The sequence below is a fragment of the Rhizobium centroccidentale genome (assembly GCF_030182565.1).
Classification (GTDB): domain Bacteria; phylum Pseudomonadota; class Alphaproteobacteria; order Rhizobiales; family Rhizobiaceae; genus Rhizobium.
In genome coordinates, this window is the sequence record NZ_JAQJCG010000010.1 from 1 (window position 1) to 204,568 (window position 204,568).

Annotated in this window: 188 protein-coding genes and 1 riboswitch; of the genes, 84 read left to right on the forward strand and 104 right to left on the reverse strand. The window is 59.6% G+C overall.

The features are described 5' to 3' along the window. The 4 genes from PH562_RS14845 to sugE all read left to right on the forward strand — a co-directional run. Window positions 1-856 (forward strand): zinc-binding dehydrogenase (locus tag PH562_RS14845; RefSeq protein ID WP_285173846.1); only part of this gene is annotated, 856 nt, incomplete at its 5' end. A 74-nt stretch (window positions 857-930) separates the two neighbouring features. Further along, the gene (locus PH562_RS14850) at window positions 931-1,395 is read left to right on the forward strand and encodes a YaiI/YqxD family protein (protein ID WP_095434964.1); all 465 of its coding nucleotides are present in this window, start codon (window positions 931-933) and stop codon (window positions 1,393-1,395) included. After that, on the forward strand, window positions 1,392-2,228 hold the full coding sequence (gene fghA / locus PH562_RS14855) for an S-formylglutathione hydrolase (RefSeq protein ID WP_285173849.1): 837 nt from the start codon (window positions 1,392-1,394) through the stop codon (window positions 2,226-2,228). The genes PH562_RS14850 and fghA overlap by 4 nt, the downstream gene beginning before the upstream one ends. A gap of 133 nt (window positions 2,229-2,361) precedes the next feature. After that, window positions 2,362-2,676: a quaternary ammonium compound efflux SMR transporter SugE gene (gene sugE, locus PH562_RS14860; RefSeq protein ID WP_285173850.1), complete on the forward strand. Its 315-nt coding sequence runs from the start codon at window positions 2,362-2,364 to the stop codon at window positions 2,674-2,676. 6 nt (window positions 2,677-2,682) lie between these two features. Here the strand turns inward: sugE and PH562_RS14865 are convergent, their stop codons facing one another. From PH562_RS14865 to PH562_RS14900, 8 genes are all read right to left on the reverse strand, one after another. Further along, a complete protein-coding gene (locus tag PH562_RS14865) occupies window positions 2,683-3,069 on the reverse strand; it encodes a DoxX family protein (protein ID WP_285173851.1) in 387 nt (128 codons plus the stop codon). A 138-nt stretch (window positions 3,070-3,207) separates the two neighbouring features. Next, window positions 3,208-3,600 (reverse strand): DoxX family protein, encoded by a 393-nt coding sequence (locus tag PH562_RS14870; protein WP_095434967.1) that lies wholly within the window; start codon window positions 3,598-3,600, stop codon window positions 3,208-3,210. A gap of 123 nt (window positions 3,601-3,723) precedes the next feature. Continuing rightward, a complete protein-coding gene (locus PH562_RS14875) occupies window positions 3,724-5,256 on the reverse strand; it encodes an acyl-CoA carboxylase subunit beta (RefSeq protein WP_285173854.1) in 1,533 nt (510 codons plus the stop codon). 63 nt (window positions 5,257-5,319) lie between these two features. Further along, window positions 5,320-5,715, reverse strand: a complete 396-nt coding sequence (locus PH562_RS14880) for a hypothetical protein (protein ID WP_285173855.1) — start codon at window positions 5,713-5,715, stop codon at window positions 5,320-5,322. A 144-nt stretch (window positions 5,716-5,859) separates the two neighbouring features. Beyond that, window positions 5,860-6,645 (reverse strand): ATP12 family chaperone protein, encoded by a 786-nt coding sequence (locus PH562_RS14885; protein ID WP_285173856.1) that lies wholly within the window; start codon window positions 6,643-6,645, stop codon window positions 5,860-5,862. Between the two features lie 9 nt (window positions 6,646-6,654). Then, window positions 6,655-7,308 (reverse strand): HAD-IA family hydrolase, encoded by a 654-nt coding sequence (locus PH562_RS14890; protein WP_285173857.1) that lies wholly within the window; start codon window positions 7,306-7,308, stop codon window positions 6,655-6,657. After that, on the reverse strand, window positions 7,305-8,303 hold the full coding sequence (locus PH562_RS14895; RefSeq protein WP_285173858.1) for an RluA family pseudouridine synthase: 999 nt from the start codon (window positions 8,301-8,303) through the stop codon (window positions 7,305-7,307). Before PH562_RS14895 ends, PH562_RS14890 begins: the two co-directional genes overlap by 4 nt. Window positions 8,304-8,488: 185 nt before the next feature. Continuing rightward, window positions 8,489-9,022 (reverse strand): copper chaperone PCu(A)C, encoded by a 534-nt coding sequence (locus PH562_RS14900; protein ID WP_285173861.1) that lies wholly within the window; start codon window positions 9,020-9,022, stop codon window positions 8,489-8,491. Window positions 9,023-9,189: 167 nt separating this feature from the next. After that, window positions 9,190-9,277: riboswitch (glycine riboswitch) on the forward strand. 148 nt (window positions 9,278-9,425) lie between these two features. Here PH562_RS14900 and gcvT point away from each other — a divergent pair. The 4 genes from gcvT to PH562_RS14920 all read left to right on the forward strand — a co-directional run bounded on the left by gcvT (window position 9,426) and on the right by PH562_RS14920 (window position 14,223). Then, complete coding sequence (gene gcvT / locus PH562_RS14905) at window positions 9,426-10,562, forward strand: glycine cleavage system aminomethyltransferase GcvT (RefSeq protein WP_285173862.1); 1,137 nt, start codon at window positions 9,426-9,428, stop codon at window positions 10,560-10,562. A gap of 25 nt (window positions 10,563-10,587) precedes the next feature. After that, window positions 10,588-10,950 carry a glycine cleavage system protein GcvH gene (gene gcvH, locus PH562_RS14910; protein ID WP_112334775.1) on the forward strand — a complete coding sequence of 121 codons (363 nt, stop codon included), beginning with the start codon at window positions 10,588-10,590 and terminating at the stop codon, window positions 10,948-10,950. Beyond that, a complete protein-coding gene (gcvP, locus tag PH562_RS14915) occupies window positions 10,950-13,814 on the forward strand; it encodes an aminomethyl-transferring glycine dehydrogenase (RefSeq protein ID WP_285173863.1) in 2,865 nt (954 codons plus the stop codon). The genes gcvH and gcvP overlap by 1 nt, the downstream gene beginning before the upstream one ends. Before the next feature lie 148 nt (window positions 13,815-13,962). Then, window positions 13,963-14,223 (forward strand): addiction module antidote protein, encoded by a 261-nt coding sequence (locus PH562_RS14920; RefSeq protein ID WP_069612270.1) that lies wholly within the window; start codon window positions 13,963-13,965, stop codon window positions 14,221-14,223. A 12-nt stretch (window positions 14,224-14,235) separates the two neighbouring features. Here the strand turns inward: PH562_RS14920 and PH562_RS14925 are convergent, their stop codons facing one another. The 8 genes from PH562_RS14925 to PH562_RS14960 form a co-directional block, all read right to left on the reverse strand. After that, window positions 14,236-14,928 carry a ZIP family metal transporter gene (locus PH562_RS14925; RefSeq protein WP_285173867.1) on the reverse strand — a complete coding sequence of 231 codons (693 nt, stop codon included), beginning with the start codon at window positions 14,926-14,928 and terminating at the stop codon, window positions 14,236-14,238. A 129-nt stretch (window positions 14,929-15,057) separates the two neighbouring features. Continuing rightward, window positions 15,058-15,447 (reverse strand): Fe-S cluster assembly scaffold SufA, encoded by a 390-nt coding sequence (gene sufA / locus PH562_RS14930; RefSeq protein WP_113229793.1) that lies wholly within the window; start codon window positions 15,445-15,447, stop codon window positions 15,058-15,060. Window positions 15,448-15,523: 76 nt separating this feature from the next. After that, window positions 15,524-15,904, reverse strand: a complete 381-nt coding sequence (locus PH562_RS14935) for an SUF system Fe-S cluster assembly protein (RefSeq protein ID WP_015340010.1) — start codon at window positions 15,902-15,904, stop codon at window positions 15,524-15,526. An 11-nt stretch (window positions 15,905-15,915) separates the two neighbouring features. After that, entirely contained in the window at window positions 15,916-17,157 is a 1,242-nt protein-coding gene (locus PH562_RS14940) for a cysteine desulfurase (protein WP_285173869.1), read from the reverse strand. A 15-nt stretch (window positions 17,158-17,172) separates the two neighbouring features. Next, a complete protein-coding gene (sufD, locus tag PH562_RS14945; protein ID WP_285173870.1) occupies window positions 17,173-18,447 on the reverse strand; it encodes a Fe-S cluster assembly protein SufD in 1,275 nt (424 codons plus the stop codon). A gap of 21 nt (window positions 18,448-18,468) precedes the next feature. After that, the gene (sufC, locus tag PH562_RS14950; protein WP_285173871.1) at window positions 18,469-19,224 is read right to left on the reverse strand and encodes a Fe-S cluster assembly ATPase SufC; all 756 of its coding nucleotides are present in this window, start codon (window positions 19,222-19,224) and stop codon (window positions 18,469-18,471) included. A gap of 71 nt (window positions 19,225-19,295) precedes the next feature. Further along, window positions 19,296-20,765: a Fe-S cluster assembly protein SufB gene (gene sufB, locus PH562_RS14955; RefSeq protein WP_285173872.1), complete on the reverse strand. Its 1,470-nt coding sequence runs from the start codon at window positions 20,763-20,765 to the stop codon at window positions 19,296-19,298. Between the two features lie 146 nt (window positions 20,766-20,911). Continuing rightward, the gene (locus PH562_RS14960; RefSeq protein ID WP_285173873.1) at window positions 20,912-22,078 is read right to left on the reverse strand and encodes a cysteine desulfurase family protein; all 1,167 of its coding nucleotides are present in this window, start codon (window positions 22,076-22,078) and stop codon (window positions 20,912-20,914) included. A gap of 233 nt (window positions 22,079-22,311) precedes the next feature. Between PH562_RS14960 and PH562_RS14965 the strand changes: the two genes are divergently transcribed. Then, window positions 22,312-22,989 (forward strand): alpha/beta hydrolase, encoded by a 678-nt coding sequence (locus PH562_RS14965; RefSeq protein ID WP_004108794.1) that lies wholly within the window; start codon window positions 22,312-22,314, stop codon window positions 22,987-22,989. Window positions 22,990-23,104: 115 nt separating this feature from the next. Here the strand turns inward: PH562_RS14965 and PH562_RS14970 are convergent, their stop codons facing one another. Further along, entirely contained in the window at window positions 23,105-23,620 is a 516-nt protein-coding gene (locus tag PH562_RS14970; protein ID WP_285173879.1) for a GNAT family N-acetyltransferase, read from the reverse strand. Window positions 23,621-23,800: 180 nt separating this feature from the next. Then, on the reverse strand, window positions 23,801-26,308 hold the full coding sequence (locus PH562_RS14975; RefSeq protein ID WP_483315350.1) for a caspase family protein: 2,508 nt from the start codon (window positions 26,306-26,308) through the stop codon (window positions 23,801-23,803). Between the two features lie 284 nt (window positions 26,309-26,592). Between PH562_RS14975 and tyrS the strand changes: the two genes are divergently transcribed. After that, the gene (gene tyrS, locus PH562_RS14980) at window positions 26,593-27,849 is read left to right on the forward strand and encodes a tyrosine--tRNA ligase (RefSeq protein WP_285173882.1); all 1,257 of its coding nucleotides are present in this window, start codon (window positions 26,593-26,595) and stop codon (window positions 27,847-27,849) included. Between the two features lie 173 nt (window positions 27,850-28,022). Then, window positions 28,023-28,349 (forward strand): hypothetical protein, encoded by a 327-nt coding sequence (locus PH562_RS14985; RefSeq protein ID WP_285173883.1) that lies wholly within the window; start codon window positions 28,023-28,025, stop codon window positions 28,347-28,349. A gap of 51 nt (window positions 28,350-28,400) precedes the next feature. On the opposite strand, the gene PH562_RS14990 is transcribed toward PH562_RS14985, so the two are convergent. Next, complete coding sequence (locus tag PH562_RS14990) at window positions 28,401-31,820, reverse strand: YhdP family protein (RefSeq protein WP_285173884.1); 3,420 nt, start codon at window positions 31,818-31,820, stop codon at window positions 28,401-28,403. Between the two features lie 128 nt (window positions 31,821-31,948). Here PH562_RS14990 and PH562_RS14995 point away from each other — a divergent pair, with 128 nt between their 5' ends. The 5 genes from PH562_RS14995 to PH562_RS15015 all read left to right on the forward strand — a co-directional run bounded on the left by PH562_RS14995 (window position 31,949) and on the right by PH562_RS15015 (window position 36,908). Then, complete coding sequence (locus tag PH562_RS14995) at window positions 31,949-32,431, forward strand: peroxiredoxin (protein WP_285173886.1); 483 nt, start codon at window positions 31,949-31,951, stop codon at window positions 32,429-32,431. A gap of 4 nt (window positions 32,432-32,435) precedes the next feature. Continuing rightward, window positions 32,436-33,266: a ferritin-like domain-containing protein gene (locus tag PH562_RS15000; RefSeq protein ID WP_285173888.1), complete on the forward strand. Its 831-nt coding sequence runs from the start codon at window positions 32,436-32,438 to the stop codon at window positions 33,264-33,266. 118 nt (window positions 33,267-33,384) lie between these two features. Next, window positions 33,385-34,701 (forward strand): M23 family metallopeptidase, encoded by a 1,317-nt coding sequence (locus tag PH562_RS15005; protein ID WP_285173890.1) that lies wholly within the window; start codon window positions 33,385-33,387, stop codon window positions 34,699-34,701. A gap of 197 nt (window positions 34,702-34,898) precedes the next feature. After that, window positions 34,899-36,419 carry a DEAD/DEAH box helicase gene (locus tag PH562_RS15010; RefSeq protein ID WP_285173891.1) on the forward strand — a complete coding sequence of 507 codons (1,521 nt, stop codon included), beginning with the start codon at window positions 34,899-34,901 and terminating at the stop codon, window positions 36,417-36,419. A 66-nt stretch (window positions 36,420-36,485) separates the two neighbouring features. Next, window positions 36,486-36,908: an NUDIX domain-containing protein gene (locus PH562_RS15015; protein WP_285173892.1), complete on the forward strand. Its 423-nt coding sequence runs from the start codon at window positions 36,486-36,488 to the stop codon at window positions 36,906-36,908. Window positions 36,909-36,911: 3 nt separating this feature from the next. On the opposite strand, the gene PH562_RS15020 is transcribed toward PH562_RS15015, so the two are convergent. Genes PH562_RS15020 through PH562_RS15050 form a run of 7 tightly spaced genes read right to left on the reverse strand, consistent with a single transcriptional unit; the run spans window position 36,912 to window position 42,605 of the window. Continuing rightward, window positions 36,912-37,232, reverse strand: a complete 321-nt coding sequence (locus PH562_RS15020) for a TfoX/Sxy family protein (protein ID WP_285173893.1) — start codon at window positions 37,230-37,232, stop codon at window positions 36,912-36,914. Between the two features lie 3 nt (window positions 37,233-37,235). Then, on the reverse strand, window positions 37,236-38,870 hold the full coding sequence (locus tag PH562_RS15025; RefSeq protein ID WP_285173895.1) for an NTP transferase domain-containing protein: 1,635 nt from the start codon (window positions 38,868-38,870) through the stop codon (window positions 37,236-37,238). Further along, window positions 38,867-39,574, reverse strand: coding sequence for an XdhC family protein (locus tag PH562_RS15030; protein WP_285173896.1), 708 nt, complete (start codon window positions 39,572-39,574; stop codon window positions 38,867-38,869). Before PH562_RS15030 ends, PH562_RS15025 begins: the two co-directional genes overlap by 4 nt. Further along, window positions 39,574-39,903: an XdhC family protein gene (locus PH562_RS15035; protein WP_285173897.1), complete on the reverse strand. Its 330-nt coding sequence runs from the start codon at window positions 39,901-39,903 to the stop codon at window positions 39,574-39,576. Before PH562_RS15035 ends, PH562_RS15030 begins: the two co-directional genes overlap by 1 nt. 7 nt (window positions 39,904-39,910) lie before the next feature. Continuing rightward, a complete protein-coding gene (locus PH562_RS15040; protein WP_285173898.1) occupies window positions 39,911-41,158 on the reverse strand; it encodes a vWA domain-containing protein in 1,248 nt (415 codons plus the stop codon). A gap of 3 nt (window positions 41,159-41,161) precedes the next feature. Then, window positions 41,162-42,091: an AAA family ATPase gene (locus PH562_RS15045; protein WP_285173900.1), complete on the reverse strand. Its 930-nt coding sequence runs from the start codon at window positions 42,089-42,091 to the stop codon at window positions 41,162-41,164. Between the two features lie 19 nt (window positions 42,092-42,110). Beyond that, window positions 42,111-42,605 carry a flavin reductase gene (locus PH562_RS15050; protein WP_285173902.1) on the reverse strand — a complete coding sequence of 165 codons (495 nt, stop codon included), beginning with the start codon at window positions 42,603-42,605 and terminating at the stop codon, window positions 42,111-42,113. A gap of 168 nt (window positions 42,606-42,773) precedes the next feature. Between PH562_RS15050 and PH562_RS15055 the strand changes: the two genes are divergently transcribed. The 4 genes from PH562_RS15055 to purB all read left to right on the forward strand — a co-directional run bounded on the left by PH562_RS15055 (window position 42,774) and on the right by purB (window position 46,536). Beyond that, a complete protein-coding gene (locus PH562_RS15055; RefSeq protein ID WP_285173903.1) occupies window positions 42,774-43,853 on the forward strand; it encodes an ABC transporter substrate-binding protein in 1,080 nt (359 codons plus the stop codon). Window positions 43,854-43,934: 81 nt separating this feature from the next. Continuing rightward, window positions 43,935-44,621, forward strand: coding sequence for a ribulose-phosphate 3-epimerase (gene rpe, locus PH562_RS15060; RefSeq protein ID WP_285173904.1), 687 nt, complete (start codon window positions 43,935-43,937; stop codon window positions 44,619-44,621). Further along, entirely contained in the window at window positions 44,608-45,132 is a 525-nt protein-coding gene (locus PH562_RS15065) for a hypothetical protein (RefSeq protein ID WP_483315351.1), read from the forward strand. The genes rpe and PH562_RS15065 overlap by 14 nt, the downstream gene beginning before the upstream one ends. A gap of 102 nt (window positions 45,133-45,234) precedes the next feature. After that, window positions 45,235-46,536, forward strand: coding sequence for an adenylosuccinate lyase (gene purB, locus PH562_RS15070; RefSeq protein ID WP_113229916.1), 1,302 nt, complete (start codon window positions 45,235-45,237; stop codon window positions 46,534-46,536). Here purB and PH562_RS15075 read toward each other — a convergent pair. After that, window positions 46,517-47,032, reverse strand: coding sequence for a low affinity iron permease family protein (locus tag PH562_RS15075; RefSeq protein WP_285173906.1), 516 nt, complete (start codon window positions 47,030-47,032; stop codon window positions 46,517-46,519). The two genes, purB and PH562_RS15075, sit on opposite strands and share 20 nt — an antisense overlap. Window positions 47,033-47,117: 85 nt before the next feature. Then, complete coding sequence (locus tag PH562_RS15080) at window positions 47,118-47,918, reverse strand: DUF2189 domain-containing protein (protein WP_285173907.1); 801 nt, start codon at window positions 47,916-47,918, stop codon at window positions 47,118-47,120. Window positions 47,919-48,086: 168 nt separating this feature from the next. Between PH562_RS15080 and PH562_RS15085 the strand changes: the two genes are divergently transcribed. The 6 genes from PH562_RS15085 to PH562_RS15110 all read left to right on the forward strand — a co-directional run bounded on the left by PH562_RS15085 (window position 48,087) and on the right by PH562_RS15110 (window position 51,847). Beyond that, window positions 48,087-48,641: an RBBP9/YdeN family alpha/beta hydrolase gene (locus tag PH562_RS15085; RefSeq protein WP_113229915.1), complete on the forward strand. Its 555-nt coding sequence runs from the start codon at window positions 48,087-48,089 to the stop codon at window positions 48,639-48,641. 266 nt (window positions 48,642-48,907) lie between these two features. Further along, a complete protein-coding gene (purC, locus tag PH562_RS15090; RefSeq protein WP_112339945.1) occupies window positions 48,908-49,672 on the forward strand; it encodes a phosphoribosylaminoimidazolesuccinocarboxamide synthase in 765 nt (254 codons plus the stop codon). Between the two features lie 17 nt (window positions 49,673-49,689). Further along, complete coding sequence (purS, locus tag PH562_RS15095; protein ID WP_069613006.1) at window positions 49,690-49,932, forward strand: phosphoribosylformylglycinamidine synthase subunit PurS; 243 nt, start codon at window positions 49,690-49,692, stop codon at window positions 49,930-49,932. Window positions 49,933-50,035: 103 nt separating this feature from the next. Beyond that, entirely contained in the window at window positions 50,036-50,707 is a 672-nt protein-coding gene (purQ, locus tag PH562_RS15100) for a phosphoribosylformylglycinamidine synthase subunit PurQ (protein ID WP_145317230.1), read from the forward strand. Window positions 50,708-50,824: 117 nt separating this feature from the next. Beyond that, window positions 50,825-51,232 carry a hypothetical protein gene (locus tag PH562_RS15105; RefSeq protein ID WP_285173910.1) on the forward strand — a complete coding sequence of 136 codons (408 nt, stop codon included), beginning with the start codon at window positions 50,825-50,827 and terminating at the stop codon, window positions 51,230-51,232. Between the two features lie 81 nt (window positions 51,233-51,313). Continuing rightward, the gene (locus PH562_RS15110) at window positions 51,314-51,847 is read left to right on the forward strand and encodes an AAA family ATPase (RefSeq protein ID WP_285173911.1); all 534 of its coding nucleotides are present in this window, start codon (window positions 51,314-51,316) and stop codon (window positions 51,845-51,847) included. 41 nt (window positions 51,848-51,888) lie between these two features. Here the strand turns inward: PH562_RS15110 and PH562_RS15115 are convergent, their stop codons facing one another. After that, a complete protein-coding gene (locus PH562_RS15115) occupies window positions 51,889-52,197 on the reverse strand; it encodes a DUF1127 domain-containing protein (RefSeq protein ID WP_285173912.1) in 309 nt (102 codons plus the stop codon). A 42-nt stretch (window positions 52,198-52,239) separates the two neighbouring features. On the opposite strand from PH562_RS15115, the gene PH562_RS15120 reads away from it, so the two are divergent. The 4 genes from PH562_RS15120 to PH562_RS15135 all read left to right on the forward strand — a co-directional run bounded on the left by PH562_RS15120 (window position 52,240) and on the right by PH562_RS15135 (window position 57,040). Further along, entirely contained in the window at window positions 52,240-53,658 is a 1,419-nt protein-coding gene (locus PH562_RS15120) for an aminotransferase-like domain-containing protein (protein ID WP_285173915.1), read from the forward strand. Window positions 53,659-53,883: 225 nt separating this feature from the next. Continuing rightward, window positions 53,884-54,390: an acyloxyacyl hydrolase gene (locus PH562_RS15125; protein WP_233788699.1), complete on the forward strand. Its 507-nt coding sequence runs from the start codon at window positions 53,884-53,886 to the stop codon at window positions 54,388-54,390. A 170-nt stretch (window positions 54,391-54,560) separates the two neighbouring features. Beyond that, window positions 54,561-56,792, forward strand: a complete 2,232-nt coding sequence (gene purL, locus PH562_RS15130; protein ID WP_285173916.1) for a phosphoribosylformylglycinamidine synthase subunit PurL — start codon at window positions 54,561-54,563, stop codon at window positions 56,790-56,792. Between the two features lie 14 nt (window positions 56,793-56,806). Continuing rightward, window positions 56,807-57,040: a BolA family protein gene (locus PH562_RS15135; RefSeq protein WP_004108912.1), complete on the forward strand. Its 234-nt coding sequence runs from the start codon at window positions 56,807-56,809 to the stop codon at window positions 57,038-57,040. Here PH562_RS15135 and PH562_RS15140 read toward each other — a convergent pair. Together PH562_RS15140 and PH562_RS15145 are read right to left on the reverse strand one after the other, a co-directional pair. Continuing rightward, entirely contained in the window at window positions 57,026-58,225 is a 1,200-nt protein-coding gene (locus tag PH562_RS15140; protein WP_285173917.1) for a hypothetical protein, read from the reverse strand. The two genes, PH562_RS15135 and PH562_RS15140, sit on opposite strands and share 15 nt — an antisense overlap. Window positions 58,226-58,445: 220 nt before the next feature. Then, window positions 58,446-58,748, reverse strand: coding sequence for a hypothetical protein (locus PH562_RS15145; protein WP_285173919.1), 303 nt, complete (start codon window positions 58,746-58,748; stop codon window positions 58,446-58,448). 387 nt (window positions 58,749-59,135) lie between these two features. On the opposite strand from PH562_RS15145, the gene grxD reads away from it, so the two are divergent. The 3 genes from grxD (at window position 59,136) to PH562_RS15160 (ending at window position 62,153) form a co-directional block, all read left to right on the forward strand. Beyond that, complete coding sequence (gene grxD, locus PH562_RS15150; protein WP_113229761.1) at window positions 59,136-59,471, forward strand: Grx4 family monothiol glutaredoxin; 336 nt, start codon at window positions 59,136-59,138, stop codon at window positions 59,469-59,471. A gap of 140 nt (window positions 59,472-59,611) precedes the next feature. Continuing rightward, window positions 59,612-60,844 (forward strand): multidrug effflux MFS transporter, encoded by a 1,233-nt coding sequence (locus tag PH562_RS15155; RefSeq protein WP_113229760.1) that lies wholly within the window; start codon window positions 59,612-59,614, stop codon window positions 60,842-60,844. A gap of 13 nt (window positions 60,845-60,857) precedes the next feature. After that, window positions 60,858-62,153 carry a multidrug effflux MFS transporter gene (locus tag PH562_RS15160; protein WP_285173920.1) on the forward strand — a complete coding sequence of 432 codons (1,296 nt, stop codon included), beginning with the start codon at window positions 60,858-60,860 and terminating at the stop codon, window positions 62,151-62,153. 14 nt (window positions 62,154-62,167) lie between these two features. On the opposite strand, the gene PH562_RS15165 is transcribed toward PH562_RS15160, so the two are convergent. The 14 genes from PH562_RS15165 to PH562_RS15230 form a co-directional block, all read right to left on the reverse strand. Then, on the reverse strand, window positions 62,168-63,097 hold the full coding sequence (locus PH562_RS15165) for an adenylate/guanylate cyclase domain-containing protein (RefSeq protein ID WP_285173921.1): 930 nt from the start codon (window positions 63,095-63,097) through the stop codon (window positions 62,168-62,170). Window positions 63,098-63,210: 113 nt separating this feature from the next. Continuing rightward, complete coding sequence (locus tag PH562_RS15170; RefSeq protein ID WP_285173922.1) at window positions 63,211-64,035, reverse strand: inositol monophosphatase family protein; 825 nt, start codon at window positions 64,033-64,035, stop codon at window positions 63,211-63,213. A gap of 16 nt (window positions 64,036-64,051) precedes the next feature. After that, window positions 64,052-64,879, reverse strand: a complete 828-nt coding sequence (locus tag PH562_RS15175) for an inositol monophosphatase family protein (protein WP_285173923.1) — start codon at window positions 64,877-64,879, stop codon at window positions 64,052-64,054. Window positions 64,880-64,951: 72 nt separating this feature from the next. Continuing rightward, entirely contained in the window at window positions 64,952-65,839 is an 888-nt protein-coding gene (gene ttcA / locus PH562_RS15180) for a tRNA 2-thiocytidine(32) synthetase TtcA (RefSeq protein ID WP_285173924.1), read from the reverse strand. A 61-nt stretch (window positions 65,840-65,900) separates the two neighbouring features. Then, window positions 65,901-66,830 (reverse strand): glutaminase, encoded by a 930-nt coding sequence (locus tag PH562_RS15185; protein WP_113229754.1) that lies wholly within the window; start codon window positions 66,828-66,830, stop codon window positions 65,901-65,903. 71 nt (window positions 66,831-66,901) lie between these two features. Next, a complete protein-coding gene (rpsD, locus tag PH562_RS15190; RefSeq protein WP_092716378.1) occupies window positions 66,902-67,519 on the reverse strand; it encodes a 30S ribosomal protein S4 in 618 nt (205 codons plus the stop codon). 224 nt (window positions 67,520-67,743) lie between these two features. Beyond that, window positions 67,744-68,568, reverse strand: a complete 825-nt coding sequence (locus PH562_RS15195; protein ID WP_285173926.1) for a hypothetical protein — start codon at window positions 68,566-68,568, stop codon at window positions 67,744-67,746. 3 nt (window positions 68,569-68,571) lie between these two features. After that, window positions 68,572-68,907 carry a hypothetical protein gene (locus PH562_RS15200; protein WP_285173928.1) on the reverse strand — a complete coding sequence of 112 codons (336 nt, stop codon included), beginning with the start codon at window positions 68,905-68,907 and terminating at the stop codon, window positions 68,572-68,574. A gap of 68 nt (window positions 68,908-68,975) precedes the next feature. Then, window positions 68,976-70,493 carry a helicase HerA domain-containing protein gene (locus PH562_RS15205; protein WP_285173929.1) on the reverse strand — a complete coding sequence of 506 codons (1,518 nt, stop codon included), beginning with the start codon at window positions 70,491-70,493 and terminating at the stop codon, window positions 68,976-68,978. A 130-nt stretch (window positions 70,494-70,623) separates the two neighbouring features. After that, the gene (locus tag PH562_RS15210; protein WP_285173930.1) at window positions 70,624-71,769 is read right to left on the reverse strand and encodes an alpha-hydroxy acid oxidase; all 1,146 of its coding nucleotides are present in this window, start codon (window positions 71,767-71,769) and stop codon (window positions 70,624-70,626) included. Between the two features lie 84 nt (window positions 71,770-71,853). Then, complete coding sequence (locus PH562_RS15215) at window positions 71,854-72,318, reverse strand: GNAT family N-acetyltransferase (protein ID WP_285174054.1); 465 nt, start codon at window positions 72,316-72,318, stop codon at window positions 71,854-71,856. 2 nt (window positions 72,319-72,320) lie between these two features. Next, complete coding sequence (gene murI / locus PH562_RS15220; protein WP_285173932.1) at window positions 72,321-73,121, reverse strand: glutamate racemase; 801 nt, start codon at window positions 73,119-73,121, stop codon at window positions 72,321-72,323. Further along, complete coding sequence (locus PH562_RS15225; RefSeq protein WP_285173934.1) at window positions 73,102-73,944, reverse strand: RNA methyltransferase; 843 nt, start codon at window positions 73,942-73,944, stop codon at window positions 73,102-73,104. Before PH562_RS15225 ends, murI begins: the two co-directional genes overlap by 20 nt. A 114-nt stretch (window positions 73,945-74,058) precedes the next feature. After that, window positions 74,059-74,664 carry a hypothetical protein gene (locus PH562_RS15230; protein WP_285173935.1) on the reverse strand — a complete coding sequence of 202 codons (606 nt, stop codon included), beginning with the start codon at window positions 74,662-74,664 and terminating at the stop codon, window positions 74,059-74,061. 230 nt (window positions 74,665-74,894) lie between these two features. Between PH562_RS15230 and PH562_RS15235 the strand changes: the two genes are divergently transcribed. Further along, on the forward strand, window positions 74,895-76,109 hold the full coding sequence (locus PH562_RS15235) for an NADP-dependent isocitrate dehydrogenase (RefSeq protein ID WP_285173937.1): 1,215 nt from the start codon (window positions 74,895-74,897) through the stop codon (window positions 76,107-76,109). 119 nt (window positions 76,110-76,228) lie between these two features. Continuing rightward, window positions 76,229-76,855 (forward strand): glutathione S-transferase family protein, encoded by a 627-nt coding sequence (locus tag PH562_RS15240; protein WP_285173938.1) that lies wholly within the window; start codon window positions 76,229-76,231, stop codon window positions 76,853-76,855. A gap of 150 nt (window positions 76,856-77,005) precedes the next feature. Here PH562_RS15240 and PH562_RS15245 read toward each other — a convergent pair whose 3' ends face one another. The 3 genes from PH562_RS15245 to recA form a co-directional block, all read right to left on the reverse strand. After that, window positions 77,006-77,857 (reverse strand): AraC family transcriptional regulator, encoded by an 852-nt coding sequence (locus PH562_RS15245; RefSeq protein WP_285173940.1) that lies wholly within the window; start codon window positions 77,855-77,857, stop codon window positions 77,006-77,008. A gap of 136 nt (window positions 77,858-77,993) precedes the next feature. After that, window positions 77,994-80,654 carry an alanine--tRNA ligase gene (alaS, locus tag PH562_RS15250; protein WP_285173941.1) on the reverse strand — a complete coding sequence of 887 codons (2,661 nt, stop codon included), beginning with the start codon at window positions 80,652-80,654 and terminating at the stop codon, window positions 77,994-77,996. 172 nt (window positions 80,655-80,826) lie between these two features. Next, complete coding sequence (gene recA, locus PH562_RS15255; RefSeq protein WP_285173942.1) at window positions 80,827-81,915, reverse strand: recombinase RecA; 1,089 nt, start codon at window positions 81,913-81,915, stop codon at window positions 80,827-80,829. A 239-nt stretch (window positions 81,916-82,154) separates the two neighbouring features. Between recA and PH562_RS15260 the strand changes: the two genes are divergently transcribed. After that, entirely contained in the window at window positions 82,155-83,099 is a 945-nt protein-coding gene (locus tag PH562_RS15260; protein WP_285173943.1) for a carbohydrate kinase family protein, read from the forward strand. 46 nt (window positions 83,100-83,145) lie between these two features. Further along, the gene (locus tag PH562_RS15265; RefSeq protein WP_285173944.1) at window positions 83,146-84,072 is read left to right on the forward strand and encodes a pseudouridine-5'-phosphate glycosidase; all 927 of its coding nucleotides are present in this window, start codon (window positions 83,146-83,148) and stop codon (window positions 84,070-84,072) included. 67 nt (window positions 84,073-84,139) lie between these two features. Here the strand turns inward: PH562_RS15265 and trpS are convergent, their stop codons facing one another. Together trpS and cckA are read right to left on the reverse strand one after the other, a co-directional pair. Next, on the reverse strand, window positions 84,140-85,159 hold the full coding sequence (trpS, locus tag PH562_RS15270) for a tryptophan--tRNA ligase (protein ID WP_285173946.1): 1,020 nt from the start codon (window positions 85,157-85,159) through the stop codon (window positions 84,140-84,142). A 226-nt stretch (window positions 85,160-85,385) separates the two neighbouring features. After that, window positions 85,386-88,004, reverse strand: a complete 2,619-nt coding sequence (gene cckA, locus PH562_RS15275; RefSeq protein WP_285173948.1) for a cell cycle histidine kinase CckA — start codon at window positions 88,002-88,004, stop codon at window positions 85,386-85,388. 392 nt (window positions 88,005-88,396) lie between these two features. Here cckA and PH562_RS15280 point away from each other — a divergent pair, with 392 nt between their 5' ends. Then, window positions 88,397-89,332, forward strand: coding sequence for a flagellar biosynthetic protein FliO (locus PH562_RS15280; RefSeq protein WP_285173949.1), 936 nt, complete (start codon window positions 88,397-88,399; stop codon window positions 89,330-89,332). Window positions 89,333-89,423: 91 nt separating this feature from the next. On the opposite strand, the gene dksA is transcribed toward PH562_RS15280, so the two are convergent. Beyond that, the gene (dksA, locus tag PH562_RS15285) at window positions 89,424-89,843 is read right to left on the reverse strand and encodes an RNA polymerase-binding protein DksA (protein WP_015340076.1); all 420 of its coding nucleotides are present in this window, start codon (window positions 89,841-89,843) and stop codon (window positions 89,424-89,426) included. A 281-nt stretch (window positions 89,844-90,124) separates the two neighbouring features. Between dksA and PH562_RS15290 the strand changes: the two genes are divergently transcribed. From PH562_RS15290 to PH562_RS15305, 4 genes are all read left to right on the forward strand, one after another. Next, entirely contained in the window at window positions 90,125-90,616 is a 492-nt protein-coding gene (locus PH562_RS15290; RefSeq protein ID WP_113229907.1) for a SixA phosphatase family protein, read from the forward strand. A 119-nt stretch (window positions 90,617-90,735) separates the two neighbouring features. Further along, window positions 90,736-92,211, forward strand: coding sequence for a YcjX family GTP-binding protein (locus PH562_RS15295; protein WP_285173950.1), 1,476 nt, complete (start codon window positions 90,736-90,738; stop codon window positions 92,209-92,211). After that, entirely contained in the window at window positions 92,208-93,287 is a 1,080-nt protein-coding gene (locus PH562_RS15300) for a YcjF family protein (protein ID WP_285173951.1), read from the forward strand. The genes PH562_RS15295 and PH562_RS15300 overlap by 4 nt, the downstream gene beginning before the upstream one ends. A 105-nt stretch (window positions 93,288-93,392) precedes the next feature. Then, the gene (locus PH562_RS15305) at window positions 93,393-93,944 is read left to right on the forward strand and encodes a hypothetical protein (protein ID WP_285173952.1); all 552 of its coding nucleotides are present in this window, start codon (window positions 93,393-93,395) and stop codon (window positions 93,942-93,944) included. A gap of 74 nt (window positions 93,945-94,018) precedes the next feature. On the opposite strand, the gene folK is transcribed toward PH562_RS15305, so the two are convergent. From folK to folP, 3 genes are all read right to left on the reverse strand, one after another. Next, window positions 94,019-94,519: a 2-amino-4-hydroxy-6-hydroxymethyldihydropteridine diphosphokinase gene (folK, locus tag PH562_RS15310; RefSeq protein WP_285173953.1), complete on the reverse strand. Its 501-nt coding sequence runs from the start codon at window positions 94,517-94,519 to the stop codon at window positions 94,019-94,021. 10 nt (window positions 94,520-94,529) lie between these two features. Further along, window positions 94,530-94,901 (reverse strand): dihydroneopterin aldolase, encoded by a 372-nt coding sequence (folB, locus tag PH562_RS15315; RefSeq protein WP_285173954.1) that lies wholly within the window; start codon window positions 94,899-94,901, stop codon window positions 94,530-94,532. A 61-nt stretch (window positions 94,902-94,962) separates the two neighbouring features. Beyond that, on the reverse strand, window positions 94,963-95,820 hold the full coding sequence (folP, locus tag PH562_RS15320; RefSeq protein WP_483315352.1) for a dihydropteroate synthase: 858 nt from the start codon (window positions 95,818-95,820) through the stop codon (window positions 94,963-94,965). 103 nt (window positions 95,821-95,923) lie between these two features. Between folP and PH562_RS15325 the strand changes: the two genes are divergently transcribed. Further along, a complete protein-coding gene (locus PH562_RS15325; RefSeq protein WP_374817498.1) occupies window positions 95,924-96,547 on the forward strand; it encodes a DUF922 domain-containing Zn-dependent protease in 624 nt (207 codons plus the stop codon). Window positions 96,548-96,989: 442 nt separating this feature from the next. On the opposite strand, the gene PH562_RS15330 is transcribed toward PH562_RS15325, so the two are convergent. Beyond that, the gene (locus PH562_RS15330) at window positions 96,990-97,310 is read right to left on the reverse strand and encodes a 2Fe-2S iron-sulfur cluster-binding protein (RefSeq protein ID WP_285173956.1); all 321 of its coding nucleotides are present in this window, start codon (window positions 97,308-97,310) and stop codon (window positions 96,990-96,992) included. 149 nt (window positions 97,311-97,459) lie between these two features. Then, complete coding sequence (locus PH562_RS15335) at window positions 97,460-97,828, reverse strand: Hpt domain-containing protein (protein ID WP_285173958.1); 369 nt, start codon at window positions 97,826-97,828, stop codon at window positions 97,460-97,462. A gap of 492 nt (window positions 97,829-98,320) precedes the next feature. Between PH562_RS15335 and PH562_RS15340 the strand changes: the two genes are divergently transcribed. Then, window positions 98,321-105,190 carry an apolipoprotein A-IV repeat region-like domain-containing protein gene (locus tag PH562_RS15340; protein ID WP_285173960.1) on the forward strand — a complete coding sequence of 2,290 codons (6,870 nt, stop codon included), beginning with the start codon at window positions 98,321-98,323 and terminating at the stop codon, window positions 105,188-105,190. A gap of 134 nt (window positions 105,191-105,324) precedes the next feature. Here PH562_RS15340 and PH562_RS15345 read toward each other — a convergent pair whose 3' ends face one another. The 10 genes from PH562_RS15345 to PH562_RS15390 form a co-directional block, all read right to left on the reverse strand. Beyond that, window positions 105,325-105,651 (reverse strand): RcnB family protein, encoded by a 327-nt coding sequence (locus PH562_RS15345; RefSeq protein WP_113229732.1) that lies wholly within the window; start codon window positions 105,649-105,651, stop codon window positions 105,325-105,327. 129 nt (window positions 105,652-105,780) lie between these two features. Continuing rightward, the gene (locus PH562_RS15350) at window positions 105,781-107,391 is read right to left on the reverse strand and encodes a glycoside hydrolase family 43 protein (RefSeq protein WP_285173961.1); all 1,611 of its coding nucleotides are present in this window, start codon (window positions 107,389-107,391) and stop codon (window positions 105,781-105,783) included. Window positions 107,392-107,469: 78 nt separating this feature from the next. After that, window positions 107,470-108,501: an L-glyceraldehyde 3-phosphate reductase gene (gene mgrA / locus PH562_RS15355; RefSeq protein WP_113408007.1), complete on the reverse strand. Its 1,032-nt coding sequence runs from the start codon at window positions 108,499-108,501 to the stop codon at window positions 107,470-107,472. A 68-nt stretch (window positions 108,502-108,569) separates the two neighbouring features. Further along, entirely contained in the window at window positions 108,570-109,703 is a 1,134-nt protein-coding gene (locus PH562_RS15360) for a Gfo/Idh/MocA family protein (RefSeq protein WP_285173964.1), read from the reverse strand. An 11-nt stretch (window positions 109,704-109,714) separates the two neighbouring features. Beyond that, window positions 109,715-110,476, reverse strand: a complete 762-nt coding sequence (locus PH562_RS15365; RefSeq protein ID WP_285173965.1) for a sugar phosphate isomerase/epimerase family protein — start codon at window positions 110,474-110,476, stop codon at window positions 109,715-109,717. A gap of 104 nt (window positions 110,477-110,580) precedes the next feature. Further along, window positions 110,581-113,046, reverse strand: a complete 2,466-nt coding sequence (locus PH562_RS15370) for a beta-mannosidase (RefSeq protein WP_285173966.1) — start codon at window positions 113,044-113,046, stop codon at window positions 110,581-110,583. 58 nt (window positions 113,047-113,104) lie between these two features. Continuing rightward, on the reverse strand, window positions 113,105-114,196 hold the full coding sequence (locus tag PH562_RS15375; protein ID WP_113229726.1) for an ABC transporter ATP-binding protein: 1,092 nt from the start codon (window positions 114,194-114,196) through the stop codon (window positions 113,105-113,107). Window positions 114,197-114,199: 3 nt separating this feature from the next. Next, window positions 114,200-115,096, reverse strand: a complete 897-nt coding sequence (locus tag PH562_RS15380; protein WP_069613050.1) for a carbohydrate ABC transporter permease — start codon at window positions 115,094-115,096, stop codon at window positions 114,200-114,202. An 11-nt stretch (window positions 115,097-115,107) separates the two neighbouring features. After that, window positions 115,108-115,998 carry a carbohydrate ABC transporter permease gene (locus PH562_RS15385; protein ID WP_113229725.1) on the reverse strand — a complete coding sequence of 297 codons (891 nt, stop codon included), beginning with the start codon at window positions 115,996-115,998 and terminating at the stop codon, window positions 115,108-115,110. 90 nt (window positions 115,999-116,088) lie between these two features. After that, complete coding sequence (locus PH562_RS15390; protein WP_113229724.1) at window positions 116,089-117,327, reverse strand: ABC transporter substrate-binding protein; 1,239 nt, start codon at window positions 117,325-117,327, stop codon at window positions 116,089-116,091. Window positions 117,328-117,787: 460 nt separating this feature from the next. On the opposite strand from PH562_RS15390, the gene PH562_RS15395 reads away from it, so the two are divergent. Then, entirely contained in the window at window positions 117,788-118,867 is a 1,080-nt protein-coding gene (locus PH562_RS15395; RefSeq protein WP_285174057.1) for a LacI family transcriptional regulator, read from the forward strand. A gap of 15 nt (window positions 118,868-118,882) precedes the next feature. Here the strand turns inward: PH562_RS15395 and gndA are convergent, their stop codons facing one another. Next, a complete protein-coding gene (gene gndA / locus PH562_RS15400; RefSeq protein WP_285173969.1) occupies window positions 118,883-120,310 on the reverse strand; it encodes an NADP-dependent phosphogluconate dehydrogenase in 1,428 nt (475 codons plus the stop codon). Between the two features lie 284 nt (window positions 120,311-120,594). On the opposite strand from gndA, the gene PH562_RS15405 reads away from it, so the two are divergent. Further along, a complete protein-coding gene (locus PH562_RS15405) occupies window positions 120,595-120,993 on the forward strand; it encodes an SRPBCC family protein (protein WP_285173970.1) in 399 nt (132 codons plus the stop codon). 6 nt (window positions 120,994-120,999) lie between these two features. On the opposite strand, the gene PH562_RS15410 is transcribed toward PH562_RS15405, so the two are convergent. The 6 genes from PH562_RS15410 to PH562_RS15435 all read right to left on the reverse strand — a co-directional run bounded on the left by PH562_RS15410 (window position 121,000) and on the right by PH562_RS15435 (window position 127,412). After that, complete coding sequence (locus PH562_RS15410; protein ID WP_285173972.1) at window positions 121,000-121,614, reverse strand: ABC-type transport auxiliary lipoprotein family protein; 615 nt, start codon at window positions 121,612-121,614, stop codon at window positions 121,000-121,002. Window positions 121,615-121,652: 38 nt separating this feature from the next. Beyond that, complete coding sequence (locus tag PH562_RS15415; RefSeq protein WP_095435055.1) at window positions 121,653-123,023, reverse strand: MlaD family protein; 1,371 nt, start codon at window positions 123,021-123,023, stop codon at window positions 121,653-121,655. A 9-nt stretch (window positions 123,024-123,032) separates the two neighbouring features. Then, window positions 123,033-123,896 carry an ABC transporter ATP-binding protein gene (locus PH562_RS15420; protein WP_285173974.1) on the reverse strand — a complete coding sequence of 288 codons (864 nt, stop codon included), beginning with the start codon at window positions 123,894-123,896 and terminating at the stop codon, window positions 123,033-123,035. A gap of 12 nt (window positions 123,897-123,908) precedes the next feature. Then, complete coding sequence (locus PH562_RS15425; protein ID WP_285173976.1) at window positions 123,909-125,117, reverse strand: ABC transporter permease; 1,209 nt, start codon at window positions 125,115-125,117, stop codon at window positions 123,909-123,911. Window positions 125,118-125,219: 102 nt separating this feature from the next. Continuing rightward, window positions 125,220-126,437 carry an MFS transporter gene (locus tag PH562_RS15430; protein WP_285173977.1) on the reverse strand — a complete coding sequence of 406 codons (1,218 nt, stop codon included), beginning with the start codon at window positions 126,435-126,437 and terminating at the stop codon, window positions 125,220-125,222. A gap of 168 nt (window positions 126,438-126,605) precedes the next feature. Then, the gene (locus PH562_RS15435) at window positions 126,606-127,412 is read right to left on the reverse strand and encodes a UDP-2,3-diacylglucosamine diphosphatase (RefSeq protein ID WP_113229717.1); all 807 of its coding nucleotides are present in this window, start codon (window positions 127,410-127,412) and stop codon (window positions 126,606-126,608) included. 397 nt (window positions 127,413-127,809) lie between these two features. Here PH562_RS15435 and PH562_RS15440 point away from each other — a divergent pair, with 397 nt between their 5' ends. Together PH562_RS15440 and PH562_RS15445 are read left to right on the forward strand one after the other, a co-directional pair. After that, on the forward strand, window positions 127,810-130,086 hold the full coding sequence (locus PH562_RS15440) for an NADP-dependent malic enzyme (protein WP_483315355.1): 2,277 nt from the start codon (window positions 127,810-127,812) through the stop codon (window positions 130,084-130,086). A gap of 195 nt (window positions 130,087-130,281) precedes the next feature. Further along, the gene (locus PH562_RS15445) at window positions 130,282-131,034 is read left to right on the forward strand and encodes a hypothetical protein (RefSeq protein WP_285173980.1); all 753 of its coding nucleotides are present in this window, start codon (window positions 130,282-130,284) and stop codon (window positions 131,032-131,034) included. A 51-nt stretch (window positions 131,035-131,085) separates the two neighbouring features. Here the strand turns inward: PH562_RS15445 and PH562_RS15450 are convergent, their stop codons facing one another. From PH562_RS15450 to PH562_RS15460, 3 genes are all read right to left on the reverse strand, one after another. Beyond that, window positions 131,086-132,831, reverse strand: a complete 1,746-nt coding sequence (locus PH562_RS15450; protein WP_285173981.1) for an ankyrin repeat domain-containing protein — start codon at window positions 132,829-132,831, stop codon at window positions 131,086-131,088. A gap of 164 nt (window positions 132,832-132,995) precedes the next feature. Beyond that, window positions 132,996-133,820, reverse strand: a complete 825-nt coding sequence (locus PH562_RS15455) for a TolB family protein (RefSeq protein ID WP_285173982.1) — start codon at window positions 133,818-133,820, stop codon at window positions 132,996-132,998. Between the two features lie 31 nt (window positions 133,821-133,851). After that, window positions 133,852-135,531, reverse strand: coding sequence for an NAD+ synthase (locus PH562_RS15460; protein WP_285173983.1), 1,680 nt, complete (start codon window positions 135,529-135,531; stop codon window positions 133,852-133,854). A gap of 189 nt (window positions 135,532-135,720) precedes the next feature. On the opposite strand from PH562_RS15460, the gene PH562_RS15465 reads away from it, so the two are divergent. Then, window positions 135,721-137,652 (forward strand): LTA synthase family protein, encoded by a 1,932-nt coding sequence (locus tag PH562_RS15465; protein ID WP_483315353.1) that lies wholly within the window; start codon window positions 135,721-135,723, stop codon window positions 137,650-137,652. A gap of 155 nt (window positions 137,653-137,807) precedes the next feature. After that, complete coding sequence (locus PH562_RS15470; protein WP_113229712.1) at window positions 137,808-138,344, forward strand: DUF1003 domain-containing protein; 537 nt, start codon at window positions 137,808-137,810, stop codon at window positions 138,342-138,344. Between the two features lie 3 nt (window positions 138,345-138,347). Here the strand turns inward: PH562_RS15470 and PH562_RS15475 are convergent, their stop codons facing one another. The 5 genes from PH562_RS15475 to rpiA form a co-directional block, all read right to left on the reverse strand. Further along, window positions 138,348-138,773, reverse strand: a complete 426-nt coding sequence (locus tag PH562_RS15475; protein ID WP_285173984.1) for a GFA family protein — start codon at window positions 138,771-138,773, stop codon at window positions 138,348-138,350. Window positions 138,774-138,929: 156 nt separating this feature from the next. Beyond that, complete coding sequence (locus PH562_RS15480) at window positions 138,930-140,303, reverse strand: class II 3-deoxy-7-phosphoheptulonate synthase (protein WP_285173985.1); 1,374 nt, start codon at window positions 140,301-140,303, stop codon at window positions 138,930-138,932. A gap of 153 nt (window positions 140,304-140,456) precedes the next feature. Next, entirely contained in the window at window positions 140,457-141,842 is a 1,386-nt protein-coding gene (gor, locus tag PH562_RS15485; RefSeq protein ID WP_285173987.1) for a glutathione-disulfide reductase, read from the reverse strand. Window positions 141,843-142,023: 181 nt separating this feature from the next. After that, window positions 142,024-142,578, reverse strand: a complete 555-nt coding sequence (locus PH562_RS15490) for a DUF2059 domain-containing protein (protein WP_113229710.1) — start codon at window positions 142,576-142,578, stop codon at window positions 142,024-142,026. 13 nt (window positions 142,579-142,591) lie between these two features. Continuing rightward, window positions 142,592-143,293, reverse strand: a complete 702-nt coding sequence (gene rpiA / locus PH562_RS15495) for a ribose-5-phosphate isomerase RpiA (protein WP_285173988.1) — start codon at window positions 143,291-143,293, stop codon at window positions 142,592-142,594. A gap of 195 nt (window positions 143,294-143,488) precedes the next feature. Here rpiA and PH562_RS15500 point away from each other — a divergent pair, with 195 nt between their 5' ends. Next, window positions 143,489-144,163, forward strand: a complete 675-nt coding sequence (locus PH562_RS15500; RefSeq protein WP_113229708.1) for an HAD family hydrolase — start codon at window positions 143,489-143,491, stop codon at window positions 144,161-144,163. 435 nt (window positions 144,164-144,598) lie between these two features. Continuing rightward, window positions 144,599-145,516 (forward strand): TIGR02281 family clan AA aspartic protease, encoded by a 918-nt coding sequence (locus tag PH562_RS15505; protein ID WP_285173990.1) that lies wholly within the window; start codon window positions 144,599-144,601, stop codon window positions 145,514-145,516. A gap of 99 nt (window positions 145,517-145,615) precedes the next feature. On the opposite strand, the gene PH562_RS15510 is transcribed toward PH562_RS15505, so the two are convergent. Beyond that, entirely contained in the window at window positions 145,616-147,514 is a 1,899-nt protein-coding gene (locus tag PH562_RS15510; protein WP_285173991.1) for a L,D-transpeptidase family protein, read from the reverse strand. 401 nt (window positions 147,515-147,915) lie between these two features. Here PH562_RS15510 and fumC point away from each other — a divergent pair, with 401 nt between their 5' ends. The 3 genes from fumC to PH562_RS15525 all read left to right on the forward strand — a co-directional run bounded on the left by fumC (window position 147,916) and on the right by PH562_RS15525 (window position 152,541). Next, window positions 147,916-149,307: a class II fumarate hydratase gene (gene fumC, locus PH562_RS15515; RefSeq protein WP_113229705.1), complete on the forward strand. Its 1,392-nt coding sequence runs from the start codon at window positions 147,916-147,918 to the stop codon at window positions 149,305-149,307. Window positions 149,308-149,669: 362 nt separating this feature from the next. Beyond that, entirely contained in the window at window positions 149,670-151,277 is a 1,608-nt protein-coding gene (locus PH562_RS15520) for a fumarate hydratase (protein ID WP_285173992.1), read from the forward strand. A 196-nt stretch (window positions 151,278-151,473) separates the two neighbouring features. Further along, window positions 151,474-152,541 (forward strand): GGDEF domain-containing protein, encoded by a 1,068-nt coding sequence (locus tag PH562_RS15525; RefSeq protein ID WP_285173993.1) that lies wholly within the window; start codon window positions 151,474-151,476, stop codon window positions 152,539-152,541. 54 nt (window positions 152,542-152,595) lie between these two features. On the opposite strand, the gene PH562_RS15530 is transcribed toward PH562_RS15525, so the two are convergent. Together PH562_RS15530 and PH562_RS15535 are read right to left on the reverse strand one after the other, a co-directional pair. Beyond that, window positions 152,596-153,204: a pyridoxamine 5'-phosphate oxidase family protein gene (locus tag PH562_RS15530; protein ID WP_285173995.1), complete on the reverse strand. Its 609-nt coding sequence runs from the start codon at window positions 153,202-153,204 to the stop codon at window positions 152,596-152,598. A 56-nt stretch (window positions 153,205-153,260) separates the two neighbouring features. Beyond that, window positions 153,261-154,226, reverse strand: a complete 966-nt coding sequence (locus PH562_RS15535; RefSeq protein WP_285173996.1) for an alpha/beta hydrolase — start codon at window positions 154,224-154,226, stop codon at window positions 153,261-153,263. Window positions 154,227-154,271: 45 nt separating this feature from the next. On the opposite strand from PH562_RS15535, the gene PH562_RS15540 reads away from it, so the two are divergent. Next, window positions 154,272-154,757 carry a MarR family winged helix-turn-helix transcriptional regulator gene (locus PH562_RS15540; protein ID WP_285173998.1) on the forward strand — a complete coding sequence of 162 codons (486 nt, stop codon included), beginning with the start codon at window positions 154,272-154,274 and terminating at the stop codon, window positions 154,755-154,757. On the opposite strand, the gene PH562_RS15545 is transcribed toward PH562_RS15540, so the two are convergent. Both PH562_RS15545 and PH562_RS15550 read right to left on the reverse strand, forming a co-directional pair. Beyond that, a complete protein-coding gene (locus PH562_RS15545) occupies window positions 154,751-155,950 on the reverse strand; it encodes a low temperature requirement protein A (RefSeq protein ID WP_285174000.1) in 1,200 nt (399 codons plus the stop codon). The two genes, PH562_RS15540 and PH562_RS15545, sit on opposite strands and share 7 nt — an antisense overlap. A gap of 30 nt (window positions 155,951-155,980) precedes the next feature. Next, complete coding sequence (locus PH562_RS15550; RefSeq protein ID WP_285174002.1) at window positions 155,981-156,355, reverse strand: gamma-butyrobetaine hydroxylase family protein; 375 nt, start codon at window positions 156,353-156,355, stop codon at window positions 155,981-155,983. A gap of 133 nt (window positions 156,356-156,488) precedes the next feature. Here PH562_RS15550 and moaA point away from each other — a divergent pair, with 133 nt between their 5' ends. Next, window positions 156,489-157,538 (forward strand): GTP 3',8-cyclase MoaA, encoded by a 1,050-nt coding sequence (gene moaA / locus PH562_RS15555; RefSeq protein WP_285174004.1) that lies wholly within the window; start codon window positions 156,489-156,491, stop codon window positions 157,536-157,538. Between the two features lie 20 nt (window positions 157,539-157,558). Beyond that, window positions 157,559-158,311, forward strand: coding sequence for an MBL fold metallo-hydrolase (locus PH562_RS15560; RefSeq protein ID WP_285174005.1), 753 nt, complete (start codon window positions 157,559-157,561; stop codon window positions 158,309-158,311). Between the two features lie 104 nt (window positions 158,312-158,415). Here PH562_RS15560 and PH562_RS15565 read toward each other — a convergent pair whose 3' ends face one another. Next, window positions 158,416-160,965 carry a methyl-accepting chemotaxis protein gene (locus tag PH562_RS15565; protein WP_285174006.1) on the reverse strand — a complete coding sequence of 850 codons (2,550 nt, stop codon included), beginning with the start codon at window positions 160,963-160,965 and terminating at the stop codon, window positions 158,416-158,418. Between the two features lie 355 nt (window positions 160,966-161,320). On the opposite strand from PH562_RS15565, the gene PH562_RS15570 reads away from it, so the two are divergent. From PH562_RS15570 to mobB, 3 genes are read left to right on the forward strand one after another with little or no spacing between them, the layout of a single operon-like run. After that, window positions 161,321-162,232, forward strand: a complete 912-nt coding sequence (locus PH562_RS15570) for a DMT family transporter (protein ID WP_285174007.1) — start codon at window positions 161,321-161,323, stop codon at window positions 162,230-162,232. A gap of 10 nt (window positions 162,233-162,242) precedes the next feature. Continuing rightward, complete coding sequence (gene mobA, locus PH562_RS15575; protein ID WP_285174008.1) at window positions 162,243-162,893, forward strand: molybdenum cofactor guanylyltransferase MobA; 651 nt, start codon at window positions 162,243-162,245, stop codon at window positions 162,891-162,893. Then, complete coding sequence (mobB, locus tag PH562_RS15580; protein ID WP_285174009.1) at window positions 162,890-163,420, forward strand: molybdopterin-guanine dinucleotide biosynthesis protein B; 531 nt, start codon at window positions 162,890-162,892, stop codon at window positions 163,418-163,420. Before mobA ends, mobB begins: the two co-directional genes overlap by 4 nt. A gap of 49 nt (window positions 163,421-163,469) precedes the next feature. Here the strand turns inward: mobB and PH562_RS15585 are convergent, their stop codons facing one another. Then, window positions 163,470-165,944 carry an OmpA family protein gene (locus PH562_RS15585; RefSeq protein WP_285174010.1) on the reverse strand — a complete coding sequence of 825 codons (2,475 nt, stop codon included), beginning with the start codon at window positions 165,942-165,944 and terminating at the stop codon, window positions 163,470-163,472. Between the two features lie 368 nt (window positions 165,945-166,312). Between PH562_RS15585 and PH562_RS15590 the strand changes: the two genes are divergently transcribed. From PH562_RS15590 to PH562_RS15625, 8 genes are all read left to right on the forward strand, one after another. After that, complete coding sequence (locus PH562_RS15590) at window positions 166,313-167,095, forward strand: lysine/arginine/ornithine ABC transporter substrate-binding protein (RefSeq protein ID WP_113229691.1); 783 nt, start codon at window positions 166,313-166,315, stop codon at window positions 167,093-167,095. A gap of 118 nt (window positions 167,096-167,213) precedes the next feature. Next, window positions 167,214-168,017 (forward strand): ABC transporter permease, encoded by an 804-nt coding sequence (locus PH562_RS15595; RefSeq protein WP_285174012.1) that lies wholly within the window; start codon window positions 167,214-167,216, stop codon window positions 168,015-168,017. Next, the gene (locus tag PH562_RS15600) at window positions 168,014-168,844 is read left to right on the forward strand and encodes an ABC transporter permease (RefSeq protein WP_285174014.1); all 831 of its coding nucleotides are present in this window, start codon (window positions 168,014-168,016) and stop codon (window positions 168,842-168,844) included. The genes PH562_RS15595 and PH562_RS15600 overlap by 4 nt, the downstream gene beginning before the upstream one ends. Window positions 168,845-169,030: 186 nt before the next feature. After that, window positions 169,031-169,297 carry an usg protein gene (locus PH562_RS15605; RefSeq protein WP_095435087.1) on the forward strand — a complete coding sequence of 89 codons (267 nt, stop codon included), beginning with the start codon at window positions 169,031-169,033 and terminating at the stop codon, window positions 169,295-169,297. Window positions 169,298-169,407: 110 nt separating this feature from the next. Next, complete coding sequence (locus PH562_RS15610) at window positions 169,408-170,232, forward strand: class I SAM-dependent methyltransferase (protein ID WP_285174016.1); 825 nt, start codon at window positions 169,408-169,410, stop codon at window positions 170,230-170,232. Between the two features lie 129 nt (window positions 170,233-170,361). Next, window positions 170,362-171,054, forward strand: a complete 693-nt coding sequence (locus tag PH562_RS15615) for a glutathione S-transferase family protein (RefSeq protein WP_285174017.1) — start codon at window positions 170,362-170,364, stop codon at window positions 171,052-171,054. Further along, window positions 171,047-171,391, forward strand: a complete 345-nt coding sequence (locus PH562_RS15620) for an ArsR/SmtB family transcription factor (RefSeq protein WP_285174018.1) — start codon at window positions 171,047-171,049, stop codon at window positions 171,389-171,391. Before PH562_RS15615 ends, PH562_RS15620 begins: the two co-directional genes overlap by 8 nt. Beyond that, on the forward strand, window positions 171,388-171,864 hold the full coding sequence (locus PH562_RS15625; RefSeq protein ID WP_285174019.1) for an SRPBCC family protein: 477 nt from the start codon (window positions 171,388-171,390) through the stop codon (window positions 171,862-171,864). The genes PH562_RS15620 and PH562_RS15625 overlap by 4 nt, the downstream gene beginning before the upstream one ends. 96 nt (window positions 171,865-171,960) lie before the next feature. Here the strand turns inward: PH562_RS15625 and PH562_RS15630 are convergent, their stop codons facing one another. The 4 genes from PH562_RS15630 to PH562_RS15645 form a co-directional block, all read right to left on the reverse strand. Beyond that, window positions 171,961-172,761, reverse strand: coding sequence for an ABC transporter ATP-binding protein (locus PH562_RS15630; RefSeq protein WP_285174020.1), 801 nt, complete (start codon window positions 172,759-172,761; stop codon window positions 171,961-171,963). Between the two features lie 10 nt (window positions 172,762-172,771). Further along, window positions 172,772-173,608: an aliphatic sulfonate ABC transporter permease SsuC gene (gene ssuC, locus PH562_RS15635; protein WP_285174021.1), complete on the reverse strand. Its 837-nt coding sequence runs from the start codon at window positions 173,606-173,608 to the stop codon at window positions 172,772-172,774. A gap of 23 nt (window positions 173,609-173,631) precedes the next feature. Continuing rightward, window positions 173,632-174,807 (reverse strand): FMNH2-dependent alkanesulfonate monooxygenase, encoded by a 1,176-nt coding sequence (ssuD, locus tag PH562_RS15640; RefSeq protein WP_285174023.1) that lies wholly within the window; start codon window positions 174,805-174,807, stop codon window positions 173,632-173,634. Between the two features lie 193 nt (window positions 174,808-175,000). Beyond that, complete coding sequence (locus PH562_RS15645; RefSeq protein ID WP_285174024.1) at window positions 175,001-175,969, reverse strand: sulfonate ABC transporter substrate-binding protein; 969 nt, start codon at window positions 175,967-175,969, stop codon at window positions 175,001-175,003. A 140-nt stretch (window positions 175,970-176,109) separates the two neighbouring features. On the opposite strand from PH562_RS15645, the gene PH562_RS15650 reads away from it, so the two are divergent. After that, entirely contained in the window at window positions 176,110-177,108 is a 999-nt protein-coding gene (locus PH562_RS15650) for an NAD(P)-dependent oxidoreductase (protein WP_285174025.1), read from the forward strand. Between the two features lie 62 nt (window positions 177,109-177,170). Here PH562_RS15650 and PH562_RS15655 read toward each other — a convergent pair whose 3' ends face one another. From PH562_RS15655 to PH562_RS15665, 3 genes are all read right to left on the reverse strand, one after another. Beyond that, window positions 177,171-177,659: an Lrp/AsnC family transcriptional regulator gene (locus tag PH562_RS15655; RefSeq protein WP_069613098.1), complete on the reverse strand. Its 489-nt coding sequence runs from the start codon at window positions 177,657-177,659 to the stop codon at window positions 177,171-177,173. 67 nt (window positions 177,660-177,726) lie between these two features. Continuing rightward, complete coding sequence (locus PH562_RS15660) at window positions 177,727-178,359, reverse strand: uracil-DNA glycosylase family protein (RefSeq protein WP_285174026.1); 633 nt, start codon at window positions 178,357-178,359, stop codon at window positions 177,727-177,729. Beyond that, complete coding sequence (locus PH562_RS15665) at window positions 178,356-178,931, reverse strand: thermonuclease family protein (RefSeq protein WP_483315354.1); 576 nt, start codon at window positions 178,929-178,931, stop codon at window positions 178,356-178,358. Before PH562_RS15665 ends, PH562_RS15660 begins: the two co-directional genes overlap by 4 nt. A 123-nt stretch (window positions 178,932-179,054) precedes the next feature. Between PH562_RS15665 and PH562_RS15670 the strand changes: the two genes are divergently transcribed. Beyond that, on the forward strand, window positions 179,055-180,584 hold the full coding sequence (locus PH562_RS15670; RefSeq protein WP_285174027.1) for a sensor histidine kinase: 1,530 nt from the start codon (window positions 179,055-179,057) through the stop codon (window positions 180,582-180,584). 64 nt (window positions 180,585-180,648) lie between these two features. Here the strand turns inward: PH562_RS15670 and PH562_RS15675 are convergent, their stop codons facing one another. Then, window positions 180,649-181,041 (reverse strand): diacylglycerol kinase, encoded by a 393-nt coding sequence (locus tag PH562_RS15675; protein WP_092716218.1) that lies wholly within the window; start codon window positions 181,039-181,041, stop codon window positions 180,649-180,651. Between the two features lie 184 nt (window positions 181,042-181,225). Further along, window positions 181,226-182,242, reverse strand: a complete 1,017-nt coding sequence (cobT, locus tag PH562_RS15680; RefSeq protein ID WP_113230674.1) for a nicotinate-nucleotide--dimethylbenzimidazole phosphoribosyltransferase — start codon at window positions 182,240-182,242, stop codon at window positions 181,226-181,228. 127 nt (window positions 182,243-182,369) lie between these two features. Between cobT and PH562_RS15685 the strand changes: the two genes are divergently transcribed. From PH562_RS15685 to PH562_RS15700, 4 genes are all read left to right on the forward strand, one after another. Continuing rightward, window positions 182,370-183,146: an adenosylcobinamide-GDP ribazoletransferase gene (locus PH562_RS15685; protein WP_285174030.1), complete on the forward strand. Its 777-nt coding sequence runs from the start codon at window positions 182,370-182,372 to the stop codon at window positions 183,144-183,146. A 19-nt stretch (window positions 183,147-183,165) separates the two neighbouring features. Next, complete coding sequence (locus PH562_RS15690; RefSeq protein ID WP_112398367.1) at window positions 183,166-183,387, forward strand: DUF1289 domain-containing protein; 222 nt, start codon at window positions 183,166-183,168, stop codon at window positions 183,385-183,387. Further along, on the forward strand, window positions 183,384-184,085 hold the full coding sequence (locus PH562_RS15695; protein WP_285174032.1) for a retropepsin-like aspartic protease family protein: 702 nt from the start codon (window positions 183,384-183,386) through the stop codon (window positions 184,083-184,085). The genes PH562_RS15690 and PH562_RS15695 overlap by 4 nt, the downstream gene beginning before the upstream one ends. A 96-nt stretch (window positions 184,086-184,181) precedes the next feature. Continuing rightward, window positions 184,182-185,087, forward strand: a complete 906-nt coding sequence (locus PH562_RS15700; protein WP_285174033.1) for a DMT family transporter — start codon at window positions 184,182-184,184, stop codon at window positions 185,085-185,087. 30 nt (window positions 185,088-185,117) lie between these two features. Here PH562_RS15700 and PH562_RS15705 read toward each other — a convergent pair whose 3' ends face one another. From PH562_RS15705 to PH562_RS15730, 6 genes are all read right to left on the reverse strand, one after another. Further along, the gene (locus PH562_RS15705) at window positions 185,118-185,648 is read right to left on the reverse strand and encodes a GNAT family N-acetyltransferase (RefSeq protein WP_285174034.1); all 531 of its coding nucleotides are present in this window, start codon (window positions 185,646-185,648) and stop codon (window positions 185,118-185,120) included. Further along, window positions 185,645-186,976 (reverse strand): bifunctional folylpolyglutamate synthase/dihydrofolate synthase, encoded by a 1,332-nt coding sequence (locus tag PH562_RS15710; protein WP_285174035.1) that lies wholly within the window; start codon window positions 186,974-186,976, stop codon window positions 185,645-185,647. Before PH562_RS15710 ends, PH562_RS15705 begins: the two co-directional genes overlap by 4 nt. Window positions 186,977-187,052: 76 nt before the next feature. Then, entirely contained in the window at window positions 187,053-187,814 is a 762-nt protein-coding gene (locus PH562_RS15715; protein WP_285174036.1) for an ABC transporter permease, read from the reverse strand. Next, window positions 187,811-188,737 (reverse strand): ABC transporter ATP-binding protein, encoded by a 927-nt coding sequence (locus tag PH562_RS15720; RefSeq protein ID WP_285174038.1) that lies wholly within the window; start codon window positions 188,735-188,737, stop codon window positions 187,811-187,813. Before PH562_RS15720 ends, PH562_RS15715 begins: the two co-directional genes overlap by 4 nt. A 385-nt stretch (window positions 188,738-189,122) precedes the next feature. Next, window positions 189,123-189,377, reverse strand: a complete 255-nt coding sequence (locus PH562_RS15725; protein ID WP_113230666.1) for a hypothetical protein — start codon at window positions 189,375-189,377, stop codon at window positions 189,123-189,125. A gap of 105 nt (window positions 189,378-189,482) precedes the next feature. Continuing rightward, window positions 189,483-190,676 (reverse strand): extensin-like domain-containing protein, encoded by a 1,194-nt coding sequence (locus tag PH562_RS15730; protein WP_285174040.1) that lies wholly within the window; start codon window positions 190,674-190,676, stop codon window positions 189,483-189,485. Between the two features lie 242 nt (window positions 190,677-190,918). On the opposite strand from PH562_RS15730, the gene PH562_RS15735 reads away from it, so the two are divergent. The 5 genes from PH562_RS15735 (at window position 190,919) to PH562_RS15755 (ending at window position 195,458) form a co-directional block, all read left to right on the forward strand. After that, window positions 190,919-191,308, forward strand: coding sequence for an acyl-CoA thioesterase (locus PH562_RS15735; RefSeq protein WP_113230664.1), 390 nt, complete (start codon window positions 190,919-190,921; stop codon window positions 191,306-191,308). A 4-nt stretch (window positions 191,309-191,312) separates the two neighbouring features. Next, a complete protein-coding gene (locus PH562_RS15740; RefSeq protein WP_285174042.1) occupies window positions 191,313-191,903 on the forward strand; it encodes a hypothetical protein in 591 nt (196 codons plus the stop codon). 121 nt (window positions 191,904-192,024) lie between these two features. Then, entirely contained in the window at window positions 192,025-193,617 is a 1,593-nt protein-coding gene (locus tag PH562_RS15745) for an SEL1-like repeat protein (RefSeq protein ID WP_285174043.1), read from the forward strand. Between the two features lie 55 nt (window positions 193,618-193,672). Next, complete coding sequence (locus PH562_RS15750) at window positions 193,673-194,743, forward strand: tetratricopeptide repeat protein (protein WP_285174044.1); 1,071 nt, start codon at window positions 193,673-193,675, stop codon at window positions 194,741-194,743. A 199-nt stretch (window positions 194,744-194,942) separates the two neighbouring features. Beyond that, entirely contained in the window at window positions 194,943-195,458 is a 516-nt protein-coding gene (locus PH562_RS15755; protein ID WP_285174045.1) for a hypothetical protein, read from the forward strand. A gap of 50 nt (window positions 195,459-195,508) precedes the next feature. Here PH562_RS15755 and PH562_RS15760 read toward each other — a convergent pair whose 3' ends face one another. After that, window positions 195,509-196,759 (reverse strand): MFS transporter, encoded by a 1,251-nt coding sequence (locus tag PH562_RS15760; RefSeq protein WP_285174047.1) that lies wholly within the window; start codon window positions 196,757-196,759, stop codon window positions 195,509-195,511. A 283-nt stretch (window positions 196,760-197,042) separates the two neighbouring features. Between PH562_RS15760 and uvrB the strand changes: the two genes are divergently transcribed. The 4 genes from uvrB to PH562_RS15780 all read left to right on the forward strand — a co-directional run bounded on the left by uvrB (window position 197,043) and on the right by PH562_RS15780 (window position 204,420). Continuing rightward, window positions 197,043-199,829, forward strand: coding sequence for an excinuclease ABC subunit UvrB (gene uvrB / locus PH562_RS15765; RefSeq protein WP_285174048.1), 2,787 nt, complete (start codon window positions 197,043-197,045; stop codon window positions 199,827-199,829). Between the two features lie 200 nt (window positions 199,830-200,029). Next, entirely contained in the window at window positions 200,030-200,485 is a 456-nt protein-coding gene (locus PH562_RS15770) for an SRPBCC family protein (protein WP_113230657.1), read from the forward strand. Window positions 200,486-200,644: 159 nt separating this feature from the next. Further along, entirely contained in the window at window positions 200,645-201,703 is a 1,059-nt protein-coding gene (locus PH562_RS15775) for an adenylate/guanylate cyclase domain-containing protein (RefSeq protein WP_285174050.1), read from the forward strand. 167 nt (window positions 201,704-201,870) lie between these two features. Beyond that, window positions 201,871-204,420 (forward strand): DEAD/DEAH box helicase family protein, encoded by a 2,550-nt coding sequence (locus PH562_RS15780; protein ID WP_285174051.1) that lies wholly within the window; start codon window positions 201,871-201,873, stop codon window positions 204,418-204,420. Window positions 204,421-204,568: the final 148 nt, after the last annotated feature.

The following is a 204,568-nucleotide window of genomic DNA, read 5'->3' on the forward strand; positions in this document are numbered from 1 at the left end:
ATGCCGCGAATGCCCGTCGTGTCTCAGCCGCAAGACCAATCTGTGCACCGCAATCCGTTCGACCCAGGGCCAGGGCCTGATGCCGGATGGCACCTCGCGCTTCTCGATCGGCAAGGACAAGATCCACCACTATATGGGCTGCTCGACCTTCGCCAATTATACCGTGCTGCCGGAGATTGCCGTCGCCAAGGTCAATCCCGACGCCCCCTTCGACAAGATCTGCTACATCGGCTGCGGCGTCACCACAGGCATCGGTGCGGTCATCAACACCGCCAAGGTGGAGATGGGCGCAACGGCAATCGTCTTCGGCCTCGGCGGCATCGGTTTGAACGTCATCCAGGGCTTGCGGCTTGCCGGTGCCGACATGATCATCGGTGTCGATCTCAACAATGACAAGAAGGCCTGGGGCGAACGCTTCGGCATGACGCATTTCCTCAATCCGAAGGAGGTCGGCGACGACATCGTGCCCTATCTCGTCAACATGACGAAGCGTGGGGCCGACCAGATCGGCGGCGCCGACTATACCTTCGACTGCACCGGCAACACCAGGGTGATGCGCCAGGCGCTGGAAGCCAGCCATCGCGGCTGGGGCAAGTCTGTTGTCATCGGCGTTGCCGGCGCCGGCCAGGAGATCTCGACGCGTCCGTTCCAGCTGGTGACGGGCCGCTCGTGGATGGGCACGGCCTTCGGCGGCGCGCGTGGCCGCACAGACGTTCCCAAGATCGTCGACTGGTACATGGAGGGCAAGATCGAGATCGATCCGATGATCACCCACACCATGCCGCTCGAGGATATCAACAAGGGCTTCGAGCTCATGCATTCGGGCGAAAGCATCCGCAGCGTCGTGCTCTACTGACACAGAAAGCCACTCGGCGAGACGTATGCGGCGCGTGAGAAATGCGCCGCATATAGCTGAAAAGATTTGATATCATGATTTATGTTGATGCCGATGCCTGCCCGGTCAAGCCGGAGATCCTGAAGGTTGCCGAACGCCACAGCATCGAGGTGACTTTCGTCGCCAATTCGGGATTGCGCCCGTCGCGGGATCCCATGGTGCATAATGTCATCGTCTCCAACGCCTTCGATGCCGCCGACAACTGGATTGCCGAACACGCAGGTGCTGGCGACATCGTCGTCACCGCCGATGTGCCGCTCGCGGGCCGTTGTGTTGCGACCGGAGCGCTTGTTACTGGACCGACCGGCCGCATCTTCGACAAGACCAATATCGGCATGGCAACGGCCATGCGCGACCTCGGCGCACATCTTCGCGAAACCGGTGAGAGCAAGGGCTATAACGCCGCCTTCTCGCCGCGCGACCGCTCCACCTTTCTCGAAACCTTCGACCGGCTCTGCCGGCGTTCAAAAACCAATCAGACGCCTGGAGGCCAGCCGTGAACATCATTTCCCAGAACACCGCCTTTGGCGGCATGCAGGGTGTCTTCTCGCATGAGTCCGAAGCCTGCAAATGCGAGATGACCTTCGCCGTCTTCGTGCCACCGCAGGCGATCAAGGAGCCCCGCCCGGTTCTCTGGTATCTTTCCGGCCTCACCTGCACTCATGCCAATGTCATGGAAAAGGGCGAATATCGCCGCATGGCGGCCGAGCTCGGCCTCATCATCGTCTGCCCCGACAGCAGTCCGCGCGGCAATGACGTGCCGGATGAGCTGACCAACTGGCAGATGGGCAAAGGTGCGGGCTTCTATCTCGACGCCACCGAGACGCCCTGGGCCGAAAACTATCAGATGTACACCTACATTACCGAGGAGCTGCCCGCCCTCATCGCCAAGCAATTCCGCGCCGATATGAGCCGCCAGGGCATCTTCGGCCATTCCATGGGCGGCCACGGCGCCATGACGATCGCATTGAAGAATCCGGAGCGCTTCAAGAGCTGCTCCGCCTTCGCGCCGATCGTGCAGCCGTCGACGGCCGATTGGTCGGCACCTGCGCTGGAGAAATATTTGGGAAGCGATAAGACTGCATGGCGCCGCTATGACGCCTGCGCGCTCGTCGAAGACGGCGCCCGCTTCCCCGAGTTCCTGATCGATCAAGGCAAGGCCGACAGCTTCCTCGAAAACGGACTGCGCCCCGGGCTGTTCGAAGATGCGATCAAGGGAACCGGCATCGGCCTGACGCTGCGCACGCATGAGCGCTACGATCATTCCTACTACTTTATCTCAACCTTTATGGACGATCACCTGAAGTGGCATGCTGAACGTCTGGAAAAGTAAAGGTAGCGTCATCGCCTTGAAATAGGCAGTCGACAAAGGCATATAGGAAATACGCAGACGACTGCGGCGGCCGGCAACCAGACCGGTCGTAGATATCGCGGGGACGGCCTCGCTCTTAACAAAGGAGCGTAAAATGGCTTGGTTCCTGCTTTTCCTCGCAGGCTTGTTCGAAATTGGCTGGGCCGTCGGGCTGAAATATACCGATGGGTTCACGCGGCCGATGCCGACAATTCTCACCGTCATTTCCATGGTCGTCAGCGTCGTGCTGCTCGGCCTAGCCGTAAAGACCCTGCCGATGGGCACGGCCTACGCGGTCTGGACCGGCATCGGCACCGTCGGTACGGTTCTGCTTGGCATCTGGTTGCTCGGTGATCCCGCGACCCTTGTGCGGCTGCTCTGCATCGGCTTGATCGTTGCAGGCATCGCCGGTCTCAAGCTCACCGCCTGACTGATCTCATCCGCGCTGGCGATTGTCCAGCGCCCAGATTCCCGGTCCGGCGAATACCAGAAACAGGAAGATGAAGCAGAACAGGATCGCCCCATCTCCCTGATTGTTAGCCGGGAAGAAGTCGATCTGCATATGCACCATGAAGTAGGCGATCGCCATCTCGCCGCTCAGCAGAAAGGCGATCGGCCGGGTGAAAAGCCCGAGCAGGATCAGGACACTGCCCACGAGCTCGATGATCCCGGCCACGAAAAACAGCGTCGTGATTTCGTAAGGCGCCGGCGGAAAGCCGAAGACCTTTTGCGTGCCGTGTTCGACGAACAAAAGCGCTGTCACGACTCGCAAGACGGTAAGGGCAGTAGGCTGATAAGGCGACAAGCGCTCGGAAAGGGACATGCGGATCTCCGTTCGATAGGGGATGCGAAGGAGATCCTGTCGAAAGTGCACTCGCTTCGCTGATAACGAAGTGAACACGCGAGAGACCAATTTATTCGCCGGACCCGGCAATTCAACCGAGCCCGACGGAGAGGCTGGTTACTTCTTATTGTTGTCGATCGCCAGCAGGCCCGGGCCTGCGAAGATCAGGAACAGGAAGACGAAGCAGTAGAGGATCGCCGCGTCACCGCCATTATTGGCCGGGAAGAAATTCTTCGGATAATGCGCCATGAAATAGGCGACCGCCATGTTGCCGCAGAGAATGAACGCGACTGGACGGGTGAAGAAACCGACGATCGTCGCCAATCCGCCAACGATTTCGATGATACCCTGAACCAGAAGCAGGGTCGGCAACGGGCTTGGGAACTGACCGCCGGCCGGAAAGCCAACGAGCTTTTGCAGACCATGTTCGATGAACAATACACCGGTAACGATACGCAATACGGTAAGAGCATAGGGCTGATATTGATTCAGCCGATCGGAAAGCGCCATGTTAAACTCCAGTTTTAACTCCCCCACGAGGAAGCAATAGAGCGCAGGGGCATGAACGTGAAAACACGGATTCTGACGCTCAATCAATTTTCCGTGTTAAATCCGTGACTTGTTGTCACATGCTCATAACGGAATGTTGTCGTGCTTCTTCCAGGGATTGGTCAGGTCCTTGTTGCGCAACATCCTGAGGCCCTGCGCCAACCGCCGGCGGGTCGATCGTGGCATGATTACTTCGTCGATATAGCCGCGTTCGGCGGCGACGAAAGGCGATAGGAAACGATCCTCGTACATCTTCGTGTGGGCCGCAATCTTTTCCGGATCGGCGATATCCTTGCGGAAGATGATCTCGACCGCGCCCTTGGCACCCATGACGGCGATTTGCGCCGTAGGCCAGGCATAATTCAGATCGCCGCGCAGATGCTTCGATGCCATGACGTCATAAGCGCCGCCGAATGCCTTGCGGGTGATAACCGTGAGCTTTGGCACGGTCGCTTCTGCATAGGCGAAGAGCAATTTGGCACCGTGCTTGATCAGGCCGCCGTATTCCTGTGCCGTTCCCGGCAGAAAGCCGGGGACATCCACAAATGTGACGATCGGGATATTGAAGCAATCGCAGAAGCGCACGAAGCGCGCAGCCTTCCGCGAGGCATCGCTATCGAGAACGCCGGCAAGCACCATCGGCTGATTGGCGACGAAGCCGACGGTGGCACCCTCGATGCGGCCAAAGCCACAGACGATGTTCTTGGCGAAGCTTTCCTGGATCTCGAAGAAATCGCCCTCGTCCGCCACCTTCAGGATGAGTTCCTTGATGTCGTAGGGCTTGTTGGCATTGGCCGGGATCAGCGTATCGAGAGAATTATCCGGCTCGGTCACCGACTGATAGCACTCAATTTCCGGCACCGCTGCCGTGTTCGATTGCGGCAGGAAATCGATGAGACGACGCACCTGCAAAAGCGTATCGACATCATTGTCGTAGGCAGCGTCGGCAATCGAGGATTTCGTCGTGTGCACCGAGGCGCCGCCAAGCTGCTCGGAAGTAACGGTCTCGTTGGTGACGGTCTTCACCACATCCGGCCCAGTGACGAACATGTAGGATGTGTCGCGCACCATGAAGATGAAATCGGTCATGGCCGGAGAATAGACGTCGCCGCCGGCACAGGGCCCCATGATAATTGAGATTTGCGGAATGACGCCGGAGGCCAGCACATTGCGCTGGAATACCTCGGCATAACCGCCAAGCGCGGCCACGCCTTCCTGAATGCGGGCGCCGCCGGCGTCATAGATCCCGATGATCGGCGCCCGGTTCTTCAGCGCCATATCCTGCACTTTGGTGATCTTTTCCGCATGTGCTTCTGAAAGAGATCCGCCGAAGACCGTGAAATCCTTGGCAAAAATGAAGACGGTTCGTCCGTTGACCGTGCCCCAGCCCGTCACCACGCCGTCGCCGGCAATCTTGCTCTTGTCCATGCCGAAATCGGTCGAGCGATGCTCGACGAACATATCGAACTCTTCGAAAGAGCCCTCATCGAGGAAGATATCGATGCGCTCGCGAGCCGTCAGCTTGCCGCGGGCGTGCTGTGCGTCGATGCGCACCTGCCCGCCGCCAAGCCTTGCGATCTCGCGACGGCGTTCCAGTTCCTGCAGGATTTCCTTCATGCGGCCCTCTCTCCATCATCGCTCGGGCTTAGCATGGCGCGAGCCTTGTTTGAAGCTGTTGGCTTAGTTTGCGAGCCGTGGCGTGTTCAGCGAAAAGATGGAACGAACCCGCGCGGCGATATCTTCCGCCATCAGCTCATCCGCGGTGGCGGGATCAGGAGCGACAGTTCTGGTCTCGAAAGACGCCATCGCAATCACAGCGCCGCCATCGGCTGCCGCGGCATCGATATTGATCTTGGCGCTGCTGCGGTCGCGATTGAAACCGCGCGCCTTGCGGACATCGCTCAATCGAACTGTGATGGCAACCGGTGGCAATTGCGGACCGAAGCTCGTGGCCGCAATCGCGGCGTTGACGCGATCATTGACGGCTGCAACCAATGCCGGCGATACCGGCGGCAGTGCCTGATCGGCTATGACGGTTGCACTGCGCACGGCATAGGTTGGAGGCGGAGGATCCACGGACCAGCTCGAACAAGCGGCCAATGCCAGAATTCCCACGAGCGCCGGTATGGCTCTCGGCCTCCACAACAACATGATCCCTGCCCCGACTTTCGAATTTGCAAGATATGCAGATCGATATAAAGGACTGGAAATCAACAATATTCAACTGCGAAGCGCGGAAAAAACCTCGGTCGCGGCCTGAAACTCTTCAAAACGTTGTGCACGACGCTGCTCGGCCTCTTCGTCGCTGCCCCAATGCTCAATTGTCCAATCCTCGTCGAGATGAGCGAGCGACCAAACCTCGGCAAGCGGCAGAAAACCTTTTGCGAAGGCCAGCGCCAGGATCGCCGAACCTGTCAACGTCGTGATCGTGTGCAAGCTCGCGAGCTCCATCGGTGTGTCAAACTCGCGCAAAGCAGCGGCGAAGGCAGCGATGGCTTCACCGGGCTGTTCCTGGTGCATGACGCCTTCAGCCAGGATGAAGCGGGCGCCGAGATCGTGCGCTGCCCATTCGATCACCGGATTCCAGCGCTCCGACTGCCGCGCGACGAGGCGCTCCGGACCGTCGGCGCGGTAGCAGAGCAGATCGCTGCCGGAGAAGCGGACGATTTCGTCGAATACGGCCTGGCTCTCCGTCGCAACGCCATCGATGGCGGTATTGACGAGGCGCGTAATCGGCATGGTCGCGGGATCGATCACGTCGACCTGACGCACCCATTCTGCGGCAACCAGTCTGGCAAGCGCTTCCGTCGGCATGGCCAGGGAATGCCGCGCCGGCGTCTTCACCACCTTGCCATCGAGAGCGATAGCATGGCTGCCATGTTCCTCGTTGATCGTCACATCCTTGTAGAAGCGTTTTGGCAACGGCTTCTTCATCTGGATCTGCGCACGGCGGATCGGATCGGGATGGCTGAGACCTTCGGAAAGATCGTTCAACAGGTCGCGCATGGCGTCACCTCAGAGAATATGGCTCAACAAATCGTTCGGATGGTGGGCGATGGCATCCGCTCCCGCCGCCAGCAACTCCTCGACGGAAGCATAGCCCCAGGCCACACCAATGGCAGTCGCACCAGCCGCCTTTGCCATCTGCATGTCGTAGATCGCATCGCCGATCACGATCGTGTCATGCGGATCCATGCCAGTCTCGTCGCAGCATTCCGTCACCATCGCCGGATGCGGCTTCGACGGGCAATCGTCGGCGGTGCGCGAGACGATAAAATAGGGCGTGAAGTCGTTGACCTCAAGGATATGGGTCAAACCGCGGCGGGATTTACCCGTGACTGCACCGATCAGCAGCTCATCACGGGCCGCAAGCGTCTCAATCAGCGGCTTGATGCCGTCGAAGAGCGGCGTCTGCATATCAGCCTCGTCTCGCACCTCCGGAAAGATCGACTTGTAATGCGCCGTCATGGCAATCGCTTCGTCGTCGACATGCGGCTTGCCTTGCAGGCGGGCAATGGCGATATCGAGCGTCAGGCCGATGATCGATTTCGTCGCAGAAACATCGGGACGCTTATGGCCGAAGGCCACGAAGGTACGCGCCATGACCTCATGGATCAACCGCGCGCTGTCGACCAGCGTGCCGTCACAATCGAATAGGACCAGCTTCATTCGTCGTCCGGCTCCCCTGCCGATTCCATATCGAAACCGAGAAGGTTCCAGGTCTGAACCATATGCGGCGGCAAAGGTGCGGTGACGCGCAGGCGTCCGCCGCTCGGATGCGGGATATCGATATGGCGCGCATGCAGATGCAGGCGCTTCTGGACACCGCCCGGAAAATCCCAGTTCGGATCCTCATCGAAATATTTGGGGTCGCCGATAATCGGATGGCCCATATGCAGCGCGTGGACACGCAGCTGGTGGGTACGGCCGGTATAGGGCTCCATTTCCAGCCAGGCGAGGCTCTGCGCTGCGGTCTCGAGCACGCGATAGTAGGAGATGGCGTGATCTGCGCCCTCCTCGCCATGCTTGGCGATGCGCATGCGGTCGCCATCCGGTGTGGCTTCCTTCACCAGCCAGGTAGAGATCTTGTCCTCGTGCTTGCGCGGCACGCCCTTGACCAGCGACCAATAGGTCTTCTTGGTATCGCGCTCGCGGAACGCCGCCGTCAGCTTCTGCGCGGCACCCCGTGTACGGGCAACGACGAGGACGCCTGACGTGTCGCGGTCGAGACGATGCACCAGGCGCGGCTTCTCGCCTTTCTTGCTGGTCCATGCCTCGAGCATCTTGTCGATATGGCGAGTCAGGCCGGAACCGCCCTGCACGGCGAGGCCTGCCGGCTTGTTCAGCACATAGACCTTGTCGTCTTCATGCAGCAGCATGCGCGCAAGAAGCTCGGCGTCACCGGAGTGCTTGAGGTCGTTGCTGGCAATAGGCCCGCCTCTCGGCCCTTTGGCATCGACATCGAGCGGCGGCACGCGCACCACCTGCCCCGGCTGTACGCGGGCATCCGTCTTCACGCGGCCACCATCGACACGCACTTGGCCCGAGCGCAGAAGCTTCTGTAACTGACCAAAGCCGAGTCCTGGAAAATGCACCTTGAACCAGCGGTCGAGGCGCATGCCGGCCTCGTCAGGCTCGACCTTAATATGCTCAATCCCGGCCATTCTTCTTCTTTCAAATACCGCAGCATGTCCCGGGCGTTGCCAAACCTGCGTTCGGCGGATCATGCAAATTCAAACGACGGGACGATTGGCCCCGCGGCCGGAGATTTCCCAGCCTTTTGACGTGGCTTTAGAGCATTTCGAGGAAAAGTGGAAACCGGAATTATACGGCAGGATAATTTTCTGGCTCAATTTCCTTTGGCCGATACGACAGGCAGATTGATGTCGACCATGCCCGCCTTGTCGAACATCAGCATCACGGGCACCGTGCCGCCCTGCTTGAAAGGCGTCTTCACCTGTTTGAACATCATGTGCATCGTGCTGGGAGCGAGCGTCACGGTCGCGCCGGCGGGAATGGCGATGCCGCCTTTGATCTCGCGCATCTTCATGATCTCGCCCTCCATCTTCATCTCATGCAATTCCACCTTGCCGGCGGCTGAGGAGGTCACGGAGGTCAGCTTGTCGTCGGTCTTGCCGCTGTTGTGGATGGTAATATAACCGCCGCCGACCGGCTGGCCGGGAAGCATGGCCCGAACATAGCCGCCGCTGATATCGAGATCACCAAGTTTGGCGGCGGCCGAACCGGAAGGTGCCGCACCCGCATCCATGTGCATACCGGGCATGGATTTCATCGCGCCGCTATCCTCAGCCATAGCTCCATCGAACGAAAGCGAAAATGCGCTAATCGAAATCAGCAATGCGGCGGCATAGTTGCGGTTCATGGTCATCTCCTGCCGGCTCCTCAGTCGATGAGAAGGGATAGCCTCTCCCATCTCTGTTGCAAAGGCCCGTATTCATTAGGAAACGCAGGATTGATCGGCGCGACAAAAATTTGTTCAGCGACGACATTTGCCCCTTGCCATCTCTGCCCGGGACCGGATAATGGCTCTCAACCTTGTTGGGAGAATCCGGCGCGAGCCGGTGCCGAAGGAGCAACCGCCCCGGAAACTCTCAGGCCAAAGGACCAGCAAGGGGCAGACGGAACTCTGGAGAGAAGCGCGCAAGCGTTCGCCGAAGGGATAACAATCTCAGGCAAACAGACAGAGGGGGCTCATCGTCAGGCGCAACCGCGCCGAAATTGTGAGCTCTGCGCTTCGAAACGAGCGCAAAACCCGGAGGCGTCATTTGGACGAGACCGCTGCCCTCAAGACAACCCCCCTTCATGCCCTGCATGTGTCCCTCGGCGCCCGCATGGTGCCGTTCGCAGGCTACGACATGCCCGTGCAATATGCGCCCGGTGTTCTGAAGGAACATCTTTGGACCAGATCCTCTGCCGGCCTCTTCGACGTGTCGCATATGGGTCAGGTGACGATCCGCGCACGCTCAGGCAAGTATGAGGATGCGGCGCTCGCACTGGAAAGCCTGGTGCCGGTCGATATTCTCGGCCTTGCCGAAAATCGCCAGCGCTACGGCTTCTTCACCGACGACAAGGGCGGTATCCTTGATGATCTGATGATCGCCCATATGGACGACTATCTTTTCGTCGTCGTCAACGCCGCCTGCAAAGATCAGGATTTCAAGCATCTTCAAGAGGATATCGGCGATAGCTGCGAAGTTACATTACTCGATCGCGCCCTCATTGCCCTTCAGGGACCTCGCGCCGTCGACGTGCTTGCCGAGCTCTGGGCTGATATCGCCTATATGAAATTCATGGACGTGCGCCATTGCCGCTTGCACGATGTCTCCTGCCTTGTGTCGCGCTCCGGCTATAGCGGCGAAGACGGTTTCGAAATCTCCGTGCCGGCGGACAAAGCCGAGGATATCGCCAAGCGGCTGCTGGAGCATCCGGATGTGCAGCCGATCGGCCTTGGCGCCCGTGACTCCCTGCGCCTGGAGGCCGGCCTCTGCCTTTATGGCAACGATATCGACCAGACGACGACGCCGATCGAAGGCGCACTCGAATGGGCGATTCAGAAAGCCCGAAAGACCGGCGGCGACCGCGCCGGCGGCTTTCCGGGAGCAAGCCGTATTCTCGGCGAACTCGATGGCGGCACCTCGCGCCGTCGCGTCGGCCTGAAGCCGGAGGGCAAGGCGCCGGTGCGCGGCCATGCCAAACTCTATGCCGATGCCGAAGGCAAGACGGAAATTGGCGAAGTCACCTCGGGTGGTTTCGGTCCGAGCGTCGAATCCCCGGTTGCCATGGGCTACGTGCCGACCGAATTCACCGCCCCCGGCACCACCGTTTACGCTGAAGTGCGCGGCAAATATCTGCCCGTCGCCGTCAGCGCCCTGCCTTTCGTTAAACCTACCTACAAACGCTGAACGTCTTTTCCAGAGAGGATTATCCATGCTGAAATTCACCGAAGAACATGAGTGGCTGAAGGTCGAAGGCGATGTCGCAATCGTGGGCATCACGGCCCATGCAGCCGAACAGCTCGGCGATCTCGTTTTCGTTGAGTTGCCCGAGGTCGGTGCCAGCTTCTCCAAGGGAGCCGACGCGGCAACCGTCGAATCGGTCAAGGCGGCTTCTGAAGTCTATTGTCCGCTAGACGGAGAGATCACCGAAATCAACGAAGCCATCACCGCCGATCCGGCTCTCGTCAACTCCGATCCGATGGGTGCTGGCTGGTTCTTCAAGCTGAAGCTGAAGAATGTCGGCGATCTCGATGGTCTGCTTGATGAATCCGGTTACAAGGAGCTGATCGGATAATGACGACGCCTACGGAATTCACCTTCACCGATTACCAGCCATACGATTTTGCCAATCGCCGCCATATCGGCCCGTCTCCGTCGGAGATGGCCGATATGCTCAAGGTGATCGGCTATAAGAGCCTCGACGGCCTGATCGACGCGACGCTGCCACCGGCCATTCGTCAGAAGGCACCGCTCGCCTGGGGAGCGCCAATGACGGAGCGCGAGGCGCTCGACCGTCTGCGCGAGACCGCCAACAAGAACAAGGTTCTCGTTTCGCTCATCGGCCAAGGCTATTACGGCACGATCACGCCGCCCGTCATCCAGCGCAACATCCTGGAAAATCCGGCCTGGTACACCGCCTATACGCCATACCAGCCTGAGATCAGCCAGGGCCGCCTCGAGGCACTGCTGAACTACCAGACTATGATCAGCGACCTCACCGGTCTCGATGTCGCGAACGCCTCGCTGCTCGATGAAGCGACCGCCGCGGCCGAAGGTATGGCGATGGCGGAACGTGTCGCAAAATCGAAGGCAAGGGCCTTCTTCGTCGATGCCGAATGCCACCCACAGACCATAGCGCTGATCAGGACCCGCGCCGAGCCGCTCGGCTGGACTGTCATCGTCGGCAATCCCTTCACCGATCTTGATCCGGTGGATGTCTTCGGCGCGATCTTCCAGTATCCGGGCACGCACGGCCACATCAACGATTTCAGTGGCCTGATCGCCCGTCTGCACCAGACCGGCGCTATCGCCATCATGGCGACCGATCTATTAGCATTGACCCTGCTGAAATCCCCGGGTGAGATGGGTGCGGATATCGCTATCGGCTCCTCCCAGCGCTTCGGCGTTCCGGTTGGTTATGGCGGGCCGCATGCCGCGTTTATGGCCGTCAAGGACGACTACAAGCGTTCAATGCCCGGTCGTCTTGTCGGTGTTTCAGTCGACGCACGCGGCAATCGCGCCTATCGCCTGTCGCTGCAGACTCGCGAGCAGCATATCCGCCGCGAAAAGGCGACGTCGAATATATGCACCGCCCAGGTGCTCCTCGCGGTCATGGCTTCGATGTATGCGGTCTTCCATGGTCCGCAGGGCCTGAAGGCGATCGCACAACAGGTCCACCAGAAGGCCGTGCTAATGGCCAAGGGTTTGGAAAAGCTGGGCTACTCAGTCGAGCCGGAGACTTTCTTCGACACGATCACCGTCGAAGTCGGCCACATGCAGGGTCTGATCCTGCGTGCAGCCGTCGCCGAAGGCGTCAACCTGCGCAAGGTCGGTGAAACCAAGATCGGCATCAGCCTGGACGAGCGCACGCGCCCGGCAACAGTGGAAGCCGTCTGGCGCGCATTCGGCGGCAATTTCCGCATCGCCGATTTCGAGCCGTCTTACCGCCTGCCGAAGACCCTGCTGCGCACCAGCGAATACCTCTCGCATCCGATCTTCCACATGAACCGTGCCGAAAGCGAGATGACGCGTTACATTCGTCGTCTCTCTGACCGCGACCTGGCGCTCGACCGCTCAATGATCCCGCTCGGCTCATGCACCATGAAGCTCAATGCGACGGCGGAAATGCTGCCGATCACCTGGCCGGAATTCTCGGATATCCATCCGTTCGTCCCGGCCGATCAGGCGCTCGGCTACCGCGAAATGATCGATGACCTGACGGAAAAGCTCTGCGCCGTAACAGGTTACGACGCTTTCTCCATGCAGCCGAATTCCGGCGCGCAGGGCGAATATGCGGGCCTGCTGACCATCCGCAACTATCACATTGCCAATGGCGAGGGTCATCGCGACATCTGCCTCATCCCGACTTCCGCGCACGGCACCAACCCCGCCTCGGCACAGATGGCGGGCATGAAGGTTGTAGTGGTCAAGGTCAGCGACGATGGCGATATCGATATGGCCGACTTCCGCGCCAAGACCGAGCAATATGCCGACAGCCTCTCCTGCTGCATGATCACCTACCCCTCGACGCATGGCGTCTTCGAGGAGACGGTTAAGGAGATCTGCGATCTCGTGCACAAGCATGGCGGTCAGGTCTATCTCGACGGCGCCAACATGAACGCCATGGTCGGCCTGTCGCGTCCCGGCGATATCGGCTCCGATGTCAGCCACCTCAACCTGCATAAGACCTTCTGCATCCCGCATGGCGGCGGCGGTCCCGGCATGGGCCCGATCGGCGTCAAGGCGCATCTGGCTCCTCACCTGCCCGGTCACCCGGAAACGGACGGCCGCAGTGGTGCGGTCTCGGCCGCAGCCTTTGGTTCGGCCTCCATCCTGCCGATCTCCTGGAGCTATTGCCTGATGATGGGCGGCGAAGGCCTGACGCAAGCGACGAAGGTGGCAATCCTCAACGCCAACTACATCGCTGCCCGGCTCAAGGGCGCCTATGACGTGCTCTACAAGTCCAAGGATGGGCGCGTGGCACACGAGTGTATCATTGACACCCGCCCGCTGGCCGCAAGCGCCGGCGTGACGGTCGACGATGTCGCCAAGCGCCTAATCGATTGCGGCTTCCACGCACCGACCATGAGCTGGCCCGTTGCCGGCACGCTGATGATCGAGCCCACGGAATCGGAAACGAAGGCCGAACTCGACCGCTTCTGCGAGGCAATGCTTGCGATCCGCGAGGAAGCTCGCGCCATCGAAGACGGCCGGATGGACAAGACCAACAATCCGCTGAAGAACGCGCCGCACACGGTGGAAGACCTTGTCGGCGAATGGGATCGTCCCTATTCGCGCGAACAGGCCTGCTTCCCGCCCGGCGCATTCCGCGTGGACAAATACTGGTCGCCGGTCAACCGCATAGACAACGTCTATGGCGACCGCAACCTGATCTGCACCTGCCCGCCGCTGGAATCCTACGCGGAGGCCGCAGAATAGGATTTTTGCAAAAAAGCGAAGCGGTTCAGTCGCTTCGCTGGAAACAGACATAAATCTATTGCGAAACTTGTCTATGAAAACGCCGCGTGTCCGAAAGGATGCGCGGCGTTTTTGATGACGCCACAGTGGGACCTTGGAATTCAGATTTATGCCGGAACGATTCGACGTGGACAATCCCGACAGCTACATCGCCGCCGCCTTCGAAACCGACGATCCGGCCTCGATCGCCAAGGCGTTGGGTGAAGTGGCGCGCACCCGCAACATGAGCAAGCTCGCCAAGGATGTCGGCATGAACCGTTCAGCGCTCTATCGCGCACTCAGCGGCGACGGGAATCCCGAATTCGCGACGATCCTAAAAGTCGTCAGGGCGCTTGGCCTCAAGCTGACGCCCGTTTCGGCAGCTAACTGAAACTTTCAGCCGCTAGCCGATCGCCTCCTCAAGCAGAAGCAACAGGAGAAAGCCCGCAAAGAACATAGCGGTCACCCAGGGGCGGTCGGGTGTTTCATGGGCTTCGACCAGCAGCTCCTCGGTGACGAGATAGAGAAGCGCAATCAGCCCGAACGCAAAGAAGCCAGTCAAAACAGGGCTGGGCAATGAAGCGATCGGCGTTCCCAGCAAGGCGCCGATCGGCAGCAGCAGCGCAAGCGCTGCCGTGATCGCGACGATTCTGGATCGAGAGCGAACACTCTCACCAAGCTCATTCGCCACCGTCAGACCGAGAAACAGCACCTCGATCGTCAGGGCGATCGTCAGCAGCAAGCCGACTTTCGGGCCGGCCGCAAAGCCGATGCCAAGCACGAGGCCGTCGATCAGAATATCGATGCCGATGGCGGCCAGCAGACCGACCGGTCCCTTGGCCCAATTTTCCAATTGCTTGACCAACAGCATGACGACGACGCCGATCGCACCACCAATGACCGTTGCAAAGGGAGAACCGCGATGCATGACATCAGGCAAAATTTCGCCGGCAGCAGCCGCAAACACGACACCCGCGGCAAAATGCTGGATTGCGCTGACAAGATTAGGGCCTGGCCGCGTATTCACGGCAACCGCGGCACCCACAATCGCAGCACCTGCCGGGATCAATGTATAAACCCATGCCGCAGCCGCCATAAAATTCCCCCACCGCGCGCACCAACGACTTTATCCAGTTTGACCGGGAGCCAAAGAGGTCGCGGATAAATCGAGGCGTCTGCTGATCAAAGCACGAAACGCATGGCGGTGAAATATGGAGAGCCAGCTTTAAGCGGGTTGCGCCGCCTGTCGTTGCGCCGCTAAGGCAGCCAGATCGGCAGGCTTCAGCTCGACAGATTCGCCGCAGCCGCAAGCGGATGTCTGATTGGGATTGGTGAAGATGAAGCCCGAGCGCAATGTCGTCGTCTCAAAGCCCATTTCCGTGCCTAGCAGATAAAGCACGGCCGAGGGCTCCACCCAGACCTTGGCGCCATCGCGCTCGATCAGGTCGTCTTTGGGATTCGGCTCGGTTACTAGGTCGATGGTATATTCCATGCCGGCGCAGCCGCCCTTCTTGATGCCGACGCGAACGCCCTTGGCATCGGGGCCGGAATTTTCGACGATCGCCTTGACGCGGGCTGCTGCCGCATCCGTCATGCTCATGATTGCGAAGCCCATGGGCTCATTCTCCTTCCGCAACCGGGGTCAAGATCCGGCGCTTCGAGTCTCAATGTAAAGCCGGCGGCCTAAAGCTTCAATACCAGCCGACAGCGACCTGCGCTTCTTCCGACATGCGATCCGGCGTCCACGGCGGATCGAAGGTCATGCTGACATCGACGCCAGAAACGCCTTCGACGGCGCCGACGGCATTTTCGACCCAGCCCGGCATTTCGCCGGCAACCGGGCAACCCGGTGCAGTCAGCGTCATGACGATCTTCACCATGCGGTCGTCTTCGATATCGATCTTGTAGACCAGGCCAAGTTCGAAGATATCGGCGGGAATTTCCGGATCGTAGACCGTTTTCAGCGCAGAGATGATGTCGTCGCTGAGGCGCGCCAGTTCATCTGCGGGGATGCTGGAATGCACGATCCCTTCGCGTACGTCGATCTTCTGTTCGCTTTCGTCGAGTGACATCGCTTGCCTCCTCAGGCAAAGAATTTCCGTGCATATTCCAGTGCATCGGCCAAGGCGTCCACCTCGGCGCGCGTATTGTACATGCCGAACGATGCACGGCATGTGGAGGTGACGCCGAAGCGTTTCAAGAGCGGCTGGGCGCAATGCGTGCCCGCACGAACCGCTACACCCTGGCGATCAATCACCATTGAGACGTCGTGGGAGTGTATTCCCGCAAGCTCGAAGGAGAAAATGCCACCCTTTCCCGGCGCAGTACCGATGACGCGCAGCGAATTGATATCGCGCAGCCGCTCCGCCGCATAGGCAGCGAGATCAGCCTCATGGCGAGCAATCGCTTCGCGACCGATACTGTCCATATAATCGAGCGCATAGCCAAGGCCGATCGCCTGCACGATCGGCGGCGTTCCTGCCTCGAAGCGGTGCGGCGGCTCGTTGTAGGTGACGTTTTCCTCGGTGACGTCGAAGATCATCTCGCCGCCGCCCTGGAACGGCCGCATCTCGGCGAGCCGCTCCTTCTTGCCGTAGAGAACGCCGATGCCCGAGGGGCCGTAGAGCTTGTGGCCGGTCATGACGTACCAGTCGCAATCGATATCCTGCACGTCGACAGGCATATGCACGGCCCCCTGCGAGCCGTCGATCAGCACGGGAATGCCGCGCTCATGCGCGATGCTGCAAACTTCCTTCACCGGAACGACAGTTCCAAGCGCATTCGACATATGCGTGATGGCGACGAGCTTGGTGCGCTCGGTCAGGCTCTTTTCGAAATCCTCGATATGGAACGCGCCTTCGTCGTCAACAGGCACCCAGACGAGCTTCGCCCCCTGCCGTTCCCGGATGAAATGCCAGGGAACGATGTTGGAGTGATGCTCCATGATCGAGACGACGATCTCATCGCCCTCGCCGATTTCAGGCATGCCCCAGCCATAGGCGACCGTGTTGATCGCTTCCGTCGAGTTTTTGGTGAAGACGATATCGTCGACCGACGGCGCATTCAGGAAGCGGCGCACCTTTTCGCGAGCCGCTTCATAGGCTTCCGTGGCGGCATTGGACAGAAAATGGAGGCCACGATGCACATTCGCATATTCGTTGGAATAGGCATGCGAGATGGCATCGATGACGACCTGCGGCTTCTGCGCTGAGGCGCCATTGTCGAGATAGACGAGCGGCTTGCCATGCACCGTCTTCGCAAGGATCGGGAAATCCCGGCGAATGGCTTCGACATCATAGGCCGTTGCCGGCACGATCTTGTCCACGGGCTTTGCCTCCAATCAGGCGTGCTTTTCCAGCCAGGCCGAGATAACGCCTTCCAGCGCCTCGACCAGGGCTTCGTCTTCCAGTTCCTCGACGATCTCGGCCACGAAGGCGTTGACGAGCATGGCCCGCGCCTTTTTCTCCGGAATGCCGCGCGCCATCAGATAGTAGAGATGGTTGCCGTCGATATCCGCGACAGTGGCGCCATGGCCGCACTGTACGTCATCAGCGAAGATTTCAAGCTCCGGCTTCACCGAAAACTCGGCATCGTCGGACATCAGCAGCGTGTTGCAGGCCATCTTGGCGTCGGTCTTCTGCGCATCCGGTGCGACCCGGATCATGCCCTGGAAGACGCCACGAGCGCGGTCGAACACCACGTTGCGGATAACTTCCGTGGAGCCGGTGTTCGGAACATCATGGCCAAGCACCATCGTCACGTCCGTATGGGTATCGCCGCCAAGCAGGTTGATGCCGCGCAGAGTCAGATCGGCGCCCTCGCCCGCTACCTTGATGTACAGCTCCTGGCGCACCAGCTTGCCGCCGGCGTTGATGACGAACAGCCTTAGTTTGGCATCTTCTCCGAGATCGATGCGAAGCTGGCCGAGATGGGTATCTTCGCTGCCCTGCTCCTGCAGGATAATCCAGGTGATTTCGGACCCTTTGCCGATCTTGACTTCGCTGACCGAGGAAACCAGCGCGGCAGCGCCTTCAACCGCCTGATGGCGCTCGATAAAGGTTGCCTTGACGTCTGCACCGAAAGTAACCGGCAGACGGCTGTGGATCTGGCCGCCGGCATGGATGAACTGCACTTCGAGCGGCGCTTCGAGTTCGGTGCCATCCGGGAAATCGATGACATAACCGTCACGCACAAAGCTCGCATTGATGCGGCCGATAGCGTCATCCTTGCCAAGAGCTTCGAGGCCGGCAGCAGCCGTGCCGTTGATCAGGCTGTCAGCGTAGCGTCCGACAGTCAAACCCTTGACGGCGGCCTTCTCGCTTGCCTTGCCCTGAAGAGCCGCGAGAACGGGAGAGCCTTCGACCGTTGCCGGGAGAGCCTCTACCAGCCCCTTGCCGATATCGCTCGGAACCAGGCGCAGCAGGTTCTTGAAATCGGTATAGTGCCAAGCCTCGACGCGGCGCGTCGGCAGGCCGGCGGTCTTCAGCTCGTCCAGCAGGCGATCGCGGACTGCAAAGACTTCGCCGTCACCGGGCAGATCGCCCATCTGGTCGTTATACGCCTCGATCAGCGCCGTCTCCGCGGCGGTGAGGCGGTTCGTCGTCTGAATGTTCATCGACTGTCCTTTCCGCCTCGATCAGGCTGCAGCACCGATGATATCGGCATAGCCATTGGCTTCGAGTTCATGCGCCAGCGTCTTGTCGCCGGACTTGATCACCTGGCCCTTGTAGAGCACGTGAACGGTGTCCGGAACGATATAGTCGAGCAGGCGCTGATAGTGGGTGATGACGATGACGGCGCGATCCGGAGAACGCAGCGCATTGACGCCATCGGCAACGATCTTGAGCGCGTCGATGTCGAGGCCCGAATCGGTTTCGTCGAGCACGCAGAGCTGCGGCTCCAAGAGCGCCATCTGCAGGATTTCAGCGCGCTTCTTTTCACCGCCGGAGAAGCCGACGTTGAGCGGGCGCTTCAGCATGTCCATGTTGATCTGCAGCTTGGCGGCAGCATCCTTGACGCGACGCAGAAAATCCGGCGTCGTCAGCTCGTCTTCGCCGCGCGCCTTGCGCTGCTCGTTCAGAGCAACCTTGAGGAACTGCATGGTGGCGACGCCGGGGATTTCCACGGGATACTGAAACGCCAGGAAGATGCCCTTGGCGGCGCGCTCAGCAGCATCGAGCTCCAGGATGCTCTCGCCGTTATAGAGGATATCACCCTCGGTGACTTCATAGTCCTCACGGCCGGCCAGAATATAGGAGAGCGTCGACTTGCCGGAGCCGTTCGGACCCATGATAGCGGCGACTTCGCCTGCCCTAACAGTCAGGTTCAGGCCGCGAATGATCTCGGTGCCGTCTTCGGCGATACGGGCGTGCAGGTTCTTGATTTCAAGCATTTTAGTATCCTATCGCAGGAATGAAGGTGCGGCGCGCGCGGCGCGCCAAAGCTAATTGTGTTTCGAGTGCGTCAGCCGACGCTGCCTTCGAGCGAGATGCCGATCAGCTTCTGCGCTTCGACGGCGAATTCCATCGGCAGCTCCTGCAGCACTTCCTTGACGAAGCCATTGACGATCAGTGCGATCGCCGCCTCGGTCGGGATACCGCGCTGCAGGCAGTAGAACAGCTGGTCTTCGGAGATCTTCGACGTCGTGGCTTCGTGCTCGAACTGAGCGGACGAGTTCTTCGCCTCGATATAAGGCACCGTATGGGCGCCGCACTTGTCACCGATCAGCAGCGAGTCGCACTGCGTGAAGTTACGCGCGTTCGACGCCTTGCGGTGAGCTGAAACCTGGCCGCGATAGGTGTTTTGCGAGACGCCGGCGGCAATGCCCTTCGAGACGATGCGGCTCGATGTGTTCTTGCCGAGATGGATCATTTTCGTGCCGCTGTCGACCTGCTGATGGCCATTCGAAACGGCAATCGAGTAGAACTCGCCACGGCTGTCGTCGCCGCGCAGAATGCAGGACGGATACTTCCAGGTGATCGCCGAACCGGTCTCGACCTGCGTCCAGGAGATCTTGGAGCGGTGGCCGCGGCAATCGCCACGCTTGGTGACGAAATTGTAGATGCCGCCCTTGCCCTGCTTGTCGCCCGGATACCAGTTCTGCACCGTCGAATACTTGATCTCGGCATCATCGAGCGCAACCAGCTCGACAACGGCTGCGTGCAGCTGGTTTTCGTCGCGCTGCGGCGCCGTGCAGCCTTCGAGATAGGAGACGTAGGCACCTTCCTCGGCGATGATCAGCGTGCGCTCGAACTGGCCGGTATTCTTCTCGTTGATGCGGAAATAGGTCGACAGCTCCATCGGGCAACGAACGCCCTTCGGCACGAAGACGAAGGAGCCATCGGTGAAGACGGCCGAATTCAGCGTCGCATAGAAATTATCCGAGGTCGGCACGACGGAGCCGAGATATTTGCGCACCAGTTCCGGATGCTCGCGGATGGCTTCCGAGATCGACATGAAGATCACGCCGGCCTTCTTCAGCTCTTCCTTGAAGGTCGTCACGACCGAGACGGAATCGAACACCGCATCGACCGCGATCTTCGGCTTTTCGACGCCGGCAAGGATCTCCTGCTCGCGTAGCGGAATGCCAAGCTTCTCATAGGTCTTCAGAAGTTCCGGATCGACGTCGTCGAGCGACTTCGGGCCAGCAAACTTCTTCGGCGCGGCGTAGTAATAGATGTCGTTGAAGTCGATCTTCGGATAGTCGACGCGTGCCCATGTCGGCTCTTCCAGCGTCAGCCAGCGGCGATAGGCTTCCAGACGCCATTCCAGCATCCATTCCGGCTCTTGCTTCTTGGCGGAAATAAAACGGACAATGTCTTCGGACAGACCCTTGGGAGCCTTATCCATTTCGATGACGGTCTCAAAACCATACTTGTATTGGTCCACGTCAATCAGGCGAACCTGATCGACCGTTTCCTGGACTGCAGGCATTTCGTTCTCCAATCTCGCCGGATCCAAGGTCCGGCAGCTTGTCAACGTTGCGGCAGACTTATGTCTGCCCTCTATGTAGTCGGCCAAAAGGGACTTTTCACCCCGATTGGCAAGCGGAAATTTCGGTTTCCGCAAAATTGTGGCCCTTAGGCCGCCGCGCCCGCGAGCTTGCGCCTTGCCGCTATGCGGGCAAACGCAGCGACTGCGCGATCGATATCGGCTTCGGTCGTGCTCGGCCCCAGCGAAATACGGAGAGCCCCGAGCTTCGGGTCGCACCCCATCGCCACGAGCACATGGCTTTCTCCCACCTTGCCCGACGAGCAGGCTGAGCCCGCCGATATGGCAACCCCTTCAAGATCGAAGGCGATCTGGCCGGTTTCGGATTTCAGTCCCGGCAGCGTGAAGAAGCTGGTGTTCGGAACGCGTGGGCCATTCTTTCCGTGAATGATGACATCCGGTGCCGCAAGCTCCATGCCCGCCTCCAGCCGGTCGCGCAATGAAGCGATCGCAGCATTGCGAACCTCGAAATCTGCCGCAGCAGCCTCGGCTGCCACACCGAAGCCGACGATGGCAAGCGTGTTTTCCGTGCCCGAGCGATGGCCCTTTTCCTGGCCGCCGCCATGGATCAACGGCTTCGGCATCAGCACCTCGCCGCGCGAGACGAGCGCGCCAACGCCTTTAGGGCCGCCGATCTTGTGCGAGGATAAAATCAGAAAATCCGCGCCGATCGCATTGATATCGAGCGGAACGCGGCCAGCCGCCTGAACCGCATCGACCACGAAGAGCCCGCCGGCAGTCTGAACAAGCTTTGCCGCCTCAACGACAGGCTGGAGAATTCCGGTCTCGTTGTTGGCAAGCATGATCGCCACCATCGGCAAGCCGCTCGCCTTGTCGTGGGCAGCGAGCATGGCCTCCAGTGCAGCAAGATCGACCGTACCGTCCGATGTCACCGGTATTTCGCTGACATTATCCCTGGCAAATCGCCCGCCTTCGCGCACGGCCGGATGCTCGACAGCCGATATATAAAGGTGACTGACAACGAGAGGCGTGCGCCCCATGCGGAATTCCGGCGTCAGCACCATATTGGCCGCTTCGGTGGCGCCGCTGGTGAAAACGACGTGGGCAGCTTCTGCGCCCGCAAGAGCCGCAACTTGCCGGCGTGCGGCCTCGACAGCTGCGCGCGCTGCCCTACCTTCGCCGTGAACGGAATTGGGGTTGCCTTGAATATCCATCGCACGCAGCATGGCTTCGCGGGCCGCCGGATGGAGCGGCGCGGTAGCATTCCAGTCGAGATAGAGGCGTGTTGCAGCCATAATCTTCTTCCTGCGCGACTTTGCTTTGCTGCGACCGGCTCATTTTCCTTGAAATTTCAGCCGGGCATGCCTTATGACACGTTCCACAAACCGTTGCGCAAACAACGCGCGGACCACCGCATCAAGTTTCGAATTGTTCTAAACTGCGTTCTAGAAAAGATGAGCGCATTCGTCAAGTCAACTTGCTGCGTGCCGTAAGGTTTGAACGCAGAAAAAGAAGAGCCGGAGTATCGATGCCCGAAGTAATTTTCAACGGCCCCGCGGGTCGCCTTGAAGGCCGCTATCAGCCCTCCAAGGAAAAGAGCGCCCCGATCGCGATTATCCTTCATCCCCATCCGCAGTTCGGCGGTACGATGAACAATCAGGTGGTCTACCAGCTCTTCTATATGTTCCAGAAGCGCGGCTTCACCACGCTCCGCTTCAATTTCCGCGGCATCGGCCGCAGCCAGGGCGAATTCGACCACGGTGCCGGCGAACTTTCCGATGCGGCGTCGGCGCTCGACTGGGTTCAGAGCCTTCATCCTGATTCGAAGAGCTGTTGGGTTGCCGGCTACTCCTTTGGCGCCTGGATCGGCATGCAGCTGCTGATGCGCCGTCCGGAAATCGAAGGCTTCATGTCGATCGCGCCACAGCCGAACATTTATGACTTCTCCTTCTTGGCACCCTGCCCCTCGTCCGGCCTGATCATCAACGGCGATGCCGACAAGGTCGCGCCTGAAAAGGACGTCAACGGGCTCGTCGAGAAGCTGAAGACCCAGAAGGGCATCCTGATCACGCACAAGGTGGTTCCGGGAGCCAACCACTTCTTCAACGGCCAGGTCGAAACGCTCCTCGGCGAATGTGAGGATTATCTCGATCGTCGCCTGAACGGCGAACTGGTGCCGGAACCGGCTGCCAAGCGCATTCGCTAAGAAGCAGCGCCCTCTCAGAGCGTTTCCGCCGTTCTTTGAAACACGGAAACGCTCAATCTTGCTGTTTTACGCATTCCAGTCGAAAATCCGCTGCGCATTTTTGCCGGAACTGCTGCTAGCGTGACATCCTGAAGCAAAGGCCTGCAGTGCCGCTGACAACGATCGGCGCTTCGTACTGCATGCCGATTTTTTGTAGCACCCGCTGCGAAGCAACGTTTTCCGGATGCGTGAATGCGATGAACCGGTCAGCAAAGCCGCGGCGGAAAAACCACTGCGCGAGTGCGCCGGCGATCTCCGTGGCGTAACCGTTGCCCCAGGCGTCCTGCCGAAGCGAATAGCCGAGTTCGAACTCGCCCCGCCCCCTCTCCTGAAGGCGCGAAAAGCCGGCGCGACCGATAAAGCGTCCGTCCTCTCGTCGCAGCATCTTATATTTGGTCACGCCATCTCGCGCATGTTCATCGAACCAGCTTTTCAGCCGCTCCTCGGCCTTCTCCAGCGTCCAAGGAGCCGCGCCCGAGAGATAGCGCGTGGTCTCGATCGTAGAATGCAATTGCCGAATCGCTTCGGCATCACCCTTGTCCCACATCGTCAGAACGAGGCGTGGGGTTTCGAGTATGATGGTTTGACTCATCTGCCTTGCCTGTATTCCTGATGGATCTGCTTCCTGCCGTAACGTGTATGGCGACCCCGATTGACAACCGGCCGATCAGTGCTAACCGCTCAGGCTGATTTCAACAAGTCGATCAAGCGACAATATCGCGTGCGAAAGCCCGCCGAAGCGGGCCTTCAGATTATCGCCTGGTATCATCCGTCAGTGACATGCCGGCAGGCCGGGAGCGCCGCATTTCTTCTTTTCCGGAGGCTTCTGCGGCGGAGGCGGAGGTGGTCTCTTCGCCTGCTGCTGCACGACCTTCGGCTGCGGCTGCGGTTGCGGCCTGGGTTGAGCCTGCGGCTTCGGCTGAGCCTGTGGCTTTGGTGCCTGCGCCACCACATGGGGCGCGGGTTTGGGTTGCGCAGGAGCCGGATTGGCTTGCCGGGGCGGCGTAGCAGCGACATGCGGCTGATTGTTGACCCGAGCTTGGTTGCTGGGGATGGCCTTGGGCTTCGCCGGAGTTCTGGCGGCGACAGCCGGCGCTGCCGGGACCTGCGCATTGGGCTTCGGTGCAGCGGCAACCGGATTCGGTTTGCCGCCCGGCATTGCTTGCGGTGCCGGGGTCTTGGCAATCTGGCTTTGCCCCTTCACGGCAGGTGCATTACCAACGGCCGGCAGCGGTTGTCCCTTGGCACCGGGAAGCGCATGTGTGTTGGCGTTCGGTGTCGTCTGAGGCTGTTGAGCCTGCTTCGTCTGCGCCGCGCCAGGGTTGGCTGGCAGCTTGCCCGTGGCTGGCAAAGGCTGACCGTTCGCGCCGGGAAGCGCGTGAGCAGTGGCATTCGTGCCTTGCTGGGTAGGTTGAGTGGCAACAGCCGGATTATGCACCGCATTCGGCGCAGCTTGCGGCGGTTGCCCCTGCTTCGTCTGAGCCGTTCCCTGATTGACGGGCGGCTTGCCACCAGCCGGCAGCGGCTGACCATTTGTGCCTGGAAGCACGTGGGCAGCGGCATTTCCGCCTTGCGGCTGCGCCGACGGCGCCGCCGCCGGAGCAGCTCCAGGCACCGTCTTGACGGCCGCGGCGGGATTCTGCGTTTGTATAACAGCGGCCTTCTTCTGCACCGATGGCGGCAGGGCAACATGCAGTGCCGCGGCACCCGCGCCGGCAAGGACAGCGGCTCCGGCGATCTTCTGCCCTGTCGTCAATCCCGGAGTTGCCGGTGCAGCTCCATTTTCGTTGGTCGTGGTAGTGGTATTGTTGTTGATGACCGTCGTGTTGTTCACGACCGTATTGTGGATGTTGTTGAAGATGACGTTGTTTTCCGGCGGCGCGACATCACGGGGCGGCTCCACCCAATCAGGGACCGGAACGTAGGTCGGCGCCGGCAACACGTAGAGATCGACCGCGGGCTGCGGCGGCGGCAGCACGACGAAATCCGGCGGCGGCGGTGCCAGGAAGACAACGGGCGGCGGCGGGGCATAACCGAAATCGGCATCATCGAAATAAAGCACGGGACGGTCGACATAGACCACTTCCGGCGGCGGCGGCGGCGGCACATCATACTCGATCACGGTGAAGGACGGCGGCGGCTCGAGGGCTGCCTCGAAATGCTCGAGACGGCGGCGGGCATCCCAGACATGGGGACCGCGCGGATAGCGCCTCAGATAAGACCAATAGGCTTCGGGCGTATCGGCAATCCAGGTCTCGCGCCAGGTGATAGCCTCGCGGCGGGCGGCAACAATGGCGCGGACACGCCTGACCATGGAATCGTTCGGATAGGCGGCGAGGAAATCCTCATAGCCCTGCAGCGTGTCGCGATCGAGCGCCGCGAAATAGGCATCCCGTTCGTCGAAATCGCGAATGGGCTTCGTCCGGTTTGCCACATCCTCGGTGCTCGGCACAGCAGCAGCCGGCGCATTCGGACCGCGATCGAAGAAAGTGAAGGCGTTCTTGAATTTGGAGGCATCCCAGGAAATCTCGGCGCCCTTGGTCAAGTCGCCGACCCGCAACCGTGTGCGATCGAAGACGTCATCAAGCGAAAGGCCGCCAACACGGATCATCTCAGCCAGCGCATGCGCGTAGGAACCATAGGGACCGGCCTCCTGCGGTGCGACCGTGCCGGGCGCGGCATTGAACGCGATCAACTGATTGGCATCGGGATCGACCAGCGCCAGACCGCCGGCCAGCGGCTGACTGGACTGCACGAAGGGATTGGCCCTCGCCGTATCCAGCACGACAATGCTGCCGCGATTGTTTATGGCGGACAGCGATTTGGTGAAGTCGCTCATGCGGACCGCCTGAACGGGGACATCCGTGGCATTGGCGATCTGCGCATCGATAGGCACGAAATAATTATCGCCCTGATACTGCAAACCGTAGCCCGCTAGATAGACGAAGACGACGGTATCGGGGCCCGACGCGTTGGCTTTCGTCAGAAAGTCGCGCATGGCATCGCGCAACCCGTTCTGGTCGAGGTCGCGCGCGCCGATCACATCGAAGCCCGCGGCCTGCAGCGTTTGCGCGATCAGGCCGGCATCGTTGGCCGGCGTCGGAAGCGCGCCCACTGTGTAGGCGGCATTACCCACGACAAACGCTATTCTCTTTTCAGGGGAACCCTGAGCTTCGGCCGGATTCGCAGCAGCAATACCGGCCAAAACCAACATCATGGCAAAAAATGCCCAGATCGTCTTTGTGGATGACAATCCCAACTTCGAAAGCAGAGGCGACATACCGGTTTCTTTCACGAAACATGAGGTGCGTACGGGGATCAACGGAAAATCACTAGGATTTAATTCGGGCGAATGCGCGGCTTATTCCCGGCAGCTTCGCGACCATGTTACGATCTATTGACGTTCAGAAGCGCTCGTTTACACATCTCGCCAGCGCCGAAACTTGTCGTCTTCCCCACCAAAATGATGACGCGTGCGTAAATCGGTGCTAAACGCGCCCCGCGACATCAAACAATAGCGACCTCGCCGCGCTTTCAGGCATGCGGCATCGAGAGACCAAGATCATGGCTGAGTTCAAATCCGATTTCCTGCACACCCTGCAAGAGCGCGGCTTCATTCATCAGATTTCCGATGAAGCCGGCCTCGACGACCTCTTCACCAAGGAAACCGTGACGGCCTATATCGGCTATGATCCGACGGCATCGAGCCTCCATGTCGGCCATCTCACCCAAATCATGATGCTGCACTGGCTCCAGGCGACCGGCCATCGGCCGATCTCCCTGATGGGCGGCGGCACCGGCATGGTCGGTGATCCCTCTTTCAAGGAGGAAGCACGCAAATTGATGACCATCGACATGATCGAGGACAATATCGCTTCGATCAAGCGCTGCTTCTCCAACTACCTCGACTACAATAAGCCGGGCAACGCTGCCTTGATGATCAACAATGCCGAGTGGCTGCGCTCGCTGAACTATCTCGAATTCTTGCGCGATGTCGGCCGGCATTTTTCCGTCAACCGCATGCTGTCCTTCGACAGTGTGAAGACGCGCCTTGACCGCGAACAGTCGCTGTCGTTCCTCGAATTCAACTATATGATCCTGCAGGCCTACGATTTCGTCGAATTGGCCAAGCGTTGCGATTGCCGTCTGCAGATGGGCGGCTCGGATCAGTGGGGCAATATCGTCAACGGCATCGATCTCGGTCACCGCATGGGAACGAAGCAGCTCTTTGCTTTGACCTCGCCCCTGCTGACAACCTCTTCCGGTGCCAAGATGGGCAAATCGGCTTCTGGCGCCGTCTGGCTGAATGCCGACCTGCTGCCGGTCTATGATTTCTGGCAATACTGGCGCAACACCGAGGATGCCGACGTTCCGCGCTTCCTCAAGCTGTTCACGACATTGCCGATGGACGAGATTGCACGGCTTTCCGCCATCGCGGGCTCCGAACTCAACGAGGTCAAGAAGATCCTCGCGACTGAAGTCACGGCGATCCTTCACGGCCGCGCGGCAGCCGAGCAGGCCGCCGAGACCGCCCGCAAGACCTTCGAGGAAGGCGGCCTGTCGGAAAACCTGCCGTCGATCGACGTCCCGGCTTCCGAACTTGGAGCCGGAATCGGGCTTCTGGCTCTGATCGTCCGCGCCGGCCTTGCCGGTTCGAACGGCGAGGCACGCCGTCATGTGCAGGGCGGCGCAGTGCGCATCAACGATCAGGCCATCAGCGACGAGCGCAAGGTGATTGGTACCGGCGAAGTCACAGCCGATGGTGTCATCAAGCTCTCTCTCGGCAAGAAGAAGCACATCCTGATCCGTCCGGCCGCTTGAGCGTCCGGATAGGAAGAGACGAAGAGAGCCGGCGCCCTCGCGCCGGCTTTATCATTTGGGCCAGCGCGGATGCATAGTATTATCAACGCTGGCCGGATGATTTTTTCATTCCCATGTCGGATTGCGGCCTGCCCATTCGTCCTCAGCTCAGACCATGTGCATGGAGGTGACTTATGGATGAATTGCCGGTGATCAAAACGAGGCGTAAAGGCCGAAACCTTACGCAAAGCATGCTGATTCCAAGCGAAGGCATGATCATCCGCGCACTCTGGGCGGCACCGCCGGGGCTATTGTCTGACATTGCGGACTTGAGACAGGCACTTGCCAGGCAGTATGGCGCGGATGCCTGCTGCCCTGTCACTGTTCAGCGACATCTGGTTCAGATCAGCCAGAGCGGCACGGCTCCATTCTGGCGCATCGTGGACCCTGATCGACCATTCGCCAAGCGCATGAGCGGTGGGCCGGAGCGCATACGCGAGCGACTGGCGGAAGAAAGATAGTCCACCTATCTCTCCACTATCGAAAGGCGGCAGCCTCGGCTTCGCGCCGCTTCAATACTCAAATATCTGCCTGAAAACGCCCGGCGCGATGATCGAGAGAGGATTGATCTGCAGGTTCGATTTCTCGATCGTACCGGTCAGCCTGAAGGTAATGCCGATCAAGCCGCGATCGCTGCCATTGCCCAGGATGAAGCCGACGATCGGAACTTCCGCGAACAGCCGGTTCAGGCCGTAGGCGGGCATGAAGGTTCCCGTCATGTCCATCTTACCGTTGGCATCCTTCAGCACGCCCTGGAAGGTTGCCCCGACCTGCACGCCCCGGACGACGCCATTTTCGACGGAGAGCACCCCATCGCGCATCACCAGCCGCGCAAAGCCGCGCTCGAAATTCTGCGAACGCGTATCGATATTCTGCTTCACAGCCGAATTCAGGCTTTTGCCGTTCTTTCCGCTCGGCGTCGATACGATGGTCGAGAGTTTCTTGTCATCGATGATGGAGAAGTTGCGGATGTCGAGCGAGCCGTCCCAGTCATCCTGCCCGATCGAGCGCAGCGACAGATTGAGCAGCCCACCTTGCAAATGTTTGTAGAGGTCGGTGAAGCGCGCAACCGCACCGGCGTCGCCGCTTGTGATACGGATGACGCCATTGGCGCCTTTGCTCATCTGGGTGACGAGGGCTTCGCCGCTACGGGTTATGCCGGAAAAATCGGCAGCTGTCGTCTTGCCGCCGGAGATCGAATAGACGCCTTTGACATTGCCGATCGTCTCATCGTTGAAGCCGATGACCTTGTCGAGATTGGCGCGAACGGTTGCGCTCGCCGAAGCGTCTCCGTCCGAACTCTGCTGGCCGCCCGATGTTGACGCCTTCAGGCGCGCAAGGATCGGACGTATGTCGGCGGAATTGCCCGATATCGCGACGTCGTAGCCGCCACTCTTGCCCCGCTTCAGCGAAAGCGCGAAATCATCGAGCGCCGAGAGCTTCACGCTGTCGAAGCTTGCCGAGGTGAGACTTCCCTTGCTAATCAGAAGATCGCCGCTGGCGCCGAACCCATCCCCCTTGAGCGTGAAATTCTTGAGCGTCGTCTGGCTATCCGGACCGGATGCCTCGAACTGCGCAGTCGCCGCAATGCCGCTGCCCTTCGACCAGCCGACCCACGGCACGGTCAGGGCAGCTTTGCCGAGATCGACCTTGACGCCCTGGCGATCATCGTCGATGCGCGTCAACTCCACTTTGACAGGCCCGTCAACTATGTCCCGAAGCCCGGGCAGAACGGTGTTGCGCTGCGCATCGGTCAGTGTCGCCGTGATCACGCGGGCGCGCTTGACGGTCGATTTGCTGTCGGTCGGTTCCACCATGTCGATCTGGGCCGGAATACTGTCGATCTGGGCCTGAGCTTGCAGATGCACGGATTGCGGATCGGCCGAAATCACACCGGTCAGATTGTCGATCTTGCGATTGTTCATCGGCTTCAAGAGATCGACATTGTCGAGATTGAGCTTTGCCTGCCAGTCCGGCGGAGGCGGCTGCTGATCCTTGATAAGCCCTATCCTGGCATCGACCTTGGCGACGATCTTGCCGTTGAAATCCTCCGGCTTGAATTCGGTCCGCTGCAGGACCTCAAGAGGCTTATAGGTCAGAAGTTCGCCGATCGCATCGCCGGAGCCTGAAATCGTCAAATCAAGATCGGCCATCAGCGGCTTGTCGTAAGTCGCCGGGATCGAGAAGCTGCTGTCACTCAGCGTGATCGTACGGCCTGTCGGAAAATAGGACGTGGCCGTGGCGATATTGACGACCATATTCGGACCGGTCAGATCGAAATGCGCCTTGGTATCGCGCAACGGCGGGATTTCGCCTGGAATATTCATCCGCGCGCCGTCGATATCGAAGGCAATATGCAGCTCGTTTTTGCCAAGCTGCAGCTTGCCGGTCTGTGCCGCCTCTCGCAGCCGGCCAGCCGGAATGAAGACCGATATGGCGGCATTGGTTACCGAGCCACCGAAAAGATTGCCCTCGACCCAGATCCTGGGTTTCGAAGCCATCCAGAAAGGCCACAGCTGTTTGACAACGGCCGTATCCAGCTTGTCCGCACGGCCACCGAAACTGATCTCCGGCGAACTATCACCGAGCTTCATATGCAGGGAGCCGAAAAGCGCGCCCTGCGGCGTCGATATGCCGAGATTGTCGAACTGAAATTCCTTGGTCGCAGAAAAGAAGCGCCCCGTGGCGCGACCGTCGAAGCTGACGGGCTTCTCCCCCGAGAGAGATGAAGCGGCGACGCCGTCCTTGATCACGAAATCGATGCCGAAACCCTTGCCTGCATTGGCGTCGACACGATCGAGATCGATGATCGCACCGGAAAAGGGTGCAATCGTCCGGAGAAACTGCGCTTTGGAAGGCGCAATCTCCAGGGTCTGGTGATCGAAGTTGTACGCGAGGTTGATATTGGCCTGCGTCAACTCCTGCGCATCATGGTCCATATATAGGATGCCGGGCTGGACATTGATGGTTGCGCTCAGCTTCGGATCGACGCCTGCGTCGCCCCTGACGGCCGAAAGCGTGACGTCTCCGAAGGCCGTCAGCCCCTGCCGTGGCGTCCCGTTCGGGTCATAGGTCATCGTGAGGGGCTTGAGATCGAGATTGGATATCCTGGCCGCCAGCGACGAGCTATGACCGGCCTCATTTTGATCCGCCCTCACGTCCAGGAGCGCTACCGACCCATTGAGCGCGACCTGGCCATAGAGATGCAGAGAATTCGGCGCCGCCCGCTCGAATGTGAGGTTGTCGACGACGAGGGAGATCGGATCACCGTCCTGTCGCGCCAGCTTCATCGAGAAGCCGGAAATGCGCACGGAGTTCGTGCCGCCGCGCTGGACGAAATGTTCGAGAAAATCGAGATTGTCGAAGGCCGCATTCAGGGCCTTGGGCAAGGCATCGACGCGCAAGGCGGTCAAATCCACCGGGTCGCCTTGCGGCAGCAGCGAAGTATCGAGCGCGATCCCCTCTGCCGCTACACTTGCCACTTCCACCCTGCCCTCGATGAGGGCCAGTGGGTCTAACTCCATGTTGACGGCTGACATCGTCGACAGATGCTTGCCGCTCTCCTGATCGACGACATTGACGTCGCGGGCCTCCAGCGCCAGGCGCAGGTCGGAGGTAAAGCGGATCACGGTCGCGCCGACCTCTGCCTTGTAACGCGGGCCGATCGCCTGATCGAGGGCGGTTTGCGCCTTCTGCGACAGCGGCGCATCGAAGATGCCGCCTTCGATGGTCGCGATGACGGCACCGAGAATGATGGCGAGAAAGGCAAAGAAAACCAACGTCATGCGGCAGACGTGCCAAACATGCGAGCGCTTGCGGCGAACGCGCTCCGGCACATGCACGATCAACGGATCTTCGACCTGAGCGGACGGCAGATGGTCGAGCGACACGAGATCCTTTTTGCGGAATGTTACCTTTTCGCCTCGGATCACTCCTGCGCGTGCCTTTCACTTATACAATTTTGTTGGTGACGCTGCGTCCCATTGGACGGCACACGCGAGCAGTATATATGCCTTACCTCAAGTGTCATCTAAAAAACCGGCAAAAGAAAGGTTTTCCCGTGGCGGAAGTTTTTCCGATTCAACTGAACATCGGCGACAAGGCACCGGATTTCGATCTTCCGCGCGATGGCGGCGAGCGCGTTCGCCTTGCCGATTTTGCCGGCAAGCCGCTGGTGATCTATTTCTACCCGAAGGACGATACGACCGCCTGCACGACAGAATCGATTACCTTCACGGCACTGTCAGCCGATTTCGCAAAGCTCGGCGTCGCCCTCCTCGGCGTCTCGCCTGACACGGTGAAAAGCCACGACAAATTCGTCAAGAAGCATGCGCTTTCCGTGCCGCTCGCCTCCGACGAGGAAAAGACCATGGCAATGGCGTATGGCGTCTGGCGCGAAAAGAGCATGTACGGCCGTACCTATATGGGTGTGGTGCGTTCGACTTTCCTGATCGATGCCGATGGGCGCATCGCTGCAATATGGGATAAGGTCAAGGTCGCTGGACACGCCGAAGCCGTTCTGGCGGCAGCCAGGGAGCTCTGAGGGCATGCCCGGCAGTCCCGAAACCATCACGTCGCTGCGCGGCGGCGCCATTGCCGCGATCCGTTCGGCCGATCTCGATCTGAAGACCGAGCTCGCCCAGGAATCGGCGACACGTTGGTTTGCCCGCACCCTGTCGTTGCGCTCGCCGCTTGACCCGCCGCTCGCCGATCGGCCCGGCCGGCCCGAAAAGCCGGAGCTTGTGCCGCCGAAAAACATGGAGAAGCGCTCGCTGCATACGCTCAAGGGCCGCATCGCATTGTTGCATGCCATTGCCCATATCGAGCTGAATGCCGTCGATCTGGCGCTCGATATCGTCGCGCGCTTTGCAACCGGCCCGGTTCCCAATTCCTTCTTCGACGGCTGGATGCAGGTTGCCTTCGAAGAGGCCAAGCATTTTCGCATGGTGCGGGCGCGCCTGCGCGAGTTGGGTGCAGACTATGGCGATCTGCCAGCCCACGACGGTCTGTGGCAGGCGGCCCATGCGACCCGCACCGATCTGACCGCGCGCCTGGCGGTCGTGCCTCTGATCCTCGAAGCGAGAGGTTTGGACGTGACGCCGGCCCTTCAGGCGAAGATGCGCGAAACCGGCGATCTCGAAAGCGCCGCCGTCCTAGATGTCATCTACAATGACGAGAAAGGCCATGTTGCCGTCGGTGCGAAATGGTTTCGCTTCCTCTGCGCTCGGGAGAAGCGCGATCCGGCTCGAACCTTCCAGGAACTGGTCCGCGCCAACTTCCGCGGTTCGTTGAAGGCCCCCTTCAATGACATCGCGCGGGCGGAAGCCGGGCTGACGCCATCCTTCTATCGCTCCCTGACATCTACAAGCAATGCCTGATATACTACTAGCAACAAGCGGCTTTTCCGGCATTTAATACTGCAATAGAAAGCATTCGTTAACCATAATGTCGTGTACTTCCATCGGGTGCCAACGGGCACCGATTGGGAGAGTCTCGGTGACAGCAAAGCCTCAGAACCGGGTTTTCGGCAAGCAACAACGGCATCACACCATCATCCTCGCCAGCGGCGATACGGTGCGACATATGACCGTGCGCCCATGGATGGCCGCGGTCGCCGTCTGCATGGTCGGGGTCTTTTCGATCGGCTATCTTCTTGCGACCTCCTACCTAGTCCTGCGTGACGATCTCATCGGCGCGACGATGGCCCGCCAGGCGCGCATGCAATATGACTATGAAGATCGCATCGCCGCGCTGCGTGCCCAAGTCGACCGCGTCACCTCGCGTCAACTCCTGGATCAGCAGGTCGTGGAGGAGAAGGTCGATAAGCTGATCGAACAGCAGCAGCAACTTTCCTCACGCAACGGCAAGCTCAGCACTCTTCTCGACCGGGCAGAGAATTCCGGCCTGACCGACAAGAGCGTGCATCCAGATGCCAACGCTGTCGTGCCAAAGAATGAACATGCCCAACTGACCTCACCAAAGGCAATCGAAAAGCTTCTCCTGAGCGGCAAGCCGGCTGACGCCACACCCGACAACTCCACGCTCGCCTATGTCCCTGCCCCCGAAACCGTCGCCGACCGTGCCGATCGGGTCTTCTCCAAGGTGACGCTGTCGCTGAAGCACATTGAGCAGGATCAATTGTCCCGCATCCGCAATCTCACCGCTGGTGCGTCAGAAACCGCCAACGAGATCCAATCGATCATGCAGAACGTCGGGATCAGGGTTCCGAACGAGGTCGCCAATGCTGCTCGTGAAGACACGGATGGCGGCGTTGGGGGGCCTTATGTGCCGCCTGAGAATGTCGATCAGTTCGAACAGTCCATGGCGGAGCTCGATACCGCTTTGACGCATCTGGAGACGGTGCGGAGTGCCGCCGAAAGCCTGCCATTCCGCAATCCGGCACCAGGCAAGCTCGTTACCAGCCCTTTCGGCAACCGCAAGGATCCCTTCTTCGGCACGCTGGCCCTCCACACCGGCACGGATTTTCATTTCAGCCCCGGTGAGAGGATCAAGGCCACCGCCCCCGGCAAAGTGGTTTCGGCGGGCTGGACTGGCGGGTACGGCAACATGGTGGAGATCGACCACGGCGACGGTATCTCCACCCGCTATGGGCATATGGAACAGGTGCTCGTCAAAGTCGGCGACAAGGTTGGCGCCGGCGATGCGATCGGTCTGGCCGGCAGTACGGGGCGCTCGACAGGAACTCATCTGCATTATGAAGTGCGCGAGAACGGACATGCCATAGACCCGATGTATTTCATTGGCGCCGGCACGAAACTCGCAAGTTACATCAGCGGATTGGGCGCAATTTAGCTGCGGGAATTGTGACAAACGCGCAACAAAGATGGCACTAATCCGAAAATTGCGTTATGAATGAACTTCAGGCCTGTTGAAGCTTCTGCTTTCCTTGACTTCCCGGGTATTTGGTTCTATGTCGCGCTGCATTGCGGCACGCTCCTGTGTGTCGACTCATGGTGTTCGACTGAACCAAGACGGAATTAGATTTCCCTTTGACAACATTTGCTGACCTTGGCCTGAGCCAAAAAGTCCTTTCCGCGGTGACTGACGCGGGCTACACCACACCGACTCCTATCCAGGCCGGTGCAATCCCCTTTGCGCTTCAGCGCCGCGACATCTGCGGCATTGCCCAGACAGGGACCGGCAAGACGGCCTCCTTTGTGCTGCCGATGCTGACACTGCTCGAAAAGGGCCGCGCTCGCGCTCGCATGCCGCGCACGCTCATTCTGGAGCCAACGCGCGAACTCGCAGCGCAGGTCGCCGAAAACTTCGAGAAGTACGGCAAGAACCACCGCCTGAACATCGCCCTTCTGATTGGCGGCGTTTCCTTCGAAGAGCAGGATCGCAAGCTTGAGCGTGGCGCCGATGTACTGATCTGCACGCCCGGTCGCCTGCTGGACCATTTCGAACGCGGCAAGCTGCTGATGAGCGCCGTCGAGATCTTCGTGATCGACGAAGCCGACCGCATGCTCGACATGGGCTTCATCCCGGATATCGAACGCATCGCCAAGCTCATCCCCTTCACGCGCCAGACGCTGTTCTTCTCGGCAACGATGCCGCCGGAAATCCAGAAGCTGGCCGATCGCTTCCTGCAGAACCCAGAACGCGTCGAAGTCGCCAAGCCGGCATCGACCGCCAAGACCGTGACGCAGCGTTTCGTCGCCTCGCATGGCAAGGATTACGAGAAGCGCGCCACGCTGCGTGATCTCATCCGCGCCCAGACGGATCTGAAGAACGCAATCATCTTCTGCAATCGCAAGAAGGATGTGGCCGATCTCTTCCGCTCGCTCGAACGCCATGGCTTTTCTGTCGGTGCGTTGCATGGCGACATGGATCAGCGTTCGCGCACGACGATGTTGCAGAACTTCCGTGACGGACAGATCCAGCTTCTCGTCGCCTCCGACGTCGCAGCTCGGGGTCTCGATCTTCCCGATGTCGGTCACGTCTTCAATTTCGATGTTCCGATCCATTCGGAAGACTATGTCCATCGTATCGGCCGCACCGGTCGCGCCGGTCGCTCCGGCGCTGCGTTCACCATCGTGACGAAGCGTGACACGAAGCATGTCGACGCGATCGAGAAGCTGATCGGCGAAGATGTCCAATGGCTGAACGGCGATCTTTCGGCTCTGCCGCCCGCTGATGAGAGTGGTGACGACAACCGTTCGTCCCGCCGCCGCGATCAGAAGGGCAAGGGCCGCGATCGGGATCGCAGCCGCGGAGGCCGCAACGCCTCGAGTCATAAATCTGATATCGACGTCGAGGATAATGACGTCATAGCGATCGAAGCAGCACCAGCAAAGGCCGAAAGCGTGAAGAACGAGCGCAAGTCTGAGAACAACAATAACAGATCCCATAACGGTTCTCGCAACAGCCACCGGCCCTTCCCTGCTGCCAATGACGATCACCGCGAGCGCCGCAATCGCTATCGCGATCAGGACGATGGCCCGACGCCGGTTGGCTTCGGCGACGATATTCCGGCTTTCATGCTCATTGTGGCAAACGCCAAGGCCTGACAATCTCCATCTGCCGCCGATCCGAACCACTGCGCCGGACGTCGCGGCAAATCTCGGAATCCCGGCATGGGCAAGCCCGGCATCGATTTCCCAGGATTAGGAACCGGTCTCGCAATCTTGCGGGACGGCAAGCTCTTGCTTTATCGGCGCCTGAAGGCACCGGAAGCCGGATGCTGGAGCATCGTCGGCGGCAAGGTCGATCATATGGAGGCATCCGCTAGGGCCGCCGTCCGCGAAGCCGAAGAGGAAAGCGGCCTCTCCATCGGCGAGATCGATTATCTTTGCACCGAAGAAGTTATCAACGAGACCGACAATCAGCACTGGATCTCGCTGATCTATATCTGCAGGGACTTTTCCGGCGAACCCCGGCTGATGGAACCGGACAAGCTCTCCGATTTCGGCTGGTTCGGCCGCGGCGAGTTGCCGGCTCAGCTTTCAGAATTCGCCAAGGCGACGATCGCCCATTTGAGCGAAGCGGATTTCCGCTGACGCCTATTTATCCGAGCGAAGCGCAGCCTCATAGGCAAGCCGCACCCAGCGCGCCATTTCATCGGGATCGTCGAACGCATCGTCGGGTATCGACCAATAGGGCATGTTGACGGCCTTGCCTTTCTTGCCCTCGTAAGCCCAGCGCCGAGCACCTGCCGCTTCGAATTCAGAAGCACTGGTATCGTCAGCCTTCAGAAGGATTTCGTCGCCCACTTCCAGCGCCAGGATTCGACCCATATGGTAGATTCCCTTGCCGCCGAACATCCGTTTGATGGTGATCGGTCCGAGTGACTGAAACATCTCCTCGATATCGATATTGTCCATTCGCTACCCCTTCAAAATCCCACCGGCCGCGACAACGGCTTCGGGCGTATCGACATCGAGATGTGCCGCCTCGCCGATCTCGACATCGATAACCGGAAGCCCCGACGTCTCGATGATATGCCGGGCACCCACATCGCCCTCCAGCCGCATCACGGCGTTCAAGACCGATCGTGGCAGGATGACGGGATTGCCACGCTTACCGCCCGATACCGCCCGCACGATCGCCTGACCATTCGCCTCACGGAAGGCGGCAACCAAGGCTTTCAGATCGTCGCCGGTGACGCCGGGCATGTCGGCCAGCATGATAAGAACGCCGTCGGCCCTCTGTGCTGCCGGCGCACCAACGCCGGCAACCAACGAACTCGCCATGCCCGAGGCGTAATCCGGATTGAATACCGCTTCGACGGCGAGACCCCTTAGTGCGGTTTCAATCTCATCGCGCCGGTGCCCTGTGACGGCAACGATATCCGATACGCCGCTTGCAATGGCGATAGATGCCGAACGGCGTACCAGCGGCACGCCATCGAATTCCGCCAAAAGCTTGTGCGAGCCACTCTCGCCCATACGGCTCGCCTTTCCCGCAGCCAGCAGGACGATGACAACCGATATCGCCGAAGGCAGTTTGTTGACGATGTCACGCGGCCGTGGGCGTGACTGAATTTCCATCAGCAACCCTCCAACGCCCATGCCGCTGATATCCTGCGGCGACGGTCGTTCGCCGGCTAATATCCGATCCAGCACCCAGTCGAAGCCATTCTCTTTCGGGCTGCGCGCACATCCCGGCGCCCCGACGACATAAACGTCGCCCACCCTGCCCAGCACCAGTAGATTGCCCGGATCGACGGGCATGCCGACCTGAATGACCTCGCCGCCGGCAAGCCGGATCGCCTCCGGAATGACGTCGCCGGCATCGATAACAGCCGAAGCTCCGAAAACGATCACCAGTTTCGCGAGCCGATCCTGGGCCGCGAGAGCGCGACGGATCGCGCCAGCAACATCGGCCGCTCTATGCGCAACACGCTCTTCCCGCTGCAGTATGCTGCCCGAAGGCTGCAGCCGCTGCGAAAGGATGCGGGCCGTCTTGTCCATGACGGAGGCCTTCAGCGATGGCAGCTCCGTGGCCACAAGCGAAACGGCATGCGGCATGAAGGGCTTGACCTCGAAAACCGGCATCCGCCGGAGAATTTCGACACCTGCAGCGATTTTGGCTCCGGAAACGGCAAGCGGAATGATCTTGAAGGTCGCCACCATGTCGCCTGCTCGCACAGGTACATGGTCTGCAAGACAGGCAAGGGTGATCGCCGGATCGAGATTGTTGATTCGGTCGACTGCCATACGATCCGCAACAAACAGTCCGTCGGCGGCGCTATGGACATTCACGCGTCCCGTCGCGGCTTCAGAAAAAGTCAGATGATCGGGTGCAACAGCCTGCGCCAACTGCTCGGCGGCCTCGTCTTCCATCAGGTCACCCGGCTCGATACGCGCAGCGATAACGCGGTCGATTCCGGCGGCAGTGAGCCGCTCTATATCTTCGCCGCCAAGCCGATGCCCCTTGGAAAAACTGCCATCGGCCAGCCGGAGGGAATGCGCGAGAACCGCGCCCTCCGCCTCCGCCGTCAAGAACTCACCGAAGATCATGGCGCAACGCCCTTTGGCGACGAGACATCGCGCCCACGAAGCGAGCCGATGATCTCCGCCAGGATGGCAACCGCAATTTCGGCCGGGCTGGCAGCGCCGATGGCAAGCCCGATCGGCGCATGGATGCTTGCAAGCTCGGCTTCGCTTAAGCCTTCCCGCCTCAAGCGCTCCAGGCGGCCGGCATGCGTCTTGCGGCTGCCAAGGGCGCCGACATAAAAACAGCCCGTCTTCAACGCCTGAATAATCGGCTCGTCATCGATCTTGGGATCATGGGTCACGGCGACCAGCGCCATATAGCAGTCGAGCGGACGCTCTTTCAGCACATCCACGGGCCAGTCGGCGATCAGGTCTATGCCTTCGAAGCGTTCCGGGGTGGCAAAGGCGGTGCGCGGATCGATGATCGTCACGTCGAAGCCCGCAAGCGCCGCCATGCGCGCTAGAATCTGACTGATATGGACGGCGCCGATGATGACGACGCGCGGCGGCGGTAGATGCACGTTGAAGAACAAGCTCTGTCCGTCTATCTCGAGCGCTGCGGACTTGCCCGAACGGAATGCCGCTGAAGCGGCATTGGCGAGCGCGCCTTCCAGCGCATCACCTTCGACGATCAGCCGATCCGGCCCTCCGGAGAGATCGGTAACAAGGATCGCCGCCTGCCGCCTGCGCCGCATCTCGTTCAGCCGCACCAGTATCTGCCGGTCCATTAGCCGAGCCTTTCGACATAGACGCGGATGCGGCCGCCGCAGGACAAGCCGACCCGCCAAGCCGTTTCATCGGCGACGCCGAATTCCAGCATGCGCGACTTGCCCGTTTCGATGACATCGAGCGCCTCGGTAATGACGGCACCTTCAACGCAGCCGCCGGAAACCGACCCATGGAAATTGCCTTCGCCGTCGATCACGAGATGGCTGCCTGACGGGCGTGGCGCCGAACCCCAGGTATCGACAACGGTCGCCACGGCCACGTTGCGGCCTGCCGACACCCATTCCTCCGCGATCACGAGCGGATCCAGACTTTCGGATATATCTGACATCGGAGCCTCATTGCTTGCCGAGAAACCGCCTGGGATCATAAGTGTCCGAGCGGCCGGCGGTGAGAGCCGATACGAGATCAGCCAGAGATAATAGATTGTGTACGGGACGGAATTCGTCAACATGCGGGAGCATCGCTTTTACACCGCGAGCCCGAGCCTCGAAACCCTCGAAGCGCAAGAGCGGATTGAGCCAGATCAGTCGCCGACAGGAGCGATGCATGCGATCCATCTCCTCTCCGAGCAACTCAACGCCTTCGCGCTCCAGCCCATCGGTGATCAACAGCACGATGGCGCCCTGCCCCAGCACCCGGCGCGCCCATAGCCTGTTGAACTCCTTCAGTGTCTCGCCGATCCGCGTTCCACCCGACCAGTCGCGCACCGCCGCCGCACATTCGTCCAGTGCCTGATCCGGGTCCTTGTGGCGCATTGCCCTGGTCACGTTGGTCAGGCGCGTTCCGAACAGAAACGTATGAACACGCCGCCGCCGTTCGGTGAGCACGTGCAGGAAATGCAGGAAGATACGCGTGTACTGGCTCATCGAACCGGATATATCGGCCAGCACGACCAGCGGCGGCTGGATTTCCTTCGGCTTCCGGAAGCGCGGAAGGATCAGCGCTCCTCCCGTACGCAGGGCCGAGCGCATTGTGGCGCGCGGATCGACCTTGGCCACTGTGCGAGACGGCGCGAAACGTCGCGTGCGCACACGGTCCAGCGGCAATTGCAGCTTCGCCAGCTCCTTCTTGGCTACGGCAATTTCCGCCGCCGACATCTGGGCGAAATCCAGATGGCGCAGAACCTCGCTGCCGGAGCTGGTAAATCGCGAATCTATTTCGATATCGGACGCCTCGCGTTGCGGACGCCGTTCATCGCGGTCATTGAGCAAGGCATCGCTTGCCCGGCTCTCGCCCGGTTTCGGCTTTTCCTTCTGCCGGTCGTCGGGCGCAACCGGCGACATCATTGCGATCATCTTTGCAACGAGATCGCGCGAGCGCCAGAACAGCCGGAACGCCTCGTCGAAGACGGCAAGATCCTCATGCCGCTTGACGAAGATAGAACAGAGGGCAGCGTGAAATTCCTCGCGGGAACCGATGCCGATCGCTTCGACCGCCTCGATGGCATCGGCAATCGCCCCAGGTCCGATCTTAAGCCCGGCCTTGCGCAACACTCGGCCGAACAGCACGATGTTGTCGGCGAGGCGCCCGTCACCGGCCGGTGACGGCGCAACGACGATGCCATCCTGAGCGCTCGGCTCCATGGCTCATCCCGCCGCCAGCAGTTCGGATTTGACTTCGTCCAACACACGCTTGCCTTCGGCGCCCTGAATACGGGCGATATCGTCCTGATATTTCAGCAACGTCCCAAGCGTATCCGAAACAGTCTCCGGATCGAGCGCCAGCCGATCGAGTTCAGTCAAGGCGGTCGCCCAGTCGATCGTCTCGGCGACGCCCGGGTTCTTGAAAAGGTCGAGCATGCGCAGCCTCTGCACATAGGCGACGATCTGGCGCGATAGCGCTTCGTTGCAGCCAGGCACCTTGCGGCGGATGATCTCAAGCTCCTGCTCGGCCTCAGGATAATCGACCCAATGATAGAGACAGCGCCGTTTCAAGGCGTCATGCACCTCGCGTGTCCGGTTCGTGGTGATGATAACGATGGGCGGTTCGGCGGCCCGGATGGTCCCGAGCTCCGGCACCGTCACCTGAAAATCGGACAGCACCTCCAGCAGAAATGCCTCGAAAGCCTCGTCGGTGCGATCCAATTCATCAATCAGAAAGACTGGCGCCCGACCGCCAACAGCCGACAGTGCCTGCAGCACCGGCCGGCGAATCAGATAACGCTCGGAGAAGATATCGGCCTCGATGCGGTCGCGATCGGTCAGACCGGAGGCTTCCGCGAGACGGATTTCCAGCATCTGCGCCGGATAGTTCCATTCATAGACGGCCGAGGAGACATCCAGCCCTTCATAGCACTGCAGCCGGATGAGCGGCCGGTCAAGCGCCTTCGCCAGGACCTTGGCGATCTCCGTTTTGCCGACGCCGGCCTCGCCCTCCAGAAAGAGCGGCCGCTTCATCTTCAATGCGAGAAACAAAACCGTGCCGAGCGCGCGTCCGGCCAGATAGTCATGGGCGCCGAGCAACGCCATCGTCTCATCGATCGAACTCGGCAGCGAAGGTAATGTCTGATCCGCCATGATAACTCCCTTGCAGGGGTTATAGCGTGTGATAGCCGCGGTTCATATAGAGCAATGCTGGCTTCGGTTCGCTATAGCGTATGGCCATCACTTCGCCAAAGATGATGTTGTGCGTGGAGGCCTGCTTGATCTCAAGAACGCGGCAATCGAAGGCGGCAAGAGCATCGGCAAGCACGGGCGCACCCGTCGCCAGCGTCTCGAACTTGCCAGCAGCGAAACGTTCATCGACGGTCAGCTGCGTCTTGCCAGAAAAGGCATCGGCCAGGGCTTGATGATCCGCGCCGAGCGTATTCAGAGCGAAGATGCCGCTTTTGAAGAAGATCTCGTTTTTCTCGTTGCTGTTGTTGAGGCAGATCAGAACCGTTGCAGGGCTATCCGACACCGAGCAGGCGGCTGTGATCGTCACGCCACGTCGCTCCGCACCGAGCGCCGTCGTCACCAGTTGCACATGCCCCGCATAACGGCTCATGGCATCGCGATAAAGCGCCGGGTCCATACGCTGCCTGTCTAGCACCACCGTCTCCTTTATTGAGTCGTGCTCGCCTAACATTCTATATGACGGTCAGGTGTTAGCTTTTCTACAATAGCATTATTGAAAACAGAGCGATTTTGCTGCTTTTTCTTTGACGATGCCTCGCAGACGGATAAATAGGGCAGGAAAATTGTCCGGGATACTCCATCGATGAACGTTCTGCGTCGCCTTCCGCTCCTGCTTGCGCTGCTTTCGGCGGCCGGCAGCAGCTATGCCGCAGGAATTCACATCGGCGTGGTTGCACCGCAGGACGGTAATTTCGCAACGCTCGGAGCGGAGATAACCGCCGGCGCAAATTTCGAGATCCAGGCCCAAAAGGATACGGCCACCGTGGTCAACGAGCCTTGCACGGAGGATGGCGGCCGAGCCGCCGCTGAAGCGCTGGTGGCTGCCAAAGCACAAGTTGCAATCGGCTTTCTCTGCACAGAGACCCTGGAGGGCGCGCTGCCGCGCCTCAAGGATGCCGGCATTCCCGTCATCACCGTTTCCGTGCGCTCGCGCATCCTCATGGAAGACGCGTTGAAAAATGGTTGGCCGCTCTTTCGCCTGGCGCCGGTCGATAGCGCCGAGGCGGCCGTGGCGATCGATACCATCCTGAAAAATTGGGCTGCGGAACCGATGGCGCTGATCGATGACGGCACGATACACGGCCGCGAATTGGTCGGCGCTATCCGCAACGCACTGGAGGAAAAGGGGCTGAAGCCCGTTTTCACCGATACGTACCGTCCCGGCCAGGACCAGCAGATCGCGCTTGTACGCCGTCTGAAGAAAGCGGGCGCAACTCGCGTCTTCGTCGGCGGCGACCGCAGCGATGTCGCCGTAATTGCCCGCGACGCGAAGAACGAGAACATCCCGCTAGTCCTGATGGGCGGCGACGCCATGCGCGCAGCAGATCAGCCCCTTCCCTTGCTGGAGGGTGTGCAGGCGATTGCGCTACCCGATTATACCAGCCTGCCGGCAGCCCAGTCTACGGTACAGGCGATGCGTGCGGGCGGTATCGAACCCGACGGCTATACCCTGCCGGCCGCAGCAGCGGCTCAGATCGCCAGCCAGGCGGCGGACGGCGCCAAGGTGGACAATAAACCCATTGCCGAAAAGCTTATGGGAACGGTTTTCCAGACAATGATTGGCCCTATCTCGTTCGGACAGAACCACGAATTGACCGAAAACCCCTATCGCCTGCTGGAATGGCGGGGCAATGCCTTCGTGCCGGTGACGCCATCAAACTGAGGCAAGCCGTTCTGGCGGTTGTTTGCCCGTTGCAGCGGTGGTAATCCAGGCGCGAAATAATCAGTTGGAGCTCAGCTACCCATGACCTTGCCGATCCGCATTGCCCCTTCCATTCTCGCTGCCGACTTCGCCAAGCTCGGGCAGGAGGTCAAGGATGTGACCGAAGCCGGCGCCGATTGGATCCATCTCGATGTCATGGACGGCCATTTCGTGCCGAACATCTCCTTCGGCGCCGATGTCATCAAAGCGCTGCGCCCTTACACGACAGCCACTTTCGACTGCCATCTGATGATCTCGCCGGCCGATCCCTATCTCGAAGCCTTCGCCAAGGCCGGCTGCGACCGCATCACGGTCCATGCCGAAGCCGGCGTGCATCTGCATCGCTCGCTGCAGACGATCCGCCATCTCGGCAAGAAGGTCGGCGTCACCCTCAATCCGGCAACCCCGCTTTCCGTGCTGGAAAACGTGCTCGACGATATCGACCTGATCCTGATCATGTCGGTCAATCCGGGCTTTGGCGGCCAGAAGTTCATCCCTGCCATGGCCGACAAGATCCGCAACGCCAAGTCCCTGATCGGTGACCGTCCGATCGAACTGGAAGTCGATGGGGGCGTCTCCGTTGAGACGGCGCCTCTCATCACGGCCTCCGGTGCCAACGTTCTCGTGGCCGGTTCGGCGATCTTCAAGGGCGAATCGGTCGAGGCCTACAGGCAGACGATCGGCGATCTCCGGGCGGCGGCCGAACGAGGCCGCATTGGATCAAACTAACCCGACCAACGCCTTCATCGCGACGACGGGCCGGATACGGACCGTCGCCTCGCATTGCCTTGAAGTTCTGGGCAGTGCGATCTGCTGGGGTGCGACCATGGCCGCTTCTGCGATCGCGGCGCTCTATTTGCGCAACGGGCTACTGACCAGCCATCTTGGCGCGCTTACCCTCATCTACTTCTTCGGCGGCGCCCTCTCCTGGCTCATCCTTGTGCCGCTCACTCAGCGTTTTGCCCGCCAGCGGCCGACCAGCGCGCGTTTTGCCGCCTTCTTTCTGGCCCTCTCCGTAGGCACCGCGGCGATGACAGCCTTCCTTTTCGCTATGGACTATCGTTGGTTCTATTCGCGCTGGCATGCACCATTCGGCTCGCTCATCTGGATCTTCCAGTTCCTGTTCACCGGCGCCAGCGCCGTCTACCAGTTCGCCGTCCTCGGCCTCACCCTGTTTTTGCCGCTCGGCCTGCTATGCCTGATCGTTGTTTCGGCCTATCTTGCGCGGCAGAGAGATTGAGGCCCTGAAACATTGTGCCTCTGAAACATTGTGATTGCCGCCCGTCTTTGTTATGGGGGCGCCGAGTTTTCCCTTTCCGTCAGCCAAGAAAGCTTTGAGCCTATGATCCCGCGCTACTCCCGACCGGAAATGGTCGCCATCTGGTCTCCCGAAACCAAATTCCGTATCTGGTTCGAGATCGAGGCCCATGCCTGTGATGCGCTGGCCGCGCTCGGCGTCATTCCGAAGTCAGCAGCGGATACCATTTGGGAAAAGGGTGGCAAGGCCACGTTCGACGTTGCCCGCATCGACGAGATCGAAGCCGTTACCAAGCACGATGTCATCGCCTTCCTGACGCATCTTGCCGAAATCGTCGGGCCGGACGCCCGCTTCGTCCACCAGGGCATGACCTCCTCGGACGTGCTCGATACCTGCTTCAACGTCCAGCTCGTGCGCGCCAGCGACCTGCTCATCGCCGATATCGACAAGCTGCTGGAAGCCCTGAAGCGCCGTGCCTTCGAGCATAAGGACACCGTCACCATCGGCCGTTCGCATGGCATCCATGCCGAACCCACCACCTTCGGCGTCAAGCTGGCGCTCGCCTATGCCGAATTCGAGCGCTGCAAGCAGCGCCTGATCGCAGCCCGCGAGGAAGTCGCCACCTGCGCGATCTCCGGCGCCGTCGGCACCTTCGCCAATATCGACCCACGCGTCGAAGAGCATGTCGCAGCAGCCCTCGGCCTGAAGCCGGAGCCGGTCTCGACGCAGGTCATCCCGCGCGACCGTCACGCAATGTTCTTCGCCACGCTTGGTGTCGTCGCCTCCTCGATTGAACGTCTCGCCACCGAAATCCGCCATCTGCAGCGCACAGAAGTTCTGGAAGCCGAAGAATATTTCTCTCCGGGCCAGAAGGGCTCTTCCGCCATGCCGCACAAGCGCAATCCGGTACTGACGGAAAACCTGACGGGCCTCGCCCGCATGGTCCGCTCCTATTCCATCCCGGCCATGGAGAATGTCGCTCTCTGGCACGAACGCGATATCTCGCACTCGTCGGTTGAGCGCATGATCGGCCCTGACGCGACCGTCACGCTCGATTTCGCGCTGGCCCGGATGACAAGCGTCATCGACAAACTGCTCGTCTATCCGGACAATATGATGAAGAATCTGAACAAGTTCCGTGGACTTGTTCATTCGCAGCGCGTGCTGCTGGCGCTGACCCAGGCCGGCGTGTCCCGCGAGGATTCCTATCGGCTCGTCCAGCGCAACGCCATGAAGGTTTGGGAGGAAGGCAAGGACTTCCTCGAGGAACTGCTGGCCGACCAGGAAGTGCGTGCGGCTCTCTCGGAAGCAGATATCCGCGAAAAGTTCGACCTTGGCTATCATACCAAGCATGTCGACACGATCTTCAAGCGGGTTTTCGGCTAGAATTTCCGGCTTTCGATTGCGCTTTGCTTGAGGCGGTGCCGCTGACGCGCCGCCTCTTTCTGTTGTTGGCGGATGTGGCCGCGATAGCGCGATCATGCTCGATGCTCTCGCCAGCCTTGCCCTGATGTTGTTCAGGTTCGCGCTTTGCCGCCTTTTCGACCAGCCGGTCGAGGTGCTTCAAATCCTCTTCGTCAAGATTTTCGATCCCGATGAAGCGGTTCTCGGCCGCGCTCGTCAGAATAAGTTCGTTGAGCTTGGCCTGGATGGCCCGCGTATCGCGCGTCTGTGCATTCTGGAGCAGAAAAACCATCAGGAAGGTGACGATCGTCGTGCTGGTGTTGATGACCAGCTGCCATGTGTCGGAGTAACCGAAGATCGGCCCGGTGGCTCCCCAAAGAACCACCGAAAGCAGCGCCAGCACGAAAATGGCCGGCTTGCCGGTCCATTCCGAAACCACGACTGCGAAACGGGTGAAAATATGAGTAAGCCGCGCCATGATCCGCATCTCCTTATGATGCGGATCAACGTGAAAACCGCCCCGCGGTTCCAATGATGCAGGCTTCCGCCTATGCCGGCTTGGTCTAGCTTTCAGTCACAATCAGCTTGCGATAGAGATGCCAGGATGCATGGCCGAGGATCGGCATGACGACCGCCAGCCCGGCAAAGATCGGGATGGTGCCGATGACGAGCAGCGCCGCCACGATCAAGCCCCAGACGGCGATGGGCACCGGATTGGTCAGCGTCGCCCGGATACTCGCATCGATCGCGGCGACGACACCGATGTCACGGTCCAACAGCAGCTGGAACGTAACGACAGTGGTCGCCAGGGCCACGAGCGCAAAGACAAAGCCGATCAGATCGCCCCAAAGCATCATGGCCATGCCTTCCCGCGTCGTCAGTACGCTCGACACGAAGGATGGAAGCGTCGGGGGAACACCATCGCCAAAATAGATGAAATAGATATTCCTCGCCACGAAGAGCCAGACGATGAACAGGCCGAACAGCATGAGGCCGGCAACAATGATCGACGGCAAGGCTGATGAGAAGCGCACGTCGAACGCATGGCTCCACGACGTATCCAGCCCCTTTTCCCGCCGCCTGCTGATCTCATAGAGGCCGATCGCGGCCAAGGGTCCAAGCAGGGCAAAACCGGACATCAGCGGAAACAGCAATGGCAGCAGATTCTGGTCGGTGCTCCAGATCGCCAGGGCGATGCCGGCAATCGGATACATTAGGCACAGGAAGACATAATGGGATGGTTTTTCGCTGAAATCGTCCAGTCCCATTTTCAGGGCATCGACGAGATCGGCGATAGCGATCTTACGGATGGCGGGACGCGTAAAAGTGTGGTCTGCTCCAACCATGACGTGAAAGGCCGTCATAATGCTCTCCTCCTCAACCGTGGTGCTCGGTTGGCGGTGCTGGATGGCGGCAAAACGGGTCGCCGACATCGTCATTCGCTACCGGCAACGGCAATCCTAGCAAATTTTGCCGCAATTGTCGCCTTTTCCCTTGACAGTTGGGTTCCCCTTTTCCACATCGGCGAAATCATGAAAGCCTCCGACGCAAACATCCTCATCATTCCCGGCTACACGAATTCCGGCCCCGACCACTGGCAGACGCGCTGGGAGCAGAAGCTCTCGACCGCACGGCGCGTGGAACAGGCGGAATGGTCGAAGCCCGTGCGCGACGATTGGGTGGCCCGCATTGCGGAAGAAGTGAATGCGTCGGACAAGCCCGTCGTGCTGGTCGCGCACTCCCTCGGCGTACCCTCGGTGATCCATGCAATCCCGCATTTCCGCAATAAGGTCGCAGGCGCATTCTTCGTCGCACCGCCCGATGTCGCCAATCCCGACATCCGGCCGAAGCATCTGATGACGTTCGGCCCCTATCCGCGCGATCCCCTGCCATTTCCGTCGATCACGATTGCCAGCCGCAACGATCCCTTCGGCAGCTACGAGCATGCGGACGATATCGCCAATAGCTGGGGTTCGATGCTGATCGATGCCGGCGAAGCTGGCCATATCAACACCGAATCCGGTCACGGCCCCTGGCCGGAGGGCACGATGGTCTTTGCAAAGTTTCTCAGCCAGCTGAAGCCGTAGTATTATCGCTAAATGATCATGGATAGAGGCATGCCTCGCCTCACTAGCCTGTGAAGTACAGGGCGCCTTCATTCCATCATCAGATAAAAACCTGTAAAACAGGTCATGACTGGACCCCGAATCTGGCATTGGCATCCCGCTAAGGCCGGAATTCCAAGGAAGGAGGCGCAGGCGGATTGTGAATTCGCTTCTTATCCGTTATGGGGACGCCCACATACGATCCACTTGCGCTGTCCCATGAGCGCCAAAGACAGAGAACAATACCAATGAACCGTCGCCGCCGTATTTACGAGGGCAAGGCCAAGATCCTTTACGAGGGGCCTGAGCCGGGCACGCTGATCCAGTTCTTCAAGGACGACGCCACCGCCTTCAACAAGAAGAAGCACGAAGTCATCGATGGCAAGGGCGTTCTGAACAATCGCATCTGCGAGTATATCTTCAGCCATCTGAACAAGATCGGCATTCCCACCCATTTCATCCGCCGCCTCAACATGCGCGAGCAGCTGATCAAGGAAGTGGAGATGATTCCGCTCGAGATCGTCGTGCGCAACGTTGCCGCCGGCTCGCTCGCCAAGCGCCTCGGCATCGAGGAAGGCGTGGTCCTGCCGCGCTCGATCATCGAGTTCTACTACAAGTCCGACGCGCTAGAAGACCCAATGGTCTCCGAAGAGCACATCACGGCTTTCGGCTGGGCCAATCCGGCCGAGCTCGATGACATCATGGCGCTCGCCATCCGCGTCAACGACTTCATGACCGGTCTTTTCCTCGGCGTCGGCATCCAGCTCGTCGATTTCAAGATCGAATGTGGCCGCCTGTTCGAAGGCGACATGATGCGCATCATCCTCGCCGACGAAATCTCGCCGGACTCTTGCCGTCTCTGGGACATCGAAACCCGCGAGAAGATGGACAAGGACCGCTTCCGTCGCGACCTGGGCGGCCTGCTCGAAGCCTATTCCGAAGTGGCACGCCGCCTCGGCATCATCAATGAAAACGAACCCGTGCGCGGCACGGGCCCGGTTCTCGTCAAGTAAGTTCAGAAAGGACAATCGTGATCAAGGCTCGTGTAACCGTCACGCTGAAGAACGGCGTTCTCGATCCGCAGGGCAAGGCAATCGAAGGCGCGCTCGGCGCACTCGGCTTTGACGGCGTTCATCAAGTCCGCCAGGGCAAGGTCTTCGATCTCGAGCTTGAAGGCACCGACAAGAACAAGGCCGAAGCCGATCTGAAGGCCATGTGCGAGAAGCTTCTCGCCAATACGGTCATCGAGAACTTCAGCATTTCGATCGACTGATTGTCCTCTTTCGCGAGCCATCCTTCCTTTGTCTGAAGCAATGAAGTATGGCTCACGAAGCACATTCCAGCGATTACTCTTCGCCTATTGCGGGAACAGCATCATGAAATCAGCAGTCGTCCAACTCCCCGGCCTCAATCGCGATCGCGACATGATCGCGGCGCTGACCAAGATTTCCGGTCAGGCGCCCGTAACGGTCTGGCAGACGGAAACCGAAATCCCGGATGTCGACCTGATCGTCATTCCCGGTGGCTTTTCCTACGGCGATTATCTGCGCTGCGGCGCGATTGCCGCCCGCATGCCGATCATGCAGGCGATCAAGGACAAGGCCGACAAGGGCGTCAAGGTTTTGGGCGTCTGCAACGGTTTCCAGATCCTTCTGGAAGCGGGCATGCTGCCGGGCGCGCTGATGCGCAACGCCTCGCTGAAATTCGTCTGCCGCGAAGTGAAGCTGGAAGTCGTCAATGCCGAAACGGACTTCACAGCCGCCTATGCGAAGGGCCAGGTCATCCGCAGCCCGGTCGCCCATCACGACGGCAATTATTTCGCTGATGCCGAGACGCTGAAGGCGATCGAGGATAATGGCCAGGTGGTCTTCCGCTACGCCGAAGGCACCAATCCCAACGGCTCGGTTAACGACATTGCCGGCGTCATGAATGCCAAGGGCAACGTGCTCGGCATGATGCCGCATCCGGAAAATCTTATCGAAGCTGCCCATGGCGGCAGCGATGGCCGTGGCCTCTTCGCCTCCGCGCTTGGCGTGGTCGCAGCCTGATAACGGCCGCCCCACTATCGGAACCATAAAATCGGCGTCTTTGCATAGAACAGCAGGGCGTCGCAAAGCGATCCGGTACACTTTAGCAGACCTAATCGCCTCATTGGAAAGAGTTTGATGCGCCCTCGCCTCCTCACAGGACTTTATTCCGCCGCTGCCATCGCGATGCTTGGGCTGTTGGTCACCTCGTGCGGCCCGCGTCCGCCGAGCATCACCGCGACCGATCACAGCGCCCTGTCGACGATGGAGCGCATCATGCTCAGCGCCAATGCGTGTTGGTTCAAGTCTTCGGACCCGGCTTTCGCCAGTTATCAGCTCGCTCCTGAGCTCAACTCCTTTACCGGTCGTCCGCGCATCCTCGTGGTCGACAAGAAGCATCCGACCGGCCGACCGTCTCTCGTCGTGCAGGCGGAAGGCAATCCCGCGCAGCTGCAGGCCTTCGGTCCGATGATGGCAGGCGCTTCCGGCGGCCGTATCACGGGCGACGTCAATCGCTGGGCTGGTGGTTCGAAGGCTTGCAGCTAAGTCGATGGCCTTAGGCTTTCCCGCCCCCCGGGGAGCCTCGCAGCCAGCGCATGACGTGCCCTCTACGCGGAGATCATTGTCATGGACAGATTTATCATTCTCTCAGGCTGCTCCGGCGGCGGCAAATCGACGTTGCTGGAGATGCTCAAGCGACGTGGTCACCACATCGTCGAGGAGCCGGGCCGTCGCATCGTCATCGAGGAACTGCAAGGTGACGGTTCGGCCCTGCCATGGGTCGATGCATTGGCATTTGCCCGTCGGGCGATCGCCATGTCGCTGACTGACCGCGAGAAAGCGGCGCAATTATCCGGTTTGGTCTTTTTCGACAGAGGACTGATCGATGCCGCATCGGCGCTTGAATATATGACGGGCGAACCGGCCCTGGCTTTGCTTGGCCAATTGCATCGCTACAACCGACATGTCTTCCTGACGCCGCCATGGCCGGAAATCTACGTCGGCGATCGCGAAAGAAGGCACGATTTTACGGCGGCGGTTGCGGAATATGACCGGCTGACTGCCGCCTATCCCACGCTCGGCTACGAAGTCCATATCCTACCGAAAATCGGCGTCGAGGAACGCGCCGATTTCGTTCATTCCGTCCTGGGTCTCAATTAGACGCCAGACAGGTTGATGCCGAGATCGGCTCGCGCCGGCACTCAATCCCAAAAGAACGATTTATTAATTTCCTTTGCCGCCTCACGACGCGTCAGGCCGATGTCGGACAGCTGGTCGTCCGTCAGGTCTCTCAGCACACGCCGTCCCTCGCGCTTCTCCAGCCAATGCACATAAAGTGCCCACAGCCGGCGTATCCAATGCGGCCTTGGCTGCGCCGCTCTAATTCCCACGCCCGCCGCGCGGGGATCTCCCGCTTCGGTCGAACAGATCGTAACCATTGTACTCATCTTCATTTCCACATAATGGTGACAATTTTGATGCATCGAGCCAAACGATGCAAATTGACTCATACTCTTGACTCGACGATAGGGACAATCTAAGAAATTGTCATTATGACAAATTGGCTTCCTGACATTTCCAGCGGAACCGGCCCGGTCTATATCCGTGTCGCCGATGCCATCGAACACGCGATTACTCATGGCGTCTTGCCGCCCGGCACCAAGCTGCCGCCGCAGCGCAATCTCGCCTATGATATCGGCGTGACCATCGGCACGGTCAGCCGGGCCTATGCCCTCGTGCATGAACGCGGCCTTGTCGCCGGTGAAGTCGGCCGCGGCACCTATGTTCTGGAACGTTCGAACGGCAAGCAGATCGAGCTCGTCGATCCGATCACCCAGGCGCTTGCCGGCACCCGGGGTCTGAATACGCCGGATGCCAAGATCCGCTTCGATACCACCGCCGCTCCCGATATCGGCCAGGGTGTGATCATCGGCAAGCTCTTCGCCGACATCAGCAGCGAGCATCAGACGGAGATCTCTTCCTATTCAAGGAACTTCCCGGCGAGCTGGTTTGAGGCAGGACAGATCTGGCTTGCCCGCAACGGCTGGCAGCCGGCAATCGAGACAATCGTGCCGACGCTCGGCGCCCATGCCGCCGCCATAGCAGTTATTTCGGCCGTCACCTCGCCGGGCGACAAGATCGTCTTCGAGAATCTCACCTATACGCAGATCAGCCGCGCAGCGCGCCTGCTGGGGCGCCGCACGATCCTGGTGGATTCGGACGAGCACGGCATGATCCCCGAGGATTTCGAGCGCCTGTGTCAACAGCAGCATCCGCGCCTCGCCTTCCTGATGCCGACAGCCCATAATCCCACCCTGGTGACAATGCCCGAGGCAAGACGCCGGGCGATTGCCGCCATTGCGCGCCGGCATAGCGTATGGCTGATCGAGGACGACCTCTATGGCGGCATGACCGGCGATCAGAACCCGCTGATGGCGGCCATTGCGCCGGAACGAACTTTCGTCGTCAGCAGCCTGTCGAAATCGGTGACAGCCGGCGTGCGCGGCGGCTGGGTCGCCTGCCCGCCGCATTTTGCCCAGCGCATCAAAGTTACGCACAAGATGACGACGGGGGGCCTGCCCTTCATATTGGCCGAAACCTGTGCCCGACTCGTGCTGGGCGGCCATGCCCTGGAACTGCGCCGCAAATCCGTCGAAGAGATTAAGGCTCGTGAGCAATTGGCGCGCGAGGCATTATCGGGCTTCGAGTTCAATTCGCATCCGCATCTGCCGTTCCTTTGGCTGAAGCTGCCGGAACCCTGGCTTTCGGGTACCTTCAAGAATGCAGCGCTCTCGGAAGGTGTGCTCATTGATGATGAGGATGAATTCAAGGCCGCGCGAATCGACAGGGTCTATCATCGCGTCCGCGTCGCTTTTTCGTCGCCACCACAGCGAAAAGATGTTGCCGCCGGGCTCATGACATTACGCAGGTTGTTGGAAAACGGCTCGTCGGGATACGATAGTCACATTTAAGCAAGCCTTAGCAATTTATCGACAGACATCTTGCGCAAATGCGATTTCGCCGTCTCGACTCTTAGCACGCTACCATTCTATCAATAAAAAATGAGGATTCGCCCGCCACACCAGGGGGAGTGCATGGCTATTGCAAGCTTTTTCAGCAAGCGTTTGGTTTCGAGTTTTCTAGTAATCAGTTCGGTATTTGTTGCAGGTCAATCGGCCGCAACCGCTGCAGATACGGTGGCGGCTACTCCCGCCGCTCCAGTCAAGATTTTCGACGAACTGCGTTTTGGCGCTAGCGGCTCCATCCAGAGCGGCAACGAGCATGAAAGTGGTGTCTTCCCGGATGTCCAGGTACTTTTCAATCCGTTCGGCTATAATCCGACAGCGGATTGGAAGGATCAGCTGACGCATCCGCGTATCCACGTAGGCACATCGATCGGCACGTCGGGCTCTGCGACGCAGGTCTATGGCGGCCTTTCCTGGACGCTAACGCACAGCAACGGCATCTTCACCGAACTCGGCTTCGGCGGCACGGTGCACACGGGCAACCTGGATGACTGGCGAGAGCATGGCCCGATGCTCGGCTGCCGCCTGCTCTTCCACGAATATGCCGGCCTCGGCTATAATTTTGACAGCCATTGGAACGTAATGGCGCAGATCGCGCACTCGTCGCATGCCAATCTTTGCGATGGGCCTAACGGCGGCATGACGCGCGCCGGTATCATGGTCGGCTACAAATTCTGATCTCGCACAACGGCCGGCGACGGCCGCACGCGTGATTTCTCCAGCATCATTGCCGGCGTGTTGTGAACGCCGGTGATTTTCCTGTCGCACGACAGGGAGACTTGCGCTAAAGAGACCCCGATCCCTGACCGGTCTTCCAATCCTTTACAGGCAAGGACACTCGAGCGCCCATGACCATTTCCAATTCGATCCAGATCACCCCCGAACTGATTGCCGCCCACGGCCTCAAGCCGGATGAATATCAGCGCATTCTGGATCTGATCGGCCGCGAGCCTACTTTCACAGAGCTCGGCATCTTTTCGGCCATGTGGAACGAGCACTGCTCCTACAAGTCCTCGAAGAAGTGGTTGCGCACCCTGCCGACCAAGGGACCACGCGTCATCCAAGGCCCTGGTGAAAATGCCGGTGTCGTCGACATCGATGATGGTGATTGCGTTGTCTTCAAGATGGAGAGCCACAACCACCCCTCCTACATCGAGCCCTATCAGGGCGCTGCCACAGGCGTCGGCGGCATCTTGCGCGACGTCTTCACCATGGGCGCCCGCCCGGTCGCTGCCATGAACGCCCTGCGTTTCGGCGAGCCGGATCATCCGAAGACCCGCCATCTCGTCTCCGGCGTCGTTGCCGGCGTCGGCGGTTATGGCAATTCCTTCGGTGTTCCCACGGTCGGGGGCGAAGTCGAGTTCGACGCGCGCTACAACGGCAATATCCTGGTCAACGCCTTTGCGGCGGGCCTGGCCAAGTCCAATGCCATCTTCCTTTCGGAAGCCAAGGGCGTCGGTCTGCCGGTCGTCTATCTAGGCGCCAAGACCGGTCGCGATGGTGTCGGCGGCGCGACCATGGCATCTGCAGAATTTGACGAATCGATTGAGGAAAAGCGCCCGACCGTTCAGGTCGGCGATCCCTTTACCGAAAAGTGCCTGCTGGAAGCCTGCCTGGAACTGATGCAGACGGGCGCCGTCATCGCCATCCAGGACATGGGTGCGGCCGGCCTCACCTGCTCCGCCGTCGAAATGGGCGCCAAGGGCGACCTCGGCATCGAGCTCGATCTCGACAAGGTACCGGTCCGCGAAGAGCGAATGACGGCCTATGAAATGATGCTGTCGGAAAGCCAGGAGCGCATGCTCATGGTGCTGCAGCCGGAGAAGGAAGCCGTCGCCAAGGCGATCTTCGTCAAATGGGGTCTGGATTTTGCCATTGTCGGCAAGACGACCGATGATCTGCGTTTCCGCGTCATCCATCAGGGCGAAGAAGTCGCCAACCTCCCGATCAAGGATCTCGGCGACCAGGCTCCGGAATATGACCGTCCGTGGCGGGAATCCGACAAGCGCGCCGCGCTGCCGGCCGACCTCGTTGCCGCGCCGGAAGACTACGGTCAGGCTCTGCTGAAGCTCGTTGGATCCGCCAACCAGTCCAGCCGCCGCTGGGTCTATGAGCAGTACGATACGCTGATCCAGGGCAATTCGCTGCAGCTTCCCGGCGGCGACGCCGGTGTCGTCCGCGTCGAGGGTCATGCGACGAAGGCTCTCGCCTTCTCCTCGGACGTCACGCCACGCTATGTCGAAGCCGATCCCTTCGAAGGCGGCAAGCAGGCCGTCGCCGAATGCTGGCGCAACATCACGGCAACCGGCGCCGAGCCGCTGGCCGCGACCGACAACCTGAACTTCGGCAATCCGGAGAAGCCTGAAATCATGGGCCAGTTCGTCGGCGCCATCAAAGGCATCGGCGAAGCCTGCCGCGCGCTGGATTTCCCGATCGTCTCCGGGAATGTCTCGCTCTACAACGAGACTAATGGCGTCGCGATCCTGCCGACCCCGACCATTGCCGGCGTCGGTCTTCTTCCGGACTGGAAGGCGATGGCGCGCATCGGCTCCGCCTCCGAAGGCGACCGCGTGCTGATGATCGGCCTCGACGGCACTCATCTCGGCTCGTCGATCTATCTTCGCGATATCATTGGCTCGACGGATGGTCCTGCTCCGGAAGTCGATCTCTTTGCCGAACGCCGCAATGGCGATTTCGTCCGCTCCGCCATCCGCAATGGGCAGGTCACGGCCTGCCACGACATTTCCTCAGGCGGTCTCGCACTCGCCCTGGCAGAAATGGCGATGGCATCCGGCAAGGGCCTGCGCATCGACCTCAGTGAAGGCCGGACGCTGCCACATGCCGCACTTTTCGGGGAAGATCAGGCCCGCTACGTCATCGCCGTTCCGGCCGATGTCGCCGATTTCGTCTGCATCAACGCAGAAAGCGCCGGCGTACCCTTCCGCCGTCTCGGAACGGTCGGCGGTGACGCACTCGTCGTCGATGGCCTGTTAACGCTTCCGGTTGAACAGTTGCGCAATGCGCATGAATCGTGGTTTCCTGCCTTCATGGATGGCAGCGCGCTCGCTGCCGCGGAATAATCGAGGTACCACTCATGCCCATGAACCCCGGCGATATCGAAGACATGATCAAGGCCGGCATTCCCGGCGCCAAGGTGACGATTCGCGACCTGGCCGGGGATGGCGATCACTATGCAGCCGAAGTTGTCGCGGAAGCCTTCCGCGGCAAGAGCCGCGTGCAGCAGCACCAGATGGTCTATGATGCACTGAAGGGCAATATGGGCGGCGTGCTGCACGCCCTTGCACTGCAGACGTCAGCGCCCGACTGAGAGCGCCTGCACTTCTTCGCCGGAGTTGAAGCTCAGCTCCGGCAATCTCTTCGGTGAGAATTCGGCGAAATCCGAAGCCGACAGTGGACCGGCCGTCATCAGCGTGAAATCGAAGAAAGCCCGGAGATCGGGACCGAGCACATATTGCCGGTGAACCCGAAGGAAATCGCGCTTGATCTTCTTGTAATGCTTCTCCGAGAGCATCTGCTTGAAGCGGATGAACAGGATCGAAGCCTGTGGGACATCCTCATGTCCGCAAACAGCCGCGACTTTCGTCTTATAAAAATGGATTGCATCGGTCAGACAGTGAACGTCGAGCCAGAAGATGTCCTTGCAGCGAGCGATCAATCCCACACGTGAGCGCAGCACCTTTGCCGGCCGCATGAGAGCACATTGCAGGATGGCACTGCCAAGGGTCGTAAACACCACGCGTTTGCCCTGTAGCAGGTCCGGCTCGCGCTCGAGCAACAGACCGATCACGTGAGCGGCCACGGACGAGCCCATGCTATGCGAGGAGATGACGAATTCTTCGACGTCGGGCTCATCCAAGGCTTGCCGGACGCTGACGGCGCTCGCTTCCAGCCATTGTTCCGCGCCTATTCCGTTCAGCCCCGCCATCGCGACCGCCATCTCCCAATCGGAGAAGAGATGCAGAGTATGCAGCTTCTCGGCCTGTGGCAGGAAGACATAGACAAAGAAGGCGACTGCGAGCGCGATACTGCCGATATGGCTCCAGGCGGGCAGTCCGAACAGGATTGGCGTAAACGCGATCGATAGGCTGAGAATCAACCCCACGAGCATCAGCAGAAAGGGAAAGATGAAGAACAGGCCGAAGCGCCACGCATGACGGAAATAGCCGGCCATACCGCCCGAAATGGCAACCTTTGCGGCGGCGAGATAGCCCTGAACGAGCCGCGTGAAGAATGGCCTGCCGTTCAGTATGGCAACCAGATCATTATGATCGACGATATGAATGCGGCTTTGAGTATGCCAATCCGCAGCTGTCGCCATGACATCGAAATACGGTGCTCGGCCAAAATTCTTCAACTCCCCCACCGAGCTGGAAAAATCCCAGGCGACGGCACTCTGCCGAGCGGAACGCTCATAACGAGCCCGATGTGCGGCAGCATCCAGCGGCTCGAAGCCAGGGAAGTGGAGAACCACCCTCTTCTTGATAGAATTCATATTGTAGTCTGTCCCCGGGGCGCCAGTAGCACTGATGAAATCTGAACATCGCCAAGACCATGGCCTGCCGGCTTTTTCATGGCAGACCGCAATAAATCATCCAAAAAACAAAAACATAGGATCAAACGTTTATAACCGCTTCAGCCCGCATGACGGATGCACAACCGTCGTTAGCCGGCTTGTTCGCCGTGCCAAGGGTAAAAATCCGAATTCCGATATATCAGCACTCCCGGCGCGGATAGGGAGAGATATCGGCACAGGAGTCCACCGACGGCGCAGTTATGATTTTCTCAACGGCCGGTGGCGTGGTCGACGGCGGCGTCGGTGCAGTCGAGGCCCGGTAACCGAAAGCGATGCTCAGAATAAGCACGATGGCACTTACGGTCACGGTACTGTTCAGGATCGATGCTCGTGGTGTGCGTACATGCTCGTAATATTCCCGCTCCCCTTCACTCGTATCTTCAGAGCTATAAAATTCCCGCTCTTCCCCAACCTGCCCTTCGGAATAGTGATGGTGGCTCATGGAGTCCGCTCCCTCAAGAAATATGCGAATGCAATGCCGACAAGGGACCGATACGCGCCAAATCGCATCAATCGGCAGACTCTAACAAACATACCGTTGGTTTGTAAATTAGGTAGCATACTAATATTCATCGTCCCTTGATTATAAGTTGATGTGTGTTGTTCAGGCTTGGAGTTGAAGAGGCGATTTCAAAACGCACTGTTCAAAAAAGACCGCCAATCGACACTTTCCGGACGTTCCTGTTAACGACTGATGCCGGAAATCCATTCATGCGATGAAAAAGACGGCACCTACGTTTTGCCGCTGGAAATCAAGCCGGGCGCTTGCTATTTAAGGGACAGATGTAACGCTGCGGGCCTTGACCCCGCATGTGAAAGGAACTGGACAATGAGCGGCATTCAGGAATTCATCGCCAACGAAGTTAAGAACAACGACGTCGTTCTCTTCATGAAAGGCACTCCCCAGTTCCCACAGTGTGGTTTCTCCGGCCAGGTGGTCCAGATTCTCGACTATATCGGCGTCGATTATAAGGGCATCAATGTCTTGGCCGACGCTGAAATCCGTCAGGGCATCAAGGACTATTCCAACTGGCCGACCATTCCGCAGCTTTACGTAAAGGGCGAGTTCATCGGCGGCTGTGACATCGTGCGCGAAATGTTCCAGGCGGGCGAGTTGCAGCAACACTTTCAGGAACACGGCATCAGCGTTCGCGGCGCCGCCTGACCGGGTACCGGGCTCCCCGTCCGGTTTCCATAGTTCAATTTGATCGATATGGCGCTGCCGCCGGGCGGCGCCCTTGACATGTTTATGGGAATAAAACCGTGACGACTTCATCTCAGGCCATGTCCCATGGACAACTGCCCATGGGCAAACGCGAGTTCATCGCACTCGCGGCCTTCCTGATGGCGATTAACTCACTCGCAATCGACATCATGCTTCCCGCGCTGCAGCAGATCGGTTCCAGCCTCGGCGTGATGAACGAAAACCATCGGCAATATGTCGTAACAGCATATCTGATCGGCTTCGGCTCCGCCCAGCTTATCTATGGCCCCCTATCGGATCGCTTCGGCCGCCGCATGCCACTCTTGATCGGCATCACCATCTACGTGATTTCGGCATTCGGCATTGCCCTCATCCCGTCCTTCGCCGGTCTGCTGGCGCTTCGCTTCATTCAGGGCCTCGGTTCGGCGGCCACCCGCGTCATCACCGTCTCCATCGTCCGCGACGTCTTCGGCGGCCGCCTGATGGCCGAGGTGATGTCGCTCATCATGATGGTTTTCATGATCGTTCCGGTCATCGCGCCGGGAAGCGGCCAGATCATCCTGCTGGTCAGCACCTGGCACATGATCTTCGTCTTCATCGGCGCCATGGCAACACTCGTCGGCCTCTGGATGTATTTCCGGCTTCCAGAGACGCTGAAGCCTGAAAATATCCGCCCACTGACCGTGAAGTCTGTCGCTGCCGGCTTCAAGATCGTTCTGACGGACCGCGTAGCACTCTGTTACACCCTTGCCAGCACATTCCTCTTCGGCGCGTTGTTCGGCTTCATCAATTCTGCCCAGCAGATCTACAACAACATCTACGGCCTTGGCGTCTATACGCCGCTGGCATTCGGCGGCGTGGCGGCGTTCATGGCTCTGTCGTCCTTCGTCAACTCTCAGTTTGTCGGCCGCTTCGGCATGCGCCGGCTGTCGCACACGGCCCTCCTCGGCTTTGTCGCCATCACCTTCTGTTGGCTGCTGGTGCAGCTTTACGGACCATCGCCGATGCCGTTCCCCCTATTTATGGTCTTTTTCGCACTGGCCATGTTTCAATTCGGCTGGATTGGTTCCAACTTCAACTCTCTCGCGATGGAACCTCTCGGCCATGTTGCGGGCACGGCATCCTCCGTACTCGGCTTCATGAGCACTGTCGGCGGCGCATCGATCGGCGCCTGCATCGGGCAGTTCTATAACGGCACGGCGACACCGATGGTCATCGGCTATTTCACCGTTTCCCTCATCGGCGTCGTCTTCGTGCTGATTGCTGAAAAGGGAAAGCTGTTCCGCCCGCACAATGCCCCGCCTCCGGCCGACCAGTCTCTCGCTTTACATTGACAGGCATATTCGAATGACGACCACGCCTCAATCCCAGCAGCCGGCCCAGCAGCCTGCACAGTCCGGCTCCAGCCGCATCGGCCTTGGCATCGTGGAATTCATTCTCACGATCGCCCTGATGACGGCCAGCATTTCGATGGGCATCGACAGCATGTTGCCGGCACTGCCGAATATCGGCCAGTCGCTCCATGTCGCCAATCCGAATGACACACAGCTCGTCATCGGCGTCTATTTCCTCGGTTTCGGCATCTGTCAGCTTTTCTTCGGCAGCCTGTCGGACACCTATGGCCGGCGGTACATCCTGCTCGGTGGTCTGGCTTTTTATACGGTGACCCTGTTTGCCGCAGCCTGGAGCGGCAGCCTGTTTGCCCTGCTGGCGATGCGTTTTGCGCAGGGCGTCGGCGCCGCAGCCGTGCGCATCACCACGCTCGCTATCGTCCGCGATTGCTTCGGCGGTCGCGAAATGGCCCGCGTCATGTCCTATATCATGATCGTCTTCATGATCATGCCGATGGTTGCGCCCTTCGTCGGCCAGATGATCGTCGCCTATTCGAACTGGCAGTGGATCTTCATTCTGCTCGGTATCGTCAGCGCCGGCCTTTTCCTGGTTGCCTTCTTCCGCATGAAGGAAACGCTGCCCGTCGAAGAGCGCCTGCCGCTCTCGGTCGCTTCCGTGCTATCCGGCTTCAAGACGGTGCTGACCAACCGCATCACCTGCGGCTACATGATCGGCCTGACGCTCTACACCGGCATCATCTGCGCCTACATCGTTTCTGTGCAGCAGGTCTTCGGCGAGGTCTACGGCCTCGGGGAAACCTTCCCGATCGCCTTTGCGGCAACGGCAGCCGGCACCGCCGTCGCACAGTTCGCCAATGGCTATTTCGTTCGCAGCTTCGGCATGCGCCGCATTTCCCATGCCGCCATGATCGTTTTCACCGCTTTGGGCGCCATCGGCTACATCGTCGGCATGTTCGGCCAGCCAAGCTTCACCTTCATTTATGTGCTGATCTCGGTGATGCTGATGATGTTTGCAGTGATCACAACCAATTGCATGGCAATCAGCCTCGAGCCAATGGGACATCTGGCGGGCACGGCAGCCGCCATCACCAGCTCGATCTCCACGACGGTTGGTGTCCTGCTCGGCGGCATTGTCGGCCAGATGTTTGATGGCACCGCACAGCCGCTGCTTGCCGGCTTCACCATATTTGGCGCACTGTCGATTGTCGCAACGCTGTGGGCGGAACGCGGGAAGCTCTTCACCCATCCCGGCGATACGCCGGCGCTGGAGCCGGGCATGGGGCACGTCTGAACGACGTGCCTTCCTTAGGCGCCGCTGCGTGGTCGACTGACCCAGCGCACCGCTGCAGCGATCGCAAGCCCGAAGAGCGGCCACATCGCCCATGGTGTTCCATGCCAGGTGAAAAGGTTGATGGTAACGATCCCGATGCCCGTGATGACAAGGCTCGCGATCGCCATATCGATCTGCGGGTTGCTACGGACGTAACGATACGCGTTAACCCATAAAATCGCGAGTATGGGCCATTTCGCCCAAAATTCGCCACCCCAGGTCAACCCGTTAAGAACGGCAAGGCCGATGCACACGACTAGGGCAACACCACAACTCCGCCGCCAGTCCTGCGGCACGGATTCCCGCATCGCCGCTTCGGGGGTCCGCACGGGAGCCGGCTCCTGGGCCGACCGATAATCGTATGTGGTGTCGACAACCTGAACGCCGCCGATCCGCACTGCATAGCTCGGCACTCCGCCTTCGATGTTCTTGACCTCGAGCTGTCCGAGAAAATCGAAACCGACGGCCACCTTATTGCGGACCTGATCGTAGACAGTGTTGGAAATGACGATGCCACCCGGAGCAGCGCGTGACTGCAGCCGGGCCGCGATATTGACGCCGTCACCATAGAGATCGTCGCCATCGGCGATCACATCACCGAGGTTGAGGCCGATGCGAAAGAGCATCTGCTTGTCGGGATCGGTCATTGCATTATAGCCGGCAAGCTCGTTCTGCGTGTCGATTGCAGCGCGCACGGCTTCGACGACGCTTGGAAACTCGGCAAAGACGCCATCGCCCCAGGTGTTGATGACACGGCCGCCATGGGCTTCGATGAGCCGTTTCATCGCATCGCGGTAACGGCGAAGAGTGGACAGCGTCCCCTCTTCATCCTTCCCCATAAGGCGCGTGTAATCCTGTACATCGGCGCAGAAGATAGTGGTCAGCTTGCGGCTCGTCTCGGACATCTGTCTCATCCCCGCGGCAAGCGCCGACCAAGGCTCTTGCCTGTTGCAGCAAAGATAGCCCTCCAACCGCTACTTTCCAAGAGGCCGCGCCGGCTATCGTGGCATAGTTCCCCTTAAAGAGTGAAGACTTCGCGCCGCAGCAGCTCCCAGGTATCCTTGTCCGCCGCGACCAGCAGCCCGCCGTCGAGATGATGCGGCAGATAGGGCGAACCGTCGAAACGGCGGACATAGGCTCCGGATTCGGCCGAGATCAGCGATCCCGCCAAGTGATCCCAGGGCATCAGCTTGTTGTACATGAGGTAGTGCACATAGCCGCCCGCGAGCGTGCGGTACTCATGCGCCGCGCAGCGATAGCAGGTCGTGTAGCGCACCTTGGCGAGATTGCCCATGATTTCCGCGCGCTTTTCCTTGGGCAGAAAACCGGTGGCCGCCATGCCGACCAGTTCTTCCAGCGGGACGGAAGGAGCAACGTTGAGACGTAGCGTCTCGCCATCCGGCCGACGCAGCCATGCGCCGCTGCCGCGCTCCGCAAGCACCCAGTCATCACCCATCGGATCGAAGATGATACCGGCAACGGTTTCGCCTTTCGAGACCACCGAAGCCATGACGCCGAAGGCCGGAATGCCGGCAGCAAAATTGAACGTACCATCGACGGGATCGACGATGATGGCAAGGTCAGCATCCGCCAGCTTCTTCAGTAGCGACGGGTCGGCCGCAACCGATTCCTCACCGATAAACAGTGCCTCGGGCCAGAGCCGCGCAACCTCGGCCTTTATCATATGCTCGGCCCGCTCGTCGGCTTCCGTCACCAGATCCGTCGCCTCGCTCTTGGCGCGGATATCGTCGCTGCCGAGCCTGCGGAAACGAGGCAGGATCTCCGTCTGTGCCGCACGGCGCAGCACATGAGCAAGCGTGGTAACGTCAACGAGCGATGTCATGCTTTTTCCTTTCGCGTCAGGCGCTGATGATCTCGCGGCGGATCATCCGCCAGCTTTCCTCGTCAGGCGCAGAAATGATGCCGCCCGTCGTTTCACCGGGCTTGTAGGGGGTACCATCGAACTTGGTGGTATAGCCGCCCGCCTCCTGATGCGCCAGCACGCCGGCAAGATGATCCCATGGCATTAGCTTGGAATGGCCGATGAAATGCCATTTGCCCGACGCCACCATCCAATATTCATAAGCCGAACAATTGAGCGAAAAAGCCATGCGGGCCTTCGATAGATTTGCGTTGATCCGCGACCGGTCTGGCTCATCCATATGACCCCAGGATATGGCGCCCGTCATCGCGCTCAAAGGGACAGGTGCGGCAACGGCAAGCCGCCTCGCCTGCCCGGTTTGCCGGCGCAGGAAAGTGCCGCCGCCTTTCATGGAGGTCAGGGTGTCGCCAAGCACGGGATCGTGGATGATGCTGGCGATCGTTTCGCCATTGGCGACGACGGCGACGATCGTCCCGAAAGCAGGCAGTCCGGCCGCGAAATTGAAGGTGCCATCCACCGGGTCGATGGTAAAGGCCAATTCCGCATGCGCCAGCGCCGGCACGACGGACTTGTCAGCCTCATAGGCTTCTTCGCCGACGATCACAGCTTTCGGAAAACGCACCTTCAGTGCCGCGGTGATGTGCCGTTCTGCCAGAAGATCCGCCTCGGTCACGAGGTCGATAGCCGACGTCTTTTCCGATATGTCGCCAGCGTCCAGATTGCGGAAGCGCGGCATGATTTCCTTTGACGCCGCTTCGGCGACGATCGTCATCACATAGTCGAAATCAGTATCGGAGAAATTCATAGGAAGCCTCTGTTTTGTTGGGGCTTCCTCTTATGCCCGATTCGATGACATCGGTGTGGCAAATGCACTGAATTACGCTGGATCGCCGGAAGATCCCTGTGTCATCAATCCAGCGAAATCGAATAATTTCGGGTCGAGCAGGTGTGACGGGTTCACATGCGTCAGAGCGCGCAGCATCGTATCCTTGCGCCCCGGCATGCGCCGCTCGATATCGGCGAGCATGTCCTTCATGGCATTGCGCTGCAATCCATCCTGCGAGCCGCAGAGATCGCAGGGAATGATCGGAAACTGCATGGCCGCAGCGAACTTGGCGAGGTCGTCTTCCGCCGCATAGGCCAGTGGGCGCAACAGCATCAAGTCGCCCTCGTCATTGAGCAACTTCGCCGGCATGGAGGCCAGCCGGCCGCCATGGAAGAAGTTCATAAAGAAGGTCTCGAGAATATCCTCGCGGTGATGGCCAAGCACGAGCGCATCGCAACCTTCCTCGCGAGCGATGCGATAAAGATTGCCGCGACGCAGGCGCGAGCAGAGCGAACAATAGGTTGCCCCCTCCGGCACCTTTTCCTTCACGATAGAATAGGTGTCGCGATATTCGATGCGATGCGTGACACCGATCTTCGTCAGATATTCGGGCAGAATATGCTTCGGGAAATTCGGCTGACCCTGATCCAGATTGCAGGCGACCAGCTCCACCGGCAGCAGACCGCGCCATTTCAGATCGAGCAGCAGTGCAAGCAGCCCATAGGAATCCTTGCCGCCAGAAAGGCCAACCAGCCAGCGCTTCTGGCCCTTCAGCATCTGGAAGTCTTCCATAGCCTGGCGCACCTGCCGCAACAGGCGCTTGCGAAGCTTGTTGAAGGAGACCGAACGCGGCGCATCGGAAAACATCGGATGCGCGGCGGAACCGCTATCCTCAACCTCGATATCGATGTCGTCTTTTACCGTCGTTGCGATATTCATTCGATCATTCCTTGCATCTCGCCACGCTGATAGCAGAAAGCGGCTCGATAAGACATGGATATCAATCCCCGAATACGGACCAGCCAGTGCGCGCCGCCAGCATTTCCAGCGCAACAGCGCCGAGCTGCGAATTGCCGACCTTGTTCAGCCCCGGCGACCAGACGGCAATGGAGCCGATGCCCGGCGCCACGGCCAGAATGCCGCCGCCGACACCACTCTTGCCCGGCAGGCCGACATGATAGGCGAAGTCCCCCGAGCCATCATAATGGCCGCAAGTCAGCATCAGCGCATTGATGCGCCGCGCCCGCTTCGGCGAGACGACGGAGTGACCTGTGATGGGATTGCTGCCGCGCGCAGCGAGATAGAGCCCCGCCTTGGCAAGCTGAAGGCAGCTCATGGAAAGCGCGCACTGATGGAAATAAACACCAAGCACATGCTCAACAGGGTGATGAATATTGCCGTAGGCGCGCATGAAATTGGCAAGCGCGAAATTGCGAAAGCCCGTCTGCGTCTCCGAACGCGCGACCTTGTCATCGATGCTGATCGTCTCGTCGTCGGCCACATAGCGCACGAAGCGCAGCAACTCGCCTATCGCCTCGCGCGGCTCGTGTCCAGCGAGTACGACATCGCTGACGGCGATGGCACCCGCATTGACGAAGGGATTGCGGGGAATGCCCTCTTCGCGCTCCAGCTGGACGATGGAGTTGAAGGCCGTGCCGGATGGCTCACGCCCTACGCGATTCCACAGGCTCTCGCCGACTTTGCCCAGCGCCAGGGTCAGCATGAAGACCTTGGAGATACTCTGGATAGAGAAAGGGACGCCCGCGTCGCCGATGCAGTAGATTTTGCCGTCGACCGTCGCGATTGCCATTCCGAACTGCTTCGGATCGACCTTTGCCAGCTCGGGAATGTAATCGGCAACCTTGCCTTCGCCGATGCGCGGCGAAAGCTCCGCATGAATGCCGTCGAGAATGGCCTGCAAATCCGTCATGAGGCGCTCCAAAGACAAAAAAGCCGCTCAAACCGAGCGGCTTTTCATTCATTAAGAAAGTTATCCGCTTATTAACGCGAATAGAATTCGACGACCAGATGCGGTTCCATGACGACGGCGTACGGCACGTCGGCGAGAGCCGGAACGCGAGCGAAGGTCGCAACCATCTTGTTGTGATCGACTTCGATGTAATCCGGAACGTCTCGCTCAGCGAGAGAAACCGATTCCAGAACGGTTACGAGCTGCTTGGACTTTTCGCGAACTTCGATAACGTCGCCAGCCTTGCAGCGGTACGAACCGATGTTGACGCGAACGCCGTTGACCGTGACGTGGCCGTGGTTGACGAACTGACGGGCGGCGAAGACCGTCGGAACGAACTTGGCGCGGTAGACGATCGCGTCGAGACGCGATTCGAGCAGGCCGATCAGGTTTTCCGAGGTGTCGCCCTTGCGGCGGTTGGCTTCGTCGAAGGTGGCGCGGAACTGCTTTTCACGCAGGTCGCCGTAGTAGCCCTTCAGCTTCTGCTTGGCGCGCAGCTGCACGCCGAAGTCCGAGAGCTTGCCCTTGCGGCGCTGGCCGTGCTGGCCCGGGCCGTATTCGCGGCGGTTAACCGGGGACTTCGGACGGCCCCAGATGTTTTCGCCCATACGGCGGTCAATTTTGTACTTGGACGATTCGCGCTTGCTCATCGCATTTCCTTTCAAGTGTTATGGCGGCCCGTTGCCGAACCGCGAAGGAAACACGCCCTCCTCTGAACTCCGTTTTCGAGCTCTGACAGGCTTCTCACGTTAGCGAACGGACGAAGCCACGGGACATGTCAAATGAAACACCGGACATTTCTGCCCGGCGTTGGCGCGGTCTGTAAGGGGTCGTCATGAAAATGTCAACAGCAGGATCGGCGAGAAGCGCAGTTTCATTCCGCACGCCCCAGGCCGCGCCAGTCCTCCGGCACATCCGGCAACGACGGCATCAGATCCGGCTCGGATGTCGCCTTTCGAAACTGCACGCCATCGTCGGTCAAAGCCGATATCTGAATTGGGATGCCGCTGGCGTTGACCGCAAGCAGACCGACTATATCCGGTGGCGCGGATCGAACGTAGCGCTCCGCTCCATTCAGCACCTCCACAAGCCTGTCGCGAATGACGCTGGCCGTAAAATCGACTGGAAGACCTCTCACGGAATCATAATCCTCGGTCGAAACCGATAGCCCTCTTCGCCGAATTTCATCAATTATCCTGATTGGAGAATAATGCGGTGGCTTTCCCGAGGCTGCGACGACAACCGCACCAAGCGGAGACAACCTTTCGTCGATCATTAACAAATCGACGAAATCCCGAGGCTTTGTCCGGGTTGATGCCGCGAGAACCTTATTGACGGCAAGGTCTGCTGGATGAAGCCTTGCACCCCATTCCTTGTCTCGAACAAGCGGAAAAAACCGGGTTCGAGATTCGCTCATCCATTGAATGAGCGTATTCTCCTGCGCCTTGGAGACTTCGGCCTCGACGCAGCCATAGACATTGACCTCGACAGAAACACGGAAACCATCAGTTCTGAGCGTTTCCATGTCCCGCTCGGCAACAGGACCGATTTCCTCGTCGGTATCTTGGAAGATATCGATATCGTCGGACAGACGAGGCCAATTCATATTAAGGACAAGCCCACCCGCGACATAGCTGGTTTCCGAGCGATTTTTGGCGATGGACGCCATAATCTCTTTTTGCAGTTTAGTCAGCGCCATCGCTTATCGCCCTACCTCGTCAAGCATACGACGCCCCAGTACAAAGGCGCGTGCATCGCCGCGCTCCATCAAAGCGCTGGCTATCACCCTTGCCTTCTGTGCCAAATCGGGCAGCCGATCCAGATCGATATTGTCAAGGAGGCGGGTGCCATAGCGGTCAAGCGCTTCTTCGACATTCTCTCGAAGACGCTCTTTCCTTTGTCGATGTTCTGCGCGCATTTCCGCCGCTTGCGACAGGATATCATTGCGGCACGCTGCGGGAACTAGAACCTCCACCCTCACTAGGTCGGACGCTCCACCACTTTCCCTATATCGCTGGATCCTGTCACGCGCGGCCATGAATTCATCTCCTGCAGAGACAAATATAGGCGTATCCCGGATACGCATCAAGGGTGCCGTATTTCCGGCTATTCCGCCGCCGCCTGCTCGCCACCTTCGATATCCGGCGCATTAGCATCGCCAGGCGCGGTCTGCGAACCCATATCCGGGAAGGCGACGATACGTTTGCCGGAGAAATCCGTGTGGACGACGACGCTGCCCTGTTCCTCGAAATAGCTCAATAGTCGCCGTGCGCGTCTGGCCGAATGGGTGCCATAGGCGCGGGCAATGCGGGCGTCGGACGGGCACGGTTCGCCGCTGATCGCGGCCTTGGCGAGCATCAGGAATACGCCCTGCAGATCGTCGGTGACACTGGCGGACAGCGCAAGCGCCGTTGCCCATTGATCCGTCGCCATGACCTCTTCGTCCGCACCGGAGCGCACGATCGCCACACGACGGCGGAATTCCGAAAGGCTCATGGGTGCGCCGGGAACGCGGCGCATGCGCAAGCGTACAAGAAACTCCTGATAAAGCACCGAATCCGTTCGGAAGCCGGAGGCGGGATCATCGAGGATTTCGAAGAGCACCGCGCTCACTCTCGCCTCGCGATCCTCGCTCGATAGTTCCGGCTGGCTGACCTTCGGCTCCGAAGGTGCCGGGCTTGCCGCCGGCACGGAGCGGGAAAGCTCAGCCAGAATATCAGTCGTCGGCCGCGGCGCCGGCGTCGTGCGGCGGACAACGGGCCGCGCGAACTCTTCCGGATCCGGCGTGAAAATCAGATCTTCGACATCCTGCGGCGCATCCGGCAGCGGCATCAGCTTCGGGCTGGAAGAGCGTGCCGAGGTCTCCACTGCGCCGATGGTGATCGGCAGCGGGCGGCGCGAAAGTGCCGGCCCGAGGGCTACGAAATTGCCACGCTTGAGGTCGCGGAACATTTCCGCTTGCCTGCGATCCATGCCGAGAAGGTCGGCCGCGCGAGCCATGTCGATATCGAGGAAGGTGCGGCCCATCAGGAAATTGGAAGCCTCTGCGGCAACATTCTTGGCGAGCTTCGCCAGACGCTGTGTGGCGATGACGCCGGCAAGGCCGCGCTTTCGGCCGCGGCACATCAGATTGGTCATGGCCCCGAGCGACATCTTGCGCGCATCTTCCGAAACGTCGCCGCCGACCGAAGGCGCAAACATCTGCGCCTCATCGACCACCACGAGCACCGGATACCAGAATTCGCGGTCGGCATCGAACATGCCATTCAGGAAGGCGGCTGCGGCGCGCATCTGCTGCTCGATATCGAGCCCCTCCAGCGTCAAAACGCAGGACACGCGATGCTGGCGAATGCGGTTGGCGATGCCGGCAAGTTCGGCTTCCGTACGCTCGCCATCGACGACGACATGCCCGAACTTGTCGGCCAGCGTGACAAAATCGCCTTCGGGATCGATGATGACCTGCTGTACCCATTGCGCCGACTGCTCCAGCAGCCTCCGCAACAGATGCGATTTTCCGGAGCCGGAATTTCCCTGCACCAGGAGACGCGTCGCCAGCAGCTCCTCGATATCGAGCTGGGCGCTGGTCCCGCCGGACGCCGTTCCCATGTCGATGCCGACCTGCAATGCACTTCCCCTATGAGCAAGAATCAAATGTGGATGCGCCCCATCTTTCTGAAAGGACGCGCCCTCGTCTAGCAAAGATTTCCAAGCTTCGCGCCCGTGGATTGAAAAAACCCACAGGCGATTGTGAGACCTATCTGAATCGCAAGTTTGCCCGCGACAGCTCACTGATCGACGTGCAGCCCATCAGTTTCATGTCGCGCTCGACTTCCGTGCGCAGATGCCTGAGCGCCCGCTCCACACCCGCCTGACCGGCAGCGGCAAGCGGATACAGATAGAAGCGGCCGAGACCGACCGCCTTGGCGCCGAGCGACAGCGCCTTCAGCACATGTGTGCCGCGCTGCACGCCGCCATCCATCATAACATCAATGCAGTGGCCGACGGCGTCTACGATCTCGGCCAGCTGATCGAATGCCGAGCGTGAGCCGTCCAGCTGCCGGCCGCCATGGTTAGACAGCACGATGCCGGTACATCCGATATCGACAGCACGCTTGGCGTCTTCGACCGACATGATGCCCTTCAGGCAGAACTGCCCGTTCCAGTGCTTCACCATCTCGGCGACGTCGTTCCAATTCATCGACGGATCGAGCATCTCGGTGAAATACTTGCCGATCGACATGGCGCCGCCGCTCATGTCGACATGCTCATCGAGCTGCGGCAGGCGAAACTTTTCGTGCGTGACATAGTTCATCGCCCAGGCAGGCTTGATGGCGAACTGGGTGAGGCCCGCCAGATTGAGCTTGAACGGAATGGAAAACCCGGTGCGAAGATCGCGCTCGCGATTGCCGCCGGTAATGCTGTCGACAGTCAGCATCATGACGTTAACGCCGGCTTCCTTGGCCCGCTCCATCATTGCCCGATTCAAGCTGCGGTCCTTGTGGAAATAGAACTGGTAGACCTGCGGCCCTTGATGCTTCTTGCGGATTTCCTCAAGACTGACGGTGCCGAGCGAGGAAACGCCGAACATGGTGCCGAGCGAAGAAGCCGCGGCGGCCACCGCATTCTCGCCCTGATAATGGAAGAGACGCTGCAGTGCCGTCGGCGAGCAATAGAAGGGCGTCGCGAGCTTTTGTCCCATGACGGTGACAGACATGTCGATCTCGCTGACCCCGCGCAGAACGTTGGGCACGAGATCGCAGCTTTCAAAGCTTGACGTGTTTCGCCGCAGCGTCACCTCGTCGTCGGCCGCGCCGTCGATATAGTTGAAGATCGGGCCGGGAAGACGCTTTTTCGCGAGAAGACGAAAATCATGGAAGTTGTGGCACTCACGCAGACGCATGGCTTGCCCCGACAACGCTGCAATCAATCTCAAAAGACATCAATATCGACCTCCCAATATCCCGCCGCCCAGTCAAATCCTGCATTACAGCCGGTGCAAACGTGCTTCCCACTTGTAAAGCACATCCGGCTCCTTTTCCTCATTGCCTGCCCCGTCGGACTCGTCAACCACGAAGAAGCCGTGTTTCAAGTAAAAGCGGCGCGCCGGCTCGTTTCTCTGGAATGTCCAGAGCGACAGCGCCGGATAGGTCGACTTGGCGATATCCAGCAGGCGGCTGCCTACACCACGCCCCTGCGCCTCGGGCAGAACGTAGAGCTGATCGATCCAATCCTTGAGGAAGGCAATGACGCCGACCAGGCGACCGCCCTCTTCCGCGCCCCAGATCTGGCAGTCTTTGAAGACCACAGCGCTCCAGAAACCGACATCCTCTTCCGGCGTATGAAGTCTGGCAAGCGTCGGCAGCCGCTCGTTGAAGGAAGCGCGATGAACGGCGGCGGCAGCCGGCATATCCACGAGATCGAGTTTACGCAGCAAAACCTTGTCTTTCATCATCAAGCCTTGAGTCCAAAGCCTTGCATCAGCCGGCGCGTGAGAAAATCCGGTGCCCCGGAGGTGAAGACAGCGAAATCGAAATTGTCAGGATGGACGGCATCGGCCACCTGCGGCACGAGACTGCGGGCGCGCCTTGCGATCGCTTCAGCCGGATCGAGCCAATCGACCGGCCAGGGCGCAAGCCTGCGGAAAATATTGGCCATGAAGGGATAATGCGTGCAGGCGAGCACGACGATATCGGTCTTGCGGCCATCCATCTCGACGAAGCACTGCTCGATTTCGGTCATGACAGCCTCATCGCTGACGACATCGCCGCGAATATAGGCTTCTGCCAGACGTGCCAGGTCCTGCGATCCAACGAGCCGCACATGGCATTGGGTGGCAAAAGACTGGATCAGGTCGCGCGTATAGGCGCGCTTGACGGTGCCCGGTGTCGCGAGCACCGAGACAAGGCCGGAGCGGGTCCGCTCGGCGGCCGGCTTGATCGCCGGCACCGTACCTACGAAGGTCATCTGCGGAAAAGCCGCACGCAGATCGGCGCCTGCCAGCGTGAAAGCCGTATTGCAGGCGATGATGCAGACTTCCGGATCATATTGCACAAGCAGCTTTGCGAAGAGATCGACAATGCGCTCCTTCAGCGCTGCTTCTTTCCAACTGCCATAGGGAAAGCCGGCATCGTCGGCGATATAGATGAAACCCCGCTCCGGCATCAGCACGCGCGCCTCGCGCAGCACGGTCAAACCACCGATCCCTGAATCGAAGACGAGGACCGGTTTCAGCTCATTCGCCGCTGCTGTCATCGCTTGGGGCTTCCTTTGGTACTTTCGAGGATCTGGGATGCGAGCCGCTACCGCGCGGAAACTTCCGTGAGAAGCGGTCAAGAGACGAGATCACCCCGCGCAAGACGCTGATTTCCTGTTCGGTGAACGCCCGGCGCGAGAGGACGGCCCGAAGATTGTCGACCATTTTCGGCTTTTTCCCGGCAGGATGGAAATAATTGCGCGCATCCAGCGCTTCCTCCAGCTGGTCGAACAGGCCGAAAAGCTGCTCCTTGGTCGAAGGCCGCTGCTCGATCGCCTGGAAAGGCACATCGCCCAGATCCTCCATGCCCGATTTCATCCACTCATAGGACATCAACAGCACGGCCTGGGCTATGTTCAGCGAGGCGAAAGCAGGATTGACGGGAAAGGTGACGATCTCGTCTGCCAGCGCCACTTCCTCGTTCATCAGGCCCCAGCGCTCCCTGCCGAAGAGAATGCCGGTGCCCTCGCCCGCCTTGAATTTGGCGCGAAGGGTCTCGGCCGCAACGACTGGCGAACGCACCGGCTTGTAGCCATCCCGCTCGCGCGCCGTCGTTGCATAAACGAAGTTGAGGTCTGATATCGCCTGTTCCAGCGTCTCGTAGACCTTGGTCGCCTCGATGATATGATCCGCCTTCGAAGCCGTCGCCTGCGCCCTTTCGTTCGGCCAGCCATCGCGAGGATTGACGAGGCGCAATTCGGCAAGGCCGAAATTCGCCATGGCGCGCGCCACCATGCCGATATTCTCGCCCATCTGCGGCTCGACCAGAATGATGGCCGGCCCTTCGGCCAAAAGTTGACGCTCGCTGTTCGTGCCTGCCATGATGTCTTGCTCTCCGCGCGCGAACCTTCTCGCGCAAATCATGGGTCGCAATAGCGAGACGCCAGCCGATCGGCAAGGTTTTTGCGCTTGAACGGCAGAACGAATCCCGCCCGATTATTGCGGATTGGCCGGCTTCTGCTGATCCGACGGTTGCTGCGTCTGGTCTGTCGGCTGTTGCTGCTGCTGTTTGACAATATCCACCATCACGCTCTTGAGCGAGCTTGGATTGCCATTGTCGTCGTTGGTGACGATATCATCGACAACGGGCCTGCCGCCCTCTTCAATGACCTCGAAGCGAACCGTCGTCACCTTCTGATAATCGGCGTCGGAGCCCATGCAGGTCGATTTCTTGAAGGTCGCCAGCACCTCTGTCACATTGTTCTTCGGCGGCTGGGCGTCAATCTTCACATCCTCCAGCGGACACGCGTCCTGCGCATTGACGATGACGTCGTAGTCGAAAGGCGAGATACCATCCTCGTCGGCGGCGGGAAATTGCGCCGCCACCTGGTATTTCGCTCCAAAATCCTTGCTGTAGATTTCCTTGAGCTTGTCCTCGCCGAAGATATCCTGCCAGTCGCTGTCGCCGCCCGCCCAGTTCGAGACGGTCGCATCCATGATGGCTTTGACCGGTACCGTTGCATCGGCCGCAAACGCCATATGCGCGCCAAGCGAGAACTGAAAAAGCGTAAGGGCAAAAGCGGAGGCAGCAAATTTATGCATGACGTGATTCCATGACACGGGGCCAACGGGCAAAACCTGCGCGACATTAGACCCATGGACCGTTTTGACAATGGCCGGATCGTAAAAAGCAGGTGATGTCACGAATGATCAAAAACGCGACGCCGGAGGCTCTATCGGCTTTGCGTTCCGCACTTGCGGTGCTATAGCGCTCGGGACTTCACATTACCCACAGGACTATACGGTCCCATTAGCTTAGACGAGGCAGAAGTATGAAGAAGATCAAGGTCGCAAATCCCGTTGCCGATCTCGATGGCGATGAAATGACTCGCATCATCTGGCAGTTTATCAAAGACAAACTGATATACCCCTACCTCGACATCGATATCGACTATTACGACCTTTCGGTCGAAAACCGTGACGCGACCAACGACCAGGTCACGATCGACGCCGCCAACGCCATCAAGAAGCATGGTGTCGGCATCAAGTGCGCGACGATCACGCCGGATGAAGATCGCGTCAAGGAATTCAACCTGAAGCAGATGTGGAAGAGCCCGAACGGCACCATCCGCAACATCCTCGGCGGCGTCATCTTCCGCGAGCCGATCATCTGCAAGAACGTTCCGCGCCTCGTTCCCGGCTGGACCAAGCCGATCGTCGTCGGCCGTCATGCCTTCGGCGACCAGTACCGCGCCACCGACTTCAAGTTCCCCGGCAAGGGCAAGCTGACCATCAAGTTTGTCGGTGAAGATGGCGAAGTCATCGAAAAAGAAGTCTTCAACGCTCCGGGCGCTGGCGTTGCCATGGCCATGTACAACCTCGACGAGTCGATCCGCGAATTCGCCCGCGCCTCGATGATGTACGGCCTGATGCGCAAGTGGCCGGTCTACCTCTCCACAAAGAACACCATCCTCAAGGCTTATGACGGCCGCTTCAAGGACATCTTCGAAGAAGTCTACCAGAACGAGTTCAAGGCTCAGTTCGATGAAGCCGGCATCACCTATGAACACCGCCTGATCGACGACATGGTCGCCTCCGCCCTCAAGTGGTCCGGCGGCTACGTCTGGGCCTGCAAGAACTATGACGGCGACGTCCAGTCCGATACCGTTGCCCAGGGCTTCGGCTCGCTCGGCCTAATGACCTCGGTTCTCCTGACGCCGGATGGCAAGACGGTCGAAGCCGAAGCCGCACACGGCACGGTGACCCGCCACTATCGCCAACACCAGAAGGGCCAGGAAACCTCGACGAACTCGATCGCTTCGATCTTCGCCTGGACCCGCGGCCTCGCTCACCGCGCCAAGCTCGACGAAAATGCCGAACTCGCAAAGTTCGCTTCCACGCTCGAAAAGGTTTGCGTCGATACCGTTGAAGCCGGCTACATGACCAAGGACCTGGCGCTGCTGATCGGCCCCGATCAGCCGTGGCTCTCGACCACCGCCTTCCTCGACAAGATCGACGAAAATCTCAAGAAGGCCATGGCTGCCTAAGCCTTGCCGACATGAGCAGACACGAAAACCCGGCCTCAACGCCGGGTTTTCTTTTGCGTTGAATCTTGCCGCCGGGGCGAACCGGTGGCAAAAATGCCCGCAACAAAGGGGAGAGGCAGATGGCTGAAGAACTCGTTTTCTATACCAATCCGATGTCGCGCGGACGCATCGCCCGCTGGATGCTCGAGGAAATCGGCCAGCCCTACCGCACCGAATATCTCGACTACGGCACGACGATGAAATCGCCGGAATATCTCGCGGTCAACCCGATGGGCAAGGTACCGGCCATCAAGCATGGCGATACCGTCGTCACCGAAGGTGCCGCCATCTGTGCCTATCTGGCCGAAACTTTTCCGCAGGCGGGGCTTGCTCCGACGGCTGCCGAGCGCGGCCGCTATTTCCGCTGGATGTTCTTTGCGGCCGGGCCGTTCGAGATGGCGATCACCAATCGCGCCCTCGGCTTCGAAGTCCCGCCGGAACGCCTGCGCATGGCTGGCTGCGGCAGCTTTGCGAATGTGCTTGATGCGATGGAGTACGCCGTCACGACCTCGCCGTTCATCGCCGGCGACCGCTTTACGGCAGCCGACGTCTATGTCGGTTCGCATGTCGGCTGGGGCCTTAATTTCGGTACCATCGAAAAACGGCCGGCATTCGTCGACTACTGGAGCCGCGTCAGCGACCGCGACGCCTATCGCCGCGGCAACGAGATTGACAATGCCGCCATGCCGAAGCCGGCTACTGCATAATTCCTTAAATCGGAATCGATTTAAGGATAAAATTATGCAGCAGATTAATATTGTTACAGCGACCTTTGCGCGTCATGCATGACGCGCGGCGCTGTAATACCTGACAATACAAAGCACTAAGAGGATATCTTCGATCGCGCTCATATGCCGCTATTGCAGCGCCATATAGATATCGGTCAAAAGCTCTGTCGGCGGGACGTCGCGCGGATTGTTGATATATTCCTCGAACATCACGGCGTCGCGCAGCTGCCGCCCGGAAGCCGGAAGCCACTGCGCATAAAGCCACTGATAGGCCTTATGCATGTTTGCATAAGGCCCTTTGTGGCGCAGCACGGCGTACTCGCCGCCGTCGAGCGAACGCCGCTCCAGCGGAGCATTGGCAACGACGGCCTCGCCAGCGGTGACGCAGGCATAGGAGCGCAGTTTGTCCGCTTCCACCACATCCGGATCATCGAGATAGACACCGATCATGCGCATGTCCGGCCCGGCAAGGCCGCGGGCAAAGATGGTGCCAAAGAGTGTTTCGAATGCCTGGCCGATTTGCATATAGGAGCCGCGATGGGCGACACCGATCAGTGACATCGGAGAGATAGTGCGAAGCGTAACGTCGAACATGACCGTGATCCTTCCTTGGGTACTGGGTTCGAAGATCGTATGGCTTCCCTCATTCCGATATCGCGCCGGCGGCATGCCGTAGGCGGATCTGAAGATGCGGTTGAACGACTGGAGGTTGGGATAGCCCGACCGCTTTGCAATGTCGCTGACAGATAGACGGGTGTTGACGAGATCGCCGGCGGCACGATGCAGCCGCAGCCGCTTGACGGTCGCCGCCGCCGTCTCGCCGTAGATCGCCCGATAAATCCTGTGCCAGTGATAGCTGGACATGCAGGCGATCTCGGCGAGCTTTTCCATATCGAGTTCATCGTCCAGATGCTCATGGATATAGGCCGAAACCCGCCGCAACCGGGTCTCGTAAAGCGTCCACGCCGTTCCGCCACTCATGTCAAACCTCTTGCAAATCGACCGGCCCGACAAGAGCATAACCCGATTTGACAAATCCTGCGGAGTTGTCCGGACAAAGAAAATGGCGGACACCGAAGCATCCGCCATCCATGATTACCAATCGGAATTCAGCGTCTTAGCCAGCAAGCGCCGCAGCAATCGCCTCAATGGCGTCGTCGGCCTTGGCACCATCAGGGCCTCCGGCCTGCGCCATGTCGGGACGGCCGCCGCCGCCCTTGCCGCCGAGGGCAGCTGAAGCGACGCGGACGAGATCGACGGCGCTGAAGCGGCCAACCAGATCCTCCGTGACGGCGACGACGGCGCTGGCCTTGCCATCATCCGAGACGCCGATCAGCGCCACGACGCCTGATCCGAGGCTCGCCTTCGCCTCATCCGCCAGACCCTTGAGATCCTTGGGGTCGACGCCGGAAACGGGCTTGCCGAGGAATTTGACGCCGTTAACGTCTCGTACCGCATCCGCCGAACCGCCCTGGCTGCCGCCCATGGCAAGCTTGCGCTTGGCATCGGCCAATTCGCGCTCGAGCTTACGGCGTTCATCCATCAACGCTTCGACGCGCGATACGACATCGGCCGGCTGGACCTTCAGCGTCGAGGCAAGGCTCTTCACACGCTCGTCCTGCTCGGCAAGATAGCTGAGCGCGGATTCACCGGTTACGGCTTCGATGCGGCGCACGCCGGCACCTACCGCGCTTTCGCCCAGAATGCGCACGAGACCGATCTGGCCGGTGGCGGAGACATGCGTGCCGCCGCAAAGCTCGACCGAGTAAGGCTTGCCGGACTTTGCACCGCGAACACCCTGCCCCATCGACACGACGCGGACTTCGTCGCCATACTTCTCGCCGAACAGCGCCATCGCACCTTCCGCGATGGCATCATCGACGCTCATCAGACGGGTCGTGACCGGAGAGTTCTGTAGGATGATCTCGTTGGCCATCTCTTCGACGACCTTCAGCTCTTCGGCCGACATCGGCTTCGGATGCGAAACGTCGAAACGCAGGCGCTCGGGCGCGACCAGCGATCCCTTCTGCGCGACATGGGTGCCGAGCACTTCGCGAAGTGCCTCGTGCAGCAGATGGGTCGCAGAGTGGTTGGCGCGCAGGCGCGAGCGCCTGTTGTGATCGACCGTCAGGACGACGGCATCGCCGACCTTGATCTTGCCTTCCGAAACTTCGGAGCTGTGAACGAAGAGGCCCTCGCCCTTCTTCTGCGTATCGCCGACTACAAGCTTGCCATGGTCGCTGGAGATCACGCCGGTATCACCCATCTGGCCACCGGACTCGCCGTAGAACGGCGTCTGGTTGACCACGATCTGCACCTTGTCGCCGGCAGAGGCGCTGTCAACGGCGACGCCATCCCTGACGATCGCCTGGATCACGCCTTCCGCAGATTCCGTGTCATAGCCTAGGAATTCGGTCGCGCCGTTCTTTTCCTTGAGCTCGAACCAGATGGTTTCGGTCGCCTTGTCGCCGGAGCCGGTCCAATGCGAGCGCGCTTCGGCCTTCTGGCGCTCCATGGCATCGGTAAAGCTTGAGATATCGACGCCGATGCCGCGGGCGCGCAGCGCGTCCTGCGTCAGGTCGAGCGGGAAGCCATAGGTGTCGTAGAGCTTGAAGGCGGTCTCGCCGTCAAGGCTGTCGCCCTTGTGCAGGTCCGAAGTGGCATCGTTGAGCAGCGAGAGGCCGCGTTCCAGCGTCTTGCGGAAACGGGTTTCTTCGAGCTTCAGCGTCTCGGAGGTCAAAGCTTCGGCACGCACCAGCTCTGGATAGGCACGGCCCATCTGCTGGATCAGCGCCGGCAGCAACTTCCACATCAACGGTTCCTTGGCGCCGAGCAGCTGCGCGTGGCGCATGGCGCGGCGCATGATGCGGCGAAGCACATAGCCGCGGCCTTCGTTCGACGGCAACACGCCATCGGCGATCAGGAATGCGGAGGAACGCAGATGGTCGGCGATCACACGGTGGCTGGCGCGATGCTCGCCTTCCGCCTTGACACCGGTCGCCTCTTCCGAGGCTTCGATCAGCGCGCGGAACAGGTCGATGTCGTAGTTGTCATGCTTGCCCTGCAGCACGGCGGCAACACGCTCGAGGCCCATGCCAGTGTCGATCGACGGACGCGGCAGGTCGACGCGCTGTTCCTTGGTGATCTGCTCGAACTGCATGAAGACGAGATTCCAGATCTCGATGAAGCGGTCGCCGTCTTCTTCCGGAGAGCCGGGAGGGCCACCCCAGATGTGATCGCCGTGATCGTAGAAGATTTCGGAACAAGGGCCGCACGGACCGGTATCGCCCATCGCCCAGAAATTGTCGCTGGTGGCGATGCGGATGATCCGGTCGTCGGAAAGGCCGGCAATCTTCTTCCACAGGTTAAAGGCGTCGTCATCGGTATGATAGACCGTGACCAGCAGGCGCTTAGCGTCGAGGCCGAATTCCTTGGTGATCAGGTTCCAGGCAAGCTCGATGGCGCGCTCCTTGAAGTAATCGCCAAAGGAGAAGTTGCCGAGCATCTCGAAGAAGGTGTGATGGCGCGCGGTGTAGCCGACATTGTCGAGGTCGTTATGCTTGCCGCCGGCGCGAACGCATTTCTGCGCGGTCGAAGCCGTCGTATAGGGACGCTGCTCCAGGCCAGTGAACACGTTTTTGAATTGCACCATGCCGGCATTGGTGAACATCAATGTCGGATCGTTGCGCGGCACCAGCGGGCTCGACGGCACGATCTCGTGGCCGTTTTTCTTAAAATAGTCGAGGAAGGTCGACCGGATTTCATTCACACCGCTCATATGGGGCCCTTCAGTCCTGCGCTCAGCAACTTGCATCAAAGTCAGTGGCTTTTATCGTTCGCTCCCGGCGCTGTCCAGCCGCACGAACAAAACCGGCCGCACATCCCTTGGACAATGCGGCCGGTTTCAGTATTTCATCTTGTCTCAAGTCAGGAATTGCTCCCGAAAATCCTTATTCGCCGGAAGCATCGCCGTCATCGCCGGAATCGGGACCGCCATTCTGCAGGAAGCGGTCGGCAATGAGGCCAGCATTCTGGCGTAGCGACAGCTCGATCTCACGAGACAAATCCGGATTGTCGCGCAAGAAGATCTTCGCGTTCTCGCGGCCCTGACCGAGGCGCTGGCTGTTATAGGAGAACCAGGCACCGGACTTTTCGACGATGCCCGCCTTGACGCCGAGATCGACTAGCTCGCCGGTCTTGGAAACGCCTTCGCCATACATGATGTCGAATTCGACCTGCTTGAAGGGCGGCGCCATCTTGTTCTTGACGACCTTGACGCGCGTCTGGTTGCCGATCACCTCTTCGCGCTCCTTGACCGCGCCGATGCGGCGGATATCGAGGCGAACCGAGGCGTAGAATTTCAGCGCGTTACCGCCCGTCGTCGTTTCCGGCGAGCCGAACATGACGCCGATCTTCATGCGGATCTGATTGATGAAGATTACCATGCAATTGGACTTCGAGATCGAAGCCGTCAGCTTGCGCAGCGCCTGGCTCATCAAACGGGCCTGCAGGCCCGGCAGGCTGTCGCCCATCTCGCCTTCGATTTCGGCGCGCGGCGTCAGGGCCGCAACGGAGTCGACGACGAGAACGTCGATCGCGCCGGAGCGCACCAGCGTATCGGTGATTTCGAGCGCCTGTTCGCCGGTATCGGGCTGCGAGATCAGAAGGTTCTGCAGGTCGACGCCGAGCTTGCGGGCATAGACCGGATCGAGCGCATGTTCCGCGTCCACGAAGGCGCAGATGCCACCCTTCTTCTGGGCTTCTGCAATGGTCTGCAGCGCCAGGGTCGTCTTACCAGAGCTTTCCGGCCCGTAGATTTCGATGATGCGCCCCTTCGGCAAGCCGCCAATGCCGAGGGCAATATCGAGGCTCAGAGAGCCGGTGGAAACCGTTTCGATTTCGACCACGTTCTCGTTAGAGCCGAGCTTCATGATCGAGCCCTTGCCGAACGACCGCTCAATTTGAGAGAGTGCCGCTTCAAGTGCCTTGCTTTTATCCACCAATTTGTCCTCTACAAGCCGCAAAGAATTCTGAGACATTCGATCCACCTTTAGGTTATTGAAGCCGCTCTAGCAATGTCGCCGCTGATGAGAATTGTGTACTCGATTTGTTCTCATATCGCAAGAGCACAACAAGCGATTGAAAGAAAAAGGTAAAATGAATTCTGTTCTATTTTTGTTTTCTTCTTTCTTCCCAGGCACTTACATGCCCGAAACGGTGAATTGCGAGATGTTTGCGGCTCGCTCGATTCGCCTTTTCGGCTGCTGAGGATAACCCTATGGCGAAAAAGATTCTCGTTCTTGGTGGCGCCCATATCGATCGTCGCGGCCGCATCTTCGGCGACACGGCACCCGGCGCCAGCAACCCCGGCGCATGGTTCGAGGAGCCCGGCGGCGGCGGCTTCAATGCGGCCCGAAATCTTGCCCGTCTGGGCTTTGACGTAAAGCTGATCTCGCCGCGCGGCGGCGATCCCTCCGGCGAGATGGTGGCCGAGGCCGCAAGCCACGCCGGCATCGACGATAAGCCCTTCGTCTTCCTCGATCGCAAAACGCCGAGCTATACGGCCATTCTTGAGAATGACGGCAATCTTGTCATCGCGCTGGCCGATATGGAGCTCTACAAACTCTTCGTTCCGCGACGCCTGGCGATTCGCGCCGTTCGCGATGCCTTCGATGAGACCGACCTCATTCTCTGCGACGCCAATCTGCCTGCCGAAACCTTAGGCGCGATTGCGGCAAGAGCTGCCCTATGCGGAAAACCGGTCGCCGCCATCGCCATCTCGCCGGCAAAGGTCGTGCGACTGAAGCCGAGCCTTGCCGGCATCGGTCACCTGTTCCTCAACGAAGCCGAAGCCACGGCGTTGACTGAAATCCGTCCGGAGGATCCGCGCGAATGGGTGAGTGCTTTGCGGGCGCTCGGCCTGCGCAACGGCGTGATCACCCGCGGGAAACGCCCCCTGATCGCATTCTCGCGTGATGCCATCGTCGGCTTGCAGCCGCCTATCGTCGAGGATGTCGCCGATGTCACCGGTGCGGGAGATTCGCTTGCGTCCGGCGTTCTGTCGGCGCTGATGGCCGGCTACGATCTCGCGGAAGCCATACGTCATGGCGCGGCGGCAGCGGCAATCACCGTCCAGTCTCCCTATGCAACGGCAGAAAATCTCTCTCCCGAGCTGCTAAACGCGGCCCTGGCCCTTGTTCCCGAGGCCGAAATTCTGTCATGAAGCCTGCTCAAGACGCATATATTGTTTCAGTGAATTGGAAACGACAATGACCCAGCCTATCTCGCCCCTGCTTCCGATCTCCTATTCGAAGGAAGTCGCCGCCGCCAAGCTGCGCGGTGCGCCGATCGTCGCCCTGGAATCGACGATCATCACCCACGGCATGCCCTATCCGGGCAATATCGAGATGGCCCGCAGCGTCGAAGCGATCATCCGGCAGGAAGGCGCGGTGCCGGCTACCATCGCCGTCATCCATGGCACCTTGCATATCGGCCTCGAGCCGGAAGAGCTGGAAGCACTGGCCAAGACGGAAGGTGCGATGAAGGTTTCTCGCGCCGACATCGCCTTTGCGATCGCCGAACGCCGCACCGGTGCGACCACCGTTGCCTCCACGATGATCGCGGCCGCCCGCGCCGGCATCAAGGTTTTCGCCACCGGCGGCATCGGCGGCGTGCATCGTGGTGCCGAAGAGAGCTTCGATATTTCGGCGGATCTTGAAGAGCTTTCCCGTACCGGCGTTATCGTCGTTTGCGCCGGCGCCAAGGCGATCCTCGATATTCCGAAGACGCTGGAAGTGCTGGAAACCCGCGGCGTCCCGGTCGTCACCTACGACAGCACCGAATTCCCGGCCTTCTGGTCGCGCTCATCCGGTCTGACGAGCCCGCTGACGCTGAACAGCCCGGCAGCCATCGCCAACTTCCAGACGACGCGCGAGCAGCTCGGCATCGATGGCGGTATGCTGATCGCCAATCCGGTTCCGGAAGCCGACGAGATCCCGCGCGAGGAGATGGAAATCTATATCGAGCGGGCCCTCGACAGTGCCGAGCGCGACGAGATCACCGGCAAGGCGGTTACGCCTTATCTGCTGAGCACGATCTTCGACATCACCGAAGGCCGCAGCCTCAAGACCAATATCGCGCTTGTCGAAAACAATGCGCGCCTGGCCGCGGAAATCGCCGTCGCTCTGGCAGACTAATCAAATAATCAAAGCCCTAATCACAGGAACGGCCGGGTACGCAATCGCCTGGCCGTTCTTTTTTGTTTCAGGTCAGGACGAACAGACCCAGAGCAGACCGCAATTCGGCAAGCGTTGCCTCCGTTCGCTCCCTCGCCTTTCGCGTCCCCTCACGCATTATCCCCAAAACATAGTCGGGCTCCGCGGCATAACGCCGACGGCGCTCGCGGATCGGCGCGAGCAGCGCCTGCAGGACATCCTCGAGATGTCTCTTCAAGGTGACGTCACCAAGGCCGCCGCGGCGATAGTGCTCTTTCATCTCGTCGACCAACTGCCGATCTTCACAAAAGGCATCCAGATAAGTGAAGACCACATTTCCCTCGATCTTGCCGGGATCGCTGACACGCAAGTGATCCGGATCGGTATACATTCGCCGGACGGCATCCCTGATCTCATCGGGCGATGCCGAAAGCGGGATCGCATTGCCCTGCGACTTGCTCATCTTCGCCTTGCCGTCGACGCCAGGCAGACGCCCCACCGTCGGCACCATCGCTGTAGCCTCCACCAGAACGTCTCGCCCGATCTGCCGGTTGAGACGGCGAACGATCTCGTTGGTCTGCTCGATCAACGGCGCCTGATCCTCGCCGACGGGAACGACCGTCGCCTTGAAGGCGGTGATATCGGCGGCCTGCGCCACCGGGTAGCATAGAAAGCCGGCCGGCACATCGCGTTCGAAGCCGCGCAGCTGGATCTCCGTCTTGATCGTCGGATTGCGCTCCAGGCGACTGACCGTAACGAAATTCAGGTAGAGCATCGTCAGCTCCGCCAACGCCGGCAACGCCGATTGAACGCAAATCGTCGTCAGTGTCGGATCGATGCCGACCGCGAGGTAGTCGATCGCGACTTCCAGAACATTGCGCCGGACCTTTTCGGGATCACCGGCATTGTCGGTCAGTGCCTGCGTATCTGCCAGCAGCAGGAATTGCTCATGGCTGTGCTGAAGTGCAACGCGGCTTTTCAGCGAGCCGACATAGTGACCAAGGTGAAGTGGACCAGTAGTCCGGTCGCCCGTCAGGATGACGGGACGAATATTGGTATCGGAATGCATTCTTTAGCTCCGCAAAAAGGAGCCGCCGCAATCGGGGAAGGAAAATAGAAATAGACCAATGCCTGCCGGATCACGGCGGCAGGGTCGATTTCAAGACATGACGACTGCCGCTCCTAAAAGGAGCGCCACCACTTTTGGCAATTGGGCCTGGCAAGGTCGATCATGGGCGTTGATTACACCGTTGCGCCGTAATCGGCAACATGGAGAGGCGCAAAACGCCCCTCACTTAATTCTTGTCCAGCGTCTCGCGCACGACGACGGCAAGCTGCTTCAGCGAGAATGGCTTCGGCAGGAAGCCGAATTGGGCATCCGCTGGCAGGTTGCGCGCGAAGGCATCCTCGGCATACCCCGAAACGAAGATGAACTTCAGATCCGGATATTTCTTGCGCAATTCGCGCAGCAGCGACGGCCCGTCCATCTCAGGCATGACGACATCGGAGACGACGACATCGACCTGGCCGTCGAGCTCCTCCATAATGTCGAGCGCCTCGACGCCGGAGCCGGCCTCGTGGACGGTATAGCCTCGCGTCTCAAGCATGCGCTTGCCACCGCGGCGTACCGCCTCTTCGTCCTCGACAAGCAGCACGACAGCGGACTTGCCTGTAAGATCGGCCGGTTCTTCCGGAGACGCGGCGACACCCGCACCCTGGTCCATGGCCGTAACATCGCGGCTCTCCGCCACTTTCGCTTCCGTCACGGCAGGCATTTCGACGATGTGACGCGGCAGGAAGATGCGGAAGGTCGTTCCCTTGCCCACTTCCGATTCCGGTTGGATGTAGCCGCCGGACTGCTTGATGATGCCATAGACCATGGCAAGGCCGAGGCCGGTGCCCTTGCCCACTTCCTTGGTCGTGAAGAAGGGCTCGAAAATCTTGTCCATGATCTCAGGCGCGATGCCGGTTCCGGTATCGCTGACCTCGACGAGCACCATATCTTCATGCGGAAGGTAAGGATAGTTGAACGCACTAACATCGGCCGCAAGCAGATTGCGGGTGCGCAGCGTCAGCGTGCCGCCGCCCGGCATGGCATCGCGGGCATTGACGCAGAGGTTGATCAGCACCTGCTCGAACTGTGAGAGATCGGTTTTCACGGGCCACAGGTCGCGCCCGTAATCGACGTCGAGTTTGACATGCGTACCTGACAGCAGCCGATCAACCAGCATGCGCAGATCGCCGATCACGTCTGTCAGGTTCAGGATCGTCGGCCGCATGGTCTGCTTGCGCGAGAAGGCGAGCAACTGCCGCACCAGCACCGCCGCACGATTGGCATTGCGCTTGATTTCCATCAGATCCGCAAAGCTGGCGTCCGAAGGTCGCGCCTGTAGCAGGAGATGGTCGGAAGACAGAAGGATTGCGGTCAGAACGTTGTTGAAGTCATGCGCGATGCCGCCAGCAAGCGTGCCGACGGCATTGAGCTTCTGCGTCTGCGCCATCTGGGTCTCGAGCGCCTTCTGCTCGGTCACCTCGACCGCATAGACGATGGCAACCTCTTCCGGCGCCTCGTCGGTTTGGTCGATGACGGCATTGACGTAGAAGCGGAAATGCCGCGTTTCGTCTTTCGGATTGCGGGAATCGATCGGCGGAATGTCGCCCTGCCGATCCTTGGCGGCCGCCAGCGCCTGCTGCAGCTGCGGCCGATCACTTTCGTTGACGACACTCTCCAGGGCAGCACCGCGCTCGATATCATCACGCGAGACTAAATCCGAGAAGAGCTTGAGGAAGGGCGCATTCGTCCTAAGTATACGGCCATTGCCATCGACTGATGCGATTGCCATCGGCGTATTGTTGAAGAAGCGGCTGAAGCGCATCGCAGCGGCCGAGGCTGATTGCTCTGTATCCGCGCCGTTCTGTCGGGTCAGGACGATGGTGCGGCTCTCGCCAGGAGCGCCGTCGCGCATCGACGTGACGCTGTGGACGATCTGAACCGGCAGGCTCTGGCCATTGGACCGGCGCAGATCGAGATCGAGCGTCACCGTCTTCTTGAGACCCGGCTCCGCCTGTACCGATTGGATCAGCGCCAGCCCCTCACCGGCGACGAGATCGCCTATGGTCATCGAGCCCGGCACGAACTTGGTCAAATCGAGGCCCAGCCATTCGGCAAGCGTCGCATTGAGATAGAAGATCTCGCCCTTGCGTCCGGCGGAGAAAAAGCCGGCCGGCGCGTGGTCGAGATAGTCGATCGCGTTCTGCAATTCCTTGAAGAAGCGTTCCTGATCGTCACGCTCGGAGGTGATGTCGGTGACCTGCCAGATATGCAGTACCTTGCTGCTGCCTTGCTCCGGCGGCAGCACCCGCGCCTTCAGCCGGTACCAGTGCGCACCATTGCCGCTTCCGTCCACCGGACCGAGCGGCTTCAGCAGGCGGAACTCTTCCGATCCCTCATTGCCGTCGCGCAGGCCATTGGCAAGACGATAGAGAGCCTCGTTGGACTCGCGATTTCGCGATAGCAGCATTTCCAGCGACTGCACTTCCGTCGCCTTCGTCGCACCGGTCAGGCGGCCGTAAGCGGTATTTGCGTAGACGATACGGCCCTTCTCGTCAGTGATCAGCGTCCCGTCGGGATGGCTGTTGAGGAAGGAGCGCGCCAGACTGTCAGACTGCGGCTGCGGCATGACCTCGACGAAACCGATGATCGAGGAGACTAGGAAGAAGATGCCAACCATGGCAAGAATGCCGAGGCCGCCGAGAACCGCTTCATTGTCTAGCTGGTTCTTGAAGACGACAAAGGCCGCTGCCGCGGCCACGAGCACGAGCGCAAGCAGGATGATGCGCAGCACGGTTCCCGAACGAACCCCGCGATCCACCAGCGGCACGCTATACTCGTCGGATGGACGCTGCTTCGTCATAAACCCCTCGTATCAGCCGTTCTCCTCGCGACATGTCATACACGTTGGGGGTCGCCGGAGTCGGACCTTTCGAATCTTCTTTATCAATTTGCGTCATCCGCAAAAAGCTTTGCCGGGCCAGAAAGGCTTGAATTCACAAGCAATAGAATACAACAGCCCGCAATCGCATCTTGTCTCCGGCGCAATCCTGTTCATATGATCACCGTATAGAAGGGTCACGGTCAAAGCATTACCCGCAACAGTTGCGCCTGTTGCATAATTCCTTAAATAGGATTCGATTTAAGGATAAAATTATGCAGCGGATTTAAAGCACTACAGCGACCTTTGTGCGTCACATGTGACGCACGGCGCTGCAAACCGCGACATCGGGGACAATTACGGAGTATCTCGATATGTTGGACGATATCGCCGGAGCCTATGGCAGCCGTTTCTTTCTCGCAGCCGGTGGAGTTGGCATTGCCCTGCTCGTGCTCATCGGCATTCTGTGGATTATGCGCAACCGAGCGCCTTCCCCCTTCGTGCGCGGCGGCAAGAACCGTCAGCCTCGCCTGCAGGTGCTGGATGCTGCCGCCGTCGATGCTCGCCGCCGTCTCGTGCTCGTCCGACGCGATGGAATCGAGCATCTGATCATGATCGGGGGCCCGACCGACATCGTCATCGAATCAGGCATTTCCGATGCCACCCGGGCTGGAACCGTCGCGACGCCGGTCGGAATCCCCGTGGCATTTGAAGAGCGGCAGCCGCAGCAGCAGAAGGCGACCGCGGTGGAAGCTCCTCCCGCAGCGCTCCCGCAACGCCAACAATCCGCCGAAGACAAGATTGAAGCCTATTTGCGCAACGAACCCCGCCTTGCGCCTGCACCGGAACCCGCTCCAGAGCCGCAGGCAGCCGAACGCCCACAAGCCGCCGCTGTCAAGCCGCCGCAGCCGGCCCCTCAGCCCACTCCGGCAATCAGCGAGGCTGAAGCAGCCGATATACTGGATGCTGCTCGCCACGTTGTCCTGCCGCAGCAGCAGCCCGCTCCCGTGCGCCAGGCGGCAGTCGAACCTACCGTCGCACCGGCGCCGACGCCTGCTGCCGAACCCGACAATGATTTCCAGCGCATACTGGAAGCTGAAATGTCGAAGAACCTGACCGCCGAACGGATCATTCCGAACGCGCCGGCGCCGCGGCAGGTGCAGCAACAGCCAAATGCCGCGCCATCCCCAAACCCAGGCCCGGCAAAACGCGTCGAACCCGAACTTGCACCGCTGACCGGAGCCGACAGCGCCCTTCAGAAAGAAGTCGCTCGCATCTTCGGGGAAATGAGCGTCAGCCGCGACAAATAGGGCGCGGCCTCTCAAACGCCGGAATCGAAAAGGCACGACGGATATCCATCGTGCCTTTGTTCTATAAGCCCGGTCGAAACCGAACCACCATTCACTCGTCGCGATAAACCTTCTCGCGGCGCTCGTGGCGTTCCTGTGCTTCGATCGACAAAGTGGCGATGGGACGAGCGTCCAGACGCTTCAAGCCGATCGGCTCGCCGGTTTCTTCGCAATAGCCGTAAGTACCGTCTTCAATACGCTGCAAGGCGGCATCGATCTTGGAGATGAGTTTACGCTGGCGATCGCGAGCCCGAAGCTCGATGGCTCTATCTGTTTCCGAAGATGCCCGATCAGCAAGATCGGGATGGTTTGCGCTTTCCTCTGCCAGATGATCCAGGGTCTCGCGCGCTTCTCTAAGGATATCGTTTTTCCATGCTACCAGCTTCGCTCGAAAATAAGCTCGCTGGTTCAGATTCATGAACTCCTCGTCTTCCGAGGGCACATAATTGCTAAGATCGATCTTCTCACTCAACGCGATTCTCCTGAAGAACATCTCATATGGCTGGGCTGTATATCCCAACCAATAGTGCCGATTCAAGCCAAATAGATGCTGTCAACTGATTTTTAAATTTGTCATAAAATTCGGCTAAGGGTCTATTTTTTCATCACTTCTTCTCATCGAGCCAGATTCGCGCCTCTCGTAACCTTCCCGTGATGATGGAGCATTTCGCCTTCTGACGGATCGCGCAGCAGTTGACGGCACCGATGAAGAGACGTTACCTCTTGAGTGAAATGGAGCCTCGGGATCTTGCCATGATCAGCATTTCGCCGCCGCCCTCGCGGATCTATCTTCTGCGCCACGCCGAGGCCCTACAGGCTGTACCCGGGCAAAGAGATTTCGACCGTCCCTTGAGCGACAATGGCTACGCCGCAGCCGAGATAGTCGCCGACGAGGCAGCCGATAAAGGCTACAAGCCCGACCTCGTCATTTCCTCCACCGCGCTGCGCTGCCGCCAGACCGCCGAGGCTATACGCCGCGTCGTCACCCCGTCGACGGAATTCCGCTTTGTCGACGAACTCTATAACGGCTCACCGGATGTCTATCTGTCACTCATCGCCGCGCAGACCGATCAGGACTCGGTCATGCTAATCGCGCATAACCCGGTCATCGAACTGACGCTTGCGGCCTTGATCGGACGCGAGGCTCTGGCCGGCGCTCTGCCACGCGGCTTTCCGACAGCCGGCCTTGCCATAGTCGGTTCGACACCATCGGGCTGGGTGCTGCTCGACTTTGTCACCGAATAGAGACTTCGCCGATATATGCGGCGACCGCCCTCGCCGCTGCAGACACATATCCGCTCATCTTTTCGGCGCAAGTTTCCATCCCTATATTCACGGCCACGCTGTCATCCAGGGATCCCGCCTTGCCCCCGAGCCTGACCTCTTTCACCGACGACGCCCTCATTGCATTTGACAATCTTGCCGATCGCGCCGCCGGCCTCGTCAATCCGACGATCCGTCTGGGTGTCACAGGCCTCTCCCGTTCGGGCAAGACCGTCTTCATCTCCTCGCTGGTACATAATCTGCTGAATGGCGGACGTCTGCCGCTGTTCGAGCCGGTGCAGTCCGGTCGTGTCTCCGCCGTTCGCCTCGAGCCGCAGCCGGACGATGCCGTGCCGCGTTTTCAATATGAGGACCACATCCGTGCGCTAGTCAAAGACCGCATCTGGCCGGATTCGACGCGTGCCATCTCCGAGCTGCGCATCACGCTGGATTATCAAAGCGCCAGCGGCTGGAACCGCCTGTTTTCGCCCGGTCGCCTCTCGATCGATATCGTCGATTATCCCGGCGAATGGTTGCTCGACCTGCCGCTGCTCGCAAAGGATTTCCGCACCTTCAGCGAGGAAACGCTGGCTCTGGCGGAGACCGGCATCCGCGCCGAGCTCTCACGTCATTGGCTTGGCATAACGGGAGCGGCAGATATCGCTGAACCCGCGGATGAGATGAAGGCACGCGACCTCGCTGCCGCCTTTGCCGATTATCTCAAAGCCTGCAAATCCGATGAGCGCTCGCTCTCGACGCTGCCGCCCGGCCGTTTCCTGCTGCCTGGCGATCTCGACGGCTCGCCGGCCCTCACCTTCGCGCCGCTGAAGCTGCCTGCGGAGGGCAACGCATCGAAGGGTTCTCTATGGGCGATGATGGAGCGCCGCTACGAGGCCTACAAGTCCGTCGTCGTCAAACCCTTCTTCCGCGAGCATTTCGCCCGTCTCGACCGGCAGATCGTTCTGGTCGATGCCCTGCAGGCCATCAATCGCGGCCCGGAAGCCGTGCAGGATCTGGAACGGGCGCTGACGGATGTGCTGGCCTGCTTCCGTCCGGGCACAAACTCCCTCCTCTCCTCGCTGCTCGGCCGCCGCATCGATCGCGTGCTGGTCGCCGCGACTAAGGCTGACCATCTCCATCATGAAAGCCATGACCGGCTGGAGGCATTGACGCGCCGTCTCGTCGACCGTGCTATAGAGCGCATCGGCATGGCCGGAGCCGGCATCGATGTGATGGCCATCGCTTCGGTGCGGGCGACCCGCGAGGCAACCGTGACCCGCGAGGGGCAGACGCTTCCCGTCATTGTCGGCACGCCGATAGACAAGGAAACCATCGCCGGCGAGACCTTCGACGGCAATCGCAAGACGGCAGTCTTCCCCGGCGACCTGCCGGAAAACCCGCGCTGGCTGTTCGAAGCCCTTGAATCGGATGGGGCGAAGGTCCATCTGCCCGAGGTGAACGTTGTCCGGTTTCGCCCGCCGGAGCTCGACGAAACCGGTGAAGGCATCAAGCTCTCGGTGCCGCATATCCGCCTCGACCGCGCCATGCAGTTCCTGTTCGGAGACCGTCTCGCATGACGAAATCGACCGAAAACGAGCCGAACGGTGATCGTCGTCCCGGTGCCTTCACGGTGGAACCGGAAACCTCCAGAAAAGAGGCAACTCCGCCAGCGGTTCGCAAGCCGCAGAGCTTCGATACCGACATCGTGCTGACGCCCGACGCGGAAGATCCGTTTATCAATCCGGCCCTCGGCGCCGATTCGGATGCAACTGCCATCGCCAAGCCCCGCCGCAAGGGATTCTCCTTTGGCAAGGTGGCGCTCGGTGCGCTTGGCATTCTGGTGTCGCTCGCCTTCGGTCTCTGGACGGATCAGCTCATCCGCGACCTATTCAGCCGAGCCGACTGGCTTGGCTATACCGCCCTTGCGGTCGTCGCCATCGGCATTCTGGCCGTGCTCGCCATCGTTATCCGCGAAACTGCCGGAATGATGCGGCTCGCCGCCGTGCAGACCATCAAGGCGGAGGCGGAAGCTGCCATCGTCGAAACCCGACCGGCGCGCGCCAAAGCATTGGTCAAGCGGCTCTGCACTCTACTCGAAGCCAATCCAGACACGGCAAGAGGCCGCGCGACCCTCAAGGCAGCAGAAGACGACATCATCGATGCGCCTCAGCTCATTGATCTTGCCGAACGCGAGCTGCTCGGCCCGCTCGACCGCCGCGCCCGGGCGCTGATCCTCGGCGCGTCGAAACGCGTGTCGATCGTAACAGCCGTCAGTCCCCGCGCCCTCGTCGATATTCTCTATGTTCTCTATGAAGCGGCCAAACTGGTCCGCGCCATGGCCGAACTCTATGGCGGCAGACCCGGCACGCTCGGCATGGTCAGGCTGATGCGAGATGTGATTGCCCACCTCGCCGTCACCGGCTCCATCGCCGTCGGCGACAGCATCGTACAGCAGCTGATCGGCCACGGACTGGCGTCGAAACTGTCAGCGCGTCTTGGAGAGGGCGTCGTCAACGGCATGATGACCGCAAGGATCGGAATAGCCGCCATGGATCTCTGCCGACCGCTGCCCTTCAAGGCCCTCAAGCGACCGGGCATTACCGATTTCGCCGGCGACCTCACGCCGAATGTCACCGGCCGCAACCCGGCGTGATGACCTGTAAATTAGGGACTTCAGCACCTTCGGAAACCAAGCATTAACCATTCTAGGGCAAAAGTGACAACCAGTTTCACGGTTTCGCCTCGCTAGGGAATGTCCATGTTTTCGCGTCGATTTCTTCTTGTAAGCAGCCTTGCCGCCGCAGCCATCTCCACCGGCGTCTGGACGCAATCAGCCGATGCGGCACCCCGCGACAAGGCGTTCTTCCAGTCGATCTCAGGCACATGGAGCGGCCCCGGCGAGATTGTTGCTGGCAAGTACAAGGGCACGAAGTTCACCTGCAATCTTACGGGCAAGCCATCCGATGGCAGCAGCGCCGGCGTCAAGCTCGACGGCACCTGCCGCGTCGGCGTCTTCCAACAACCGATGTCGGCCGAAATCACACAGAACGGCAGTTCCTACAGCGGAAAATTCCTGGATGGCGCAGCCGGTAAGGGCCTCGATGTGACGTCCGGCGCGGTCAACGACAACACCGTCGTTCTCGGACTGATCCGTCAGAAGCTCAACGGCGCCATGATCGCCCGCGTTGCGGACAACAAGTCGATGAACGTCACAATCTCGGTGAAAGTCGGCGAGCAGATGGTACCGGTTATCGGCGTCACACTAAAGCGCGCCGACGTCGACCAGATGGCGGTCGGGTCGATCCAATAGTATTGATGAGAATTTATAAAGACAAAGGCCAGCAACTTTGCTGGCCTTTGTCTTATATATGCATGGAGTCCAATTCAGGCCGTCCGCCACCAGTCACGGCTTTCGTCCGCGACCTCGATACCTTCGACATCAATATCCTGCAGCCAAGCCGAGATTGCCCTACCCTTGACCACGAGATCCCCGGCGAAATCGGCAAGCGGCATCAGCACGAAACCACGCTCGACCATTCGCGGATGCGGAATGGTGAGCAGCGGCTCGGCCTGTTCCAGATCTCCATAGGTCAGCACATCGATATCGATCGTTCGCGGCCCCCAGCGCTCGATCCGCACCCGCTTCATCTGCCGCTCTATATCGAGGCACACGTCGAGCAAGGCTTCCGGCGAAAGCGTCGTATCGACCGCAGCACAGGAATTATAGAAGAAGGATTGGTCCGTCTTGCCCCAGGGCGGGGTGCGATAAAGCCGCGACACCGAAACCACCGGACAATCGCCGCGAGCGTCCAGCGTTCGCAAGGCGAGCGCCATGGCGCGGACCGGGTTGTCCAGATTGCCACCCAAACCGAGCGTCGTCCGCACGGCTACACCTTCAGGCAAAATGCTCAATGCTCACCTGTACATAATCGAGAACGCCCGGAACCGGGGCATTGGGCTTGCGTACCGTGATTTTGGCGCGGTGGATACTCGGAAAACGACGGCATAGTTCCTTCGCCACATCGAGCGCCAGCGCCTCGATCAGATAACGCCGGCGACCAGTCACGATTTCCTCGATGACGCTGAAGGCGACACCGTAATTGACGGTGTCGTCGATCGAATCGCGCTCCAGCGCATCGCTGGCCTCAACATCGAGTTCGGCATCGACGAAGAAGCGCTGACCGAGGAATTCCTCCTCATCATGAACGCCGTGCCGAGCAAAGAAGGCGCAGTTCTGCAAAGTAATGGTGTATGTCACAGCGCTCATGGCGTCTCTCCGTTTCGAACTGGCGCGATCGGGTCCGAAAACCGCTCCCTGGATTCGAGCATTATGCTTTAAGTCTCGCGCGCGTCCTGAGAATAGCATCCGCAACCGCCAGCGCGTCCCTGTTGATTGCGACATTGTGTACGCGGAATATGGCAGCCCCCTGCAATCGCAGGATCGCGCTGGTTGCGGCAGTGCCGACATCGCGATCGGCCGCGTCGCGACCCGTTATAGTGCCGACGAACCGCTTGCGCGAGGTGCCGACCAACAGGGGCAACTCAAAGCGCAGCAGAGCATTGAAACGCGTCATAAGCTCGAGATTTTCCTCGGCATTCTCCTTGGCAAAGCCAAAACCCGGATCGAGCACGATCGTCTGCCTGTCGACGCCGGACGCAGCCGCAATCTCCAGCGAGCGATTGAGAAAGAAAAGCTGGTCATCGATGGCATCAGGCAGCTTCTGCCGCTCACGCCCCGTATGCATGATACAGAGACCAGCGCCCGTTTGCGCCGCCACGGTGGCAATATCTGGCTCGCGCTGCAGACCGAACACGTCATTGACGATATGTGCGCCGGCTCCAATCGCCAGCCGGGCCGTATCAGCGCGGTAGGTATCGACCGAGATCAGGGCATCGGTCCTGCCGCGCAAGGCTTCGATGACAGGCAGCACCCGCCCCTGTTCCTCGCTGGCATTGACGACGGCAGCACCTGGCTTTGTCGATTCGCCGCCGATATCGATGATGGCAGCCCCGTCCTCGACGCAGGCCAGCGCATGGGCAACAGCCGCATCGACCGCCTCATAATGACCGCTATCGGAAAAGGAATCCGGCGTCACATTGACGATAGCCATGATGACGCTTTGTCCACCGACATTGATACTGCGGCCATGCGCGACATGCCAGGTTTGGCTGCGAAGCTCCGTCACGAACCGTCCATCCCATTGAAAAGGAAAAAAACTCGCGCTTAATATTGCGCTCACAGTGGCTATGCCGCAAGGTTCGCAGAAGTTCAACATGGTAGCGACACGAATGCCGCTTGCATCCCATAAGTTCAGTCTTTCGTGTGCGTTGCTACTCGCGTTCTGCATACCCGATGTCGCCGGTGCGGAAGTCATCGCCCGCAAATCCATTTCCTATTTCGACATCAAGGGCAGCACCGCCGACGAGCTCGATGCCGCCCTGAACCAGCGCGGGCCGCTGGCGATCGGCTCCAGCAGTCACCATCCCGGTGCGACGAGGATCCGCTTCGGCGGCAATGCGACCTACAGCGAAGCGAATGGCCGCTGCTATATTTCCAGCGTCAAGGTTACGGTCGATACGGAAATCATTCTGCCGCGCTGGCGCGACCGGCGGCATGCCAACAAGCAGCTTTCCATGATCTGGGATACCTTGGCTGCCGATATCCGGCGTCATGAGGACCGGCATGTCGAGATCGCCCGTCAACATGCGCGGCAGATGGAAAAGCAGATCCTCTCTCTGCCGTCAGCCAGCAATTGTGATGCGCTTCAGGAAAAGGCAAACGAAGTAACGTCGCGGGAAACAGACCGGCATGATGCCGATCAGGCGCGTTTCGACCGCATCGAAGCGATCAATTTCACGAGCCGGATGCAGAGGCTGCTCTACTATCGCAGCCGCCAAGGCGCCCGGCAGTAGCCTTTCGAAAAACTACTCTTCGGCGCAAAAAGCCATCAGCAGCGCCAACTGTGGGAAATCCGTCACTATTCCTGTGAATCGTCTGATCTCGTCGCTCTTTGAACTTTACGAGAATCTGAAATAGGTTTTTCCTATCAATTACAGAGACAAACGCACTGGTTGATTCGAAGAAGACCGGGCGTATGTCGCAAAAGGATCGATTTTGAGTACCTGCGTTGGCGGGTTTCTTCGCTCTTCGGCGCAGTCGGGGTTTGTTTCTCAAAGCATGCGCTAAGTGTTCTCCTGGCGCGTCCTGAAGCCGCAGGTGTTTCCTCCCTTGCCTGCGGTGATGCGCCCGCCTCGCCTCGCTCGCTGCACCAGCTGAGCGGGGCATCTTTTTTGGACATTAACCTTCCGCGGGATTATCGTAACGGACCGGGTGGGGCGTGCCCGAGGTCTGGTGTCAGGCCTGGCGTTCAGGCACGTGGACGATAAGGCCGTCCAGCGCGCTCTTCATCTTGATCTGACAAGAAAGCCGCGAGTTCGGACGGACGTCGAAGGCGAAGTCGAGCATATCTTCTTCCATTGCTTCGGGGCCGCCAACCTTCTCGGTCCATTCCTCGTCGACATAGACATGACAGGTGGCACAGGCGCACGCGCCGCCGCATTCCGCTTCGATGCCTGGAACGGAGTTGCGCACGGCATTTTCCATCACGGTGGAGCCCTCGTCGACATTGAGGTCAAAGCGCGTGCCGTCGAAGGCGACGATGGTCAATTTGGTCATGTGGGTGAATTCCGATATTTCGTGAATGAAGGGTGATCGGAATTTTACTTCCAACAAATCGCTGGGGCAGTCAACATTTGCGCCGCCGAAACGGTTTATCCCGTCTGGCGGTGCAAGGGTGGAGATCATTGATCATCGAGCGGATCGGCTCAGCGCGAAAGCTTCAAAATGAAGTTTTCGGCCTCGATGACGCTGGTTGTGACCGCCGCCATGTGAGCGGCGTCGCCGACATTGCTTTCGAGCGCTCCGGCCGCATCCGCCACGCGGAAAGCGCCAACGGCACTGGCCGCGCCCTTCAGCTTGTGCGATGCGGCCTCCATGCGCTTCGGATCGCCGCTGCCGATCTCCTGCAGGCAGGAACGGGCCTGCCTTGCGAACATCTGCAGGACCTCGACCTCAAGCGCCTTGTCACCCATCGTCTGCTTGCCGAGATGGACGAGATCGATCACCCGCTCCCGCGACGGGGCCGCGCCCCGCGAATTATCAGGAGATTCAAATGCGATGTTCAAAGCTGCCATGTGCCAATGCTCCCGTCATTTATCTATGACTGTTTTATGGACCTGCCGCATAGTTGCGGCCCGGGCATGGCCATCCAGTTAAATTTTGGCACATTCAGGGCCGAAAACTCCAGACATGGTTAACGTGCGTTAAACATGCTCAAAATCTTGGCTTTTCATGGCGTTGAACAGGCAAACAGGGTTAATGGGACCTTAACGATCCACTGGCTTTAAGGTGGAATTAATTGTCATGACTGGGGGAATGTGTCACTACGATACTAGTAAATTGGGTAGATGGCACATGCCTTTGCCCCGGAAGTGGATGATGGTAATGTTTTCATAACATCCGTTTGAAAAACCAGTTATCCACTCTGAATGTAATGGGAAATCCAAGCTCGGTGTTGATCGAAGGCGGAAGACCCCACGGGAGGCAGGGTTCGTCTTTTCCGGACGCGGCGGAATTACCGGAAGAGACACGGCAAGCCCGAGTGAGTTGTAACGAGGCGTAACCGCATGGCGAACAAAAAGTACATCGAGTCGGTCGAGGACAAGGCCTTTCAGGCATTGGACGAAGCTCTGCAGATCGATTTCAGTGACGAGAGCTTGGAGTCCCGCAGCGGCACTACGCCCGATGTCCCGGAGCGAAATGTGTCTGAGCCGCCGAAACAGCCGATAAAGCAGACTAGGGATGATGCCGCCCGCAAGAATGGCGGCGCACGCAGCACCGCCGCCCCTGCTACCCCGCCCCGCTCCGCCGAGGCGCCTAAGAACCCGAACCTTGCAGCCGCCAATGACGGCAGCCGGGCGAGTTCCGCAAGCATATTGAGAGCGCTTGATGGAGCCTCGCAGAGCCACGCGGTGCGAAACGCCACGATCTTCTCGCTGTTCTGGATCATCGGTGGCGCCGGCCTCGCCTTCATGCTCTACGGCACGCAGATCCGAAACATCCATTCGATCGCGGATCTCGCAGCCCTTCCAGGCGTCATCGCCTGCATCGTCGGCATTATCGTTCCGGTGCTGCTGTTCTATGCTTTCGGCATGATGATTTCGCGTGCGCACGACATGCGCAATGCAGCACGCTCCATGGCGGAAGTTGCCCTGCGTCTCGTCGAGCCGGAAACTGTTGCTTCCGAGCGCATCATGACGGTCGGTCAGGCCGTGCGCCGCGAAGTCTCGGCCATGAACGAAGGCATCGAACGCACCATTGCGCGCGCCACCGAGCTCGAAACCCTCGTCCATACCGAAGTCAATGCGCTGGAGCGCAGCTACGCCGACAATGAATTGCGCGTGCGCAGCCTGGTCCACGAGCTGGGTACCGAGCGCGATGCCATCGTCAATCACGCCGAGCGGATCCGCTCGTCGATCTCAGGCGTACACGATCAGATCAAGGAAGACCTCTCGCTGGCGACCGAAGAAATCGCCGTGCGCCTCTCCACTTCGGGGGAAGCCTTCGCATCGATGATCGACACGCGTGCGGCGGCACTCATGGAGAAGTCGGATTCCGCCGTCCAGGCCCTCGGCACCCTGCTTTCCGCCAAGACCGACAGCCTGCTGCAGAACCTCAACGCCTCGGGCCTCGCTCTCAGCCATGAATTCGACACCCGCCTGGAATCGCTGTCGTCGACCCTCGCCGAACGCGGCAACGCGCTGCTGGGCCAATTCGAAACGCGCGCCTCGACGCTCGATGCAAACACCGAAAAGCTGAACTCTGCGCTGAACGAACGTGCGCGCCAGCTCAACGAGACGCTGGTTGCCCGCACCCGTGAAATCAGCGAGAGCCTCACTGGCGGCGAGCGCTCCATTACCGGCACGCTCGACAATGTTCTATCCCGCCTCAACACGGCCCTCGACGAAAAGGGCGCGAGCTTCCGTCAAAGCCTGCAGTCGACGGCAGATGATGCCATCATGGACATCGATCTGCGCTCCGGCTTCTTCGACGAGCGCTTTCAGTCGACGATCGCACAGCTTTCGACGACGTTCGACGAGCGCGTATCGGAATTCACCTCCGCCTTCGACAAGCGCGCCGGTACCCTGGACACCAAGCTCACGGAAAGCCTCGCCCGCATCAATCAGTCACTCGGCAGCAACTCCGATGCGCTGGAAGGCATCCTGACCTCCAGCATCGAGCGCCTGGGTTCGCATCTCACCGATCAGTCCTTCGCTCTGGCAACGACGCTGGCGACCGGACAGGAGGTGCTGGAAAGCGCCATCGGTTCCAAGGCGAACGAGATCACGTCGGCGCTGCAAAACGCCACGACGGGCATTTCCTCGGCCCTCACCTCGGGCACGAGCGAACTCAACACCACGCTCGCATCGCATGCCGGCGCCTTCACCTCCGCCGTGCAGGGCGTCACGCGCGACGTCTCCGCCGCCCTGCAAAGTGGCACGGAAGAACTGACCTCGGCCTTCACCGGCCGCGCCAATGACATCAATAATACTCTCTCCGCCCGCACCAGCGAGATCACGCAGGCTTTGGGTTCCGCCCATGAGCGCGTCGACGCCGTGATGGCCGCTCGCAGCAGCGCGCTTTTCGGCGCACTGGCAGACAACCAGTCTCGTTTCGAGCAGACGCTTGCCGAGCGTTCGGAAGCGATCACCAATGCCGTCAGCGGTTCTCATGAGCATCTGACCGCCGCCCTCGACGAACGCACCTCGATGCTGGCCATTTCTTTGGCCGAAAGCCAGTTGCGCCTCGAAAACACGCTGGCGAGCCGCGCCGATGCCATCAACAGCGCCATGGCCGACACCCATAGCAAGCTGGCCGACACGCTCGACGACAAGACAATGGCGCTCGCTATTGCGCTTTCCGAAGGCCAATCCCGCCTGGAAGACACTGTTTCCGGTCATGCTGAACACGTTGCCAGCACGCTGGATGCGAAGACTAAGGACCTTGCGCGTGCGCTCGCCGAGGGTCAGGCGCGTCTCGAAAGCACCGTTTCCGGTCACGCCGAAAGCGTCACCAACGCCCTCGACGACAGAACGATGGCGCTCGCTATCGCGCTTTCCGAGAGCCAGGCCCGGCTGGAGGAAACCGTTGCCGGTCACGCCGACCGCGTCGCCGACACGTTCGAAGGCAAGACCAGTGCGCTCGCAGCGGCCCTGACCTCCGGCCAGTCTCGTCTTGAAGAAACCCTCGCCAACCGCGCCGAGGCGATCATCAAGGCATTTGCGGGCAATCACAATGCTTTGGCCGAAGCGCTGGACGACAGAACGATGGCGCTCGCCATTGCCCTCAGTGAAAGCCAATCCCGCCTGGAAAGCACTATCGCCGGACACGCGGAAAGCGTAGCAAGCACTTTGGATGACAAGACGATGGCATTGGCCATTGCCCTTTCCGAAAGCCAAGCTCGCCTTGAAAACGCCGTTTCCGGCCATGCGGAAAGCGTCGGCGCCACGCTGGATGACAAGACGATGGCGCTGGCCATTGCGCTGTCGGAAGCCCAGGCCCGTCTCGAGGATACCGTCTCCGGCCACGCCGAGCGCGTTGCCGATACACTCGAAGGTAAGACGCGAGCGCTCTCCGATGCGCTGACCTCCGGCCAGTCGCGCCTTGAAGCAACGCTTGCCAACCGCGCCGAGGCGATCACCAACGCATTTAGCAGCAACCACAACGCGCTGGCCGACGCACTGGACGACAAGGCGATGGCTCTTGCCATTTCGCTCTCAGACACCCAATCGCGGCTTGAGGATGCGGTGTCGAGCCGTCTCGACGCCCTATCCGAAACCGTTGCCGGCACTCACGACAGGATCGTCAACAGCCTCGACGATCGGACGATGGCGCTCGCCATCGCCCTTTCGGAAGGCCATGCAAAGCTCGAGGACACTCTTTCCACCAGCGCCAAGGCCATTGCTCACACCGTCACCAGTGGCCACGAGGCACTGACCAACACGCTCGACGACAAGAGCATGGCCTTCGCAATCTCGCTCGCAGAAAACCAGAACCGTTTCGAAAGCGCGCTGGAAGACCGGGCCAACGCACTTCTCGACAGCGTCTCCGGCGCAGAGTCCCGTGTCGCCGGCGCCTTTGGCGACAAGGCGGATGCCATTCGTGCCGCCTATAGCGAAAACCAGGATCGCCTTGACCGCTCGCTCGCTGGCCACACGAGCGCTCTTTCTGAAATGCTCGGCAGCAACAGCGATCGCGTAGAGACCATTCTCGGCACCACCACCCGTCAGCTCGAAAACACCCTCGGCGCCGGTCTGTCGCAGATGGATCAGAACCTGGCGTCGGCCTATGAACGTATGCGCTCCACGCTGGAAGACCGCAGCAATGCGATTAATCTTGCCCTGCGCGACGCGCATGCGCAGATCGACAACACGCTGATGGAGCAGACGACCGCTATCGGCACCTCGATCGCCACCAGCGCCAGCATGCTGGAAATGTCGCTCGAGGATCGCGAGGCTTCTCTACGCCAGACCATCGACACGAGCGCAAGGACGCTGGAAGAGCGCCTGAATAGCGGTGCTGGCGACATTGCCGGCCGTATCCAGCAGGCCGCCGGCGACATCGCACGCTCGGCCGAAACCTTCTCGTCCAACCTCAACCAGTCGATCGACGGCATGACGAACCGCTTTGCCGAGACCGGCTCGCGGGTCGAGGCCAGCCTGTCGGCTCTTGAAAACCGCATCAATGAAGGCGTTACCGGCGTTGCCGCCCAGGTCGACGCTGCCGGCAACCGCCTCTCCGATACGCTGGCGAGCGGCGCGGCAAAGATCGACGACAGCGGCAGCCAGGCATCCGCCCGCATCGAAGAGCGCCTTTCAACTATGGACCGTGCCCTCAATGTCGGTCTCGAAGCCGTCAATCGCACGATCGAAGGCAAGGCCGCCAATCTGGCCACCACGCTGCGCACAGCCGTTGCCGACGCCGCGCAAGGCATGGACACGGAAGCGACGCGTACGGCCGAGCTGCTTGCCAACACTGGCCAGCAATTCGCCGAAAACCTCGGCAATCACAGCGATGCCTTCGCCCGTGCAATGACCGAGCGCTCCAACGACCTCGTCAACCGCGTCTCGGAAACGCAGAACCGGTTGGCAAGCCAGGCTGCGGCCGTCGCCCAGACCTTCTCGGAAGCAGGCAATGCGATCGTCAACAAGGTCGCCGAAGCCGAGGGCCTCGTCAGCAATCAGGTCAATACGATCTCGCAGGCTCTGTCTTCCGCAGAACAGTCGCTGGAAGCCCGTGGCGCAGCTATTCGCAACACGCTTGCCGGCGGCAGCGAGCAGATTGCTGCCTCCATGGCTCAGGTGGAGCGCGCGCTCGACGAGCGCAGCACGGCGATCCGCAGTTCTCTGGAAGAGCGCGCCCGTGAAATCGGCTCCACGCTTGCCGATGTCGACAAGGCGCTGGAAGCCCGTGGCTCCTCCATACGCACCTCGCTTGACGAGCGCACCCGCGAGCTGAATTCGATGCTTGCCGGACGCTCCACCGAGCTGTCGCGCCTCATCGACGAAAAGGCTCGCCCGATCGTCGATCGCTACGCGGCAACGGGCCAAGAAGCGGCAGCCCTCATCTCTGCGGCAGCTCAGGAAAGCACGGAACGCTTGCGCGCTGAAAACGCCGCCCTCATCAACGCGATCTCATCGCGCACCGAGCACGCGGTCAACACGGTCAGCGCACTCGAAAACAACCTGCTTGCAAGCGTCAACGGCATCATTGCCCGGCTGGCGGACAATAACTCGGCGATTGCCGGCCTGCTGTCCAACGCGGCCACCGAATTCGCAAACGTCGACGATCGCCTCACCGCAACCTCCTCGCGCTTTGCCGAATCTGCCGCGAAGGCCGGCGAGATGGTCTCGGCCTCGAGCCGTCTTCTCGAAGGCAAGGTCGATAAGCTGTCCGAAATCACCGGCCAGACCCTGTCGCAGGTCGGCAGCATCGTTGGTCGTTTCGACGATCATTCCAAGGTGCTGACGCAGGCATCCCAGCTTCTGGGGGCCGCTCAGTCGAACCTCGTCTCGACGCTGGAAGAGCGCGAAACGGCACTGCAGAACCTCGCCGTTGGCCTCGTTCAGCGCTCGGAAGAGATCGAGAACACCATGCGCGCCCTCGGCTCGATGGTGGAAACGGCCTTCGACCGGGCGGAGCAGCGGTCGAACCAGGTGACCGGCAATCTCCGCCAGAGCGTGCAGTCTTCCTTCGGCGATATCGGCCGCGTTCTCTCCGACGCGGAGAAGCGCGCCGAAGATGCGGCGGAAAACATGCGCTCCGCATTGCAGAAGGCCGGCGAGGAAGCGAACCAGGCAATCGAAAACACATTCGCCAATGCCGAGCGCCGTTCCAGCGATCTCACCAATCGCCTGCGCGGCGGCTTGACGGCCTCGCTGTCCGAGGTCGAGCAGATGCTCGCCGACGCCGGAAAGACCTCCGATACAGCCGCCCAACAGCTGCGGGAGACGCTACGCGTTGCAGTCGATGACGCGATCGGCCGCTTCGCCGGTGCGACGGACGAAATCCGCCGCTCGGCCGGCGACATCCGCCGCGAGCTCGACCTCACCCGCAGCGAACTGAAGCGCGGTGCCTTCGACCTTCCGGAAGAGGCAAAGGAAAGCGCCGCAGCCATGCGTCGCGCCGTTGCCGAACAGATCAAGGCCCTGCAGGATATCTCGCAGATCGTTGGCCGCTCGACGCAGCAGCTGGAGATTTCCGAGCCTGCAGCCCGTGCTCTGGCCGATGCACAGCCCGCTCCGCGCCCGCAGCCTGCCGCACCTGCCCCGCGGCCGCAACAAGCTGCTCCGCAACAACAGCCTCCGGTCACCCAGCAGCCCGTTCAGCGGCCGGCACCGCAGCCGCAGCAGCCTTCGATCGAGTCGCTCGGCTTGCGTGGGTCGATCCCGGCCGAGCGCCCGGCGGCACAGCCGCAGCGTCCGGCGGAAACAGCAGCTCCTGCCCGTCAGGAAGCAGCAGGCGGTGGCTGGATCAGCGATCTGCTGCGTGGCGCTTCGCGTGACGAAAACGCCGGTCTGCAGCCCGCGCGCCAGACGACCGCGAAAGCCCCGGCTGAACAGGCTCCTGCTCCTGCCGCACGCAACCCGCGTCATGTCGTGGAATCGCTAAACTCGCTTTCGGTCGATATCGCCCGCGCAATCGATCATGACGCCTCGGTCGATCTATGGCGCCGTTACCAGCGTGGCGAACGTGACGTGTTCACGCGCCGCCTCTATACACTAAAGGGCCAGCAGACCTTCGATGAGATCAAGCGCAAATACGACCGCGAGCCGGAATTCCGCACCGCAGTGGATCGCTACATCGCCGATTTCGAAAAGCTGCTCACCGACGTTGCTCGCACCGATCGCGACAAGACGGCTACGCAATCCTATCTCACATCGGATACCGGCAAGGTCTACACCATGCTGGCGCACGCAGCGGGCCGCCTGAGCTGAGATAGGCAGAGGACGAATAACTGATCCTCGGCAGAAATGCCGGGGATTTTGATTCAAGGTATTTCTTGGATTTTATGGCATGAAAATGGGCGGCTCAGCCGCCCTTGCTTTGTTTGGCAGCAGCTCCGCCCGACTTATCGCGCCTCATGTACCTTCGAGATCAAACCGCTGGTAATACCCACAAGGAGGAAATTGTTCTTGAGGCGAACCCAGTGATAGCCGCGCGGGGGCGTGGACAGCTGATAGACGCGATAGTCTATTTCCGTTGCGCGGCGGCGGTCGGAAGCCGACAGGCGACGCCCCTTGACCCAGCCGCCCTTGCGGATGACGACCTTCTTCTTCACCACCTCTTTCTGAACAACAGTCTGCTTGCCGGCGGGAGCAGGCTTGACCTGCGCTGCCGCCGCCAGCGGCATCCCGAGAATAGATGCAGCAAGAAGGACAGTGAAGATTTTTCTCATTGGTTGTTTCCTCATTTCAGACTCTGCACGCGAACTTATCGTGACAGACATGAAACGAGTCTGACAGTCGAATTACAATTCCGTAATGGACGTGATTGCTTCGGCCAGGCGCCCATATCGCCAGTAAGCTTACAGCTCATCGTAGTTGAACCAGTCGAAATCCGCTGTCTTCGCCCGCCCCGAGGTATCGAAGGCAAACATGCCGACGAAAGCACCGGTGAAGGAGCCGTGCTCGCCTCGCCCGCCCTCATCCGAGATGACACCGGCGTCGAGGACAGGCCCGATCGCCTGCCATGCGCCCATGCCTTCCGCTTGCCAGAAGAACTGCAGGTCGTTGTCCCGCACCTCCATGGCAAGCTGGATCCGCCCGTCCGGCACGGCGACGCCGCCCTCGATCGGAAAACTCAGGCGACCGTTCGGATAGTCCCCCGGGCAGGTCATGATAGTGACGCAGCGGCCGAGCTTCTCATGCAAGGTCACGGCAACGGCATGCAGTTTGAAGCGATTGTAGTAATGGGTGAGACCAGCAACCTGCTGATAGGTATCGGGCTGGAAATCGACGACCGTTTCGGCGCGGAAACTGTGATGTTCCTGACGGCGGGCGACGAGCGCCTGCTCGAACCAGGAACCGATGCTTTCGCGGGCAAAAAGCCGCAAATGGCCGCGCCGCTCCGTCACGCTGAAGATGCGTTCCGGCTGCGGCGTACGCAGCCACTGGAAATCCATCGGCAGCCTGCCCTCGTCGAAATTATAGCCGCTGCGGCGTGGCTTTTCGATGCGCTGGGCGCCGTTCAGACCAGCGACCTCGACATCGGGAATGCTGGTGCCATTTTCAAGATAGAGCCAGCCGTCCTCTTTCCAGACGCATTTCTGCAGGGCGGTCTCCCGACCGAGCGTGCAGCGGCGATGCGGAGGCAGAGGCCGCCCGCAAAGATGCGTATGATAGAACTGTCCGTCATGCGTCTCGACATATTGTCCGTGGCCGGCGCGCTGCAATGCCGCTTCCGGATGGTCCTTCGACGTAATCAGGTATTTATTCGGATGCAGTTCGTATGGCCCGGCAATGTCGCGGGAGCGCGCCATGGTCACGGCATGATCATAGCCGGTGCCGCCTTCCGCCGTGGTCAGATAATAAAAGCCGTTACGCTTGAAGAGATGCGGCCCTTCGACCAGTCCCAGCTCCGTGCCGGCAAAGATGTTCCTGATCGGTCCCTTCAAGGATTTCGTCGCCGGATCCCATTGCTGCAGCAGAATACCGTCGAAGGCCGGCGACTTCGGCGAGCCGCCATAGCTCTGCGTGCGATGGTTCCATTGCATGTTGACGAACCACTTGCGGCCATCGTCGTCGTGCAACAGGGATGGATCGAAACCGGAGGAGTTCACATAAGCCGGCTCGGACCATTCGCCTTCGATGGTCGGCGAAGTCACGATGTAATTATGAGCGTCCTTGAAGTTGCCATCATAGCGCTTGACGTCGGTATAGACGAGCCAGAACCGCCCATCCGCATAGGAGAGGCAAGGCGCCCAGATGCCGCAGCTATCGGGTTCGCCGCGCATGTCGAGCTGCGAAGCGCGCTCCAGCGGCCGCCTTACGAGCGTCCAGTTCACGAGATCGCGCGAATGATGGATCTGCACGCCCGGATACCATTCGAATGTCGAAGTGGCGATATAATAGTCCTCGCCGACGCGGCAGATGGACGGGTCGGGGTTGAAACCCGGCAGGATCGGATTGCGGATCATGAACTCTCTCCTCCGGAGACCACGGCAAGCGGCAATAAGAAAAACGCCCGGAAACCAGTTCCGAGCGTTTTAGGATGATTAATCGCGTTCGGCCGACTTGGCCCAGAGATTGATGTCGGCCTCCTTGGCATAGACATCGATCTGCTTCAGCTCTTCGGCGGTGAAGTCGAGATTATCGAGCGCCTTGACGCAATCGACGATCTGCGACGAACGGCTCGCGCCGATCAGCGCAGAGGTGACGCGGCCGCCGCGCAGAACCCAAGCGATCGCCATCTGCGCCAGCGTCTGGCCGCGCTTCTCGGCGATCTCGTTGAGCTTTCTTATATTGTCGATGATAGATGGACGGATGAAGTCGCGCTTCAGGAAGTGGTTCTGCGCCGCGCGGCTGTCGTCCGGAATACCGCCGAGATACTTGGTCGAGAGCATGCCCTGCGCCAACGGCGAGAAGACGATAGAGCCGATACCGAGTTCTTCGAGCGTATCCACCAGACCGTCTTCCTCGACCCAGCGGTTGAGCATGGAGTAGCTCGGCTGATGGATCAGGCATGGCGTGCCGAGTTCCCTAAGGATGGCGGCAGCCTCACGCGTGCGCTGCGAGTTGTAGGAGGAAATACCGACATAGAGCGCCCTGCCCGAACGGACGATATGGTCGAGCGCGCCGCAGGTCTCCTCCAGCGGCGTATCCGGATCGAAGCGGTGCGAATAGAAGATATCGACATAGTCGAGGCCCATGCGCTTCAGGCTCTGGTCGCAGGAGGCGATCAGATACTTGCGGCTGCCCCACTCGCCATAGGGACCCGGCCACATGTCGTAGCCGGCCTTGGAGGAGATGATGAGCTCGTCGCGCAGCCCTGCGAAATCGGTACGCAGGATCTCACCGAACGCGGTCTCGGCGCTGCCGGGAGGCGGTCCGTAATTATTGGCAAGGTCGAAATGGGTGATGCCGAGGTCGAAGGCCGTACGGCACATGTCGACCTTACGGTCATGCGGCGTGTCGCCGCCGAAATTATGCCAGAGCCCCAGCGAAACCGCCGGCAGTTTGAGACCGGAACGGCCGGTCCTGTTGTATTTCATTTTTGAATAACGATCGGATGCCGGTTGCCAGGCCATGATGGAATTCCTTCGAGATGAAAAGCGCGCGGGTTGGTCACCCGCGCGCAAACTAGCTCTTCCCGCGCTTACTTCAAGAGCGCTTGTGCCTCTTCGATGCCGAGGGCCGCTGGCTGCGTGCAGGTCGTACTGAGATCGATGAAGCGGCCCTCCTCGCCAGACTTCAGGATCGAGGTCATGACGTCGACGCCGTGCAAAGTGCGGTCGAGCGAGCAACGCGCATCGCGGCCGTCGATCAGCGATGCCGCCATATCGGCAAGCCCGGCCGTGCGATAGTTGGCGCGCGCGCCGCTCGGGCTTTCCTGGTTGGCGATGCCAAAGGGATGCGCCCAGTTTTCCAACGGCTTGATGTCCTTGTCGCGGCCGCTTGCCTCGACGGTGCCGCCGAAGAAGTTCGGATCGGGCACGTAGAGCGAACCCTCGGTGCCATAGAGCTCCATATTGGCATGTCGGTGCGACCACACATCCCAGCTCGCCGTCAGCGTAATCCGGGCGCCACTGACGAATTCGAGCAGTGCCTGGATCGTCGTCGGCGTCTTCACCGGGATGATCTCGCCATTGCGCAGCTGGCTGGTGATCGTGCGGGTCGGCGATGCCATGGAGGTCATCGCACCCACACGCTTCACCGGTCCGATCAGGTTGATGAGGTTCGCGACGTAGTACGGGCCGAGGTCGAGGATCGGGCCGCCGCCGGGCAGGAAGAAGAAGTCCGGGTTCGGATGCCACATTTCCATGCCCGGGCTCATCACATGGCATGAGCCAGAGGTGACGCGACCGATACCGCCGTCATCAATGAACTTGCGAGCGAGCTGATGGGCGCCGCCGAGGAAGGTATCGGGAGCGCAGCCGACGGCCAGCCCCTTCTCCTTGGCGATGCGACGCAGCTCCTCGCCCTGCTCCAGCGTCAGCACCAGCGGCTTTTCGGAGTAGACGTGCTTGCCGGCTTCGAGGATGCGCTTGGAAACCGGGAAATGCGCATCCGGAATGGTCAGATTGACGATGACGTCGAGCTCGTCATTGGCAAGCAGCTCGTCGATGGTCTGGGCCTTGACCTTGTATTCCTCGGCGCGCGCACGCGCCGCTTCCATATTGATGTCCGCGCAGGCCAGTACCTTCAGCCCCTTGAAGAGCGGTGCGAGCGAGAAATAGGTGGTTGAGATGTTGCCGCATCCGATGATGCCGACGCCAAGTTCCTTAGCCATGTGGAAATGCCTCAAAAGCTCTTGAAGGATGCGATGGAGCGTGTGATCAGGCGATCGACATCGCTCGGATTGTCATGTTCGACGACGAAGTGCTTGGCCTTTGTGCCGGCGAGCGCCTTGAGCAGCTTTGCCCACGGAACCGTGCCATGACCAACGTCGGCCCAGCCATCTTCATTCTTGTTCTCGCCCGCCGGCGCAATGTCCTTGACATGAACGGCGGTGATGCGCGGACCGAGCTTTTCGATCCAGGCGAAGGGATCGCCGCCGCCACGGATGACCCAGGCGATATCGGCTTCCCAGGAAATATCCGGAGCACCTTCGAAGATCTGCTCGATCGGCAGCGAGCCGTCGGCCTGCTTGACAAATTCGAAGTCGTGGTTGTGCCAGCCGAATTCGAAGCCCTCATCCTTGTAGGGCTTGCTCATTTCATGCAGGCGCTTGCCGAATGCGCGCCAGCCGGCCGCATCGCTCGGGCGCTGATCGGCGCCGATATGCGGCGCATAGATCGAATCCATGCCGAGGGTCTTGGCGATGGTCAGCGACTTCTGCACTTCCCCGTCGAGGAAATCCGGGCTGAAATGGCCGCTTGCCATCCGCAGGCCGTTCTTGTCGAGTTCGGCGCGCAGGTTCTTGAGGCCAGTCTCGTCGAGATCGGCATAGATGCCGCCAAAACCCTCGACTTCGGCATAGCCGGCCTTGCCGAGCTTGACGAAGATCTCCGAATAGGGCTGGAAATTGCGGGCGCTATAAAGCTGAAATCCAAGTTTCGTCATCGATAGTCCTCCAATGGCCTCCGGGCCGTCTGTCTTGGGCTTGTGGCCCCGAAAGCGCCGCCACTGCGGCGCGATAGCTCAATCCGTCGGTTGCTGGCCACCGGCTAGCTGTCCACCGACTGGCTGGATTGCAAATCATAGATGCGGAACGCAGGAACGCCGCCCGCAACGGGCTTGGCCGGCGTGAAGACGATGCGGCGGCTTTCGCCGGCGGCAAGATCGAAAGCGTTGTCGGAATAACGCCCCTCGACCTCGCTCTCGATCATCACGAACAACGCAAGTCCCTTTGCGGTGATAGTGAGTTCCACCGTCCCGTTCTCCTCTTTCTCCTCCCGCAGAACCGTCAGTCCGGCGGGCTGAAGCTCGAGCGCCTTGTAGGTACCGTGGACATAATGCCCCTCGCCGCCCATGCCGTTCGATGCGGTGAAACGCCATGCCAGCAGGCAATCCGCCGGTATCTGATCCGCATCGATCGACAATGCCGTGACGGCGGCATCCGGCGTGCACACGGCATGCGCCGTCGTCAGCGGCACGCGCTCGCCATTGAGCTTCAACAGCGAGACGGAGATATCGGCCGTGACATCGGCGTTCGTATCGTTGACCAGGGAAAAGCGGATCGTCTTGTTGTCTTCGGAGGGAATTGCCGCGACCGATACGGGCTGGAAGAAGCGCCGCACCAGATAGTGCATCACCTTCCAGCGGCCGCCGTAATCGAGACTGGACCACGAGGCGACGGGCCAGGTGTCGTTGAGCTGCCAGTAGATCGTGCCCATGCAATGCGGCTTCAACGACCGCCAATATTCCACGGCCGTCTTGATGGCGAGACCCTGCTGGACCTGGCTCAGATAGACGAAATTCGGGAAATCCTTCGGAAAGCGGAAATAGCGGAACATCGTGCCGGCGATGCGCTCGTTGCCGCCGGCATTCTTCTGGTGCAGTTCCATGACCGGAGAAGCGATGTTCATATCCTTCGCCTCGGCATAGGTCTTGATGACGGGCAGCGAGGTGTAGGACTGGAAGCCGAATTCCGAGCAGAAGCGCGGCCGCACGGAACGATAATTGTCAAAGGACTTGTTCTCGTGCCAGACCGACCAGTAATGCATGTCGCCGGAGCCATCGGCATGCCACGCATCGCCGAAATTGAGATAGCCCGAAGCCGGGCTCGACGGCCACCAGATCGCATCCGGCAGCGCCTTCTTCATAGCCGTCTCGATCGTCCTGTTCAGGCGATCGTAGGAGACGAGATAGCGATCCCGATCTTTACGGGACTCCTCGAACCAGGTGAGCGCGCCCACCAGCTCATTGTCGCCGCACCAGAGAACGATGGATGGATGCGTCGCAAGCCGGCGAACCTGATAGCCGACCTCCTCCTCGACATTCTCGAGGAAATCACCCGTCGACGGATAGAGATTGCAGGCGAACATGAAGTCCTGCCACACCATCAGCCCCAAGCGGTCGCAGGTGTCGTAGAACCAATCATGCTCGTAGAAGCCGCCGCCCCATACGCGGATCGCATTCATATTGGCGGCGGCGGCCGATTGCAGCAGATCCTCGGTCGCCGCCGGGTTGGAGCGTGAAAACAGCGCGTCGGCCGGAATCCAGTTGGCCCCGCGGGCAAAGATCTCGCGACCGTTGACCTTCAAGGCGAAACGGTTGCCCGCTTCATCTTCTGTGGTGATGAGCTCAACCGTACGAAGGCCAATCTGCCGCGTGACGGTTTCGAAATTGGTTTCCACGGACAAAGCATAAAGTGCTTGCTCGCCATTGCCGGCCGGCCACCAGAGCCTGGGCTTGTCGATGTGGAAGAAGTGGGTGATTGAGGTCTCGCCGGCATTGACGCCGACATCGAGGCGCACACGCTCGTCGTCGAGCGAGAAATAGAGCTGCGTAATCCCCGTTCCCTTGGCAAATAGCGCTACCGTCACCTTGAGGTCGACCGAGCCGTCGTCATTGTGAATCTGTTGCGTGACGATATTCTCGATACGGGCGATCTCGAGCTTCTTCAGCGCGATGGTGCCGTAGAGACCGAGGGGCGCGATCGCGATGTTCCAGTCCCAGCCGAAATGGCATTGCGGCTTGCGCAGCATGTTGCCGTTCGGGATCGGGGAATTGCCGGTGCTGTAGGGAATGTAGAAAGGCTGTTTCGCCTGAAGGGCAGCGCCAGCCGAAATGCTCGAATGCAGGACGATGCGAATGGTATTTTCGCCTGTCTTCAGCGCCTTCGAAACATCAGGGCGATAGCGCTGGAAGCAGTTGTTGGCTTCCAACACGAGCGTATCGTTGACATAGATGCTGGCGACGGTATCGAGATAGTCGATATCGAGATACCAGTCGCCGCCGATATCATCGAGCGTGAAGCTGCGCGTCAGCTCCCAATCCTGCTGGGCGACCCACTGCACGACTTCTTCGTTGCGTGCGAAATAGGGATCGGGAATAAGCCCTTCCGCATATAGCGCGGAATGGATATCACCGGGCAGAGACATGGAGAGAGAATGATCGCTGTCGGGAGAGGTCAGCCTCCACGAACCGACGAGATCGATGGCAAGATTATCATTGATCGAAGACGACATCGGACCTCCCCGGACCGCTGCAAAGAAGGAGGCGGCCAGACCGCCTCCGGGCATGGGATCATATTCTGAGTTCTGTCTGCGCATCAAAGAGCGATGCGAGAGACATATCAAAGCTAAGCTTTACGGCTGAACCGGGGCCAAAGCGCCGGGCACCGTTGACGCGAACCGACATCGTATGGCCGGCATGCTTCAGCCACAGCAGATTATCGGCGCCCATCGGCTCCTCGATATCCACCGTGGCATCGTGAACCTCCGCGCCGGGGGCGGTGGCTTCATTGACCTTGATGTGCTCGGGACGAACGCCGAGCACGACCTTGCGGCCGGCCTGCAACGCCTCGCCGGCCTTGTAGCCATCCAGAGAGAACAGCACGTCGTTGGTCGCGAATACGACCTTGCCTTCGCGGTTGACCAGCTCGCCCTTGAGAAAGTTCATCGATGGCGACCCGATGAAACCGGCGACGAAGAGATTGCGCGGCGCGTTATAGATCGTCGTTGGGTCGTCGAGCTGCATGATGACGCCGTTCTTCATGATCGCGATGCGGTCGGCAAGCGTCAGCGCCTCGATCTGGTCGTGGGTGACGTAGATCATCGTATTCTTCAGCGACTGGTGCAGCCGCTTGATTTCCACACGCAGCTCCGAGCGCAGCTTGGCATCGAGGTTCGACAGCGGCTCGTCGAAGAGGAAGACGTCGACATCGCGCACCAGGGCACGGCCGATCGCGACGCGCTGACGCTGGCCGCCGGAAAGCTCGGCCGGCTTGCGCTTCAGCAGCGGCTCGATCTGCAGGATCTCGGCGGCCCGAGCAATGCGCTTGTTGATCTCGTCCTGCGGCACCTTGGCGACGCGCAGGCCGAAGGAGAGGTTCTTCTCGACCGACATCTGCGGATAGAGCGCATAGGACTGGAACACCATGCCGATGCCGCGGTCCTTGGGCTCTTCCCAGGTGACGTTCTTGCCCTTGATGAAGATCTGTCCCTCGCTGATATCGAGTAGGCCGGCAATGCAGTTCAGCAAGGTCGACTTGCCGCAGCCCGACGAACCGAGAAGCACCAGGAACTCGCCGTCGTTGATCTCGAGATTGAGATTTTTCAGAACGTTGACCGCACCGAAATTCAGCGAAAGGTCTTTGATGGAAACGCTACTGTTCATGGATCACCCCTTCACTGCACCGGCGGCGATGCCGCGGACGAAGAGCCGCCCGGACACGAAATAGACGATAAGCGGCACCGCGCCGGTCAGCAGCGTTGCGGCCATGTTGACGTTGTATTCCTTGACACCCTGCACGGCGTTGACGACGTTGTTCAGCTGCACGGTCATCGGATAGTTCTGCGTGCCGGCGAAAATGACGCCGAACAGAAAGTCGTTCCAGATGCCGGTGATCTGGATGATCATGCCGACGACGAAGATCGGCAGCGACATGGGCAGCATGATGCGCAGGAAGATCTGCCAGAAGCCCGCGCCATCGACGCGCGCCGCCTTGAAGAGTTCAGGCGGAAGCGAGGCGAAGTAGTTACGGAACAACAGCGTGTTGATCGGCATGCCGAAGATCGTGTGCACGAGGACGATGCCGCCGAGCGTCGAGAACAGCCCAAGCTCGCGTAGCACCATGACGAGCGGATAGAGCATGACCTGATAGGGAATGAAGGCGCCGAACAGCAGGATCGTGAAGAAGATCTCCGATCCCTTGAAGCGCCAGTTGGCGAGCGCATAGCCGTTGACCGACGCGATGGCGATCGAGACGATGACGCTCGGAACGAGGATCTTCACCGAATTCCAGAAGCCGACCTGGATGCCGTGGCAGTAAAGGCCGGTGCAGGCTTGCGACCAGGCTTTCACCCAAGGCTCGAAGGTGATCTCCATGGGCGGAGCAAAGATATTGCCCATGCGGATTTCCGGCATGCCCTTGAGCGAAGTGACGACCATCACATAGAGCGGCAGGAGATAGTAGAGCGCGGCCAGCCCGAGAATGCCATAGAGCATGATCGTGCGCGGGGCAAAGCGGCGCCTGGGCTTGGTGCCCGAAGGTTCGATGGTAGCGGCAAGTGCCATGGTTTCCTCCCTTACCGACGCTTCTGGCGGAACTCGATGAGAGCCCACGGCACGACGAAGATGAACACGGTCACCAGCATGACGGTGGAGGCGGAAAGCGCCTGACCGAGATTGGAGCGCTGGAACATGAAGTCATAGACATATTTGGCCGGCATTTCGGACGCGAAGCCCGGCCCGCCTGATGTCATGGCGACAACGAGATCGTAGACGCGCACGATGCCCGAAGCGACGATGACGAGCGTGGTGACGAAGACGCCGCGCATCATCGGAATGACGACGAAGATATAGGTCCGCCAGGCTGGAATGCCGTCAACGCGCGACGCCTTCCAGATTTCGCCGTCAATCCCCCTCAGGCCTGCCAGCATCAGCACCATGACGAGGCCGGTGCCCTGCCAGAGGCCGGCAATGACGAGCGCATAAAGCACGGTCTTCTGATTGCCGAGCAGCGCGAAATTAAACCACGTAAAGCCCATATCCTGCATCAGCTTCGGCAACCCGAGCGCAGGATCGAGGATCCACTGCCAGACGAGGCCGGTCACGATGAAGGACAGAGCGAAAGGATAAAGGAAAATGGTTCGGAACGTATTCTCGAAGCGGATTTTCTGGTCCATCAGCACGGCGAGAAAGAAGCCGACGACGAAAGCGAAAACCAGGCTGAGAATGCCGTATGTCGCAAGATTGCCGATCGAGATGTTCCAGCGATCGGTGCCCCACAGGCGCTGATACTGCGCCAGACCGACAAAATTGGAGCTCGGCAGCAGCCTTGAATCTGTGAACGAATAGATGACGGTCCAGAGCGTGCAACCGACGAAGACGACGATCACCGTCAGCACCATCGGAATGGCGGCGATCTTCGCATTAAGGTTGCGGAACAGACCCAGTGGCCGGACAGCGTTAGCCATCGATACCTCCGTTGGTGACCTGCACAGGACAGGCGAGATCCCTCGCCCGCCCCGATGCCGGCCATCGCGATTGATAGATGGTCGTCTTGCTTACTGCGCCTGCTTGAAGATGGCGGCCTGCTTTTCGATCGCCTCATCCACGGTCATCTTCGACGAGAAGAATTGCAGTCCGAGATCGGTCATCTGGCCGCGCGTATCCGGGTCGATCAGCTGAGTGACGCCCGGCACCACGTTGTCCGGATTCTTCAGGATCTCCAGACCCTTCTTCATGCAACTGCTGGCCGCGCTCAGATCGATATCGCCACGCACCGGCAGCGACCCCTTGGCGAGGTTGAACTTGACCTGGGTTTCCTTGGAAACCAGCATGCTCGCAAGTTCGAGCTGCGCCTTGGTGATGTCGGGATTGCTGTTCTTTGGGAAGTAGAAGCTATCACCACCGGTATCGAGCAGGCCATGGAAGCCGAGGCCCGGAAGGCAATCATAGTCCTTGCCGGCAACCTGCTTGGCAACGCCAAACTCGCCCTGGGCCCAGTCGCCCATGATCTGCGCGGCAGCCTTGCCTGTGATGACCATATTGGTAGCGACGTTCCAGTCGCGGCCGGAATAGCTTTCATCGACCAGATCGCGAGCCTGCGAGAAAGCGTCCCAGACCTTGCGGTTTTCGGGGCTCTTCACAGCGTCTGCGTCTTTCTTCTGATAGATCGCCAGATAGGTTTCCTTGCCGCCGATGCCGATCTGCATGACATTGCGGATGCCGTCGACCTGCCAAGGAGCGCCGGTCGCAAGCGGAGTGATGCCCTTCTCGCGCAGCTTCGGCGCATCGGCCACGAATTCATCCCAGTTGGCCGGGACTTTCATGCCATTGTCTTCGAAAACGTGACGGTTAACCCACATCCACTGCCAGGAATGGATGTTGAGCGGCACGCAATAGATGCGGCCTTCATAGGTGCAGGAATTGAGAAGGCTGGCCGGGCGAATGATGTCCTTCCAGTGTTCCTTCTCGGCAAGATCGGTCAGATCGGTCATCAGGCCGGCCTTGACGAGCTCTTCGGCGTCGCGGCCCGTGTTGAGCTGCGTTGCGCCCATGGGATTGCCGCCCAGGATGCGGCTGACGATCAGCGGCGTTGCCGTGGAACCGGACCCGGCGATGGCGCCGTCGACCCAGTGATTGTTGCCAAGCGCGTTGTACTGATCAGCCAGAACCTTCACGGCAGCTGCTTCGCCGCCCGATGTCCACCAATGCGTTACCTCGAGATCGGTCGCATTTGCTGAGAAAGCGGGAATCGCGACAGATGCGAGCAAAGCGGCAGCCATCAAACGAATATTCATGAGTTCTCCTCCCTCACTGAAACGTTGCCGGAAAAACGTAGTCGAATCATTTTCGACACGCAACCGCTTGGCCACAAATTTTTTATGACCGCCCGAATATACAATCACTGATTACATATCGCCTGTGGAAGATAACTTCATTCCATCGCGACACCGGTCTTCAGAAAACCTGGATAACTCTTATAACTAATTGATATAAAACTATTTATCCAAAGACCATACTCGTCCAGCCATCGCGCATAATCTTGGCCAGCTCAATTTTCGAGACAAGGATCATGAATACAACCAAGGGAATGGACATGAAAATCATCGTCAAAATAAGGCTCGACTTTTCAACTGTATCGTTACAGTTTTTCTCATTGCATTGGCGAAACCGCATGGCGTCTATGCTTGCGGCGGGCAAGTGGGCAATATAAGCGGATTGGCTGCGGGAGGCGGCCGGGAGGCAAGCGTGAGCGAAATGGATAATAAGAAAATGTCCGGGAGCGGAGCGCCATCCACTCCCGAACGGCCGACATTGAAAACAATCGCCTTCATGACGGGGTTAGGGATCACCACCGTTTCTCGCGCATTGAAGGATGCCCCCGATATCGGCGCCGAGACCAAGGAGCGGGTGCGCATGGTTGCCCGGCAGCTGGGTTATCAACCGAACCGCGCGGGCGTGCGCCTGAGAACCGGCAAGACCAATGTGATCGCCCTGGTGCTGAGCATCGACGAAGAAATCATGGGCTTTACCAGCCACATCGTCTTCGGCATTTCCGAAGTTCTCGCCGGCACGCAATATCACCTGGTCATCACGCCGCATTCGCACAGCAAGGACCCATTGGTGCCGGTGCGCTACATTCTCGACACCGGCTCGGCCGATGGCGTCATCATATCGCGTACGGAGCCGGATGATCCGCGCGTCGAGCTCATGCATGAACGCGGCATGCCTTTCTCAACGCATGGGCGGACGGATATGGGCATCATCCACCCCTTTCATGACTTCGACAACGAGGCCTTCGCGCATGAGGCCGTGCGGGCACTGGTCGCAAGAGGTCGGCGCCGCCTGGCGTTGCTGCAGCCGTCCAGCAAGCTGACCTATTATTCGCACACCCGCATCGGTTTCCAAACCGGCTTGCACCAATATGGTGCCGAGGAAATCCCGCTCAGGATCACCACCGACAACGCGCTTGCCGATATCAAGGATACGGTCGAGGCGCTGATGCGCTCACCGCATGCACCTGACGGGATCGTTTGCTCCAGCAGCGGCGGCGCGATTGCCGTCAACGCCGGCATCGAGGCAGCCGGCCTCCGCCTGGGTCGCGATATCGACATGGTCGCCAAGCAATCGACCGACGTCCTCAGTTGGATCAGGCCCGAGATCATCACGGTATCGGAGGATTTCCGCCATGCTGGCCGCGAACTCGCCAAGGCGGTCATCGCCCGTATCGACGGTGTGGAACCGGAACTGCTGCAAAGCATCAGCCCGCCCGTCTGGCCAGACGAGCTGGCAACGGAAAAAGCTCATCGAACGGGTCCGGCGAGCTTTCCTTATTGAAGCGATAGTAACCCGTCAGCCCTGAGCGCCACTGCCCCATGGGCCGTGATGGATGTCCTTACCGTCGACACGATCGAAACCGTGCGCGCCGAAGAAGTCGCGCTGGGCCTGGATCAGGTTGGCGGTGCCGCGCGCCTGACGATAGGCATCGAAATAGGTCAGCGCCGAAGCGAGTGCGGGAACCGGGAGGCCGGACGCTGTCGCAGCCGAAACGATGCGGCGCAGCGACGGAATCGATTCCTTGACCATCTCGGCAAAGGCCGGGGTGACGATCAGGTTCGCCGCATCCGGGGTCTTGGTGAAGGCGCTGGTGATTTCGTCTAGGAACTGCGAACGGATGATGCAGCCGGCACGCCAGATTTTCGCGATGACGGGCATCGGCAGCGACCAGTTGAACTCCTTCGAGGCCTCGGCCATGACGGCAAAACCCTGCGCGTAGGCGCCGATCTTGGCGGCGAAGAGGGCCAGTTCCAAATCCTTCAGCAAGTCGGGGCCGAAGGCGATCGGGAACTTGTAGTCCGGCGTGCCGAAAATCTTCTCGGCCGCTTCGCGCTGGCTCTTGATGGCCGAGAGGCTGCGGGCTGCAACGGCAGCCTCGATCGCCGTCGCCGGAATACCCATGTTCTGCGCCTCAATGGCAGACCACTTGCCGGTGCCCTTCTGGCCAGCCTTGTCGAGGATGACGTCAGGCATGGCGCTGCCGGTTGCCGGGTCTTTCGCGGCAAGAACCTTTTCGGTGATCTCGATGAGGTAGGAGTTGAGGCGCCCCTTGTTCCATTCGCCGAAGATCGAGCTGATCTCGGCCGCGCTCTTGCCGAGACCGTCACGCAGGATGCCATAGATTTCGGCGATCATCTGCATGTCGGCATATTCGATGCCGTTATGGATGGTCTTGACGAAATGGCCGGCGCCGTCATTGCCGAGCCAGGCAACGCATGGATCGTCGTTGTATTTCGCAGCGATCGAGGTCAGCACCTTCTCGACGCGCTTGTAGGAGTCTTCCGTGCCGCCGACCATGATCGACGGGCCGTGGCGCGCACCTTCCTCGCCGCCGGACACGCCCATGCCGATGAAGGTCAGGCCGGTGTCCTTGAGGCGGTCGAAGCGGGAGATCGTGTCGCGGAAATTGGCGTTGCCGGCATCGATCATGATGTCGCCCTTGTCGAGATAGGGCTGCAAGGCCGCCATCTGCTGGTCGACCGGCTCGCCGGCCTTGATCATGATGATGATCGGCCGCGGCGGGCGGATCGCCTCGACGAATTCCTCGATCGTCTTGCAGGGAATGATCTTGTCCTTGAGCGCGCCGGCATTCGCATAGAATTCGTCCGTCACCTGAGGTGTACGGTTGAACACCGCGATCTTGTTGCCTTTTTCAGCGATGTTGAGCGCCAGATTCGATCCCATCACCGCGAGACCGATCAGCCCGATTTCTGCCTTTTCCACGACAATCCTCCAATGAGTCGTTCACTGCGCCCAGCCCACCCTGAAGACGCAGCAACATCCGATGTGACGCAATGCCGCCGACGCTCGGCGCGACGGGCGGCAGCCCTGCGTTGGGGCTGTTGTTGCACTCCGGACGGAAAACGGCAAGCCTTCGAAAGCCGTGAATCGTTCCCTTTGCAGGACTGTGCAACAATGTTGCCGAATTGGCGATTCATTCACGTGGGAACCCTGGCTTGTTCAGCCGGTCTCAGTCCCTTGACGGTGATATAGAGGCGGAAAACACCATGTCGACCATGAATGCGAAGATCGTGCATATCTCCATCGATCGCGACTGGCGGGAGGTCTACGACTACGCCAGCCGTCCGGAAAACATGCCTTTCTGGGCCTCGGGCCTTGCATCCGGATTGACGCAGGATGGGAATGACTGGATCGCCGAAGGCGCCCTCGGCACTGCACGTGTGCGCTTCGCGCCTCGCAATGACTTCGGCGTTATCGATCATTGGGTGACGCTGAAATCCGATCTGCAGGTCTACAATGCCTTGCGCGTCGTACCGAACGGTGACGGTTGCGAGGTCATGTTCACTGTACTCCAGCTGCCAGGCATGGAGGCAGCGCAATTCGCGGCCGATGCCGCGCATGTCATGCACGATCTGAAGACACTGAAGGAATTGATGGAGCGCTGATCGCCCTTACAGCGAGCGCAACGTCCAATCGACCAGTTCGCCTGTCACACCGGCAAACGCGGCATCGAGCGCCCGCACGAAATCAGGATTGCTGCCGCCGCTGACCGGCACGACCTTCCGGAACACGTTCTGGGCCTTCACCGTGCCGGTGCGATCGTTCAGGATCTTTTCCGAAATTTCGACGATTGCCGTCTTGTGGCCGCCGGACGCATTGATCTCGAAGGAGCGGATATCGGTGACGACCTGATAGTCGATCGCAAGCCCCTGCCCTGGCACGCCGACACCGCCGAGCTTGCCGGTGTTTTCGAAGGCTTCGACCAGTTTCGATTGCACCATCTTGCTCAGCTTGTCGCTCCATTGCGATTTGCCGAGATATTGAATTTCCGAGGGCGAGACGCGAATGACGATCTGATTGCTGTCCAGCGCCTGCAGCGCGGTCGGCGGCGGGATGAGAATCTGGCGGCTTTTGACCGAAGGTCCATTCGCCTTTGCCGACGCGGAAAGATCGTAGGTATCGTTGTTGGAGGAGGTCCCACAGCCTCCCAGCAAAGCTGCGAGCAACGGCAACGCGATCACAGCTTTCCACACCTGATGACGCTCACTCGACACGCAACCGACCATATTTCGCTTATCCCCTGGAGACCAGATATCGCTATTCATCAATGCCGCGCGCGGCCGTCATAAGTTTTGACCGTATCCCCGCCGAAGATCAATCGCTGCGGATTGCGGTCGAAATTAGTGATTGTACTATTCAGGTTGTCAACCGTGCCCCGCATGTCGTTGATGAGGGTCTGGGCATCGCGCAAGCCGCTGCTGGAAAATTTCTGCAAGTTGTCGGCGATCGGACCGATGCGGGAATTGAGATTGTCCGCCATCTTCTTGAAGGATTCGAGCGTGTCCTTGGCTTCTGCGAACAGCGATTTCGTACTGTCATCGCCGAGCAGGGAATTGACCTTGGTCAGGATCCCGTCGACCTTGCCGGACGCCGCGTTGAGCTTGGTGGAGATGTCGCGGGCATTGGCGATTGTCTGGTCGATATCCTGCTGATGCGCGGCAACGGAATTGGCGACGTCACGGATCGATGCGACCGCCGTACGCGCCTGTTTCGTCACGTCGGCAATATCGTCAACCGATCCCTTGATCTTGGCCGGATCAATCTGCGCGACGATCGCATCGACGCGGTCAAGCGTCTTTTGAGCATTCTGGCCGAACGTCGTGTAGGTGTCGGCTGTCTGCTTGAAGCTCGCAATCGTCGCCTTCAGGTCGGTCGTCGCGTCGGCGACATTGGCCGTGATCTTGTCGGCATTGGCAATGACGTCGTTGACCTTCTGCGCATCGACCGCGCGCACCAGCTTTTCGATCGCATCCAGCGTCGAGTCGACGCGGACCGAAACTGTCTTGAAGGTATCGGACAGCTGCCCGACGCTTGCCAGGAACTTATCGATATTGTCGGAATTGTCGGCGATGGCCTTCGAGAATTTCTGCGCATTGCGCACAGTATCCGTCAATGGCCCACGCGAATCCGAGACGAAGCCCTGAATGTCACCGATCGTATCATTGGCGCGGTTCAGGATCTTGTCGGCCGTCGTCAACAGATTGGTCACGCTCGATTGATCCGCAAGCAACACCGCCCGCTTACCTGTATCGATCGAACGCTTCAAGATATTCTCGTCGCCGTTGCGTCCGCCGGAAAGCTCGATATAGGCAGCTCCCGTCAGACCCTGGATCTCAAGAATGGCCTTGGTCGAGGTATAGACCGGTGCATCGGCACGTACCTGCGTGAAGGCAAGCGAATAATTCGGATCATCGGCATCGATCGACAGACCCTGCACAGAGCCGACCTGAATACCGTTGAAGCGAACCGGCGAGCCGACGCTCAAACCATTTGCCGAACCGGGAATGCGCACGACAAGCTCGACCATCGGGCCGCCGCGGCCATACTCGGCCATCCAGTAGACGAAACCGAAGGCAGCCGCGATGACGAGCAGCGTGAAGAACCCAACGATCGTATAATTGGCTTTGGTTTCCATTGTCTCCAGTCACTTCTCGCGGCTGTGGGCGCTTGCGCCTTTGTCGTCGTTGTGCCCCTTGATGTCCTCGCGCGGCACGATCGAACGTGCGCGTTTGCCCCTGAAATAGGATTGCACCCAGGGATCATCACAGGCGAGCATGTCCTCAACCGTACCTTCCACCAATACCCGCTTCTGTCCGAGGACAGCAATACGGTCACAGACGGAAAACAGGCTATCGAGGTCGTGAGTCACCATATAAACGGTCAGGCCGAGCGTGTCGCGCAGCTTGGCGATCAGTTCGTCGAATTCCGACGCACCGATCGGATCGAGACCCGATGTCGGCTCATCGAGGAAAACGAGATCGGGGTCGAGCGCCAGGGCTCTGGCAAGCGCCGCGCGCTTGATCATGCCGCCGGAAAGTTCGGAAGGATATTTGTCGGCGGCGTCAGCGGCGAGACCTACCATGCGGATCTTCATCAGCGCCAGCTCGTCCATCATCTCCTTGGGCAGGTCCAGATATTCCCGCATCGGCACCTGGATGTTTTCCTTGACCGTTAGTGAGGAAAACAGCGCACCTTGCTGGAAGAGGACGCCGAGCCGCATGTCCAGGCGGTTGCGGTCCTCTTCGTCGAGCTTGTCGTAATCTTCGCCGAGGATCTCGATCTTGCCCGAGCGGCGCGGCAACAGCCGCAGCACAGTGCGCAGCAGCACGGACTTACCCGCGCCGGAAGCACCGACGAAACCGAGGATCTCGCCGCGATAGATATTCAGGTTCAGTTTGTCGAGGACGATTTTCGATCCAAAGCCGACGGTGACATCCCGTGCCGACAGCACGATGTCCCTGCCCTGCTCATCCTTTTCCAACGGGATTTCCGAGTGAAGCGCGCTCATCGTTATCGTCCCTCAGAAATCGATTGCCGCATAGAACATGGCGAAGAGCCCGTCCATGAGGATAACGACGAAGATCGACTTCACCACCGATGACGTCACATGCTGACCGAGAGACTCGGCACTGCCTCCCACCTTCAATCCTTCGACCGCCGCGACGATGCCGATAACCAGCGCCATGAACGGCGCCTTGATCATGCCCGAAATGACCGTCGAGAGGCTGACGGCCTCGTGCAGTCGCGAGATGAAGGTCGCAAAGGTGATGCCGGAATATGCCCAGGACACCACGGCAGCACCGAAAAGCGCGGCGAAATTGGCAATAACGGTCAGCAGCGGTAGAGCGACCGTCAACGCCACCAGCCGGGGGAAAATCAGGACACCGATGGGATTGAGACCCATGACCTTCAGCGCATCCACCTCCTCGCGCATCTTCATGGAGCCGATTTCGGCCGTAATCGCGCTGCCGGAACGGCCGGCGATCATGATCGCGGTCAGAAGCACGCCGATTTCGCGCAATTGCAGGATGCCGACGAGATCGACCACGAAGATTTCCGCGCCGAAATAGCGCAGCTGGAAAGCACCCTGCTGAGCGATGATCGCGCCGATCAGCGACGACATCAGCAGGATGATCGGAACGGCGCGCACCGCCATGTGGTCGATCTGATTGATGATCGACGCCGGCGAAACACCACTGCCGCGGCCGAATTTGAGCTGTGCGCCGCGCACGGCGGAACCCAGAATATACATGGCGGCGACGAGATTGCCCCAGATCTCGTAGACGGTTTTGCCGATGGGCGCCAATATGCGCTCCGCCAATGATGTCCTCGGTTTTGCAGCGGCCGCCTCATCATCCGGATGCGCGTCGAAGGCGGTCAGCAATTCATCGATATGCGGATTGGAGCCCTCGATCGTGACATGGGCCTTATGCGCTTCCTGGCTTTCCTTCAGCCGGCGGATCAGCAGCGCGCCCGCCGTATCGACGTCGGAAAGACCGGAAAGATCGATCACGACTTCGCCGCCGGAACTGCGCTTGGACAGCTGCTCGATCTGGCGCAGCACGCCGTGCACATTGGCGCTGCGCCAATTGCCCTCCAGCCGATAGCGATGGCCTGCGCCCTCGGGCGCATCATCGATCTTCGGTGCATCGGACCTCTGCTCGGCTGCTTTCAAACTCTTGCGTCTTTCAAATCTGGCACAACATACGCCGACTCGGTGAGCCCGCATGGTCAGTGCTTAATACACCGACTATGCATGGAATTTCCATCTCGCGCCGGCGCCAACATATGTCACGGCTTTTTGATATCCAAATGAATTTGTTGCACCGCGTCAGGATACGCCGTGAGCGCCTCCGCCGATTGCCGGCTTTCTCGCCTGCATCCCATAGGCGAAAACGACCATAGCAAGGCCGAAGGCGGCGATGCCGGCCATGACGTAGTAACTCGCCAGGTCAAGCCAGGCGTAGAGATAGCCGGATGCAAGCGTCATCAACCCCAGGAACATGCCGTTGTAGAAATAATAGGCGCCCTGGGCCGATGATTCCTGCGCCTCATGGACGGACGCCACGATACGACGCTGAACGCCTGTATGGACGCAGGCATAGGTGCAGGAATGAAAACATTGCAGGATGAAATAGCCGAGGAAGCCGAAATTGATCGGAAACAGGATCCAGCGCAGAATACACATAGTCGCGCCGAAAAAGATCAACGTCCACGCGCTGAACCGCCGAGCGAGCCTCTTCGACAGGAAAAAAACCATAACCTCGGCCGCAACGCCGATACTCCATAGGACAGCAATTTGTGCGCCGGAAAAACCGAGCTTATGCCAGTAGATCGACGCAAAGGTATAGAGCATCGCATGGCTCGATTGCTGTATCGACACGCCGATCATGGTGATGAGCAATTGCGGCGAGCGCAGATTTCCGGTCGGTGATTGCAGATTGATCGGTTGGTTGCGCCGGCGCGTCGGCCCGATACGCGGCGCGAAAAAACCCATCAGCGTCGTCAGAATGAACCCCGCCACCATCACGGGCAATACTGTCGCGCCGCCCCATATGCCGATCAGCTGGCCACCGAGGAGGGTCGACAGAATGAAGGTGATCGAGCCCCAGACCCGCATGGAACCATAATCGAAACCCCAGCGGCGCACGCCCGACATGGCAATCGACTCAACCACGGGCACATAAGGCGCGTAGGTGGCGCCCTGAATGCCGTAGACCAGAAGCACCGGCCAGAAGTCGCTGGTCCAGTAAAGCGCGATTGCGGTCAGCAGTGACAAGGCACCCGACCATAACAATACATCGGCCCGCTCGCTCATATGATCGGCGAGCACCGCGATGATGGGCGTCACGAGCACCCGCACGACCATGGGAATGGCGAGCACCAGGCCGATCTCATGATCGTTGAAATTCAGCCCCGCCAGCCAGACGGGAAAAAACGGCAGCGCAATTCCGTTGACGAACAACGGAGCGCAATAGGACAAGGCGGTGCGTAGGCGGAAATATGGAGGCGCACCCTCGCCCTGGAAGGACTTGATTGCGGGAATCATGACAGACCTGAAGGGGAACTTACTTGTCCCTATCATGCTATCGAGAATACGACTATGGCGAGAAATGGCCAAAACCGTAACGTTTCGGAAAAATCCGAAGCCAGGGCGGTCCCGCGGCGATCAATAATTATGACAAGCCATTATCAGCCACGTGAAGATGCGCAGGAATTACGCCGCCTGGGCACCGATCGGCCGCGGCAATTCTCCGACCGGAGAATCCACCGGCTGCGTCTCGAGAATAGTCCGCCAGGTGATCAGCTCGAACGTGCCGTCCTCATGCTCGGCGATTGCCGTGCAGCTTTCCACCCAGTCGCCGGTATTGATGTAGCGCACGCCGTCGAGATCCTCAATGACCGCATGGTGGATGTGCCCGCAGATGACGCCATCGGCATCGTTACGCTTGGCCTCTTCGGCGACGACACGCTGAAATTCGCCGATGAAATTGACGGCGTGCTTGACCTGCAGCTTCGCCCAGGCCGAGAAGGACCAATAGGGCATGTTCAGGCGGCGGCGCACCGCAGCAAGGCCGATATTGATCAGGATGGCCATGTCATAGGCCCAGTCGCCGAGATAGGCGAGCAGGCGGGCATTGCGGACGACGACGTCGAATTCATCGCCATGCAGCACGAGATATTTCTTGCCGTCGGCCGTTTCGTGCATGGCGCGCTGTGCCACCTCGATACCGCCGAAGTGCATTCCGGGGAAGTCACGCAGGAATTCGTCGTGATTGCCGGGGATATAAACGATGCGCGTACCCTTGCGCGCCTTGCGCAGGAGCTTCTGGACCACGTCGTTGCAATCCTGCGGCCAGTACCAGTTCCGCTTCAGCCTCCAGCCATCCACGATATCGCCGACCAGAAAGATCGTTTCGGCGTCGTGGTAACGGAGAAAATCGAGCAGGTAGTCCGCCTTGGCGGCCTTCGAGCCGAGGTGCACGTCAGAAATGAATAACGTTCGGAAATGCCGGGGGTCCATGTTTTCATTCACGAACTTTATGTCCGTGCCCTATCCTACCTTGGCTATTCCAAAACCAGACTCGTGTTTCAGGAAGATGACAAACCCTGTGCTTGGCGGCTCGGCGGCGAGGTTCAACCGCGTCTCGCAGCGACGGCAAGGTCAGGACGATCGCTTGTAAAGCTGGCGATACCAAGGCGAAACATGGCTAGCCCGGAGCGCAGCGTTCGATCCAAAGGACGTGCGCCGCTTGATTCACGCAAAAAAGGCAATTCAGTTTCGCCACGACAAAAACGCTTTGCGACCTCAATTCCATACTGTGAAGGCGAAGCGATTGATGTATGCAGAAGACTCAAAGCGCAGGCAGGAATGGAGACGCAAGTTGGATACGAACGACACTTCGAAAGCAGCCAAGAACATGGCGAGCGGAAACTTCGACGAACAGGCGCTTTATTTCCATCGTTATCCACGCCCCGGCAAGCTGGAAATTCAGGCGACCAAGCCGCTGGGCAATCAGCGCGATCTGGCGCTTGCCTATTCGCCCGGCGTCGCCGCCCCCTGCATCGCCATCCGTGACAACCCGGAAACGGCAGCCGACTATACGTCCCGCGCCAATCTCGTTGCCGTGATTTCGAACGGTTCGGCGGTACTCGGCCTCGGCAATATCGGTCCGCTCGCCTCGAAGCCCGTCATGGAAGGCAAGGCCGTCCTCTTCAAGAAATTCGCCGGCATCGACGTCTTCGACATCGAAATCGCAGCACCGACGGTCGATGAGATGGTCAACACCGTTTCGGCGCTCGAGCCGACCTTCGGCGGCATCAATCTCGAAGACATCAAGGCGCCGGAATGCTTCGACGTCGAACGCCGCCTGCGCGAGAAGATGGAAATTCCGGTCTTTCACGACGATCAGCACGGCACCGCCATCATCGTCGCCGCCGCTATCCTCAACGGACTGGAACTGGCCGGCAAGAAGATCGAAGAAGTCAAGATCGTCGCCTCCGGCGCGGGTGCGGCCGCACTCGCCTGCCTCAACCTGCTTGTCATTCTCGGCGCCAAGCGCGAAAACATCTGGGTCCACGATATCGAAGGCTTGGTCTACAAGGACCGCAACGTCCTGATGGACGAGTGGAAATCCGTCTACGCCCAGGACAGCGACAAGCGCGTGCTTGCTGAATCCATTCCGGGCGCCGACGTCTTCCTCGGCCTGTCCGCCGCCGGCGTGCTGAAACCCGAACTTCTGGCGCAGATGGCCGAAAAGCCGCTGATCATGGCGCTCGCCAACCCGACGCCGGAAATCATGCCGGACCTCGCCCGTGCCGCCCGCCCCGACGCGATGATCTGCACCGGCCGCTCGGATTTCCCGAACCAGGTCAACAACGTCCTCTGCTTCCCCTATATTTTCCGCGGCGCGCTCGATTGCGGCGCCAAAACGATCAACGAAGAGATGAAGATGGCCGCGGTGCGCGCCATCGCCGCGCTTGCCCGTGAGGAGCCTTCCGATGTCGCGGCGCGCGCCTATACAGGTGAAACTCCGGTCTTCGGGCCTAACTACCTGATCCCTTCACCCTTCGACCCGCGCCTCATCCTGCGCATTGCGCCGGCCGTGGCGAAGGCAGCCGCAGACAGCGGCGTCGCCCTGCGTCCGATCAAGGATTTCGACGCCTATATGGACGAGCTCAACCGCTTCGTCTTCCGCTCCGGCTTCGTCATGAAGCCGATCTTTGCGGCCGCGAAGATTGCCGAGCGCAAGCGCGTCGTCTTTTCCGAAGGCGAAGACGAGCGCGTGCTGCGGGCCGCCCAGGTCCTGCTCGAGGAAGGCACGGCCATTCCGATCCTGATTGGCCGTCCGTCCGTCATCGAGACGCGCCTGAAGCGCTACGGCCTGAAGATCCGCCCGCATACGGATTTTGCCGTCATCAATCCGGAAGACGATCCCCGCTTCCGCGAATATGTCGAGCTCTATTTCTCGCTGGTCGGCCGCGCAGGCGTTATTCCCGAAGCAGCGCGCACCATCGTTCGCACCAACACGACCGTCATCGGCGCACTTGCCTTGAAGCGCGGCGAAGCCGATGCGCTCATCTGCGGTCTCGAAGGCCGGTATGAGCGTCATTTGCGCATCGTCCGCCAGGTCATCGGCAAGCGGCCGGACGTTCGCGATTTCTCCGCACTGAGCCTGCTCATCTCGCAGCGCGGCGCGACCTTCTACACCGATACCTATGTGACGTTTAACCCGTCCGCCGAGGAAATCGCGGAATCCACCTGGCTGGCTGCCGAGGAAATCAAGCGCTTCGGCATCGAGCCGCGCGCCGCCCTCGTCTCGCATTCCAACTTCGGCTCCCGGGAGTCGGAAAGCGCCACGAAGATGCGCGAAGCGCTGGCTCTCATTCGCAAGGCTGCGCCGGATCTGGAAGTCGACGGCGAAATGCATGGCGACAGCGCCATTTCCGAGAGCCTGCGCCGCCACGTAATGCCGGACAGCGCGCTTTCCGGCGAAGCCAATCTACTGGTCTTCCCCAATCTCGATGCGGCCAATATCACGCTGGGCGTGGTCAAGACCATGACCGATGGTCTGCATGTCGGTCCCATCCTGCTTGGGACCGCGCTTCCGGCCCATATTCTCTCGCCGTCGGTCACTTCCCGCGGCGTGGTCAACATGGCGGCGCTTGCCGTCGTCGAGGCCTCGCAGATCGCCTGATACTGCGCCTCTCTGCCGCCGTCAGAACGGTACCGCGTTTCATGCAATCGCGGTGCCGCCCCATCTCCTGGCTATCGGCTGCTGCGAGCTGCAATTTCACGAAAATCCTCTCGAAATCCGTGCTTTTTCATGGATACGTTGTTAAGCTGCTGCGTGTAATCTTCAGCGACTTAAAACCGCTTTGAGAGCAGAACCGTGAACCGCGGCATAAAACAAGCTTCCATTACTCTCTTTTTCCTGCTGACGGCCACTTCGGCCGCCCTCGCACAGGCCGACCTCTGCGACGAGCTGCGCGGCCGCTATGTCGACATCAACGAAGTGATCGGCGCCAGCCAGGAAACACGCCAGCTCTCGCGCGCCATCGTCCAACAAAACCTGATGATCCGCCGGACGATGAGCGACCTCCGCAACCAGGGCTGCGCCGAAGGCGACGATGGCGTATTTGGCGGCCAGGACAATCAGGGCGTCTGCGATGACATCAGGCAATCGATCGATCAGATGCGGCAGGATCTCTCCCTGCTGATGGATCAGCGCGAGCAAAGCGTCGGCCGCGTCGATGCCGTTGCCATGCAGCGCCGACAGTTGCTAGATACGATGCAGCGCAACGGCTGCAGCCTGCCGGCTTCGGCAACCCCGGATATCGTGATCGATACCCACACGAAGATGGATGCCTATGCACCGCAGGAGCAGTCCCTGGCCAAGCCTGAAAGCTCCATCACCGTCATCGAGACGCCAAGGCTCCAGAAGAATTCCAGCCTGGAACAAAAGCAGGCGCCCGCGACGATTCCCAAGATAACACAGGCGCAGCCGCAGCAATTTCCGCCGGATCGCCCCTATGATCCTTCGGCCCATAAGGTGCGCCAGGTCGGCCCGCAATTCCTCGCGACCGACCAGGGCAGCATCGACCTCAAGCACCCGAAAGAAGCCGGGCCGCAACCGACGCAATAATACACGGCCAGACGCTTCTCATCTCCGTCTGACCGCCCTGCCTCCCTATTTTCAGATCGTTGCCGGCTGACGCAGCAAGGAAGCAATGGCCTCGTCACCCGTCTCCTGCGCAAGATCGCGGTAAGATCGTCCGGAGGCATCCCTGAGCGAGCGATCCGCACCCTTCACCAGCAGAAAGCGCACCGCCTCACCGCACCGATTGACGATGGCAAACCCGAGCGGCGTCATCCAATCGCGATCGGTGGACTGCCCATGCGGGCGAAATTCACCGAAGCGGATATTCACCTGTTCCGGATGCTTATCGAGAATGGCAGCTAGCTGATCGATTGTGCCGAAAGCGGCCGCCGCGAAAATATCGAGCGGGTAGGCTTTCAGAAACTCGACCATCTCATCCTTGCCGTTATATTCGGCCCAACCGATTGGCGGCGCATAAAAATTGGGATCGCGAATAGTGGTATCGGCTCCATGCTCGATCAGCAGTTTCGCCATCTCCATATGGCCATGCAGCGCCGCCTCATGCAGCGGCGTGCGGCTTGTCATCGCGTTAACGTCGAGGCCCAGGGCCAGCATTCGGCGGACGGCTCCAAGGTCGTTTTCCCCGGCAGCGTCGTGGAGCATGGCCGGATGAGCTCTGTGCATTATAGCAGCCACATCGAGATCGCGCCCGCCTGCCATTTGCTGGAAAACTTTCTTGATTTGCTCGACGTCGATGTCGCCGGCCTTCACTTGAATATAGGCCCAATCCTCTGGCTTTAGGCGAACCGCGACAGCACCCTTTTGAATAAGGTATGCCGCCAGCTTGCTATCGCCACTTAGGCGAGCCCATTCGTAGGGTGTTCTACCATTGACAGGCTTGTTGACATCGGCGCCATTTTCCACCAGCAGGCGCACCCGCTCGCCCATGCGATGTTCCAGCGCCCAGGCAAGCTGATAGTCGAAAACAGTCTGCGTGTTCTCGACGAACCTGCCATCCTCGCGCACGAGCCAATTATTCTTATCCCCAGAGGACAAGCCATATTCGATCAGTAACTTCAGGCATGTATCGTCCGGTTCGAACATGCGGTTGTAGAGCGCCTGACTGTCATTCGCCTCCGCGCCGGCATCGAGCAGCAATCGCGCGAATGCCACGCATTCCGGATGCTGAGGCTGGCGATCCTTCCCCGCCTCGCCTTCGCCGAAGACGCCGGTCAAAACGGTGAAGCGATATTGGCCGGCATCGAGGAAGAAAGCGTTGACGTCGGCCCCGCGCCTGACCAGCTCGCGGGCTGCCGGCAGGCTGGAACGACCCGGCACGCGAGCATAGGCCGCCCACATCAGCGGAGTTAAATCATGCGGCCCGCCCTTGCGATCGAGAAGCTGTGGCTGACGATCAAGCCAGCGACTTACACGGTCGGCATCGCCAAGCGCAGCAGCGACGTGAATGCTTTCATCGGCAATCTCCGGATTGTCTTCAAGCAGTCGCAACGCCTCATCGAAGCGCGCGGGATCGGCGGGAATATTGGCAAAGTAAGAAACCGTCGCCAGTGACAGGAAACGGTTGGCGAGCTGATCCCGTGGAACATGCTTGCGATCGTCGCTTTCCAGATGCGCCTTGAGCTTCGTCCAGCTGGAAAAGCCGAATTCGCGGGCAAGAACGAGCTGAATGTCCTGCAGCCCCACATCTGCGACGTCGGCAAAATAGGGCGCAACGCGACTATGCGCCGAAGCATCGCCGGCTTGGACGGCCTTGAGGAAAGACTTGGCCTGCTTTTTCAGGGAATCGAGAGTGGCGTCGACAGCCAAAGGGCGCGTGGTCACGATAGACCTCCTTCCATTTATGTCCGGTATCCGCGCCCACAGACTGAAAAGAGGTGTGGCAGTCTCACTTTATATGCATCAGGTGGGCCTAGCCCTTCCCGCGGATCGGATGCGCCCTGAGAACGCATCCAGATCTATCGTGTCGGTTGTGATCTGTCCAGAGCTCAAGCCGGCTCATAGCGGACATAGGCGAACTCGTCTCCGTCCGGTGACCAGTTCGGCACATTGATCGATCCCTGCCCGCCAAAGAGCTCGAACAGCGTCGTGATATTGCCGCCATCCATGTCCATCAGCCGCATCCGTACATTGAGATCGCGCGGATGATCGAAGACGTCGGGATCGTAGGAGATCAGCACGACCTTGTCGTTTTTCGGCGACGGATGGGCGAACCAGTTGCCGTAGTTGTCATGAGTCAGCTGCTCCAGGCCGGTGCCGTCGGGATGAATGCGCCAGATCTGCATCAGGCCGGTGCGGCTCGAATTGAAATAGATCCATTGCCCGTCGGCGGAGAAATCCGGCCCGTCATTGCGGCCCTCGCCATGCGTCAGGCGCGTTTCCTCGCCACTATCGATCGAAATCGTATAGATATCGAAGACATCGTTGCGGATGCCGCAATAGGAGAAGCGCTTCCCGTCCGGCGACCAGCCATGCCAGTAGGCGGGCAGATTGGTGGTCACCTGCCTTGGCGTACCGCCCTCTGCCGGCAGAACATAGATGCAGGATTTGCCGTACTGGGTCTTGTCGGAAATGGCGATCAGCGATCCATCCGGGGAAATGCCGTGATCGTTGTTGCACTGGGTCGCAAAGCCGGTATCGACCTGGGCGATGCCGCTGCCATCCAGTGGTAGCCGATAGAGCAGCCCGTCTCCATTCAGCAGAAGATAGCGGCCGTCAGGCGAATAGTTCGGCGCCTCGATCAGCTGGTCCGTTTGCCAGACGATCCGGTTTGCACCCGTGCGGATATTATAGATCTCGACCGAGCTGCGCATTCTTCCTCTCCCTTGCCGCTGGATACCGCGATCAGCGATCGCGGAACCGGTTGGTGATCGGATAGCGACGGTCGCGACCGAAATTCTTCTTGGTAATCTTCACGCCCGGTGCGGACTGGCGGCGCTTGTACTCCGCGAGATAAAGCAGATGCTCAATGCGATGCACGGTCGCGACATCATGGCCGCGCGCTACGATTTCCTCAACCGACATTTCCTTCTCAACCAGGCATTCGAGGATATCGTCGAGCACTGGATAGGGCGGCAGCGAATCCTGGTCCGTCTGGTTCGGCCTCAGTTCCGCCGAAGGCGCCTTGTCGATGATGTTGTGGGGAATGACCTCGCCGGAGGGCCCGAGCGCACCGGGGGGTACATGCAGATTTCGCCAGCGCGACAGCGCATAAACCTGCATCTTGTAAAGATCCTTGATCGGGTTGAAGCCGCCGTTCATATCGCCATAAAGCGTGGCGTAGCCGACAGACATCTCCGACTTGTTGCCCGTCGTCACCACCATCGAGCCGAACTTGTTGGAGATCGCCATCAAAATGGTGCCGCGGGCGCGGCTCTGCAGGTTTTCCTCGGTGATGCCGCTTTCCGTGCCCTCAAAGAGATCGGACAAGGCCGAGGTGAAGCCGGTGACGGGATCTTCGATCGGTACGATGTCATAACGGCAGCCAAGCGCTTTGGCGCAATCGGCCGCATCCTTCAACGAATCCTGCGAGGTATAGCGATAAGGCAGCATGACGGTGCGCACACGCTCTTCGCCCAGCGCATCGACGGCAATCGCAGCGCAGATCGCCGAGTCGATGCCGCCGGATAGACCAAGCACGACCGACTTGAAGCCGTTCTTGTTGACATAATCGCGGAATCCCAGCAGGCAAGCGCGATAATCCGCCTCCTCGCCTTCCGGAATATGGGCCCTCGGACCTTCGGCGCAGTGCCAGCCACCACCGTTCTTCTTCCAGGTCGTTACTGCAAGCGCGGTTTCGAACTGGCTCATCTGGAAGGCCAGGGTCTTGTCGGCATTGAAGCCGAAGCTGGCTCCGTCGAAAACCAGTTCGTCCTGGCCGCCGAGCTGAGCAGCATAGATCATCGGCAAGCCGGTCTCGATAACCTGCTTCAGCACGACCTGATGGCGCACGTCGACCTTGCCGCGATAGTACGGCGAGCCATTCGGCGAGAGAAGGATTTCAGCACCGCTTTCGGCCAGCGTTTCGCAAACGCCGAGTTCGCCCCAGATGTCCTCGCAGATCGGAATACCCAGCCTAACGCCGCGGAAATTGACCGGACCAGGCATGGCGCCCTGATCGAAGACGCGCTTCTCGTCGAACTCGCCGTAGTTCGGCAGGTCTACCTTGTCACGGACCGCGATCACCTTCCCGCCATCGAGCACGGCAATCGAATTATAGCGCCCAGTTTCGTCCTGTCGGGGAAAGCCGATAATGACGCCGGGGCCGCCATCGGCCGTATCCGCGGCCAGAGCCTCGACCGCTTTCCAGCAGGCGCGAATGAAGGCCGGCTTCAGCACGAGATCTTCCGGCGGATAGCCGGAAATGAACAATTCCGTCAGTAATACGAGCTGCGCGCCTTCGCGCGCGGCTTCGGCGCGGGCGTCACGCGCCTTGGCGAGATTGCCGGAGACATCGCCGACCGTCGGATTGAGCTGCGCGACGGCGATGCGAATGGTGTTGGTAATCTGGCTTTGCTCTGTCATGCCATACATTTAGCGATGCCATCTTCCTTCCGCAACCGCCTTCCTTCCTGCACACGCATCAAAGATTTCACCACCCGCATAGGCGGTATTTTTGCCCGGAAAAATACTAAGCTAGCCTTGCGGTTCATGCCGCATTCATGACAGAAGCATGACACTTATATGAATATTTTGTAGCTTTTGGAGAAATCATTGGTTGCATTGGTCATCGAGTCCGCCTTGGCGGGCAAGCTTGCCCTTTTCCAGAAGATCGGCACAGCAAGACAGAAGTCCTCTGCTCTGCGCCTGCTTCTGAGCCTCACGCTGACCCTGCTTTTCTCCCTGTCCATCGTCATGACGGTTGAATGGGTCGCGCGCGGCGAATTCGCCTCAGCTTGGACCTATCTCCTTTCCCCGTCCCGCCCCGGCCTCACCACCGTCGGCATCGTTATCTTAGCCATGCTGACGCTGGATGCTCTGATCGGCCGTGCGCACCTGTCCGCTTTGATCATAGCGCCGCTGTTACTCGTCCCAGCGTTCATTTCCAGCCAGAAGCAGAATTTTCTCTCCGATCCGCTCTACCCTTCGGACTTCCTGTTTGGACGGCAGATCATGGAATTGATGCCCGTCATGGTACGCGATCGCCCCTGGACGGCTATGGCACTCGCATTCGGCATCATCGCCGGCACGGCAGCCATGATCCTGCTCTGGCGCCATCTCCGGAGCCACACGATCTCGCTGTCGCGAAACGAGCGCTTCGGCCGGCTTTCGGTCTGCCTGCCGCTGACGGCGCTTTTCGCCTCGCAGATGGACCCTACTCAATATTCCCTTCTTCGCGAGAAGCTGGGCATCATCCCAATCGTCTGGGACCAGACGGAAAACTATAACCACAACGGCTTCATCGTCGCCTTCGCACTGAACCTGCCCATGGCGGACGTCAAGTCACCGGCTGGATACGACCCCGCCGCCATCGACGCCATGCCCGCAAGAAACTACGGCTATCTCTCCGGTCCACGCCAAAAGCCAGACGTGATCATGCTGATGAGCGAATCCCTTTGGGATCCGACGCGGCTTTCCAACATCGCCTTTACGCCCGATCCGATGCCGACGATCCGCGCCAGACAATCCGGATATGTCTTCTCGCCGGAATTCGGCGGCATGACCGCCAATGTCGAGTTCGAGGCACTGACGGGCTTTTCCAATGCCTTCCTTCCCTATGGCAGCATTCCCTATCAGCAATATGTGCGCCGCCCGCTGCCGTCGCTTGCCACCTTCTTTCGCAGCGAAGGCTATATGGCGCGCGCCCTTCATCCCTTCAGCGGCTGGTTCTGGAACCGCAACGAGGTCTACAAGGCCTTCGGCTTCGAGGAGTTTCATACCCAGGAAACCCTGCCGCCAATGGACAAGCGCGGCATGTTCGCCGCCGACGATTCTCTGATGAAGGAAATCATGCGCGAAGGAGACGCCGCCGAGCGCCCCTTCTTCTTCTTTGCCGTCACCCTGCAGGGACATGGACCTTATGAAGCCGACCGCTATGCTGAGAATACCGTCAATATCGGTGGAGATCTGAGTGATGACGACCGTGCCGCGCTCTCCACCTATGTGCAGGGCGTTCGCGAAGCTGATGATAGCCTGAAGATGCTGGTGGATTGGGCCGAAAAGCGCGACCGCGAAACAATCATCGTCCTATGGGGAGATCATCTGCCGCCGCTCGGCAACGTCTATCCCAACACAGGCTACATGCCGCAGCAGGTGGCGACCCGCAAGGCGCCGCTCGACGTCATGAAACGGGAACATGAGACGCCGCTCGTCATCTGGTCGAGCAAGAAGGGTGCGCGCAAGGACATCGGCACCATCAGCCCCTCACAACTGCCGTACCACTTGCTGAAAACAGCCGGATATGAGCATCCTTTCTACACGGGTTTCCTCGGCCGCGTGCAGAAGAAATATACCATCGTCGACCGCTACCAGCTTGCAAGCCGCGACAATCAGGCCTTCCCCGATTGGGCGCGCAAGGAGCAGGAGCTTGACCCATTGGTGCGCGACTATCGTTATCTGCAGCACGACATGATGTTCGGTCACCAATATGGGCTGGAACGCTTCTTTCCGTCGCATGCGGAGCTAGTGGGCCAAGAGACTAGTTAGCACGTTCGCAGGCTAAGGTTCGAGCTACGGTCCGTGATAGGAGCACACGCATCAGCTCCATGCGTGTAATGGAGTTGAAACCCTTCCCTCGTTGCATTTTAACCCGTTGGGCGAATAGTTGCATTCAATGCCACTTGGACCTCGGAGCCCTCCCAATGCATAATCTTCCCAACTTCGTTCATCTGCATTTTGACAAGACAGCCGATCAGCTCGGCGACATCGAAAAGCGCGTTCTAAAAAAGGCGCACGAGCGAAAGGTCATCTCCACCGACATCAATGCAGCCATCTCGGCGGAATCATCCAGGGGAGAGCGTCTGGCCGACGGCATTGCCCGCGTCGGCGGCTCCTGGTCCTTCATCATCGCCTTCCTGCTGTTTCTGGTCTTCTGGTGCGTTGTCAACACCATCCTACTCACCACCAACGCCTTCGACCCCTACCCCTTCATCTTCCTGAACCTCGTCCTCTCCATGCTCGCCGCGATCCAGGCACCAATCATCATGATGTCCCAGAATCGGCAGGCGGAACGGGACCGTTTCGAAGCCGCCAAGGATTACGAGGTCAATCTCAAATCCGAGCTGGAAGTGCTCTCCCTCCACCAGAAGATCGATATGCAGGTATTGACCGAGCTCGCGGTGGTGCGGGAAGAGCTCGCCAAACTGAGCAAACTTGTTGCCGAAAAAGGCAGCATCTGAGGGTCAATCGGAGGGGCCGGCCGTCAGCAATCCCGGTCGCCCCTGCCGATATTGCGGCAGCCCGTCGTCGATCTCGTAATAATCGCCCTTGTCGGCACAATAGATGTGATAAGCTATCTCGAGGCCGCTGGGCTGGTCGAACAGACCGGCCATGATCGATATTTCATTGGCGCTATCGGCCACCCAGAAGAGGGCCGAGCCGCAGGTCCTGCAGAAACCGCGACGCGCGAATGTGCTGGCACGATACCAGGTGATCGCCTCTTCTCCCTCGATGACGAGATTTTCGCGCGCAACGTTGGTTGCGGCATAATAGAGCCCGGTCTGCTTGCGGCATTGCGAACAATGGCAGGCGACGACCTCACGCAGCTTGCCGCGTGTCGTGAAACGTACGCTGCCGCAAAGGCAGGCTCCCGTGTGTTCGTCGCTCATCATTGCTCCCTTTATTTCAAGGCAGCCTTCCCGAGAACCGCATTCGGGTCAATTTCAAAGAAATGAAGCATCTTTCAACCGCGCTGATCGGTCCGGCCAAAAGCAAACGGGCCGGTTTTCGCCGGCCCGTTCGATAGGTCTTGGATGCGGCTTCACTCAGCCATGTGCGCGCATACGCTTCTCGTCACGGCCACCCTTCATGCGCTCGGCGAGCAGGAAGGCAAGCTCGAGCGCCTGGTCGGCATTGAGGCGCGGGTCGCAATGCGTGTGATAGCGATCCTGCAGGTCTTCGGCACCGACGGCGCGGGCACCACCCGTGCATTCGGTCACATCCTTGCCGGTCATCTCGATGTGGATGCCGCCCGGATGCGTGCCTTCGGCGCGATGGATCTGGAAGAAGCTCTCGACTTCCGACAGGATGCGCTCGAACGGACGCGTCTTGTAGTTGTTGAGCGTGATCGTGTTGCCATGCATCGGGTCGCAGGACCAGACGACCTTGCGACCTTCCTTCTCGACAGCGCGGATGAGGCGCGGCAGATTGTCGGCAACCTTGTCGTGACCGAAACGGCAGATCAGCGTCAGGCGGCCGGCTTCGTTCTGCGGGTTCAGAATATCGATCAGATTAAGCAGATCGTCCGCCTGCAGCGAAGGACCGCACTTCAGACCGATCGGGTTCTTGATGCCGCGGAAATATTCGACATGGGCATGATCGGCCTGGCGCGTGCGGTCGCCAATCCAGAGCATATGGCCCGAGGTTGCGTACCAGTCGCCGGTCGTGGAATCGACACGGGTGAAGGCTTCTTCGTAGCCAAGCAGCAGCGCTTCGTGGCTGGTGAAGAAGTCGGTTTCACGCAGGCTCGCATTGCTCTCGGCGGTGATGCCGATCGCACGCATGAAATCCATCGTCTCGCCGATGCGGTCGGCAAGCTTGCGGTAGCGCTCGCCCTGCGGGCTATCCTTGACGAAGCCGAGCATCCACTTCTGCACGTTTTCAAGGTTGGCGTAGCCGCCCATGGCAAAGGCGCGCAGCAGATTGAGCGTCGCAGCTGACTGGCGGTAAGCCATCAGCTGACGTTCCGGATTGGGGATGCGTGCCTCTTCGGTGAAGTCGATGCCGTTGATGATGTCACCACGATAGCTCGGCAGCGAGATGCCGTTCTGCGTTTCGATGTTCGACGAGCGCGGCTTGGCGAACTGACCGGCAATGCGGCCGACCTTGACGACCGGCAACTGCGCGCCGAAGGTCAGGACGACAGCCATCTGCAGGAAGGCGCGGAAGAAGTCGCGGATGGTATCGGCGCCATGCTCGGCGAAGCTTTCGGCGCAATCGCCGCCCTGAAGCAGGAAGCCATTACCTTCGGCAACATTGGCGAGATGCGCCTTCAGGCGACGGGCTTCACCGGCAAAAACGAGCGGAGGATAGCTTGCAAGCTGGGCTTCGGTCTCTGCCAGCGCTGCCTTGTCCGGAAAATCCGGCACCTGCTGGATCGGTTTCTGCCGCCAACTGCTCGGTGTCCAATTCTGTGCCATCTCACCCACCTGCTTGTGCGCCCGATCTTGGTCGGGCGTCCCGTCATCGTAAATAACGCGCGCTTATAAACCTTTGCCGCCCACTTGCAAAGGCGGCAAACTACTGTGCGAATCTTTTATGGTGCAGTCGATCTCCGCGCCAAAACAGGCGCGTTACACGCGCTCGCCGTTGCGGATTCGGTAGCTCGGCGAATACATCGTCACCAATTCTTCCGCCGCCGTCGGATGCACCGCCATGGTGCGGTCGAAATCGTCCTTGGTGCAGCCCGCCTTCAGCGTAATGCCGAGAAGCTGCGCCATCTCGCCAGCATCATGGCCGAGAATATGAGCGCCGATCACCTTGCGGTCCGCCGCATTGACGATCAGCTTCATGATCATCTTCTCGGCTCGGCCTGAAAGCGTCGCCTTCATGGGCCGGAACTGGGCGCGATAGACCTCGAGTTCAGGATAGCGCTTGGCAGCATCCTCCTCGGTCAGGCCGACGGTACCGATCTCCGGCTGCGAGAAGACGGCCGTCGGGATGAGTTCGTGGTCCGGCCGTGTCGGATTGTCCTTGTAGACGGTCTCGATGAAGCACATGGCCTCGTGGATCGCCACGGGCGTCAGCTGTACCCGATCGGTGACGTCACCGAGAGCGAAGATATTCGGAACGGAAGTGCGCGAATATTCGTCGACAATAATGGCACCCTGCTCGTTGATCGCAACGCCGGCGCCCCCAAGCCCGAGATTTTCGGTATTCGGCGTACGGCCAAGCGCCAGCATGACGGTATCGACCGTCAGGGACTTGTCGTTCTTCGTCCGAACGCTGAGCCTGCCCTCTGCCCTCTCGACGTGCTCGATGATGTCGTGGCAGAGAATGCGGATGCCCTTCTCCTCCATGGCTTCATGCAGGCCTTTGCGCAGGTCGTGATCAAAGCGGGACAGGATCTCGGCACCGCGATAGATCAGCGTCGTTTCCACACCGAGGCCGTGGAAGATATTGGCGAACTCGACGGCGATGTAGCCGCCGCCGGCGATCAGGATCGATTTCGGCAGTTCCTTCAAATGGAACGCTTCGTTCGAGGAGATGCAGAGCTCGTGGCCGGGCAGTGCCGTATGCAGGTTCGGCCGACCGCCGGTTGCAATCACGATGGTTTCGGCCGTGATGGTCTGGCCGGTCCTCAGCAGCTTGACCGTATGGGAATCCACCAGCTCCGCACGTGTATCGAAAATGTCAGCCTTGGCATTGTCGAGCCCCTTGCGATAGAGGCCCTCCAGCCGGGCGATTTCCTTGTCCTTCGCCTCGATCAGCTTCTTCCAGTCGAAGCTGCTCTCGCCGACCGTCCATCCAAAACCGGCCGCGTCCTCGAAGTGCTCCCTATACTGCGAGGCATAGACGAAGAGCTTCTTCGGCACGCAGCCGCGAATGACGCAGGTGCCGCCATAGCGATACTCCTCGGCGATGCCGACCTTCTTGCCGAGCGATGCGGCCACGCGCGCGCTGCGCACGCCGCCGGAGCCGCCGCCAATCACGAAAAGGTCGAAATCAAACGAAGGCATGGATCGCTCCTGTAGACGTCAGATGCGCGCGAAGCGCCAATGGGGGTCGCACTCATATAGGGAGCCGAGACATAAAAAGAAAAGCCCGGAATCGATCCGGGCTTCGAATTTGCAACCGTTTGACGCTTACGCCGAAAGACGAAACTTGCCTTCCGGAACAAGTGCGACAACGATCCGTCGCTTACTGCTTCGGTGCGGTCTGAGCAGCAGCACCGGCATCCGGCGTGATGACCGGCTGCTTGACGACCTTCTGCAGGGCGTCGTTGCTCTGCTTTGCGAGATCGCGCGAAATGCCCTGGCTCCAGATATCGGCAGCCTTGTAGAGTTCGCGGGTGGCGAGCGGACCATCCTTGAGAAGCTTTTTGCCTGCCGGCGAACCGTAGAAATCGGCGATCGCCTTCAGTTCGTCGGCCGAGAAGGCCTTGGCATAGGTGATGGCAGCTTCACGCTCCAGATCGGCACGACGCGGTGCGAGCGCGAGCGCGGTCGCATCGACGGTCGAGTTGATGGCATCGCCGAAATTCGGGTTTGCCTGGATCATCGTGCTCTTCAGCTGCTCGGCGAGATTAGGCAAGATATTGTCGAACTGGTTGGTGATGCCGAGAGCGTTGATCGCGGCGCGCGCAGCCTTGATCTGATCCTCGGAAACTTCCTGAGCGTTGACGGAACCGAAAGCAATGCCGGAAAGAAGGATGGTTGCAGCGGCAAGACGGCCAAGACCCGCAAATTTGATCATGAGATGAGTGCTCCTATGTATTGTTCGCCTGCAACGTGCGCGCACCGGCAGGGCCGGCAATGATCGCTTGTGTCGCCATATGGATAAAGAGCCCGTGTTCGACAACGCCGGGAATCGAATAGAGCTCGCTCGACAGCGCCTCTGCATCAGGAATGCGGCCGAAAGATGCATCGACGATGTAGTGCCCCCCATCGGTCACAAAGAGGCTGTCACCGGAGCGGCGCATGTTGAGCGCGCCCGAGAGCCCAGTACGCGATGCGGCCTTCTCGATGAGGATGCGGGTGGAAACGAGACCGAAGGGATTGACTTCGATCGGCAGTGGATATGCGCCGAGCGTCTCGACGACCTTGCTTTGATCCGCGATGACGATCATGCGGGCTGAGGAAGCCGCAACGATCTTCTCTCGCAGCAGCGCACCGCCACCACCCTTGATCAGCGTCAGCGCACCATCAAGCTCATCGGCGCCATCGATGGTGAGATCGAGTTCCGGAAGCTCGTCGAGCGACTTCAACGGTACACCGAGTTCGTCGCAGAGCTTGGCCGTTCTTTCAGACGTGGGAACGCCCTGGATCGCGAGGCCGGCTGCGACCTTTTCAGCCAGCAGACGAACGAACTCCTCCGCCGTGCTGCCGGTGCCGATCCCGAGCCGCATGCCGCTTTCGACATAGGCGAGCGCAGCTCTCGCAGCCTCGATTTTCATCTGGCGGGCGTCCATGCGCCACCTGCTCCCATTGTTACGTTGGTCTGCTGTTTACACGGCTCTCCAGCCAAACGAAAGCCAAAATAACGGCATGATATAGAAATCGCCGGCGCCTTCCCGCCTAGGCTTTCCGGCACTTCAGTTGCAATTGCCCGCGCGATCTTCTAACTCCGGAAGACGCACTCTTTTCTCTGCAAAGGCCGATTCCTCGTGAAATCTCCCCTTGTCGTATTCGATCTCGACGGCACGCTGCTCGACACGCATGCGGACCTGATCGTCAGCCTGAATCATACGATCGACGCACTCAAGCTTCCGCCGGTCAGCTACGACGACGTGACGCATCTCGTCGGCAACGGCGCGCAGGTCATGATCGAGCGGGCCTGCAAGCTGCATGGCTATATGCTGACATCGGAAGAATTGCCTGCCCTCCTGCAGCGCTTCATCACTCACTATTCCGAAACCATGCCCGGCGTCACGCAGCCTTACCCGGGTCTGCTCGCAGCCCTCGATACGCTGAGAAGCCAGGGCTATAAGCTCGCCGTCTGCACCAACAAGATGGAATCGCTGGCACGTACCCTGCTCGAACGACTGAAGCTGACCCATTACTTCGAGGCCATTACCGGCGGCGACACCTTCACCGTCCGCAAGCCGAATGCCGAGCATCTGATCGGCACAGTCGAACGCGCCGGCGGCGACATCGCCCGGACGATCATGATCGGCGACAGCATCAACGACATCCTCGTCGCCCGCAATGCCGGCGTTCCCTCGATCGCAGTCCCTTTCGGTTACTCCGATGTCGGCATCGAAACGCTAGGCCCGAACCGCATCATCTATCACTATGATGAGCTGACGCCGGAGCTGGTCGAAGGGCTGCTGGCAGCCTGAAAATACTAAAATCCCTGTTGGTTCGAACGGCGCGGTTGTAACGGGCCTTGCGTGATTCACGCGCTTCCGCCACAACTTATCGAGGTTCTACTATCAGTACCATGACCGCACGAGGGAAAGCCCCGCTGTGCGATGTTGCCGAGGTGGGACAATCACTCGACAGCGGAGCACTCCCCCTTGCTCGTAGCAGATCCCGAAGACCGTAACGCCGGTAGATTGCCAAGCCGCAGAGGGTGGTTTGCCCCTATTGTCCGAACACTGATCATCTGTGGTGCACTATGTGCAGGTATTTGGCTCTACATCTACGGCGACCGCATTATAGGGTACGTCGAGACAGAAACCGGAGCTGGTGCCAAATCCGATCCCGCTCTGAACGCGGTCTATGAGAATTTCGACATCGCACCTTTGCCGAACATTGTTGCAGGCAGACCTGCGATGGCAGCCGATCTCGATATGTTGCGCCGAGAGCATTGTGATTGGAATGCAGTCTACAAATTCGCAGATGAGCTAACGAAGCAGGGCTATCGCCGCGAAGCGGCCAAAGTCTTCACTGCCTTCTCCAACAAGTGCAAGCCGTCGAATATCGCCTTGAGTTCAGCCGCCCAAATTCTGGACGATCTCAGCGACTTCGACGAAGCCCTGAAAGTCTCGAACCAAGTGATAGCAATGTCACCTGGAATGCCCGATTTCTATTTCCAGCGTGCGCGAATTCGCCAAAATGCCAAGAAATATCGGGAGGCCATCGATGACTATTATTCGGTCATCGGCCTTACCGACAATATCGCGATACTGAACAGCGCCGTATTTGAGGGAATCTCCGCCAGCTACCGCGAACTTGGTGAATATTGCGAGGCGATCGGGCCGCTTCAGCTTTGGGTTTCCACCAATCCCGACCGTAACGACACAGCGGTCGTGCGTGGGATCATCAAGCTCTATGAAACGATGGGCAAATGCGCCTCGATCTATGCCACCGGCAGCGATCGATTTCCGACGCAGGGCAAGAACGTCATCCTTGCCAAGGTCTCGGTCAATGGCACGGAGGGCGTGTTCATCGTCGACACCGGTGCAAGCTTCGTGGCGGTGAGCAAAGCCTTCGCCGCACGAGCTAAGCTACCGGCCAACGGCAACAATGGAATATCTCTCCAAACGGCAAACGGCGTTTCTCAAGCCACACGCACAACGGCGACTACCGTGAAGGTCGGGCATGTCCAGGCTAGCGATATCACGGCCGTGGTTCTCGACGATGATACGGCGCTTGGCACTGAAGTCGACGGGCTGCTCGGTCGTTCCTTCCTCTCGCGCTTCGACGTCACCTTCGGCAGCCGGGAGTGGCGGATCGAGGCTAAGAATTGAACTGGATTGCCCGCTGACATTGAGTGACATTCTCATACGAAAGCCAACAAAAAGGGCGACCGATGGCCGCCCGTTTTTGTATTTCCCGACTGACCAAACTCAGATCTGTGCAGTGCGTGCCTTTGAGGTCGCATCGAGCGCCTTCAGTGTGGCAGCATCGCGATCGTAGACGTCATTGAAGTATTGGATGACGCCGTCCTTGTTCGGCCAGGCGGTGAAATAGGCGATGTAAATCGGGAATTTCTGCGGCACGGCCACAGCCTTGTTCTGGCCAGCGGCGATCTGCTTGGCGACGTCGTCAACTGTGGTGTTCAGCACGGCAGCGGCCATCGCGCGCGGATCGGCAAGACGGACGCAACCGTGGCTGAGTGCGCGCATATCCTTCTTGAAGAAGCTCTTCTGCGGCGTGTCGTGCATGTAGATCGCATGCGAATTCGGGAAGAGGATTTTCAATTCGCCGAGCGCGTTGTCGCTGCTCGGCGGCTGGCGAACCGAGATGCTCTTCGTCGAGCCGTACCAGTCGACGCTGGACGAAGCGACGGCGCGGCCGCCGACTTCGACCTGATAGCCCATGCGATCGAGATAGTTCGGATCGGAACGCAGCTTCGGCAGCATCTCGTTGATGATGATCGACTGTGGAACGCCCCAGAACGGGTTGAATTCGACCGTCTGCACCTGATTTTCGAAGAAGAAAGTCTGGTGCTGCTTGCTGCCGACGACGACGCGCATCGACAGCTGCTCCTGGTTGTTATTGTAGTAATAGACCATGAAGGCCGGCTGATTGATGAAGACGTAGCGCGGGCCTAGTTCGTCCGGCAGCCAGCGCAGCTGCTCCATGGCGATGACGAGCTTCTGGATCTTCACATCGTTGTTCTCGCCGACCATGGCGCGAACGGAGGACGGGCCGATCACGCCGTCGGCCGTCAGACCCTTTTCGCGCTGGAAGTCCTCGACCAGCGACACGAGCTCGGGCGTATAGCTCGGCGTGCCCAGATAGGCGGAGAAAAGATCGGCGTGAGCCGCCTTCAGTGCATCCGAGCCGCGATGCTCGATCGCCTTGACGATATTGGCCATTTCCGGCGAGCTATCGCCTGGCTTCAGCGTGCCGGTCAGGGAAACGGAAATGTGACTGCCGTCCGTTCCAGACTCGGAGCGCAGCTTGGCCAACTCCGCCTTCAATTCCATGAATTGCGGATTGGAGGGGTTGCGGCTGTTGATATAAGCGGCGATATCGGGGCTGGCGCGCAGCACATCGAGCATGGCCGTCAGATTGACGTCCTTGCGCTTGAAGTCGTGATAGCCGGAGATCTTGTTCGGGTCGAGACGACCACGAACCGTATCCTGAACGAACATCAATATCTTGCTCGACAGCGCGAGTTCGAACTGCATGAGCGCGCGATCGCGCATCACCGGGTCGGCATTTGCCGCGTCGGCACTCGGCAGCGTCACCGCATAATCGGCAGGGTCGAGGCCGACGGAACCGGCACCGGCAAGAACCGCCATGGCGGCTTTCGCCTTGTCACTGACGGCATGGTCGGCAACCCAGAGAAGCGGCTTGCTCGGATCGGCGTAATAAGACTCGATCGCCTTGGCGATGTCGTTGGTCGCCATGACGCGCGCATCCGCGAGATAGCGGCGCTGCGAGACCTCGGCATCGACAGCAATCGGCGTGGGAGAGGCGTCAGCAACGGCGCCGGTCACCACCGGATCGGCGAAATGCACCGTCGACACCAGACGCATCTGGTCGGCCTTGTAAGTATAGTATTTCGGCGCATCGACGGTTGGCAGCGGCTGCTTTGCCCGCGGAGGCTCAACGGAGTTCAGCGTCTGTGCCGGGTTGACGGGAACCGGAGCCGAAACCTGCGTGCTCTGCTGACGACCCTGACCGCCACGGATGAAATCCATGAGGGTCATGGCACTTGCAGAGGTTGCGCCTATCGAGGAAAGGCAACAGGAAAGAGCCAGGACGGAGGCTGTGGCTTTGGACGCAAGTTTCATTCTCTAATCAGTCCCTGTATCGTGCGGTAACTTCGAGCTTGACGGTGCTGTTTTCAACTCTGCCGCGATGTCTTCGACATCGTATACTCACACTATGAAAACGGCGAGGCCCGCCTTTCGTTCAATGCCTCAACTTCATGTGACGAAGCGGTGGCGTCTTTCGCGGCTCAGTCCACACAAAAATATGAAATTATTGGTTAACGGTTTATTGAATTTTCGAAGACTTTTTAAGCGCCGAAAATGCGTGTCCGTTAATATATGCGCAGCGTGTTAAAAAGAGCACGCCGCACCAAGTAAAACATGACTAAAATAGTCACCAAATGGCGCTTTGATATTTTCATGAGGCCCTTTCGGACCTATATGAGCTGCTATCTGTCTCAACGGAAAGCAGGACCAGGAAGATGACGTCCACTCGCACCGAAACCGATACATTTGGCCCGATCGAAGTCGCCAGCGACCGCTATTGGGGCGCGCAGGCACAGCGCTCGCTCGGCAATTTCAAGATCGGCTGGGAAAAGCAGCCACTATCGGTCGTGCGTGCCCTTGGCATCGTCAAGCAGGCAGCCGCGCGCGCCAACATGGAGCTCGGCCAGTTGGATCCGGCCCTCGGCAAAGCGATCGTTGCGGCGGCGCAGGAAGTCATCGACGGAAAGCTCAATGACCACTTCCCGCTTGTCGTCTGGCAGACCGGCTCGGGCACGCAGTCGAACATGAATGCCAATGAAGTGATCTCCAACCGTGCGATCGAGATGCTCGGCGGCGTCATGGGCTCGAAGAAACCCGTGCACCCGAACGATCATGTGAACATGAGTCAGTCGTCGAACGACACCTATCCGACGGCCATGCACATCGCCTGCGCCGAACAGATCGTCCATCACCTGCTGCCAGCGCTCAGGCATTTGCATGCGGCGCTGGAAAAGAAGGTCGCCGACTTCGCCCATATCATCAAGATCGGCCGCACCCACACGCAGGACGCAACGCCGCTGACGCTCGGCCAGGAATTTTCCGGCTATGCCGCCCAGGTCGCCTCCTCGATCAAGCGCATCGAGCTGACGCTGCCGGGCCTTTGCGAACTCGCTCAGGGCGGTACCGCGGTCGGAACCGGACTCAATGCACCGATCGGCTTTGCCGAGAAGGTCGCCGACGAGATCGCCAAAATCACCGGCCTGCCCTTCGTTACTGCCCCGAACAAGTTCGAGGCGCTGGCTGCGCATGATTCGATGGTCTTCAGCCATGGCGCCATCAATGCCGCCGCCGCCGCGCTGTTCAAGATCGCCAACGACATCCGCCTGCTCGGTTCCGGCCCGCGCTCCGGTCTCGGCGAACTAGCGCTGCCGGAAAACGAACCGGGCTCCTCGATCATGCCCGGCAAGGTCAACCCGACCCAGTGCGAGGCATTGACGCAGGTTTGCATCCACATCTTCGGCAACAACGCTGCACTCACCTTTGCCGGCAGCCAGGGCCATTTCGAGCTCAACGTCTACAATCCGATGATGGCCTACAACTTCCTGCAGTCAGTGCAGTTGCTCGGCGATGCCGCCGTCTCCTTCACGGATAATTGCGTCGTCGGCATCGAGGCCCGCGAGGACAACATCAAGGCCGGTCTCGAACGTTCGCTGATGCTGGTGACGGCGCTCGCCCCGAAGATCGGCTACGACAACGCCGCCAAGATCGCCAAGACGGCGCATAAGAATGGCACGACCCTGAAGGAAGAAGCCCTGGCGAGCGGGCTGGTATCATCGGAAGAATATGACGCCATCGTCCGGCCGGAAACGATGATCGGCCCGAAGTAAGTTCCTCCTTCAGCGATTGCCCGGCATAATCCTCCAATGCCGCAGCCATGTGCGTGGCCCCTCACCCCAACCCTCTCCCCGCTCCTGCGGGGAGAGGGAGTTTATCGTGCAAGATCAGCAGCTTCAGTCAGTGCTGCAAATGCGGAACAAGTCCCCTCTCCCCGCACGCGGGGAGAGGGCTAGGGTGAGGGGCCGGGCACAGGGCTTCAGCATCAAAAGACTCACCCGTCCTGCGCATCGCCCCATCGACAATCTCCCATTTTGAGATTTCGACCAGCAGCCAAACAATTGCTTTTGCCGCAAGCCGGATTTAGATCGTTTCCAAACATCTTCCCCGCCATCCGGCTTGAAAGGTTTCCCATATGGCTGACGATCTGTTTCCCCTCGGCGACGACACGACCCCCTATCGCAAGATTTCCGGTGATTATGTTTCCGTCGACACCTTTAAGGGCCAGGATATTCTGACCGTCGATCCCGAAGGCATCCGCCTGCTTGCCGAAACGGCCTTTGCCGATATCAATCATCTATTGCGCCCCGGCCATCTGAAGCAGCTCGCCTCCATCCTGGAAGACCCCGAGGCGACCGATAACGACCGCTTCGTCGCTTACGATCTGCTGAAGAATGCCAATATCGCCGCCGGCGGCGTGCTTCCCATGTGCCAGGATACCGGCACCGCCATCATCATGGGCAAGAAAGGCCGCCGCGTCTGGACCGAAGGCGGCGACAGCGGCGCACTGGCCAAGGGCGTGCTCGACGCCTATGAGAAGAAGAACTTGCGCTACTCGCAACTCGCACCGATCAAGATGTTCGAGGAAAAGAACACCAAGAACAATCTGCCGGCGCAGATCGACATCTACGAGGAAGGCACTGACGCCTACGAATTCCTCTTCGTCGCCAAGGGCGGCGGTTCGGCCAACAAGACCTTCCTGTATCAGGGTACACCGTCGCTGCTGACCCACGACCGCATGCTGGATTTCCTCAAGGAAAAGATCCTGACGCTCGGCACGGCTGCCTGTCCTCCCTACCATCTCGCCATCGTCATCGGCGGCACCTCGGCGGAAATGAACCTCAAGACAGTCAAGCTCGCCTCGACGCGATATCTCGACTGTCTTCCCACGGAAGGTTCCGAAAGCGGACATGCCTTCCGGGATATCGAAATGGAGAAGGAAATCCATAAGCTCACGCAGAGCCTAGGCGTCGGCGCACAGTTCGGCGGCAAGTATTTTTGCCACGATGTCCGCGTCATCCGCCTGCCCCGCCACGGCGCCTCGCTGCCGATCGGCCTCGGCGTCTCCTGCTCCGCCGACCGCCAGGCCAAGGGCAAGATCACCCGTGACGGCATCTTCATCGAACAGCTCGAGACCGACCCGTCCAAGTACATGCCGGAGATCGACGAAGCGAAGCTCTCGGAATCCATGGTCCGCATCGACCTCAACCGGCCGATGGCGGATATCCTGGCAGAACTGTCCGCACATCCCGTAAAAACGCGCCTGTCCCTCACCGGCACCATCATCGTCGCGCGCGATCTTGCCCATGCCAAGATCCGCGAGCGCCTGGAAAAGGGCGAAGGCATGCCGGAATACCTGAAGAACCATCCGGTCTATTACGCCGGCCCGGCAAAGACGCCAGCCGGCTATGCCTCCGGTTCGTTCGGCCCGACGACCGCGGGCCGCATGGACAGCTACGTCGACCAGTTCCAATCCTTCGGCGGCTCCATGGTCATGCTCGCCAAGGGCAACCGCTCGCGCGCCGTACGGGATGCCTGCAAGACATATGGCGGCTTCTACCTTGGTTCGATCGGTGGGCCGGCTGCGCGCCTTGCCCAGGATTGCATCAAGAAGGTAGAGGTTCTCGAATACCCGGAACTCGGCATGGAAGCGGTATGGAAGATCGAGGTCGAAGATTTTCCCGCCTTTATCGTCATTGACGACAAGGGCAATGATTTCTTTCAGGAACTTAACCTTGGATAGAATAGCTACTTTGGATTGAGTATATCAAAAGGGGCGCATCGGCGCCCCTTTCTGTAAAACCATCTTCAATTGTATTATTTTTGAATAAAACCATGGTGACAGAGGATTTTTCATAATCGCACTCTTAATATTTTCTCAAAGAATCTTTGCATAGATAAAGAAGAGATTTAACAAATACATGTTACGGAGCTCACCGATGAGTACGGCGATTGCGCCGAAGGCGCAAATTCCCGACGTGGCAGGGCAAATTACCTACGCCATGCGATCCATGGGGGTCGCACCTATTCCTCGCAATTACGAACTTTTCTACGAAGCCTATATCGGCTCCAATCTTGCTCTCACCCGTGAACTTGCAGCTCTCGGCAAGAGCGCCACCCAGGAAGAGCTGGACGAGATCGGCGCCAAGTATTTTCCGCATCATGCAGGTCGCGTCTTCGACGAGGCGCATTCCCGCCTCGCCTCCGAACTCGATGCCGTCCTGCGTGCACTGCGTCAGGAACAGACAACACTCGAAGGCTATAATCGCCTGCTCGGCGAAACCAGCCAAAGCATAAGCTCCAGAAGCCACCACAGCGCCGAACTGCTGCGCGGCGCCATCGACATGCTCGCCGCAGCGACAGGCGACACCATGGCTCGCGGTGAAAAGACCGTCGAGCATGTCGTCGAGCGCAGCCAGGAAATGGATCTGGTCCGCAAGGAGTTGGACGAATACAAGCGCATCGCCAACACCGATTCGCTAACCCGGCTTTCCAACCGCCGCGCCTTCGAGGATCGGCTGATCTCCATCTTCGATAACCAGCTTACCCGGTCGACGACCGCTCTGGTTCTTGCTGATATTGATCACTTCAAGCGGGTCAACGACACGTTTGGCCACCCAGTCGGCGACAAGATTCTCGCCACCGTCGCCTCCATCATCCGCGCCAATGTACGCCGCGACGTTTTCGTCGCCCGCGTCGGAGGCGAGGAATTCGCTCTCATTCTGGAAGCCACCAGTGTCGAGGAAGTTACGACGGTTTGCGAACGGATACGTCGCACCCTCGAGGCGACGCCGTTCAAGAATTCGCGCACAAGGGTCGACTATGGTCCGATCACTCTCTCGCTCGGTATCTGCATGGCTTCTGAAGCAGCCGATTCAGGAGAGCTGTATAACAAGGCCGATCTGGCGCTTTACTGCGCCAAGAATGCCGGCCGCAACTGCAGCAGCATTTATCAGGATGGCATGCAGAAGGACTTCACCAAAAGTTGGCTCATCTACAAGAATTAGAAGCGAAGCCAACCAACCGCCGGCGCTGCTTTCCCAGGCATGCCGGCGGCTCGTTTACCAGAGCGTCTTGGCCGCCCGCACCGGCGCCTCGCGGTCATAGGTTTCCTGGTCGAAATCGGCCTTTGCAGCCTTGAGCATCATGCCGGCGCTCGGCAGGCTTGCCGGATCGACGAACCGTTCCGCATTCCACAGCTCGGCCCGCATCACTGCCCGCGCGCACTGGAAATAGACTTCCTCGATCGTGATGACGACAACGCAGCGCGGATGCTTGCCATCCATCTCGAAACTGTCGAGCACGGCCGGGTCGATCGAGACGACTGCCCGACCATTCAGCCGCATCGTCGTATTCGATCCCGGGATGAGAAACATCAGCGCTACGCGCGGATCGCGAACGATATTCGCAAGAGAGTCGACGCGGTTGTTGCCGCGCCAATCCGGCAGATACAGGGTCTTCTCGTCCTCTACACGAACGACTCCACCCAGGTCACCACGCGGTGAGCAATCAAGCCCTTCAGGCCCAACCGTTGCCAGTGCCATGAAGGGCGATGCTTCGATCATTTGGCGATAGAGCGGTGTCAAGACGCTCGTGACCTTGGTGATCGACGCCTCGCCGGCGTCGCCATAGAGCTGCTTCAGTTCCTCGACGGATGTGACAATGTGCATGCGGCCTCACGCTTCTCTGTGGCATTCCACTCGGATCCGGAGCGGCGCAGACATTGTTATGACGAGCGGCGCAGCGGAGTTCGGTAAAACGATAGCACCGTACCGTCACGATTTTCGAGCGGATTTTCCTTATCGAGGTCTTCGGCAAGGAAGCTCTGGATGGCGTCAAACACGGGTGCGGCGCCGACGATTCGCCGGTGCCCGAAGCCATTGGCCCAGAAGAGACGGACATGCGCGCCCTCGGCGGCATAGCTGCGCGCATGCTCGGGGCTCACTTCCTTGTCGTCCTCGGCATGGATGACGAGAACCGGCCGGCTTGGATCGAGCCGGCCGCGCTTCTGGTCATAGGAAGCAAGTGTCCTGCCCGTTATCAGGCGAACCTCGTCTTCCAGGGCCGCCTGGGTCGCAGGCCCGAGCCGCATCAGACGGCCAAAATCCTTGAACAGCCAGCCCATGGCGCTCGGCGCACCGATCAACACCAGCTTGCCTGGCTGAATCGGCTCGATATCAGGCAGAAAGCCTGCAGATGCCAGCGCCAGGGATGCACCGCCAAAAGAATGCCCGATCACGGCATCGAAGGCTCCGAAACGGGCCGACGCCGCGGCAATGGTGGAGACGGCCAAACGCACATTCAAGAACCGCCCGCCCGAGCGACCATGGCCGGGCAGATCGAGTGAGATCACTTCCGCTCCACTATCGGCAAGGAATGCAGCCAGTTCAGACATGTATTCACTGCTGGAGCCCCAGCCATGTACGACGAGATAGCGCCTGCGCGGTCCCTTGGCTCCGCCGTTGAAACGGTAAGCCACAGCGCGGCCGCCCGGAAACGGCAGCATCACCTGCTCTGCCGCGAGAAGACGCTGCCTGCCCTCCATATGCGCCGCCTTGGCCTTCGAGCCACGCGGCCGACGCGATGGCGTCAGACAGAAAAGCCGGAAAGCCACCTTGCCGGCGAGCCGCGGAGACAGCCTTTCGAGACCGGCGAGACCCGACCGGGTGACCTTGAGCGCAAAGGATGGCATAGTGGGAATCCGATAATGTTCAACTATGAACAATAAAGTACAACGATGAACAAAAATCAATCCCTTCCCTGGGACCATCCGCGTTTTCGAAGCTGGATCGCCGTGGCGCGCGCCTGCCAGCTGATGCAACAATCACTCGGACGGGCATTGGCGCATCTCGACATCAAGCCGCCGCACCTCGACATTCTCGTCAACCTGTTTCGCTTTGAAGGCATTTCCCAGCAGGAGCTTGCGCGCAAACTATTGGTCGGTCGCTCCAACATGAGCATGCTGTTGCCGCAGATGGAAAAGCGGGGACTGATCGAACGGCGGGGCGATCGTCTCGACAAGCGGGTGCTCCGCCTCTACCTGACCGAAGAAGGGCGGCGCGTGACTGAGGAAGCCATGACCATCCAGACCGCGCTCATCGACCGGATGCTCTCGGATGCGCCGATCGAAGAGTGCGAAGCGATCACTGTGCATATGGAGCGCGTCGTCAGCCTCCTGATGCAGGAAGAGCGCGAACCGCTGGAACCTGTTGGGGATCAATGATCGCCGGCGGAGCGCGCCGAAGGAACGACCCGGTTCAACGAGGCGAATTCCCAGATCGCAACGACGACGAGCACGGCCGTGGCGAGAATGCCGAGCTGATAGACCACAACCATCGGCAGGGTGAGGAGCAGCAACGCCAGCCCGACGAGCCCCGCCATATGCGATAGCGGCGGCCGGCCGGTGGTCACCCCTTTAAACCAGAGATTTCCCAGCAGGAAGACCGCCGGTCCGCCCAGAATGGCAGCCGCGGCGTGCATGTCGGCCGCGTCGCGGGGATGCGCGAACAGGAATTCGTCGCCGACGACGCTGAGGATAATCCCGGCGAGGATCGGAATATGCGCGTAGGTGAATGCCTGCCGCGCAAGACTTCCGGGCGTATCGTCATGTTCGATGCGATGAGCCGCTCTTTCATGACCAAACTGAAAGTAAATCCACCACAGAGCAACCGTGCCGACGAAAGCAATGACGAACACCGCGACGATCAAGGGCGTCACCGGCTGCTCGGCAAAGGTCTTGCCGGCCTGCAGCACCGCTTCGCCGAGGCAGATGATGATGAAGAGTGCGCAACGTTCGGCCAGATGCGCGCCCGACACATTCCAGTCCGCCGTCGTCGATTTGCCAAGCCCGGGGACCCGGAAGCCGAGTGCAGGGGCCGAATATTCTATGACGAGAGCGATCAGCCAAAGCCCAATACGAGCCGCGCCTTCCATCAGCGCGCCTGATATCCAGAAGATGCCGGACAGGATCAGCCAGCTGGTGATGCGCAGAAAATTGCGATGGTTGGCTGCGCTGGCATTCTTGAGAGCGTAGACGGTGAACAGCGAACGCCCGACCTGCATGAAGACATAGGCGCCAGCAAAAAAAATCGCCTTCTCGCCAAAAGCCTCGGGAATAGCGGCAGAGAGAATAAGTCCCGCAAACATCAGAGTAAACAGCATGATGCGCACCGGCATGCGGTCCGGATCAAGCCAGTTCGTCACCCACGCCGTGAAAACCCAGACCCACCACACCGCAAAGATCAGCATGATGGCTTCGAGCGCCCCTAATGGGGTGAAATGCTCGGCCAGCGCATGCGCCAACTGAGAAATCGAGAAAACGAAGACCAGGTCGAAAAACAGCTCGACGAAGGAAACCTTACTCTCGTTCTTGCTGCCCTTGGCGCGAAGCCAGTTTTCCCTACCCCCAAGGATCATGCTTGCATCCCCGTCCGTTACTGGAGTTTGCTAGTGCGACCTTCCAACCGGGTCGCGGCTGAGACCTTTTTCCTTCAACTCAGCCTCATAGGCCGCGAAAAGCTCCTGGCCCTTTTCTCCAAGCTCACGCAGATAGGACCATGTGAAAATGCCTGTGTCGTGCATGTCGTCGAAGCCGATGCGGACGGCATAGTTGCCGGTCGGCGTTATGGACATGATGCTGACATTGCGCTTGCCCGGCACGGTAACCTTCTGTCCCGGTCCATGTCCCTGGACCTCCGCGGAGGGGGACAGCACCCGCAGCATCTCCGCCGGCAAATCGAAGCTCACACCGTTGTCGAACGTCACCAGCAGGTGATGGCGATCCTTCGAGACCCGCAATTCGGTCGGCCAAACGTCACTCATCGAATTTCCCATGTCTTTCAGTGTGTTTCCGAGAATTATGCCGCTACACGTTCACACGCAAGCATAATTGAAAGGCATTTTCCTTGACGCAACAATCGCCTATGCACACATTAGCAGTGTGATGGAGATTTGAGTGAATAGCATTGTTGGTACGATAGGCGGCGCCTCGCCGCTGGCTGCGGACAAGAACCCGATGATTGACCCTTTCGGGCGCGCGGTCACCTATTTGCGTGTTTCCGTCACCGATCGCTGCGATTTCCGCTGCACCTACTGCATGGCCGAGCACATGACCTTCCTGCCTAAGAAAGATCTGCTGACGCTCGAAGAACTCGACCGGCTCTGTTCCGCCTTCATCGCCAAGGGCGTGCGCAAGATCAGGCTCACCGGCGGCGAACCTCTGGTGCGCAAGAACATCATGTTTCTGGTCCGCAAGCTCGGCGAGAGCGTGCAGAACGGCGCGCTTGACGAATTGACCCTGACGACGAACGGCTCGCAGCTCGCCCGCCACGCCGAAGAGCTTTACGATAGCGGCGTCCGGCGCATCAACGTGTCGCTCGATACACTGGATCCCGATAAATTCCGCACGATCACCCGCTGGGGAGATTTCTCCAAGGTGATGGAAGGCATCGACGCAGCGCAGAAAGCCGGTCTGAAGATCAAGCTCAATGCCGTCGCGCTCAAAGGCTTCAACGATACCGAAATTCCCGACCTCCTACGGTTCGCGCATGGTCGCGGCATGGACTTGACCGTCATCGAGACCATGCCTATGGGCGAAATCGACGAAGACCGCACCGATCAATATCTCCCGCTCTCCCAGCTGCGCACCGATCTCGAGCGTCAGTTCACGCTGACGGACATCCCCTACCAGACGGGCGGCCCTGCCCGTTACGTCGAAGTCACAGAGACCGGCGGTCGCCTCGGCTTCATCACGCCGATGACCCATAATTTCTGCGAGAGCTGCAATCGCGTGCGGCTCACCTGCACGGGCACGCTCTATATGTGCCTGGGGCAGAACGATGCGGCCGACCTGCGCACGGCACTGCGCGCGAGCGGCGATGACGCCCTGCTCCATGCCGCGATAGACGAAGCCATTACGCGCAAGCCCAAGGGCCATGACTTCATCATCGACCGCACGCACAACCGCCCGGCGGTCGCGCGCCACATGAGCGTCACCGGCGGCTGAATTAAATCGAGACAATCTACATGCAGCTTGAGCTTATTCGCAACGCGACGCTGAAGATCACCTATGGCGGCCAGGTGTTGCTGATCGACCCTTACTTTGCACCGCGCCACACTCTCCCCTCTTTCACCGGCCGATCCCCCAACCCGATGACGGAACTGCCGCGTTCGATCGACGACATTCTCCAGGGCGTCGAGCTGGTGATCGTATCGCATCTGCATACCGATCATTTCGATGCCGTGGCGAAGGAGCGCGTGCCGAAAACACTGCCGATCCTGTGCCAACCCGGCGACGAAGGACGTATCCGCGACGCCGGCTTTACAAGCGTCACTCCGCTTGCGCAATCGATCGTTTGGCAAGGCGTGACAATCACACCGAAGCAGGGCAGCCATGGCATCGGGCCGGTGGTGGAAAAAATGGGGCCGGTCATCGGCCTCACGTTGGAGGCCGATGGCGAACCCACCGTCTATTGGGCTGGCGATACCGTGCTCTACCCTCCCGTCGCCGGAACGATCCTTGAATTCTCGCCCGATATCATCGTTACCCATTCCTGCGGCGCCCGTTGGGATGGCGACCTGATCGTCATGGACGACAAACAGACGCTCGAAGTCAGCCGCCTCGCCCCGCAAGCAACCATCGTCGCAACTCATATGGAAGCGCTCGACCACGCGACCGTCACCCGCCAGGCTCTTCGCCAAACCGCAGAGGCAGGCGGTCTCGATCCCTCGCGGCTGCTCATTCCTGCCGATGGCGAGACGCTCCATCTCGGTCGGTAATTTGTTCGCAATTCATCAGTCGCGATAGCAAGCTTCAATCGAAAAGCGCCGGACCATTGGCCCGGCGCTTTTCGATTCATGATGGTCTTTCTATCGACGCAGCCCTACGCAGCGCGGTAGCGCGCATCCGCATTGCCATAGCTCGCATGCTCCGCCTCGCCATCGCCGGTGCGGAAGCGATCGATCTTTTCCGAAAGCATGTCCACGCGCTGGCGCAGGCCGTGGATCTCCGCATTGTTCTCTTCGACCATCGCCGCGTTCCGCTGCGTGATCAGCTCGACTTCGGAAACCGCGCGGGTGACTTCCTCGATACCGGTCGATTGCTCGGTGGTCGCCGACGAAATGTCGGCAACGAGCCTCTGAACGCCGGTGACATGGTTGATGATCTCGGTCAGAGCTGCGCCGGTCTGCTCGACCAAATGAACGCCGTTCCGCACCTGGGTGGAGCTTGCGGAAATCAAGCCCTTGATCTCCTTCGCCGCATTGGCGCAACGCTGCGCCAGTTCGCGCACTTCCTGGGCGACAACAGCAAAGCCGCGGCCCGCCTCGCCAGCACGCGCAGCCTCGACGCCGGCATTCAGAGCGAGGAGGTTAGTCTGGAAGGCGATCTCGTCAATGACCCCGATGATAGTGGCGATCTTCTCCGACGAACGGTTGATCTCGCTCATGGCGCCCACAGCCTTGGCGACGACTTCGCCCGATTGGGTCGCATAGGCCTGCGTCTCGTTGACGGAAGTCGCCGTTTGCCGTGCACGATCGGCGGTCGAGCGCACAACGTCGCTGAGGCGATGCAGTGCCCGCGAGCTTTCCTCGAGGGCGGCCGCCTGCTGCTCGGTGCGCCGAGCGAGGTCGTCGGCCGACATGGCAAGATTGCCGGTGCCGCCCTTGATCTCCTCGGCCGTGTAGCGAACGTCCGTCAGGGTCTCACGCAGCGCTTCGACGGCGTGATTGTACGTAAAGGCCATTTCCACGAAATCAGCCGAAAGGTCCTCGCGCATACCCTCTTCCAGATTGCCGTCGGCAAGCTTGGCGAGAACGTCGGCAAGCGCATTGAGCGCCTGCTTCTGCTCGGCCTCGATGCGGGCACGCTCGGCGGCGCGACGGGCAGCCTCTTCCGCAGAGAGCGCACGGGCGCTTTCGGCTTCCCGCTCCAGCCGGACATTTTCAAGCGCGGCATCGCGGAAGACGCTGACGGAGCGCACCATGTCGCCGATCTCATCGCCGCGATTGCGGCCGTCGATCGCGACTTCCAGGTCGCCGCTTGCAAGGCGCGTCATCACGTCGGCAACGCGCTTCAGCGGACCGCGCAGGGTTTCCACAAGCATGAGACCACCGATGATGGCAAGCAGCGTTCCGACGATCATGGCGATGACCGAGACATTGGCCGAACGCTCGCTATCTTCCTTGCCAAGTTCCTGTGCCTGAGCAACGAAGCCACGCAGCGAGGTCATCGCATCGGCGAGCAAGGTGTTGGACTGAACACGCGTCGTCTTCCAATCGGCTGCCGTCTGCAGCAGATCGGCCGATCCATTGGTCAAGCCCTCGATCAGCGGCTTCATGTGAGCCGCAAAATCGCGCATGGTGGCGTTGGTCGGGCCGAGCTCCGAAATCCTTGCAGCTATGCTCTGCAGATCCTTGAGATCCGCAAGTACCGGTTCGCGTGAGGCTGCATCGCGAACGTTTTCCATGCGCGAGGCATGCAATATCAGGCGATCGACGAGACTAAGCGCCTGATCGACATGATCCAGAAGCTCCTTTTGGCCATCGATGATCTTATCGAGGCTGACGAAACGATCGGCGGCGGTATCGCTGTTCTTGGCCGACTGCAGGGTCATCTCGCCTTCGATCTTCACGAAGCTCTGCAGGATCGGCCCCATCGCCTCGACCTTCTGGTCGGGCGTGCCGGAGCCCTTCAATACGGCATCGAGCTTGTCGGCAGCATCGGAGGCATTGGCGACGAGGCTGGCGCCGCGCTTGGAAACGAGTGCCTTGGAAACCGTCACCTGCTTCAGGATAGCGTCCGCGTAGGTGCGCGCGTCTGAAATCTCTTCGGTGGAGTCGGCAGCCATCTGCACCTGGATGCGCAGATTGCTCATCTTCTCCGACAGGCCCTTATAGGCGGCGGCATCGTAAAGCAGCTCCTTGGCGAAGGTTTCCTTGTCGCTGAAATCCTTGCGGATGATGTCGATCTGCTTGCCGGCGGCCTTGGCGGTCGCCTCGACGTTTTGCACCGTCTTCCGGATGGTTTCGACGTCGCTGTCCTGCTTCTGTTTGATAGACCAGAGCGTTGCTTCCTGCGTGCGCATCTTGGCGGCAAGCTCGGTAACCGGAATGATCTTGGCGCGCTGATCGTCACTGAGCAACCCGCTCAGGCGACGGACACCCTGTTCCTGGGCGTCGATCTTGTCGGCCAACGCCTGACGCGTCTCCTCCGAAGGCGACCCGGTGAATTCCTGCAGGGCGGCCTGCAGGTTCTCGAAGTCGCTGATATTTTCGATCGTGGCGCGCGTCACGGTCATATGACCGTTCAGAATATTGGCCGTGTGATAGCCCACCAGGCCGACGCCAGCGATGAGAACCACCAGAGGCACCACGAAAATAAGGACTTTGGTGACAATCCTGCGGCCTTGCAAAAGACGATCAATGAAAAACATGCGGCGCCTCAACGGGATTATAAAAATCTCCAGCGAAGGCGGGATCGTCATTCCTGCTGCGCTGCGGTAGGTGCTTCTGCCTCATGCAAAACCGCAGAGAGCCTCGGGAAATAAGATTGAATAAGCATTAATCTCCGACCTAAAAGCCTTTGCATCGGCAAAAAATATGCAACCGCTGTATCATTCCGCGACCACAGCGCGAAAAATTACGTCGATAGATGACAGATCTCCCGCAATGCACAATGGAATTTGACTGCCGCTCAACTGATTTCAACTTCGGCCGAAACACAGCCGATTCCAATTTGCTGAAAACGGCGCTAATCCAGATGGGTATATCGGGGGACTCATCTTTCTCATGCAACTGACCAAGAACACGCAGGGCGCGCTCTTCATGGCGGCCTCCATGGCCGGCTTCTCCTGCAGCGATGCGCTGTCCAAGACGGTCATCGCCACGATGAATGCAGGCGAGATCATCTTCATCCGCGGCTTGTTCACGAGTTTTTTCGTCTACCTGCTCGCTCGGCGAATGGGTGGCCTGCGCAATTGGCGCGTCATCCTGCAGCCGATGATTGCATTGCGCATCGCCTGCGAAGCTCTGGCGGCAGCAACCTACATCACCGCTCTTGGAATGATGCCGATCGCCAATGCCTCCGCTATCCAGCAGGCTGTTCCGCTTGCCGTGACGCTTGGCGCGATGATTTTCTTGAAGGAGCCAGTGGGATGGAGGCGATGGACGGCCATCGCCGTCGGCTTCGTCGGCGTGCTGATCATCATCAGGCCCGGCCGGGACGGATTCACGACGGCTGCCCTCCTTGCAATCGCCTGCATGTTTGCGACCGCCGCCCGCGATCTGGCGACACGCTGTATTGACAAGAATGTGCCGTCACTGATGGTCACGCTCTGCACCGCTATTTCCATTTCCATATTCGGAGCATTGTGCATCATCCCCTTCGGCGGCTGGCAGCCGGTGAGCACGACATCGCTGCTGCAGATCCTGCTGGCCTCCGTTCTGGTGCTGATCGGCTACCAGGGCGTCATATTGGCCATGCGCACCGGCGAAATCTCTTTCGTCGCGCCGTTCCGTTATCTCAGTCTCATCTGGTCGGCCCTGCTCGGATTGATCGCCTTCGGCGAAGTGCCGGACGGATGGTCTGTCTTCGGCGCGACGATTGTCATCGCCTCCGGTATCTATACTTTCTATCGCGAAAGCAAACGGCGGGCGGCGGAACCCATCGCGCAGGAATCAGAACCCCGCGTTCCCGCCTAAGGTCGCAATCATGTCCGACTTCATCTCCAACCCGGAAGATATTCCCGTCGTTCTGCTTGCCGGCGGCCGCTCCAGCCGCATGGGCGCGAATAAGGCCTTTGCACTACTCGCCGGCGAAAGCTTGCTCGTTCGTATCGCGTCGAAGATCGGGCAGCGGCAACGCAAACCGATCGCACTGAATGCGGATGCCGATTGGCCTGACGCCATAGGGATGCGGCTCATTCCGGACAGAATTCCCGGTAAGATAGGGCCGCTTGCAGGTGTGCTCACCGCGCTGCAGGACGCGCTATTGCGCTACCCTGAGGTCTCGCATATCGCTACCATCCCCATAGACAGCCCTTTCTTTCCTTCCGACCTTGTCCAGCGCCTTGCCGATGTCCTTCATGGCCCCGACGAGATTGCCATTGCCGCATCCCTTGGTCAGGATCATCCTGTTTTCGGTCTCTGGCCCGTTTCCGCAGCCGCAGATCTGGAACAATGGATCGCTTCCGACGAAAAGCGGCGCGTGAGAGATTTCCTCGCCAGGCATAAGGTGTGGCGGGTGAAGTTTCCCACGGTCGAAACGGCAATCGGGCCTCTCGACCCCTTCTTCAACATCAATACACCAGCCGATCTCGCCGAAGCGGAGACATGGCTGGCAGCTTTGGAACGCACATCATGACGAAATCTCGGCCCAAGATCTTCGGCATCGCCGGCTGGAAGAATTCCGGCAAGACGGGGCTTGCCGTGAGGCTGGTCACGGAATTCACCCGGCGCGGCTATCGCATCTCGACCATCAAGCATGCGCATCATGATTTCGATATCGACAAGGTGGGCGCCGACAGTTTTCGTCATCGCGAGGCCGGCGCGCATGAAGTCACCATCGTTTCAGGCACGCGCTATGCCATCATGCACGAATTGCGCGGCGCCCCCGAACCGAGCTTCGAAGAAATACTGGCACGTCTCGCCCCTTGCGACCTTGTTTTGATCGAGGGTTACAAGCGCGAACCCATTCCGAAGATCGAGGCGCGCCGGCTGGAAGCGGCAAAGCGCGAACCGCTCGCGCCGCAGGACCCTCACATCGTCGCCATCGCTGCCGATCATCCAGTTGAAGACGCCGGTTCGCTCGCCGTTTTCAACCTCGACGACACGGTTGCCATCACCGATTTCATCGCTGCAAAAGTAGGTCTCGACGACCATCCGAAATGAGAAAGGCCGCCGGTTTCCCGACGGCCCTGCCCTTAATGTGGTCTGATATTTACTGGTTGGACGCGACCGGGCGCACCAGCGGCGTGATGCGGCGAATGGTGACGCGGCGGTTTTCCTGCGACGGGCCGAGCGTATTCACCTTGAGATACTGCTCGCCATAGCCCTGGGTGACCAGGTTTTCGGCAGGAATGCCGTAGACATCCGTCAGCACGTTGGCGACCGATTCCGCGCGTTGGTCCGACAGGATCAGATTGCTCTGGGCCGAACCCACGGCATCCGTATGCCCCTCGATCAGGAAGGTTTCTGTCGGATCGCGCTTGATGATCTTCGACATGCCATCGGCGACACCGCGAAGGGTGCTCGCCTGCGACATCGGAATTTCGGCGCTGCCCGTTGCGAAGGTGATCGTGTCGAGGTCGATACGGCGGATCTTGTCTCGGATACGAGCCGAATAGCGGACTTCGTTGACCGAATAGATACGCTCGACCGGCTCGACCGGCGGCTCGCGCAGGAAGTCGTAATAGTCGGCATTGCGATTCGATGCCGTATCGATGATGTACTGGCTCAGCGGAATGAGCAGGCGCATCGGCGGCAGATCTTCACCCGGATCGCGGTAGTAGTCGTCATTGTCAGGACGATTTTCCAGTTCCGGCGAGTAGAACAGCACATATTCGCGACCGCTGGAGTCAATGCGCGAGCGCTGGATGATGTCGCCGTAGCGGTTGCGGATCGTCACGACGCGATCGCCGTCGGGCTGATCGATCGTCTCGCGATAGCGGTCACGCGGCAGTTGTTCGTAGACCGGCCGCTCGCCGCCTCGAATGAAGCGCTCGCTATCATCGTGGCGAACGACATAGGTGTTGTCGACATTCACGATGGTCCGGTTATCCTGATTGATGATGGTCTGGACCGTCGTTCCCTGCGGCGGCACGAAATCCGGCCGACGATCGATGCGGCGACCCTGCTCGCTGGTCACGGCTTCCATTTTGACTGGAGGTTGCGGCTGACCGCCGGCTGCCGCGCGCTGCGCCTCGGCGTCAGAAGTCGGCGGCTTGGTGTAAGCGGCCGGCGGCTGTTGAGCCGGGGCATTCTGAGCCTGCCCGTTCGGTTGGACCTGTCCCGCCTGTCCGCGACCACCCTGCGCACCCGGAGCACCGGGATTTTGACCATTGTTCAGGTGATCGCCCCGACGAACCGCCCCCTTCTGGCTGTCGAGAACCGCGCTGCCGTTTTCGACCGGTAGGATGACCGGGCCGTTGGCGGAAGCCGGGTTCTCGGCGATCTTCTTGCGGCGTTCCAGTTCCTGCGGCGAAACCTGCTCGGCCGGAGGTACCTGGATTTCGCCGGCCTGCTGAGCATTGCCATTGGCGGCAGGAGGCGTTGCGCCGCCCTGTGCCGGCGTCGCGGCGCCATTGGCCGGCTGCTGCTTGCCGGGCTGCGGCGTTGCCGGGTTACCAGCCTGTGCGGGTTGTCCCTGCGGCGTGCCCTGTTGGGCTGGCTGCTGCGGATTGGTGGTGGGCTGCTCGCCCGGCTGCTGATTTAGCGGCTGTTTGCCGTGAGTTTTATCGCCACCCTGCTTCTGCCCCTGCTGGGAGCCAGGAGTCGCCGGCGTCCCGGGCTGGGTTTCAGGCTGTGCCTGCGTTCCCGGCTGTGCCTTGTGTCTCTGAGCGGGTTCACCGGCGGGCGCCGGCTGCTGCTCGGCGGGTTGCTTTGCCGGCGCCTCGGTCTGACCTTGCGGCTTAGGATGGGCGTTCTGTTCGGGCTGTGCCTGCTTTCCAGGCTGGGCCTCCTGATTCGGCTGTTCGCTGGCGGCGGGAGCTTGCTTCTCGGCCGGCGCCGGTTGCTGTGCCTTCGCACCAGGCTTAGCCTTCGGCGGCTGGGCTTCCGGCTGCGCTTCCGTAGCTGGCTGCTGCTCTACCTTCGGCTGCGGCGCTTCGGCCGGCTGCTTGGCTTCAGGCTGCTTGGCCTTCGACTTCGGCTGCGGTGCTTCTGGCTCTGCCTGGGGAGCGACTGCCTTAGGCTGCGGTTTAGCTTCGGGCTGTGCCTGAGGCTGCTGTTCGGCCGGTTGCTGTCGCTGCTTCTTCGGTTCGGGCGGAGCCTCTGCGGCCGGCTGCTGCTTCTGCGGCTTCGGCTGCTCCTGCTCCGCGGGCTGCTGGTGTTCGGCCTTCGGCGGCTGGGCTTCCGGCTGTTGCTGCTTCGGCGCCTTCTGCTGCGGCTCGCCTTCTGGCTCGGCCTGCTTCATCTGGTGCTGCTGCTCGCCGCCACCTTGATGCTTCTGCCCCTCTCCACCTTCAGCTGGCTTCTTGTGCTTGAGCTGCTCTTCATCCGGCTGAGCTGCAGGCGCCTCCTGTTGGGCTACCTCGAAACTTGCGTCTGCAGCAGTCGCGGCTACGTCGACGATGCCATTGCTAGGCGGTGCGACGGGCTGTTCACGAAGGGCCGCGGCCGCTGCCGGCTCGAAGGCGAGCGATAGCGAAAGCAGCGGAAACGCGGCGCTGGCAAATAGTCTGGATCGCTTTCCCATAGGGGTCTCCTCTTATGATCTTTGTCCGCCGAATTGCGAATCTCAGCGGCAAGGCGATTGCCTCAGGAACCCGGCCAATTTTCGGTTCTCATGAGGCTGAATCGCGGCAAGCCGCTATATGTTCCCGCACTATTAGGTTGCCGCAATTAACCCTGGCTGAACGCAGCGGATGGTTTTCGTTCAGATTTCCCTGTGGCGGGCTTGCATTGCGACGGCATTGCGCAAAGGCAGATTGCCTTCGTAATTCCAGTTGCATTTTCCAGAAAAAAAGTACGAATATCGCCGCAAGGCGGGCCACTGGCCCGCTCCACTCGAGCCGTCTGCCAAAAACAATAATCGGCTGCCGGCCACCAACAGAGAGGGTCAATATGCGCATCTCCACTCGTCTTCTTGCCGCCGCGTCCTTCGCCGCAATGTCGCTCGTCGCCGGTGCGGCACTTGCCGACGGCGACACGATCGTCTTCGGCACGGACGCGACCTACCCGCCTTTCGAATCGCTTGACGCCGGCGGCAAGTTCATCGGCTTCGACATCGATATAACCAATGCGCTTTGCGATCAGATGAAGGTCAAGTGCACCTTCGTGAACCAGGATTTCGACGGCATCATTCCGGCCCTGCAGGCCAAGAAGTTCGACGCGATCATCTCGTCCATGTCGATCACGCCCGAGCGCGAGAAGATCGTCGACTTCACCAACAAGATCTACAACACGCCGCCGGCAATCGCTGTTCCGAAGGACTCCGCGCTCAAGGAAGCGACCGACGAAGCCCTGAAGGGCAAGACGATCGGCGCACAGTCCTCCACGACCCATGCCAACTATGCGTCTGCCCACCTGAAGGATGCCGAACTCAAGCTCTATCCGTCGGCCGATGAATACAAGCTCGACCTCAGCAACGGCCGCATCGATGCAGCCATCGATGACGTCGTCGTGCTGTCCGAATGGGTGAAGTCCGATGCAGGTAATTGCTGCAAGATGCTCGGCACGCTGAAAAGCGACCCGGTCATCAACGGCGTCGGTGCGGGCATTGCCATCCGCAAGGGCGATACAGCCCTCAAGGATAAGCTGAACGCCGCGATCGCCGCGATCCGCGCCGACGGCACCTACAAGAAGATCCAGGACAAGTATTTCGATTTCGACGTCTACGGCGACTGATCGCCCGTCGATTCCCTGGGAAAAGACGACGGCGGAAGCTTGCCCTTCCGCCGTTTTTGTTTGACAACGAGAAGAATATAAGCAGAAACGCGGCAAAAGCCGCTAGGGGAAATACAGCATGAGCGGATTGTTTTCCGCCCTTGGTTCCTTGTGGACCTGGTTGAGTACGATTTTTGACCCGTTATGTGGTCCGGCCGGACTGTTCACTCTGTTCGGTCAGAATACGATGCTCGCCTGCGGTGACACAGGATGGGGCGATGAGCTTGCCGGCGGGTTGAAGATTACCATCACCGTTTCGGTTCTAACGCTGCCGCTTGGCATCGTCATCGGCTTCTTTGTGGCGCTCGCGCAGCAATCTGAAGAGAAATCGCTGCGGCTCGCCGCCGGTGTCTTCACGACGATTTTCCGTGGTCTGCCGGAGCTGCTGACGCTCTTCATCATCTACTATGGCATGCAGATCCTCCTGCAGTCCGTGCTCGCGAAATTCGGTTATGACGGACCCGTTGAGATCAATGCCTTCGCGGCCGGCATGGTGGCGCTGGCAATCGTCTTTTCCGCCTATTGCTCGGAAGTCCTCCTCTCTGCCTTCAAGGCCATTCCCAAAGGCCAGTATGAGGCAGGCGATTCCCTTGGATTCCACAGGGCCCGAACCATGCGGCTTATCATCGTGCCGCAACTCGTGCGCATTTCCTTGCCAAATCTCGGGAACCTCTGGATGAACCTGCTGAAGGATACGTCTTACGTGTCCATCATCGGTCTCGCCGACATCATCAGGCAGACAGGGATCGCCGTCCGTGCCACCAAGGCGCCCTTCACCTTCTATTCCATCGCCTGCCTGTTTTATCTGACGCTGGCCGTCATCTCTTCCGTCGGCCTCTTCTATCTCGATCGATGGGCTAAACGTGCGGAGGTCCATCGATGAGCCATGCTGAAGTTCTGATCGCCGCGCAGCCGGCACCGCCGAAGACGATCAAGAAGCTGTCCAAGGCGCGGATCGCCGGCTATTTCTTTCTGACCCTCTGGGCCATTCTCGGTATTTCGCTGCTGGCAATGATTATAACCGGCTGGGATGTTGACAAGCTCGAAACCTATGGGCCACGGCTGCTTCACGGCCTCTGGATCACGGTCAAGCTGGTCGCCACATCCTTTATTCTCGGCGCGATTCTCTCGATACCGCTGGCCTTTGCCCGAATGTCGAGCAACAAGATCCTGAGCACGCTGACCTATTGCTATGTCTATCTGTTTCGCGGCACGCCGCTGCTGGCCCAGATTTTCATGGTCTATTACGGTTTCCCGAGCTTTCGCTGGTTCTTCGAGGATATCGGCCTCTGGTGGTTCTTCAAGGATCCCTTCTATTGCGGCGTCTTCGCCATGACGCTGAACACGGCGGCCTATCAGACGGAAATCGTCCGGGGCGCCATTCAGAGCGTGCCGAAGGGCCAGCGGGAAGCGGCCAGCGCGCTTGGTATCCATACCTGGATCGCCTTCCGCAAGATCATCATTCCACAAGCGCTCATCGTGGCGCTGCGTCCTTACGGCAACGAGATCATCCTGCTGATCAAGAGTTCGGCAACCGTCTCCATTATTACGGTCTTCGACCTGATGGGCGAAACACGCTATGCCTTCTCGCGGACCTACGACTACCAGATCTACCTCTGGGCAGCGATCTTCTATCTCGTGATCGTCGAACTCATGCGAAACGGCTGGGCGCGGATGGAAGGCGGGCTGACACGGCATCTCAAGCGCTGATCTCATAAAAGGCGGCGTTCGAAGCGCCGCCGTGGCAGCACTCTCGCATTGTTGCTGCTAGTGCATTGATTTCTGTGAATAAATTTCCTTCATGACATTTTTGTAAAGCTTGAGTTTACCATCTGCTGTTTCCATATTTGAGTGATCATGAGTCACGACAAGAATGGGAACGGAAAGAGAAAGCTCATGCATAACGACATGCAAAAGCAGTTGCACGGTTATGGGTTGACTACGGCGCAGATCTTCTACCGCCTGCCCGATCATCCGCAAATCCTCCAGACCTATATCTGGCAGGATTATGATCTCGCCCCGAACTTCCCGGAAATGCGCGGCTTCCTGAAATTCTGGCAGGAAACGCTGGATGGCCCACTGCATTCCGTGCGCTATGTCCATCGCAAGCTGATTTCAGCGACCGAATGGCGAGCTGTGAAGGGCGAATTCATCCTGCACTAGCCGCGTTGAGCCTTTGGCACACCGGTGCGCCGATTGGGCGAGACGGCAAGCATTGCAAAAGCCGATCAAGCGCCTTAATGCCTGCGTGACGAATGGAAGGGCTGTCACTCATGGCAAAGAAGAAGATCGACGAAGACGCGCTTGCGGAAGCCTATAACCGGGCACTGGAACTGGAGAAGGCGGGCGATATCGACGCCGCCGTTCAGGCCTATGAGAAGGTGCTGGCCCTAGACCCTGAAGACCACGGCGGCGCGGCCGTCCGCATTGCCTCCATGGGCCGCGGCGAGACGCCGGTGAAGGCGCCGGACGCCTATGTCGAGACGCTCTTCGATCAGCATGCCGAAGTTTTCGAGGATGTGCTGGTGGAGCAGCTCGGCTACCATGTTCCGGTCCTCGTTCGCCAGCGCCTGCAAGCCCTCGGCCTCGGCCCCTTCAAGCGCATGCTCGACCTCGGCTGCGGCACGGGCCTGACGGGCGGTACTCTGCGCGATATCGTCGAGGATATCACCGGGATCGACATTTCCGAGAACATGGTCGAAGTCGCCCATGAGAAGGACATCTACGAGACACTCTTCGTCGCCGAAGTCGAGGATTTCCTCGACGACAACGATGAGGATGCCTTCGATCTCATCACCGCGACGGATGTCCTGCCCTATCTCGGCGCGCTGGAGCCTCTCTTCTTCGGCACAGCCGAAAACATGACGCCAGGCGGCCTCTTCATCTTCTCTTCGGAAACCCTGCCTGAGGCGGTCATGGCCGGACGCCCCTATATGGTCGGCCCGCATCAGCGCTTCGCCCATTCCGAAGCCTATGTGCGCGAGCGGCTGACTGCGACCGGCTTCGAACTCGTCGAAATCACCGACATCAACGTCCGCATGGAAGATGGCCAGCCGACGCCGGGTCATCTGGTCATCGCCCGTCGTCTCGCCGATTGAGGCGAAATACATCACATCGAAAATAGTTACTCATTTGGATAACTATTTCCTTGCGCGGCAACCGGCGAGCTGATACTTAGCCATTCTGGTAAGTATCAGCTCGAACCTTGATATCAGAAAGGTCGCCGCATGTCCCTTATTCTCTACCAGCATCCCCTCGCCTCGTTCTGCCACAAGGTGTTGATGGCGCTCTATGAAAACGGGACGCCATTCAAAAGCCGTATCATCGATCTCGGCAATGCGGAATCGCGCGCCTCGCTTGTGCGCCTCTGGCCTCTCGCCAAGTTTCCAGTCCTGCGCGATGAAGCACTCGACAGCACCGTTCCCGAGACCAGTATCATCATCGAATATCTCGACCGGCATTATCCCGGCGGAACGCAGCTGTTGCCGACCGAACTTTCGGATGCCCTGTGCGTCAGGCTCTGGGATCGCTTTTTCGACCTGTATGTGCAGGAGCCGATGCAAGCGATTGTCGCCGACGTGCGCCGGGCGGAACAGGACCAACGCCCGCAAAGCGTCGCCGAAGCCGAGACCTTGCTGCGCACTGCTTATGGCATGATCGAAAAACAGCTGGACGGAAAAACTTGGATCACCGGAGACAATGTGACCATGGCGGATTGCGCCGCCGCACCGGCCCTATTTTACGCCCAAACGCTCGTTCCCTTCGGCGAGGAGCATGGCCGGCTGAAGGCCTATTATCGGCGCCTCCTTGAGCGCCCCTCCTTCGCCCGCGTCCTGCAGGAAGCAATGCCTTATTTCCATATGTACCCATATAGCGACAAGCTGCCGGCGCCGTTCCGGCCGGGAAAACCGAATGCTTGAGGAAACACAGGCGCTCGACCGCATGTTCCAAGCCCTCTCCGACCAGAGCCGGCGCGGCATGATCGACCGGCTCGGACGTGGACCGGCCTCAGTCACGGAACTGGCACAGCCGCTCGACATGGCACTGCCAACTGTGATGAAACATCTGCAGGTGCTTGAGGCGAGCGGACTGGTGCTGTCGCAAAAGGCCGGACGAGTGCGCACCTATCACCTGCGCAAGGAAGCGCTGGCAGCCATCGAGCGCTGGATCGCCGAGCGCAAGGCATCCTGGAACCGGGCCTTCGACCGGCTCGACCTCTTTCTCGCTGATACATCGACGGAGACGACGGACGAATGAGCATAAGATCCACAGATCATACGACGATCACCATAGAGCGTCATTTCAAAGCACCCCTGCCCAAGGTCTTCGATGCCTGGGCAATACCGGAGCAGAAGCAGCAATGGTTCGGCTGTCATGATGATTGGAAGCAGCTGGAGTTCCAGCTAGATTTCCGTGCCGGCGGCAGCGAAAGCAATCGCGTCGCCTCAACCGAGGGCGTCATTCATGCCTATCAGGCGCGCTATATCGACGTCGTCCAGAACGAGCGTTTCATCTATGCCTTCGACATGATGCTCGGCGACGTCAGAATCTCCGTATCGCTGGCAACAGCCAGCTTCGCCCCCGAGCCCGGTGGCACGAAAATGACCTTCGTCGAACAGGTCGTGTTCCTCGACGGCTACAGCGACAACGGCTCGCGGCTGATGGGTACGGAAATCGGCTTCGACAACCTCAAGCTCTATGTCGAGGGAGACGATAGCAGGCCGAACTAAAGCTATTCCAGGAAAAGTGCGTAGCGGTTTTCTGTCCGGAATTGCGTAAAAACAAAGAGCTAGAGCGTTTTCGCGATTAAGAAAAGCGGAAAAGCTCTAACCCCGTGCATCACCGAGGATTGCCGCCAGCAGCTGCCCTTCGAGCTCTGCGAGCGCCGGATTGCCATGGCGGCGCGGATGCGGATAGGGAATGGCAAGATCGAGCACGATCCTGCCCTCGTCCAGCACCACGACCCGATCAGCCAGATGCACGGCTTCGCTGACATCGTGAGTCACGAGCACAGCGGTAAAGCCGAGTTCACGCCAGACGCGGTTCAGCAGTTCCTGCATGCTGATGCGGGTCAAAGCATCCAGTGCACCGAGCGGTTCATCGAGGGCAAGGATACCGGGTTTGCTGACGAGCGCTCGGGCCAGCGCCACGCGCTGCTTCTGCCCGCCGGAAAGGCTGGACGGCCATTCGCCGGCTTTCTCGGCAAGCTGCACCTCGGAAAGAACGGATGCCGTCTCCTTGCGCGAGATATCCTGCGGCACACCCTCGCCCAGGCCCACCGCAACATTGTCCGCGACCGAAAGCCAGGGCAGCAGCCGCGGCTCCTGAAAGACGATGCGGGTATTGGGCTGTGTGTCACCGCCATCGACCGCTTCGAAGCGCAAATGGCCGGCGCTCGGCTCTTCCAGCCCCATCAGAATGCGCAGCAACGTGCTCTTCCCACAGCCGCTTTTACCGATGACGGCGACGAATTGGCCGGCGGGAATATCAAGATCGATGCCACGCAGGACGCGGTTGTTGCCGAAACTCTTCTCCAGACCCTTGATATGGATGGCTGCAGCGCCCGTAACCTGCGAGGCGACATTTTTATCTTCCGCCCGTGGGCGATCGAGTGTGTTGACGCTCATCGGAAGCTCCTCAATTCTGATAGGCCGGATTCCAACGCAAGGCCCTTCGCTCGATTGCCCGCGCAACGACATCGGCGAGCTTGCCGAGGATCGCGTAGATGACCAGCGTCAGCACCACGACATCGGTCATGCCGAACTCGCGGGCATTGTTGGCCATATATCCGATGCCTGACGATGCGGCGATCGATTCAGCGACGATCAACGTCAGCCACATGATGCCGAGAGCAAAGCGCAAGCCGACGAGAATGGACGGAAGTGCGCCGGGGAAGATGACCTTCCGGAACAGCGTCCAGTTGCTCATGCCGTAGACCCGTCCCATCTCGATCAGCCCGCGATCGACATTGCGCACGCCGTGGTAGGTGTTGAGATAGATCGGGAAAAGCACGCCGAGCGCCGTCAGGAACAGCTTGGATTCCTCGCCGATCCCGAACCAGAGAATGACGAGCGGCACCATGGCGAGATGCGGAATGGTGCGCAGCATCTGCAACGTCGTATCGGTCAATTGCTCCGACAGCCGTGACACGCCGTTGGCGATACCGAGCAGGAAGCCGATCGAGCCGCCGACCAGCAGGCCAGCAAAGGCGCGGCCGGCGCTGACGAGGATATTGTTCGGCAGTTGCCCGGAGATCGTGGTTTGCCAGAAGGCGACCACGACTGCCGCCGGCGACGGCATAATGCGGTTGGAGATCCATCCAAGCGACGAACCCAGCTGCCATGCCGCGATGACGACAACAGGAAGCAGGAAGGGCAGGAATCTCTGGAACGAGATGCCTTGCCGCGCGACCCTGGTCTGGCGCGTGCGTCGTTCCGAGGCCACGCGGGCGAAGGACGTGTCGAATGCCGACATGGGAATCTCCCTTTGATCTGGCGTTACGAGCCGGACACGACCTTGAGATTGCCGCCATGGCTGCCGCCCGCGAAAATCTGCTTTGCGCCGAACTCGTTGCGGAACCCGGCGCGCTGCTCGTCACGCTTCAATCCTAGCTCGGGGAAGAGCAGCTCGGCCACACGATAGGCTTCCTCCAGATGCGGATAGCCGGAGCCGATCACGGTTTCGATGCCGAGCTCCTGATATTCCCGCAACCTTGCAGCCACCGTCTTCGGCGATCCCACAAGCGCCGTACCCGCTCCGGCGCGCACCAGGCCGACACCGGCCCAGAGGTTCGGCGAAACTTCGAGCTTGTCGCGGCGACCGCCATGCAGCGCGGCCATGCGCTTCTGGCCAACGGAATCGGACTGATTGACGAATTGCTCCTGCGCTTCGCGGATTGTCTCGTCGTCGAGCTTCGAAATCAGCTTGTCGGCCGCAGCCCATGCCTCTTCGTCCGTCTCGCGAACAATGAAATGCAGGCGGATACCGAAGCTGACCTCACGTCCGCGCTTGGCAGCTGCGGCGCGAACCTTTGCGATTTTCTCTGCGACCAGCGCTGGCGGCTCACCCCAGGTCAGGTACTTATCGACGCGACCGACGGAGAATTCGATACCCGCATCCGACGATCCGCCGAAATAGAGCGGCGGGCGCGGTGCCTGCACCGGCGGCAGGCCGAGCCGCGCATTCGTCGCCTTGATATATTTTCCTTCGAAGGTGGACGACCCCGTCTCCAACAGCTCCTCCCAGACATGGAAGAATTCATCGGCATGGGCGTAGCGTTCGTCATGCTCGAGGTGAATACCGTCACCGGCGAGCTCTGCCGGGCTGCCGCCAACGACGATGTTGAGCAATACGCGGCCGTTTGAAACGCGATCAAGCGTCGAGGCGAGACGGGCGTAATAGGCGGGCGAGGCCGTACCCGGGCGGATAGCGACCAGAAACTTAAGCTTCTGCGTATGCGCCGAGAGCGCCGCAGCCGTCACGAAGGATTCTTCACAGGAAACACCGGTCGGCAAAAGCACGCCCGTATAACCCAGCCGATCGACTGCCTGCGCGATCTGCTGGAGATAGCCGATCTCCGGGCCGCGGTTGAGATCGGCCGTACCCAGATAGGTGCCGTCACCGGAGGTCGGGATGAACCAGAGAAAATCGATGGGGTTTGCGGTCGCGGTCATGAAGCTTTCCTGCTTTCTGGATGCGCGTGGTCGGGAGCCACCTCCCGATGTTCGATCCGGATAATGGCATAGACTATCGATTACATCGACAATATGGATTTTCTAATTGTCGGCGTTTGACGAAATATTTTGCCCATAAAGTCCACGCCCGTAGTGTGACGGGCACAGACGATATCCATGGGTCTGGTCAGCCTCAGCTCGCCTTTGGTCGCCAGACGATGTCCGTGACATTGAGCTTCTTCGGAACGATGCCAAGATTATAGAACTCGTCAGCCAGCCCTTGCTGATAGGCGATCGCCGCATCCGTAATGGTGGAGACGCCGCCAAGATTTGCACCCGGACGCGTCAGTGTCACCCGCGTCACCTCAGCCGGGACACCGGTGATTTCGGACAGGGCCTTAACGGTGCCGTCCAGATTCGATTGCGCCGCGGCCCCGACCTTGGCCAATTCATCGATGACATCGATGATGACCTGCGGGTTGCGCTTGGCGAAATCGCCATTTGCCAGGAAATAGCTGAAGGAATCGACGATGCCCCGCGCCGTCGCCAGGATGCGCGTATCCGGATCAGCCTCTGCAATGGCAAGATAGGGATCCCAGATCGACCAGGCGTCGATCGCGCCCGTCTTGAACGCAGCGGACGCATCCGGCGGTGCGAGATCGAGCGGCTGGATATCGGTGATCGTCAGCCCACCTTTACGAAGCGCCTTAACGGTGACGTTGTGGGCGCTGGAGCCACGCTTGAAGGCAACCTTCTTTCCCTTGAGGTCGGCAAGCGTCTGGATCGGCGAATCCTTGCGCACGAGAATGGCGGAGCTTTCGGGACTGCCGGTATAAAGGCCGACATAGAGCAGATTGCCATTGGCAGCCTGCGCAAACAGCGGCGGCACGTCGCCCGTGGCGCCGAAATCGAGAGCACCGGCGCCGAGAGCTTCCAGCAGCGGCGGCCCGGATGTGAATTCCGACCATTCCACGGATATGCCGCGATCGGAAAGCCGCTTCTCCAATGCCCCTTGACGCTTCGCCAATGCCAATACGCCGTTCTTCTGCCAGCCGATCCGAAGCGTCGTCGCCGCGGCCGCGCGTGACTGTCGAGCGGAAGGCAAAGCGAAAGCAGCCGCCGTCGCACCGAGAAGGCCGAGTGTCTGTCTGCGCGAAATCATCGAAGATCCCTTTTCATGTGGCCCCGGCGCTTCCGCGGCCATCGGCTCGTTGTCGATAGCCTAAGATCGCAAATCCATAGATTATATCGACAAAGGAAATTATGAAGATTCGCAACAGCAGCGAAATTCCATTCCAATAAATGAATAAAACGGAAATCAGATTTCAAATCACATGCCATGGTGACAAGTTGGCCGACAAATCGGTCTTTCGTCTCCCTGGCCTTTCGGCTAAGCCTTCGAAACAAATTCGGTCACGGAGTTATGAAATGGCAAAGGTCTCGTTCATCGGCATGGGCGTCATGGGCTATCCCATGGCCGGGCATTTGAAGGTCAAAGGCGGGCATGATGTCACCGTCTATAACCGCACCACCGCCAAGGCAGAGGCATGGGCCAAGCAATATGACGGCAAATTCGCCCCTACTCCGGCCGAAGCCGCTGCAGGCGCCGATTTCGTCTTCACCTGCGTCGGCAATGATGACGACCTGCGCTCGGTGACGACGGGTGAAAACGGCGTCCTTTCAACAATGAAGGCGGGTTCTATTCTTATCGACAACACCACCGCAAGCGCCGAAGTCGCTCGCGAGCTCTATGCCGCCGCCGGGGAAAAGGGCGTCGACTTCATCGACGCCCCGGTTTCCGGTGGACAGGCAGGCGCGGAAAACGGCGTGCTGACCGTCATGTGCGGCGGCGATGAAGCTGTATTCGAAAAAGCCCGCCCCGTCATCGACGCCTATGCGCGCATGGTCGGTCTGATGGGGCCGGTCGGCGCGGGACAGCTGACCAAGATGATCAACCAAATCTGCATTGCCGGCATCGTCCAGGGCCTAGCCGAAGGCATACACTTCGGCAAGCAGGCGGGGCTCGATATCGAGAAGGTCGTTGAGGTCATTTCCAAGGGAGCTGCGGGTTCCTGGCAGATGGAAAACCGCCACAAGACCATGAATTCAGGCAAATATGATTTCGGTTTTGCAGTGGACTGGATGCGCAAGGATCTCGGCATTGTGCTGGAGGAAGCCCGCCGCAACCAAGCCAAACTGCCGCTCACCGCCCTCGTCGACCAGTTCTACGGCGACGTCCAGGCGATGGGAGGAAATCGCTGGGACACCTCCTCGCTGCTCGCGCGCCTGGACAAGAAGTAAAAGGCTGCCGGGAAATCAACAGCTTCTGCTGAGCGCCTCATGAGAGCGGCGCTCAGTCTATGTCAGTCCTCGTTGGACTTGGCATTTTCCAGCAGCATGTAGTCAAGCGGCAGTTCCGTCGAATACTTGATCTGCTCCATCGCGAAAGCCGAGGAGACATCGCGGATTTCGATCTTGGCGATCATGCGCTTGTAGAAGGCATCATAGGCGGCGATATCCGGAACGACGACACGCAGCAGATAGTCGACATCGCCGCTCATACGATAGAATTCGACCACTTCCGGGAAATCGGCGATCACTTCCGAAAAGCGTTTCAGCCATTCGATGGAGTGGCTGTTGGTGCGGATGGACACGAAAACCGTGACCTTCGTGTTGACCTTCTCGGGGTCGAGCAAGGCCACGCGACGGCGAATGACGCCATCCTCTTCCATCTTCTGAATACGGCGCCAGCAGGGCGTCGTCGAGAGACCGACCTTCTTGGCAAGATCGGCTACGGCCAGAGTGGAATCCTCCTGCAGCAGGCGCAGGATTTTGCGGTCAAGACGGTCCATTTAAAGCATCCCTTCGAATTATATTCTCTCTATAGCGTATTTTTAGCGATAGAAAAGAAACTTTTTCTCAAGGAAGCAGGGTTTTCACACGTTGTTGCAAAACGGGAAGCAACTCGACCTCGAACCACGGGTTACGTTTCAGCCAGCCGCTGTTGCGCCAACTTGGATGCGGTAATGGCAGGATGGACGGCGACCGGTTGGTTAGAAGGTAACGCCGCCACTGCGCGACCGTCTCGGTCATCGATCCCATGCGCTCCGACCCAAGATGCCAAGCCTGCGCATATTGACCGATCGTCAGGATCAATTCGATCTGCGGCATCGCATCCATCGCCCGTTGCCGCCACAATGGCGCGCATTCCTTACGCGGCGGCAGGTCGCTTCCCGCCTTGTCATAGCCCGGAAAGCAGAAACCCATGCCCATTATGGCGAAATGATCCGGATTGTAGAAACTCTCGCGATCTACGGCGAGCCACTGACGCAAACGATCACCCGAGGCATCGTTAAATGGCAGGCCGCTCTCGTGAACGCGCAATCCCGGGGCCTGCCCTGCGATGAGTATCCGCGCAGTCGACGATAGTGTCGCAACCGGACGCGGCTCATGCGGCAGGCGATCCGCCTCGCCCTTGGCCGGCGCATCCCGGCAGAGACGGCAGGCCGCGATCGCCGAACGCAGGATCTGCAATTCGCTCTCCTGCTTCATGGGGCGCTCCACCCGACAAGCCGGCGCAAACAGCCGAACCATCCGGCAATCGGATCATCGCTATTGTCATGCGCCATGCGCTCCTCGCGCCGATAGTCGCCAGGCTTCTCGAAATCGCTAGCCCAAAGCCCGGCTTTCGCCTGCCGTGCGCTCCGCTCCTCGCTGGCATAAGCACCATAGGAAATCGCCATGCCACTGCGCACCATCGCGGCGTTGATATCGACATCGCCGGTGACGCATGTCACCAGCAGGCGACCATAGCGATCCCTCTCCCGTCCCCGGCATTCGGGCGCTCCGGTTTTAATCATTGTGGCAAGCGCCTTGCGTGCTTCTTCGCCGCAGGCCCAATCTGCGCCATTGCGTTGGCAGCGCTGCCGATATTCGGGAGTATCGATACCTTTCAGCCTCAAGCGCTCGCCATTGGCGGAAAGCGTGTCGCCATCGATGACATAAAAGCTGCCATTTTGAACGATTTCCGGTCGATTGTTCATCTTCAACGCGAATAATGCAAGAATGGCAAGCAGCGCGAAAGTCACCACGCCGTCACGAAACAGGCGGCGTGACCGCATCACGTTGTTGCCTCCTTTAAGAATAAATCCTTGGCGAAGATGGCAAACAAATCATTTCGGCGCAGCATCTTCTTAAGATTTGAACGCTAGTGTGTAGCCTCAGGCAGGCCAAGTTTCAATGTAACCATGAGCACCGGCGTCAGCACATCGACAGATAAAAACATTGTCGACCGATCGCGCAGTCACCGTAACCGGGCTGTGTCGAAGGCCGTGCGGCAAACGCGCGAGCGCCTGCAAAGCGGCCATAGCCGCAATTTCGATCGCGAACTGATGATGATGCATATCGACACCTTGCGGCAGAGTGCGGCCGTCGTGCCGATCTTCGTCATCGTCGTTGCCGTTCTCGGCGTCTACCTGACGCATGATGCGGGCATTCTCTTCTGGACCATTCCGATCCTGACGGCCCATGCCATCAACATGCTGATCGGACGGCGCGCCAAGAAGCAGGAAATGTCGGCCGAAAGCGCCAGAAAGTGGCGACAGCTGCTCTTGCTGGGGCAATTGCTCGTGGGCTTCTGTTGGGCGCTCTTCGCGATGCAAAACTGTGCGACCTGCGGTGGCGACAGTTTCGCCTTCTACAAAGGGACGACGCTGCTTGCGGCGATCTGCATTACGGCCATGTCCAGCTTCATGCTGCCGCGGGCCGTTCCGTTTTCCTTCGCACCGGCGACCGTGGCGCTGGCCGTCGCCGCGATCCTCACGCGAAGGCCTTCCGACATCGCCCTCACCGCCGCCATTTCGGTTGCCGTGATATTCTTCAGCTTCATCACCAACCGCATGTATCAGTCGAACCTGAAGATCCTCTCTTTCCAATCGGAAAAGGACGATCTGATCGCGGAGCTCGAAGTCGCGAAATCGATGTCTGACGAGGCGCGCCGCCGTGCCGAGGAGGCAAACCTAGCCAAGTCGCGCTTTCTTGCTTCCATGTCGCATGAGCTTAGAACGCCGCTGAATGCGATCCTCGGCTTTTCCGAGGTCATGTCGGCGGAGGTCATGGGGCCGCTCAACAACCCGACCTATCGCGAATACACCAGTGACATCCATCGATCCGGCCAGCACCTGCTCAACCTGATCAACGAAATCCTCGATCTATCGCGCATCGAGGCCGGCAAATACGAACTGAACGAGGAAGCGATTTCCCTCCTCGATATTGCCGAGGATTGCATCGGCATGGTGCAGTTGCGCGCCCGCGCCAAGAACATTTCGATCTCATCGCAATTCGAAGCGCAGCTGCCTTCCGTCTGGGCCGATGAGAAATCGATGCGCCAAGTGATCCTCAACCTCCTGTCGAATGCGGTCAAATTCACGCCGCAAGGCGGCGAGATCAGCGTCAAGGTCGGCTGGACGGCTGGCGGAGGAGAATATGTAGCGATCAAGGACAACGGCCCGGGCATCCCCGAAGAGGAGATCCCGATTGTCCTGTCCGCCTTCGGCCAGGGCTCCATCGCCATCAAGAGCGCCGAACAGGGCACGGGCCTCGGACTGCCGATCGTACAGGCTATTCTCGCCAAGCATGACGGTCAGTTCATGCTGAAATCCAAGCTGCGGGAAGGCACGGAAGTCATCGCCATCCTGCCGCCCAAGCGCGTACTGCAAAGTCTGCCGGCGGTCGAGGATGCCCCACTCGCCGAGCGGCGCAAGAAGAGCTTCGCTTAAACAAAGCCCAAACGCTGATCGCTGGAGGACGGAAAACCGCTACGCACTTTTCCTGGAATTGCTTTTAGCGGAACAGCAGATGGCTGCCGATAACGTAAAGAAGGTAGATGCCGGACGCGACCAGCATGCACAGAACGGCAAACGAGCCGAGATCCTTGGCGTGCTTGCCGACGTTGGAAATCTCCGGCGAGATTCGGTCAATCACCTCTTCCACCGCCGTATTCATGGCTTCGACTGCGAAGACAGCGAGGAACAAGACCATCGCGATGACGATCTCACCGATGGTCGCACCGACGGCGATCAACAGGATCAGTCCCACTCCGGCAAAAAGGAGTTCCTGGCGAAAGGCCGATTCCTGCAACAGGCGCTGAAATCCGCCCCAGGAATAGCCGGCGGCGGCGAAAAAATGCCGAATCCCGGTCTCCTTATTGACCGCTGATTTTGAAAACTCAGCCATTCGCGCTCCGCCCGTATTGTCCCGGTTGCAATCTGGATGCCTTGCGAATACCGCCTCACCGTGGGCGAAGCAAGGCGACACGTCCTCGTCGCCTCAGAATTCATTGCAGATTTATGACGAAAAACCGATCATCTACAGGAAATTGAGCGGCGAAACGCTTATTTCAACGCCTCGCCGCCACATTTCAGTGCTTGTTCGTAACGCCAGCGCTTTCGAAGGTCGCCATGCCCGAATGGCAGGCAGCCGCAGCCTTGACGATGCCTGCCGCCAACGCGGCCCCCGTACCTTCGCCAAGTCGCATGCCGAGCGCCAGAAGCGGCGTCTTTCCGAGCTTTTCGATCGAACGGAGATGACCCGGCTCGGCCGAGACGTGTCCGATCAGGCAATGATCGAGGGCAGAGGGATTGGCAGCCTTGAGAATAGAGGCGGCGGCGGTCGCGACATAGCCGTCGATGATGACTGGGATACGTTCCATGCGCGCGGCAAGGATGGCGCCGGCCATGGCGGCGATCTCGCGGCCGCCAAGGCGGCGCAGGATTTCCAGCGGATCGGAGAGATGATCGCGATGGAGCGCCACCGCCTTCTCGACGGCAGCGATCTTACGCTTCAGCATCTCGCCTTCCGAGCCGGTGCCTGGGCCAACCCAGTCTTCGGCCTTGCCGCCATAGAGCGCGTAATGAATGGCCGCGGCGATCGTGGTATTGCCGATGCCCATTTCGCCGATACAGAGCAGGTCGGTACCGCCGGCAATCGCTTCCATGCCGAAGGCCATGGTGGCTGCGCAGTCGCGCTCGCTTAGCGCCGGCTCTTCGGTGATATCGCCGGTCGGAAAATCGAGCGCGAGGTCGAAGACCTTGAGGCCGAGATCATAGGCAACGCAGATCTGATTGATGGCCGCACCGCCGGCTGCGAAATTCTCCACCATCTGCTGGGTCACTGAAGGCGGAAATGGCGTAATTCCCTGCTTGGTGACGCCATGATTACCGGCAAAGATTGCCACCAGGGGCCGGGTCACGGCCGGCGGACGACCGGTCCAGGCGGCCAGCCAGAAAGCGATTTCCTCTAGTCTTCCAAGCGCGCCCGGCGGCTTGGTGAGCTGCGCATCACGTTCGCGCGCGGCCACGAGCGCCCGGGCATCCGGGCCTGGAAGGTCGCGCAGCAATGCGCGGAAATCGTCGAATGGGAGGCCGCTGACGCTCATGAATGCGTTCCTTGTCTTTTGGTCTCAAATCGGGTTCTTTGCGTGCGACTCTATTAGTCCTGGGAATCGGCGTGAACAACTCCAAAAGCGCCCGATGCTGTCGCGCGTATGGCGGGGAGAAGAAGAAATGCGGGAATATATGCGTGACATCGCACGCTCCGTCGCTTTCTTGAGCCGCATTCCCGTGCCGTCGTCCTTCTTCGAAGGCGACGACGGCAAGCTCTCGCGTGTTTCACGCGCTTTTCCTGTCTCCGGCCTGCTGATCGCCCTGCCCTCTGCACTGACCTTCAGCGTTCTGCTTGCCCTGAACGCCGATCCGTTGATGGCCGCATTGCTGGCGCTTGCCGTGCACACGCTCCTGACCGGCGCCCTCCATGAAGACGGGCTCAGCGACACGGCGGACGGATTGGGTGGTGGCAAGGACCGCGAACGCGCGCTCGAAATCATGAAGGACAGCCGTATCGGCACGTACGGGGCGGCAGCGTTGATACTGTCCTTCGGGTTGCGAGCGGCAGCACTTGCCGCCATCGCCCGGCATCTTTCGCCTGAGGACGCCGCTGTCGCAATCCTCGCTGCCGCCACCTTGAGCCGCGGTGCCATGGTCTGGCATTGGTACGCCCTGCCACCAGCCAAACCGGATGGGATCGCGGCATCGGCGGGCAAGCCGGATGGCGACGCCATGCAGCTGGCGCTGCTCGCGACACTTGGTCTTGCGATACTGCTCGTCGGTCCTGCCATGGGTGTTCCGGCGCTGGTTGGCTGCCTTCTTGCAACAAGCGTCGCGGCGTTTCTGGTCACGCGATATATCCGTCAAAAATTGGCTGGCCATACAGGCGATACGATCGGTGCGACCCAGCAGATTTGCGAGATCGCGTCGCTCTGTACCCTTGCCATGTGCGTTTGAAGCATCGATATATGATCCCATGCTGACACCTTGCATCCTCGTCTGCTCCATCGACCAGAATACCGGCTATTGCTTCGGTTGCGGCCGCACATCAGCCGAAATCGGCGCGTGGATGAACTATAGCGATGACGAACGGCGTCAGATCATGGAAATGCTTCCGGAGCGCCTGACCAAGGTCGAGCGCAAGCCACGTCGGGAGACCCGCCGCCAAAGGATGGCACGGGAGCGCAGTGCCGTATGAACCGCCTGAACATCGTTCTCGCCATTCTCGGTATCGGCCTCGCACTGCTCGTCTTCAACAATAATACCGGCTCCACCTTCGGCATGCGCAATGACGACTTCGCGCGTGTCGTCTATCTAGTACCGATCGCCCTGATGATGAGCGCCGCAGTCTGGGCGAGCCGGCATACGGTCAGCCAGTCGATCCGCAACCTGCTGATCTGGTTCGTCATCATCATGGCGCTTGCAACCGTCTATATCTATCGCCGCGATGCCGAACAGGTTGGCAACCGCGTCTTCGCCGGCCTGATGCCCGGCCACGCCGTCGTCGTCACGACGAGCGAAGGCGGTCAGGAAGTCATCCTTCACAAGCGCTCGAACGGGCATTTCGAAGCGCGCGTCATGATCAATGGCCAGCCGATCGATATGCTGATCGACACCGGCGCCAGCACCATCGCCTTATCGCAGGAAGACGCCGAGCGCGTCGGCATCATTCCGGAGAACCTCACCTATTCGCAGACGGTACTGACCGCCAACGGCCGCGCCAGGGCGGCTCCCGTGGAACTCGGCTCGGTGGCAATCGGCCCCATCAAGCGCAGGGATGTCGAAGCGAGCGTGGCCGAAGCAGGCAGGCTCGATCAGAGCCTGCTCGGCATGAGCTTTCTCGAAACCCTGGGGTCCATGCAGATGCAAACCGACGAGCTTCGGCTGCGCGACTAACGAACCACGCATGCGATAGTTCGGCTGGGAGCGAAGCATTCGCCAGTCTATTCACTCTAAAAGAGGGCATGTCCAAACCTTATAAGAGTGAACACGATGATGCCGGCGAGACCTAATCTGACGACGGAACTTCTGCTTCTCCTCGCCCTCGCCACCTGCTGGGGCGCCTCCTACACCTTCATCCGCGTCGGTGTTGCGACCATTCCACCGATCACCCTGATCGCCGCCCGCACCCTGATCGCCGGTCTCGTTCTGCTTGCGGTCATTCGCTGGCGTGGTCTGAATCTGCCGCACGACGCCGGCACCTGGAAGCGCTTCCTCATTCAATCCTGCCTCAACAGCGCCATTCCCTTCACGCTGATCGCCTGGGCGGAACAGACTGTCGATGCCGGCCTTGCGACTATATTGAATTCCACGACGCCGATTTTCGCCTCTCTGATTGCCGCCTTCCTGCTGCGCAGCGAACCGCTGACGGGACGCAAGCTTTTCGGCGTGATTGCCGGTATGGCCGGTATCTGCCTGATCATCGGCCTCGATGCGTTGCATGGAATGGGCCGCCAGCTGTTGCCGCAGCTCGCAGTCGTCGCGGCGTCGATCTGCTATGCCTGCGCCGCCCTCTTCGGTCGCAATTTCAAGGGACTGGACCCGATGATGCCGGCAGCCGGCTCGTTGCTTTGCGGTGCCGTCTTCCTGATCCCGGCGAGCCTGATTGTCGAACATCCCTGGCAGATTGCGCCGTCGACAGCCTCGATCCTGGCACTGCTCGGCCTGTCGGTCGTCTCCACCGCACTTGCCTTCAGCATCTATTTCCGGCTTATCCAGACCCTGGGCTCGGTCGGCACGACGGCGCAGGCCTATCTTCGCGTCCCGATCGGCGTCGGCATCGGTGTTACCTTCCTCGGCGAGCCTCTCTCCCCGACGGCAGCCATCGGCCTTGTCTGTGTCGTGGCAGGCGTCATGGCCATGACCATCGCGCCACGCAAGCGGATCGCGGCCAGCTGAAACCGATCTTGATCGGCCTGCATGGGATAATCAGATCAGAACGGACAAGTCGTCCCACGCGAAAATGAAGTTGTCGGAGCGCCAGACCGGACCCGGATCCGTGTACCGACCGATCAATTGCCCTCCAAGCGCGCGATAGAAGGCGATCGCGGGCTCGTTGCCGACGACAACGCCGAGCGCGGCGCCCGAATATCCCATGGCAGCAAACTCTTCCATCATTGCCCGCATGAGCCGGCGGCCAAGTCCCTGGCGTTTGATGGAGGGATCGATGTAGAGCGATTTTATCTCACCGCGCCCCTCGAATGCTGGCTCGGACGCAGCTGCAATCGCGCCGATGCCGACAAGTCGCGCACCTTGTTCAGCCAGGAACACACGCTGATCCCGACGCGGGGTGGCCAGCATATCGGCCCATCGCGCGCGACGGTAATCTTCATCAAGGATTCGATAGACTTCGGCGGGCACCAGATCGCGATAGGTATCGCACCAGATCGCGCGATGCAGCCTGGCGATGTCAGCAACATCACCGGTGAGCGCGGGCCTGATCTCTATGTCCGTCATCATTGGGCATTTCTGACGACGGTACTACGCAGCGCACCGACGAGATAGAGCGAACCGGTAACAAGCATCCAGCCGCCGCGCTCAGCGGCTTTCACCGTCGCCCGATCCAGCGCCCTGTGCGGGTCGGGCTCGGCTTCGCAACTCATACCCAAGGACCTCCCCAACGCTTCCAGCTCGATCGCTGGATGGGCCCGCCCCGATCCGGACGCTTCCGTAAAGACAGCATAAGCCGCGTATCGCGATAACACATCCAGAAAGCCGGGCGCATCCTTGTCCGACGCCAGCGCGACGATGGCAACACATTCGCCGCTGACCGAGGAGGAGCGCGTGATATCGCGCAACACAGCCTCGATATTGAACGGCACATGTGCCCCATCCATGATCATGGGCAGGCTTTGCCGCCCCTTTGCCAATACAGGCGACAGAGAGACGTCGAAACGCTCCATCCGCCCCGGCAGACACGCCTTGTCGATTACAGCTTTTTCGAGCAGCCATGCACCGATCGGCTGACCCTTTTCGCCTCCCTCCCGCACACTCTCACCCTGCCGCCCCAGATGATCGAACGCGAGTCCGACCAGGGCGATATTCGTCTCAGCAATCGTCGCGTCTTCGGGAAGGTCGGTTCGAAGCACCTTGCAGCCCAGCTCATCGGCACGCTGCTGCAACACCTGTCCTGCGACATCGCCGGCGGCAAGCGTCGTCACAAGCGTCGCGCCGGGCTTCAATATGCCGACTTTCTCCCGCGCGATCGCCTCGCGCGTGCTTCCCAGAATCTCCGTGTGCTCAAGGCCGATATTCGTGACGATCGCGACTTCGCCGAAGACCACATTCGTCGAATCCAGCCTGCCGCCTAGCCCGACCTCGACCACGACCCAGCTCAAACCGGCGTCCCTGAAGACGACGAAAGCGGCCGCCGTTATCACGTCGAACCAGGTGGCGTCCTCAGCCGCGGTTGCCGCCCGCTTCGCGTCCTCATAGCTGTCCAGAACCTGCGTGATTGCCGTCGCCAGTGCATCGTCCTCGACCTCCTGGCCGAGAATGCTGACACGCTCATTCACCCGATCGACATGTGGCGACCCATAACGTCCGATCCGCCAGCCAGCCCGCAGCAATCCAGCCTCGAGGAGCGCCGACACAGATCCCTTACCCTTGGTGCCGGCGACGTGGACGGCGCGGAAGCTCCGATGAGGGTTGCCCAAGCGCTGCATGAGATCGAGCATCGGCTCGAGACCGACCCGCATCTCTCCACGCGGCTTGCGCTCCCAATTGGTCAGTTGATCGAGCCGGGAAAGTACCTGGGACAGCGAAGGATTGAGTGGCGCCTGCGACATTGGATGCTTTTCCTGGACATTTGTTGCGGCTGCAAAAGCCGCAGGCCTTCTTAAGCCCGCCAGCCGCGCATCGCCATCAATTTCTCAAGCGATATCCCGTCCGAAAAATCCATCCCAGGACGATCAGACAGACGACGAGGAAAAGCGTGATCATGGCAAGGCTCAAGCCCGGATTAACATCTGCGATGCCATAGAAGCTCCAGCGGAAGCCGCTGACCAGATAGAGGACCGGATTGAGGTGACTGACCGCCTGCCAGAAGGGCGGCAGCATGTTGATCGAATAGAAGCTCCCGCCGAGGAAGGTCAGCGGCGGCACGATCAACATCGGGATGAGGTTCAGCTGCTCGAAATTCCCAGCCCATATGCCGATCATGAAACCGAAGAGGCTGAAGGTGACCGCCGTCAGCACGAAAAACAGGATCATCATGAATGGATGCTCGATCCTGATATCGACAAAGAAACTCGCGGTCGCGAGGATGATCAGGCCGATCAGCATCCCCTTGGTCGCGGCTGCGCCGACATAACCGAGAACGATTTCCGTCATGGCGACAGGCGCAGACAGCACCTCGTAGATCGTACCGGTGAACTTCGGGAAATAGATACCGAAGGAGCCGTTGCTGATGCACTGACCGAGCAAGGTCAGCATGATCAGGCCGGGCGTAATGAACGCCCCGTAGGAAACGCCCTCGACCAGGTTGATGCGCGAACCGATCGCCGCACCGAAGACGATGAAATAGAGTGACGTGGAAATGACTGGCGAGACGACGCTCTGCAACAGGGTGCGGCGCGTACGGGCCATTTCGAACGAATAGATGGATTTTATCGCTTCGAAGTTCATTTGCCTGCCTCCACCAGCGAGACGAAAATATCCTCGAGCGAACTTTGGCGCGTCGAGAGGTCCTTGAAATGAATTCCCTCGGCAGCGAGTTTCGACAGCAGAGCCGCGATACTGGATTGTTCGTGCTGGGCATCGAAATCATAGATCAGCGTCAGGCCGTTCGGACCGAGCGAAAGCCCGTTCCCGTCGAGAGACTCCGGTACGACGTCGAGCCGCTCGTTCAGATCGAGGATGAGCTGCTTGCGGCCAAGCTTGGCCATCAGCGCCTTCTTCTCCTCCACCAGCAGCAGCTCGCCGCCATTGATGACGCCGACGCGATCGGCGGCCTCCTCGGCCTCTTCGATGTAATGCGTTGTGAGAATGATCGTGACGCCGGACGCGCGCAGGCGCTCGACCACATGCCACATATCCTTGCGCAGCGTCACGTCGACACCGGCCGTGGGCTCGTCGAGAAACAAGATTTCCGGTTCATGCGAGAGCGCCTTGGCGATCAGCACCCGTCGCTTCATGCCGCCGGAAAGCTGGCGAAGCATGTTGTCTTTCTTCTCCCAGAGCGAGAGATCGCGCAATATCTTCTCGATATATTCGGGGTTCGGCCTCTTGCCATGAAGCCCGCGCGAAAAGCTGACTGTATTCCAGACGGTTTCGAACTGATCGGTCGTCAATTCCTGCGGCACGAGGCCGATCAGGCTGCGCGTGGCGCGAAAATCGCGCACGACGTCATAACCGCCGACGGTCACAGACCCACCGCTCGGGTTGGCAATCCCGCAGACGATGGAAATCAATGTCGTCTTGCCTGCACCATTCGGCCCCAGCAGCGCCAGGATTTCGCCCCGCTCGATGTCGAGATCAATGCCCTTGAGCGCCTGAAATCCGTTGGCATAGGTTTTGGTAAGATTGCGTATGGAAATGATCGCAGCCATGGTCAGGCAAAGTCCGGCTTTTATGATGAATTTCGCGGCGTTTGCCCGCTATATAGCCGGTCCTGGACTTTTACCACCCCACGGTAGTGAAACACTGCGTTCGTTTAAGCGGAATAAGCTGTCATCAAATCGTGACCTTCGTCGGGCATATAGCTCCTTAGGTGAGCAACGTTTGTCGCAACTCCGCCCAACGCCTCTTGGCGGCATCGTCGGCGCCTATTGTATTGGCCGATTTATTGCCCTCGCATTCATATTGCGTGCATCATCATTGCAACATGAAGTTCTTTTCTGGAGCTGGTAAGGATCCCCGTCGTTGTCATGCTCCGCTCAAGCCGGCTCAGCCGGCTTTTTTCTTTTTGCCAGCTTACAACCTGGAAAACGACCGCTACCAGTTGCCGTTGACGCCGCAACCGGCGGGCGGCAGCGTCTTGTGCTCGAAGCGTGCCTTCAGCATCGCACAACCCTTGTCGCGGATGGGTCCGGGCATCATGGAGTTGAGACCGATGCCGACTTCATCGAACGGATCGTCGGCATAGGCGACATAAGCATACCAGCGGCCGCCGATGACGATAATGATGGCAATCAGGGCGGCAAGGAGTGCCCTTCCCAGGCTTCTCTTTCGTCTTGGTACGTCTTCCATGAACCCTCTCCTGCCCGCGGCCCGCGCAATTAAGCGCGATTCCACCGATAGGTAAATCGGCTTTCCCATTTGGCAAGGGTGGATGCTGCTCCGGCAAAGGGCCAATCAAAGGCTGCAATAGCGCCGGCCGCCCTTTCGGTCCCTGAGGTCGAAATGAAAGTGGTTCCAGTGCTCCGGATTGCTGCCCGGGCCAAGCACGGTATCGAAATAGCGGCAGCTGTCGCTGCGTACCGCCTTGAGCAACCGCCCCTCCCGGAAGGAAAACAAGCCCTTCTTCCGCACGTCGATCACATGGCCGTTCTTCAGGATGAAGGTGCCGACATCGATCGCGTTGCCATGCGCATGTTCCGACATCGGATTATAGCGTTGCCGGCTATTGTTCATCCGCCGGCAGGAATAGCCGCCGAGCGGTACGATCGTGCCGATGCCGGTCCAGTAGCGCGTGCGTGCGGCTGGGGCGAGTTCGTTCTTCACCCATTTGGCGAAGGCGAGCGTCACCTGGCAATTCAAGGTCACCGCCGGTCGAACCGCGATATTGCCGGAAAGGCCGCTCAGCGAAACCGGATAGGGAACCTGACATGCAGGACCGTTCGAGATCGCCGGCTTGTCGGTATAGACGACGCCCATGCGCTGCAATTCCTGGCGGCAGGCGATTTCCGAAGGCGGCATCATGCCCGGCGTCGATTGCGGCGCTTCGAACTGCTGATCGAGGCGCGGTATCGGATTTTCGGCCCGCGGCAGCATCGCAACCTGCGTTCCCGGCAACTGCCTCGGTATCCGCGACTGATTGAGCTCGGCCTGCGCGGCCGGGCGCTGCACGACCGAGCGGTTGGTCTGGACCGGCGCATCGGTGCCGATGCCGTCGACCACGGGCTGGTCGGACTGACCTTCGGCGATGTTCTGCTGTTCCTCCTGCGCCAATCCGACCACCGAGGCGGATTGCGCCTCTTCGCTCGGCCCGACGCCAAGCTCGGCATCCATGTTAACGCCCTGAGAGGGGACATCCGACTGCTGCGCTAAGCCGGCTTCGACATCCGTCGTGGTCACGGCCTCGCCGGTTCCGCTGGAACGAACGGGACCGCCGCTTTTGTAATTGCTCGATGCGGAAACGACGGGATCCTGCACCCCCTGATAAGCAAACTGCCGCTGCGGCACGCTGCGATGCGGCTTGATGGAGCCGACGCGCGAGGAACTGTCGATGCCGGAAGGCGGCACGAGGCTATCTGCCGTGCAGGCGACCAGCGCAGACGACAACAGCAATGGCAGCGCGACCCGCCGTAGAATGGGTAAAATGGTCATACTCCTGATCCGCTGCCCCAGCCACGGTCGGTAACGACTACAAATCCTAAATGGGAAGGGTGAACGAAAGCTTACCGCAGGGAATCTCGCTGCTTCACACCGGCACCATGTCGCCCTGGAATGGCATGAAGCAAAGCACGCGGCCCATAGGAGTCCTCCATGGAAATGCCAGCATGGCTTTTCCATCGCGGCAGGATTGCATAGGCTGATTGTCGGAATCGACCGTGAACAGGAGCCGAAGAATGAATGACAGCGTCAAACCGAGAGGCGAGCTCACATTGCGCACGCTTGCCATGCCCGCCGATGCCAATCCTGCCGGCGATATTTTCGGGGGCTGGGTCATGGCGCAGATGGACTTGGCAAGCGGTATCCGCGCCGCCGAACGGGCGCGCGGGCGAGTAGTCACGGCAGCGGTCAAGGAGATGGCCTTCGAACTGCCGGTCAAGATTGGCGATACACTGAGCGTCTTCACCGATATCGAACGCGTCGGCCGTACCTCGATCACCCTGAGCGTCGAAGCATGGGCGCACCGCGCCCGTTATAACAGCCTGGAGAAAGTCACGGCTGCGACCTTCATCATGGTCGCGCTCGATGAAAACGGCCTGCCGAAGGCTGTATCAGAGGAGAGCTGACGCGATGGATTCCGCGCATACACCGGAAGTCTACGTCTATATCAGGACGGTCATGAGCATGGTGATCGGCCTTTCGCTCGCCCAGCTTCTGACCCGGCTTGCCGGTTTCGTGCAGTCGCCGGGTAAGAACAAGATCTACCCGGTCCATATCGGCTGGGTATTGTCCATGTTCCTCTTCATCATCCATTTCTGGTGGTGGGAGTATCGGCTGCAATCGGTCGCACAGATCAATTTCGGCGTCTACCTCTTCCTCATCTGCTTCTGCTGCCTCTTCTATTTTCTCTGCGTATTGCTCAATCCGCCCTCGGTCGAGGATTATGGCGGCTTCGAGGAATATTTCATCTCCCGCCGCCATTGGTTCTTCGGCCTGCTCGCCGTCACCTACGCCGTCGACCTCATCGACACGTTGCTGAAGGGTGAAGCCTATTTCCGGTCGCTCGGCTGGGAATATCCGACGCGCAATATCGTCTATATCGTGCTTTGCGTCATCGCCTCGATCACCGCCAACCGGCGCTTCCAGGCCGCATTCGTGAGCGTCGGACTGATCTACCAGATCACATGGATCTTCCGCCTCTACGACGTGCTTCCGGTATAGTGATCGCATCCGTCATGGGGCATTAAATCCACTGCTATCTGGGTTCCTGCGATCCTTGACCAAGACATCGCCATATTGTTCAGATCGATTACGTCTGGGACGCAGGTGGGAGACTCAAGCCTTGAAGACGAAGAGCTATGCATTGGGACTGGCGCTTGTTCTTTCGCTGCCCTGGCTTGCTTACGCCGAGGATCCTGCCCCTGGCCCCGCCAATACGAAGATCGACCTGAAATACTGGGTGGAATTCGCAAAACAGGGCAATCCGGCCGCTCAATACGGTCTCGGCTATCGCTACGCCAACGGCCAGGGCGTGGAGCAGGATGACGCTCAGGCCGTCGATTGGTATCGGAAATCGGCTGAGCAAGGCAATGCGCAGGCGCAATATGCACTGGCCTACATGTATGCCAGCGGCCGGGGTGTCGATGCGGATCCGAAACAGGCAAACGACTGGTATTTGAGGGCGGCACAAGCCGGCAATGCCGATGCCCAATATGCCATCGGCTATTCCTATGCCAATGGCCGCGGCGTGGCGGTCAATAATGAAGACGCCGTTACCTGGTATCAGAAATCCGCTGCCCAGGGACAGGCGCAGGCGCAATATGCGCTCGGCTATATGTATGCCAATGGCCTCGGCGTGCATCAGGACGAGGCGGTTGCACTTGGCTGGTATCGCAAGGCTGCCGACCAGGGTCGGCCCGACGCCCAATATGCCATCGGCTATATGTACGACAATGGTCAAGGCACGGAAGAAGACCAGGAGCAGGCCGTCGCCTGGTATAAAAAGGCCGGCAATCAAGGAAATGCGCAGGGTCTGTATGCAGTCGGCTATGCCTATGCCAACGGCAAGGGTGTCGGACGGAACGATGCCGAAGCCTATTCCTGGTATATGAAGGCGGCCGCAAAGGGCCGCGCCGACGCGCAATATGCCGTCGGCTACAGTCTCGCAAACGGGATAGGCGTTGCCCGAGACTACAGGCAGGCAATGCAATGGTATCGCAAAGCTGCCGATCAGGGCCGCCCCGATGCGCAATATGCCATCGGCTACCTCTACGCCAACGGCCAGGGCGTGAAAACTGATGATGACGGCGCGGTGAGATGGTATCGCAAGGCCGCCGAACAAGGCGACGCACAGGGTCAATATGCCCTCGCCTACATGTATGCAGGCGGCCGCGGCGTTGGCAGAGACTATGGCAAGGCCTTCGACTGGTACCAGAAGGCTGCGAGCCAGGGTCACGCTGACGCCCAATACGCACTCGGCTATATGTACGAAAACGGTCAAGGGACGACGGCTGACAAATCGGCCGCCGCAAATTGGTATCGCCAGGCGGCCGACCAGAACAATTCACAGGGCGAATATGCGCTCGCCTACCTTTATTATCAGGGTGCTGGCGTTCCTAAGGACTATGGCCAAACAGCCGCTCTGTTTCGCAAAGCAGCTGATCAGGGCGATGCTCGGGCGGAATACGGCCTTGGATATCTGTATTATAACGGCTATGGCGTACCAAAGGACTCCAAGATCGCTGCCGATTGGTTCAACAAGGCAGCGGCCAAGGGACTGCCGGAAGCGCAGCATGGACTCAGCTACATGGAAGCCAATGGTGATGGTCCGATCAAGGATCTCGGCCCGCTTGGACAAGGAGCCGCCGGCAAAAAAGGCACGCGCGTCAGCACCGGCTGGCTCATATTTCATTTGCTGATGGCGCTCGTGCCCTAGCGGTTACGAAGCGCTCGGCATATTAATTCAACGGATTTCGACTGAGGGGTAGATTGTGAATTGGAAGAAGGCGGCAGCAGCTTTGCTCTTCGCACTGGCGTCCATGGGAGCCGCACAAGCCGATGTCGGACGAAACGGCTACGATCGCGGCGATATCAAATCGGGCCTGGATTACTGGCGCCCCCTGGCGAACAAGGGCAATGCCGCCGCACAGCTGAAGCTCGGACAAATGTACGAGGACGGCAACGGCGTCGAGAAGAACCTGACGCTCGCCCTCAGCTGGTACAGGAAGGCCGCCGATCAGGGCAATGCCGAAGCGCAGTTCAATGTCGGCACCATGTACGACCAGGGCGAAGGCGTCACTGCCGACAAGAGCCAGGCCATTGTCTGGTACAAGAAGGCCGCAGCCCAGGGATACCTCAATGCGCAATATAATCTCGGTGTCGTCTACGACACCGGCCAAGGCGTAGCGCAGGACAAGTCGCAGGCGTTTGCCTGGTACAGCAAAGCCGCCGAACAGGGCGATGCCGATGCTCAGTTCAATGTCGGCACCATGTACGATCAGGGCGACGGCGCGGACAAGGATAAGGGCAAGGCCGTCATCTGGTACCGCAGGGCGGCAGAGCAGGGAAAAGTCGAGGCGCAATACAATCTGGGCATCATGTATCGCGACGGCGAAGGCGTCGCCAAGGACGGCGCTGCGGCCTTCTCCTGGTTCAAGAAGGCGGCCGAACAGGGCGATGCGAGCGCGCAATTCAATCTCGGTGCCATGTATGCCGATGGCGACGGGATCAGGCAGGATGATGCCCAGGCAATCGCATGGTTCCTGAAGGCAGCGGCGCAAAATGATGTCGAGGCCGAATACAATCTCGGCGTCATGTTCCGCGATGGCGAAGGCGTTACCAAGAATGGTCCGAAGGCGATCTACTGGTTCGAGCGAGCAGCCGAACATCGCTATGCCGGCGCGGCCTATAATCTCGCCATGATGTACCGCGACGGCGATGGCGTTGCCGCTAATGCGGCCAAGGCGGCAGAGTGGTTCCGCAAGGCGAAGCATCTGGGTTACGACGGAGACACAGACGAACCGCCGGAGGATCCATCGGGCGTACAGACTATTCCGATATGACGCGCGGCACTGGCCGACCGGAATCTCTCATGCCTTGTCGGAAATTTGCCCCGCCGTCGGCGAAACGCGCCAAAGCATGCTGGTACCCGTCAGATGGTAATCGTCAAGTCGGGGGATTGCCTTGGCGAAGGAAGAGATGGAAGACTGTCGCGGCGCCGCGCCTGATTTGCTGCTTCTTCTTTTCAGAGGATAGACCGCCGTGAACCTGAAATATCTCATGCCCCCCTTCTCGCTTCTACCGCCGCTTCGCATGGCTTTGCTGGCCTCGGCAGTCGTGCTGCCGCTTTCTCCGCTTCCGATGACGGCAACGCCGGCGGAGGCCGCGCCCGGCTCGTGCTGGTCGCTGCTGCAGAGCAAATTTGGCCCGCAGATCGAGAAGTCGGTGAACGAGGCCGATCCCTGCAAGAAACTGCCCGGCGTCGATCACAAGGACAAGTTCGAAGTGAAGTCGCTCGATGTCTGCGACGGCCCGAGCGGAGGCGTCCAGATCAATGCCCATGCCGAGATGGCCTGCAAATCGCATGGTGTACTGAAAACGACGATCAAGGGTGAGCTCGACGCCTCCATGACCGTCGACGTCGGCGCATGCCACATTACCGACCTGCACCTCGGCATCAATGGCCCGATCGGCGAACTGATATCCTCGGTCGGTGGACTGCAGGAGCTTGCCCGCGGCTTTGCCCAGGCCAAGATCTCGGAAATTTGCGGAAAATAAACGAGGCCGGCGATATCATCCGGCCCTCGTGACCTTGATGGCGAGCCCGTTCAAGCCCGCACGGCGCTATCCGCTTGGCCCGCATCCTTCCCGCCAAACCGAACACCCTTCTTCTCGAAGCCAAAGCCGGCGAAAACAGCAACGACCACGGCGACGATGCAGGCGACGATCAACAGCGCCAGCGCATAATCGCCGCCCCATTGCTTGGCAAGCCCGGCCTGGATCGAGGCATTGCCCGAAGCCAGCAGATTGCCGAGCTGATAGGCAAATCCGGGGAAGGTGCCGCGTACCTCATCCGGCGACAATTCGTTGAGATGCACCGGAATGATGCCCCAGGCGCCCTGCACGAACAGCTGCATCAGGAAGGCGCCGATTGCGAGCATGACCGGCCCCTGACCCCACACCCAGAGTGGGGCGACGGGTATGGCTAGCAGTGCCGCGATGACGATGGTCCGCCGCCTGCCCCAACGCTGCGACAAAGAGCCGAAGGTCAGACCGCCGACGATCGCGCCGATATTGTAGACGATGGCAATGGCGCCGACCGTATAGGAATCATATTGCCGCTGGGTTTCCAGGAAGGTCGGATAAAGATCCTGGGTGCCGTGGCTGAAGAAATTGAACGCGGTCATGAGAAGCACCGCCCAGAGGAACAGTGGAATATTCTCACGCAGCACGGTGAGGAACGGCCGTTGCGGCTTGGCCTGCCGCTGCAGGAAGGCCGGAGATTCCTCCACATTGCGTCTGATATAGAGCACCAGCAGCGCCGGCACCGCGCCGACGAAGAACATGCCGCGCCAGCCAATGATCGGAAACAGCAGGAAGAAGACGATCGAGGCGATCAGATAGCCCGAGGGATAGCCCGCCTGCAGGATACCGGACACAAGACCCCGCGAATCCTCGGGTATGGTTTCCATCACGAGTGACGCACCCACACCCCATTCGCCGCCCATGGCGACGCCGAAGAGCGCGCGCAGCACGAGGAACATCGTCAAACCGGTCGAAAAGCCGGTCAGAAATTCGAATACGGAGTAAAGCAGCACGTCGACCATCAGGGTCGTGCGCCGGCCGAAGCGATCCGCCGCAAGCCCAAAGATCAGGGCGCCGAGCGGCCGCATGGCGAGGGTAAGAAAGATCGCCACGGCAACCGCCGGAACGTCCGTGTGAAATTCTTCGGCTATATGCTTGAGAACGAAAACTAAAATGAAGAAATCGAAAGCGTCCAATGTCCAGCCCAGATAGGCTGCGATCACGGTGTTTCGTTGCTGGGGGGACAGGGAACGTAAGCTATCCAATGCGGTCATCATGATCCTCCGACCGGATGGCGGCGGCGAGGCGGGCAATACCGGATGCCGTCGAAGCTGGGGGAACCCGGCAATAGCCGGGCATGTCGACGTTGCGGCTGGTTCCTCCCTTGGCGCCTGCGAGGATCGCGCTATGCGGACTTCGGATCAGCGATAACGCATCGGCCGCCCTTGGGTTGTAACATATTTGACATCTCCGGCGAATGGAAAAATCCGCCACTTTGTTTCCCTTTTGTACCCTTTACCCCTTCACATCTGCGCGATCTGTCGCCATATTCGCCCCATGGCCAAATCACCGAAAAAGTCCCCCGCCCCGACCGGTTTCGAAGAGGCGCCGCAGGCACCGTTTGAAGGCACGCCGCTCAGCGGCAGCGTTGCCGATTGGGTGAAGCAACTCGAAGCCGATGCGGAGGCATCCAGCGTCGAAACCCAGCGCGAGATTGCCTCGAAGGCCGGCAAGCACCGCAAGAAGGTGGAAATCACCGCCGGCAAGACCGCGCGCGGCGTCTCCATGGGCGGCTCGACCGACCCGAAGACGCGTGCTGCTGCCGGCCTCAATCCGGTGGCCGGCCTCGATATTGCGCTTGAGGATGCCGACAAGATCGCGACGAGCGGTGTGACGGCGACCGTGGAGGCGCTGTCGAAGCTCATCGAGAGCGGCAATCCGCTCTTCAAGGACGGCAAGCTTTGGACGCCGCACCGGCCTGCCAGGCCAGCGAAATCCGAAGGCGGCATCCGGATCCGCATGGCTTCGGAATACCAGCCCGCAGGCGACCAGCCGACGGCGATCCGTGACCTCGTCGAAGGATTGGAGAATGGCGACCGCAGCCAGGTGCTGCTCGGCGTCACCGGCTCGGGCAAGACCTTTACGATGGCTAAGGTCATCGAGGCGACCCAGCGCCCCGCCGTCATCCTCGCGCCGAACAAGACGCTCGCGGCACAGCTCTATTCCGAGTTCAAGAACTTCTTTCCGGATAATGCGGTCGAGTATTTCGTCTCCTACTACGACTATTACCAGCCTGAAGCCTATGTGCCGCGCTCCGACACCTTCATTGAGAAGGAAAGCTCGATCAACGAGCAGATCGATCGCATGCGCCACTCGGCGACGCGTTCGCTGCTGGAGCGAGACGATTGCATCATCGTCGCCTCGGTCTCCTGCATCTACGGTATCGGCTCGGTCGAGACCTATACGGCGATGACCTTCCAGATGAATGTCGGCGATCGGTTGGACCAGCGCCAGCTTCTGGCCGACCTAGTGGCGCAGCAATACAAGCGCCGCGACATGGACTTCATCCGCGGTTCCTTCCGCGTTCGCGGCGACACGATCGAAATCTTCCCGGCCCACTTGGAGGATGCCGCCTGGCGCATCTCCATGTTCGGCGACGAGATCGACGCCATCACCGAATTCGATCCCCTGACCGGCCAGAAGACCGGCGACCTGAAATCGGTGAAGATCTACGCCAATTCACACTATGTCACGCCGCGCCCGACGCTGAACGGCGCCATCAAGGCGATCAAGGAAGAGTTGAAAATCCGGCTGGCCGAACTGGAAAAGGCCGGACGCCTGCTCGAGGCGCAGCGCCTGGAACAGCGCACCCGTTACGACGTCGAAATGCTTGAAGCGACCGGCTCCTGCGCCGGCATCGAGAACTATTCGCGCTACCTGACCGGCCGCAATCCCGGCGAACCGCCGCCGACACTCTTCGAATATATCCCCGACAATGCCCTGCTGTTCATCGACGAAAGCCACGTCTCGGTCAGCCAGATCGGCGGCATGTACCGGGGCGACTTCCGGCGCAAGGCGACGCTTGCCGAATACGGCTTCCGCCTGCCCTCCTGCATGGACAACCGCCCGCTGCGTTTCGAGGAATGGGACGCCATGCGCCCAGATACGATTGCCGTTTCGGCTACGCCCGGCAGCTGGGAAATGGAACAATCGGGCGGCGTCTTCGCCGAACAGGTCATCCGGCCCACAGGCCTGATCGACCCGCCGGTCGAAGTGCGCCCAGCCCGCACCCAGGTCGACGACGTTCTCGGCGAGATCCGCGAGACGGCCGCAAAGGGTTATCGCACCCTCTGCACCGTGCTGACCAAGCGCATGGCCGAAGACCTGACGGAATATCTGCATGAACAGGGCGTGCGCGTGCGCTACATGCACTCCGACATCGACACGCTGGAACGCATCGAGATCATCCGCGATCTTCGCCTCGGCGCTTTCGACGTGCTCGTCGGCATCAACCTGTTGCGCGAGGGCCTCGATATTCCGGAATGCGGCTTCGTCGCCATCCTCGATGCCGACAAGGAAGGCTTCCTGCGCTCGGAAACGTCGCTTATCCAGACGATCGGCCGTGCCGCGCGTAACGTCGACGGGAAGGTCATCCTTTATGCCGATACCATTACCGGCTCGATGCAGCGGGCGATGGACGAGACCAGCCGCCGCCGCGAAAAGCAGATGGCCTACAACGAGGAACACGGCATCACGCCGGAATCGGTCAAGGCGAAGATTTCCGACATCCTCGACAGCGTCTACGAAAAGGACCATGTCCGCGCCGATATCGGCGGCGCTGCCGGCAAGGGCTTTGCCGATGGCGGCCACCTCGTCGGCAACAATCTGCAGGCCCACCTCAACGCGCTGGAAAAATCCATGCGCGACGCCGCAGCCGACCTGGACTTCGAAAAGGCGGCACGGCTGCGCGACGAGATCAAGCGCCTCAAGGCCGTCGAACTCGCCGCCATGGACGATCCGCTCGCGCGCGAGGAAGCAAAGAGCCTCGAAAGCCGCGGTTCTGCAGCGAGCAAACGCGCTCCACCCGCACCGGATTCTCGCTCCTATTTTGCCAAGCCGAGCCTCGACGAAATGGGACCGGGCAGCGATGCCGGCACGCCGCTCTTCCGCAAGAATACACTGGACGAGATGACTGTCGGCCGCACCGAAAAGCCCGTCACAGGCAAAGTGCCGGACAAGCCGATCACCCGAGCAAAGCCGGGCGTGGGCTCCTATGAGGATCCGGTGGACGAGAAGCAGCGCAAGGGACGGACGAAAGGCAAGACGGGACGGCCCGGCCGATAAGGCGACCGCGATTGTCGGATATCTGCCGCCCGGTGCTGCCGATTTTATGAAGGCTGAGACCTGTGAGCATGGAACAATGCCTTGCTGACGCGGCCGCAGCCGCTACATGCCATCATATGAGGAGGCCCACGGGGAGACGGAAGGCGCTTGAGCGCATACCGGGCCGGTGGGAAGCGATAGCAACCTGGGGAGAAAGTCTGATGTCCGAGCCTTTGATCGTCCGTCGCGAGACCCATGTCTCGGCACCGCCTGCAGCCATATTTGCATTGCTGACCGATCCCGAAAAAATCCTGCGCTGGATGGGCACGGAAGCGCGGACGGAGCCGGAGCCTGGCGGCATCTATCTCGTCAACGTCACTGGCGCTCGTGCCGCGCGCGGCACTTTCCGCGAAGTCGTGCCGGTTCATCGCCTCGCCTATAGCTTCGGCTGGGAAGGCAGCGAGGAGGTGCCTCCCGGATCGAGCCTTGTGGAGATCGACCTGATCGAGCAACCCGACGGCACGCTGGTGCGCCTCACCCATACCGGCCTGCCGACCGTGGAGCAATGCGAAGCGCACGCAAAGGGTTGGGCGCATTATCTCGACCGCATGGCAGCGGTGGCCGCCGGACGCGATCCCGGCCCGGACCCCATGCGCGGCCACGACGGCAGGAGCTGATGATGTTTTAAGGGCGGCATCATCGGGCTCGGCGCTCAGATATCCGCAATATCACCGACCGGTGACAGCAGCTTCCTATGTCATTTTGCTTTCAATTGCCGTTGGCGTGGCCATACCGGCACAGATGACAGCCGGCAAGCGCCATGGCATGATCGCCGCATGGATTTGCCCGCCCCCCTTGCCTGGCTGGTCGACGAAGCCGGCACCTCGCCCAGCCCCGAACGCTTCCTGGCCGATCTGGGCGGACATCTGCTGGCCGCCGGCCTCCCGCTTGCCGGCAGCGCGCTGACGCTTGCCGCGCCGCATCCGATCATCACGCAGCATACGTGGCTCTGGCGCGCCGAAACCGGCGCAGTGACCGAAGCTCTCGGCTTCGCCGGCACGGCGCTCGGACAGGCCGGCCGCGATTGGCTCAGTGATCTCGGCCCGATATGCGAGGAAACGATCGGGATCGCGCCCGGCAATTCCGTGCTTGCCTGGGCCGGCACTCGGCCCTTCACCTCCTTTGAAGGGGAAAACCTGCGCGAGATCGCCCGATTTGCCGCAGCCCCTTTGGCGGGATTGGCCGCACGCGCCACCCTATCCACCCTGCTCGAAGCCTATCTCGGCCGCAGAAGTGCGGCGCGCGTGCAGGCCGGTGCACTCAGCCGCAATAGCGGCGAGATCATCCGCGCAGCCCTGCTCTGCGCCGATCTGCGGGATTTTACAGCTCTTTCCGAAGCGACGGAACCAAGCGTCGTGATCTCGGCACTCGATGCCTGGTTCGACCGCGTCGCGGGTGCCGTGCATGCCTTCGGCGGCGAAGTGCTGAAGTTCATGGGCGACGGCGTGCTGGCAATCTTCCCCATGAGCGGGACACCGAAGGAAGCCTGCGAAGCGGCCTTGCGCGCCGCCACCGCCATCCGAGCCGGCATGGCGCATCTCGACGCGACACGCGCAAGCCAGGGCCTGCTGCAGCTCCCCTTCGGCATCGCGCTGCATTTCGGCGACATGCTCTGGGGCAACATCGGCGCCGCCGACCGCCTGGACTTCACCGCCATCGGCCCCGCAGTCAACCTCGTCAGCCGGCTGGAGGGCCTCTGCAAGCCGCTCGGACGCAATATCCTTGTCTCGGGTTCGGTCGCAGCCGAGACGACGATGCCACTTCTGGCCTTGGGGCGTTATGAGCTGCGCGGGATAGCCGAGCCTTGTTCGGTGTTTACTCTGTTGGACGGCTAAGACTCGCTGCGATCCCTACGCCGGGAGATATTTATCTTCTGAAAGAAGAATGATCGATGAGAACGTTGGGCGGCAAGGATAGGAGGTTGTATTTTAAAATTGAAAATAACTACCATATCGAGTATGTCACAATAAGTTCGATTGCTTAATAAACTTCGGAACCACCTATGATCGATTTTGGAAAATTCAACCGGCCCACCATCGACGCAGCGCCTCGGGATCCCATAGAAATTTTTAAGAGGAGCCCCAATTTAGGGAACGCCCCGAATGACCTTTGGGAGGGGCAGGCTCAAGCATTGAAGCAGTGGCATTCAAGCCGGGAAAACAAAGACAACTTAATAATATTGAATACTGGCGCCGGCAAATCGATAGTAGGTGCACTAATTGCTCAGAGCCTTACTAACGAAGATATTGGACCAGTACTATTCGCTTGCAGCACTATCGATCTCGTACGCCAGACTGCGCGAGAATGTGATCGGCTTGGGATAAAATATACTCAAAGAACAAAACAAAAATTTGACAATGACCTTTTCGAAAGCGGAAAGGCCTTTTGTATTACAACCTACCAATCGCTATTCTCGTCAATAAATGTTTTCACAAAGGACAAATCGCCCGCAGCAGTTATATTTGATGATGCGCACGTAAGTGAAAGAATGATTAGAGATGCATTTACGCTTACGATTAGAAAAGAAAAGCATGAAAATCTTTTCAACAATATCATAGATATTGTTCGGCCAGAATTCGAGGCTATCGGGAAAAATGGCCACTTAAGTTATGTCCTTGAAAGCATTGGACAAGTCGGAACCACAATGTGTCCGCCTTGCACGGCTGCGCGGAATAAAGAGCAAATTATTAATGCATTGAAGAAAGCGCGCTATCAAGATGATCGAGAGTTACAATTCCCTGTTATACAACTATACGAAAACCTTCAATACTGTGCGATTTTCATTTCTAAAAACACCATAGAGGTGACGCCGCCATTCATTCCAACCGGCAAGTTTCCTTTCCTATCCGGTGACGTGCGACGCGTTTATCTGTCCGCCACTTTAGACTTCGAAACCGACTTTGTAAGAGGGTTTGGCCGTCGCGCCACGAACGAGATCAAGCCCAATAACGACGCAGGAAACGGAGAACGACTTATTCTATTTGGTGATAAGCTTCATCCCGAAATAAAGAAGACTGATACGGTGAAAGATATAGCTTCGGCTAGAAAGATTCTTGTCGCAGTGCCGTCGTATCCTGATTCAAAGCCTTGGTCATCTGTAGCCGTTCCTCCTGACGTCGACAAATTCAGCGAAGCGTTGGAAACCTTCCGCGCGGCAAGCAAAGGGGCATTTCTGCTAGTTTCACGTATCGATGGCATCGATCTTCCTCAAGACACGTGCCGGATCATGGCGATCGATGGGTCGCCATCCGGGGTTAGCCTGATGGAACGTCACTTGGTCGAAAATCTTCAGATGAACAATCTGATGTCTACCAAAATGGCCACACGAATAACGCAGCTTTTCGGCCGCATCAACCGAGGAAGAAGCGACTATGGGGTATTCCTGATATTTGGCAAAGATATCTCGACTTGGCTTCGTCGGGACAAAAACATCGCGCTTCTTCCGGAACTAATTAGAAAGCAGATATTGCTCGGAAAAACCATACACGAAGAAATTCCATTTATGGAAAAAACCAATTTTTTCGGTTTGCTGAGTCAAGTTCTCGATATTAAGGATGGAAAACGCGATGAATCTTGGCTGAGATACTACTCAGACACTATGCAGGGCGTTAAATTTGATAATGAAATACTAGAGAAAGTAAAAATAAGAGAGAAGAAGATAGCGGACGGCGTGTTAGCCGAATGCGAATTTATGACTGCGCTATGGCAAGGCGACGTCCCTGGCGCTCGGATCGCATTAGAAGATGTGATCGATAAAATCGCAATAGCAGATGCGCGCATCGCTGGATGGTATTCCATCTGGCTGGGCATGACATACGAGATGGCTGGAGATATTTCAACCGCAGGACAACACTATCGTAAAGCACGCTCGCGCCTATCGAAATGGCTCAACCTACCCTATACCGTGGATACTTTTGACATCCAAAACGGTCTAAATATTGTTGGTTCGATCCATAAGAATTTCGTAGATATCAACTTAGCCGGCACAGCAAAGCTCGCCGACCTTTCCGCTCAGTTAAAAGCTGCTTTGCGAAAATTAAAGGACCCTAATTTAGAGGCCAATGATCATGAGGAGGCGCTTCGTGCAATTGGTGAACTTTTAGGTTTAGAAGCTACACGCCCAGATAATGAATTTGACGCGGGACCAGACGTATTGTGGCATGATCCACTAACGAACTACTCGCTGGCAATGGAATTAAAAACAAAGAAAGAAAATCCAGCCTTGTATTTCAAGAAAGATATTGGGCAGTCACTTAATCATATTGAATGGATGAACGATAACAGGACAGGTGATGAAATAGATGGCATACTTATAGTCGGGCCGCCAGGAAAATGCCACGAGCAAGCGAATCCGAGCGATGAGCTATATCTATGCGAAATCGATAATCTCGTCGGAAAGATTGAAGGATTTATTGCAAAACTAGATGATTTTCGAGGCCGAACGACTGCGGAGCGCACCCAAATTATTGCCGACTTTGGATCACTAAAGGAATGGCAACTAGACGGATGGTTCTCGAGTCTAGCCACCGCTAGATTGAAGGAGCTGCGATAACATCTAACAGGTTCGTTTTTGACGAAATGGGGTTCATTGATATCACCTTTTGTATATTTCCTGGGCCTGTCGCGATATTTGTTGCGGCAGGCTATTTGCTGGCCTCTAATCCCAACCCCTTGAAATTCCCCACCCTATCCTACCCGTT

Excerpts from the sequence above, each read along its gene's own strand:
- sugE (WP_285173850.1), top strand. The coding sequence starts at position 2,362 with ATGGCTTGGTTCCTGCTTTTCCTCGCAGGCTTGTTCGAAATTGGCTGG.
- PH562_RS15035 (WP_285173897.1), bottom strand. The coding sequence starts at position 39,903 with ATGTCAGATATATCCGAAAGTCTGGATCCGCTCGTGATCGCGGAGGAA.
- PH562_RS15390 (WP_113229724.1), bottom strand. The coding sequence starts at position 117,327 with ATGAATATTCGTTTGATGGCTGCCGCTTTGCTCGCATCTGTCGCGATT.
- PH562_RS15620 (WP_285174018.1), top strand. The coding sequence starts at position 171,047 with ATGCTTGAGGAAACACAGGCGCTCGACCGCATGTTCCAAGCCCTCTCC.
- PH562_RS15645 (WP_285174024.1), bottom strand. The coding sequence starts at position 175,969 with ATGATTTCGCGCAGACAGACACTCGGCCTTCTCGGTGCGACGGCGGCT.
- PH562_RS15330 (WP_285173956.1), bottom strand. The coding sequence starts at position 97,310 with ATGACCAAATTGACCATCGTCGCCTTCGACGGCACGCGCTTTGACCTC.
- PH562_RS14865 (WP_285173851.1), bottom strand. The coding sequence starts at position 3,069 with ATGTCCCTTTCCGAGCGCTTGTCGCCTTATCAGCCTACTGCCCTTACC.
- PH562_RS15405 (WP_285173970.1), top strand. The coding sequence starts at position 120,595 with ATGTCGACCATGAATGCGAAGATCGTGCATATCTCCATCGATCGCGAC.
- ssuD (WP_285174023.1), bottom strand. The coding sequence starts at position 174,807 with ATGACCGCGACCGCAAACCCCATCGATTTTCTCTGGTTCATCCCGACC.
- PH562_RS15080 (WP_285173907.1), bottom strand. The coding sequence starts at position 47,918 with ATGACGGCCTTTCACGTCATGGTTGGAGCAGACCACACTTTTACGCGT.
- PH562_RS15045 (WP_285173900.1), bottom strand. The coding sequence starts at position 42,091 with ATGGCGGATCAGACATTACCTTCGCTGCCGAGTTCGATCGATGAGACG.
- PH562_RS14970 (WP_285173879.1), bottom strand. The coding sequence starts at position 23,620 with ATGAGTCAAACCATCATACTCGAAACCCCACGCCTCGTTCTGACGATG.
- PH562_RS15600 (WP_285174014.1), top strand. The coding sequence starts at position 168,014 with ATGAGCCATGCTGAAGTTCTGATCGCCGCGCAGCCGGCACCGCCGAAG.
- PH562_RS15425 (WP_285173976.1), bottom strand. The coding sequence starts at position 125,117 with ATGCGGGCTCACCGAGTCGGCGTATGTTGTGCCAGATTTGAAAGACGC.
- PH562_RS15530 (WP_285173995.1), bottom strand. The coding sequence starts at position 153,204 with ATGCACATTGTCACATCCGTCGAGGAACTGAAGCAGCTCTATGGCGAC.
- PH562_RS15710 (WP_285174035.1), bottom strand. The coding sequence starts at position 186,976 with ATGTCGCAGGCGCCACTCAATCCTTCGCTGTCCCAGGTACTTTCCCGG.
- PH562_RS15155 (WP_113229760.1), top strand. The coding sequence starts at position 59,612 with ATGGGCAAACGCGAGTTCATCGCACTCGCGGCCTTCCTGATGGCGATT.
- PH562_RS15170 (WP_285173922.1), bottom strand. The coding sequence starts at position 64,035 with ATGACATCGCTCGTTGACGTTACCACGCTTGCTCATGTGCTGCGCCGT.
- PH562_RS15690 (WP_112398367.1), top strand. The coding sequence starts at position 183,166 with ATGCTGACACCTTGCATCCTCGTCTGCTCCATCGACCAGAATACCGGC.
- PH562_RS15480 (WP_285173985.1), bottom strand. The coding sequence starts at position 140,303 with ATGGCACAGAATTGGACACCGAGCAGTTGGCGGCAGAAACCGATCCAG.
- sufC (WP_285173871.1), bottom strand. The coding sequence starts at position 19,224 with ATGCTTGAAATCAAGAACCTGCACGCCCGTATCGCCGAAGACGGCACC.
- PH562_RS15345 (WP_113229732.1), bottom strand. The coding sequence starts at position 105,651 with ATGAGAAAAATCTTCACTGTCCTTCTTGCTGCATCTATTCTCGGGATG.
- PH562_RS15120 (WP_285173915.1), top strand. The coding sequence starts at position 52,240 with ATGACAAATTGGCTTCCTGACATTTCCAGCGGAACCGGCCCGGTCTAT.
- purC (WP_112339945.1), top strand. The coding sequence starts at position 48,908 with ATGAACCGTCGCCGCCGTATTTACGAGGGCAAGGCCAAGATCCTTTAC.
- PH562_RS14870 (WP_095434967.1), bottom strand. The coding sequence starts at position 3,600 with ATGGCGCTTTCCGATCGGCTGAATCAATATCAGCCCTATGCTCTTACC.
- PH562_RS14875 (WP_285173854.1), bottom strand. The coding sequence starts at position 5,256 with ATGAAGGAAATCCTGCAGGAACTGGAACGCCGTCGCGAGATCGCAAGG.
- gor (WP_285173987.1), bottom strand. The coding sequence starts at position 141,842 with ATGCCTTCGTTTGATTTCGACCTTTTCGTGATTGGCGGCGGCTCCGGC.
- PH562_RS15135 (WP_004108912.1), top strand. The coding sequence starts at position 56,807 with ATGCCCATGAACCCCGGCGATATCGAAGACATGATCAAGGCCGGCATT.
- tyrS (WP_285173882.1), top strand. The coding sequence starts at position 26,593 with ATGGCTGAGTTCAAATCCGATTTCCTGCACACCCTGCAAGAGCGCGGC.
- uvrB (WP_285174048.1), top strand. The coding sequence starts at position 197,043 with ATGGCCAAATCACCGAAAAAGTCCCCCGCCCCGACCGGTTTCGAAGAG.
- PH562_RS15590 (WP_113229691.1), top strand. The coding sequence starts at position 166,313 with ATGCGCATCTCCACTCGTCTTCTTGCCGCCGCGTCCTTCGCCGCAATG.
- PH562_RS15115 (WP_285173912.1), bottom strand. The coding sequence starts at position 52,197 with ATGAGTCAATTTGCATCGTTTGGCTCGATGCATCAAAATTGTCACCAT.
- trpS (WP_285173946.1), bottom strand. The coding sequence starts at position 85,159 with ATGCATTCCGATACCAATATTCGTCCCGTCATCCTGACGGGCGACCGG.
- PH562_RS15420 (WP_285173974.1), bottom strand. The coding sequence starts at position 123,896 with ATGAGCGCGCTTCACTCGGAAATCCCGTTGGAAAAGGATGAGCAGGGC.
- PH562_RS15350 (WP_285173961.1), bottom strand. The coding sequence starts at position 107,391 with ATGATCCGCAATCCGATCCTGCCGGGTTTCAACCCCGACCCGTCCATC.
- PH562_RS15110 (WP_285173911.1), top strand. The coding sequence starts at position 51,314 with ATGGACAGATTTATCATTCTCTCAGGCTGCTCCGGCGGCGGCAAATCG.
- cckA (WP_285173948.1), bottom strand. The coding sequence starts at position 88,004 with ATGACGAAGCAGCGTCCATCCGACGAGTATAGCGTGCCGCTGGTGGAT.
- PH562_RS14960 (WP_285173873.1), bottom strand. The coding sequence starts at position 22,078 with ATGGCTGCAACACGCCTCTATCTCGACTGGAATGCTACCGCGCCGCTC.
- mobB (WP_285174009.1), top strand. The coding sequence starts at position 162,890 with ATGACGAAATCTCGGCCCAAGATCTTCGGCATCGCCGGCTGGAAGAAT.
- PH562_RS15375 (WP_113229726.1), bottom strand. The coding sequence starts at position 114,196 with ATGAACAGTAGCGTTTCCATCAAAGACCTTTCGCTGAATTTCGGTGCG.
- PH562_RS15770 (WP_113230657.1), top strand. The coding sequence starts at position 200,030 with ATGTCCGAGCCTTTGATCGTCCGTCGCGAGACCCATGTCTCGGCACCG.
- PH562_RS15490 (WP_113229710.1), bottom strand. The coding sequence starts at position 142,578 with ATGATCAAATTTGCGGGTCTTGGCCGTCTTGCCGCTGCAACCATCCTT.
- PH562_RS14850 (WP_095434964.1), top strand. The coding sequence starts at position 931 with ATGATTTATGTTGATGCCGATGCCTGCCCGGTCAAGCCGGAGATCCTG.
- PH562_RS15395 (WP_285174057.1), top strand. The coding sequence starts at position 117,788 with ATGGATAATAAGAAAATGTCCGGGAGCGGAGCGCCATCCACTCCCGAA.
- PH562_RS15740 (WP_285174042.1), top strand. The coding sequence starts at position 191,313 with ATGGATTCCGCGCATACACCGGAAGTCTACGTCTATATCAGGACGGTC.
- PH562_RS14965 (WP_004108794.1), top strand. The coding sequence starts at position 22,312 with ATGCCCGAAGTAATTTTCAACGGCCCCGCGGGTCGCCTTGAAGGCCGC.
- PH562_RS15415 (WP_095435055.1), bottom strand. The coding sequence starts at position 123,023 with ATGGAAACCAAAGCCAATTATACGATCGTTGGGTTCTTCACGCTGCTC.
- fumC (WP_113229705.1), top strand. The coding sequence starts at position 147,916 with ATGACGTCCACTCGCACCGAAACCGATACATTTGGCCCGATCGAAGTC.
- PH562_RS14890 (WP_285173857.1), bottom strand. The coding sequence starts at position 7,308 with ATGAAGCTGGTCCTATTCGATTGTGACGGCACGCTGGTCGACAGCGCG.
- PH562_RS15245 (WP_285173940.1), bottom strand. The coding sequence starts at position 77,857 with ATGAGTGGCGGAACGGCGTGGACGCTTTACGAGACCCGGTTGCGGCGG.
- purL (WP_285173916.1), top strand. The coding sequence starts at position 54,561 with ATGACCATTTCCAATTCGATCCAGATCACCCCCGAACTGATTGCCGCC.
- cobT (WP_113230674.1), bottom strand. The coding sequence starts at position 182,242 with ATGAGCGTCAGCGGCCTCCCATTCGACGATTTCCGCGCATTGCTGCGC.
- PH562_RS15225 (WP_285173934.1), bottom strand. The coding sequence starts at position 73,944 with ATGGCAGGCACGAACAGCGAGCGTCAACTTTTGGCCGAAGGGCCGGCC.
- PH562_RS15455 (WP_285173982.1), bottom strand. The coding sequence starts at position 133,820 with ATGCGCAGCTCGGTCGAGATCTATAATATCCGCACGGGTGCAAACCGG.
- rpe (WP_285173904.1), top strand. The coding sequence starts at position 43,935 with ATGACCTTGCCGATCCGCATTGCCCCTTCCATTCTCGCTGCCGACTTC.
- PH562_RS15630 (WP_285174020.1), bottom strand. The coding sequence starts at position 172,761 with ATGAGCGTCAACACACTCGATCGCCCACGGGCGGAAGATAAAAATGTC.
- PH562_RS15700 (WP_285174033.1), top strand. The coding sequence starts at position 184,182 with ATGATGCCGGCGAGACCTAATCTGACGACGGAACTTCTGCTTCTCCTC.
- PH562_RS15615 (WP_285174017.1), top strand. The coding sequence starts at position 170,362 with ATGTCCCTTATTCTCTACCAGCATCCCCTCGCCTCGTTCTGCCACAAG.
- mgrA (WP_113408007.1), bottom strand. The coding sequence starts at position 108,501 with ATGGCCTGGCAACCGGCATCCGATCGTTATTCAAAAATGAAATACAAC.
- PH562_RS15000 (WP_285173888.1), top strand. The coding sequence starts at position 32,436 with ATGCCCGGCAGTCCCGAAACCATCACGTCGCTGCGCGGCGGCGCCATT.
- PH562_RS15705 (WP_285174034.1), bottom strand. The coding sequence starts at position 185,648 with ATGATGACGGACATAGAGATCAGGCCCGCGCTCACCGGTGATGTTGCT.
- folB (WP_285173954.1), bottom strand. The coding sequence starts at position 94,901 with ATGAGCGCTGTGACATACACCATTACTTTGCAGAACTGCGCCTTCTTT.
- PH562_RS15535 (WP_285173996.1), bottom strand. The coding sequence starts at position 154,226 with ATGCCATCCTTTGCGCTCAAGGTCACCCGGTCGGGTCTCGCCGGTCTC.
- recA (WP_285173942.1), bottom strand. The coding sequence starts at position 81,915 with ATGTCTCAGAATTCTTTGCGGCTTGTAGAGGACAAATTGGTGGATAAA.
- PH562_RS15290 (WP_113229907.1), top strand. The coding sequence starts at position 90,125 with ATGATCAGCATTTCGCCGCCGCCCTCGCGGATCTATCTTCTGCGCCAC.
- PH562_RS15470 (WP_113229712.1), top strand. The coding sequence starts at position 137,808 with ATGCATAATCTTCCCAACTTCGTTCATCTGCATTTTGACAAGACAGCC.
- rpiA (WP_285173988.1), bottom strand. The coding sequence starts at position 143,293 with ATGGACGCCCGCCAGATGAAAATCGAGGCTGCGAGAGCTGCGCTCGCC.
- PH562_RS15775 (WP_285174050.1), top strand. The coding sequence starts at position 200,645 with ATGGATTTGCCCGCCCCCCTTGCCTGGCTGGTCGACGAAGCCGGCACC.
- PH562_RS15510 (WP_285173991.1), bottom strand. The coding sequence starts at position 147,514 with ATGAAACTTGCGTCCAAAGCCACAGCCTCCGTCCTGGCTCTTTCCTGT.
- PH562_RS15660 (WP_285174026.1), bottom strand. The coding sequence starts at position 178,359 with ATGAAGCAGGAGAGCGAATTGCAGATCCTGCGTTCGGCGATCGCGGCC.
- PH562_RS15160 (WP_285173920.1), top strand. The coding sequence starts at position 60,858 with ATGACGACCACGCCTCAATCCCAGCAGCCGGCCCAGCAGCCTGCACAG.
- PH562_RS15435 (WP_113229717.1), bottom strand. The coding sequence starts at position 127,412 with ATGGACCCCCGGCATTTCCGAACGTTATTCATTTCTGACGTGCACCTC.
- gcvP (WP_285173863.1), top strand. The coding sequence starts at position 10,950 with ATGACGACGCCTACGGAATTCACCTTCACCGATTACCAGCCATACGAT.
- PH562_RS15650 (WP_285174025.1), top strand. The coding sequence starts at position 176,110 with ATGAATAAAACGGAAATCAGATTTCAAATCACATGCCATGGTGACAAG.
- PH562_RS15230 (WP_285173935.1), bottom strand. The coding sequence starts at position 74,664 with ATGCATAAATTTGCTGCCTCCGCTTTTGCCCTTACGCTTTTTCAGTTC.
- PH562_RS15305 (WP_285173952.1), top strand. The coding sequence starts at position 93,393 with ATGTTTTCGCGTCGATTTCTTCTTGTAAGCAGCCTTGCCGCCGCAGCC.
- PH562_RS15175 (WP_285173923.1), bottom strand. The coding sequence starts at position 64,879 with ATGAATTTCTCCGATACTGATTTCGACTATGTGATGACGATCGTCGCC.
- PH562_RS15195 (WP_285173926.1), bottom strand. The coding sequence starts at position 68,568 with ATGGCGCTGACTAAACTGCAAAAAGAGATTATGGCGTCCATCGCCAAA.
- PH562_RS15720 (WP_285174038.1), bottom strand. The coding sequence starts at position 188,737 with ATGGCTGCGATCATTTCCATACGCAATCTTACCAAAACCTATGCCAAC.
- PH562_RS15235 (WP_285173937.1), top strand. The coding sequence starts at position 74,895 with ATGAAGAAGATCAAGGTCGCAAATCCCGTTGCCGATCTCGATGGCGAT.
- murI (WP_285173932.1), bottom strand. The coding sequence starts at position 73,121 with ATGACAGCAGCGGCGAATGAGCTGAAACCGGTCCTCGTCTTCGATTCA.
- PH562_RS15625 (WP_285174019.1), top strand. The coding sequence starts at position 171,388 with ATGAGCATAAGATCCACAGATCATACGACGATCACCATAGAGCGTCAT.
- PH562_RS15410 (WP_285173972.1), bottom strand. The coding sequence starts at position 121,614 with ATGGTCGGTTGCGTGTCGAGTGAGCGTCATCAGGTGTGGAAAGCTGTG.
- PH562_RS14920 (WP_069612270.1), top strand. The coding sequence starts at position 13,963 with ATGCCGGAACGATTCGACGTGGACAATCCCGACAGCTACATCGCCGCC.
- PH562_RS15675 (WP_092716218.1), bottom strand. The coding sequence starts at position 181,041 with ATGGCTGAGTTTTCAAAATCAGCGGTCAATAAGGAGACCGGGATTCGG.
- PH562_RS15725 (WP_113230666.1), bottom strand. The coding sequence starts at position 189,377 with ATGGAAGACGTACCAAGACGAAAGAGAAGCCTGGGAAGGGCACTCCTT.
- PH562_RS15505 (WP_285173990.1), top strand. The coding sequence starts at position 144,599 with ATGGCAGCCGATCTCGATATGTTGCGCCGAGAGCATTGTGATTGGAAT.
- PH562_RS15545 (WP_285174000.1), bottom strand. The coding sequence starts at position 155,950 with ATGATCCTTGGGGGTAGGGAAAACTGGCTTCGCGCCAAGGGCAGCAAG.
- PH562_RS15670 (WP_285174027.1), top strand. The coding sequence starts at position 179,055 with ATGAGCACCGGCGTCAGCACATCGACAGATAAAAACATTGTCGACCGA.
- PH562_RS15340 (WP_285173960.1), top strand. The coding sequence starts at position 98,321 with ATGGCGAACAAAAAGTACATCGAGTCGGTCGAGGACAAGGCCTTTCAG.
- PH562_RS14895 (WP_285173858.1), bottom strand. The coding sequence starts at position 8,303 with ATGGCCGGGATTGAGCATATTAAGGTCGAGCCTGACGAGGCCGGCATG.
- PH562_RS15040 (WP_285173898.1), bottom strand. The coding sequence starts at position 41,158 with ATGGAGCCGAGCGCTCAGGATGGCATCGTCGTTGCGCCGTCACCGGCC.
- alaS (WP_285173941.1), bottom strand. The coding sequence starts at position 80,654 with ATGAGCGGTGTGAATGAAATCCGGTCGACCTTCCTCGACTATTTTAAG.
- PH562_RS15300 (WP_285173951.1), top strand. The coding sequence starts at position 92,208 with ATGACGAAATCGACCGAAAACGAGCCGAACGGTGATCGTCGTCCCGGT.
- PH562_RS15610 (WP_285174016.1), top strand. The coding sequence starts at position 169,408 with ATGGCAAAGAAGAAGATCGACGAAGACGCGCTTGCGGAAGCCTATAAC.
- PH562_RS15685 (WP_285174030.1), top strand. The coding sequence starts at position 182,370 with ATGCGGGAATATATGCGTGACATCGCACGCTCCGTCGCTTTCTTGAGC.
- PH562_RS15370 (WP_285173966.1), bottom strand. The coding sequence starts at position 113,046 with ATGTCGTCTTCGATCAATGATAATCTTGCCATCGATCTCGTCGGTTCG.
- PH562_RS15145 (WP_285173919.1), bottom strand. The coding sequence starts at position 58,748 with ATGAGCCACCATCACTATTCCGAAGGGCAGGTTGGGGAAGAGCGGGAA.
- PH562_RS15200 (WP_285173928.1), bottom strand. The coding sequence starts at position 68,907 with ATGGCCGCGCGTGACAGGATCCAGCGATATAGGGAAAGTGGTGGAGCG.
- PH562_RS15440 (WP_483315355.1), top strand. The coding sequence starts at position 127,810 with ATGGCGAGCGGAAACTTCGACGAACAGGCGCTTTATTTCCATCGTTAT.
- purQ (WP_145317230.1), top strand. The coding sequence starts at position 50,036 with ATGAAATCAGCAGTCGTCCAACTCCCCGGCCTCAATCGCGATCGCGAC.
- PH562_RS15360 (WP_285173964.1), bottom strand. The coding sequence starts at position 109,703 with ATGGCTAAGGAACTTGGCGTCGGCATCATCGGATGCGGCAACATCTCA.
- PH562_RS15730 (WP_285174040.1), bottom strand. The coding sequence starts at position 190,676 with ATGACCATTTTACCCATTCTACGGCGGGTCGCGCTGCCATTGCTGTTG.
- PH562_RS15565 (WP_285174006.1), bottom strand. The coding sequence starts at position 160,965 with ATGTTTTTCATTGATCGTCTTTTGCAAGGCCGCAGGATTGTCACCAAA.
- PH562_RS15570 (WP_285174007.1), top strand. The coding sequence starts at position 161,321 with ATGCAACTGACCAAGAACACGCAGGGCGCGCTCTTCATGGCGGCCTCC.
- PH562_RS15735 (WP_113230664.1), top strand. The coding sequence starts at position 190,919 with ATGAATGACAGCGTCAAACCGAGAGGCGAGCTCACATTGCGCACGCTT.
- mobA (WP_285174008.1), top strand. The coding sequence starts at position 162,243 with ATGTCCGACTTCATCTCCAACCCGGAAGATATTCCCGTCGTTCTGCTT.
- PH562_RS14885 (WP_285173856.1), bottom strand. The coding sequence starts at position 6,645 with ATGCGCGACCTGTTGAACGATCTTTCCGAAGGTCTCAGCCATCCCGAT.
- PH562_RS15280 (WP_285173949.1), top strand. The coding sequence starts at position 88,397 with ATGTTGGACGATATCGCCGGAGCCTATGGCAGCCGTTTCTTTCTCGCA.
- PH562_RS15385 (WP_113229725.1), bottom strand. The coding sequence starts at position 115,998 with ATGGCTAACGCTGTCCGGCCACTGGGTCTGTTCCGCAACCTTAATGCG.
- ttcA (WP_285173924.1), bottom strand. The coding sequence starts at position 65,839 with ATGAATATCGCAACGACGGTAAAAGACGACATCGATATCGAGGTTGAG.
- PH562_RS15560 (WP_285174005.1), top strand. The coding sequence starts at position 157,559 with ATGCAGCTTGAGCTTATTCGCAACGCGACGCTGAAGATCACCTATGGC.
- PH562_RS15215 (WP_285174054.1), bottom strand. The coding sequence starts at position 72,318 with ATGAAAGACAAGGTTTTGCTGCGTAAACTCGATCTCGTGGATATGCCG.
- PH562_RS15540 (WP_285173998.1), top strand. The coding sequence starts at position 154,272 with ATGAACAAAAATCAATCCCTTCCCTGGGACCATCCGCGTTTTCGAAGC.
- PH562_RS15475 (WP_285173984.1), bottom strand. The coding sequence starts at position 138,773 with ATGAGCGACGAACACACGGGAGCCTGCCTTTGCGGCAGCGTACGTTTC.
- ssuC (WP_285174021.1), bottom strand. The coding sequence starts at position 173,608 with ATGTCGGCATTCGACACGTCCTTCGCCCGCGTGGCCTCGGAACGACGC.
- PH562_RS15085 (WP_113229915.1), top strand. The coding sequence starts at position 48,087 with ATGAAAGCCTCCGACGCAAACATCCTCATCATTCCCGGCTACACGAAT.
- PH562_RS15365 (WP_285173965.1), bottom strand. The coding sequence starts at position 110,476 with ATGACGAAACTTGGATTTCAGCTTTATAGCGCCCGCAATTTCCAGCCC.
- PH562_RS15695 (WP_285174032.1), top strand. The coding sequence starts at position 183,384 with ATGAACCGCCTGAACATCGTTCTCGCCATTCTCGGTATCGGCCTCGCA.
- sufA (WP_113229793.1), bottom strand. The coding sequence starts at position 15,447 with ATGGGCTTCGCAATCATGAGCATGACGGATGCGGCAGCAGCCCGCGTC.
- PH562_RS14975 (WP_483315350.1), bottom strand. The coding sequence starts at position 26,308 with ATGTCGCCTCTGCTTTCGAAGTTGGGATTGTCATCCACAAAGACGATC.
- PH562_RS15055 (WP_285173903.1), top strand. The coding sequence starts at position 42,774 with ATGAACGTTCTGCGTCGCCTTCCGCTCCTGCTTGCGCTGCTTTCGGCG.
- PH562_RS15760 (WP_285174047.1), bottom strand. The coding sequence starts at position 196,759 with ATGACCGCATTGGATAGCTTACGTTCCCTGTCCCCCCAGCAACGAAAC.
- PH562_RS15020 (WP_285173893.1), bottom strand. The coding sequence starts at position 37,232 with ATGGACAATATCGATATCGAGGAGATGTTTCAGTCACTCGGACCGATC.
- rpsD (WP_092716378.1), bottom strand. The coding sequence starts at position 67,519 with ATGAGCAAGCGCGAATCGTCCAAGTACAAAATTGACCGCCGTATGGGC.
- PH562_RS14925 (WP_285173867.1), bottom strand. The coding sequence starts at position 14,928 with ATGGCGGCTGCGGCATGGGTTTATACATTGATCCCGGCAGGTGCTGCG.
- PH562_RS15550 (WP_285174002.1), bottom strand. The coding sequence starts at position 156,355 with ATGAGTGACGTTTGGCCGACCGAATTGCGGGTCTCGAAGGATCGCCAT.
- PH562_RS15715 (WP_285174036.1), bottom strand. The coding sequence starts at position 187,814 with ATGAACTTCGAAGCGATAAAATCCATCTATTCGTTCGAAATGGCCCGT.
- PH562_RS14935 (WP_015340010.1), bottom strand. The coding sequence starts at position 15,904 with ATGTCACTCGACGAAAGCGAACAGAAGATCGACGTACGCGAAGGGATC.
- PH562_RS15585 (WP_285174010.1), bottom strand. The coding sequence starts at position 165,944 with ATGGGAAAGCGATCCAGACTATTTGCCAGCGCCGCGTTTCCGCTGCTT.
- PH562_RS15140 (WP_285173917.1), bottom strand. The coding sequence starts at position 58,225 with ATGAATTCTATCAAGAAGAGGGTGGTTCTCCACTTCCCTGGCTTCGAG.
- PH562_RS15210 (WP_285173930.1), bottom strand. The coding sequence starts at position 71,769 with ATGCGTCTGCGTGAGTGCCACAACTTCCATGATTTTCGTCTTCTCGCG.
- sufD (WP_285173870.1), bottom strand. The coding sequence starts at position 18,447 with ATGAACATTCAGACGACGAACCGCCTCACCGCCGCGGAGACGGCGCTG.
- PH562_RS15165 (WP_285173921.1), bottom strand. The coding sequence starts at position 63,097 with ATGTCCGAGACGAGCCGCAAGCTGACCACTATCTTCTGCGCCGATGTA.
- PH562_RS15025 (WP_285173895.1), bottom strand. The coding sequence starts at position 38,870 with ATGATCTTCGGTGAGTTCTTGACGGCGGAGGCGGAGGGCGCGGTTCTC.
- PH562_RS15015 (WP_285173892.1), top strand. The coding sequence starts at position 36,486 with ATGGGCAAGCCCGGCATCGATTTCCCAGGATTAGGAACCGGTCTCGCA.
- PH562_RS15605 (WP_095435087.1), top strand. The coding sequence starts at position 169,031 with ATGCATAACGACATGCAAAAGCAGTTGCACGGTTATGGGTTGACTACG.
- PH562_RS15655 (WP_069613098.1), bottom strand. The coding sequence starts at position 177,659 with ATGGACCGTCTTGACCGCAAAATCCTGCGCCTGCTGCAGGAGGATTCC.
- PH562_RS15430 (WP_285173977.1), bottom strand. The coding sequence starts at position 126,437 with ATGATTCCCGCAATCAAGTCCTTCCAGGGCGAGGGTGCGCCTCCATAT.
- PH562_RS15185 (WP_113229754.1), bottom strand. The coding sequence starts at position 66,830 with ATGACGGATTTGCAGGCCATTCTCGACGGCATTCATGCGGAGCTTTCG.
- PH562_RS15075 (WP_285173906.1), bottom strand. The coding sequence starts at position 47,032 with ATGGCGCGGCTTACTCATATTTTCACCCGTTTCGCAGTCGTGGTTTCG.
- PH562_RS15105 (WP_285173910.1), top strand. The coding sequence starts at position 50,825 with ATGCGCCCTCGCCTCCTCACAGGACTTTATTCCGCCGCTGCCATCGCG.
- PH562_RS15380 (WP_069613050.1), bottom strand. The coding sequence starts at position 115,096 with ATGGCACTTGCCGCTACCATCGAACCTTCGGGCACCAAGCCCAGGCGC.
- PH562_RS15595 (WP_285174012.1), top strand. The coding sequence starts at position 167,214 with ATGAGCGGATTGTTTTCCGCCCTTGGTTCCTTGTGGACCTGGTTGAGT.
- PH562_RS15460 (WP_285173983.1), bottom strand. The coding sequence starts at position 135,531 with ATGACAGAGCAAAGCCAGATTACCAACACCATTCGCATCGCCGTCGCG.
- gcvH (WP_112334775.1), top strand. The coding sequence starts at position 10,588 with ATGCTGAAATTCACCGAAGAACATGAGTGGCTGAAGGTCGAAGGCGAT.
- PH562_RS15265 (WP_285173944.1), top strand. The coding sequence starts at position 83,146 with ATGACCCAGCCTATCTCGCCCCTGCTTCCGATCTCCTATTCGAAGGAA.
- PH562_RS15240 (WP_285173938.1), top strand. The coding sequence starts at position 76,229 with ATGGCTGAAGAACTCGTTTTCTATACCAATCCGATGTCGCGCGGACGC.
- PH562_RS15335 (WP_285173958.1), bottom strand. The coding sequence starts at position 97,828 with ATGGCAGCTTTGAACATCGCATTTGAATCTCCTGATAATTCGCGGGGC.
- PH562_RS15520 (WP_285173992.1), top strand. The coding sequence starts at position 149,670 with ATGGCTGACGATCTGTTTCCCCTCGGCGACGACACGACCCCCTATCGC.
- PH562_RS15260 (WP_285173943.1), top strand. The coding sequence starts at position 82,155 with ATGGCGAAAAAGATTCTCGTTCTTGGTGGCGCCCATATCGATCGTCGC.
- sufB (WP_285173872.1), bottom strand. The coding sequence starts at position 20,765 with ATGCCTGCAGTCCAGGAAACGGTCGATCAGGTTCGCCTGATTGACGTG.
- PH562_RS14900 (WP_285173861.1), bottom strand. The coding sequence starts at position 9,022 with ATGAACCGCAACTATGCCGCCGCATTGCTGATTTCGATTAGCGCATTT.
- grxD (WP_113229761.1), top strand. The coding sequence starts at position 59,136 with ATGAGCGGCATTCAGGAATTCATCGCCAACGAAGTTAAGAACAACGAC.
- PH562_RS15030 (WP_285173896.1), bottom strand. The coding sequence starts at position 39,574 with ATGGACCGGCAGATACTGGTGCGGCTGAACGAGATGCGGCGCAGGCGG.
- purB (WP_113229916.1), top strand. The coding sequence starts at position 45,235 with ATGATCCCGCGCTACTCCCGACCGGAAATGGTCGCCATCTGGTCTCCC.
- PH562_RS15780 (WP_285174051.1), top strand. The coding sequence starts at position 201,871 with ATGATCGATTTTGGAAAATTCAACCGGCCCACCATCGACGCAGCGCCT.
- PH562_RS15325 (WP_374817498.1), top strand. The coding sequence starts at position 95,924 with ATGCCGCTTGCATCCCATAAGTTCAGTCTTTCGTGTGCGTTGCTACTC.
- PH562_RS15525 (WP_285173993.1), top strand. The coding sequence starts at position 151,474 with ATGAGTACGGCGATTGCGCCGAAGGCGCAAATTCCCGACGTGGCAGGG.
- PH562_RS14985 (WP_285173883.1), top strand. The coding sequence starts at position 28,023 with ATGGATGAATTGCCGGTGATCAAAACGAGGCGTAAAGGCCGAAACCTT.